Origin of the sequence: Desulfitobacterium dichloroeliminans LMG P-21439 (assembly GCF_000243135.2) — a bacterium.
Lineage (GTDB): Bacteria > Bacillota > Desulfitobacteriia > Desulfitobacteriales > Desulfitobacteriaceae > Desulfitobacterium > Desulfitobacterium dichloroeliminans.
This window is the reverse complement of record NC_019903.1, coordinates 100,001-330,686: the sequence shown is the minus strand read 5'-3', so window position 1 is coordinate 330,686 and position 230,686 is coordinate 100,001. Positions and strand designations below refer to the sequence as shown.

At 44.9% G+C, this 230,686-nt stretch carries 188 protein-coding genes, 8 tRNA genes, 8 rRNA genes, 2 pseudogenes, 1 riboswitch and 3 other annotated features (2 of these 210 cut by a window edge); of the genes and pseudogenes, 31 read left to right on the top strand and 175 right to left on the bottom strand.

Annotated features, from left to right (window positions below; genetic code table 11):
- The 17 genes from DESDI_RS17200 to DESDI_RS01415 all read right to left on the bottom strand — a co-directional run.
- A protein-coding gene (locus DESDI_RS17200; RefSeq protein WP_015260865.1) for a restriction endonuclease subunit S crosses the window boundary here: on the bottom strand, window positions 1-327 show its 5' end (the start). Its footprint begins 975 nt before the window's first position; the window shows 327 of its 1,302 coding nt (coding positions 1-327); the start codon lies at window positions 325-327; the stop codon falls past the left edge of the window.
- Entirely contained in the window at window positions 324-1,349 is a 1,026-nt protein-coding gene (locus tag DESDI_RS01485) for a virulence RhuM family protein (protein WP_015260864.1), read from the bottom strand. Before DESDI_RS01485 ends, DESDI_RS17200 begins: the two co-directional genes overlap by 4 nt.
- The gene (locus DESDI_RS01480; protein WP_015260863.1) at window positions 1,339-2,895 is read right to left on the bottom strand and encodes a type I restriction-modification system subunit M; all 1,557 of its coding nucleotides are present in this window, start codon (window positions 2,893-2,895) and stop codon (window positions 1,339-1,341) included. The genes DESDI_RS01485 and DESDI_RS01480 overlap by 11 nt, the downstream gene beginning before the upstream one ends.
- A gap of 14 nt (window positions 2,896-2,909) precedes the next feature.
- Window positions 2,910-4,502 carry a restriction endonuclease subunit S gene (locus DESDI_RS01475; protein ID WP_242825425.1) on the bottom strand — a complete coding sequence of 531 codons (1,593 nt, stop codon included), beginning with the start codon at window positions 4,500-4,502 and terminating at the stop codon, window positions 2,910-2,912.
- Between the two features lie 114 nt (window positions 4,503-4,616).
- Window positions 4,617-5,045, bottom strand: coding sequence for a M15 family metallopeptidase (locus tag DESDI_RS01470; protein ID WP_202950016.1), 429 nt, complete (start codon window positions 5,043-5,045; stop codon window positions 4,617-4,619).
- A gap of 439 nt (window positions 5,046-5,484) precedes the next feature.
- Window positions 5,485-5,964, bottom strand: coding sequence for a VanZ family protein (locus tag DESDI_RS01465; RefSeq protein ID WP_015260859.1), 480 nt, complete (start codon window positions 5,962-5,964; stop codon window positions 5,485-5,487).
- Window positions 5,965-6,023: 59 nt separating this feature from the next.
- The gene (locus tag DESDI_RS01460; RefSeq protein ID WP_015260858.1) at window positions 6,024-7,757 is read right to left on the bottom strand and encodes a restriction endonuclease; all 1,734 of its coding nucleotides are present in this window, start codon (window positions 7,755-7,757) and stop codon (window positions 6,024-6,026) included.
- Window positions 7,758-7,792: 35 nt separating this feature from the next.
- On the bottom strand, window positions 7,793-8,083 hold the full coding sequence (locus DESDI_RS01455) for a hypothetical protein (RefSeq protein WP_015260857.1): 291 nt from the start codon (window positions 8,081-8,083) through the stop codon (window positions 7,793-7,795).
- 515 nt (window positions 8,084-8,598) lie between these two features.
- The gene (locus tag DESDI_RS01450) at window positions 8,599-8,805 is read right to left on the bottom strand and encodes a DUF6363 domain-containing protein (RefSeq protein ID WP_041219199.1); all 207 of its coding nucleotides are present in this window, start codon (window positions 8,803-8,805) and stop codon (window positions 8,599-8,601) included.
- 3 nt (window positions 8,806-8,808) lie between these two features.
- On the bottom strand, window positions 8,809-9,987 hold the full coding sequence (trpB, locus tag DESDI_RS01445) for a tryptophan synthase subunit beta (RefSeq protein ID WP_015260856.1): 1,179 nt from the start codon (window positions 9,985-9,987) through the stop codon (window positions 8,809-8,811).
- A gap of 67 nt (window positions 9,988-10,054) precedes the next feature.
- Window positions 10,055-10,373 (bottom strand) — a binding site (T-box leader).
- A gap of 134 nt (window positions 10,374-10,507) precedes the next feature.
- Window positions 10,508-11,716, bottom strand: a complete 1,209-nt coding sequence (locus tag DESDI_RS01440; RefSeq protein ID WP_015260855.1) for an MFS transporter — start codon at window positions 11,714-11,716, stop codon at window positions 10,508-10,510.
- 42 nt (window positions 11,717-11,758) lie between these two features.
- Window positions 11,759-11,890, bottom strand: a complete 132-nt coding sequence (locus tag DESDI_RS17475; protein WP_015260854.1) for a LysR family transcriptional regulator — start codon at window positions 11,888-11,890, stop codon at window positions 11,759-11,761.
- A gap of 178 nt (window positions 11,891-12,068) precedes the next feature.
- Window positions 12,069-13,586: a cell wall-binding repeat-containing protein gene (locus DESDI_RS01435; RefSeq protein ID WP_015260853.1), complete on the bottom strand. Its 1,518-nt coding sequence runs from the start codon at window positions 13,584-13,586 to the stop codon at window positions 12,069-12,071.
- Between the two features lie 234 nt (window positions 13,587-13,820).
- On the bottom strand, window positions 13,821-14,615 hold the full coding sequence (locus tag DESDI_RS01430; protein ID WP_015260852.1) for a hypothetical protein: 795 nt from the start codon (window positions 14,613-14,615) through the stop codon (window positions 13,821-13,823).
- A complete protein-coding gene (locus DESDI_RS01425; RefSeq protein WP_015260851.1) occupies window positions 14,612-15,487 on the bottom strand; it encodes an ATP-binding cassette domain-containing protein in 876 nt (291 codons plus the stop codon). The genes DESDI_RS01430 and DESDI_RS01425 overlap by 4 nt, the downstream gene beginning before the upstream one ends.
- Entirely contained in the window at window positions 15,487-15,861 is a 375-nt protein-coding gene (locus DESDI_RS01420) for a GntR family transcriptional regulator (protein ID WP_015260850.1), read from the bottom strand. Before DESDI_RS01420 ends, DESDI_RS01425 begins: the two co-directional genes overlap by 1 nt.
- Before the next feature lie 271 nt (window positions 15,862-16,132).
- The gene (locus tag DESDI_RS01415; protein WP_015260849.1) at window positions 16,133-18,865 is read right to left on the bottom strand and encodes an HD domain-containing phosphohydrolase; all 2,733 of its coding nucleotides are present in this window, start codon (window positions 18,863-18,865) and stop codon (window positions 16,133-16,135) included.
- A 397-nt stretch (window positions 18,866-19,262) separates the two neighbouring features.
- Between DESDI_RS01415 and DESDI_RS01410 the strand changes: the two genes are divergently transcribed.
- Window positions 19,263-19,751: a spore coat protein gene (locus DESDI_RS01410; RefSeq protein ID WP_015260848.1), complete on the top strand. Its 489-nt coding sequence runs from the start codon at window positions 19,263-19,265 to the stop codon at window positions 19,749-19,751.
- 187 nt (window positions 19,752-19,938) lie between these two features.
- Here DESDI_RS01410 and DESDI_RS01405 read toward each other — a convergent pair whose 3' ends face one another.
- Together DESDI_RS01405 and DESDI_RS01400 are read right to left on the bottom strand one after the other, a co-directional pair.
- A complete protein-coding gene (locus tag DESDI_RS01405; protein WP_015260847.1) occupies window positions 19,939-28,557 on the bottom strand; it encodes a glycoside hydrolase family 94 protein in 8,619 nt (2,872 codons plus the stop codon).
- A gap of 461 nt (window positions 28,558-29,018) precedes the next feature.
- Entirely contained in the window at window positions 29,019-30,485 is a 1,467-nt protein-coding gene (locus DESDI_RS01400; RefSeq protein ID WP_015260846.1) for an ISLre2 family transposase, read from the bottom strand.
- Between the two features lie 251 nt (window positions 30,486-30,736).
- Here DESDI_RS01400 and DESDI_RS01395 point away from each other — a divergent pair, with 251 nt between their 5' ends.
- Window positions 30,737-32,350, top strand: coding sequence for a cell wall-binding repeat-containing protein (locus DESDI_RS01395; protein ID WP_015260845.1), 1,614 nt, complete (start codon window positions 30,737-30,739; stop codon window positions 32,348-32,350).
- On the opposite strand, the gene DESDI_RS01390 is transcribed toward DESDI_RS01395, so the two are convergent.
- From DESDI_RS01390 to feoB, 5 genes are all read right to left on the bottom strand, one after another.
- Complete coding sequence (locus DESDI_RS01390; protein WP_015260844.1) at window positions 32,331-32,849, bottom strand: GNAT family N-acetyltransferase; 519 nt, start codon at window positions 32,847-32,849, stop codon at window positions 32,331-32,333. The two genes, DESDI_RS01395 and DESDI_RS01390, sit on opposite strands and share 20 nt — an antisense overlap.
- Window positions 32,850-32,946: 97 nt before the next feature.
- Window positions 32,947-33,465, bottom strand: coding sequence for a ribonuclease toxin HepT-like protein (locus tag DESDI_RS01385; RefSeq protein WP_015260843.1), 519 nt, complete (start codon window positions 33,463-33,465; stop codon window positions 32,947-32,949).
- Window positions 33,462-33,824, bottom strand: a complete 363-nt coding sequence (locus tag DESDI_RS01380; RefSeq protein ID WP_015260842.1) for a nucleotidyltransferase family protein — start codon at window positions 33,822-33,824, stop codon at window positions 33,462-33,464. The genes DESDI_RS01385 and DESDI_RS01380 overlap by 4 nt, the downstream gene beginning before the upstream one ends.
- Window positions 33,825-33,928: 104 nt before the next feature.
- A complete protein-coding gene (locus DESDI_RS01375) occupies window positions 33,929-34,120 on the bottom strand; it encodes a FeoB-associated Cys-rich membrane protein (protein WP_041219197.1) in 192 nt (63 codons plus the stop codon).
- A 3-nt stretch (window positions 34,121-34,123) separates the two neighbouring features.
- On the bottom strand, window positions 34,124-36,478 hold the full coding sequence (feoB, locus tag DESDI_RS01370; protein WP_015260841.1) for a ferrous iron transport protein B: 2,355 nt from the start codon (window positions 36,476-36,478) through the stop codon (window positions 34,124-34,126).
- Window positions 36,479-36,718: 240 nt separating this feature from the next.
- Between feoB and DESDI_RS17740 the strand changes: the two genes are divergently transcribed.
- Window positions 36,719-37,171, top strand: a complete 453-nt coding sequence (locus DESDI_RS17740) for a hypothetical protein (protein ID WP_015260840.1) — start codon at window positions 36,719-36,721, stop codon at window positions 37,169-37,171.
- Between the two features lie 74 nt (window positions 37,172-37,245).
- Here the strand turns inward: DESDI_RS17740 and DESDI_RS01360 are convergent, their stop codons facing one another.
- The 8 genes from DESDI_RS01360 to DESDI_RS01330 all read right to left on the bottom strand — a co-directional run bounded on the left by DESDI_RS01360 (window position 37,246) and on the right by DESDI_RS01330 (window position 42,295).
- A complete protein-coding gene (locus DESDI_RS01360; RefSeq protein ID WP_015260839.1) occupies window positions 37,246-37,698 on the bottom strand; it encodes a peptidoglycan recognition protein family protein in 453 nt (150 codons plus the stop codon).
- A complete protein-coding gene (locus tag DESDI_RS17465; protein ID WP_015260838.1) occupies window positions 37,698-37,859 on the bottom strand; it encodes a YvrJ family protein in 162 nt (53 codons plus the stop codon). Before DESDI_RS17465 ends, DESDI_RS01360 begins: the two co-directional genes overlap by 1 nt.
- A gap of 374 nt (window positions 37,860-38,233) precedes the next feature.
- Window positions 38,234-38,449 carry a helix-turn-helix domain-containing protein gene (locus tag DESDI_RS01355; protein ID WP_015260837.1) on the bottom strand — a complete coding sequence of 72 codons (216 nt, stop codon included), beginning with the start codon at window positions 38,447-38,449 and terminating at the stop codon, window positions 38,234-38,236.
- A gap of 10 nt (window positions 38,450-38,459) precedes the next feature.
- The gene (locus DESDI_RS01350) at window positions 38,460-38,933 is read right to left on the bottom strand and encodes a DUF2975 domain-containing protein (protein WP_015260836.1); all 474 of its coding nucleotides are present in this window, start codon (window positions 38,931-38,933) and stop codon (window positions 38,460-38,462) included.
- Window positions 38,934-39,234: 301 nt separating this feature from the next.
- The gene (locus tag DESDI_RS01345) at window positions 39,235-40,299 is read right to left on the bottom strand and encodes an acetylxylan esterase (protein ID WP_015260835.1); all 1,065 of its coding nucleotides are present in this window, start codon (window positions 40,297-40,299) and stop codon (window positions 39,235-39,237) included.
- A gap of 38 nt (window positions 40,300-40,337) precedes the next feature.
- Entirely contained in the window at window positions 40,338-41,255 is a 918-nt protein-coding gene (locus DESDI_RS01340) for an O-acetylserine/cysteine exporter (protein ID WP_015260834.1), read from the bottom strand.
- A gap of 6 nt (window positions 41,256-41,261) precedes the next feature.
- A complete protein-coding gene (locus DESDI_RS01335) occupies window positions 41,262-41,558 on the bottom strand; it encodes a hypothetical protein (RefSeq protein ID WP_015260833.1) in 297 nt (98 codons plus the stop codon).
- 23 nt (window positions 41,559-41,581) lie between these two features.
- Window positions 41,582-42,295: a hypothetical protein gene (locus tag DESDI_RS01330; RefSeq protein WP_015260832.1), complete on the bottom strand. Its 714-nt coding sequence runs from the start codon at window positions 42,293-42,295 to the stop codon at window positions 41,582-41,584.
- A 163-nt stretch (window positions 42,296-42,458) separates the two neighbouring features.
- Between DESDI_RS01330 and DESDI_RS01325 the strand changes: the two genes are divergently transcribed.
- The 4 genes from DESDI_RS01325 to DESDI_RS01310 all read left to right on the top strand — a co-directional run bounded on the left by DESDI_RS01325 (window position 42,459) and on the right by DESDI_RS01310 (window position 45,621).
- Complete coding sequence (locus DESDI_RS01325) at window positions 42,459-43,343, top strand: putative RNA methyltransferase (RefSeq protein WP_015260831.1); 885 nt, start codon at window positions 42,459-42,461, stop codon at window positions 43,341-43,343.
- A complete protein-coding gene (locus DESDI_RS01320) occupies window positions 43,340-43,558 on the top strand; it encodes a hypothetical protein (protein WP_015260830.1) in 219 nt (72 codons plus the stop codon). Before DESDI_RS01325 ends, DESDI_RS01320 begins: the two co-directional genes overlap by 4 nt.
- 93 nt (window positions 43,559-43,651) lie before the next feature.
- Window positions 43,652-44,560, top strand: a complete 909-nt coding sequence (locus DESDI_RS01315; protein WP_015260829.1) for a hypothetical protein — start codon at window positions 43,652-43,654, stop codon at window positions 44,558-44,560.
- A 167-nt stretch (window positions 44,561-44,727) separates the two neighbouring features.
- A complete protein-coding gene (locus DESDI_RS01310; RefSeq protein WP_015260828.1) occupies window positions 44,728-45,621 on the top strand; it encodes a DMT family transporter in 894 nt (297 codons plus the stop codon).
- A 104-nt stretch (window positions 45,622-45,725) separates the two neighbouring features.
- Here DESDI_RS01310 and xsc read toward each other — a convergent pair whose 3' ends face one another.
- The 14 genes from xsc to DESDI_RS01240 all read right to left on the bottom strand — a co-directional run bounded on the left by xsc (window position 45,726) and on the right by DESDI_RS01240 (window position 61,226).
- Window positions 45,726-47,474, bottom strand: a complete 1,749-nt coding sequence (gene xsc, locus DESDI_RS01305; protein WP_015260827.1) for a sulfoacetaldehyde acetyltransferase — start codon at window positions 47,472-47,474, stop codon at window positions 45,726-45,728.
- Between the two features lie 30 nt (window positions 47,475-47,504).
- Window positions 47,505-48,890: an aminotransferase gene (locus DESDI_RS01300; protein WP_015260826.1), complete on the bottom strand. Its 1,386-nt coding sequence runs from the start codon at window positions 48,888-48,890 to the stop codon at window positions 47,505-47,507.
- Between the two features lie 88 nt (window positions 48,891-48,978).
- Window positions 48,979-49,755: a GntR family transcriptional regulator gene (locus DESDI_RS01295; RefSeq protein WP_242825424.1), complete on the bottom strand. Its 777-nt coding sequence runs from the start codon at window positions 49,753-49,755 to the stop codon at window positions 48,979-48,981.
- A 16-nt stretch (window positions 49,756-49,771) separates the two neighbouring features.
- Window positions 49,772-51,736 (bottom strand): NAD(P)(+) transhydrogenase (Re/Si-specific) subunit beta, encoded by a 1,965-nt coding sequence (locus DESDI_RS01290; protein ID WP_015260824.1) that lies wholly within the window; start codon window positions 51,734-51,736, stop codon window positions 49,772-49,774.
- 2 nt (window positions 51,737-51,738) lie between these two features.
- Window positions 51,739-52,020 carry an NAD(P) transhydrogenase subunit alpha part 2 gene (locus tag DESDI_RS01285; protein ID WP_015260823.1) on the bottom strand — a complete coding sequence of 94 codons (282 nt, stop codon included), beginning with the start codon at window positions 52,018-52,020 and terminating at the stop codon, window positions 51,739-51,741.
- On the bottom strand, window positions 52,017-53,186 hold the full coding sequence (locus DESDI_RS01280) for an NAD(P) transhydrogenase subunit alpha (protein ID WP_015260822.1): 1,170 nt from the start codon (window positions 53,184-53,186) through the stop codon (window positions 52,017-52,019). The genes DESDI_RS01285 and DESDI_RS01280 overlap by 4 nt, the downstream gene beginning before the upstream one ends.
- A gap of 157 nt (window positions 53,187-53,343) precedes the next feature.
- Window positions 53,344-54,108 (bottom strand): ABC transporter ATP-binding protein, encoded by a 765-nt coding sequence (locus DESDI_RS01275; protein WP_015260821.1) that lies wholly within the window; start codon window positions 54,106-54,108, stop codon window positions 53,344-53,346.
- Entirely contained in the window at window positions 54,084-54,908 is an 825-nt protein-coding gene (locus tag DESDI_RS01270) for an ABC transporter permease (protein WP_015260820.1), read from the bottom strand. The genes DESDI_RS01275 and DESDI_RS01270 overlap by 25 nt, the downstream gene beginning before the upstream one ends.
- Window positions 54,909-54,911: 3 nt before the next feature.
- Entirely contained in the window at window positions 54,912-55,691 is a 780-nt protein-coding gene (locus DESDI_RS01265) for an ABC transporter permease (RefSeq protein WP_015260819.1), read from the bottom strand.
- A gap of 21 nt (window positions 55,692-55,712) precedes the next feature.
- The gene (locus tag DESDI_RS01260) at window positions 55,713-56,786 is read right to left on the bottom strand and encodes an ABC transporter substrate-binding protein (protein ID WP_242825423.1); all 1,074 of its coding nucleotides are present in this window, start codon (window positions 56,784-56,786) and stop codon (window positions 55,713-55,715) included.
- 50 nt (window positions 56,787-56,836) lie between these two features.
- A complete protein-coding gene (locus DESDI_RS01255) occupies window positions 56,837-57,583 on the bottom strand; it encodes an ABC transporter ATP-binding protein (RefSeq protein WP_041219195.1) in 747 nt (248 codons plus the stop codon).
- A 497-nt stretch (window positions 57,584-58,080) separates the two neighbouring features.
- Window positions 58,081-58,785 (bottom strand): ABC transporter ATP-binding protein, encoded by a 705-nt coding sequence (locus DESDI_RS01250; RefSeq protein WP_015260816.1) that lies wholly within the window; start codon window positions 58,783-58,785, stop codon window positions 58,081-58,083.
- Window positions 58,778-59,992: an ABC transporter permease gene (locus tag DESDI_RS01245; protein WP_015260815.1), complete on the bottom strand. Its 1,215-nt coding sequence runs from the start codon at window positions 59,990-59,992 to the stop codon at window positions 58,778-58,780. Before DESDI_RS01245 ends, DESDI_RS01250 begins: the two co-directional genes overlap by 8 nt.
- Before the next feature lie 19 nt (window positions 59,993-60,011).
- The gene (locus DESDI_RS01240; RefSeq protein ID WP_015260814.1) at window positions 60,012-61,226 is read right to left on the bottom strand and encodes an efflux RND transporter periplasmic adaptor subunit; all 1,215 of its coding nucleotides are present in this window, start codon (window positions 61,224-61,226) and stop codon (window positions 60,012-60,014) included.
- 265 nt (window positions 61,227-61,491) lie between these two features.
- Between DESDI_RS01240 and DESDI_RS01235 the strand changes: the two genes are divergently transcribed.
- A complete protein-coding gene (locus DESDI_RS01235) occupies window positions 61,492-61,851 on the top strand; it encodes a YopX family protein (protein WP_015260813.1) in 360 nt (119 codons plus the stop codon).
- 442 nt (window positions 61,852-62,293) lie between these two features.
- Here DESDI_RS01235 and DESDI_RS01230 read toward each other — a convergent pair whose 3' ends face one another.
- From DESDI_RS01230 to DESDI_RS01140, 19 genes are all read right to left on the bottom strand, one after another.
- Entirely contained in the window at window positions 62,294-64,690 is a 2,397-nt protein-coding gene (locus DESDI_RS01230) for a vitamin B12-dependent ribonucleotide reductase (RefSeq protein ID WP_041219607.1), read from the bottom strand.
- Between the two features lie 174 nt (window positions 64,691-64,864).
- Window positions 64,865-65,329, bottom strand: coding sequence for a transcriptional regulator NrdR (gene nrdR, locus DESDI_RS01225; RefSeq protein WP_015260811.1), 465 nt, complete (start codon window positions 65,327-65,329; stop codon window positions 64,865-64,867).
- Window positions 65,330-65,531: 202 nt separating this feature from the next.
- Window positions 65,532-66,407: a nitrilase-related carbon-nitrogen hydrolase gene (locus tag DESDI_RS01220; RefSeq protein WP_015260810.1), complete on the bottom strand. Its 876-nt coding sequence runs from the start codon at window positions 66,405-66,407 to the stop codon at window positions 65,532-65,534.
- 7 nt (window positions 66,408-66,414) lie between these two features.
- Window positions 66,415-67,389 carry a LysR family transcriptional regulator gene (locus DESDI_RS01215; RefSeq protein ID WP_015260809.1) on the bottom strand — a complete coding sequence of 325 codons (975 nt, stop codon included), beginning with the start codon at window positions 67,387-67,389 and terminating at the stop codon, window positions 66,415-66,417.
- Window positions 67,390-67,601: 212 nt separating this feature from the next.
- The gene (locus tag DESDI_RS01210) at window positions 67,602-69,104 is read right to left on the bottom strand and encodes a cobyrinic acid a,c-diamide synthase CobB (RefSeq protein WP_015260808.1); all 1,503 of its coding nucleotides are present in this window, start codon (window positions 69,102-69,104) and stop codon (window positions 67,602-67,604) included.
- A gap of 84 nt (window positions 69,105-69,188) precedes the next feature.
- Window positions 69,189-69,506 (bottom strand): TusE/DsrC/DsvC family sulfur relay protein, encoded by a 318-nt coding sequence (locus DESDI_RS01205; protein WP_015260807.1) that lies wholly within the window; start codon window positions 69,504-69,506, stop codon window positions 69,189-69,191.
- 43 nt (window positions 69,507-69,549) lie between these two features.
- Window positions 69,550-70,701, bottom strand: a complete 1,152-nt coding sequence (gene dsrP, locus DESDI_RS01200; protein WP_015260806.1) for a sulfate reduction electron transfer complex DsrMKJOP subunit DsrP — start codon at window positions 70,699-70,701, stop codon at window positions 69,550-69,552.
- Window positions 70,694-71,488, bottom strand: a complete 795-nt coding sequence (dsrO, locus tag DESDI_RS01195) for a sulfate reduction electron transfer complex DsrMKJOP subunit DsrO (protein WP_015260805.1) — start codon at window positions 71,486-71,488, stop codon at window positions 70,694-70,696. Before dsrO ends, dsrP begins: the two co-directional genes overlap by 8 nt.
- On the bottom strand, window positions 71,488-71,928 hold the full coding sequence (gene dsrJ, locus DESDI_RS01190) for a sulfate reduction electron transfer complex DsrMKJOP subunit DsrJ (protein WP_015260804.1): 441 nt from the start codon (window positions 71,926-71,928) through the stop codon (window positions 71,488-71,490). Before dsrJ ends, dsrO begins: the two co-directional genes overlap by 1 nt.
- Entirely contained in the window at window positions 71,921-73,543 is a 1,623-nt protein-coding gene (gene dsrK / locus DESDI_RS01185) for a sulfate reduction electron transfer complex DsrMKJOP subunit DsrK (protein ID WP_015260803.1), read from the bottom strand. Before dsrK ends, dsrJ begins: the two co-directional genes overlap by 8 nt.
- Window positions 73,544-73,553: 10 nt before the next feature.
- Complete coding sequence (dsrM, locus tag DESDI_RS01180; RefSeq protein ID WP_015260802.1) at window positions 73,554-74,555, bottom strand: sulfate reduction electron transfer complex DsrMKJOP subunit DsrM; 1,002 nt, start codon at window positions 74,553-74,555, stop codon at window positions 73,554-73,556.
- A complete protein-coding gene (locus DESDI_RS01175; protein WP_015260801.1) occupies window positions 74,552-75,154 on the bottom strand; it encodes an RsbRD N-terminal domain-containing protein in 603 nt (200 codons plus the stop codon). Before DESDI_RS01175 ends, dsrM begins: the two co-directional genes overlap by 4 nt.
- A gap of 100 nt (window positions 75,155-75,254) precedes the next feature.
- On the bottom strand, window positions 75,255-75,476 hold the full coding sequence (locus DESDI_RS01170) for a hypothetical protein (protein ID WP_015260800.1): 222 nt from the start codon (window positions 75,474-75,476) through the stop codon (window positions 75,255-75,257).
- A gap of 54 nt (window positions 75,477-75,530) precedes the next feature.
- A complete protein-coding gene (gene dsrB, locus DESDI_RS01165) occupies window positions 75,531-76,595 on the bottom strand; it encodes a dissimilatory-type sulfite reductase subunit beta (RefSeq protein WP_015260799.1) in 1,065 nt (354 codons plus the stop codon).
- 24 nt (window positions 76,596-76,619) lie between these two features.
- Window positions 76,620-77,810: a dissimilatory-type sulfite reductase subunit alpha gene (dsrA, locus tag DESDI_RS01160; RefSeq protein WP_015260798.1), complete on the bottom strand. Its 1,191-nt coding sequence runs from the start codon at window positions 77,808-77,810 to the stop codon at window positions 76,620-76,622.
- Window positions 77,811-77,843: 33 nt separating this feature from the next.
- The gene (locus DESDI_RS01155; RefSeq protein WP_015260797.1) at window positions 77,844-78,032 is read right to left on the bottom strand and encodes an ATP-binding protein; all 189 of its coding nucleotides are present in this window, start codon (window positions 78,030-78,032) and stop codon (window positions 77,844-77,846) included.
- 133 nt (window positions 78,033-78,165) lie between these two features.
- The gene (locus tag DESDI_RS01150; protein WP_041219193.1) at window positions 78,166-79,872 is read right to left on the bottom strand and encodes an FAD-dependent oxidoreductase; all 1,707 of its coding nucleotides are present in this window, start codon (window positions 79,870-79,872) and stop codon (window positions 78,166-78,168) included.
- Between the two features lie 65 nt (window positions 79,873-79,937).
- Window positions 79,938-81,557: a (Fe-S)-binding protein gene (locus tag DESDI_RS01145; protein ID WP_015260795.1), complete on the bottom strand. Its 1,620-nt coding sequence runs from the start codon at window positions 81,555-81,557 to the stop codon at window positions 79,938-79,940.
- A gap of 27 nt (window positions 81,558-81,584) precedes the next feature.
- Entirely contained in the window at window positions 81,585-82,493 is a 909-nt protein-coding gene (locus DESDI_RS01140; RefSeq protein WP_015260794.1) for a respiratory nitrate reductase subunit gamma, read from the bottom strand.
- Window positions 82,494-83,006: 513 nt separating this feature from the next.
- On the opposite strand from DESDI_RS01140, the gene DESDI_RS01135 reads away from it, so the two are divergent.
- Complete coding sequence (locus tag DESDI_RS01135; protein WP_015260793.1) at window positions 83,007-84,482, top strand: putative sulfate exporter family transporter; 1,476 nt, start codon at window positions 83,007-83,009, stop codon at window positions 84,480-84,482.
- Between the two features lie 24 nt (window positions 84,483-84,506).
- The gene (locus DESDI_RS17990) at window positions 84,507-84,665 is read left to right on the top strand and encodes a hypothetical protein (RefSeq protein ID WP_015260792.1); all 159 of its coding nucleotides are present in this window, start codon (window positions 84,507-84,509) and stop codon (window positions 84,663-84,665) included.
- A gap of 88 nt (window positions 84,666-84,753) precedes the next feature.
- Here the strand turns inward: DESDI_RS17990 and DESDI_RS01130 are convergent, their stop codons facing one another.
- Window positions 84,754-85,200 carry a hypothetical protein gene (locus tag DESDI_RS01130; protein ID WP_015260791.1) on the bottom strand — a complete coding sequence of 149 codons (447 nt, stop codon included), beginning with the start codon at window positions 85,198-85,200 and terminating at the stop codon, window positions 84,754-84,756.
- A gap of 267 nt (window positions 85,201-85,467) precedes the next feature.
- Between DESDI_RS01130 and DESDI_RS17985 the strand changes: the two genes are divergently transcribed.
- Window positions 85,468-85,611: a hypothetical protein gene (locus DESDI_RS17985; RefSeq protein WP_172635870.1), complete on the top strand. Its 144-nt coding sequence runs from the start codon at window positions 85,468-85,470 to the stop codon at window positions 85,609-85,611.
- A 170-nt stretch (window positions 85,612-85,781) separates the two neighbouring features.
- On the opposite strand, the gene DESDI_RS01125 is transcribed toward DESDI_RS17985, so the two are convergent.
- From DESDI_RS01125 to DESDI_RS01090, 8 genes are all read right to left on the bottom strand, one after another.
- Window positions 85,782-86,834: a 4Fe-4S binding protein gene (locus tag DESDI_RS01125; RefSeq protein ID WP_051015640.1), complete on the bottom strand. Its 1,053-nt coding sequence runs from the start codon at window positions 86,832-86,834 to the stop codon at window positions 85,782-85,784.
- Window positions 86,835-87,014: 180 nt separating this feature from the next.
- Window positions 87,015-88,667, bottom strand: a complete 1,653-nt coding sequence (locus DESDI_RS01120; RefSeq protein WP_015260788.1) for an FAD-dependent oxidoreductase — start codon at window positions 88,665-88,667, stop codon at window positions 87,015-87,017.
- Between the two features lie 20 nt (window positions 88,668-88,687).
- Window positions 88,688-89,335 (bottom strand): redox-sensing transcriptional repressor Rex, encoded by a 648-nt coding sequence (locus DESDI_RS01115; protein WP_156801088.1) that lies wholly within the window; start codon window positions 89,333-89,335, stop codon window positions 88,688-88,690.
- A 316-nt stretch (window positions 89,336-89,651) separates the two neighbouring features.
- Window positions 89,652-90,521 carry an Mrp/NBP35 family ATP-binding protein gene (locus DESDI_RS01110; protein ID WP_015260785.1) on the bottom strand — a complete coding sequence of 290 codons (870 nt, stop codon included), beginning with the start codon at window positions 90,519-90,521 and terminating at the stop codon, window positions 89,652-89,654.
- A gap of 74 nt (window positions 90,522-90,595) precedes the next feature.
- Window positions 90,596-91,012 carry a MerR family transcriptional regulator gene (locus DESDI_RS01105; protein ID WP_015260784.1) on the bottom strand — a complete coding sequence of 139 codons (417 nt, stop codon included), beginning with the start codon at window positions 91,010-91,012 and terminating at the stop codon, window positions 90,596-90,598.
- A 178-nt stretch (window positions 91,013-91,190) separates the two neighbouring features.
- Entirely contained in the window at window positions 91,191-91,706 is a 516-nt protein-coding gene (locus DESDI_RS01100) for a hypothetical protein (protein WP_041219192.1), read from the bottom strand.
- Window positions 91,707-91,962: 256 nt separating this feature from the next.
- On the bottom strand, window positions 91,963-92,214 hold the full coding sequence (locus DESDI_RS01095) for a hypothetical protein (protein ID WP_015260782.1): 252 nt from the start codon (window positions 92,212-92,214) through the stop codon (window positions 91,963-91,965).
- 57 nt (window positions 92,215-92,271) lie between these two features.
- Window positions 92,272-94,131 (bottom strand): DUF4153 domain-containing protein, encoded by a 1,860-nt coding sequence (locus DESDI_RS01090; protein WP_015260781.1) that lies wholly within the window; start codon window positions 94,129-94,131, stop codon window positions 92,272-92,274.
- 223 nt (window positions 94,132-94,354) lie between these two features.
- On the opposite strand from DESDI_RS01090, the gene DESDI_RS01085 reads away from it, so the two are divergent.
- A complete protein-coding gene (locus tag DESDI_RS01085) occupies window positions 94,355-95,410 on the top strand; it encodes a DMT family transporter (protein WP_015260780.1) in 1,056 nt (351 codons plus the stop codon).
- A gap of 39 nt (window positions 95,411-95,449) precedes the next feature.
- Here DESDI_RS01085 and DESDI_RS01080 read toward each other — a convergent pair whose 3' ends face one another.
- The 9 genes from DESDI_RS01080 to DESDI_RS01030 all read right to left on the bottom strand — a co-directional run bounded on the left by DESDI_RS01080 (window position 95,450) and on the right by DESDI_RS01030 (window position 108,308).
- On the bottom strand, window positions 95,450-95,968 hold the full coding sequence (locus tag DESDI_RS01080) for a DUF2179 domain-containing protein (RefSeq protein ID WP_015260779.1): 519 nt from the start codon (window positions 95,966-95,968) through the stop codon (window positions 95,450-95,452).
- 1,616 nt (window positions 95,969-97,584) lie between these two features.
- Window positions 97,585-97,701: ribosomal RNA gene (rrf, locus tag DESDI_RS01065) — 5S ribosomal RNA — on the bottom strand.
- Window positions 97,702-97,840: 139 nt separating this feature from the next.
- Window positions 97,841-100,756, bottom strand: a 23S ribosomal RNA gene (locus DESDI_RS01060).
- 130 nt (window positions 100,757-100,886) lie between these two features.
- A tRNA-Ala gene (locus DESDI_RS01055) sits at window positions 100,887-100,962 on the bottom strand.
- 278 nt (window positions 100,963-101,240) lie between these two features.
- Window positions 101,241-102,909 (bottom strand): 16S ribosomal RNA (locus DESDI_RS01050).
- Together the 16S, 23S and 5S rRNA genes with 1 tRNA gene alongside form the textbook arrangement of a ribosomal RNA operon.
- 393 nt (window positions 102,910-103,302) lie before the next feature.
- Window positions 103,303-104,067 carry a flagellar motor protein MotB gene (locus DESDI_RS01045; protein WP_015260778.1) on the bottom strand — a complete coding sequence of 255 codons (765 nt, stop codon included), beginning with the start codon at window positions 104,065-104,067 and terminating at the stop codon, window positions 103,303-103,305.
- Window positions 104,054-104,845: a flagellar motor stator protein MotA gene (gene motA / locus DESDI_RS01040; protein WP_015260777.1), complete on the bottom strand. Its 792-nt coding sequence runs from the start codon at window positions 104,843-104,845 to the stop codon at window positions 104,054-104,056. Before motA ends, DESDI_RS01045 begins: the two co-directional genes overlap by 14 nt.
- Before the next feature lie 337 nt (window positions 104,846-105,182).
- Complete coding sequence (locus tag DESDI_RS01035; RefSeq protein WP_015260776.1) at window positions 105,183-106,844, bottom strand: LuxR C-terminal-related transcriptional regulator; 1,662 nt, start codon at window positions 106,842-106,844, stop codon at window positions 105,183-105,185.
- A 45-nt stretch (window positions 106,845-106,889) separates the two neighbouring features.
- Window positions 106,890-108,308 (bottom strand): extracellular solute-binding protein, encoded by a 1,419-nt coding sequence (locus DESDI_RS01030; protein ID WP_015260775.1) that lies wholly within the window; start codon window positions 108,306-108,308, stop codon window positions 106,890-106,892.
- A gap of 269 nt (window positions 108,309-108,577) precedes the next feature.
- Here DESDI_RS01030 and DESDI_RS01025 point away from each other — a divergent pair, with 269 nt between their 5' ends.
- The 10 genes from DESDI_RS01025 to DESDI_RS00985 all read left to right on the top strand — a co-directional run bounded on the left by DESDI_RS01025 (window position 108,578) and on the right by DESDI_RS00985 (window position 120,578).
- Window positions 108,578-109,312 carry a hypothetical protein gene (locus DESDI_RS01025; protein ID WP_015260774.1) on the top strand — a complete coding sequence of 245 codons (735 nt, stop codon included), beginning with the start codon at window positions 108,578-108,580 and terminating at the stop codon, window positions 109,310-109,312.
- Window positions 109,313-109,331: 19 nt separating this feature from the next.
- Window positions 109,332-109,676, top strand: coding sequence for a DUF4870 domain-containing protein (locus DESDI_RS01020; protein WP_015260773.1), 345 nt, complete (start codon window positions 109,332-109,334; stop codon window positions 109,674-109,676).
- A gap of 27 nt (window positions 109,677-109,703) precedes the next feature.
- Window positions 109,704-110,195 carry a DUF6591 domain-containing protein gene (locus DESDI_RS01015; RefSeq protein ID WP_015260772.1) on the top strand — a complete coding sequence of 164 codons (492 nt, stop codon included), beginning with the start codon at window positions 109,704-109,706 and terminating at the stop codon, window positions 110,193-110,195.
- 15 nt (window positions 110,196-110,210) lie between these two features.
- On the top strand, window positions 110,211-111,011 hold the full coding sequence (locus DESDI_RS01010; protein WP_015260771.1) for a hypothetical protein: 801 nt from the start codon (window positions 110,211-110,213) through the stop codon (window positions 111,009-111,011).
- A gap of 18 nt (window positions 111,012-111,029) precedes the next feature.
- The gene (locus tag DESDI_RS01005) at window positions 111,030-117,533 is read left to right on the top strand and encodes a vWA domain-containing protein (RefSeq protein WP_172635869.1); all 6,504 of its coding nucleotides are present in this window, start codon (window positions 111,030-111,032) and stop codon (window positions 117,531-117,533) included.
- A 29-nt stretch (window positions 117,534-117,562) separates the two neighbouring features.
- On the top strand, window positions 117,563-118,015 hold the full coding sequence (locus tag DESDI_RS17190) for a zinc ribbon domain-containing protein (protein ID WP_015260769.1): 453 nt from the start codon (window positions 117,563-117,565) through the stop codon (window positions 118,013-118,015).
- 42 nt (window positions 118,016-118,057) lie between these two features.
- Entirely contained in the window at window positions 118,058-118,537 is a 480-nt protein-coding gene (locus tag DESDI_RS17185; RefSeq protein WP_015260768.1) for a zinc ribbon domain-containing protein, read from the top strand.
- Window positions 118,538-118,553: 16 nt separating this feature from the next.
- Window positions 118,554-118,901, top strand: coding sequence for a double zinc ribbon domain-containing protein (locus DESDI_RS17460; RefSeq protein WP_015260767.1), 348 nt, complete (start codon window positions 118,554-118,556; stop codon window positions 118,899-118,901).
- A gap of 4 nt (window positions 118,902-118,905) precedes the next feature.
- Entirely contained in the window at window positions 118,906-119,571 is a 666-nt protein-coding gene (locus tag DESDI_RS00990) for a zinc ribbon domain-containing protein (RefSeq protein WP_015260766.1), read from the top strand.
- 203 nt (window positions 119,572-119,774) lie between these two features.
- Window positions 119,775-120,578, top strand: coding sequence for an MBL fold metallo-hydrolase (locus tag DESDI_RS00985; RefSeq protein WP_015260765.1), 804 nt, complete (start codon window positions 119,775-119,777; stop codon window positions 120,576-120,578).
- 70 nt (window positions 120,579-120,648) lie between these two features.
- Here DESDI_RS00985 and DESDI_RS00980 read toward each other — a convergent pair whose 3' ends face one another.
- From DESDI_RS00980 to DESDI_RS00920, 13 genes are all read right to left on the bottom strand, one after another.
- A complete protein-coding gene (locus DESDI_RS00980; protein WP_015260764.1) occupies window positions 120,649-120,834 on the bottom strand; it encodes a ferredoxin in 186 nt (61 codons plus the stop codon).
- A gap of 184 nt (window positions 120,835-121,018) precedes the next feature.
- Window positions 121,019-122,461, bottom strand: a complete 1,443-nt coding sequence (locus tag DESDI_RS00975; RefSeq protein WP_015260763.1) for a Na+/H+ antiporter NhaC family protein — start codon at window positions 122,459-122,461, stop codon at window positions 121,019-121,021.
- A gap of 26 nt (window positions 122,462-122,487) precedes the next feature.
- Window positions 122,488-123,726 (bottom strand): dicarboxylate/amino acid:cation symporter, encoded by a 1,239-nt coding sequence (locus tag DESDI_RS00970; RefSeq protein ID WP_015260762.1) that lies wholly within the window; start codon window positions 123,724-123,726, stop codon window positions 122,488-122,490.
- 102 nt (window positions 123,727-123,828) lie between these two features.
- The gene (gene cuyB, locus DESDI_RS00965) at window positions 123,829-124,539 is read right to left on the bottom strand and encodes a cysteate racemase (protein WP_015260761.1); all 711 of its coding nucleotides are present in this window, start codon (window positions 124,537-124,539) and stop codon (window positions 123,829-123,831) included.
- A 55-nt stretch (window positions 124,540-124,594) separates the two neighbouring features.
- Window positions 124,595-125,596 carry a D-cysteate sulfo-lyase gene (cuyA, locus tag DESDI_RS00960; RefSeq protein ID WP_015260760.1) on the bottom strand — a complete coding sequence of 334 codons (1,002 nt, stop codon included), beginning with the start codon at window positions 125,594-125,596 and terminating at the stop codon, window positions 124,595-124,597.
- Between the two features lie 35 nt (window positions 125,597-125,631).
- Window positions 125,632-126,009, bottom strand: a complete 378-nt coding sequence (locus tag DESDI_RS00955) for a RidA family protein (protein WP_015260759.1) — start codon at window positions 126,007-126,009, stop codon at window positions 125,632-125,634.
- Between the two features lie 112 nt (window positions 126,010-126,121).
- A complete protein-coding gene (locus tag DESDI_RS00950) occupies window positions 126,122-126,775 on the bottom strand; it encodes a helix-turn-helix transcriptional regulator (RefSeq protein ID WP_015260758.1) in 654 nt (217 codons plus the stop codon).
- Window positions 126,776-127,075: 300 nt separating this feature from the next.
- Entirely contained in the window at window positions 127,076-127,810 is a 735-nt protein-coding gene (truA, locus tag DESDI_RS00945) for a tRNA pseudouridine(38-40) synthase TruA (RefSeq protein ID WP_015260757.1), read from the bottom strand.
- A 619-nt stretch (window positions 127,811-128,429) separates the two neighbouring features.
- Window positions 128,430-128,546 (bottom strand): 5S ribosomal RNA (gene rrf, locus DESDI_RS00940).
- A 138-nt stretch (window positions 128,547-128,684) separates the two neighbouring features.
- A 23S ribosomal RNA gene (locus DESDI_RS00935) occupies window positions 128,685-131,597 on the bottom strand.
- A gap of 387 nt (window positions 131,598-131,984) precedes the next feature.
- Window positions 131,985-133,648 (bottom strand): 16S ribosomal RNA (locus DESDI_RS00930).
- Window positions 133,649-134,449: 801 nt separating this feature from the next.
- On the bottom strand, window positions 134,450-135,712 hold the full coding sequence (gene tyrS / locus DESDI_RS00925; protein WP_015260756.1) for a tyrosine--tRNA ligase: 1,263 nt from the start codon (window positions 135,710-135,712) through the stop codon (window positions 134,450-134,452).
- 347 nt (window positions 135,713-136,059) lie between these two features.
- Window positions 136,060-136,431 (bottom strand): PGN_0703 family putative restriction endonuclease, encoded by a 372-nt coding sequence (locus DESDI_RS00920; protein WP_015260755.1) that lies wholly within the window; start codon window positions 136,429-136,431, stop codon window positions 136,060-136,062.
- A 313-nt stretch (window positions 136,432-136,744) separates the two neighbouring features.
- Here DESDI_RS00920 and DESDI_RS00915 point away from each other — a divergent pair, with 313 nt between their 5' ends.
- Window positions 136,745-139,378 carry a transglycosylase domain-containing protein gene (locus DESDI_RS00915; protein ID WP_015260754.1) on the top strand — a complete coding sequence of 878 codons (2,634 nt, stop codon included), beginning with the start codon at window positions 136,745-136,747 and terminating at the stop codon, window positions 139,376-139,378.
- A 123-nt stretch (window positions 139,379-139,501) separates the two neighbouring features.
- On the opposite strand, the gene ltrA is transcribed toward DESDI_RS00915, so the two are convergent.
- From ltrA to DESDI_RS00775, 29 genes are all read right to left on the bottom strand, one after another.
- Window positions 139,502-140,908, bottom strand: coding sequence for a group II intron reverse transcriptase/maturase (gene ltrA, locus DESDI_RS00910; protein WP_015260753.1), 1,407 nt, complete (start codon window positions 140,906-140,908; stop codon window positions 139,502-139,504).
- A gap of 446 nt (window positions 140,909-141,354) precedes the next feature.
- The gene (locus DESDI_RS00905) at window positions 141,355-141,723 is read right to left on the bottom strand and encodes a hypothetical protein (RefSeq protein ID WP_015260752.1); all 369 of its coding nucleotides are present in this window, start codon (window positions 141,721-141,723) and stop codon (window positions 141,355-141,357) included.
- 142 nt (window positions 141,724-141,865) lie between these two features.
- Complete coding sequence (locus DESDI_RS17450; protein WP_083879823.1) at window positions 141,866-141,994, bottom strand: helix-turn-helix domain-containing protein; 129 nt, start codon at window positions 141,992-141,994, stop codon at window positions 141,866-141,868.
- Window positions 141,995-142,278: 284 nt separating this feature from the next.
- On the bottom strand, window positions 142,279-142,512 hold the full coding sequence (locus DESDI_RS00900; protein ID WP_015260751.1) for a twin-arginine translocase TatA/TatE family subunit: 234 nt from the start codon (window positions 142,510-142,512) through the stop codon (window positions 142,279-142,281).
- A gap of 87 nt (window positions 142,513-142,599) precedes the next feature.
- Window positions 142,600-144,969, bottom strand: coding sequence for an endonuclease MutS2 (locus DESDI_RS00895; RefSeq protein WP_015260750.1), 2,370 nt, complete (start codon window positions 144,967-144,969; stop codon window positions 142,600-142,602).
- 38 nt (window positions 144,970-145,007) lie between these two features.
- Window positions 145,008-147,617, bottom strand: a complete 2,610-nt coding sequence (locus tag DESDI_RS00890; protein ID WP_041219591.1) for a U32 family peptidase — start codon at window positions 147,615-147,617, stop codon at window positions 145,008-145,010.
- Window positions 147,618-147,732: 115 nt separating this feature from the next.
- The gene (locus DESDI_RS00885) at window positions 147,733-148,635 is read right to left on the bottom strand and encodes a metalloenzyme (protein ID WP_015260748.1); all 903 of its coding nucleotides are present in this window, start codon (window positions 148,633-148,635) and stop codon (window positions 147,733-147,735) included.
- A 272-nt stretch (window positions 148,636-148,907) separates the two neighbouring features.
- A complete protein-coding gene (locus DESDI_RS00880) occupies window positions 148,908-149,165 on the bottom strand; it encodes a cell division protein ZapA (protein WP_015260747.1) in 258 nt (85 codons plus the stop codon).
- A gap of 24 nt (window positions 149,166-149,189) precedes the next feature.
- Entirely contained in the window at window positions 149,190-151,595 is a 2,406-nt protein-coding gene (gene pheT / locus DESDI_RS00875) for a phenylalanine--tRNA ligase subunit beta (RefSeq protein WP_015260746.1), read from the bottom strand.
- Between the two features lie 12 nt (window positions 151,596-151,607).
- Window positions 151,608-152,630, bottom strand: coding sequence for a phenylalanine--tRNA ligase subunit alpha (gene pheS / locus DESDI_RS00870; RefSeq protein ID WP_015260745.1), 1,023 nt, complete (start codon window positions 152,628-152,630; stop codon window positions 151,608-151,610).
- Window positions 152,631-153,178: 548 nt separating this feature from the next.
- Window positions 153,179-154,015 carry a TrmH family RNA methyltransferase gene (locus DESDI_RS00865; protein WP_015260743.1) on the bottom strand — a complete coding sequence of 279 codons (837 nt, stop codon included), beginning with the start codon at window positions 154,013-154,015 and terminating at the stop codon, window positions 153,179-153,181.
- Window positions 154,016-154,150: 135 nt separating this feature from the next.
- Window positions 154,151-154,513, bottom strand: coding sequence for a 50S ribosomal protein L20 (rplT, locus tag DESDI_RS00860; RefSeq protein ID WP_015260742.1), 363 nt, complete (start codon window positions 154,511-154,513; stop codon window positions 154,151-154,153).
- 35 nt (window positions 154,514-154,548) lie between these two features.
- Complete coding sequence (gene rpmI, locus DESDI_RS00855; RefSeq protein ID WP_015260741.1) at window positions 154,549-154,746, bottom strand: 50S ribosomal protein L35; 198 nt, start codon at window positions 154,744-154,746, stop codon at window positions 154,549-154,551.
- A 19-nt stretch (window positions 154,747-154,765) separates the two neighbouring features.
- Window positions 154,766-155,281 carry a translation initiation factor IF-3 gene (gene infC / locus DESDI_RS00850; protein WP_041219186.1) on the bottom strand — a complete coding sequence of 172 codons (516 nt, stop codon included), beginning with the start codon at window positions 155,279-155,281 and terminating at the stop codon, window positions 154,766-154,768.
- A 23-nt stretch (window positions 155,282-155,304) separates the two neighbouring features.
- Window positions 155,305-155,438: a sequence feature (ribosomal protein L20 leader region), on the bottom strand.
- Window positions 155,439-155,594: 156 nt separating this feature from the next.
- Complete coding sequence (locus DESDI_RS00845) at window positions 155,595-156,527, bottom strand: ABC transporter ATP-binding protein (protein WP_015260739.1); 933 nt, start codon at window positions 156,525-156,527, stop codon at window positions 155,595-155,597.
- Window positions 156,528-156,538: 11 nt separating this feature from the next.
- Entirely contained in the window at window positions 156,539-157,375 is an 837-nt protein-coding gene (locus DESDI_RS00840; protein ID WP_015260738.1) for an ABC transporter permease, read from the bottom strand.
- Window positions 157,376-157,915: a nitrous oxide reductase accessory protein NosL gene (locus DESDI_RS00835; RefSeq protein WP_015260737.1), complete on the bottom strand. Its 540-nt coding sequence runs from the start codon at window positions 157,913-157,915 to the stop codon at window positions 157,376-157,378.
- Window positions 157,912-159,417, bottom strand: coding sequence for a NosD domain-containing protein (locus DESDI_RS00830; protein WP_015260736.1), 1,506 nt, complete (start codon window positions 159,415-159,417; stop codon window positions 157,912-157,914). Before DESDI_RS00830 ends, DESDI_RS00835 begins: the two co-directional genes overlap by 4 nt.
- Window positions 159,398-159,997, bottom strand: coding sequence for a hypothetical protein (locus tag DESDI_RS00825; protein ID WP_015260735.1), 600 nt, complete (start codon window positions 159,995-159,997; stop codon window positions 159,398-159,400). Before DESDI_RS00825 ends, DESDI_RS00830 begins: the two co-directional genes overlap by 20 nt.
- A 101-nt stretch (window positions 159,998-160,098) precedes the next feature.
- Window positions 160,099-162,009 (bottom strand): Sec-dependent nitrous-oxide reductase, encoded by a 1,911-nt coding sequence (gene nosZ / locus DESDI_RS00820; protein ID WP_015260734.1) that lies wholly within the window; start codon window positions 162,007-162,009, stop codon window positions 160,099-160,101.
- A gap of 41 nt (window positions 162,010-162,050) precedes the next feature.
- Window positions 162,051-162,590, bottom strand: coding sequence for a cytochrome c (locus DESDI_RS00815; protein WP_015260733.1), 540 nt, complete (start codon window positions 162,588-162,590; stop codon window positions 162,051-162,053).
- Window positions 162,591-162,628: 38 nt separating this feature from the next.
- Window positions 162,629-163,024 (bottom strand): cytochrome b family protein, encoded by a 396-nt coding sequence (locus DESDI_RS00810; RefSeq protein ID WP_015260732.1) that lies wholly within the window; start codon window positions 163,022-163,024, stop codon window positions 162,629-162,631.
- A gap of 14 nt (window positions 163,025-163,038) precedes the next feature.
- Window positions 163,039-163,677, bottom strand: a complete 639-nt coding sequence (locus DESDI_RS00805) for a cytochrome b N-terminal domain-containing protein (RefSeq protein ID WP_015260731.1) — start codon at window positions 163,675-163,677, stop codon at window positions 163,039-163,041.
- A gap of 1 nt (window position 163,678) precedes the next feature.
- On the bottom strand, window positions 163,679-164,128 hold the full coding sequence (locus DESDI_RS00800) for a QcrA and Rieske domain-containing protein (protein ID WP_015260730.1): 450 nt from the start codon (window positions 164,126-164,128) through the stop codon (window positions 163,679-163,681).
- The gene (locus DESDI_RS00795) at window positions 164,118-164,345 is read right to left on the bottom strand and encodes a hypothetical protein (RefSeq protein WP_015260729.1); all 228 of its coding nucleotides are present in this window, start codon (window positions 164,343-164,345) and stop codon (window positions 164,118-164,120) included. The genes DESDI_RS00800 and DESDI_RS00795 overlap by 11 nt, the downstream gene beginning before the upstream one ends.
- A 34-nt stretch (window positions 164,346-164,379) precedes the next feature.
- Entirely contained in the window at window positions 164,380-164,739 is a 360-nt protein-coding gene (locus tag DESDI_RS00790; RefSeq protein ID WP_242825422.1) for a c-type cytochrome, read from the bottom strand.
- A 127-nt stretch (window positions 164,740-164,866) separates the two neighbouring features.
- Window positions 164,867-165,307, bottom strand: a complete 441-nt coding sequence (locus DESDI_RS00785; protein WP_015260727.1) for a DUF4418 family protein — start codon at window positions 165,305-165,307, stop codon at window positions 164,867-164,869.
- A 65-nt stretch (window positions 165,308-165,372) separates the two neighbouring features.
- On the bottom strand, window positions 165,373-166,080 hold the full coding sequence (locus DESDI_RS00780) for an ABC transporter ATP-binding protein (RefSeq protein WP_015260726.1): 708 nt from the start codon (window positions 166,078-166,080) through the stop codon (window positions 165,373-165,375).
- 13 nt (window positions 166,081-166,093) lie between these two features.
- Window positions 166,094-167,293, bottom strand: coding sequence for an ABC transporter permease (locus DESDI_RS00775; RefSeq protein WP_015260725.1), 1,200 nt, complete (start codon window positions 167,291-167,293; stop codon window positions 166,094-166,096).
- A 421-nt stretch (window positions 167,294-167,714) separates the two neighbouring features.
- Between DESDI_RS00775 and DESDI_RS00770 the strand changes: the two genes are divergently transcribed.
- Window positions 167,715-168,275 carry a hypothetical protein gene (locus DESDI_RS00770; RefSeq protein ID WP_015260724.1) on the top strand — a complete coding sequence of 187 codons (561 nt, stop codon included), beginning with the start codon at window positions 167,715-167,717 and terminating at the stop codon, window positions 168,273-168,275.
- Here DESDI_RS00770 and DESDI_RS00765 read toward each other — a convergent pair.
- The 4 genes from DESDI_RS00765 to DESDI_RS00750 are packed head-to-tail and all read right to left on the bottom strand — an operon-like array spanning window position 168,272 to window position 172,620.
- Entirely contained in the window at window positions 168,272-169,660 is a 1,389-nt protein-coding gene (locus tag DESDI_RS00765) for a sigma-54-dependent transcriptional regulator (protein WP_015260723.1), read from the bottom strand. The two genes, DESDI_RS00770 and DESDI_RS00765, sit on opposite strands and share 4 nt — an antisense overlap.
- Complete coding sequence (locus tag DESDI_RS00760; protein ID WP_015260722.1) at window positions 169,653-170,951, bottom strand: sensor histidine kinase; 1,299 nt, start codon at window positions 170,949-170,951, stop codon at window positions 169,653-169,655. The genes DESDI_RS00765 and DESDI_RS00760 overlap by 8 nt, the downstream gene beginning before the upstream one ends.
- Window positions 170,952-170,956: 5 nt before the next feature.
- Window positions 170,957-171,946 (bottom strand): uroporphyrinogen decarboxylase family protein, encoded by a 990-nt coding sequence (locus DESDI_RS00755; protein WP_242825421.1) that lies wholly within the window; start codon window positions 171,944-171,946, stop codon window positions 170,957-170,959.
- A 17-nt stretch (window positions 171,947-171,963) separates the two neighbouring features.
- Window positions 171,964-172,620, bottom strand: a complete 657-nt coding sequence (locus DESDI_RS00750) for a cobalamin B12-binding domain-containing protein (RefSeq protein ID WP_015260720.1) — start codon at window positions 172,618-172,620, stop codon at window positions 171,964-171,966.
- Window positions 172,621-172,839: 219 nt separating this feature from the next.
- On the opposite strand from DESDI_RS00750, the gene DESDI_RS00745 reads away from it, so the two are divergent.
- The gene (locus tag DESDI_RS00745) at window positions 172,840-173,829 is read left to right on the top strand and encodes a diaminopimelate dehydrogenase (protein WP_015260719.1); all 990 of its coding nucleotides are present in this window, start codon (window positions 172,840-172,842) and stop codon (window positions 173,827-173,829) included.
- 261 nt (window positions 173,830-174,090) lie between these two features.
- Here the strand turns inward: DESDI_RS00745 and DESDI_RS00740 are convergent, their stop codons facing one another.
- The 14 genes from DESDI_RS00740 to DESDI_RS00675 form a co-directional block, all read right to left on the bottom strand.
- A complete protein-coding gene (locus DESDI_RS00740; RefSeq protein WP_015260718.1) occupies window positions 174,091-176,103 on the bottom strand; it encodes a methyl-accepting chemotaxis protein in 2,013 nt (670 codons plus the stop codon).
- 220 nt (window positions 176,104-176,323) lie between these two features.
- Window positions 176,324-178,240, bottom strand: a complete 1,917-nt coding sequence (gene thrS, locus DESDI_RS00735; protein WP_015260717.1) for a threonine--tRNA ligase — start codon at window positions 178,238-178,240, stop codon at window positions 176,324-176,326.
- Window positions 178,241-178,352: 112 nt separating this feature from the next.
- Window positions 178,353-178,607 (bottom strand) — a binding site (T-box leader).
- A gap of 27 nt (window positions 178,608-178,634) precedes the next feature.
- Complete coding sequence (gene ytxC, locus DESDI_RS00730; RefSeq protein ID WP_015260716.1) at window positions 178,635-179,516, bottom strand: putative sporulation protein YtxC; 882 nt, start codon at window positions 179,514-179,516, stop codon at window positions 178,635-178,637.
- Window positions 179,517-179,761: 245 nt separating this feature from the next.
- Window positions 179,762-180,169: a bacteriohemerythrin gene (locus DESDI_RS00725; RefSeq protein ID WP_015260715.1), complete on the bottom strand. Its 408-nt coding sequence runs from the start codon at window positions 180,167-180,169 to the stop codon at window positions 179,762-179,764.
- 221 nt (window positions 180,170-180,390) lie between these two features.
- Window positions 180,391-181,245 (bottom strand): polyamine aminopropyltransferase, encoded by an 855-nt coding sequence (gene speE / locus DESDI_RS00720; protein WP_015260714.1) that lies wholly within the window; start codon window positions 181,243-181,245, stop codon window positions 180,391-180,393.
- A gap of 2 nt (window positions 181,246-181,247) precedes the next feature.
- Window positions 181,248-182,699 carry an aminotransferase class I/II-fold pyridoxal phosphate-dependent enzyme gene (locus DESDI_RS00715; protein WP_015260713.1) on the bottom strand — a complete coding sequence of 484 codons (1,452 nt, stop codon included), beginning with the start codon at window positions 182,697-182,699 and terminating at the stop codon, window positions 181,248-181,250.
- 153 nt (window positions 182,700-182,852) lie between these two features.
- Window positions 182,853-183,782: a ketopantoate reductase family protein gene (locus tag DESDI_RS00710; RefSeq protein ID WP_015260712.1), complete on the bottom strand. Its 930-nt coding sequence runs from the start codon at window positions 183,780-183,782 to the stop codon at window positions 182,853-182,855.
- A 116-nt stretch (window positions 183,783-183,898) separates the two neighbouring features.
- Window positions 183,899-184,282 (bottom strand): Na+/H+ antiporter subunit G, encoded by a 384-nt coding sequence (locus DESDI_RS00705; protein WP_427846162.1) that lies wholly within the window; start codon window positions 184,280-184,282, stop codon window positions 183,899-183,901.
- Window positions 184,269-184,553, bottom strand: coding sequence for a Na(+)/H(+) antiporter subunit F1 (locus tag DESDI_RS00700; protein ID WP_015260710.1), 285 nt, complete (start codon window positions 184,551-184,553; stop codon window positions 184,269-184,271). The genes DESDI_RS00705 and DESDI_RS00700 overlap by 14 nt, the downstream gene beginning before the upstream one ends.
- On the bottom strand, window positions 184,546-185,028 hold the full coding sequence (locus tag DESDI_RS00695) for a Na+/H+ antiporter subunit E (protein ID WP_015260709.1): 483 nt from the start codon (window positions 185,026-185,028) through the stop codon (window positions 184,546-184,548). Before DESDI_RS00695 ends, DESDI_RS00700 begins: the two co-directional genes overlap by 8 nt.
- A complete protein-coding gene (locus tag DESDI_RS00690; protein ID WP_015260708.1) occupies window positions 185,028-186,527 on the bottom strand; it encodes a Na+/H+ antiporter subunit D in 1,500 nt (499 codons plus the stop codon). Before DESDI_RS00690 ends, DESDI_RS00695 begins: the two co-directional genes overlap by 1 nt.
- The gene (locus DESDI_RS00685) at window positions 186,520-186,858 is read right to left on the bottom strand and encodes a Na(+)/H(+) antiporter subunit C (protein ID WP_015260707.1); all 339 of its coding nucleotides are present in this window, start codon (window positions 186,856-186,858) and stop codon (window positions 186,520-186,522) included. Before DESDI_RS00685 ends, DESDI_RS00690 begins: the two co-directional genes overlap by 8 nt.
- Window positions 186,846-187,283, bottom strand: a complete 438-nt coding sequence (locus DESDI_RS00680) for a Na(+)/H(+) antiporter subunit B (RefSeq protein ID WP_015260706.1) — start codon at window positions 187,281-187,283, stop codon at window positions 186,846-186,848. The genes DESDI_RS00685 and DESDI_RS00680 overlap by 13 nt, the downstream gene beginning before the upstream one ends.
- Window positions 187,280-189,682 carry a Na+/H+ antiporter subunit A gene (locus DESDI_RS00675; protein WP_015260705.1) on the bottom strand — a complete coding sequence of 801 codons (2,403 nt, stop codon included), beginning with the start codon at window positions 189,680-189,682 and terminating at the stop codon, window positions 187,280-187,282. Before DESDI_RS00675 ends, DESDI_RS00680 begins: the two co-directional genes overlap by 4 nt.
- A 155-nt stretch (window positions 189,683-189,837) precedes the next feature.
- Between DESDI_RS00675 and DESDI_RS00670 the strand changes: the two genes are divergently transcribed.
- The gene (locus tag DESDI_RS00670; protein WP_015260704.1) at window positions 189,838-190,536 is read left to right on the top strand and encodes an adenine nucleotide alpha hydrolase family protein; all 699 of its coding nucleotides are present in this window, start codon (window positions 189,838-189,840) and stop codon (window positions 190,534-190,536) included.
- Window positions 190,537-190,615: 79 nt separating this feature from the next.
- A riboswitch (cyclic di-AMP (ydaO/yuaA leader) is annotated at window positions 190,616-190,739 on the bottom strand.
- A gap of 259 nt (window positions 190,740-190,998) precedes the next feature.
- The gene (locus DESDI_RS00665; RefSeq protein WP_015260703.1) at window positions 190,999-192,507 is read left to right on the top strand and encodes a helicase HerA-like domain-containing protein; all 1,509 of its coding nucleotides are present in this window, start codon (window positions 190,999-191,001) and stop codon (window positions 192,505-192,507) included.
- Window positions 192,508-192,597: 90 nt separating this feature from the next.
- On the opposite strand, the gene DESDI_RS00660 is transcribed toward DESDI_RS00665, so the two are convergent.
- The 5 genes from DESDI_RS00660 to DESDI_RS00640 all read right to left on the bottom strand — a co-directional run bounded on the left by DESDI_RS00660 (window position 192,598) and on the right by DESDI_RS00640 (window position 197,299).
- Window positions 192,598-193,875, bottom strand: a complete 1,278-nt coding sequence (locus DESDI_RS00660) for an alkaline phosphatase family protein (protein ID WP_015260702.1) — start codon at window positions 193,873-193,875, stop codon at window positions 192,598-192,600.
- Window positions 193,875-195,113: an MFS transporter gene (locus tag DESDI_RS00655; protein ID WP_015260701.1), complete on the bottom strand. Its 1,239-nt coding sequence runs from the start codon at window positions 195,111-195,113 to the stop codon at window positions 193,875-193,877. Before DESDI_RS00655 ends, DESDI_RS00660 begins: the two co-directional genes overlap by 1 nt.
- A 331-nt stretch (window positions 195,114-195,444) precedes the next feature.
- Window positions 195,445-196,329, bottom strand: coding sequence for a tyrosine-type recombinase/integrase (locus DESDI_RS00650; RefSeq protein ID WP_242825420.1), 885 nt, complete (start codon window positions 196,327-196,329; stop codon window positions 195,445-195,447).
- 194 nt (window positions 196,330-196,523) lie between these two features.
- A complete protein-coding gene (locus DESDI_RS00645) occupies window positions 196,524-196,760 on the bottom strand; it encodes a helix-turn-helix domain-containing protein (protein WP_015260699.1) in 237 nt (78 codons plus the stop codon).
- A 119-nt stretch (window positions 196,761-196,879) separates the two neighbouring features.
- On the bottom strand, window positions 196,880-197,299 hold the full coding sequence (locus DESDI_RS00640) for a hypothetical protein (RefSeq protein WP_015260698.1): 420 nt from the start codon (window positions 197,297-197,299) through the stop codon (window positions 196,880-196,882).
- Window positions 197,300-197,898: 599 nt separating this feature from the next.
- On the opposite strand from DESDI_RS00640, the gene DESDI_RS00635 reads away from it, so the two are divergent.
- Together DESDI_RS00635 and DESDI_RS00630 are read left to right on the top strand one after the other, a co-directional pair.
- A complete protein-coding gene (locus DESDI_RS00635) occupies window positions 197,899-198,408 on the top strand; it encodes a hypothetical protein (RefSeq protein WP_015260697.1) in 510 nt (169 codons plus the stop codon).
- A 179-nt stretch (window positions 198,409-198,587) separates the two neighbouring features.
- The gene (locus tag DESDI_RS00630; protein WP_015260696.1) at window positions 198,588-199,019 is read left to right on the top strand and encodes a P-loop NTPase family protein; all 432 of its coding nucleotides are present in this window, start codon (window positions 198,588-198,590) and stop codon (window positions 199,017-199,019) included.
- A 232-nt stretch (window positions 199,020-199,251) separates the two neighbouring features.
- Here DESDI_RS00630 and DESDI_RS00625 read toward each other — a convergent pair whose 3' ends face one another.
- Window positions 199,252-200,172: a tyrosine-type recombinase/integrase gene (locus tag DESDI_RS00625; RefSeq protein WP_015260695.1), complete on the bottom strand. Its 921-nt coding sequence runs from the start codon at window positions 200,170-200,172 to the stop codon at window positions 199,252-199,254.
- A 480-nt stretch (window positions 200,173-200,652) separates the two neighbouring features.
- Between DESDI_RS00625 and DESDI_RS00620 the strand changes: the two genes are divergently transcribed.
- Window positions 200,653-200,952 carry a stage V sporulation protein S gene (locus DESDI_RS00620; RefSeq protein WP_015260694.1) on the top strand — a complete coding sequence of 100 codons (300 nt, stop codon included), beginning with the start codon at window positions 200,653-200,655 and terminating at the stop codon, window positions 200,950-200,952.
- 322 nt (window positions 200,953-201,274) lie between these two features.
- On the opposite strand, the gene DESDI_RS00615 is transcribed toward DESDI_RS00620, so the two are convergent.
- From DESDI_RS00615 to DESDI_RS00500, 24 genes and pseudogenes are all read right to left on the bottom strand, one after another.
- Complete coding sequence (locus DESDI_RS00615) at window positions 201,275-203,080, bottom strand: ATP-dependent helicase (protein ID WP_015260693.1); 1,806 nt, start codon at window positions 203,078-203,080, stop codon at window positions 201,275-201,277.
- Complete coding sequence (locus tag DESDI_RS00610) at window positions 203,077-205,113, bottom strand: ATP-dependent nuclease (RefSeq protein ID WP_015260692.1); 2,037 nt, start codon at window positions 205,111-205,113, stop codon at window positions 203,077-203,079. Before DESDI_RS00610 ends, DESDI_RS00615 begins: the two co-directional genes overlap by 4 nt.
- Before the next feature lie 84 nt (window positions 205,114-205,197).
- On the bottom strand, window positions 205,198-205,584 hold the full coding sequence (locus DESDI_RS00605; RefSeq protein WP_015260691.1) for a DUF2513 domain-containing protein: 387 nt from the start codon (window positions 205,582-205,584) through the stop codon (window positions 205,198-205,200).
- Window positions 205,585-205,635: 51 nt separating this feature from the next.
- Window positions 205,636-208,389: a phospholipase D-like domain-containing anti-phage protein gene (locus tag DESDI_RS00600; protein WP_015260690.1), complete on the bottom strand. Its 2,754-nt coding sequence runs from the start codon at window positions 208,387-208,389 to the stop codon at window positions 205,636-205,638.
- A 14-nt stretch (window positions 208,390-208,403) separates the two neighbouring features.
- A complete protein-coding gene (locus tag DESDI_RS00595; RefSeq protein ID WP_015260689.1) occupies window positions 208,404-211,283 on the bottom strand; it encodes an anti-phage-associated DUF1156 domain-containing protein in 2,880 nt (959 codons plus the stop codon).
- A gap of 2 nt (window positions 211,284-211,285) precedes the next feature.
- Window positions 211,286-211,828, bottom strand: coding sequence for a DUF3780 domain-containing protein (locus tag DESDI_RS00590; RefSeq protein WP_015260688.1), 543 nt, complete (start codon window positions 211,826-211,828; stop codon window positions 211,286-211,288).
- Window positions 211,825-214,941 (bottom strand): DUF499 family protein, encoded by a 3,117-nt coding sequence (locus tag DESDI_RS00585; protein WP_015260687.1) that lies wholly within the window; start codon window positions 214,939-214,941, stop codon window positions 211,825-211,827. Before DESDI_RS00585 ends, DESDI_RS00590 begins: the two co-directional genes overlap by 4 nt.
- A 111-nt stretch (window positions 214,942-215,052) precedes the next feature.
- Entirely contained in the window at window positions 215,053-215,304 is a 252-nt protein-coding gene (locus DESDI_RS00580; protein WP_015260686.1) for a helix-turn-helix domain-containing protein, read from the bottom strand.
- Window positions 215,305-215,668: 364 nt separating this feature from the next.
- Window positions 215,669-216,237 (bottom strand): annotated as a pseudogene (locus DESDI_RS18510) (hypothetical protein); the annotation flags it as partial.
- A gap of 245 nt (window positions 216,238-216,482) precedes the next feature.
- Window positions 216,483-216,559: transfer RNA gene (locus DESDI_RS00570), tRNA-Val, on the bottom strand.
- A 9-nt stretch (window positions 216,560-216,568) separates the two neighbouring features.
- Window positions 216,569-216,657, bottom strand: a tRNA-Leu gene (locus DESDI_RS00565).
- A gap of 15 nt (window positions 216,658-216,672) precedes the next feature.
- Window positions 216,673-216,746, bottom strand: a tRNA-Cys gene (locus DESDI_RS00560).
- 8 nt (window positions 216,747-216,754) lie between these two features.
- Window positions 216,755-216,829, bottom strand: a tRNA-Gly gene (locus DESDI_RS00555).
- A gap of 5 nt (window positions 216,830-216,834) precedes the next feature.
- A tRNA-Phe gene (locus DESDI_RS00550) sits at window positions 216,835-216,910 on the bottom strand.
- A 5-nt stretch (window positions 216,911-216,915) separates the two neighbouring features.
- Window positions 216,916-216,991 (bottom strand) — tRNA-Asp (locus DESDI_RS00545).
- A gap of 15 nt (window positions 216,992-217,006) precedes the next feature.
- Window positions 217,007-217,082, bottom strand: a tRNA-Val gene (locus DESDI_RS00540).
- Between the two features lie 75 nt (window positions 217,083-217,157).
- Complete coding sequence (gene speB / locus DESDI_RS00535) at window positions 217,158-218,027, bottom strand: agmatinase (RefSeq protein ID WP_427846158.1); 870 nt, start codon at window positions 218,025-218,027, stop codon at window positions 217,158-217,160.
- Between the two features lie 129 nt (window positions 218,028-218,156).
- The gene (locus tag DESDI_RS00530; RefSeq protein WP_015260684.1) at window positions 218,157-219,431 is read right to left on the bottom strand and encodes a glycosyltransferase family 2 protein; all 1,275 of its coding nucleotides are present in this window, start codon (window positions 219,429-219,431) and stop codon (window positions 218,157-218,159) included.
- Window positions 219,432-219,635: 204 nt separating this feature from the next.
- The gene (locus DESDI_RS00525) at window positions 219,636-219,953 is read right to left on the bottom strand and encodes a hypothetical protein (protein ID WP_041219178.1); all 318 of its coding nucleotides are present in this window, start codon (window positions 219,951-219,953) and stop codon (window positions 219,636-219,638) included.
- 341 nt (window positions 219,954-220,294) lie between these two features.
- A complete protein-coding gene (locus DESDI_RS00520; protein ID WP_041219584.1) occupies window positions 220,295-221,974 on the bottom strand; it encodes a Na/Pi cotransporter family protein in 1,680 nt (559 codons plus the stop codon).
- Between the two features lie 141 nt (window positions 221,975-222,115).
- Entirely contained in the window at window positions 222,116-223,660 is a 1,545-nt protein-coding gene (locus DESDI_RS00515; RefSeq protein WP_015260681.1) for an FAD-dependent oxidoreductase, read from the bottom strand.
- A 216-nt stretch (window positions 223,661-223,876) separates the two neighbouring features.
- Entirely contained in the window at window positions 223,877-224,812 is a 936-nt protein-coding gene (locus DESDI_RS00510; RefSeq protein ID WP_015260680.1) for a LysR family transcriptional regulator, read from the bottom strand.
- A 102-nt stretch (window positions 224,813-224,914) separates the two neighbouring features.
- The gene (gltS, locus tag DESDI_RS00505) at window positions 224,915-226,153 is read right to left on the bottom strand and encodes a sodium/glutamate symporter (RefSeq protein ID WP_242825419.1); all 1,239 of its coding nucleotides are present in this window, start codon (window positions 226,151-226,153) and stop codon (window positions 224,915-224,917) included.
- 96 nt (window positions 226,154-226,249) lie between these two features.
- Window positions 226,250-227,166: pseudogene (locus DESDI_RS00500) on the bottom strand (ketopantoate reductase family protein).
- Between the two features lie 144 nt (window positions 227,167-227,310).
- Here DESDI_RS00500 and DESDI_RS00495 point away from each other — a divergent pair.
- Window positions 227,311-227,847, top strand: coding sequence for a LysM peptidoglycan-binding domain-containing protein (locus DESDI_RS00495; RefSeq protein WP_015260677.1), 537 nt, complete (start codon window positions 227,311-227,313; stop codon window positions 227,845-227,847).
- A 625-nt stretch (window positions 227,848-228,472) separates the two neighbouring features.
- Here DESDI_RS00495 and rrf (DESDI_RS00490) read toward each other — a convergent pair.
- Together rrf (DESDI_RS00490) and DESDI_RS00485 are read right to left on the bottom strand one after the other, a co-directional pair.
- Window positions 228,473-228,589 (bottom strand): 5S ribosomal RNA (gene rrf / locus DESDI_RS00490).
- 139 nt (window positions 228,590-228,728) lie between these two features.
- Window positions 228,729-230,686: ribosomal RNA gene (locus DESDI_RS00485) — 23S ribosomal RNA — on the bottom strand; it runs 1,113 nt beyond the window's last position.

Sequence of the window (230,686 nt, the reverse complement as noted above, 5' to 3'; positions counted from 1 at the left end):
GTTAGGCCTGATAATAGCAACCGAACTTGAAATTCCAAATCTATCATTAATTCTATAAACATAAGCATTCCCAATTGTTCCTATTATTCCAATGAGTACATCTCCATCTTGCAAATTTCTCACTGAACTTCTACTTAAACTAAATAATTTCGTATAATCATCCTCGGATATATAAGAAACATCATCAAGGTTCAATTTTCCATTCTGAATATTTTTCGAGGATAAATATAAAATTCCTCTATCTAATCTCTTTACTTTTGTATGGGCACCATCACCTAACGTGCATACTTCTCCAAGTTTTACTTCTTTCCACTCACTAATACTCATTCCCGCTCACCCCCTGTCTTACCTTTCAGCTTTTTCTGGGTCTGTTTAATGCTCTCCAGATAATCCCGTTCGACAGGGGTGGGTAAATCTGATATCCGTTTGCGGTATTTTTTATATTCCTCAGTTGCTTTCTCAATAGCACTCTGACGACTGATTGTTCCCGCATTTTGCAATATCCCTTTTCCGTAGCGTTCAGCAAAATCATCTACCTGGGGCAGCCAGTCCCGCATATAGATCGGGTCATGATTCATAGCGTGTAGCTCTGCCAAATCAAAAAAGGCCGAAACCATACGATTCAACACGGCTAACTCTTTTTCATCCAAGTAATTCTTGGCAATCAATGCCTCCTCTTTGTTGGGTTGTTCACCGGCGAATGTCTTCATCCCCATAAAAGGCAATTCCGCATTGGCTCGGCTGTAGATAATTTCAGCAGAGGTCTGCTTATTTACTGCATAGTGCAATTTATTCTGGACAATCTGAAAGAACTGTTTGCATTCCTCTGATTTCGAGTCGTAATCAATACTTGTGGCAAAAAGATCTAATAGCTGTCGGTAAAACACTTTTTCGCTGGAACGGATATCTCGGATGCGTTCCAAAAGCTCCTTCCAATAGTTGCCACCCCCTGCTTTCTTTAAGAGGTCGTCGTTCATAGTAAAACCTTTGATAAGATACTCTCGCAGCCGTTCGGTAGCCCAAATACGAAATTGTGTGCCTCGTAAAGATTTTACCCGGTAGCCGACAGAGATAATAACATCGAGATTATAGTATGTTACCCTCCTCTCAACGCTTCTATCTCCTTCATTTTGAACTGTTGCATAATTTGCAACAGTTGCTGTTTCCTCTAACTCACCTTCGGTAAAAATGTTCTTGATGTGCCTGGATATGACTGATTTATCTCGTTGAAAAAGTTCTGCCATCTGATTCAAACTAAGCCATACTGTTTCATCCTCCATGCGCACATCAATTTTAATAGTGCCATCTTGGGACCGATACAAAACTATCTCCGTGTCTTTAGAAATCATACCCAATCGCCCCCAATCTGCGCTTGATCTCTTCCTCAAGGGTATGAGATTTCGCAAACATCTCAGCTAGCTCCCCTGTAAGCTTTGCCATCTTTTCGTCGAATGGCTCTCCGTCATCTTCCACTTCTTCGATACCCACATATCTGCCCGGGGTCAAGATATACTCATGACTTCTGACCTCTTCAATACTTGCCGATTTGCAGAATCCTTGGATATCTTGATACTCTCCCATTTCTTCATCTTTATAATTGTCTATCTTATAAAGTTTTGCCTTTTCAGCCACCATCAATTTTTCACTTGTGGCGCCTGTATCCCTCCAATTATGGTAGGTATCATATATCTGCTTTATCTCCTCATCAGTCATCTCCCTGTGTTTACGGGTTTCCATATAGCCCATCTTGCGGGCATCGATAAAGAGGATTTTGTCCTTCCTGTTTTCTCTCTTTTTGGAGATGAACCAAAGGCAGACTGGGATTGTCACGTTATAAAACAAATTCGGTGGCATGGTAATAATGCAGTCCACAAGCCCTGCTTCGATAATATTCTTTCTAATTTCTGCTTCTGCCTTAGTAGATGTGCTCATCGAGCCGTTAGCCAGTACAAACCCGGCTACTCCGTTAGGTGAAAGCTTGCTGATGATGTGCTCTATCCAAGCATAGTTGGCATTATTGGCAGGCGGAATACCATACTTCCAACGGGCATCATCCTGAATTAGAGTGTAGTCGCTTACATTAAAAGGGGGATTTGCCAGTACAAAGTCTGCTCGCAAATTTTTATGTAGGTCATTGCCAAAGGTATCAGCATCTCTCTCACCCAAATTGCCGTCAATTCCCCGAATGGCAAGATTCATTTTGCAAAGTCTCCAGGTAGTAGCAGTAAACTCCTGACCGAAAATATGGATATCGTCTTTTCTACCGCGATGCTCTTCAACGAATTTCTGAGACTGGACAAACATACCCCCCGATCCGCAGCATGGGTCATAAACTCTGCCTTTATATGGTTCAATCATGCCTACCAGTAGTTTGACAATGCTTGGTGGCGTATAAAATTCACCTTCGCTAGAACCGAATTTGCCTAAGAAGTATTCATAGACCCTGCCCAGGATATCTTGGGCCTTGGCCGCTTTGTTTCCTAAATTAAAGGAGAAAAGGTCAATCAACTCGCCAAGCTTAGTTTTATCGAGCTCCGGTCGGGCATAGTTTTTCGGTAATACGCCTTTGAGGTTTTTATTCTCCCTTTCAATGGCGATCATAGCTTCGTCAATAATCTGGCCAATTGTGCTTTGCTTGGCACTTTTCTTGATGAATTCCCATCTGGCACTTGGTGGTACGAAGAAAATGTTGTCTTCTAGGTAAGCGTCCCTATCTTCTTCAAAACCATCCCCTTCTGCAAGCAATTCATTGTACTTATCTTCAAAGCTGTCCGAAATGTATTTCAAGAAAATAAGTCCCAGTATTACCGACTTATAATCAGAGGGTTGAATATTCCCTCTCAGTTTATCTGCCATTTCCCAAAGTTTATTTTCAAATTCTAAGCTCACTGACATCTTCTTAAACCCTCCTACAATAATTCGTTATAGATATTGTCTTTGCTATTCGACCAGCGCACTTCAGCCTTTTGGATGGCTTCTTTATAAGCTTTTAGTTCTTCGTTATACTGATCAATTATTTCCTGTTGCCTGTTCATCGGGAGCAAGGGAATCTCCATTTCCATGATGTCGGCATAGTTGATGTTCATAATCGTGGTGCCGCGTTGGAAGCTTTTGATAATGGCCAAGCCCACTGGACTTTCAAAAAAGATCTTGATAAACTCTCCTTTGGCTTTCTCCTTGGGCCTGATCACGATCAAGTTTGCCGAGGCAATAATAATTTTATCCTGAGCTTCAAATACAGCCGACTTGATAGCCGTTCCTCGGCAAGATAACACCACATCACCTGTAGTCAGTTCGTAGCGTTTTACTTTCCGATCTTCTTCATCGATGGTATCCATGTCCCGATAATCAATCTCACCATTTTCAATATTGGAGATGTTAAGCACCGAAATATTCCCTAGGGAAGTGTCTTTCTTCAGGATGGATTTACCCCTGAATACTTCGGCGATATCTTTCAACTTCACCTTTGGAAGATTGGAGATTTTGAACTTCTGAATATTCTCATCGTCTTCTGCAAGCAAAAGTTCAATGCGCCAGTCCTCATGCGCCAAAAACTCTTTAGTTGATATAGACTTCTTGTCTTCTATCTTAATTCCCTTTTTATCGAGCTCGAATGTTCCGATCTCGATTTTTTCTTGAGGTTCAGTAGCTATAGAAAACAAGTAAGTTTTAACAGCGGTTGCCGGTCGAAAGGTTCCTTCCGGTAAAATGTATATATTCTCCACATGATAGTTTTCAGTAATATGTGAACGTAGCTTTTCATATCCCATTCCGGAAAAAGTTATCTTTGCTGGCACAATAATATCCAACGTCCCCTTATCACTTATGTGATCTAGCATATTCTCGATGGCGATGCCGTCGCTGTCCCTTGTGAGAAACTCTTTACTCAATTCATCAGGTTTATGCCCAAAAGCAGGAAGTGAATAAATATAATCAAATTTTTCATTAATTAGGCACTCTGTGTAGATGGATTCAAAGCGGATGCGTATGTTTTTATCCTCAGCAAAGGCCAATTGCAGCAAAATATACATGGGTTTGTACTGTGTTGTAAAAGTGATATCCACCTTAGGTATCAGGCTGACCATTTCCCTAAGCCCCGATAAATGTTTTTCTGCTTCAGTGATAAGAACTTTCTCCGGCTTGAGCTTTTTAATTCTGCCACTTATGTATTCACTTAGGTAGACCGGCGAAATAACAGTACCCATACGGTCATTCTTGTAAATTTCCAAGGTAAAATCTATAAGATCAATATCTTTTAAAGAGTCAAAGATAGCTAAAAAGTCTGCTCTATCCGCAGGAAAGAAGCCCAGCTCGTCTTCCGTAGTTTTCTTCATAAGCTGAAAAATCTTCTGTTTGTCGTTCAATATAGTAGAGTCTTCCTCTATCTTCTTCAACGTCATTTTAACGCGCAGCATTTCTTTCAGCAGCTGTTTGCGGGAAGAAATCTGCCTTTGATACAAGACGTTTAGGGCAGAGTCAATATTTGTATTCACTTTAAGCATCCTCTCCCATAGTAGTGCGATGATAAAAGTATACCGCTTAGTTATTTAGTATGTCAATACTAAATAACTAAGCGGTATTTAGGTTATTCATATATACTCTACTTCTTAATAAGGCTAATTCGCCATAATTAATGAGAAATTATCTTCCCAATACTGCTCAAGAGTGATTCTCTTATCCATAATGACTGCTGCGTGCTCTTTGCCGACATAGCGGTAATGCCACGGCTCATACGGGTAGCCTGTTTTACCCTCCATCCCCTGGGGATAGCGGAGAATAAACCCATACTCTGCGCAATGCTGAGAAAGCCACTCAAACTGCGGAGTCAGTTCGAACTGCTTGTTGTCCATCGCGTCCACGTCGAAGGCAAGTCCAGTTTCATGCTCGCTTTCGCCGGGTCTCGCTGCAGTTCCATCTTTGGTAGTAGAAAAAATCTCTGCTTGCTCTTTACGCGAACGGTATCCGCTGGTGATGACGAAGCCTCTCACCCCGTCCTTCTGCGCAGCCGCAAACATGGAGTCCATTGCCTCAAAACGGTTTTGCAAATTTTTATATCAGCATTTGCTAACTGAAAATGCCTGTTATTTTGCTTATATAGGTTTACAAGATTTTCGGAGCGATAATTCTCCGGCAGAGGATTTTCGGGGTTTACGAGCAGAACGCCTGCTATTGGTCCGCTTGTAGACGGAGCGTTTGTTGATGAATTGCGTGTAGGGACAAAGGAAACTATCGCTACTACCGATACGCATAATACCAAAAGAATCCCTACAAAATAAATAAGCCGTTTCAACGGCGATGTACGCTTTGCTCTTTTTCTGCTCATGCAAGTTCCTCCCGTAATATACGCATTTGTCTTCATCACGGGTATTATTATGGCGAGCCAATCTGTATCCACTCTGTAGCCAACCTGTAGTTAGCGGCGCATAACAAAAAACCGGCAGGGGTAACCCTGTCGGCCGAAGTGGAAACGTATGCTTGCTAACATCAGAGGGGCGGACGTCCCATGACAAAATGGCTGAGGTAAAACAGATAGGTGAAAGGCAATAACGCACAAACCGTTACCGCCAAGGCAAGTAGATTCACAGCTGTAACCGTCCTGTTATTGAGAATCCTCCATAAAAGCGCATAAATGCCAATGCCGATTATCCCTCCGAGGGTGTTACCGAGTAGGTCGGTAATATCGCTTCTTCCCATTGCAAAAATGAACTGCACTGCTTCAAACCCTAAGGTTACACCGATAATCGGCAGAACTTTTTTCTTAAAAGACCATGCGCCTTTTAGCATACAGATGTAGATGCCCAAGGGGATAAAAAAGATAATGTTGTAAACGATTTCTCTCAGAACAAGAACACCATTCTCGTCAAAAGACCCCCCAAGCGGAATTAGATTGATTACTCGCACTTCGTCCGCAGTCCTACCATAAAAGGGGAGCTTGAAAATAACTATGCTTATCAACAGCAGCATATAAGCACTTCCTGAGATTGCCCCTTGATACGCTCTTCATTATCTATCTAACATTAAACTTAATTACTATTTATTAGATTTAGCGCCTTTGCTTCTTTCAAATCAATCTTAGCCTTATGCCCATGTTTCTCCAACAAATGCAATAGGTTCCCACCATTTAGGAGAGTAATTGGTTTGTTATTTGCAAACTCATAAGCGTCAGGGCCATAGTCCGCAGTTGTAACAAGAATCCCTTTTGTCGCACCTTCATTCATAACGGTTCCATATAAGTCACGTACCGCAGACACTCCAACTGTATTTGTATATCGCTTAGCCTGAATTACTATTTTTCCACCTCGGATAGGATCTGGATCAAAAGCAACGGCATCTACACCACCATCTCGACTTGCTTGGGTAACTTTTACTTCACCACCATTTGAAGAGAATTCGGTCTCGAATACTTCTCTGATAAGATGTTCGAAATCTTCCCATGAGATTGCAGCCAAGTTAGTGGAGTCATCGAAGGTATGAGTGACATTATGAGACTCAACAAATCGCTTATCTTGTTTATTCATAGTTAAAATAGGTTGAACAGGAGTAATGCCAGCTAACTTTGAGCTGCTAACTCCTTTAAGGTTTTTGAAGCAAGCTTTTGGATCTACATTTTTTAAGTCGATGGCATTAAATGCTTCTTTCTTTACTTGAATACTTGCAATACAGGCATTTTCACGATTTCCGGTTGCTTTGTTCAAATAATTTACCCAACCATTGAAGGAAATAGCATCTATAGCATCTATTATATCTGCCTCAAATTCTTCATGGAGTACCCTTAAAATTAATTTATAAACAGTTAAGTCGAAGAGTCTATCCATGAAAGCATCGTTTTGGTAAGTTACCTTTAATTCATTTTTAGAAACCAAATATTTTACTTCCTTAACATTTGGAAAAGCTTCGATATTGGGAAGCATATAATCGATTATTAGTATTTTATTTTCCGGGTTATAATCAAGCTCAAAATCCTTATGAATAAATTCAGGTAAAGAGGAATTATTCAGTACAATTTCACAATATTCAAGAATACCCAAAACATCAGAAGATGTATACTTTGATTTTAGTTCATCAATTTTTGCATTGAATTCATTTTGCTTTTTAAGATACTCTTCCTTCTCAGTTTCCCACTTAATAACATTCTGATTGAAGTCACCGATACTCTTTTCATAGGTTACTGTCAGTTGATTATTATTCCTAACTGTCTCATCATAAACCCTTTGCCACTTTTCATGAGCTGTTTTATAAACAAGCTCAGATTCGGCAATAGCTTTGTCCTTGAAAGAATTAATGATTTTTGAGAAGAAATTCAATTTCGGCTGAAATTCTGGAGCATTCTTATCTGGGGCACTAGGAAGGCGCTCTAACTTTGGATCAGTTGGTTTTACTGGATAAGGCGACTTAAATTCATCCTTATTCTTCAGTGTTTCCCAATCAACTGAATCGTCAACATCTAATGTGCTAAATAAAATGTTTTCTACTTCTGCCAATTTCTCTTCAGCTTCTTTAGTTCTATAAGCAGCCTCATCTGCACTAGCCTTTTTATTATCTTCTATACGCTTTTTCTCACAGACTGCTTCCCATTTCTCGACCCATTTTTCAACCTGTACTCTAACTTTATTTTCGAGAATTTCTTCGTCTGTAGCCGTAATAACTTTATGTTCTTTTAAGCCATCGTGCCAAATTTCCTGTTGATATTTTAGTATCTTTGTTCCGTTAACATTCCAAATATCTTCTACGAAACCATATCCAATTAATTTTTTCAAATCCTTCTCATCGCCCTTTCCTTAATACTTAATCATTATTCACGCGTTCGTTTTACCCAACTACCCGATTTGAGGCTTCGACTACACCCTTCACTACTTGTCTCAATCAGTTTTTCACCACAAAGGCGTTCAATGCTATCAAGCTGTTCAAGTTGCACTTTCGGTTTATTTACCTTACTATGCTCAATGTCAGCAAGCGCATACGAGACAATCAAGAAATACTTGGCACGCGTCTGAATTGTTGATGTTCCAAGAAAAACACATTTGCGAATCCATCTCTGATAGGCGCGATTCGCAACGCGTCTAAGCAAATTGATAACATCCAATACTTTTCCACGTTCTTCTCTCGAAAAATCTATCCGAACTTAATACAAGATTCACACCTCATTTTGCTTTTTCCTGAAAATAGAAGTGAATTTTCTTATACAAAAACTTATATTATGCTAAATTCTGCATTATTTCCCTAAACCCTGCCAATCCCTTTCATTTTCCTATACACGAAAAGGCTCAGGTATCACCGGTTCATAAATCTCATATCTTTTAAACGTATAGAGAGATTGCAAAAAAAGCTTAGAGGCGTCTTTAGAACGCTTCTAAGCTGAGGATAGTGGACTTCATGCAGATTTTAGATCATGTTAGCTTTTTAATCTCTTCCTCGGGAATACCGGTAATCACAGAAACTAATTGAATATCCCCGACGATCTTATCCTTCTTCTGAGAAATCCGGACGTCTCGACCATCGTTGACAAAGGGGCATTAAGACAACGATGTCACCTTATATTATTTGGGATGAGATGTGACCTCGTTTTCTTATTGACTAATTTCCTTCAATACAGGATATTCAGCCACACAAAAACGCTTTCCATTGCGATACATCCCTTTGGCCCTGCGCGTACCCCAAGCGATAACTTTCAGATAGCTTGCTAAAATTGATCTCACGGCTCGATACCGGCATCTCCTCAGGATAGACAAGAAAGGCTTTACCTTCTCTTTCTAACTGCTCCAGTTCCTCAAGGGTTTGATTGTAGATGATATGACGCTTAAGCATATTTTAGCGAGTCATATCAAAGATTTGCTGAACGTCCTTATCACCACGCCCTGATACATTGATGATTAAAATCTTTTCGGGACTCAGTGTTGGAGCGATTTTTGCTGCGTAGGCAACAGCATGGGCGCTTTCTAAGGCTGGAATAATTCCTTCCGTTCGAGAAAGAAGATAAAAGGCGTCCAAGGCCTCTTGGTCGGTAACCGCAACATACTCCCCTCGTCCCGAGTCTTTGAGGTAGCTATGCTCAGGACCAACGCCGGCATAATCTAATCCAGCGGAGATGGAATGAGTGGGCAGGGGGTTTCCAGCTTCATCCTGCATCATATAGCAACGAAAACCGTGAATAACCCCAGGTTCGCCTGCAGCAAGGGGGGCAGCATGTCTACCCGTTTCCAAGCCTAAGCCTGCAGGTTCTACGCCGATAAGACGAACGGAGGAATCTTCCATAAAATTCGCGAAAGCACCAATGGCGTTGCTCCCGCCGCCAACACAGGCGAGTACCGCATCAGGGAGACGGCCTTCTGCTTCTAAAATCTGCTCTCGGGCTTCTTTACTGATAATGGATTGAAAGTGCTTGACAATGGTAGGGTAGGGATGTGGACCCACTGCCGACCCCAGAAGATAAAAGGTATCTTCATAGTTTTGGGCTAAATCTTCCAGCGCTTCGTCAATGGCCTCTTTCATACTTCCCTCACCATGGTTCACGGCGACAACCTTGGCACCGAGAATTTCCATACGAAAAACATTCAGCGCTTGCCGACGGGTATCATGCTCACCCATATAAATAACACAATCAAGACCGAACAAAGCACAGGCCGTGGCTGTTGCTACCCCGTGCTGTCCAGCACCTGTTTCAGCAATAATCCGTGTTTTGCCCATGAATTTGGCAATTAAGGCCTGACCGATGGCATTGTTGATTTTGTGAGCACCGGTATGATTGAGCTCTTCACGCTTAAGATAGATTTTTGCTCCACCCAGTTTACGCGTAAGTTTCTCGGCAAAATAGAGCGGATTAGGGCGGCCAACATATTGGCGCAGATAGTAGTCCAGTTCCTGGTTGAATTTAGGATCATTTTTACACGTTTCGAAGGCCTTTTCGATTTGATCCATAACCCCTTGTAATTCTGGGGGAACATAACTCCCGCCATAGTCTCCGAAATAACCTTTTTTTGAGTTTTGCATAAGTTATCCCTCCAATTTTTTAACTTTAAATAACAAAAAAACCTCTATCCTTGCAAGCATTTAGCTTACAAAGGACAGAAGTTTGCTTCCGTGGTGCCACCTTTTTTATATTGAATCTATACCCCAAAAGGCAATAGCAACAATATCTCATTAACCAGATACGGAGTAAGTGCATTTCTTTTCTGCGCATTCATGATGTGCTCAATAAACGCCTTCTCGATATCCTGTTTCTATAACGGGAAACCCCCGGCATCACCTACTAACTCACGTGTTCAGATCGCAACTCGAAGAGCCATTCATCCTAAAGACTCTGTATCAGGCTTCCACCCATCCCGATTCGCTAAACCAGTTCATAAAGGATTACTATTTCTTCTCATCGTTTGTTTCAGTATTTAACAGTTATTGTATAATATAGATTTTGAGAAGTCAAGGGTAGAAGGGCTTCATTCCCTTTGGTTTTTTCGGACCATTAAAAATACCAAAACTCCTCTGGTTAAAATCAGAGCAAACGGGCAGGTTCTCAGTCCTGTATCCTTATCGCCTTTCGTGATGTCATTGCCCATTTTGAGGACAGCAACAGAAGAATTAAGGCGGCGCCCCAATAAAATATCTCAATCTCTATTAATGAAGCTGTTAGATAAACACTTAGGGCTCCTACAGCCGAGCCTAAATCTGTGACTATTGAATAAGTTGTCATTATGGAAGTTTTTCCGATTGTCTGAGAAGCCACATCACCCGCAACTGCATCCACAACCGTAGTCAAAACAGTTGCGGTTAATTGGACTCCAAAAATTACAGCAATCCATATCCAGAATGGAACTCCAGTATTAATCAAAGCAAATAGCACCGATGCTCCAAGCAAGGCGATAGTTAGGACCGGCTGACGTCCCCAACGATCGGATTTACGACCGAACCAAGGGGCAAGCCAAGGCTCCCAGCCCCAACGGATTGCTTGGATAATTCCCGCCAACGAGGCGGATGCCAGGATTGCATTCGTAGCCATTTGCTGGGTTTGCCGTAGATCAATTAGATGACTAAGAGTTGAGGTAAATGCTCCCTGATATAGCATTGTCACAAAAAAACCAGTGATTAACATCCAGATTACTTTGGAGTCTTTCCACTCGTTGCTGATTTTTAATGGATGTGTTGTTGCAAGCGGGGCTATTTGGCCCGTAGATGGATAAATTGAATAGTACACCAGAAAAAGCGCTGAAAGAGTAATCCCAGCAAAAACAAGTGAGACTACTTTTATGCCAAAAATATCTGCAATGATACCTCCAGCAAGCATACCGACTAAACTCCCTAGACGGAAGATTCCGTTATAAACGCCCATATAATGGCCACGATTTCCTTCAGCTGAAATATTGAGGATAAAAAAATAAGCTCCCAATCTGAGAAAAGTCCAGGCAATTCCCCAAATCGCCCGCATCAATAATAAAAACCAAAAGCCACTTATACTATAAGAGGCTGTAGCCATAGCCGAGAGAAGAATTGCTAAAATAATGCCTTTGCGATGACTTAATTTTTTATAAAGCCTGCTCACAATCGGATTCAGAGGTACCCGGATAAAGCGGTTTATTGAAAGCAATGCCCCAACTTCCCATAGAGAGGTCAGCCCAGCCTCATTCCAGTGAGTGGGCAGCACAACATAGAGCATCGAATCTCCTAAGATGCATAAACCAGTAATTATGGCGATCATAACAACTTGAGCTTTATTGTCTTTGGCCATTTGGTCCAACCCCTTATCGAGTTTGACATGACAAAAAGTTGACTATCCTGTTGCCCTCAGACGCTTTCCCTGCAAGTATAAAGATGGCTGAGAAGTATAGAGCTTTTCGGCTGCTTTTGAAAAACTACCCTCATCAAGCATTTTGAGAATATAGTTCAATTCTTCTTGTGACACTTCAACAACCTCCCCTTATACGAAAAATACTATAATTGCAATATCTTTTCAAGTATTTGCGTTAAGTCTTAATGAAACTTTATGCACTAACATGTACCCCCTTTATCCAAAGTTCGCCAAAAATCGAAACTCCTCATCGCTGACGCTGATCAGTGATGAGGAGTGCTGTTTCATCTTTCTATTTACCCATATAAGAAAAATGCATGTAATCCTTCGAGGATTTCCAAGCATTGCCACCCCAGGCAAAGCCGTACTTCTTAAACGCTGTGACCACATCGCCGTTTTCCTTTATGGAATAGGGGCTTTTATTGGGATCCCAAAAAGAGCCTGATACGACATTGCCGCTACTGTTAATCATATAGTTCTCATTGGGATTAATATCGATGGCCAGACCATAATTATGTTCGGAAGTACCTCCGCGCCATGAATAGCCCTGAACGGCGTAGATCGGATATTTCTCTTCTCCTGCAAATATTTCCTGAAATACCGACTTCACCCTCTCGGCTATGGCCTTGTTCACGGTCACTGTTGCCTTTGCGGCATATTTCTCTCCCTTGGGGTTGAGCTTCCATACATCGATAGAGACATCGGCCATGTTTGCTTTTGCTTCTGTGGCACTTTTGTAGACGGGACTAGCTGATGTGCCGAAGACCATTGCAAACTTTGTTTCATTGGACCCCAGATCTGAAAGAGGATCCAGTGACCTTGTCTCTCCGCGGGACCCTCTACTGCTAGCTGTCTCATTCAGTATCGTTCCTCTAACTACCCCTTCTCCCCCCAAGATCGTCAATTCTTTTTCCGATAGCTTTCCTATCAGATAATCTCGTGTGGGTCTCGGTAAATTATCATTGACCAAGACGATGGGGGCATTGAGTTTCGCTGCATAAGCTGAGCCAGCTATGGCATCAGCATAATTATTACCTGTCGCTATAAACACCTGATCTCCCTGAAGTTCAGCCTGGAAGCGGTTGATGATATTTATATTGCGATCATATTTGGTTACTCCCGTAATCCGCTCAGTGTTCGGAAATTGCAGTGCCACAGCGTCACTGATAATCTCCGATCCTCCCACAACATAGGTTCTCGTTATGTCATTTGCCACAAGAAAATTTTGGATAGCACTGGGAATGCGTTTACTTGGTACCAAGATGATCGGCATATTCTTGTAGGCAGCGATAGCTGAAATCGACAGTGCATCGGCAAAATCTTCGCCCGTAGCAATAACTACATCGGAAGCATTACCCAATTCCTTAGCTACAGCAATAGCGGTCTCATAACGATCCTGACCTGCCAAGCGGCTTGATTCTATCCCCATAGTCTGTAGGTCCGCTTGAAGCTGTTCTGCCAACACACCTGTACCACCGACGAGGATGACCCTCTTGACTCCCAAATGGCCTAAGGCCAGTCTTGTATCTTCTGGTAAATTGTTTATCCTTGATAGAAGGATCGGTGCGTCATGGTGCTTGGCCAAGGAGGCGGCAACTAAAGCATCCGGGTAATTTTCTCCACTGACCAAGATTGCAACATCCGATTCTGTCCAGCCTTTCTGAGCGATAGTCGCTGCAGTCTCATAGCGGTCCTGACCTGCTAAACGATGTTCATTCCCGATGGTATAGCCAAAACTAGGGGTAGCCATGGACATAATGAACGTTGCTGTTAGTAAGAAGCCCACCAAATTTTTTTTCAACTTTTGCACCGAATATTCCCCTTCCCTGTGATGACGTCTAGTACACTATTTAGATACGTTTATTAACCAAAGATTCAGGGGGGCGTCCTATCATAGGGGCATATATTAATATTCGACAAAGCTCCTTCAAACCCTTGCGAAATTCAGGGTAATAGAAAAGAAAGCAGAGGTTATTGCTTGGCTAAGCATTAACTTCTGCCCTCATTTTTTCCTATTAATCGCTATTTATTGAATTCTAGAGTCTTACAATTTTATGGGTGTCTTCTTCGAGATTTGCCGTGCCACCCACAGCATAAACCCGATAATAAGCAGGGAACCCAGCAGAGAAACGATAATGGGGAGACTTAAAGTGATAAGCCCGGAGCCAAAGAAGAAACTACTCATTGGAAATCCCCACAAACCCCCATGGGCCAGCACTAAAAAAGCACTGAAATAAATAACGCCAATACCTATTATAAAATTAAGACGGCTGAAGGTCGTACCGATGAGGAAACCGGCACAATAGAGCACATACTTGCTAAGGGAGGTAATAAGCAAGCCTATTCCCCAGGGACCGACTGTTTCTGTAGTTGAAGGCATGAGAATGGACATGAAAAGATTAGCAAAAATATTGTTTTGAATATCTTTCAAATCATCTATATCCAAGAGAGGGGTATGCACAAGAGTTATCGGCAGATTCAACCCACTGATTAAGAGGCTTTCCAATGCACCGATCAGAACGGTAGCCAAAGTGAGTGCGGCAGCTAAGCCTAAGCTCCCCAAGGCGATGCCTCGGAAAGCATCCTTACGGGTTACTCCGTTTTCTACATAAAATCGCGGGAAGTAGATCGCCGCAATAATCCCAATGACTAGCATATAAATACGGGTGGATATCTGAGAAGAAAGGAAAAATCCAGGGTTTGACCCACCCCAGTATGGGGTAAAGACATGTTGGACGACTTGGATGGCAACTATAATGCCGAGAAAATAGAGTGTCCAGATACCTTGGGCAAAAAACATATCGCGGGCTACTTTGAAATACTTAGCTCTGCGGTTCATGCTTCATCCTCCTTTGTCAAATAGATAAAGAGATCTTGCAGAGAGACATTCCCGATTTGTAATCCCCTCTGTCGTGCATCTTCCAATTGTCTTTCACCTAAGGAGCCATAAATCGTGACTGACTTGGTATTGCCTAAACGCTGCTCGTTAAGTTTTTCCAAACCCTGGACGAGGCTATCGACTTGCTCAGCCGAACCGGTCACCGTGACTCCTCGCGAAACAAAGGATTCGTAGTCTTCTTGGAGGAGTAGCTTACCCTTATGCAGGATCAAGATTTCATCAAACAAATAATCCATTTCCGATACGAGGTGGGTAGAGATTATAAAAGTGCGGGGATGCCTTTCTTGGTCAGCCAAAAGCTCCTGGTAAAAGATCTCCCGAGTGGGAGCATCCATACCAAGATAGACTTCATCCAAAATAGTAACGGGGCAGCGGCTAGCTAACCCTATGGACACATTAAGGGCAGATTGCATGCCTTTAGATAGACTTTTTATGGCCTTTTTCATGGGCAGCTTGAAGCGCTTAACCAAGTACTGAGCATAATCTTTATCATAATAAGGACGATAGCGTTCTGCAACTTCCAGATACTCTTTGACTTTAGCCGTCTCCTCTTTGTAATCTTTTTCGTACATAAAACAGATCTGCTCCATTACGGTCGCATTTTCAAAGGGCTCTTCTTCTCCCACTAAGATTTTTCCTGAGGTGGGTTCCCGAAAGGAAGCGAGCAAAGAGAGCAAAGAGGTTTTTCCGGCACCGTTGCGACCGAGAAGACCATAGATCTTTCCCCTTTCTAAGGAGAAGGAAATATCGTCGAGGGCAAGGAACTTCTTATATTTGAGGAATAGATTTTGAGAGACTATCAAAGCATCCATTAACCAACCCGTCCTTTCATCTTTCTTATGAGTTCAATAATTTCTTCTGTGGTGATCCCCAATTTCTCGGCCTCTTGGAGTAGTCCAACTAGATATTCATTCATAAAGGCATCTTTGCGCTTTTCTAGGAGCCGCTCACGGGCTCCCTCCGCTACAAACATTCCTAGGCCCCTTTTCTTAAACAATATGCCCTCGTCAATCAATTGATTTACCCCCTTGGCTACTGTTACATGATTGATTTTGTAGAAGTTGACCAGTTGGTTTGTAGAAGGGGCTTGTTCTCCCTCCTTAAGTTGGTCCTTTACAATCTGATCTTCAATCAACTCCCGAATTTGAATATAAATAGGCTTGCCGTTATCAAAAAGTTGACTCAAAGAGCCCTACCTCCCTTCTGTAAGTTGTTCTGTTGAGAATGATTAGCTGTATATATTCTTTGGATTTTTATAATTTTGGTTATATGGTTATATACCTATGTATATAACCATAACTGTTTGTCGACCCTTTGTCAAGAGCTCCTAGTACACCATAGAAACAATTAGCCTTATTTACAATGAGAAAAAGGTGATTGTCGCGGATGGACAATCACCTTTCTTACTCCCTACACTTATGATTAAAATCAAACTTCGGTTTCACTTTTTTAACTTGTCATTGCTCTTTCTTATCCATCATCTGAACAAACAATTCAGCAATTCGTGGGTCAAATTGCATGCCCGCATCTTTCTCAACTATGGCAATCGCCGCCTTTTTTCGTTCTGCCAACGGAAGGTCTCCTCTGTTCAGCACGCGATCATAGGTCTCGGCAATCGCGATAATTCTTGATATGAGGGGGATCTGTTCTCCTTTAAGCCCCCTTGGGTAGCCGGTCCCATCCCATCGTTCATGATGTCCGTAGACGTATTCCGCTAAATCCAGGGTATCATCAATAAGATTTAAAATGCGGTAGCCAACCACGGAATGTTGGCGCATTTTTTCCAATTCTTCCTCGGTCAAAGTACAATCTTTTGCCAAGATATCTTCATTAAGGATGATTTTACCGATGTCATGCAAGTAGCCTGCCCGCATTAGCTTGTTGATTTCCGGTTCGGAAAGCTGTAAAGCAGTGCCGACTGCACCACATAGCTCCCTCACCGCAAGGGAATGCTGCTTCTCTTGCGGGCTTCTGGTATGCAGGGTCTCCACCATGGTATCCAGAATATCCTTATTCACTGATTTCTGGTTCATGATCTTATCTTTGTACATAGCGTTTTCCGCGTTAGCCATGACCTCCTCAAGGGGCTGATCCTGGCTAGTTTTAGTATCAAGACCGAGGGAAATACTGCATTTTATAGCTGCCACCCGTGCATCTAGGAAGCCAAGGTCAATTCGAGCAAGGATCTTTTCCGCATCTGCGTGATCTGTCTGTGGTAAAAGAATAATAAATTCATCCCCACCAACACGTGCCACAACATCACTATAGCGGCAAGACTGCAGGATTATTTCGGCAGTTTTCTTGATCAGCTGGTCTCCTGTAGCATGACCAAAGACATCATTGGTCATCTTCAACCCATTTATATCGGCAAAAATGACAGACAAAGGCAAATTATCGAGAATATCAATTTTATCGCGATTACCCTCGAAGCACATTCTGTTATTCAGACCCGTCAGGGTATCATGACAGCTCAAATATTGGATTTCTTCTGCTTTCTGCTTGCGATCAGTAATATCCATAAAGGTTATCACGGCACCGATAATTTCACCGTTTTTAATCTGAGGATAGAAATGGTACTCTACGGCAAAGGAGGTGCCATCCGCTCTACAGAACACTTCATCATCGGCAGTAATTCCTTTTTCCTCAATGATTGACCGGAAAATCCTGCATTCTTCTTCGGGGACAGGCGTTCCATCAACTCGACTGTGGCGAAGCAGACTATGCATATTCTTGCCAAGCAATTCCTCCTGATTAGAATATCCCAATAGTTTAAGACAGCTTAGGTTGCAGAATGTGCAGTTGCCATTCACATCGATACCGTAGATAGCTTCGGCTGCAGAGTCTAAAATAAGCCGTAACTGATCCTTATTTTCTTCTAGGGTCATATTTACCTGGTGCAATTCCTCTGTTCTCTGCTTAACATTAGCTTCAAGATTGTTGATGAGATACTGCATTTTATCGGCAACCTTGTTTAGGCTTGAGGAGATGTTGCCTATTTCATCATTTCTAACCACTTTAACGCGCTTGGAAAAGTCTCCGGAGGACAAGGCCTCAGCCACCTGCAACAAGCTGTTAATCGGCCTCATTAGCATTCCGGTGGCGATATTATAGATGATCAGTGATACTATTAGAGCGAGTAGGACAAGACGGATCGTCAGTTGCATATTATTCTCTACATTCGTCATAAGCACCCCTTCAGGAATTGCCGTTATGACGAGCCAATCAACACCATTCATATGAAAATCCCGAGTGCTGACAAAAAGTTCCCCTTGCTTCCCTTGGTATACAAAGAATGGATTCTGCTCTGCAATATACTGTTCATATGCTTTCTTCATATCTGCATTTTGAAGATGAAGAATGTTGGCACTTTCTAAGGAACCATCTGGGCGAAGGGTAAAGTTATCGGCTCCCATGGAATTGGCCACTAAATCGCCGGTACTTTTCTCCACAATCACCGCATAACCATTGTAGTCCTTTACAACATCCTCAAGATACGTTCCAATACCGGAAAGAAGCATGTGGGTTCCCATGACGCCCAGTAGCTTCCCGCCCTCATCATAGACTGGCATGGCCGCAGAAATAGTTAGGTCATCCATGACAAAATGTTTATAGACCGGTGACATGGTAGGTCTTCCTGCTGCTTCGGCAGCTTTATACCACAGGCGAGTACGGGGATCAAATTTACCAGCTTGATAGATAAGTTCACCGACAGATAAGTCATCCTTTACCGCATAGTACCAGGAATTCCCACCCGTGCTGGAATTGTTTTTCATAATCTCTATTTTGCCGTCTTCATTTCTACGGGCTCCGTAATATTCACCCTCAGCTGTCCCATAGCTAAAGCTGTAGATTTTTTCATCATAGGAGCTTAGCACACTGACAAAAAACTTGTCCCGCAGGGTCTCATCAGACAAATCAATAAGGCCATTTTTGGTGATTTCATGGCTGGTTCGATTGATTTGTTCAGGCACCTGCACGAACGCAGAAATTTGATTATAAATATTCTTGTTGATATTTCTCGCCATGCTTTCCATTGTTTGCTCTGCTGAAGAAGACCAACTAGTGAAGACCAAATAACCAATGCCGCTGGTGGTAAGAAGCATGGCGGAAATGAAGACACTAATGATTTTTTTCTTAATCGAGATACTTCTTTTGCCTGAAATACTTCTATCTCTTATGTCTTCTTTCACAATCCTCACCTCACTCTTAGCATTAGTGTCCTTTACATAGTGGTCATACTTTATGCTTTAGTACAGAAACCATATAATTACAGAAGCCATATACAAAAACCGCCGATTGGTAAAAAATCGGCGGGAGCGAAAACAAATCAATTCAGGAAAATCACTAAGCGGCCTTTAATTCATCAAATGTTCGCTAATTTAAAGGAATTATCACTCAGAATTTATTTAAAGTTAATCTAAGTTTAAGACATGATAATTCCAAAGTCAACAATATTAGACTAAAAACGCCAAATATCCTTGCGGATTTATAGTGAAATTTGGTTTAAACTTGCCCACTTGATCTCTAAATACATAATGAGGGGGTGATTGGCAGACAATAAAGGCATCACTGTAAGGAGGTACCCCAATGCAAGTTCAATTAACCCAAAAGGAAACCCTGTTATTAAATGACATGGAAAACTACGAAAAGCTTTGCGTTCAAAAATCAGGGCGATATGCACAAGAAGCTCAAGACCCTACCCTCAGACAAATTCTTCAGGATCTCAATCAACGGGAACAACAGCACTTACAAACCATTCAGCAATTGATTAGCGGCCAGGTTCCCAATATGAATCAAGGGGGACAGGGTCAAAGTAACCTAATAAACCAACTCCAGCAAACCATCCAAGCAAATCAAGGCCAACAAAGTCAACAAGGCAACCCCAGCGATTCCTTCATGTGCAATGATTTTCTCTCCTATGAGAAACATGCCTCCCACGTTTACGACACGGCCATCTTCGAATTCCAAGACACGAATCTCCGCGAAGCCTTGAACCACATTCAAAAAGAAGAACAAGAGCATGGCGACATCCTATTTAAATACATGCAAGCGAATGGAATGTATAAGGTCCAATAATTAAAATAACGCAGTCGTTTGAAAATTCCAGACGACTGCGTTTTCCTTTTGCTACTTACCTGTTTGAGCAATTAAGATACCGCCTAAGGTGGAGCCATCATGAGCTTTTCGCGAACCTGCAATCTGAGTCGCATGAAATCTGATGGTCATAAAGAAACGATGCCTTGAAATGAGGCATCGTTTCTTGCTACATAATAGCCAGTACCTTGTGCGTAGCCCCGTCATCGACTAAAGGAAGGGTATCACCCTCACAAGGCTTCTCATCCAGATACAGCTCGCTAATTCCGGACATCCTCCCTTGGGGATTCTGCACAGTTATTTCATAATGGGTTTGCCCATAGCGGTAGTCCATGCTGTAGCCCTTCCATTCTGACGATATACAGGGTTGAAGAGTTAGCTGATCGCCGTGGATATGTAATCCAAGGATGCTTTCTACCGCCGCCTGATACATCCATCCGGCGGCACCAGTATACCAGGACCAGCCGCCGCGCCCGGTATGCTGGCTATTGGCATAAACATCCGCCGCCACCACATAGGGTTCTGCTTTATAACGGGCGGTCTCTTGTTCCGTGCGGGCATGATTAATCGGATTCAGCATTTGATAGAGCTCCAACGCTTTATTGCCCTGCCCTCGGGCCACAAAGGCCATGACTGTCCACACGGCACCATGGGTATATTGACCGCCGTTTTCACGCACACCGGGAATATAGCCCCGGATATAGCCGGGGTCCTTCTCCGATTTATCGAAGGGTGGGGTCAGTAAGAGCAGCATCCCATCATCTTTGCGCCATAGGTAGTTCTCCAAAGCAAGCATAGCATCATTAAGACGGGACTCTTTGGGGGCGCCGGCCAGTACTGCCCAGGATTGAGCCAGAGCATCGATTTGACATTCGCTATTTTCCGCAGAGCCGATAGGGGTTCCGTCATCAAAGTAAGCTCGACGGTACCAGCCCCCATCCCAGCCATGCTGCTCAAGATTCATCCGCAGGGTTTGGCAGGTTTCTCGGTAGTGCTCGGCCCGTGCCGTATCCCCTCTGCTTACACAGATTTCCGCAAAACGATCCAGAATGATCAGGATAAACCAACCCAGCCAAACGCTTTCCCCCTTGCCAAGCCTGCCCACATGATTTAACCCATCGTTCCAGTCCCCGGTTCCAATCAAGGGTAATCCGTGACTGCCAAATTGCAAGGAACGATCAATGGCCCGGATACAGTGCTCATAGAGAGTACCGGTTTCAGCGGAGACTTGCGGAATAGTATAACGCTCATCCTCTAGCTCGGCAAGCAGCTCGTCCTCGAGAAACGGGGTTACCTCCTCTAAAATCGAATCATCCTGAGTATGCTCAAGATAATCCAAGGTGACGTAGGGCAGCCACAAGAGATCATCGGAAAACTTCGTGCGTATCCCTTTGCCCTCTTCCGGATGCCACCAATGCTGAACATCCCCTTCTTTGAACTGACGTCGGCTGTGGAGGAGAATTTGCTCTCGCATCCATTGAGGTTTGATGATACTCAAAGACATCACGTCCTGAAGCTGATCACGAAATCCATAGGCACCGCCGGATTGATAGAAGGCGGAGCGAGCCCAAAGTCGGCAGACAATCACCTGGTACAGTAGCCAGCGGTTGACCAATAAATCAAGGGATTGATCCGGGGTCTTAACCTGCAGGGTATTAAATAGTTCCTCCCAGAAGTCCTTCACCTTAGCCAAGGCCTTTTTCACTGCTACCGGATCGCTGTACTTTGCTAACAAGCCTGCGACTTCTTCTTGGGTGGCTTCCTCCCCGAAAATGAAATAGATATCCTTCGTTTCGTTGGGTTCGATGGCAAGGGAACTCTGGAGGACCAAACAGGGGTCCAAGCCCGCCCCAGTGTTTTGGCTCAGTTGATCATGAGCGAGTCCTTCTGGATCCTTCAGGTTGCCATATCTGCCGATGAATTCGGTGCGATCACCCGTATAGGACTTCATCGATCCCCCGTATCCTTTGAGGAAGACCGTCCGTCCGCTAAAATCCTCATCATAGACGTTGTGCGCCTGCAGGGATTCTGTCTGCTCATCATAAGCAGTGACGATATAGGGATTCGTGACCTCCCGGCTGACTCCCATGACCAATTCAGCATAATAGGTTGCACTTAGGTCCATTCTTTTTTCGGAGTGATTGGTTAATTGCACATGAGAAATCTTAATTTTTGCGTCCACGGGAACGAACAAGGTCATTTTCTGGGAGAGCTCCTGGTGCCTGTAGTCAAACTTTGTGTACCCATGACCATGCTTAATCAGATATTTCTCCTGGGACCGGATCGGGTCCGGTGTTATGGTCCAGACTTCTCTGCTGTTTTCATCCCGCAGATAAATAACCTCGGAAAGCGGATTCAAGACTGGATCATTGGACCAGGTGGTCAGCTTATGCTCCCGGCTGTTGCCGGCCCAGGTATAACCGCTGCCGGTGGTCGAGACCTGAAAACCAAATTGCTGGTTGGCACAAATGTTCAGCCAAGGTAAAGGGGTATGATTACCCCCCCGTAATTCCACGATGTATTCCTTTCCATCTTGGCTGAAGCCACCTAATCCATTATAAAACCATAGCTTCTCTTGATCCGCGGTCGCCTTCTGGTTATTATGCGGGGTGTGAGCAGGGATAACTCCTTCGGCGGGGGCTGTGGCTGGAATCAGCTTTAGAACCTTATCCCCGACATCGGCACGCCGATGGGTAATCTCTAACGGCTTCCGGCAACTTTCGCGGGTCAGGTTGCGAAGCTGGGCAGCCAACGAACCGGCATCGCCGGAGAGGGTCAGCTTGGCCACGGACTGCAAGAGGATTTCATCTTCGACTGCCAGATGTTTCTTTTGAATGATGTGAACTTTACCCTGCCAGTGATGATGGCTTTGGGAATGGCCGACAGCAACGAGATCCCGTAAGTGATCATAAAAGGTCTGCATATAGCCACTTTCATCTTCATTCAAAATGACTAGATCGGAGTTCAAGCCCTTTTGCAGCCAGTAATCATGAACCTTCAACAATTGGCGGATAAGCTCTAGGTGTTCGATCTGAGAAACCCGGACCAGCAGAATAGGTAAATCTCCGGAAATGGCGTGCGGCCATAGGCTCGATTGACTCCTGGTATTTTGGGGTATCATCTGCCGTTGGTCCTTACCGATCAGATTGGTGTACACCAGATGACTTCCCAACCCTAAGGACTGGTTGGCCAGCTGAGGTGAAATACCAAAATGGCGAAGCTCCATCTGACTGTGGGTCCAGGCCATTTCCATGGCTCTTTGCACAGACCGAGTGTCCTGATATTTTTCGGCCAGACGTACCACCTCATGGCGGTTGGCCGCGACACCTGTGCTAAAGGACAGATGCAGGGATTTCCCCGGCGGCAGGACGATTCTCTTTCGCAAGCTCATGATAGGATCCAGCACATTCCCCACGGTGTTGGATAAGGGCTGGTTTAATTCCAGAGCAAGAGGGTTGGCAAGATCCCTCCCTTGTCCGATAAAGCGCGCGCGGTCTGTCTCATACTGCAGGTTACTGTCCCCGGAATCTTCAGAACAGACGGTGTGCATAAGCCAGAGGGGTTTCTGCTCTGCATGCCGCAGCCTTCTTGAGGCAAGCAAAGCGTTATGAGTAAACTCTGTTTGAATGAAGAGATTATTAAACACTGGATGAGCCATGTCGTCTCGGAGAGGGGCTAGCACAACCTCGAAAAAACTGGTGATTTCGAGAATGCGTTCATGTTGACTTATATTCGTTAAGGTCAAGCGGCGTATTTCCACCTGATCCTCGGGCGAAACAAAAATCTGGGTGCGGGTCTTGATATTGCCGTCCTGCCGTTGAAATTCGACCTTGTCCGGGGCATAGGTGACCTGATAATCCTTGCCGACATTATGCAAGGGCTGATAGGTCGCTGACCAGAAATTGCCCGAGTTCAGGTTCTGAATGTAAAAATACATTCCCCAGCTTTCCTGGGTATAATCCGAGCGCCAGCGGGATATGGCCATCTGCTGATAACTGCTGAAACTAGATCCGGAATTGGTGACCATCACTGAATAGCTGCCGTTGCCAATGAAATGAGTGACTGGAATAGCCGTAAGGGCTGGCTTGATGTGAATAAATCTTGAATTTTCTTCATCGGAGCCCTCTTTATCCTCGTGGAATAGGCTCAGCTCCTCCGGAGGAGGGGTCATAGTGATCTTGGCAGGTAGTCTTTCCTGTAAAACGAGCTCCGTCGCTTGCACTAAGGGATGCCTATGAAATCTGTCCTGTAAGCGGTTATGAAGGAGGGTATTAACAAGGGAAAGCAAGCTCATCCCCTGGTGATGGGCCATATAGCTTTGGACTACCCGGTATTGTTGCTCAGTTGGCAAGCGGTTAGGCGTAAAATCTGCTGCTTCATATAGACCATAGACTCCGGTTAGCTTGGGGTGATTCTTCATAGCACGGATATTTTGCAAGGCCTGCACGGGACTGACCTGTAAGGCCAGAAAACTGGCATAGGGTGCAATCACCAAATCATCGAGGAGCCCTCGTTTGAGCCCCAGGCCGGGAATGCCAAAGGCCTTGTACTGATAATTCAATTGGTTGTCAAAGGCATAAAACCCTGATTCGGAAATTCCCCAAGGAATTCCCTTGCTTTTTCCGTACTGGCTTTGGAGCTCAACTACGGAGCGGTAGGTTTCATCCAGAATCGTGTCCGGATAATTGCGCATGACCACTAAAGGCATCAAATACTCAAACATGGTGCCGCTCCAGGATACTAAACAGCGTCTGCCTTTGGCTTTGATTAAACCACGCCCCAATCGGAACCAGTGGGATTGGGGAACATCTCCTTTAGCAATGGCAAAAAATCCGGATTGACGGGCCTCCGACGCTAGCAAATCGTAATAGGATCTGTCCATAGCCCCATCCTGTACTCGATAACCGATGGAAAACAATTGCCGATTTTGATTATACAAAGGCCGGAAATCCATAGCCAGAGCAAAATCCTCGAGGCGTTTTTGCAGCTGCCGAATCCTTGTTAAAGGCGGATTAGGGCTGCCCAATTCACCCTTAAAGGAATCGATCATGCGGTTCAGATGCGCCAACCAAAAGGAGGCTTCCCCAGTGATTGATGGCAAGGCTGTCGGAGTGTCTGAGGGCATGACTGCCTGTGTAGCCAAGGGTATGGCTGCCTGCATATCAGTCGGCCAAGCAGCTAAGAGGTTTTGCCACTCCTGAATTGCTACGGCTACGGCAGCCTGATGGTCTACCTGTTTCTGATCTGGGTCACGAAGGTCTTCCAGCAGATCCCCAAACTCTTTAAAGTCGTCGAGAACCGTAGCTTCGCTAGCTTTCGGTGCCTTCGCAGCTTCCACAACTTTCGTATCTCTTGTTTCTTTTGTTTCTTTCGTATCTTTTGTAGCTCTCGTATCTCTAGTATCTCGCGTAGATCTTGTCTCTTCGATAGCTGTCTTGAACAGCTTAAAGGTATCGTAAAGTCCCTCCACTTGCGCCCGGCGGATGATGGGAGCCTGCAGGATATCATTTAAGCCTTCGCGCAGGGTCAATAAATATACCGCCAGATTACCGCTGTCTACGGTGGAGACATACATGGGATGCAGCGGTTCGAGGGTTAAGGTATCGTACCAATTGTACAGGTGCCCCTGCCAGCGTTCCATGCTTTCCATGGTTCTTAAGGTATGATCCATTCTTTCTACTGCTTGAGTTACTGATAGATAGCCCAAATCATACCCCGCCAGATTAGCCAATAAGGCTAAGCCAATGTTGGTTGGTGAGGTGCGATGGGCGATGCCCCGGGGTGGGTCAAACTGCACATTATCCGGTGGCAGCCAATTTTCTGCTTCCGTAACATGATCTTCAAAAAACGACCAAATGCGTCGGGCCTCAAGCCTCAGCTCGCGTAAATCACGGGAAGCCAGCAACTCACGAGTATTGGCCAGCGGTTGGCTGATTTTGCAGGCTATCCAGGGCGATAGGGTCCAGAGGGTTAAGAAGGGAATAAAGCCCAGAGCGTTCTGGAGGTTGGTAAAACCAAGCATAAAAAATATCAACCAACAGAAAAACACTGAAGGCCACATCAATCGCCAAGAGGAAGCATAGGTATTGGCCATTCTTCGCTCGGTATCATCAGCGGTTTCCCATTCCAGAAGGCTTTTGCGGGAGATATATTGGCGCGTCAGGCTGCGAACCACGGCATCAACCATGACCTGGGCCTGGTAGGGTAAAAAGGTTAGACCTAAAACAAACTGAATTAAACTATCCCCTAAGTCTGAGGGGAAATCATCATGAAAAATCATCCTGTCCAGGGCATGCAGCAAGGCCGGGAGTAGGAGATTAATGATGACGAGCATCGCCCAAAAAACACCGCTCCCCGGCAAGAGGCTGAACCCGGCGATAATCAACAAAAACTGCATGGGATCTAGTAAGCTGCGACGAAGGTTATCGGCAATTTTCCAGCGGGACAAAAAGGGGAGCTTTTGCGATAGATAAGGAAGCAGCTGCCAGTCTCCCCTGACCCATCGGTGTAGACGACGCATGTGGGCATGGTATTTGGCAGGAAAACCGTCAATCAACTGAATATCCGTGACCAATCCGGCCCGGACAAATATTCCTTCAAGAAGATCATGGCTGAGGATCTTGTTTTCCGGAAAAGCATTTTGGGTCACTTGATGAAAGACCTTTAAATCATAGATTCCCTTCCCGGTGAAGATGCCCTCCTCAAATAAATCCTGATAAACGTCGGATACGGCAGCCGAATAGGGATCAATCCCTGTCTTTCCCGTAAAAATACGGGCAAAGAAGGAGCTCTTGCCATTGAGGATATCGATCCCTATTCTGGGCTGCAAAATACCATAGCCGGAGATAACCCGAGTCCCCTCTTCATTTAATACTGCAGCCTGCAAAGGGTGAGCGAGGGCGCCGATTAAGCCCTTGGCACTGTCCCTGACCAGCTGTGTATCACAATCAAGGGTAATGATATATTTTATGTCCCGAATAGCTTCCGGTTGACCGGCGAAGTAAGAATAACTTCCTTTCTCTCCCTCCACGAGCAAGCGGTTAAACTCCAATAGCTTGCCTCTTTTGCGTTCCCACCCCATCCAGCAGTTTTCCGCAGCATTCCACAGTCTTTTCCGGTGCATAAAGAAAAAATGGTGATCACCATATTTATTCTGCAGGCGCAGGCATTCCTGCTTCCCCTGCTCGATTATTTTTAAATCACCCGGCATTTCTTCCTGGGGTGCGTCACTATAATCCCCTAAGACAGCAAAGTAGAGGTTGGGGTCCTGGTTGGCCAGATAATATATTTCGAGCCTTGCGAATAATTCCTTAACTTTTTCCTCATTAGGTAATAAGGTTGGAATGACCACCATGGTCCGGGCTGATACCGGAATCCCGTCCCGCATTTCAAGCTTAGGGAAAAAGGCCGGCCTAACCCAATGGGATACAAACCAGTTCACCAGGATGATGGTGATACTGCTGATGGGAAAAATAGCGAGAATGATGGCAAGCAGGAATATAAAAAATCTAGGTTGAGGAACAGCGCCAGTGTTCAAAGCAAGAAAACCTATGACCACAGCCAGCATAGCTGTAATCAGCAAGAAAATCGAGCCGAAGTAAAGGTACGTGGAGTTGCTCCCTTGATTGGGGTGACTCCTTCGACCTTTCTCCGCTCTGATGGCTTGTTCCAGTTCAGATTCTCCATTGCCTAAGATATAATAGCCGATATGGTTTTGCGGGGAGTCCTGGGCACGAGAGCTTAATTCAACGACCTTACGAGCTAACAATAGCTCAGGAACATCCCATTGCCGAGATCTCTCTTCGATACGATGACGATAATAATCCCTTGATTTAAAATCCAGCTTCGCAAAGATATCAGCCGGGTCAGATTCCAAGACCCGCTGGACCATGCTGATCTCTTCAAAAAACTGCGGCCAATCCTGATCCATTAAAAACCGCACACTGGAGATGGCGTTGCCCATAGAGATTTGAAAGCCCGTTTGACGCTGGTGTTCCAGTCTGCTCATCGCTTCGATGGACATTTCCTGCTTATTTAAAGCGCGTTCTAGCCAGCGCTGCAGGGGAGCGCCATCCAAACCAAAGTCCTTAATTTTGTTGCCTAAGACTTCGGTAAATGTCGGTGCAAAGGAGAGGGGGCGTGGGACAGTTTCCAAGAGCTCTTCCCATTGTTCCGGATAATCGCTGTGATCTTCAAATGGCGAAACCCATTGTCTGGCGGCTTGCCTCTCCTCTTGGGTGAGCAGGATTTTCTCCACCAATCGGCGGACATTCTCCAGCAGGGTGATCTTCAGCATGATCGGGATCGCCCAAATCTCACCGCTGGCCAAGGGAATGAGCTCCTGATAGGTATTAATAAACTCCCGGAGGATATTTTCTTGGATTCTGCTGTCCGTATGTTCCACCAACTCATACATCAGCTCAAAAACACGTGGATAGCCTTGGTTATCACCCATATTTAGACGGGGTAGCTGGTTTTCGTATTTTCGGGGTAAATCGCGCTGGATTTCTGTTTGAAAATCCTTCAGCAAATAATAATTATCTAAAAACCACTCGGCCGCTGGGACGACATCCTGCTCCTTATGCACATAGTTAATAATCTCATGGTGTGCCGCACTTAAGAACCGGGCATTTTCCATGACGCGGGGGGTCAGCAGTTGCCGTTTCCCTCTTTGGGGATTCTGCAGATGCAGGTGAGCTAATTCAGTGGCGTGCTTCATTAATTCTTCACGGTTCAATAAGACATCTTTGATGGGACTCAACATAGAAATATTTCCAGTCATCTTCATAAAAAGCATATCTCCATTTTCTCGGAACTTACCTAATCCTTATCAATTATGTTCCGTAATGCGCTTATTCATGCATTTCGGACCTAGGAAATGAAGAAGGCAAGGGGATTGATCCTCTTGCCTTGCCTTTTATTTGCATTGTTTTTGCCCTTTATTTATAGATCATATCATGATACTCTGGGTTCTTTTCCATCTGTGCTTTGGCATGTTGGTGTCAAGTAGACGTGGGCAAAAATTCTATTCCTCGTAGTTGTGTAGATACGTAATAAAATCCCTTTTGCTTCCAGATGCAGTTCAACTCTGGGGTAGACTTGACATGGGACCCAACGGCGGATGCTTCCATGGGTCAAGGCATGGGGCTCACAAGATGTATTCCTTTGGGGTAGGCCCCATCCCCCTGATTTAGGGTAGCATCAGCCGCCCCCATGTCAAGTCTTGATCTGGGGTCTTTTGGTTAAACCTTACCGGTAGATCATCTCGCTAAATGTTTTGAGATTGAACATATTGCGAATGACTTTCCTGCCGTTTGTTACTGAGCAGTTTGTGTAGGGCAACTCTCCTCTATGTACCGGGTATATTGATTTCTTTACGGCCTTCTTTAGTCCGCTTTTGCTGTTCGTTATGGTTTCTACGAATCTCTCAGTCAACCGGTCCGGGAGCTTTCCTGAAACTAGGGCTGCTATCTTTTCCTTGAAGCCTTTTCCCATTTTTAAAGCGATTATTTTGGAGAGATGGGTTGCTCCTTTTTCGCTCCAGCTTCTTGCCCCTTTCATGCGGGAAGCGAATACCCTCACTTGCCTTTCCATCGTGCCTAAATTCCTGTATTCTAAGCCCTCAGGGGCTTTGGGTAACGTCATATCTTCTCTGTCCTTATAGGGTACTATCCCGTCAATATTGCTTCTTATGTAGCTTTCTAGTCTACCAAGTTTTTCTATCTCTTTGGCCACTCCGCCGCTTTCATGCTTGAGCTGCTCAATCTTTTCGAATACCTTTCCAAATTCCCCAGCCTTAAGCCATTTTAGGATGGGTCTTCTAGCCTTTTTGTCTGATACATTTCTAGTGACTGCTTGAGCAAGATGAAAGGGATCGAGCTGAAATTTATCTGTTTCTTGATCATGATCTCGTCTTATCCATGATGCTCCATCACCATTTAGGACTCGATAGATAATTTCATCTACATTGTAATTCTGAGATATTGATGCGTCTCTTAGTTCTTTCATCTCTTCCGATTTCATGTAACCTGCAAAAGCCATTTTGCCCACGGTTTCGTACTCTTTAGATGACGGATATCTTGGCTTCCAACCCTCATAAGTAACACTAATCTTAAGCTCTTTTCTGCCTTTGGAGCTCCCTTTTTCTCTGCTCTTTCCCTGCATAGATAACCACAGGCCATCCGCTTCCTCAAAGAGAATGGGAACGTCTTTACTCCCGCTTAATTCATTTTTCTTAAAGGAGTCCACTAGTGCCTTTTCTGCTTCAATTTGTTTCTCTCCCACAGCTTGCACGATGTTCCATACTCCTTGGTGGCTGATGGTTTGATTCGTTAAGGTTGAAACCGCTTGTGCTACTTCTCGGTAGGACATTGCACAACTGTATTCTAAAATCTTCTCTACGAGATTAGGAGACATAAAGCCCATTGTTTCCAATCTCAGAGCCTCATCCAAAAGATAAACATACTCTTGACTACCATCGTCTTTGGCTTTCCTATATATTGCTCGATCGACTGATACTTCTCCCATCAGGGTCTTCATTGAGGTTGACTTTTTGCCTCTATGTCTTAGAACTGCTTTATCCCTGCTCTCTGCAAGCTCTGTATCCATTTCTTCCAGAAACTTTTGGAGGAGCAGTTTCGCAACTTCACAACCTATTTTGTAAAAATCTCTCTCAATATCCTTGAATGTTATCTTTTCTTTGGTTAAACTATTCATGTCACGCACCCCTGTATTTTGTGGCTTTAGCAACTACCAAACTACAGGAAATTCGTGATTTTGGGAAGAGTTTTTTAGCTCTTCCTAAATTTTTTGCTCTTTTGCCCACGATAATTTTACTCTAACCTTTGGCATAGGGACAGAGTGACTTCTTAACCCAACTGGAAGAATTTAAGGGTGCACATCCGGCAAAGTCTCTGTTAAACTATGTTTATTGTGTAAAAACGGGCAAAAAAGCAAAGGAGATTGAGATGATTCGCATTAAATCTATTCGTTTAGCTCTACCAACATTATGCCTAGCCATCTTGATCGCGGTCACAGCACGTCCGGTTCAAGCGAGTATAGCTATCCATCCTCGCCTTGATGGCCCGGATCGCTATCAAACCTCAGCAACCATCGCCAAGCAATTCTCAGATGAGGTCGTCGATCATGTGGTCTTGGCTTCGGGACAGGATTTTCCTGATGCTTTGTCCGCTAGTGTCTTGGCGCATCAATTGAATGCTCCTATTCTCTTGGTTAACAAGCATCCCCATAATTCTCCGGATGCCTTGGCCTATATCGAGACCCATCTGTCTAGGGATGGTAAAATCTTCATCATTGGTGGGGATGGTGTCATCGGAGCGGAATTTGACAGCTTTTTTATTGACAATGGTTATGCAGTGGAGCGACTTGGCGGTGAAGACCGGTATGCCACCGATCGCTTAACAGCTGATGCCCTGAACAGTGAGCCTGGTGGAACGGTGTATATCGCCAGCGGTGAGAATTTCCCCGATGTGCTGAGCGTCTCAAGCTTTGCCAGTCAGGCCCAGGCGCCGATTCTTCTTGTTAAACACGGTAGCATCCCTCTGGCCATCCAAGATTATCTGCAAATCCAACAACCTAAGCAGGTTTATATCTCGGGGGGCGCCGGTGTGGTCTCCCTTGAAGTGGAGAGTCAAATCCAAGCCCTTTTACCCGAAGCTACCCTGACACGATTTTCGGGCAACGATCGTTATGAAACAGCTGCCCAGGCCTATGAGCAAATAGCCCCTTACCCTGAAACAATCTATATCGCTTCCGGGTCTAATTATCCCGATGCTTTATCAGGCGCACCCCTCGCCGCTCAAAAGGGTGACCCTATTCTGTTGATTAATCCCTCCACCCCTATTGTACCCGATACCATTGCCGCCTATTTAACACAGCTCTATATCAACGGTGTAACCCCAAGCGTTACAGCCTTAGGTGGCCCCGGTGTTGTTCCCGATGAGGTGGTCCACAATGTTGTGAATCTATTAAATGGCCAGGCCCAATCGCCCCTGTTTATGATTCGCACTGTAGATTCTAGGCTAGTGATGGAAAAGTCAATTTTTCCTATTACCAAAGAAAGTTACTTTTTTAATATAGACACGTACAAGGACAGTTACTCTGGTAGTTTTCATTCCTCGATCCAAGACAAACTCTATAACTATATGCTCAATCAAGGCCATCAGGTATCGGTTCATAACCGGGCCGTAGCTCTCCACTCAGGGATACTGATTAATAACTGTGTCTATTTTCAAGCCGAGGCCTTAAGGAGAGTGGGCTTTAATATCCCTAATTCCATGGCCAATGTAGCCAAATTTAGCAATTATCTAACGAAGCTTGGTTTTAAGAAGGATACCAATATTAAGAGTTTAAAGCCGGGGGATATCGTCTTTACGGTGAAGAATACTCACACTTATACGTTTATGGGATGGGTCAATCCGGGAAGCTATGATTATGCTTATATCGTTGATAACCAAGCCCGCTCCTTCGGTGGACAAGTGTATCATGTGAGAAAAGTTAATGGGGTTGACCCTGATCTAAATACTGACCCCATGGCCTTCTTCATGTATTATCAGGACTAAGTAGCTTCTCGAAGGCTATCCTTTTGTTCCCATCCTTTAAATAGATAATCCCACAATACTGGAATTTGTTTTTCCTAAGCAGGTTTTGCATAGCTATGTTTTCGTCATGAGTATCTACTTTGATACTCACTACCCCTCGATTCCGGCAAAGCTGCTCCACACTTTTAATCACTAGGGATGACAAGCCTTGTCCTTTATAGCTTTTGGCAACTGCCAGTCGGTGAATGACCGCATAATCATGATGGCTAAGCCACTGCCCCTGGTAGATGGTGTCATAGGTAGCTTCGCCATCGAAGGAAACCGCCGCAGTAGCCACCACCTTCTCGTTATCTACCAACACATAGCTGTGGTTATTATGGATATCATCCTCTATTGTCTCAGGGTTTGGGTAGTTATTCTGCCACTGATTGATTCCTGCTTCCTTAAAATAAGCCTGTGACTGAGCGATGATCTGCATAATGCTGTTAAGGTCGGCATGAACTGCTTTTCTAAACTCCATAATCTTCTCCATCTTCTAAAGCTTTCAACACGAAGGGCCTATTGCTTAACGAACAAACTCCTCGTTAGCAATGGCCCCTTTTCATTTGGAAGATATTCTACTGGGATAAACCACTTATAAGGTCTTCAACAAAACTAACCGTCTTTTGATAGGTATCCTCAATTCCTTTAACTGTAGAAGATACTCCATTTGCTAATGGCTGCATCTTTCGCCACCGTAATTCCGAACCATAGGCATGTCGAAACATATGCCTAAATCTACGATATTCGTCAAGCTCTTCCGCCAAGTCAAGGCTAATGATAGCGGGTCTTGTTTTTTGAATCTCATGAGCCATAGACTTTAAAAGCTCTCGATGATAATCTCCTCCACCTGTTGATGCCCCACCATCAATGACCCGTGAAATTCTTTCAAACATGCATTCTATTCCGGTATAAAAATGATGAAGATAAGCTGCACAAGAAATTAAATCCCGACTAGGGATTTCCCCTCTCAGCTTTTCAACATCCTGTGCTATAAGGCTAATTTCCCGACCTAGCTTCGTAATGGAGTCCATATCTAGCTCTAGGTCGCCAAGTAGCTTGCGATACTGGATAATCTTCTTTTCCCCACTTGTCAAAGACTCACCCCATCTCGTTGAATCACCTTAATCAACGGTTCCGGTGCGTATTCTACTTGCACAAGATCGACCGAAATAGGTGCAGCAATTTCTTCAGCAATTTTAAGCGCTTTGAAATAATCTTCTTCCTTAAGCCCTTTAATGGCAAGGTCGATATCTGAAGTCAATTCATAGAAATCCGTTGTCAGCGAACCAAAAAGATAAACTTCAACACCTAGAAAAGCTCTATGTAATTCCTCAGCAATTTTTTTAGCCTTAGACATGGCCTCGGCATGAAACTTCTCCCGTTTTCGGTCCGCACTCTCTAACCTTTCTTTATGCCCCAATACATATGGCGAGATATCCACGGGCTTCACCATCCCATAATTTTCCTATTTAGAGAATACCATAATTTTACCGGATTAACAATACAAAAACCGCTGCCCAACGAACAATCCTTCTCATTGAACAGCGGCCCTAACTTCTACTCAGATTCTTCTTTGCCGAGCTCCTTCAGCCTTTTCTCCTGCTCGAGTGGGGTGCAGGAGTAGCTACAGGAACTACAGCCCCCGCTACAACTGCCACAGGGGTTATCCTTTTTCCTCCAGATAGAGCGGATAGCCACCAAAAATCCTATCAAAATGAGCACTAAAAGGAAAATACTTAATCCATCCATAACTTACACCCATCCCATCATCATTCCCAATAAATTCACTAACAAAGCCGCAAACCAGGCAATGGCACATTGCATGACGACCACCCCTACAGCCCATTTCCCCCCCAGTTCACGCTTGACGGAAGCAATCGCCGCCACGCAGGGAGTATATAGTAGGGTAAATACCAGAAAAACGATAGCCGAAAAGGGAGTAAACAGGCCAGCTAGAGTAGTAGTGGAGCCTTCCAATAAAACTGTAAGAGTAGAAACCACGCTTTCTTTGGCCATGAATCCCGTAATCAAAGCCGTGGAAATCCGCCAATCCGCTAAACCGAGAGGCTGAAGAAGTGGAGCAAACGCGCCAGCCAGCATGGCAAGCATACTGGATTGCGAGTCGGAAACTACGTTCAGTCGGGTATCGAAATATTGCAGGAACCAAATGATAATCGTTGCCACAAAGATTACGGTAAAGGCCCGGGTAAGGAAATCCTTGGCTTTGTCCCAAAGAAGTCGCAACACGTTTTGGAAACTAGGCATGCGGTAATTTGGCAATTCCATGACAAAGGGAACTGGCTCACCCTTGAACAGTGATCCTTTTAAGAGCAGGGCGAATAATATGCCGACGACAATCCCGCCAAAATACAACCCGATCATGACAAGTGCACCATATCTGGGGAAGAAGGCCGCCGTAAAGAGAGCGTAAATCGGCAACTTGGCCGAACAACTCATAAAGGGTGTCAATAGAATCGTCATCTTACGGTCCCGTTCAGATGGTAGTGTTCTGCTGGCCATAACTCCCGGAACGGTGCAACCAAAGCCAATAAGCATGGGAACAATGCTTCGACCGGAAAGACCGATCTTCCGCAAGAGTTTATCCATGACAAAAGCCACCCGAGCCATGTAACCGCTATCCTCTAGGAAAGATAAAAAGAAGAACAAGGTGACGATAATTGGCAAGAAGCTTAAGACACTACCCACCCCGGTAAATATCCCGTCAATGATCAGCGAATGAACAACAGGGTTAATTCCGTAGGCGGTCAAGCCCATATCCACTAGTGCCGTCAGCCAAGTAATTCCCATATCCAGCAAATCCGATAGCCATGTGCCAATCATCCCAAAGGTTAACCAGAAGACCAGCCCCATAATACCGACGAAGGCTGGAATCGCCGTGTATTTCCCCGTCAGCACTTTATCAACAGCCACGCTGCGAGCATGTTCCTTGCTTTCATTAGGCTTCACCACGGTGGCGGCGCTGATTTTCTTGATAAATTTAAACCGCATATCGGCGATGGCAGCGGCATGGTCTAAGCCGCTCTCATCCTCCATTTGCTGAATTATGTGGTCTAGGAGCTCCAGCTCGTTAGGGTTTAAGTCCAATGCTTGGATTATTGCCTTATCCCCTTCGGCAACCTTACTGGCCGCAAAGCGCACAGGAATCTGAGCACGCTTGGCGTGATCTTCAATAAGATGGATGATAGCGTGGAGACAGCGGTGGACCGCACCGTTATCGTGTTCCGGATCACAAAAATCCATTCTGCCGGGGCGCTCTTGATGCTTTGCCACATGGATGGCGTGATCGATAAGCTCTTGGATTCCTTCATTCTTATTGGCAGCGATGGGGACAACAGGAATGCCCAGCATATTCTCCATTTCATTGATATGAATGGAGCCCCCGTTATTGCGCACTTCGTCCATCATGTTCAAGGCCAATACCATAGGAATATCCAATTCCATCAGCTGCATGCTCAGATAAAGGTTTCTTTCAATATTGGTCGCATCGACGATATTAATGATTCCCTTTGGCTTGTCCTTTAGTAAAAACTGACGAGTCACCAGCTCTTCACTGCTGTAGGGGGACATGGAATAAATCCCCGGCAGATCCGTAACCAGGGTATTAGCATGGCCGCGGATTACCCCGTCCTTTCTGTCCACCGTTACACCAGGAAAATTACCGACCCGCTGATTGGAACCGGTCAGTTGGTTAAAGAGGGTCGTCTTGCCGCTGTTCTGATTACCGGCCAAGGCAAAGGTGAGCACCTCGCTGTCCGGTAGTGAATCCCCATCGGCTTTTGTATGAAAGATGCCGGTCTCCCCTAAACCTGGATGGCTAGCGGGTTTGGTCATCCTTGAATTATCCGTTAATTGTTCTAAATCATGAACGGTCTCGATCTCGATTTTTTCCGCGTCGGCCAGACGTAAGGTCAACTCATAACCGTGTATACGAAGTTCCATGGGGTCTCCCATAGGTGCTAATTTTACCAAAGTTACCACCGCACCGGGGAGCACACCCATATCAAGAAAATGCTGACGCAGGGCACCGCTTCCGCCTACGGATATAATCGAAGCACTTTGACCTATACTTAATTCATTCAGCTTCATATGTTTCTCCTTTTGAGCTTCATGTGTTTTTTCAAAGAAATACTTTTGCTTGTACCTGCCGTGACACAGGCTAATATTTTACTTCCTTAAAGTTAGTATAGTCTAACTTTAAGCATAATCAAATAGAAATTTTTAGTTATCTCTTTACCTATTGAATAATATCCTATTGTGAACCTGTCCCTTTTATTGGTATAATTAAACTAGTTATCCACTAGGTAGATAAGGGGTGGAGGATTGTCTATGGATAATGAGATGTTTCAAGGACAGGTATTAAATCGACTCGAGCAGATCTTCCATAAACTTGATCAGAATGATGATTTCCAAGAACAAACTCTGAATCGATTCGAGCAAATTTCTCAGAAGCTTAATCAGAATGATAAGTTCCAAGAGCAGGCTTTGAATCGATTCGAGCAGATTTCTCAGAAGCTTAATCAGAATGATAAGTTCCAAGAACAAGCTTTGATTAGATTCGAGCAAGTGTTTGAGCAATTGAAAGTTCTTTCAGATAGCTTGGATACACTTTCAGTCAACCAAGAAAAAATGCAGCTTGATATCACCAATATTAGACATAGTCAAGTCCGCATGGAACACGATATCAACAAAAAGATTACCTCCTTGTTCGACTTCCGTGATAGTCAACTCAAGGCTAACAAAGAATTTGCTGAACGACTTAGTCGTTTAGAAACAAAATAAAAAAGGTAAACAAATAAACGATGCCCCAACTTTTTTGAAGTTAGGCATCGTTTTTCTTCTCCTTCTTACACATCTCAACCCAATCGCTCCCTGAGCTCCCTTCCGAACAAGTCCTCAGGAAAAAACCTTCCCGGGCACTCTGTGGCCGCTCCGGGGATCTCCCGATGGAGCTCCACATCCTCGATGCCTAGGCCATAGATTTGCATCAAGGAGATGACCCGGGTCACTAATCCATTCAGCTGCGCCTCCGGAATCTCATCCGACAGGCTAAAATTCCCCACGAGACAGATGCCGATACCGATAAAGTTCCGATGCCCAGCCACACAATGGGCTCCTGGCTTGAACAGGGGTCTGCCCTCTTCACAGCGGCCATCGGGGAGTATCACAAAGTGATACCCGATGTCACTCCAGCCTTTGGCCAGATGCCACTGCCGAATCATAGCTGCGTCGACTGGCACATCCGTCGTTCCCCTCTTCACAGAGGTGGGACTTGCTGAATGGTGGATTACAATCTTCTGCCAATCCATTACTTCCCATCCCCCTTCACTTCTAGGATGGCTATGGCCCTGGCCAGCTCCGTAATGCTTGAGGTGAGGTCATTGAGTTTTCCCTCGATGCGTACTAAAAGGTAGATACTTACGGCGATCGGAAAGCCAAAATTCCCCACTATATTAAGGATATCTTCCATAGCTCTTAACCTCCCCTCTTTTCCCCTCTATAAACCTAATCTGCTCTATTCACGTCAACTCAAGTGACACCCAACATTATCAGCCCTCGAAAGGGGAGTAATTAGAGAGGCCATGGAGACGTCCCATTCGCCCCTCATTGTTATTTATTCCCGAAAAATGTGATCCGTGACAGTCTCGACGATTTTTATATCTTTCTTCGAGACCAAGGAACCTACTGATGTCCTCATCCCTCCCCTCTCGGGAATCGCCTTTTATTCACATTATCCTCGCCTCAGCCTATAGAACAAATCCTCTGTTTAAAGCAAAAAAATTAAAGCAAAAAAAGTTGGTAATAAATTATTACCAACTAAAACCGCCACTTACCCTAGACTCCTTATGTAATTTCCTCGCTTTTGTATTCTAGAATATCTCCCGGCTGACATTCTAAGGCCTTACAGATCTCATCTAAAGTGGACAAGCGAACCGCCTTTGCCTTGCCATTTTTTAATATCGAAAGATTGGCCATGGTAATTCCAACCCTCTCCGACAGTTCTGTGAGGCTCATCTTCCTTTTGGCCAACATCACATCAAGATTGATAATTATCGCCATGTTCAACACCTCAAATCGTTAATTCGTTTTCAGACTTTATAGCAATGGCTTTAGCAAGAAGTTTTTCAAGAACAGCGGCGAAGACCGCTATGACCATCGAAGCGAAAATCGGAACCATGCCGACAATCGCAAGACCGGGGGCATCGTCTAATTCCGCAACCCCGAGGACGAAAGGCCAACAGCCCACATATAAAACACTGATTATCATGGCGCAGAATTTTATCTTTTTTAGAGTCTTTACTGAACTATCGGAGAACGCTTCATTCTTATCAATATAGCTTAGAAGCTTGAAAGACTGATACAAGGCAACGAAGAACGGGACCGTGGATAAGTACATAATGGCTATAATCGGGTACAGTACACGAGCATACACTGGATTTGCTGGATTAGTCGCTAACCATGGTATGCCAAGTAGAGCCAAAGCAAGAACCGGAGCTGCTATCAGAAAGACAGCAATTTTCAAAAAGAGTGTTTCTCGATTCATAATAAGCACCTCACTTATTTATTGTAAGTTGATTATACTACGCGTTTTATCGTTTTGCAATAAATTTCGAACGATTATCGCTATCTTATTATTGAAATACGGTTATTTAATTCACCCTAGGACTTAACTGAAAGGCGAGACGCAACCTTTGTAACCCACATGCAGTTTCTTCACCCCAGCACTTCACCCTAGTTTGAATGCGAAAAAAGCATCCCCTTCTAAAAAGAAATGCTTTTCGTAGAAACTTTCTATCCTCTGGAATACATCGAATAGGTTAACATTATCACTACTCGGATTCGACTTAAACCCCCAGTACCCCAGCCAAAAACTCGATCTGTCGATCCACAAACTCATCTGGAGATTCATGGCCGTATTCCGGGTAGGCGAGAAGCTGCTTCTTCCCATGAATCGCCCTATACAAGGCATAAATAGTAATTGGAGGGCAAACCGTGTCCTTTAATCCCATGGACACGAGACTTGAGACTTCTTCTCCCAGCCAAGGAGCGAAGTGAACTGTGTCAAAATAATCCAGAGTCTTAAATATCTCCTTCTCACCCCGATGCTCCGGATCATGAAGTTTAAAATACCAGACCAGCTCATCGAGAGGACCATCACTCTGCAGCTGATAACCGCGGCGAAAATCACAGAGAAAAGGAATGGCGGCCGAAACTGCCTTCACTTGGCTTCGCAACCCCACTTCTTTTCCCAAAGTATTCGTAAGTGCCGCGGCGGCAACTGCAAGGCCACCGCCTTGACTTTTGCCTATACAGCCGATTCGCCTTTCATCTACCTCAGATTGATTGGCAAGAGCCGCCACCGCTCGGACCGCATCCAGATAGACTTGGCGAAAGTAATGGCGGCGCGGAGATTCCAGACCTAAGGTCATCCAGCCGGAAAAAGACCCAGAGGGATAGACGCGGTGATCAGGTGTCTCTCCACTTTGCCCCCGTACATCTAAGGCAAGGATGGCATAACCTTGCAAAGCCCATAAAAGCAACTCAGAGATCTGGCCCCGATTGCCGGAATAGCCATGAAAGCGCACTATTCCGGGGAGCAGCTGAGACTGCACCCTTTCGTCAAGACTTAGCTCTATCTTTTCTCTTTTCCCAAGGCCATCAGTGTTATTCGCTGTTAAGGCTGGCCTTAGATAATACCCCTTTAACTCGACCTCGTCTCCGGCTAGAACGGTCGCTGAAAATACCTCAACCTTAGCAATAGGGTAAGAGATTCTTTCTAACTCCAGGCGAGCCGTAACCCTATGATCAGTCCTTAAGCTCTCCAGCCAAAATTCGCTAAAATCTTTAGGGTATCTCCCCAAATAAGGGATGCTTTCTAATTCACGCAGTTTATCTTCGATAATCTCCATGTGTTTTCACCTCAAAAACTACAGAAATCGGTCAGAGCTTACCTCTTCTTTAAAAGCAAACGCAGGGGCGTCATGCCAAAATTCATAATCACTAAACCGAAAAGAATGACAAAGCATCCCAGCCATTGCCATAGGTCTAGATACTCAGCTAAGACGATTTGAGCGGTAATCAAGCCCGTGATGGGAACAAGGAGGGAGATAGGGGCAACTTGGGTGACCGGGTATTTAGCCATCAGTTCACTCCAAGTGGCATTGCCAAACAAAGTGGCGACATAAGCAATATAAAGCACGGCTAAAATTGCTGGGATATCCATGTTTTGCACAGCAGATATCAAAGTCTGGGGAGTATCTAAGGTTAAAGCAATCCCCAACATAGGGATGATCGGGACTAAACTGGACCAGACCACCAAGCTTAGCATATCCAGCCTCTGGCCCTTCGTGACACTGCTTTTAGAAGCTAATTTTATGACAATATTGGAAAATCCCGCAGAGACCGCGGCCACTACGGTTAAGAGTAAACCACCCAGAGGGATTTCGCTTATCCCTCTAGCACCGAAATTACCGCCGATAAAGTACAAACCGAGTATTCCTACCATGAGACCAAGAATTTGTCGGCTCCGAATCTTTTCCTTAAGAGTCAGGGCGGCGAATAAGAACGTAAAGAAGGCTTGGGATTGCAAGACCACGGATGCCACACCGGCGGGCATCCCGATTTCGATAGCGTAAAACAAGCAGGCAAACTGGCCCAAACCCACGGTCAACCCAAAGCCGATTGTGTAACGCCAGGCTACGGCGGGAGGCTTAATAAAAAGGAGTGCCGGAAAGGCGGTGGCTAAATATCTCAAGGCGGCTAGGAGCATGGATGGAATATCATGAAGACCTAGTTTTATGACAGTAAAATTCACACCCCAAGCTGTCACAATCATCAGGGCGATGGCAAAATCTCGTTTATTCATTTAGAACTACTTGCCTTCCTTTTTCTTTTTTCGGGACAGGGACAATCCCCCAAAGCCGCTAATCACAGCGATATAGAAGCCAAAATCATACCACCAACCCGTATTGAATATCTCATAAACCCGGATCCCGTCCATAAAAATCCCCGCAATCAGGGAGAACGGTGCAATCCAGCCATGCCAAACACCAGACAAAAACCCTGCAGGCTCGTTAAAAGTGTAGGAGCCATCACCGGGAACACAACCGGTGAGGGTGAAAAGCATAACCCCTAGAGCGGGTCCCCAGATTAACCATCTCTTATTCATAAGGTACCTTCCTTCCTTAACTATCAAATCGGTAAACAGGTAATAATATAACCTCCGGCAATCAAACTCATGAGATTGGCTATAATCACATAGCTAAACGTTCTCAGCCTTCCATGTTCTCGCAAAAAGGCCATTAAGACAATGAGTTCGACGAAAAAGACCTGGACTTCTCCGATGATGAGGTTAAGCACTAGATAACTGGCCAGAGGCGAAAATTCATTAAGCCAGATATTGAGAGCTCCTTGGGTAATGAGATTGATGGCAAAAAAGGGATACCAAGATCTTTTTTCTCGATAACCAAAAAGCCAAAAGACGCCCGCTTCAATCAGCAAGGTCAGGAGCACTCGCAAAGATACTAGAGAAAGTGAGCGCGTCAGGGATTTTCCTGGTTCTAAGGTTTGCTGCTGCATATCTAAGGTAAAGATATTGTTATAAGCCTTGACGGGTTTCTCCACATGAATCAGGAAAGAACCTTCTGGGGTGGTAACCTCAAAACTATAATCTCCGGTATCCTTTAAGTCTCGATAGTAAAAGGCGTAGTACCTTTCGAAGGCCTTGTCTGTTATCTTGGCTTTGCCGGAGGAATCCGTGATCAGGCTAATCGCAAGTTCCTCAGGCGCGTTGGGAACGAGGATAACGATAGATGGAGGCTCCGCTGCATTAGCGAAGCAGGGGGTAACGAGGAAAAGTGACATCAACAGGGTTAAGATGACTATAGCTATCCCTTTGATTTTCATATGTTCTGACCCCCCTTGATAGAGAAACCATGCTACTTTTCATGAATATTGTCGTGTCCTGACTTTTCAAGACAGGTAAATGTTGTTATTATTAGAAATGTAGCAATCCTCGTCTTAATTATACACTATACTATGTGACCCCTCACTTGAAAGGATGCTTAAAATGCCAAGAAGTATTATCCTCAGCGATGCCCTCACTGGCCATTTTGAGAATCTCTTGAGATGCCCCGTCTGCCAACATACCCTGAGGCTTGTGGATAAGAAGAGTCTGATCTGCGCGGAAAAACATTGCTTTGATCTCGCTAAGCAGGGGTATGTTAATTTATTATCTCATGGCATTAAGTCCAAATACAATAAGGCCTTGTTCGATGCAAGAAAAAATCTGGCCCAAAGTGGGTTTTTTGAGCCTCTCAACTCGAAGCTCTGTGAGTTGATTAGTGCCGAGGCAAAGAGCTTTGACCGCTCCTTAAATATCGTGGATGCAGGGTGTGGCGAAGGTTCTAACTTAGCCAATATCCAACAAAAACTCCACCACTGTTTAGGAACGGTTCCTTGCTGTGTGGGAATGGATTTATCCAAAGAGGGCATCCAAATGGCCGCCCGAGATTATAAAGATAGCTTTTGGTGTGTGGCTGATCTTGCACAATGTCCCTTTGTTGATCATGCTTTTGAAGTGATTCTGAACATCTTATCCCCTGCCAACTATGCTGAGTTTGAGCGAATTCTCCACCCCGACGGCTATGTCCTGAAGGTTATTCCGGAAAAGGACTATCTCAAGGAATTGCGCGCTGTTTTTTATGCAGAGACCGATCGTGAAGAGTATTCTAACGCCAAAACCATCGAGCTCTTCGAAAATCATCTGGCACTGACTGAAATCGTGCCTGTTCACTATACTCGGAACTTAGCAAAACCTCTTATTGAGAATTTAGTACATATGACCCCTTTGACCTGGGGAGCCCAGGGGGAGCGAATCGACAGGATCATGGACTTGAACTCCCTGGAAATCACCATTGACTTAGCAATTCTAGTGGGGAGAAAGAAAGGATGAATTTATTGGTAACACTTTTTGCGATTTATACATGCGATGAAGCGGGCGAGCATTTCCTCGGCCAAGCCTATCTAAGTGAAAAAGATCTTCAGGCGATTGATCAGAGCTTTGAAGAGCAACTACTAGAAGAGTATTTCATCACCATGAAGGACGGAGAGCAAGTCGCTGTCGGTCGGATTGATTCAATTGAGGAGCTGCCGACAGAAAAAGATTAGGTCAACCGACCCCCATGCTGGGGTCTTTTTTATAATAAAGGATTTCATTCTAATTCGTCGAACTATTTAGCGATGAACTGGAAGGTGATAAAGATGAGGAAAATGCTCGTAGCTACTTTGATTAGCATAGCCCTGCTTGTAACCGGTTGCGGGGGGAGCAAGGATGTAGATTCTCCCGTGGGCGGCACTTCACCCACTCATTCTGCTTCGGCGTTGAGCCAAGAAGAAGCTATGCGGGTCCTTTCGCAAGAGCTGCTGACAAAGACTGAGTATACTGTGGCTTTCTTGCGAGAAGCAAAAGTGGGGGAACATACCATTTACGCTTTTCAACATATGGTCAACGGAGGAGCTCCGGTGATTGATTTTGTCCATAGTAAAACTGGCAAGGTCTATTATGATGGGGTGGAGTTGCTAGTTGATCTCTTTAATAAAGCTGAGGTCAAAGATCCTTATAAAATCGAGAATTATATCAACAAAGATATTTACTATATTGAAATGAAGTCAGTCAACGATCCGGAACAAATGACCTGGGGCACTTACATCGTCAATGAGATCGCCTACCCAGACATTAACCTGGCTAAAAAAGGGGTAGTTAAAGCCTATGCGGAAAATCATCCGACCTTAAGTCTCTTGGGCAAGCCTCTGACCGAAGTCGAGAAGATTACGAAGCTGGAGTCCAAAAAAGTACCGGTCATCGATCCTGAAGTTCCCAAGGATACTTTTGCTACCGAGATTGCTTTCGAAAATATTATCATCCTGTTTAATAATGAGAATGTCGCCTCAGAAATATTCTTAGAGGGCCAACAGGAAATCTTAGGGGTGAAAATAACCGATACCTTCGATGAGATTAGCGCCAAACTGGGGATGCCCAATAGTTTTAGCCAAGACCCTGAATTCACAGATATCTATACGATGAGCTATCTATTTGAGGGCTTTCAAATCGAATTCTATGGTGAAAGCAAGGAGGCCAATACGGTCAGTGCTTTAATCAAGAAGCTTTAATATTGAATCTCAATTATAATTTCTCGTGTCATACTCCCTCGTATCTATGCAAAACCGAGGCCATGCCTCGGTTTTTTACTGTCACAAGGAAGATACATCAGACGTTTCTTCCTCCAGATGACACCTTATTTAGATGAAGTGAGAATTTAGTATGGATGGTATAAATAATGCAAACAGAAAGAGCAATTCATACAATTAATATCAATAAGGCTTATTTGAAATACATAGCCTCACTACTTTTATTTGGTTCAAACGGAATAATTGCCAGTTATATTGCCTTAAGCAGCTATGAAATCGTTTTTACCAGAACGCTGATCGGCAGCCTTTTCTTAGCACTTGTTTTTATCTTGTCCAAACAAAAGGCCCAGTTTTTCCTTAACAAGTCGCACCTTCTGTATCTTACTATCTCCGGGGTGGCTATGGGTGCAAGCTGGATGTTTCTTTACGAGGCCTACGCACGAATTGGGGTTAGCATTGCTACTCTTGCCTATTATTGCGGCCCGGTGATTATCATGATTCTTTCCCCTCTTCTTTTCAAGGAAAAGATGACGGGCACCAAGCTCCTTGGCTTTCTCGCCGTGCTCGTCGGTATGCTTTGTGTTACCGGGCAATTATCCCGAGAAAGCAATTCCTTTGGCTTGATCTACGGTATACTGGCAGCAGTCACGTACGCTATTATGGTAATCTCTAACAAAAAGGCGGCAAGTATAACTGGCATTGCCAATTCGATGTGGCAGCTGATGATAAGCTTTATCACGGTAGGGATATTTATTTTACTGAAGCAGGGCTTCACCTTCCATATGACATCGGAAAGCCTAATCCCCATTCTAATCCTAGGCATTGTTAACACCGGAATCGGATGTTATCTCTATTTCTCTTCTATCGGCACTCTCCCCGTACAGAGCGTAGCGATTTGTGGTTATTTGGAGCCCCTTTCGGCACTGACCTTTTCAGCAGTTCTACTAGGAGAGAAGCTAAGCTTTGTGCAGATCGTTGGAGCACTGTTGATCTTAGGCGGCGCTGCCTTCGGAGAATTATTTCGGCAAAAAAAATTAATTTAAATCATATAGCAGTAGGGGAGACCTTTGGTCTCCCCTACTGCTATATGATCGCTTTCATAATCCAGGAAATTATCAATTAAGAAAAACCGAGGCAACCAAAAAAATCAATCATCTAATCCCCAATTTCTTACATCCAAGTGCTGATACTTAGGTAACAAACGGGTAGGCATTTTTAAAGCGTCTTTTCTAAAAGGTGGTGCCAACTGGGTTCCGTCGCAAACGATTTCCAACACGGTGGGTTTCCGTGAAGCCAACGCTTTTTCCAAAGCCGGTCCTACTTCCTCTGGTTTGGTAACGCGAATACCTTCGGCACCCATGGCGATAGCTACCGGAACAAAGCTTTCCGGATTGAGAATATCTGCCCCGATAAAACGATTATTGTAGAAGTCAATTTGATTCTTTTTCTCCGCGCACCAAGCCATATTCCGGAATACGATGGCGACTACAGGCAGATTATGTTCTACAGCAGTACTCACTTCATGAAGGCTCATTCCCCAAGCTCCGTCCCCGACGATAGCTGCCACAGGGGCATCAGGGTTACCCATTTGGGCACCTAAAGCTGCAGGATAAGCAAATCCTGTATTTCCAAAGGTCAGAGCTGCAATGTGCATCCCCTCTCCTTTAAATCTCAGATAGCTATTGGCTGTTGAGGAGACATTTCCAATATCCGTAGATACGATAGCATTCTCTGGCAATACTTTTTGGATTTCCAAAAGTGCACGGCGGGGATTGATAGGATCACCATCCACCATCGCTAGGTCAACAATTTCTTTATCCCAGGCTTCTTGACGGTCCTTGATGACAGCTAGATATTCTTTCTTAACTTGGGGACTGGAGATTTTAGCCTCTAAACCCTTGAGAATTTCTTTAGCCGCTTCTTTAGCATCGGCAATCATTCCAACTTCAACCGGATGGGTTCTGGCGATATTGCGGGGGTTGATATCTACTTGAATAATCTTCGCACTATCCGGGAAGTAGTTGATATCATATTGAGGGGTGGTGCCAAAGACGGAAAGCCGGGTTCCTAAGGCAAGGATTACGTCTGCCTCAGCTACTGTATTCATAGCGGCTTTAGAACCCATATAGCCAATAGGCCCTAACCACAGATGGTGATCTGAGGGGAAGGCATCATTATGAAGATAAGTACAAGCTACGGGAGCGGTAAGGATCTCCGCGATCTTTGCGACAATATCCTTAGATTTGGTATCTACAACTCCGCGACCAGAGATAATGACTGGGCGTTTAGCAGAAGCTAAGAGCTCAACAGATTTGGCGATGGAGACCAAATCCCCACAACCCCGTTGGGAAACCCGGTATTGATGGGGTTCGAGAATCTGCTCATCGATCTCGCCATAGAAGTAATCACGGGGAATATCGTAGAGGACAGGACCACGTTCGGCATAAGCAATGCGGAAAGCTGTACGCAAGCAATCTGCGGCCCGAGAGGGATGAGGAACGCGAATGGTTTCTTTGGTAATCGCTTTGAAAATCTGAACGGTATCTGCTTCCTGGAAGCCATCCCAGCCCACAGTAGGGGTTCCGGCTGAAGGGCAGATTATTACCATAGGAGTATGAGCTGAATTGGCTGCTGCTACAGAGGTGACCATGTTGGTAATACCAGGGCCATTCTGTCCGATAAGTACCCCGGCACGGCCGGCAACACGAGTATAAGCATCTTCCATATGGCCGGCAGATTGTTCATGGCGAACAGGGACGAATTTAATCCCTGCAGTGGGGAAGAGATCCAAAAGGTCCATAAACGCAGATCCCACAATACCTGTTACATGGTCTACTCCTTCAGCCAATAGGGTTTCACAAATAGCTTCACTAGGTGTCATTCTGACTTTTTGCATTTTCTTTACCTCCTAATTCATTTAAATATACTATTTTGATAAACTTACTAATATATCTTTCAGGGTGCTCACCATACGATTGATTTCATCCTTGGTCACAACTAAAGCCGGTGCGATGGTCACAATATTGTTGTGTCCAGGTATGCTGCGATTGGTCCGGCCAAAGAGGACACCTTGCTTGCTCGCTTCTGCCGCCACTTTACCCATGAAGGTTTCGCTGACCGGGGTTTTGGTCTTCTTATCCTCTACTAATTCAACGCCTACGAACAATCCTTTTCCTCTTACTTCACCAACAATGGGCAAGCTTTCAAGTTCTTTCAGGCCATCTAAAAGAACTTCGCCCATAGCAGCACTGTTTTCGCATAGTTTCTGTTCTTCAATCAGACGGATGTTCTCTCTGCCTGCTGCGAAAGCGGCCAAACTGCCTCCGTAGGTGCTGATATCTCTGAAATAGCTCATTTTATCGCTGGGATCACTTAAGAACTGTTCGAAGATGTACTGTTTGGTAATGGTCGCGGACAGCGGAATATAGGAGCTGGCCATGCCCTTGGCCGCCGTGATCATATCTGGGTCGACATCCCAGTGCTGATGCCCAAACCATTTACCTGTTCGTCCAAATCCGTTAACCACTTCGTCAAAGATAAGCAAAACTTCATATTTGTGACAAATTTCTTCAATGATCCCATAATATTCTGATACCGGAAGGATAACTCCACCACCTGCAGTAATCGGTTCTAAGATGACGGCGGCCACTGTGTCTTCCCGCTCAGCCTTAATGATATCCTCAAGCGCATGGGCGCATTCAAGATTACAGCCGGGGTATGATTTGCCATAATGGCAACGGTAACAGTAAGCGGGAGGGAGATCACCGACGAAACCCGGTGCCATCGGTCCGTATCCCGTTTTTCTTTCCGATTGTCCGGTAGCACTCAAGGCTGCCAAGGTCGTGCCATGATAGTCGCGCTGCCGATAAAGAATTTTATATTTGTCCTTCTGCGGGTATTTTTGACGGAAATATTGGCGCGACATCTTAAACGCTTTTTCATTTGCTTCAGAGCCGCTATTGGAAAAGAAGACCTTCTGCAAGCCGGGTAAGAGGGAAGTGACTTTCTCAGCCAAGAGGATAGCCGGCACATTGCCTGCCGTCAAGGCATAGAAAGGAAGTTGTTTAAGTTGCTCATAGACAGCTTCTGCGATACTATCTTGCCCGTACCCTACGTTAACACACCAGACCCCCCCCGAAGCGGCATCCAGATATTCTTTGCCCCGAATATCCTTCACTGTACACCCTTTGCCCTCGACCATGATGACTGGTTCCTGCGTCTGGAAAACTTGGTGTTGCATGAGATGGTGCCACACATTCTCCCGATCTTTCTGGACTAGTTGTTCCGGTGTTAGATTCTCAAACTGTGTCATTTTGCTCTTTCCTCCTTTTATTCCTCAACTGTATATCTCGTCCGATTATAATGACGTCCGTACCACAAGAACCAAAAAAACATCCTTCCTAGCGCCGTTTTCGCACCAAATTGATGGCGAAGGAATACATATCCGACCGATAGACACTCTTTTCATACTCCATAGGAGTCCCTTCGCTATCAAAGAGAATTCTTTCAGTCTGCAGGACATTGATTGGCTCAGCGCTTCCTAACAACTGGGCCTCTTCAAGGGTAGACGTTCTGCCGGTGATAATTTCTTCCGCTTCTAGGAGGTTAACTCCCATATGGCCCTCGAGCAAGTCGTAGATGGAAACGTTGTTCAAATCAAATTTAGCGATTTGCTGGCCGATGTGAAGCGGGTAATACTGTTTTTCAACAGCGACAGGCTTGTTATCTGCTAAGCGCAACCGTTCTACCACATAGACCTCCGGCACCTCAAGGTAAGTAGCATTCCCAACCGCCGGTTCTTCTCCTTGATAAAGAAGCTTTATACTGGGTTTCAGGCCCATTTCCTTTACAACATCGTTAAAACTGCGCAAACTCCCCAGCCATTCTTCTACCGGCAGCAGCGAAATAAATGTGCCCTTCCCATGTACTTTTTCCAAGACCCCATCACGAACCAATGCAGTAATAGCCTTTCTTACCGTAGAACGGCTTACCGAATACAGGTCCATAATCTCTCTCTCGCTGGGAATCCTCTCCTTGTAGGTTCCTTCTGCAATTTTCTCCTGGAGGAGGTCCCTTAATTGTGCATACAGGGGTACTGGGCTATCGTAGTCAATAGGTATATTCTTTTTTACTAGTAATTTCTTCTCATTCATAACATCAAGTATACTAACCTCCATAATGCCTGTCAACAGCTCATCCTGTGCTCAGCAGTCCACCCTTCAGCTCCTTGTTGACCTCGTCCACCAAAGCCGCCACCGTCTTTTTGGCGTCTCCCAACATCAGGGTGACACCTTTCCTTCCATCATAAAGAGGGTTGTCGACGCCGGCATAACCCGGTTTCTCGTCGAAGTTGCAGATGATGACATGCTTGGCCGCCTCCACATCTAAAATCGGCATGCCATAGATCGGAGTTCCAACTGCGTTGCGGGCTGCCGGATTGATAACATCGTTGGAACCAATCACCACGACCACATCAGTGTTCGGAAAACGGGGATTAACCTCATCCATTTCCAACAGCCTGTCATAATCCACACCAGCTTCGGCCAAGAGCACATTCATATGCCCCGGCATTCGACCAGCCACCGGATGAACCGCGAAACAAACTTCTTTACCTTGCGCCTCTAGGGTATCGGCTAAGGTTTTGACCTCATGTTGTGCTTGAGCTAAGGCCATCCCATAACCGGGTACTATGATTACCGTGGACGCCTTTGTCAGAACACTTTGCAGATCGGTCGCCGACGGACCCTCGGCCATCCCAGCCGTCATTTCCCTGTTGACCTCATCCACCAAAGCTGCCACCGTCTTTTTGGCGTCTCCCAACATCAGGGTGACACCTTTCCTCCCATCATAAAGAGGGTTGTCGACGCCAGCATAACCCGGTTTCTCGTCGAAGTTGCAGATGATGACATGCTTGGCCGCCTCCACATCCAAAATCGGCATGCCATAAATCGGAGTTCCAACGGCGTTGCGGGCTGCCGGATTGATAACATCGTTGGAACCAATCACCACGACCACATCAGTGTTCGGAAAACGGGGATTAACCTCATCCATTTCCAACAGCTTGTCATAATCCACTCCGGCTTCGGCCAAGAGCACATTCATGTGCCCCGGCATTCGACCAGCCACCGGATGAACCGCGAAACAAACTTCTTTACCTTGCGCCTCTAGGGTATCGGCTAAGGTTTTGACCTCATGTTGTGCTTGAGCTAAGGCCATCCCATAACCGGGCACTATGATTACCGTGGACGCCTTTATCAGAACACTTTGCAGATCGGTCGCCGGTGCCTCACTGGTGCTGGGCGGTGCCGATGTCGCTTTCTTAGCTACCGGAGCGGAAGAGGACATTGTCGTTTTACCGGTCAGTATAGCCCAGAGGTGGCGGTTCATCGCCCGACACATGATCTGGGTCAAGATCAATCCCGAGGCGCCAACAATCCCCCCGACGGCTACCAACAATGGTTCATAAATTGCCAAGCCAGCCGCGCCTCCCGCCACGCCGGTCAGAGCGTTTAAAAGAGAGATCATGATCGGCATGTCTGCGCCCCCGATGCGAACGGCGAACAAAAAGCCAAAGAAGATTGCTAATCCCAGTGCCAGCAGGACAAAGGTCATCGTAAGCGGCACGAATGGAGATAGTGCCCAAAGCAGGATCAGGATGGAAACCGTGGCAAAGAAAATCGCTGAGTGTCCTTTTAAGACTACCGGTTTGGGGCTTAATACTCCAGACAATTTGCCTACCGCAATCAAACTTCCACTCATGGCCATACTACCGATGATGAGCGCCAGGACGCTTGTCACTTGAACAAAGAACGTCGTCGCATCACCGTTAAGGATTGTCGCCAAAGCGATTAAGGCTGAAGCGGTAGCGCCTACCCCGTTGAGAAAAGCAACTGATTGAGGCATGTGAATCATTTTAACCTTAACGGCAATCACCAAGCCAATTAGACCTCCTACAAAAAAAGCGACTAAGACGGAAGTTAAATCACTAATTTCATAGTAGAGCAGAGCCAAAATAATCGCTAGCATCATGGTAATTGCACCAATCGCGTTACCGGTAACTGCAGTGCGGGGGGAATTCATTTTTTTGATTCCGCTTAAAAAACCAACGACCAAGAGGAAACTCATTCCAAAGTAGACGGGAGCGCTTATTCCCAGCATCCTTATTTCTCTCCTGTCTTAAACATTCTTAGCATTTTATGGGTAACACCAAAACCTCCCACAATATTGATACTAGCCAAAGCGACAGCAATCAGGCCTAACCACTTAGTCTCTGTCATAACCGCGACCCCCACTGCTACCATAGCCCCTAAAATCGGGATACCATGAATCGCATTTAAACCTGACATAAGAGGGGTATGCAAAAGACTTGGAACTTCTTTAATGATTTTATAGCCGAGAACCATCGAGACTATAAACAAACCAATTAGCAGGAGCTCCTTCATAGATTCATTGCCTCGCGGGCTCCAGCGTGTACGATTTCTTTCTTATATGTTGTCAAACTAGAAGCGATAATCTCATCCTCGCGATTCAGTTCAATCTTACCGTCCTTCACCACATAAGCGATGAAATTGTAAATATTTTGGGCAAACATCCAAGTCGAGCTGGTTGGCACCATTCCCGGTATATTTTTAGTACCATCAATAGTAACCCCATGCACGTTCTCAACTTTGCCGGGAACCGTACAAGCGCAATTGCCTCCCTGGTCAATGGCAACATCGACAATGGAGGAACCGTTAGCCATCGATTTCACCATATCCTCAGTCACTAACAGCGGTGCCTGTTTCCCCGGAATCAGGGCGCAGAGGATCAAGATATCAGCTTTCTTGACGGCTTCTTTCAGATTTTCTCTTTCCTTGTTTAACCATTCATCAGGCAAGCGTTGGGCGTATCCGCCTTGACCAATCGCTACTTCGGCCGGAACACCAACATCCCAAACATTAGAGCCTAGGCTTTTCGCCTGTTCGCATGCGTCGGGACGGATATCAACTGCGGTGACCACAGCACCCAATCGTTTAGCTGTAGCGATAGCTTGTAAGCCGCAAACTCCGGCCCCTACCACTACAACCTGAGCTGGTTTAATCACACCCACCGCAGATCCGATCATCGGCACAAATTTGCTAAGGCGGTTGGCAGCCATCAGTACACTTTTATAGCCAGCCACAGTACTCATTGAGGTCAGTGCATCCATGTTCTGAGCTCGGGAAATACGGGGAATTCCATCCAAAGTAAAGCTGGTAACGTCCATCATGGCAAGATTTTTAATCATTTCATGATTGACAGGCGAAGCGGGATGGAGAAATGTAATGAGATACTGTCCGGGATGAAATAAGTTCACTTCATGCTTGTTCAGCCCTTCGTGGAAGAGAGGCTCTTTTACTTTCAAGATAATATGGGCTTGTTCATATAAGGACTCAACATTTGTTTCAATGCTGGCCCCAGCAGCCTTAAAGTCATCGTCACTGAAAAATGACCCCACCCCAGCCATTGTTTCTACGAGGACGCGCGCTCCGCCCGCTACCATTTTCTTTACAGTATCCGGTGATGCGGCAACTCTATTTTCCCCTTTCATGATTTCCTTTGGAATCCCGATGATCACATCATGAAACACAATAAAACACCTCCATATTATGACGTCCGTACCAATTTTATTCGTATGCTCCAGCATCCAGGCCAATAAATACCCCTTTTCGCATAGAGAAAGCTTTAATATGAAAAGGCTGCGTGAAGACTGTTCCGCCGATGCAGCCTTTTCAGACGCTTGTCGATTACAGGGTCAGCTGAGTATCATCGGTAATCTTTTGCCGTAGCTTTAAAAACTCGATGTCCGTAAATTCCCGCGGACGCGGCAGATTGACTTCATAGGCGAGACCAAGTCTTCCTGGCAACTTACCCTCCAAAGTAATAATGCGATCGCCAAGAAAGATAGCCTCTTCGATGTTGTTGGTCACGAAACAAATGGTTCTCTTTTCTGCTTCCCAAATCCTTACCATTTCTTGCTCCATTAAAATTCTCGTCTGAGCATCCAATTGACCAAAAGGTTCATCCATCAACATTATTTTAGGATTGTTGGCGTAAGCACGGGCTATTCCGACACGCTGTTTCATACCGCCACTTAGCTGATGGGGGTAGCTTTTTTCAAAACCACCGAGTCCGACCAGGTCGATATAATGCTGGGCTATTTCGCGACGCTTTTGGAGGGGCATATTTTTTAGTTTAAGGCTCATTTCCACATTTCCCATCACTGTTTTCCAGGGAAATAGTGTATACCGTTGAAAAACAAAGCCAACCGTCGGTTCTGGACCAGAGACCTCCTTGTCTTCGATTTTAACCGTACCTGTGCTAGGTGTCTCTAGTCCAGCAATAATCCTGAAAAGAGTAGATTTCCCCGATTGACCTGGACCGAGAATAACCACAAACTCATTTTCTTTAACGAAGAGATCTATCTTTTCCAGGACTTTGGTGTCCCCAAAATTCTTACTAATTCCGGTACAACTAATTTTATAGTTTAATGGTTCAGATCGATTTTCCAAGGACAAATCTTCCTTTCTAAGTAACCTACCAAGGCTGATAGTACCCAAGCTGTTAAAGCAATGACAAGCATACCGCCGATAATCATTGCCGGCCGACCAAGGTTCATTCCAGTCATGATAATAAAGCCCATGCCCTCCCGAGCTCCCACCAATTCAGCCGCTAACACGGTGGTCCATGCCATGCTGAGGGAAATCTGAATCCCAGCGAAAATCGCCGGAAAAGCGGCGGGGAAGGTAACCTCAATAATCTCTTGATACTTGTTAGCACCTAATATGCGAATTGCGTCGTATAGGGATTCGTCAACCAAGCGGATGCCGTTATACGAGTTAATGATGCAAGGGACAATCGCACCGATGACGATAATAAAAATCTTTGACGTCTCGTTGATGCCAAACCACAAGATGGCTAAAGATATCCAGGCAATAGGCGGCATAGGTTTGAACAGATCGAAGATCGGTTTCACAATGGCATTTATATATTTATTGATACTCATGCCGACCCCAATCGGGACACCGATCATGACGGCAATGCCAAAGCCGATGAGCACCCGTCGCAAACTAAACCAGAGGTGCTCCAAAAGCGTTTTCCCAGCCAACGGATTGACCAACATATCTTGGAGCCGAATAAAGACCTCAATAGGTCGGGGCAGGAATTTCCCGGTGATATGAGTCACCGCCGCAAGGTCCCAGATCAATAGAAAGCCGACGATGGAAATAATATAGAGAACCCATTTGTTTTTTAAAGGATTACCTAAGCGGTTCTGCCAAGAGGTTGCCGTGGTTGTTTTTGTGCCATCCATGCTTTACCTCCTCACTCCCGCGACAAGTTTTTTCTCTATTTTATCGACGATAATTCCGATGACCACACCCGTAAGCCCAACCATGAACATTCCGAGAACCACCATATCAGGCATTAAAAGGCGGCGACCCATGGTAATGAGGAATCCTAGACCCGTATTAGCGGCGATGAGTTCAGCGGCGACCAGTGCGGTCCAGGAGGCGGCCAACGCTACTTGTAAACCGCCAAAAACCATGGGGAGGGCAGACGGGACACAAATGTTCTTGAAAATTTCCCAATTCGAGGCCCCGTAAGTGCGCGCCATGCGAATGAGAGTAGGATTGGTCATACGAACGCCGACAAAAGAGTTAATGACGCAGGGAACAACCCCAGAAGCCCAAATAATGAAGACCTTGCCCGTTAATCCAATGCCAAACCAAAAGATAGCCAAGGGAATCCATGCTACCGGCGGGATGGGGCGGATAATTTCAAAGATGGGGCGCGCTAGGCCTTCGACGACAACAAACCATCCCATCGCCAGCCCCAGAGGAATACCGATGGCTAGAGCTAACAGATAACCGATCAGGGCCTCTTGTAGGCTGGTCCAAACATGGACTGCTAAAATCGCGCCATCTGGATTGGCTTGGGTCAGCTTAACAACAAACAGTTTAATGACCTGAGTAGGCGATGCCAACATCGTACTAGGTATGATACCCAATCTCACAATCAGTTCCCATACGACAAACAGCGTTATCAGGCTAAGATAGGGGAGGTATTTGAGGATCTTTTTCTGTTCATGATCCATCTGCTTGTTGATCCTTTCTTGTTACTTAATTAGGCCTTTCTCTTTAGCCAATGCTTTCAAAAAAGTATCGTTAATAAAGGGGCTCTTCATGACTTTCTCACTTTCTTCAGGAGTAAAGCGTCCCTGTTCTGTGAAGAAGCTAGCGATGCTATCCATCCATTTGTATATTTCACTGTCACCCTTGGAACTGTCGAACATAGCCAGCTGCTCTTCCAGTGTATAGACGGGGTGTTTCTCGATATCCATAGCAGCTGTATCTAAGTCGATTTCCATTGCGGCCCAGTCTTTCAAGAAGGTTTGGTATTCAGGAGCTAAATTTGCACCTTCTTTTTTAATCTCGTCAATCTTTTGGAAATAAATGTCCAGGTATTTAACGACTAGATCTGGATGTTCATCGGCAAATTTTTTGTTGGCAACCAAAACTAGAGGTATTTTTGCGCCTACGTCATCTCCAGAAGCGACTACTTCCCAACCTTTTTGCAATCCTGTATACATAAAGGGGGCCCAAAGTGCAACAGCATCGCCGACGCCAGAATCAAAGGCGGCAACGCCTTGTGCCTGTTCTAAATTCTGGATTTTTACATCCTTATCGGTGATGCCAAAAGTATTTAGATATTGGGATAAGGCGTAGTGGCCGCTGGAAACTGTTGTAACCAGAATGTCTTTCCCCTCGGGAGATTCACCTTTCAGAAGCGGGCTATCCGGTCGAGCCATGACAACATTGGCGAAAGATTCATCATCAGCGATCCCTATGATATAGGTGTCATAGCGGAGGGCTGCCATTATAGCGGGAACACCACCAGTTGCGCCAACATCCCATTCATTGGCGGGAATAGCTTCAACTTGTGGCATTCCTGAATCAAAGTACTTTATTTCAAACTCAAGTCCATTCTTTTTGTCCAATCCCTCTTGTTGGGCACGGTAAGACAAGAACGTTTCAAATTCGGGTTGATGACTAACTCTGATTTTCGTGAGAGCTCCGTCCTTTGTGACCGGCTGAGAGCTCGAGCCACACCCGCTAACAACCACCATAATAAGTAATAGTGATACAACAACCAGACCTAATGTACGCATCTGCATTTTTTTGTTCATCATCGAATTCCTCCTTAATATCATTTTGATATTTCCCTTTGTAACAGAGCCATTTACCACCAGCGGATTAACTCGGTCACTTGTTCTCTAATTTGCAGAAATTTAGGGTCGAGGAAATTTCTAGGCCTCGGTAAATCGATGTTTACTTCTGCCTTGATAGTGGTAGGTTTATTGCTTAAAATCAATATTCTTTCTGCTAGGTAAACGGCCTCTTCGATATTGTGAGTAACAAAAATAACTGTCGTCTTGAACTCCTGCCAAATCTTAATCAATTCATCTTCTAAGTAATAACGCAATTTAACATCCAATTGCCCGTAAGGTTCATCCATCAGAAGCAGATCCGGCGTAGCGGCGAAGGCTCTAGCGACTGCGACTCGTTGTTCCATGCTAGAAGATATTTGATTAGGATAGAGATCAGCGCAATTTGCCAAACCGATCAACTCTAGGGTTTTATCCACTTGTCGCTTGATCTCGGCAGGAGGGAACTTTTTTACTTCCATACCGTAGGCAATGTTTTGCCGAACGGTCCGCCAAGGCATGCAGGAAGGTTCCTGAAATACGAAAGAAATATTATGTCGCTTGGGATCAGCCGACACATTATCAATACAGATATCCCCTCGGGTTGATGGCATAAGTTTGGATAAAAGATTTAAGAAGGTTGTTTTACCGCAACCAGTTGGACCAACAATGCAAAGAAACTCTCCTTCCCCAACCTGAAAATTAATGTTATCTAGGACAAGTAGATCTTTAAACTGTTTAGTTAGATTGTTCACTGTAACCTTAGGTTTCTTTATAGTCATAGCCGTGGACAGTGTTATCACCTCTTTTGTCCAATTTTCTTCCTTAACCTTAGCCTACATGATTGCACAACAGAAATAAGTTAATCTTTCAACCCCCTTATCGGTTTATTTGCGCGATTGATACGGTTCCGTTAGAATTAGTCTGCTGACCTTTTTATATATAGATTTACTTAGAATATTTGTAAATCTATGATATATATAGTACATGCTAGCTAAAACATTTTGTCATTTATAGTAATAGATTTAAGAAAGAACTCGCATTCACAATCTTCTTGACTAGTACTGTTAGATATTGTCGGATCTACACTAAGGAGTCCCTATGGCATAATAGTGTGCTGTTAAAAAAGTCACATATAAAGATCTACGTTTTCGCCATCGTGCAAACCTTTTTGTACTTCTATGTCACGATGTCCGTACCAGATTGATTACTTTAAATACTACCATTTTTTCCTATGAGCGTCAACATTTTTAAAAAGTCAAATTCGCTTTAGTTTTAACTATCCAAGGTTAGTCCCCATCCTCTTATCTCTTAAAATCCTGCCGTCTTTCATCTCTACAAGACGATTGGACTGAGTTGCTAGGTTTCTGTCATGGGTAACCATGATAAAGGTGGTTTTCGATTCCTGGTTGATATCTTTCAGCAGTTGAAATACTTTTTCAGTATTAGTGGAGTCTAGATTGCCCGTAGGCTCATCCGCTAAAATCATCCTCGGTTTATTGATTAGCGCCCGGGCTATAGCCCCTCTCTGCTGCTCTCCGCCGGAGATAGCATTAGCTCGACTATTGATGCGATGACTTAGTCCGACCCTGTCAAGAAGGTCTAGCGCCCTGTTACGAATCTCCGTGGTCACGCGACCCGTATAAATCTGGTACGGAATCAAGACATTCTCAAGAATGCTGAACTGAGGCAAAAGGAAATGAGACTGAAAGATGAATCCCATGGTTTTATTACGAAAATAAGCTAATTCATCATCATTAAGTTTGCGTAGATCCGTTCCCTCGATGATCACTTCCCCTTGGGTAGGCCGATCTAAAGCCCCCAGGATATTTAACAGAGTGCTCTTGCCTGATCCCGAAGCCCCAATAAGGGTGATGAAATCACCCTGCTCAACTTCTAGATCGATACCGTGCAGGACGCGGGCCTCACCGTTAGTACCAAAGTCACGAACCAAGTTAATGGTTTTTAATAAAACCTTAGCCATTGCGAATCACCTCGATGGGATTAAGTTGAGAAACCTGCCGTGCCGGTAGGTACGCGGAAAGAGTCGCTGATATCATCGTCGCACTCAGAATAATGAACATAGTCAGAGGTTTTAAGAGGAGGGTAAAGGCAGTTCCGGCAAAGGTAATAAATATAATGCTCATTCCCAAACCTAGCCCAAAGCCCAGGGTTACACCCAATACACCAAGCAAGGCACCCTGAATCAAAAATACTCTTGCTATGCTACTCGTCCGAATTCCGATGGCTTTCAAGATGCCAATTTCTTTGGATTTTTGGACGGCACTGATAGCTAGTACCGAAGAAACCCCAAGAATTACTGCCAGTAAAACAAAAAATTGAATAGTATAGCTAGAACTGCTTTGGCTTTGGAGCGCTACCAATAGAGAAGCGTTGGTCTCCTGCCAACTAACCCACTTTGTATTAGGAAACTGTTTGCTCATGGTCCGAGCCATTTCTTCCGCAGTAAAAACGTCTTTAACCTGAACTTCCATCGAGGTAATCTGGTCGCCCAGTCCTAATAGGGCCCCTGCCTTTTGCTGACCGACAATCACCCATCGTTCATCGACGGCAGCCGTTCCCAAGCTAAATATACTGTCGATAGTGAGGGCCAAAGGTTCTTTGCCAGGGAGTTCCAGAAAAATTGGATCGCCAGGGTTGACCCCTAAGTTATCTGCCAGATCTTTTCCGATCAACACAGCCCCTTCATTAGGGGTTTTGCTTCCTGCGACTATTCTGGAAGTAATGTCATAGATCTGATCCGCCTTGGTTAGGTCGAAGCCCCGAAGGACGATGCCCCTGCTAGTTTGCCCCCTTCTTACCAGGCCAGAACCTTCCACTACGGGCAGTACGCTCTCTGTTCTATTGTCCTGGGCAAGAATTATCTCCAAGGCCTGCCATTCGACCATCGGTTTCTGCATACTTTGGGTAGAATCAATGATCAAAGTCCGCGGACCCTGGCCTTCAAAGGCACCTATTCTGGCACTTTCTGTATTGGTCACGGTAATATGAGGGGAGTTGCCGACGGTATTATCTATCAAGTCCGCCTGGAGACCATCGATCAAAGCGCTTAAAAAAACCATAACAGCCACTCCAATGGCGATTCCAGTCGTAATCAAGGCGGTCTGCCCTTTGCTTTCCTTTAAGAAACGGTCAGCTAAACTCCATTCAAACTTAAGTCTATTTAACATATGGCCCATCCTTTGCTGTTCATTGAACCGAGATGTTTTGCCCTTCCTTTAAATCAGCAGGCTCTAGGACGATGTCCCCTTCCTCAACACCAGCAATAAGGATTGCTCCTTCTAAGGTTTGCAGTCCCACTTGCACAGGAACAAAGTGAGCTTGCGAATCCTTGGCCAGCCAGACTCCCGAGACACCATCTAATTCGATCAATAAAGCACTCGGTACAATAAGCGCGTCCTTTTGGGAGGCACCAAAAAGTTGTACCGAAACTAAACGACCAGGATAAAGTTCAGGTACAGCCTCCATCAACTGAATTTCAGCTGTAAAAGATCCTTGACTGGCATCACCGACTGGTTTGGTAAAGACTACTTTGCCCTCCCACTTCGTGTTCGCATCGGAAGATAGCCAAACGTTTGCCTCTTGGTTAAAGGCAGCCAGGTTAGTGTAGCGTTGATCTGGCTTCACGCGAATTCTGCTTTTTTCACTGGTGGCCAGACTACCTACCTTGCTGGCCGCAGGTAGTAATTCACCCACCTGAACGCTGAGTTCCTGAAGCTGCCCCTTAAAGGGGGCTTTGATCTGATACTCCTCTAGCTGTCGTTTTCTATCCTTAAGTTCTAGTTCCCTTTGCTCTCGTTGGCGTTCGAGTATGGCTCGATTGACGCCGTTCGCTTCCAGAGCTTCATAGGCCAATTTGGCAGCCACGACTTTTTCGTCAGTGTTCTTTACGTTGCGTTCTGCCTTCTCCACCTCAACTTGGCTGATAGCTCCCGCCTCAGCTAGAGCTTTGTTCCGTTCCAGCTCCTTATGAGACTCCTCCGATGCCAACTGCGCTTGGACATAGGCCTGCTTGACATTGGCTAGATTAACCGTGGTTGCCTGTTGCAGATTAAGATTAGCCAGGTCTAGGTTCAATTGGGCATTCTGATATGCGTTCTGCGCCTGGCGGTCATCCAGTTGGATCAAGAGCTGTCCTTTCTCTACCTGCGCACCTTCTTTGACAAGGATTTCCTGAACGACGCCAGTTGTCAAGGTGGATATCTCGGCGCTGATTTCAGGTATCACTTCACCACTAAGCAACAAAGAAGGGACATACTCCTGCTTACTAATTTTGTATCCTTGAACGGAAGCCGGCCTAAGCTGCAGGTTAACCATAACCAAGCCTAGCACCAAAACCGCTAGAGCTGCGAATGTTAGCTTTTTGTGACTCTTTACCCAATCCGAGGCTCTTTTCCAATCCATTATTTCTCCTCAGCTTTCTCTCTAATGTTTATTCCAATTACTAATTACTACTTATTTCTACATTATACCTCATTATATCTTGGCACGAGGACATATTAAAGTAATAATTTGAAACCGCTGATATACGGATAAAACCTGAGACTTCTCTATCTAATACTCTTTAAACCTAGAAATGAAATAATTACCAGACCCTGAAACTCCAAAATCTCCCCCCTTTGTTCGTATTAAGAGATGATGACATGTATAGGACAAGGGGGCAGTTCATTTGAGACTATTAAAATTCCGTGTATGGAATAAGGTTTCCAAGAAAATGCATAATCCTCAAGCGATTAGCTTTGACATTCAAAGCTGTGATCCCTTTGCGGTGAGCATTCCAGGAAAGTCTTGGGATCCCGTAGGGAAATATGAATTATTACAATGGACAGGTTTAACCGATGCCGATGGCTTGGATGTGTATGAAGCTGATCTTGTACTCATCTCCTCTGAGGTTTATAAAGTCCATTGGAATGAGGCCCAAGCAACCTTTGAGTTAAACGCCTTAGGGAGTTCCTCACAAAAAGACGTCAGGGTCATCCCTTCCCTAGGCAAAGTGATTGGGAATATGTATCAAAACGAAAACATCTAGGTCTTTATCATTTTCAGAAAGTCCATATTCGAACGGCATACCTCTAGATGAGGTATGCCGTTTTGCTAGACTTAGCCACATATTTCACGGCATATCATTATATGTAGAAGAACAGTTGATTAGTAGTGTGCTATATCTTTGTATAACTGAACAAATATCTGATTGAATCTTCGGAATCTTATACAAATAACACTGTGCTATAGTCTAAAAGACACAAGTTTTTTTTCCTTACTCCCGCCTTTATCCTTAGGAGAACCGTCTACTACTTTTAAAAGTAGTAAGCGGCTCTCCCCTTTTTTATTTTTCAATAAACATACCATCTTTATCTATCAACGCACCCTATCTTTTATTATCAATAACCATACCTATCTTTATCCATCAAAAAGGCATACCTCCTAATATATTGAGGTATGCCTTAATGTCTAAACTATTAGTCTGATTCTCAACCGCATTTTGAATAGCCGCAATGGGTGCAAACGACGCAACCGCTTTCATGATTAATTCCCATGCCGCACTCTGGGCAGGAATTGGCTTCGGCTACTGTGGAGCGGACCTTTTGACCACCGGTAAAGGAAGCACTCTTGCTTTGGACAGGTTTCTCTTCTACTTCCGGTTCAGTTTTAAAGGTGACTGAGTTCATTTTTCCTTTGCCAAGCTCGACATATTCCTTGATGACCCGGGCGATTGCATCGGGGCAGGAGGTGACTTTGACCCCTTCACGACGGATACAAGCAGGACAACGTATGCCCTTGACTTGCTCGATGATGGCATCGACGGAGATCCCGGAACGAAGAGCGATGGAGATTAAGCGAGCTGTCGCTTCAGACTGAGAGGAACAGCCACCTGCTCGGCCAGTGTTGGTAAAGATCTCGCAAATTCCCTTCTCATCAGCCATGACGCTCACATAGAGATTACCGCAACCGATACGAATCTTCTCGGTGACCCCTGTAGTGGTGGTCGGACGGGGGCGAGGTAAAACGGTGTTCACTTCCGGGATGAAAGGCATCTTGGGAATGACGAATTCATCAGAATCACTCTCTGTATTAGAGGCTTGTCCCTTGGGCTCTGTTGCCTTCTCGTCTGCCTTCTTGGCAATTCCAGTCGAGAGAACTTGCTCCTCGCGGCTGCCATCACGATAGACAGTTAAGCCTTTGCAATTAAGCTCATAAGCCAGTTCATACGCCTTTGCTATATCTTCATGAGTAGCCTCATTGGCAAAGTTGATTGTCTTGGACACAGCATTATCTGTGTACTTTTGAAAGGCCGCTTGGATACGGATATGCCATTCAGGGTCGATCTCCTGAGCAGTGACGAAGACCTCCTGAACCCAATTCGGAACTTCAGAAAACCCTAGGACTGTTCCCTTTTCGGCAATCTTGCGCATAAGCTCCGGAGAATTAAAGCCATATTCTTCGGCGAAGCTTTGGAAGATGGGATTCACTTCGATCAAAGCAGTCCCGTCCATGACGGTCTTAGTATAAGCTACGGCAAACAGTGGCTCAACCCCACTGGACGCTCCACAGATCATAGAGATGGTCCCCGTAGGTGCGATAGTGGTCAGCGTTGCATTGCGCAAAGGACGGACACCGTCATAGATGGAGCCTTTATAGTTAGGGAAGTTTCCTCTCTCTTCAGCCAACCTTTGGGATTCTAATCTCGCTTCAGTCTGAATGAAGTTCATAATCTTCTCAGCATATTCTACCCCATCCTCAGAAGCATAGGAGGCCTGGAGAAGAATCAACATATCGGCAAAGCCCATAACGCCTAAGCCAATCTTACGGTTGCCCTTCACCATCGCTTCAATAGCCGGTAGAGGATAAGTGTTGGCCTCGATAACATTATCTAAAAAGCGGGTCGCCGTGCGTGTGATTGTGCCTAAGCGCTCCCAATCCACCACGACTTTACCGTCTTTTTCAGTCACCATCAGTTTAAGGTTAATAGAGCCTAAATTGCAGGCCTCATTGGGGAGCAGCGGCTGCTCACCACAGGGATTGGTGGCTTCAATCTCACCCAGCTGAGGGGTAGGATTATCTCGATTGAGGCGATCAATAAAGATGACTCCCGGCTCGCCATTTCTCCAGGCACGATCCACGATCATCGTAAACACGTCAGGTGCGTAGAGCTGACCAACAGCTTCCTTGGAATGGGGGTCAATTAGGTTATACTGAGCCTTTTCTTGGACGGCCTTCATAAAGGCTTCTGTGATTCCTACGGAAATATTGAAGTTGGTGATTTCTTTATTATCTTCTTTACAGGTGATGAATTCCAGAATATCCGGATGGTCTACCCGCAGGATTCCCATATTGGCCCCGCGCCGGGTTCCCCCCTGCTTTACCGCTTCGGTAGCAGCATTAAAGACCTTCATAAAGGATACCGGACCTGAAGCTACCCCACCGGTGGAACGGACGGTGCTATTTTTAGGGCGTAAACGGGAAAAGCTAAAGCCTGTCCCTCCACCCGATTTATGAATAATAGCTGCGTTTTTAATGGCATCGAAAATCTCTTCCATACTGTCGTCAATCGGTAATACAAAACAAGCGCTGAGCTGACCCAGATCACGTCCTGCATTCATCAAGGTTGGGGAGTTGGGCATAAATTCGAGCTTGGCCATCATCTCATAGAAAGATTTCGTTAACTCTTTGACTTCTTTTTTCCCTTTGCCAAATTTCTCTTCGATCTGGGCGATGACAGAAGCCACCCGGTAAAGCATTTCTTCCGGGCTCTCGGCTACTTTCCCATTCTCTTGCTTGAGGTAACGTTTTTCTAAAATAACCCGGGCATTCGGTGTCAGGTTGGCTCTGAGCCAAGTTTTTGGTAATGATTCTACGAAACTCAACATTAATCCCCAACTTTCTCTCAAAAACTCTTCTCTTCTATTTTGGCTGAAATCCCTTACTTTTAGGATAGGTCGCATGGCCTAACTTCCTCAGTCTTAGGGACTAAAAATGGGCACATTTCCCAATTGCCCTGCATTACGAATAGACTTAAATCTTCCTAAAGATTAAGCTCGGAATTAGTTATTCCCCTTTTTTTCTACTAGCTCGTGGAGCTCCTGCAAAAAACGTTGGACATCCTTAAATTCGCGGTAAACTGAAGCAAAGCGTATGTAGGCTACTTCATCTAGATGGACCAGATTATTCATGACCGCTTCGCCTATGCTCTTACTGGGGACTTCGCGATCGTGGCCGTTGCGGAGATTCTTTTCAATCTCATAAGCCATAGTCTCAATTTGTTCGACTGAGACCGGCCGTTTTTCACAGGCTCTTAAAATCCCTGCCTTCAGCTTTCCCCGAGAGAATTCTTCGCGTCTTCCGTCCTTCTTAACCACAACCAAAGGCATATCTTCGTACTTTTCAAAGGTTGTAAACCGCCGTGAACAGTGATCGCATTCCCGGCGCCGACGGACAGCCGTTCCTTCTTCCACTTGACGGGATTCTAGGACCTTCGTCTCATCGTTCCCACAAAATGGGCAATGCAAGTCATCACCCCCTACATCTAGTGTCTAATTCATATTACCAACGCTAGATATGGATGTCAAAACGAATTTTCCCCCTTTTTCCCCATTACTCTCTTTTTATGTCCCTCGTTCCTCTTCGCACGCTTTCGTATGGCCTTGTCCATAAATCGTTCGACAAAATTTGAGCATGGAATTAAAAAAGAAAGGCAAATTGCCTTTCTCTTTATTCCTTAGGTGCTTTTGGTATTTCCAACTCTAAGAGTTCTCCGTAGAGCTCTTTGCGGCGGTCCGCCAAGAAGAACGTTTGCTTCATGGAGACCCGCTCGGCGCTACGTAGAGCGTTGATCTTCGGCGCTGAAAGATCTGCAATGAGGATTTCCTCAGAATAGTCATCCTCTGGAGTATGAAAACTTTCGGCTAAAATCTCTCCCTTGGGGCCAAAGGCCAAGGCTCCACCACTGAAGACCTTGCCGCGGTTATTCGGACCAATAAGATTGCAAGCTCCCAGATAAGTGGAGTTATCATAGGCTCGCGTACCCAGATAGCGCTTCCAAATTTCTTTTCGATCACCGGCTACGACAGGTGATGCGTGAGGTGCAAAAAGTAGCTCGGCACCCTTTAAGGAATAAATGGTCGCCATCTCAGGAAAATGCCAATCCCAGCAAATCCCTACTGCAAAACATACTCCCTTTCCCTTAAATACAGGGAACTGGGAACCGGGAGTAAAATAATTCTGTTCACTGCGGCCGAGATGCACCTTGCGATACACGGCCTTTTCCTGATCAGGAAAAAGGACGAGATGAGACAAGTATGGGTTTTGACCCTTACCTATCTGCTCGACCATGCCTACCAGCAAAATGAGATTGTAGTCTCTTGCACATTCTTTAAGCTCTTTAAGCCTTGGACTATCCAGTGAATCACCAATTTCACTTGAATCAGCGGGTGAGTATCCATGAAGGGCACTTTCAGGAAAACACAAGAGTTCAATTCCTTGCTGAGACGCTTTCTCCGCACATCTGATAATCGTATTAAGGTTTGAGCGGGTTTCCCCTACTCGGGCTTCCATCTGTACTAAGCCGATTCGCTTATCTTCCAGCATCATTACCTCACTTATCACAAGCCGCCCTAGTGGTATCTAGATAGCGCATTCCTTTAGAACAGTAGTTTTGCGTCAAAATCTCCTTAAGGAGCTTATGGTTGTGTAAGAAATTGATAAAAGTCCGCTCATATTTCGTCTGGGAAGATTTCGCCAAGGTTAGAATATTCAACGGGCGATAGACGGGATCATCCTGGATGCGAAGAGCCTTAAGGATTCCCTGGTCGCATTCTCTACGCACGGTCAGGGCCGAGATAATCGTAATCCCCAGTCCGGCACATACCACCTGCTTAATAGCTTGGGTGCTGCCCAACTCCATAGCGATATTCAGTTTTGTTAGATCGAGACCGCGTTCCGCTAAGACAGTCTCCATGGTTTTTCTGGTGCCGGAGCCAACTTCCCGCGTCACAAAGCGCTCATAGGGCAATTCGGACAATTGAATGCTATCATAGCTTGCCCAAGGATGAAAATAGGGTACGACGACCACCAGCTCATCTTCCCAGAATTTATCCACTATAACCCCTCTGTCCTTCGGCTCGGGGCCTTCAATTAGACCGATATGGATTTTTCCCTCAATGACATCTTGGTCGATGACTTCCGTATTAGCGATCTTGACTTTAAAATCGACATCAGGCAATTTTGCCGATAAATAAGCGAGAATATTGGGAAGTACATACTCGCCGATGGTTAAGGTCGCACCTAGGTGTATTTCTCCGCGCCGATCCTCGTCCAGCTCACAAACTTGATGTTGTGCCCTGTCAAGTATGTCCAGTATCTCACAAACATGGCTATAGAAAACCTCTCCTGCCTTCGTGAGACTGACTCCCTTATTCGTCCGGTTAAAAAAACGTGTGTTGTATTGACTCTCAAGATTTTGAATCTGTAAACTGATACTCGGCTGACTCATATGAAGTCTCTTTGCTGCAAGGGTAATGTTCTTTGTGTCAGCTACTTCTTTGAAAACTATAAACTGCTGCTCGAACATAAAGATTTTCTCCTTTTACCTAAAGAACTTCCTCGAACGAGTAGTATCAATAAGTATATTTTATTTCAAGCTCATCCAAGCTCTAATCCATTATAACAAAATTTTATGTCAAATGGTAATATAAATAATTACTATATAAAGGTAAAAGCAGCAGTGGTTTTATAACCCAGCTAGAATAACTTAAAAATCAATGTATAAGTGCTGACAAATCGTTATGCCAATTGATACTTACTCATTCGGGTGAGCCTAGGTTTAGGCAAGCTATTCACTTTCTCTGGTTTATGATAGTCGTCAGCCATAATTAACATTTGCTCAGCCCACTGAGGACAACCTATAGCATGAATATGATTATAGGCCGCAAAAACATTCTTATAGCAAATGCCTTCATTTTCTCCATCAATACCATGTCCGCGCTCAACTTTAAATCCAAAGTTTATCTTGCTTTTGTCCAGATTGATGATCTTCGAATTATGGAACTCATGACCACGAACTATACTTTGCTTAAACCAAAGGTTGTCCTCGGATCCCCTAAGCACGGTGTAGCCATGCCCTTGGGGTTTCTTTTGCATCTGCGTATCTAGGGGAAGTAGTCCCACCATGTCATATTGGCTTTCACCTGTATAAATGCTGCGACCGAGATACATCAAGCCTCCGCATTCGGCGTAGATGGGCATACCATCTTCTCCGGCTCTCCGTATATCTGCACGTAAAGTCACATTTTGAGCTAATTGCTCGGCAAAAACTTCCGGGAACCCTCCACCAATGTAGAGTGCATCAAGATTCTGTGGCAAAGCCTCTTGGTTCAGGGCGCTAAAATAAACCAACTCTGCTCCCATAGACTCCAGCATCTCTAAATTCTCCGGGTAGTAAAAGCTAAAGGCTGCGTCACGAATTACACCAATGCGCGGACTAGAGAGACTTTTCGCTTTCAGGCTATATCCTGATAAGCTGAAACATTCAGCCTGCGGAAAGACTTCAAAAGATGGCGCGGATTGGGCAATACTTAGTATCCTCGTTAAGTCTACATTTTCACTAATAACGTCACCAATATGATCGAGTAGTCGTTCCGTCTCCACCATTTCCCCATTCATAACAAGACCCAAGTGCCGATCCGGTATGGAAATCAATGAATCCTTAGGAATCGCTCCGAGGACGGGAATCTGGCAATACGTTTCGATGGCTTCCCGGGCAACCTTCTCATGACGTGAGCGAGCAACTTTATTGAGTATGACGCCGGCAATATTGATTTCTGGGTCAAAATGTTGACACCCCATCACAATGGCAGCAGCGCTACGAGTAATTCTCGTCGCATCCAAAACCAAGAGAAGGGGGGATTGGGTTATTTTAGCTATCTCTGCTGTCGAGGTGCTCCCTTGGATATCTGAGCCATCATAAAGACCCATAGAACCCTCAATGATACTGATCTGACAATCTGAAGAATGTAGGGCTACTGAGTGGCAAATATCTTCCTTACTCATAACAAAAGGGTCTAGATTCCGCGCTACCCTCTCAGCTGCTGCAGAATGCCAGCTAGGATCGATAAAATCCAGCCCTTTTTTGTAGGGCTGGACCTTATGGCCATTTCGCTTTAGGGCTCTTAAGAGCCCCAAGGTAAAGGTTGTCTTGCCACTGCGCCCCTGAGGGGCCCCAATAACGATACGCGGGACATGAAGCTTGTTTGCTTGTTGTATATCCTGATCCTGGATGTTTAACATAATCCCACCATACCTTTCTCTACTGGGACCCCTATTGACGACTATGGTTCAACGTTAAGTTAGCGCATCGCCAACCCTGTCGGATCAAACGCAACCGGTTGGTTTTGGAAGTCCGGCAACTTTACAAGCACCCTTTCCAGGGCCTGTAGGGAACAGTTCATAAATGGTCTTTTGAGTATATCCAGTGTCTTTGAGTAGTTTACGAACCATGGGGGCTACACCATATTGCGCATAGTAGTCACGCAGATAGTTGATCATCTTCCAATGTTCTTCAGTGAGCTCTTCCACATCCTCGTGAGGAGCTAAAGCTTTTGCTACATCCTCGTTCCATACGGAAGCATCTTCTAGGAAGCCATCCTCATCTAATTCGTAGGACACTCCATTAACAACTAATTCAGCCATTTAAAATTCCTCCTTGTTCTTTATTATAGTTTTGCGATAACATTTATATCTCTTCTCTGACACCGATGACGACTTTATAGAAGATTGTAATGAGTAGGGCACCGATGGCGTATACCATAAAGGTAACCCCAAGCTCCGTGGCCGTCGGGGTATATTCCACTACATGTTCTAATGGAGTGGGAACAAAACCGCCTAAGACCAGCCCTAACCCTTTATCAATCCAAGCCGCTATGAAGACAGAGACAAGAGCAAAAGGTAGTATTTTTTCATTCCGCCTAAATTTCGGGACAAGCAATAGGAAAATTCCTACAAAGGCTAAAATGGTGGCAACCCACATGAAGGGTACCAATTGATCGTAACCATGCAAACCTACAAAGAGGTACTGCAAGGGGTGCATGTGACCGGGAATATTGCTATAGAAGGCAGTGAAAAACTCTAGAATGTAGAAGAATACATTGGCAATCATTGCATAGGTCACGATTTTAGCTAAAGACTGAATGGCTTCTTTACCAGGATCAAAGGTACTGACCTTCCGGACAATCAGGCAAAGCAAAACGAGTAAGGCCGGTCCAGCAGCAAAAGCGGAAGCTAGGAAGCGGGCTGCCATAATCGCGGTGAGCCAGAGATGTCTTCCTGGCATGCCTGAATAGAGAAATGCTGTTACGGTGTGAATACTAACGGCCCAGGGAATCGAGAGATAAATCAAGGGCTTCACCCAAGCCGGTGGCGGAAATCCTTTACGTTCTGAACCTAATGCAGTCCAGCCAATGATGAAGTTCAGAAGCAAATATCCCACGAGTACACACATATCCCAGAACATAACGGAATGGGGGGTGGGATGTAACAATACATTGAGAATTCTGTCTGGGCGTCCGACGTCCACGAAGATGAACAGGATGCACATAATGACAGAAGGAACAGCTAAGAATTCACCGAGAATAACGATTTTGCCAAACTTTTTATAATTGTGGAGGTAATAGGGAATGGCCACCATAACTGCAGAGGCCGCGACACCTACTAAGAAGGTAAACTGGGAAATATAAAGACCCCAGGATACGTCTCTGCTCATGCCGGTGACTCCTAAGCCCTCCTCGTATTGTCTTAGGTAGGCCATGAAGCCAACAAAGATGACTACCAGTAAGAATCCGACCCACAGCCAATACTTCTTACTGCCGGATAAGGCTTTCTCAAGCACGCTCCTCACCCCCGATCAAGTAATAGACGCTGGGTTGCGTACCTAATTCAGGCTTACGGCGCATGGAATAATTAGTGCTCAATAATTCTCTTACTGCAGAGTTAGGATCTTCCAAGTTCCCAAAGACGATCGCTCCGTTGGATTTCTCCGCACAGACAGGTTCTTTTCCTTGGTCGATGCGATCCATACAAAGGTTGCATTTCTCGACGACTCCTTTGGATCTACGCGGATAGTCTGGATTGATCTCCTTGATATGGGGGGTTGGATCCCAGTAATTAAAGCTCCGTGCTCCGTAGGGGCAAGCAGCCATACAAAAGCGGCAACCGATGCAACGGTGCATATCCATGCCGACGACGCCATCTTCTCGTCTGAAGGTGGCTTGGGTCGGACATACCCGCACACATGGCGGATGATCGCAGTGATTGCAGAGGGTTAAAAAGGGTATCTTCTTGGTCGTTTCATCCAAGTAATGGTTTTCTTCACCAGGGAAAACATGTTCGAACGAATCGGTCCAGATCCACTTGATTTCGTCCTTAGCATTGCCCATATCAGGAACGTTGTGAAGATCATGGCAAGCAGCGATAACTTCGTCGATAGTGGCCTGATCTATCTTACTCATGTCGATAACCAGTGCCCAGCGTTTATCGGCTAAACCCTCCGGACTAGTAAAATCCGCTGCTTTGAGGGGTTCTAAGATCTCAAAGGCGTCTAGAGTAATTGCTCCACCCAATCCTAGGGCGGTAATCACTCCTGCCTTTTTCAGAAAATCCCGTCGATTGATGCTCATTATTTTGCCTCCCTTGGCCCAGCATGGCAACTCCAACAGTCAGGTTCCACTGATGCGAAATCATGGCAGGAGTAGCAAAATTGGTTATCTCCTAGTTTGGCTGTTTCAGCGGTGAAGTAGACCGTTTCGGGCGTGTCGTTATGACAGTTTAAGCAAGTGCTCTGGAGACTCATTTCAAACTCTTTTCCTTGGTTGTTTACGTAGGTTGTTTTTCCATCACGAACCACGGCATCGCGCCATTCCACTAAGAGTTGCATATGATTTTCTCTCATGTATTCTGTGGATTCGATACATTCGGTTGCCCCTAATTCTTGAATAACCGGGGTATCCGTATCAATCACAGGCTGGGCGTCTGCCTTTCCCATATTATATAGGAAGGGCAGGATAGCGATAACCAAAAAGATCAGCAGGCCACCGATTGTTTTGCCACCTTTAATCATCGGCCGTTACCCCCTTTTCGGGTAAATCTTCGCCGCGCAGATCCGTTGTTCTTTCCTTTTCACCCGTCATGACCAGGGCATTAGCTAGCAGTTCATGGACTCCAGTAACTCCCACTCCGGGTGTCCAGTAATCCATTAGAGCCGGGAAAGCAGCTCTGTCCACTGCACAGATATTGGCTAACATGTTAACGCCATGTTTGTCCTGAACATGTTTTACAGCATTAGCACGTGCGAAGCCGCCTGTCATGCGCTCTGCCATGTTTTCCGAAGCGTTCAGCCCTGAACCGCCCCCGCAGCAGAAGGTTTTCTCACGGATGGTATTCTCCGGCATCTCGTAGAAGTTGTTGCAGACATTGTTAATGATATAACGAGGCTCTTCTAGCAATCCCATGCCGCGGGAGGTATTGCAGGAGTCGTGGTATGTCACTTTGAGATGATCATTGCGGGAAGGGTCTAATTTTAATTTGCCATGCTTAATCAAATCTGCAGTGAATTCAGCGATATGGATCATCTTCGTGGAGGCTGCATTGTCGAAGCGAGTTCCGGTAATCGGTGACACAGGAACCTCGAGGAAATCAGCAGGGTCCTGCCAAGTACCCATATACTGATTGATGACCCGCCACATATGGCCGCATTCGCCCCCGATAATGTACTTAACGCCCAAGCGTTTGGCTTCCGCATAAATTTTGGAATTCAAGCGTTTGGCCATCTCATTGGAGGTAAAGAAGCCGAAGTTTCCGCCTTCAGAAGCATAGGTGCTCCATGTATAATCCAGACCCAATTCATGAAACAGCATGAGATAACCCATACAGGTATAGATACCTGGATCGCCCATCAAGTCCCCGGAGGGAGTGACGAAGAGGATTTCCGCACCTTTACGATTAAAACTCGGTTCAATACGGATCCCCGTAATATCTTCAATGTCATCACACATCATTTCGATATTGCCGGTGATGGCGTGGGGTTCTAAACCTAAGTGATTGCCCTTCATGTAACAGTTGGACACAGGGTTGGAAATCCAATGGATATTCAGCCCTAAGAGATTGAGTAATTCACGCCCAATGATGGTAATCTCCGCTTGGTCAATTCCATAAGGACAAAAGACGGAGCAGCGACGACATTCTGTACATTGATAGAAGTAATACCACCATTCCTTGATGACTTCAGGTGTCAGATCTCTGGCACCCGCCAAGCGGCCTAGGAACTTACCTGATTTGGTAAAGTACCGGCGGTAGACGGACCGTATTAATTCTGCCCTGAGTACGGGCATGTTTTTAGGATCTCCTGTACCAATGAAGAAATGGCATTTATCCGCACAGGCTCCACAACGAACGCAGATATCCATCATAATCTTGAAGGAACGATATTTATTCAGTCTCTCGCCGATTCCCTCGATGATCGTCGACTGCCAATCCTCCGGGAGTTGCCAATCTTCATCGACCGGAGACCAATCGCGTGCGTTGGGAAAGCCTACGATTTCTAAGTCCTTTCCTTTTGCACCCCAGCAGAAGGTACCCGGTTCAAAGGTAGTAGGGGTATCTAACCATTCTGTGGAGCTTGGTGTATAATCAATTTTTGCTAGTTCTTCGGCACTTGGTAATTTATATTTTGCCATTTTTCTCACCTCACTCCTTTTCTACCGGTATACCCGCCTTTATCATCTTTTCTCTAAAATCTTCTTCATACTCTTCGTAGGTATGGACTTTGACAGGATAGTTCCAAGGATTGATATGTCTAACCATACGATTGTTGGCCTTCATATTTCGAGTCGGACTCATGAATACACCGCCCATATGCATCAGCTTACTCAAGGGGAAGTAGGCGAACAAGCAACTGACTAAGAATAAATGCACATAAAAGATAGTGCCGATTCCCTCCGGGATATGAGGGGTGAATGTGAGCAATCCGACAGCAAACTCCTTAATTGTGGCAATATCTACTCTAAAAATATAGCGCATAAGCATTCCCGTACCGGCAACTCCCATCAACAAAAGGAGGGGGAAGTAGTCGGCGGGTAAACTAATATACTTAATTTGTGGTACTATAAATCTGCGTAAGAAGAGATAGATTAAGGCCACGGCAATTAAAATATTTGTGATATAAAGGGCAGGCAAACCAATCTGGAAGAAACTATCCAGACTATCGAGGGCACTGATAAAGCTCGGTACCGGCTCCAAAAATAATCTCAAGTGACGGAGCAAGGTGATGAGCAGGGACCAATGGAACAGTAGGCCAAAGAGCCAGAGCCATTTGCTTGACCCATAGGCGACTTTCGGGCCATTCCCGTCATTTCTGAGCTCAGTTGTAGAATTTCTGAACAGGGAGCGGAAGAACAGCACTTCTAAGGCCATCCTGACGATGACTCCCCAGTTAGAGGTTGGATTCTCTATCTTATTCTGTTTAATCCAATCGAAGGATTTTTCTTGGCCAATCGTGGTTGGAATCCTAAAAGGTACCGGAGTACGGGCCCAACCGATAATCCGATAAATAAATCCCACTAAGAAAGCGGCTAGGGCTAGATAAGGTAGGATAATACCGAACAGGACTTCTAAATTGGCTAATTCTATTCCTGCGAGTGGGATCAGTATAAGGATAGAGAAAGCGATTAAAGGAAATACGGCTTTCACTTTACACCCTCTTTTCTCTTGGTTTTTACCACAAACGGCTCGTACGCGCTGCCTTCAGGTGCTTCCGGAGCGGAGGTGTCCACATCAGGTCGTTCTGTCACCAAATTGGCTTGCTGCAATAGCCGATAGGTCATATTTCTTAATTCCATAGTCTTTAAGTCTGCTAGCTTATCGCGACATTCTGAATATATATCAAAAGAAGCCAGTGCCAACTGGTCAATTTGGGCGTCTAACTCTAGAAGCGCTCTAGAGACCTGTACATCTTCAACCACCTTGCCCAGTTCTTCTCGAATTATCTTTTTTAAAAGGAATACGAAATTCACAGCCTGTGAAGGGGTAAAGGTCTGCACAGCACGTACCTTAATGATATCCCTCAAAAATGAATGCACCTCAATGGATTCATCGTCTTGAAGCAGCGCTGTAAACGTTTGTTCGATACCTTGAGTCATGGTATTTCCTACAGGGTTAGCAAATACATCATTTTGTTCTTGGAGGAATCTGGTCGTGTCTTTGGGGTAGCTATTTAAAACCTCACGCCGCCACTTTTGGATAATACCTGACTTTTTTTCCGTGAGAAGATTTCTTAAGGCTTTGTCCATTTAAGCCAACTCCTTGATATTTATTAGGTGAAGGAGTTTCACCGATGCAGGAGGAGTGCTCCTGCATCGGGATCCGCTGAATTCTTAAGAGTTGCGGTGCTTAGCTTGGTTCCTTAACTTTACCTTTGAGGGCGATGAAGGTGGTGGTGATATAGAGATATTCGACCAAGTCCTCCATAGCAAGATATTTTACCGCATTATCGACATCAGATTTCTTTTCGCCGATTGCTGCAGCAATCTCTTTGCTTTTTGCCTTCTCGACGGTATCCAGATAAGCTAAGACTTTTTCTTTGATAACGGGGTCGGCAGCTCCTTTTTGCATATCCTAGTCCCCCTTTTCTTTATAGACTATACCCGATAATATTACCGAGAATATTTACTTTGTGTACTTAAACGCAGCTCCAGTACGGAAGGTTTCTCTGGAGAAGATAAAGTCATCGATGAGTTTATCGGAGAACTCAATACCAGTTGCCTCGAAGAATTTCTCCCAACCGATTCTTTCAATCCATTCGCCCATCTTTTCACCTTTGCGTGCGTTAGCTGCCCAAGTCTCGACGATATTACGAACAGCTTCGGTAACTTCTGGCCAACGAGGTGGGTTATTAGCTATGAAAGGAATGACCATCCGGGAGAACATTGGAGCAGTACGGGCATTGGCTACTTTACCACCGACGAGAATGGCGATACCGTCATTTTGAGAATCGATGATTTCCATTCCTGGATTCATGGTGTAGCAGTTTCCGCAATACATGCATTTTGCTTCGTTAACAGTGACGCTCTTTTCTTTGGGATTAGGACGAATAGCGCCAGTGGGGCAACAAGCTACGAGACTAGGAATCTCCGTACCTTTACGAATCTTATCATGGTCGATACGGGGAGGTGTTCTATGAACACCAACGATGGCCAAGTCACTGCAGTGAGCAGCGCCGCACATGTTAAGGCAGCAAGCGAGGCTCATTTTCAATTGGGCTGGCAATTTCATATCGACAAAGTATTCATAGAGATCATCCATGACGGCTTTCACGACGCCGGAAGCATCAGTAGCTGGGGTATGACAGTGAACCCAACCTTGAGTATGAACGATGTTGCTAATGGAAGCGCCAGTACCACCGACAGGTAGACCAATAGCACCGAGAGCGGCGATGAGAGGCTCAACCTTAGCTGCATCGGATACTAAGAACTCGACATTGTGACGAGTTGTGAAACGAAGGTAGCCATCGCAGTATTCATCAGCCAGTTTGCAGATATCACGAACGAAATCTAAGCTGACAAGGCGAGGAGAACCGGCACGAATACTATAAAGTTCTGCACCAGTTTTGGAAACGTGCTTTAATACACCCGCTCTTGGAATCTCATGGTAACGCCATTTTCCATAATTATCGACGATAATCGGTGGAATGTTCTCTTTATAATTGAGAGGTCCTTGATCTAATATAGCCATTATTATTCACCTCTATCTCATTTTTTATTTTTTGATTTCATCTTCAGGCCAGAAGACATAAGGGTTAGCACGTGGACGATAGACCATTTGAGGTACTGCAGGCAAGCCAACTTCGGTGAGGAATTTGCTCATGCCAAGACGATAAATGGTTTCCCCAATTCTCTCACGTGTCTTACCATTTTCATCCCACCACTCCCAGATGCGGGTGATGATATCTTTGAATTCTTCGTAATCGCTTTCTGCTTCCATTTTCATGAAAGGAACGATGACCCAACCCATGAAGGCTGATTGAACGATGGTGGATTTACCACCGATCAGAATGGTAGCTCCTCTGTCGTTACCAGGAGTAATGGCTTTTGGCATTCTGTTGATGCAATGCATACAACGGGAACACTCATCAGCGATGACACTCAACTCCTGGGTTTCGGCATTGTATTTCAATGCTTCGGTAGGACAACCTTCACAAACATGTTGGATATTCATACCGCTGGCTGCATAATTTTTGACCTCTTCTGGATCAATGATGAGGGAATCTCTCCAGGTTCCGATGACTGCACAGTCTGAACGTGCGATGGAAGCGGTACAATCATTAGCGCAACCAGAAAATTTAATCTTAGATTTATAAGGCCACATAGGGCGATGCAGCTCATCTTGGAAGGTATTGGTGATGTTGTAGCAAGCTTCTAAAGTATCGTAGCATGCATGCTCGCAACGTGCAGGTCCCACACAGCAGCTAGGGGATCTTAAGTCTGAACCTGAACCACCAAGGTCAAATCCTTCTTCACTTAACTCATCAAAGATGGGTTGAAGCTGATCTGTCGTTGTTCCTAATAAAATAGCGTCTCCGGTAGCACCGTGAAGGTTCATGAGTCCGCTACCACGTCTTTCCCAGATATCGCAGATTTTACGCAAAGAGTCTGTGCTGTAGAACCAACCACTGGGTGCGTTAATACGTACGGTATGGAATGCTTGCAAATGAGGATATTCTTCGGGTAGGTCGCTGTAACGACCAATAACACCGCCACCATATCCTTTTACACCAACGATACCACCATGTTTCCAGTGTCCGCGCTTTTCCTCATAGGATCTTTCCAAGAGGTGAAGAAGTTCCTTCGAGGCTTCATTCTTGACGGCGGCTTTCTTAATTTCCGTTACAAAGCTGGGCCATTTTCCATTTTGTAACTCGTCCAATTGAGGGGTTTTCTTATCAGCCATGATCTTACCTCCAATTCAATGATTTTTCGATAATTACATTTCTGTTATCGTAACAGCACCTGATGGGCATATGGTAATGCAACTTTCACAACCCATACATTCGGTCTCATCACCAACAACCTCGGTCTTCCCATCAACAAATTTGAGAAGGTGTGCCGGACAACTGTCTGCGCACGCATCGCAACCTGAACATGTATCTGGATCAACAGCAACAATATACATTTTCCCTCACCACCTTTAATTGATTACTCTTGTGTGAACTAACACTATCTGATTCTATTTAACTACAATTAGCGGGTAGTGTACAATACATAATTGCAATCGCACAATTCAAAATCATAATCATAATCATACATCATTCGACAATGTACTCAAGCAATTGATAGCGTAGAGCTTCCCAGGTAGACATCCCCCCCTCCAGAAAGCGTACATCCTTATAGTCTTTTTCCTTAAGGAAGCATGCAGCCTCGTAACTTCTGATGCCTAGCTGACATACAGAAATTACTACGCCTGCCTTAGGGATTTCTTGATAGCGATTTCTAAGTTCCCCTAAGGGAATCTCCTGGACCTTAGGTCCTGTGAAAGGAGTAGCCTTTACTTCTTCATTTTCGCGAACATCAACCAGGTGAAAATGTTTCCCTTGTCTAACTTGTTCTAACAATTCAGAGGGCGTGATTGTTTTGACCAACCCTAGCTGCTTGTTTTCAAAGGTATTTGCCGCATGAATGAGCACATCAATCGCTGTAGCAAAGGGAGGAGCATAGCCCAAATCCAAACTGCTAATATCACTCACCTTGCCCCTGAAATGAAGGATCGTGGCCAAGATATCCAGGCGCTTGATACATTCCCCCTGACCACAGACTTGAGCTCCCAGCAAGTGCCCCGTAGATGCCTCAGCAACCAGCTTGATAGTGACGGAATCATGAACCGGATAATAGTGTGTAGCATCCAATCCGGTGCTTAAGCTCGTCATCACGTCGTAGCCCAGTTGCTTTGCTTCCAATTCCCCGAGTCCAGTCCGACCAATATTTAAATCAAAAGCCTGCAAGACGGAGGTCCCACAAATTGGCGGAAACTCTGTCTTTCGTCCCGCGATATTGTCAGCAATGACTCGGCCTTGCTTGTTCGCTGTGGAAGCCAATGGTACATAGGCCTTACCACCCGTCACATGTTGAATCTGCTCGGCACAGTCTCCACCGGCAAAGATATACGGATCGTCAGTTTGCAGATGCTGATTGACCTGTATCGCTCCGGTCACACCGATGGTGAGGCCCGCCTGTCTGGCTAGGCTAACCTCCGGTCTCACTCCTACGGCAATGACGACCAGCTCTGTTTCTACTTCCCCATTCTCCAAGACGACTCGATTGACGTTATCATCATCATCTTTTTCGAGGGCCTTCACTGGGGAACCTAAGTGTAGATCCACCCCTCGGGCGCGCATTCTACTCTCAAGGAGGATAGCAATATCCGGATCAAGTAGTTTTGGAAGTACACTGGCTTGGCTCTCACATAAGGCAACCTTGGTTTGGCGACTAAGGATGGCGTCTGCTGTCTCAATACCAATTAAGCCGGCCCCAATTACTGTGGCGTGCTTGACCTTCTTTTCCCTGATGAGTGATCTTATCTTAACTGCATCCTCAGGGTGGTGCAGGGTGTACACATTCTTTGCCTCGATACCGGGCAGGGAGGGTACAACCTCTGTTGCACCCGTCGCCAGAACTAAATAATCATAGTCCAGTTCCCTTTCTTCCCCGGTAGTAAGATCACGAAGCCTTACATTTTTATGCCGGCGATCGATAGCTATGGCCTCAGTCTCAGTAAGAATATTAACTCCCTTTTGGTCCTTAAAAAACTGAGGATCACGGATCAATCCGGCTGTGGTCTTCAAGAGATCTTCAATTTCCGGTACTGAGTTACCCACATAAAAGGGTAACCCACAGGATCCATAAGAAACTAGCTTACCTTTTTCAATAATAGTTATCTCGGCTTCTATGGAAAGTCGTCGCAGGCGTGCAGCTACCTTCGGTCCAGCTGCAACCCCACCGATGATGACCACTTTCACGTTACCACCTCTTTACCATCCTCACAATGTATAACAAGATGCCAGGAGGACATGCGCTACGCGTCTTATTCCTCTTGTAAAAATTCAAAAAATGGTTTCTTGAGATCTACCATGGCGTTAACGACCAACTCAATCAGACCAGCATATTGGACATTATATTTTTCTGTGGCTTCGTAATACTCCAAAATATCGCGTATGGTTCCTTTACAGTTCGAGCAAGGGGCACAGACATATTTGACAATGCTGGGATCTTCCATGGTGTCTGGAAAGGCATTAAGAATTTGGGCAAACTTTTTGCGTGCGCTAATTTTATTGCGGAAATCACCAAAGTTAAAGCTATGCATGATCGCAAAACCGCTACCGCCACCGCAACAGTAATTATCTACGCCATGAGGGGTCATTTCGCGGAATTGGGGAGCAAGCTTCTGCAGCACTTCCCGTTGCGGCATCACAATTCCCATTTGCCTTACCACATTACAGGGATCATGAAGGGTCACTGGGAAGTTATTGCGACTCGGGTCAAACTTAATCGCCCCTGACATGACAATATCTCGCAACATAGGGAAAAAACTCTCGACGGGAACCTTATTCGAGCCAGGGGTCATACGGTCTGCAACAAGCGCTCCCGCCTTATGGGCGTGTCCACATTCACCTTGAACGATGCGGCGGACTCCAAGATCGTTTGCTGCTTTGATTTGGCCTAAGGCAATCTTTTTCGCCTGAGCATCATCATACCATATGCCATAGTTGACGCTATCATAACCCATCATTTCACTACTTAGGGTCCAGTTGACTCCTGCTGCTTCGAAGAGCATAGCAAATGCCATGGGGTTTTCCGGCCAAGCATTATACTCACCGGCGTTGTGAATAAGGAGGACATCAGCGCCCTTTTTATCGATGGGGAATTTGATTTTCATGCCATAGTTTTCTTCGATTTCTTCTTCTAGGAATTGAATATTGTCTAGGAACACCGGTTTAGTCATCCCTGTAGATGAACCCGTTTTTAGTTGGTTTTCTGAGCCCTTTTTATGAATTGGAGTTGGAGCTATCCCCATCTCCATGCTAAATATTTTACGTATCTCCTTGGCCATGATGCCATTATCTAAACCTAGGGGACAGGTTTGGGCGCAGCGACGGCAGAGGTTACAGCGGTAGGCTGATTCGCCAAGACGAGCAATGCTCTCCCAAGTGGCTTCAAGGTCTGCACCTACGAAACCGCCCAGTAGCTTGCCGCTGGTTGTAAAGTACTTTTTATAGAGTTTCCGGAGAGCTTCGATACGGAAAATCGGCCGATAAAGCTCATTGTTTCCTGAACCCTCATAGATGTGGCAGGCAGCGGAGCAAGTATCACACTTCGCACAGTACTCCATAGTCAGGTTTAAGGGTTGGAGCATACCGCTGTTGGCATCGGAAAATAGCTTTTCTAAGCCGCTCAAAAATTTACGAACAAACTCTTCTTCTTCCTCTTTGGATTGGGGGCGAGTCAGAGTATCAATACCCACAAATCCATCTAAAGAAGTACAGTATTTTTCACGCCAGGCATCTTTAACCGGAACGAAGTCCGGTTCCATGCCAGGTTTATCATAAGGAGCCGGCAATGGCATTAGTTCTTCAGTGGTAATCACAACCAATTGCTCATCCGCTCTCGCCAAATCACTGGGTTTTAAATCTTTCGAATTAATCATGATGACATACTCCTTTCTTTAATTTCATTATCCTTGTGCAGAGGTTTTCTCTGCAGGTGCCGCTACCTGACCGGATATATGGGGCGCAGCCCATTTAGTTTTGGGAGAGTTCTGAGCATTGGCCTTAATCTTTTCCTCAATTTTGCTACCCGGAAGATTGGGATCATTTTCCCAATTAACCATATGAAAACTGAAAAACTTACCCACATAATGGCTCATTTTGCTCAGGGGTATATAGACAAGCATAAACCCGGCTAGAACGATATGCACAACCATTAAGGAACTGGCGTTCAACGGTTGTAGGGTTAGCACATTGGCCATTGCTTCGCGTGCGCTGCTCATGCTCAAATCGCCACCCCAGACGAGAATACCCGTAGCGGTTACCGCAAATAAGAGCAATAAATTAAAGTATTCTTGAGGAGTTGTGTATTTTTTAAGAGTGGAATCCATCTGACGACGGAAAACCAAAGTTAGGGCACCGAAGGTTGCCAAGGCGAATCCTGCCCATCCAACCAAAGGAGTTAAGTAATAAATCAGCATTCCCCAAGCCGATCCACTGGTCGCAACTGTTCCACCGGCCAATTCTGTTACAGCACCGACCACCAGGAGCACTGTCCAAGCAATGATGAGATAAATACCAAGGTGTAGAGAGTAAGATAACCACCAAAGGGACCTTTGGTTTTCAAAGAGTTTTTTAATGAAGAGAATTTCTTTGAGCATGTCAATTATTTCTGAGGCTAGTGAAGTTTCACGGGGCCTCTTCCACCATTCTTGTTGCTCATAATAGGACCCCCCATGTGCATGCCCCTTTTCTTTTGGAACGGGATATAAATCCAACCTTCCATGCATAGGCATTTTAGTATACACATAGGCTTTATAAACTGAGATACCTAAAAATAAAACCATGGCTAGTATTGCGTAAAAAACCAGAAACATGTTTTCGCCCCCTTATTATATTGCGATTGTTCTTATTATCACTTATAAGTTTAGGCTATTTTTCTCTTATTGTAAAATTCTCTTTTGTAATTGTGATAATTAGCAATGTAGATATCAAATTTCTGCCATAGGTTTTTTAAATGGCCTTCATATTAAAACTATATTTCACATATTTTTCAGAAAGCTCTATAATGGGGTTAGTTAGTGAATGTGCATTTTTTCTCTATTATTGTCGAAAAAGTGTAGGAAAGGGGGTGAGGCATAATAGTCTTTCCGCTTCTATTCACATTCACAAACCCAACTCTGAGGGGAGGTGTGCCTGCTCATTAAATGTTAATGCTGTTTAGATAGCAGTGTTTAGAAAACCACCTTATTTTACCCTACGAACGTGAGTAACGTACAAGAGTTGTTTTAGACCTTATTTAGACCTTTTTAAGACCTTATTTAGACCTAATAAACAAATCTATCGTTGAATCTCCAGATAAATTATCAAAATCTTAGGGAGGTGCACAAATGTCCACAGTAAACACATATGCAAAGAAGAAAGCTCTTCAAAATGAAGACTGGTGGGCAGCCTGGTTAGGGCTATTGATATTCACTTTAGGTTTAGGACCATTTTTCGGTATGGATGTACTTGGTTGGGTTACAAAGGCTAGTGTCTGGATTGAACCTGCCAAAGCATTTGCTCCTGTGACCAAAGGCGTCGGTATCAGTGGTTTTGCTTCATTGATCCTTACTTACCTCTTCATCTTGGTTCTTATCGGTGTCGCGTCAAAATTCATCGGCGCCAATATGAAAAAGTTCTTTATTGGCTTTACCTTCATATTCTGGGCGACCGTATTCTGTATCATGCTCGGCAATATTGCCTACATCGGTGCTACACCAGATAAGACAGCTAATTATGGCATCGCTTGGTCACTAGGCTTAGGCGAGATGGGTTACATCATCGCCATGGTCATCGGCCTTATTATCGGTAACTTTTTCTTGAAATTCGCCGATTATCTAAAAGAAGCAGCGAAACCAGAATTATTTATTAAGATTGGTATCGTTGTGCTTGGTGGATCTATTGCGCTTAAATCCTTAGATGCTTTCGGTCTTGCGACCACAGTTATTATCCGGGGCATCTGCGCGGTTGTTGAAGCCTACTTAATTTACTGGCCAGTCGTTTATTTGATTTCTCGTAAATTCTTTAAATTTACACCTGAATGGGCAGCTCCCCTAGCTTCCGGTATTTCGATTTGCGGTGTTTCTGCTGCCATCGCCACCGGTAGTGCCATTCGTGCCCGTCCCGTTATCCCGATTATCCTTTCAGCGGTTATTATCGTCTTCGTTGCCGTTGAACTCTTATTATTACCTTGGTTAGCACAAGCCCTCCTTTTCAAAGATCCTATGGTGGCTGGTGCTTGGATGGGTCTGGCAGTTAAGAGTGATGGCGGCGCCATCGCAGCTGGTGCCATTACCGATTCACTAATCCGCGGTCGTGCTTTGAGTGAGCTCGGCGTGAACTGGGAAGAAGGCTGGATCTTGATGGTTGCTACCACAACCAAAGTCTTCATCGACATCTTTATTGGTGTGTGGGCCTTCATTCTCGCAGTAATTTGGTCGGTATTCCCGATTGACAAAAATTCTGCTGTCGCCCAAACTGGCGAAAAAGGCAAAGTTAATCCTGCTGAAATTTGGAACCGCTTCCCGAAATTCATCATTGGCTTCGTTTTGACCTTCGTTATTCTCTTCCTCGTTGGTGTATTCAGTCCTGACGACGTTTCTAAGCTAAAGCCCGGTGTTAGTGAGGCTAATGCATTACGAACATTCTTCTTTGGAATGTGCTTCTTCTCCATCGGCTTAGTCACCAATGTGCGTAAGCTCTGGGATGAAGGTATGGGACGTATCGTCGCTGTCTATGGTATTGCACTCTTTGGTTTCATCCTTTGGGTCGGCCTGTTTATCTCCTGGCTGTTCTACCATGGAATCACACCTCCGACAGTATAAATAATTGATTAAGGGGGAATACAAATGTCAATCAAAACCGAACAACCTGCTGTTCAGCACAAGAAGAAGGCTTATGAAGATGAGTGGTATGACTTACTCCCTATTGAAAAGAAGTTAATTGGCTATTCCTTAGGACTGGGAATTTCACTATTGATCGTATTCGTGATCATCTTCAAGTTCTAATGACGCCATAGTGTCCTTGTATAGAGAAGTGCCGCCGAACACCCTTGATAAAGATGTTCGGCGGCACTTCCTTTTTGTGCTTATTCAGCTAGGCAATGGCATTTTTAAGTTCTCGCAGAGTATAGCTGGTCCCATCAGCTAAGTCAAACCTTTCATCATCAAAGCATAGAATTAATTGGTCAAGAAGCTCTTCTTTCCTGCTCAATAAGTTATCCATGTACTGATCGTCGTCGATGTGTCTTATGGCGAGAATAGCTAAACCTATTCTTTTTATATCGCGCTCAACTGTTTTCTCTAAATCGTGTTTATCAACTTTGCCAAACATCAGAACATCGTTATCTATTGACGACTTTCTTACCATAATAACGTATTTATCGGAATCACCTAAGACGTGGAAGCTCTCGTCTTCAATCTTTACAGATAGAGACCTAAGGGTATATAAGGTATCCACATCACCCATAAACTCCCAAGCAACCTTCTGAACCGCCTTTCTGTGGTGGAGAATGATCTGTTTGATTGCATGATTAATATCCATAGTTAACTCCCTTCAATACTTATGATTTCTTGAAAAGTAGAAATTCTATAAGAAACTTCAAAAGATTGTTTTCGTAATTACTTTCACAGGGCCAAGTAACTACTAGCTCCTTATAGCTACCCCTATTATTTGTCTACCTCTATTATTACCTTTAGTTTAAAGAAGTTCAAGTGACTTGTAATTAGCTTTTTAAATCGATGCAATTTAATAAACTCATGATTATTCTAGCAACGGGTAAAATAAGGACAAGAAAGGATGGTAGAGTATATGGTAGAAAAGAAATTCCCTAACCGACCGGCAAACCCTGATACAAAGCCTTCGCAAAATCATAAACCCGATAAAGCCCCCAGTATGGATTCTCGTGACGGACATGGTTTGACTAAGGACGAAGCACTCAAAGGCAAGGCATAAAATTATGAGAAGCTCCCATGTTTAATGATCTGAAAAACCCGCCCCCTAAAGTAAAGGAGAGGATTTGCGGACTTTGTTCGCTTAAATCTTCTCCTTTTTCCTAATAATTGAGCATCACGCATTAACAGATTTGAAAGCGTTCACCGGGACTACAACTATCTTATTCGCGTTTAATGATTAAACTGACCCGCTTGTGGAATCAGAATCTTGTACATTTCCGGAGGGATGCTGGTTTCCCAATGTCCCGTGAACTTTGCCAAGGCCACGACCATAAACCATATGACCACGATTGCAATAGCCACTCCTTTGGAATCGAGGATAAGTCCTCTCCCCCTAGAAGCTGGCGAGCTAAACTCCAAAGTCCCTTTGACTGGGCAGCTCTTGACACAGTTCAGGCATCCTGAACATTCCGGTGACCAGACACTCTTTGCTTCAGCTACTTTGAGTTGATTAGGGCAGACAGCGGTACATTTTTGACAAGAGATGCAGGTGTCCGCATTTCTACGGATCTTCCAAGGGCTAAGGATGCTGAGCAGGCTCATCAGTGCTCCGTAGGGGCAAAGGTACCTGCACCAGAAGTTCTGGAAGAGCAGCGAAAGCAGCGCAAGCACTGCAATAACAGTGATCCCTACCCCTGTCAGATTCTTAAAGAAGTCCAGCATTTTCACGTCAGCAATCATATTATATGGAGTTTGCAGAAAACCGTAGGCGCTCGCTCCATCCATAAAGATGAGAATAAAGACGATGAAAAAGCTAAGCAAAATATACTTAATAGAACGCAAAGGGTAGTCTAGCCACCGTGGCACAACAAAGTTCTTACCGAAGAGCTTTCTACCGACGACAGCTAATCCCTCGGATAAAGTACCAATGGGACAGATCCAAGAGCAAAAACTCCGCTTAAATACCAACGAAAGAGCCATAGCTAATAATAAGATAACGAGCCCCGCTGGGTGGACTGTATCAAATATCCCGGTGACCAACCAAGATTTTAGAGCAACCAAGGCACTGATGGGTAGGAAGGCCTCTACTCCCGATGGTCGGGGTACCATTACTGTAGCATTAGGATCGGCATAGGAGTTAACAAAGCCCATGAATTGAATGCCAATATACAAAATCATCAATACAAAAAGTATCTGCACCACTCTTCGCTCTATAGGCGCTCTGTCCTTCTTAAGCAGCTTAAATCCAATTGCTTTTTGCTCTTTTATCTTCACACTATCCATCCTTATCTGCTAGAAACGCTACACCCTATGTTTTTGGCACATTATTATGTTTACAGTACCATCTCTATGCTGTAGCGTATCTCTGTTTATAAAGCACATCTTATTGTACTTCAAAACCTGCTGCCAGAGTGTGATTGTAATCACTTTATCGACACATCCATACGGTTAACCTGCCCAAACCTAACCAAACACTGCTGGATAATAAGTGACCCAGCCTCCGTTTAAATTCTTAACTCGTGTAAATCCGTGTTGAGATAAAATCCGATAAGCTAAATATCCACGCAACCCGATCTCGCAGTATAGAACGATATCCTTATCCTTAGGAAGTTCAGATAAATGGTTGCGAAGATCATCGATCGGTATATGTAAGGAACCGACAATGAATTTTCCTCTTCGTTCCACTTCGGTCCGCACATCAATTATACATACATCTTTTGGGTTCATCTTCTGCACTTCATACCATTGAATTGTACGAACATCTCCAATAATAATATTTTCAGCCACATAGCCAGCCATGTTAACTGGGTCTTTAGCCGATGAAAACGGTGGGGCATAAGCCAACTCAAGTTCTTGCAAATCATATATGGTACCTTCGCGACGGATTACCCCAGCAATGTCATCGATTCGTTTATCGACACCCTGTGACCCGACAATTTGCGCACCTAATACTCGCCCTTCATTTCTTTCAAATATAAGCTTTATGGATAACCTTTTTCCTCCGGGATAATACCCGGCGTTGGAAGCGGAGTGTGTAAATGATATTTCATAAGATATTCCTAACTTTTTAAGAATCTTTTCGTTCGCACCAGTCGAAGCCGCAACTAAATCGAAAATCTTAGCAATAGAAGTACCCTGGGTACCCTTATACCGGCTTTCTCTGCCAGAAATAACGTCAGCAACAATGCGACCTTGCTTATTGGCTGGTCCAGCAAGAGGTAAGAGCGCTGCTTCGCCGGTTATTAAATGCTTTACCTCAATAGCATCGCCGATGGCGTAAATATGGGGATCAGAACTCTGTAGTTTTTCATTAACTTTTATTCCACCTAAATCCCCAATAGTCAGTCCGGCTTCCTTTGCTAATTTTATTTCTGGTCTGACCCCGATAGCTATGATCGTTAAATCCGTTTGAATTTGCTCACCACTTTGAAGGGTGATGATGGTTTTGTTCTCTTCTTTATCAAAAGCCTTTACTCCATCTTCTAAAATGAGGTTAACTCCTTTGCTAAAAATATGATCATGCAGAATTGCGGCCATTTCAAAATCCAGAGGAGCCATGACCTGATTGCTCATTTCTATAATTGTTGTTTGTACTCCTCTTTCAGAGAGATTCTCAGCCATTTCCAAGCCAATAAATCCACCACCAACCACTACTGCGGTTTGCTGTTGCTGCTCATCGATATATCCCTTAATCTGATCAATATCTGAAACATTACGCACTACGAAAGCTTCAATAGTATCAATACCGGGAATAGGCGGACGAACCGGAGCTGCCCCAGGAGAAAGTATCAATTCATCATAAGATTCTCGGTAGATATGACCGTTCTTTTCTTGTACTTCTACTACTCTTTCCTCAGGGAATATGCGAGTAACTTCACTATGAGTTCGCACATCGATTTGAAAGCGATCTTTCATGCCCCCTGGTGTTTGAACAAGAAGAGCATCCCGCTCTGCAATGACTCCACTAATATAATACGGTAAGCCACAGTTGGCATAAGAAATATGTTCTCCCCGCTCAAATATAATGATCTCCATTGCTTCATTCAAACGTCGTAATCGTGCAGCAGCACTAGCTCCCCCGGCGACGCCGCCAACAATTAGTACCTTTACGCTCATCACTTATTCTCCTTTTGTTGTTAGATTTTTGTTAGGTGTTTTGATTTTAAGCTGACGTTAAAAGTCAGAACTTCCAAATTGACTGCTAAATCGACGTTGCGTAGTTTAATACCCGGCTGAACGTTTAAGGCTACTGGAGCAAAATTGAGAATTGCCTGTACCCCTCCTTCGACTAAAAGATCGGCTATTTCCTGAGCGTAGCCCGCCGGGACAGAAATGATGCCAATTTGGGTGTGGTTTTTCTTTACCACTTCAACAAGCCTAGTCACAGGCAGGATTTCCACACCATTAATAAAAGTACCAATTTTATTTTGATCATTGTCAAAAAAACTGGTTATTTTAAAACCACGTTCAAGGAAACCTCGAAAACTGCTTAACGCTAAACCTAAGTTACCAATGCCTACCATAGCCATGTTCCAATCAACATCCAAGCTCAGTATTCTTAGAATATGCCGATGTAGATCCTTAACATTATAACCTACTCCCCTCGTGCCAAATTCCCCAAAACACGCAAAGTCTTTACGCACTTGAGGGGGGGTGACTCCCACTCCTTTAGCTATATCATTCGATGCTATAGTTATAATGCCCTTATCCTCTAATTCAGCAATATAACGTGAATAAACTGACAGTCGCATAATAGTTACTTCTGGTATTTTTAATCTATTCAACAAAAATCCCTCCCTCCCTTTTACATAATTTATTTTATGAATTTACTCATTGGTTTTTTGCTCAAATACATAAAAAGGACCCTTGCCACTGAAATCCTTCTGAATTATCACTATGTCAACTGGTATTTGTTTAACCATTCTGCAACCAGAATACCTTTTCCCTGTCCTGCAGTTGTGAAAGGATTTTTAATCATTAATTACCAGCAATATTCACCCCACTGTTTCTTAATCTCAGTAACAGTACCTCTAAAAACACACACCACAACCTTCATATTCATAGGGATTAACCGTTCCATTGTGAATAGCTCCAAACCTCCTATTTCGCACTATTAACTTCGCCGTTTATAGGCATTTTTACAATAAAGTCAACCGCGTTCGCAATATAATCACTAGTCGTCTTTTCAATTTCTCCTTTGTCACAAAGCTCAGCAATAACAGGATCAATCGGCATTTTGCCTAACACTTTGATTCCAAGTTCCGCAGCTATCGTATCTATGTGACTGTCACCATACATTTTGATCTGTTTACCACAATCAGGGCACGCTATATAGCTCATATTCTCAACGATCCCTAAGATAGGGATGTTCATCGTCTTTGCCATATTATAGGCCTTGCGAACAATCATATGAACCAAATCCTGCGGGGAAGTTACAATGACAATCCCATCTAGGGGTATGGATTGGAATACAGTCAAGGGGACATCACCCGTTCCCGGCGGCATATCAAGGAACAAATAATCGAGATCACCCCAAATCACGTCGGTCCAAAACTGCTTAACCGTCCCTGCTATGATTGGACCTCGCAAAATGACAGCATCATCATCCTTCGGCAATAAAAGATTTACAGACATAATATTAATATCGCTAGAGGACTTCACAGGAAGGATGCCCGAACTACTCCCTTTAGCTTTCTGTTTAATGCCAAACATCTTAGGTATAGATGGGCCAGTAATATCCGCATCCAAAATACCAACATTATAGCCTTGCCTATGCGTCAATACAGCAAGCATAGACGTTACCAGAGACTTACCTACACCACCTTTTCCACTGACAACACCAATAACCCGTTTAATTGAATTCAGTTCATGGGTCTTTTCCTTTAAATCAATGGGTTTGTTCGTACAGCTTGTTGAAGGGCAGGAATCCCCACACTGCGCACCTTCAAATTCACAGTCCTTGTTATTCAAAAAAACACCCCTCTAAATAATTTTATTTATGTAATATCAATTATTTTATTGATTTCAATGTTATAGTTAAAATTCTATTTATTACATCCGGTACATCCTGTGCAACCTTTTAGCATTTCACACGAATTACATAGTTCACTTTTATCACTCGCAACGAGGCAAAAGGTTCCTTCCGCCTTCCAACAGGGTTTAGTTTCATTTACACCGACTGAGCTATTCTTCAATGCCCCCCCCTTACAATTACGCTTGTACCAACATGAGTACATGGACGTCAGGTGCTTTACTCCAGCTATATTCAAACCCTTGTCATGCATTAAGTATTTGATGAACTTTAATCTAATTAAGTCATTATTGGAATATTTCCTTTGATAACCCTCCCGATTGGGTCGGATCAATTCATTTCTTTCCCACACCCTTAGTGTTTCAGGATGTTCTGCTATTAACTCGGCGACGGTACCGATAGTATATAGGCCCTTTTCTTCATCAATCACAAAATCACCACACGCTCTACCTTTTTAGCATCTACACTAATAAGTATAACCCGATTATATATTTAATTGCAAATTTATTCAATATTTTCCTTGAGGTTTACCCTCCCAACCATCAGGGAGAGTGTGTCTCTTTCAGACAGAAGTGGTTATAGGCCTTTTCTCTGCCCAATCTTCGGGTCTAGCTATTCCGAAAGAACCTCCACTTCTCATAAACATCCAACAAGTAAACAAAGGTTCCGTCCAACCATCTTATGTAATTTTCCTTTTCCTCAGGTTCTGCTTGGAACACATTGATACCCTTACTCGCAGCATTCCTAGTCATTTCCACACAATCGATAATAAATATTAGCTCCAATAGACTTATTCTAAAGATATATTCGTCTTCAGTGTGAAGCTTAAGAGCTTCATACTGAATCCTATCCAGTAGATGGTTTACCTTTTCAAGATCATTTTGGGGCTGATTATCCTCATCAGCAATCCCCACATCTTCAATCTTGAAGTACTCACGTCCTAAACGCAGACAATATATAACCATTTCAGCATCCTTCTGGGATAACTGTAACTTCGCCCGAAACTCACTTTCATCACTGTTCTCTTCTTCATAGGAAATAGCTTCTTCAATTCCACGAATCTCGCGTTTCTCTTTATATTGCTGGAAATCAACGACCTTTCCTTTATCCACTGGCAAATTCATCTCTCCCTATATACAACGCTTTTAAAGCGCATTTTACGAAATTAATAATAGTTTTATTGTATCATTTCCTAAATAAAAAATCCCTTTATCTCTGCAGGAAATACGAAAATAGGGTACCGATGGTTAAGGGAAAATAAAGAAGCGTTACAGGCCTGTTCTACGTAAACTGCCCTGTAACGCTTCTTATTAATCTCCCGTACTGATCCAAACAAGACTTATGGGGCGTCTAAAGAACTTGACCCATTCATCTACACTTTTATTCAGAAAGAACTCTCAGCGCATCATCTAACGCATGTTGATATTCTGAAGGGAAGTCCTTAATAGTTTCACGGATCTGTTTAAAAGCCCTTCTATGGGCTTCCAAAGCCTGGGCATCCTCTGGGTAACAGGAGTCTACTAAACTGGCCAGAACCTCGGCCTCTTCGAGTTTACCATGCAGACTCAGATAATCATGGAGTGGTAAGGCAAATTTGAAAACATCATTTTTGGATTTAATCGTAAAGGACATATATGTCCCCTCCTAAAATAATTTATAAATAAGGTTCAATTCATAGATCTTATTGCATCATTTTTCCTTCATATAAAGAGAGCTTAAGTCAAATCCATAGAAAATCCGATCTGCTTGGGGATCTAGATTCATCTCGATACGATTGAACACGAGCAGCACAGTCACTTCCGGAGTATCAAACTGTAAGCTCATATCTTGGAGTCCGACCTGAGCAGGGCGTCCATCATTGGGTGGGTATGATGCAGAAATCCGCTTTATATAATCATCCATGGTTTGCTCGAGAATCACCCGATCATTGAGCTCGATTCGCAAGGTGGGCATATTTGTTTTCGGGTCCCTCGTCCAATTGATATGATAGGTACCTTGAGCACCGTTTAAGGTAGCTGAAGATTGTTCTTTCTGGTATTCATAGTCCTGCAGGTTTAGAGCCCAACGATAGTCACCGATGTCGATTCCCTGGGGGGTTAATTGGAGGATGGTTACCAAAGAATGCGTATTCCCATTAGGGCCCTCGAATTCAGGCCAGGTTTGTTCGAAACCTAGTTTAGTCTTGAAGGTGCTACTTTCAGCCAGGCGCTTATCAAACCAAGCCGGAAGCTTCGCATTCTCTGCGTAAGCAAGATAAGTCACTGCATCGGTAATTGACTCCCGTACCGCCAGCTCCGGTGGAGTTACTGCTGGGATTAACTGATTATTGTCCAGTACTCCCTGGTCAATTAGTAAATTCTCAAGCCGGTTAACTTGCGCAGAGACCGGCAAAGCTTGGTAACCTACCAGAGGGAAGACCGCTAAAACAGCCATAACACAAGTGAGAAGAGCGATCGTTGGATGAGCATCATGCTTTCGTATGAGGAGAAGAATTGCCGATATCAAGGCAATAATCCAAATAACAATGAAGAAATATTCGGTGGTTTTGAGACCTGACTTCTCCAGCTGAATCACGAAGGCCCAGGCCTCGAAGGCAAGGATCACCAAAGCGGCCAGCGGGTAAACCCGTCGATAAAATCTCGCTAGCCCTGATTCAGAGTGGGTAATTATAATATGAAGCAAAATTCCACCGATGGTATAAGCCGTCGCAATCCCATAAAGTCTCAGGAATGAAGCTTCCATACCACTTAGGATCGTCCTACCCGCCCAAAGTAGCAGAACAATAGTCAACGCCAGCACGATGGGAACGAGAATGTATTCAAAAAGAACTTGGATAAAGCGCGGCTGTTTCTGAGCCACCTCGCGGTGGGAATCCATATACCCCCGACGGAAATCCGGAAAATAACCGACGAAAATTGTAAAGGCCACAAATCCAGATAAGGTTCCGAGGTACATATAGACCTTTTCACTCATCCCCTCATATAAAAGGGCTTCGATGGCTCCGGCAACACCTGCTGTTCCAGCCATGATAACTAGGCCATAGATCAGGGCAATGAAATAAGCCTTTAGTGTCATGAAAAAGGAGCGAGCAAAATCTGACTGCTCTTTTGGGTATCCGGCTAAATAGATAAAAGCAATAAGGCTGAGCAGGATAGCTACACTGACACGGGCTTCAGCCAGGCTTGAGATGGTCGCAAAGCTCGATTTCTCCAAAGACGGATATGTCCCGCCAAAAAAGTAGAGCACTAAAAATGTTACAACTACCGCTGCCGCTCCTAGCAGATTGGCGGTAAGGAAGGACTTTTTGTGATTATAGCGAGTATACGCTCCGGTAATCACGGCCAGACTGAACACCGCACCCAGTGCAAAGGACCAATGCAAGCAGTTAAACAAGAAATTGTAGGGTTCTTGCTCGGGCCAATCCAGTTGAATTCTTATCATGGTTACGATGGCAAATCCGAGAGCACTAGCTATTGAAGCCGGGAACCTTTGGAAGGCCTTAATTGCACCTTTGAAACCTTGCAATGTTGACTGAATGAAGACACTCATCACTCGCACCTCCTTAACTCATGTTTGAACAAGTTATGACTATTATTCCTTATTATAATGCCTAAGGCAATAAAAAGAAAATCTTATGTAAGGGGCGACTAGTATTTCAGAAGTGATGAGGTAGTTAATAGCATATAGATTTGAATTCTGGGCTTCGTCATGGTATATTCCAATTATTCCTCTCCCAGATTACCCTCAAATTATTCTAAGGAGATGCACACAGTTGATAAACAAGAAACACTCCGCAATTATGGCGGCAATTTTTGCCGCAATGCTCTTTGGTTTCAGCGCACCTGTTTCCAAACTACTGCTAGTAAAGATTCCGCCAACCTTGTTGGCCGCCCTACTTTATCTAGGAGCAGGTCTAGGAATGGCCATAATCAGTTTAAGCAAACGTCTTACCGGTCACAAATACCGCGAAGCCAAGCTGGACAGGAATGATCTGCCCTTTGTCTTAGCCATGATTGGTCTGGATATTGCTGCTCCCGTGTTTTTAATGATTGGCTTAACCATGAGTTCATCTGCTAATGTTGCACTCTTGGGCAATTTTGAAATCGTTGCGACTTCCTTAATCGCATTACTGCTTTTCAAAGAATCTATCGGTCGGCGCTTATGGGGTGCAATCGTCCTGATTACCCTCGCCAGCATTATTCTATCCGTAGAGGATTTAGGTAGTTTTACCTTCTCCTTGGGCTCAATATTCGTGCTACTCTCCTGCCTTTGCTGGGGCTTCGAAAATAATTGCACTCGCATGCTCTCCATTAAGGACCCCTTAGATGTTGTCATCGTCAAAGGACTAGGGTCAGGCTTTGGAGCTTTATTGCTGACTTTCATTCTGAAAGAGCCGCTAAGCAATCTGAGTGTCTATATTATGTTTGCCCTTTTACTGGGCTTCTTCGCCTATGGACTCAGCATTTTCTTCTATGTTTCAGCCCAGCGAGAACTTGGTGCAGCCAGAACCAGTACTTATTATGCTATCGCTCCCTTTATTGGAGTAGGTCTATCTTTCGCGATTTTCAGGGTACCCCCGACCGTTTCTTTCCTGATCGCTCTACTGATTATGATTGCAGGCGCTTATTTTGCCGCCAATGAAAAACACAAGCATACGCATACACACCCTGCCCTAGTCCACGAGCACCGACATTATCATACTGACGCTCACCATAATCACACCCATAACGAATCTATCAATCAAGAGCACAGCCATGTGCACACCCACGACCTTCTTAGTCACGCTCATAGCCACACTCCTGATATTCATCATAGTCATGTGCACTGAACCAAAGGCACATACCGAAGGCATCATCTCACTGATAGACTACCTTCTCCCCTCCCAAAAACCCCCTCTGAAGCCTTTAGCTTCCTGGAATAATATAAAAGAATTTAGAGTCGACTCGTCAATAATGTCTAATAGCTCCTTCTGACGGTTTCTCTTGGTCAATACAAGCATCACCAAGCGTTTTTCATCTCGGCCGTCCCCCACCCAGGTTGTCACACCGAAACCTTTTTTACGTAACGTTATTGGTAGGGTATCATCAAGTGAATCGATAATAACTTGGGCAGTAATATACCCAAGTGCCAGTCTTTCTTCAATCCTGCTCCCGAGATACACGCCGATTCCGAAGCCGATGCAATACGCTGCGATATTCCAGTAATTGTTCAAATTGTTGAGAATAATCGTCAGTCCGGATATATACACAAACACTTCAATCATAGACAATATGGAAGCGTACTCTTTTAATCCCTTAATCATAAGAATAAACCGAACCGTTGTCAGCGATACATAAACGATATTAATTGTCATGATTAGAAGAATTAACAAAACGCCTTGATTCATTCATATCACCATTCTTCCTTATTTAATTTTAACCGACTGCTTATGGTTCACAAGGATTACAACTAACATAAATCCCAAAAGAACTACGCATACTGCATAGTTCTTTGCTTGCTCGGTGAGACGAATGGAGACGATGAAGTCCTGTAGACTTCTTCCCCGATGCAGACGACACCAAAACAAGTAACCCCTAAAGATTATTTTATCACACTGCGTTCAAAGACGAATACTCCTGCAGAGTAATTATTTATTTCCCATATACTCCATAGTACCATGCATTTCGTCAACTTCGTTTTCACGTAGTGAAAAGCTAAAAGACCATCTATAAAAGACGGTCTTTTTCGCGTTTATCTGGCAACGACTTACTTTCCCAGGTAGGCGGCGCGTTCAGCATTCTTTTCCCACAGCGCGCTCGCCGCGTAACAGTCCACCGGACTGTTACGTCTGCGGTCCAAGTATCATCAGCCCTGGAGGTCTTAACTTCCGTGTTCGAGATACGAAATGATGTAGTACATCATTTCGGCCAAGCCACACGGCCACATAAACCCGCTGCGTGGCGCCGGCAAACGGGTGGAACCGACCCCAGAGCATCATGCACTTCGTATCTTGTTTTCACTTTAGTGAAAAGCAAAGAGACCATCATAATGACGGTCTCTTTGCTTACTTACCTGGCAACGACTTACTTTCCCAGGTAGGCGGCGCGTTCAGCATTCTTTTCCCACAGCGCGCTCGCCGCGTAACAGTCCACCGGACTGTTACGTCTGCGGTCCAAGTATCATCAGCCCTGGAGGTCTTAACTTCCGTGTTCGGGATACGAAATGATGTAGTACATCATTTCGGCCAAGCCACACGGCCACATAAACCCGCTGCGTGGCGCCGGCAAACGGGTGGAACCGACCCCAGAGCATCATGCACTTCGTATCTTGTTTTCACTTTAGTGAAAAGCAAAGAGACCATCATAATGACGGTCTCTTTGCTTACTTACCTGGCAACGACTTACTTTCCCAGGTAGGCGGCGCGTTCAGCATTCTTTTCCCACAGCCCGCACGCCGCGTAACAGTCCACCGGACCGTTACGTCTGCGGTCCAAGTATCATCAGCCCTGGAGGTCTTAACTTCCGTGTTCAAGATACAAAACAGTCCAGTGGACTGTTTTGGCCAAGCCACACGGCCACATAAACCCGCTGCGTGGCGCCGGCCGAACGGGTGGAACCGACCCCAAAGCATCATGCACTTCGTCATCCTCGTTTTCACGTAGTGAAAAGCAAAAAGACCATCATAAAGACGGTCTTTTTGCTTACTTACCTGGCAACGACTTACTTTCCCAGGTAGGCGGCGCGTTCAGCATTCTTTTCCCACAGCGCGCTCGCCGCGTAACAGTCCACCGGACTGTTACGTCTGCGGTCCAAGTATCATCAGCCCTAGAGGTCTTAACTTCCGTGTTCGAGATACGAAATGATGTAGTACATCATTTCGGCCAAGCCACACGGCCACATAAACCCGCTGCGTGGCGCCGGCAAACGGGTGGAACCGACCCCAGAGCATCATGCACTTCGTATCTTGTTTTCACTTTAGTGAAAAGCAAAGAGACCATCATAATGACGGTCTCTTTGCTTACTTACCTGGCAACGACTTACTTTCCCAGGACCCTGCGGTCCAAGTATCATCAGCCCTGGAGGTCTTAACTTCCGTGTTCGGGATGGAAACGGGTGGAACCCCTCCGGAATAATCACCAGATCGTTTGAAGTTATAGCGTCCCTCTCGGGACCCTGTTCCCTCAAAACTGCACAGATCTTATATAACTGTAAACTTTAGATTCCATCTTCCTCACTGCAGAATTGAGCCCTTCAGTGAGTCACCTTCCATGGCGTCTTGTTAGGTCAAGCCCTCGACCTATTAGTACCCGTCAGCTCCATACCTCGCGGCACTTCCACTTCGGGCCTATCTACCTGATCATCTTTCAGGGGTCTTACCAGCTTATGCTGTGGGAAATCTCATCTTGAGGCCGGTTTCGCGCTTAGATGCTTTCAGCGCTTATCCGATCCGGATATAGCTACCCAGCTGTGCCTCTGGCGAGACAACTGGTACACCAGTGATCCGTCCAACCCGGTCCTCTCGTACTAGGGTCAGTTCCTCTCAAATTTCCTGCGCCTGCGACGGATAGGGACCGAACTGTCTCACGACGTTCTGAACCCAGCTCACGTACCGCTTTAATGGGCGAACAGCCCAACCCTTGGGACCTACTACAGCCCCAGGATGCGATGAGCCGACATCGAGGTGCCAAACCTCCCCGTCGATATGGACTCTTGGGGGAGATAAGCCTGTTATCCCCAGGGTAGCTTTTATCCGTTGAGCGATGGCCCTTCCACTCGGTACCACCGGATCACTAAGCCCGACTTTCGTCCCTGCTCGACTTGTTGGTCTCGCAGTCAAGCTCCCTTCTGCCTTTACACTCTTCGCGCGATTTCCATCCGCGCTGAGGGAACCTTTGGGCGCCTCCGTTACTCTTTAGGAGGCGACCGCCCCAGTCAAACTGCCCACCTGACACGGTCCTCAACCCCGATTCAGGGGTCTAAGTTAGAACTTCAGTACAAAAAGAGTGGTATCCCACCATTGACTCCACCAAGGCTGGCGCCCTAGCTTCTCTGTCTCCCACCTATCCTGTACATTTCATACCAAAGTCCAATGTCAAGCTACAGTAAAGCTCCATGGGGTCTTTCTGTCCTGTCGCAGGTAACCCGCATCTTCACGGGTATTACAATTTCGCCGAGTCCCTCGTTGAGACAGTGTCCAGATCGTTACGCCTTTCGTGCGGGTCAGAACTTACCTGACAAGGAATTTCGCTACCTTAGGACCGTTATAGTTACGGCCGCCGTTTACTGGGGCTTCAATTCAAAGCTTCGCCTTACGGCTAACCTCTCCTCTTAACCTTCCAGCACCGGGCAGGCGTCAGCTCCTATACTTCTCTTTTCAGATTGGCAGGAACCTGTGTTTTTGATAAACAGTCGCCTGGACCTCTTCTCTGCGGCTCTATTGCTAGAGCACCCCTTCTCCCGAAGTTACGGGGTCATTTTGCCGAGTTCCTTAACGAGGGTTTTCTCGCGCGCCTTAGGATTCTCTCCTTACCTACCTGTGTCGGTTTACGGTACGGGCACTCTCTTGCTCACTAGAGGCTTTTCTTGACAGCTTGGAGTCGGTTACTTCGCTACTTGTTTTCGCTCCCCATCACCTTTTAGGCTTCTCGCGAGGCGGATTTTCCTGCCTCACACCCTACGGGCTTGGGCGTGCTCAACCAACGGCACGCTTAACCTATCCTTCTGTGTCACCCCATTGCTCAAACGCTTAAGAGTGGTACTGGAATCTCAACCAGTTGTCCATCGCCTACGCCTTTCGGCCTCAGCTTAGGTCCCGACTTACCCTGGGCGGACGAGCCTTCCCCAGGAATCCTTAGGTTTTCGGCGGGTGAGATTCTCACTCACCTTTTCGCATACTCATACCGGCATTCTCACTTCCATCCACTCCACACAACCTTACAGTTGAGCTTCTCTGCTGATGGAACGCTCCCCTACCCCTGTACTAACTAAATAGTACAAGCCATAGCTTCGGTGATACGCTTGAGCCCCGTTACATTTTCGGCGCAGAACCACTCGACCAGTGAGCTATTACGCACTCTTTAAATGGTGGCTGCTTCTGAGCCAACATCCTGGTTGTCTATGCAATTCCACATCCTTTTCCACTTAGCGTATACTTTGGGACCTTAGCTGATGGTCTGGGCTGTTTCCCTTTTGACTATGAAGCTTATCCCCCACAGTCTGACTCCCAATCTAAATTCTTGGCATTCTGAGTTTGATAAGGTTCGGTAACCCGGTAAGGCCCCTAGCCTATTCAGTGCTTTACCGCCAAGAATCATCAATTGAGGCTAGCCCTAAAGCTATTTCGGGGAGAACCAGCTATCTCCGTGTTCGATTGGAATTTCTCCGCTACCCACAGCTCATCCCCTGCCTTTTCAACGACAGTGAGTTCGGGCCTCCAGTGAGTTTTACCTCACCTTCACCCTGTCCATGGGTAGATCACACGGTTTCGGGTCTACAGCATGTAACTAATCGCCCTATTCAGACTCGCTTTCGCTTCGGCTCCGACTTCTCGTCTTAACCTCGCTACATACCGTAACTCGCCGGTTCATTCTACAAAAGGCACGCCATCACACCTCAAGGGTGCTTTGACTGCTTGTAAGCGTACGGTTTCAGGTTCTCTTTCACTCCCCTCCCGGGGTGCTTTTCACCTTTCCCTCACGGTACTGGTTCGCTATCGGTCGCTAAGGAGTATTTAGCCTTGGGAGGTGGTCCTCCCAGTTTCCCACGGGGTTTCACGTGTCCCGCGGTACTCAGGATACCCTCACAGAATGTCTTTCTTTCGCTTACAGGAGTGTTACCTTCTTTGCTCGACCTTTCCAGATCGCTTCAGCTAGAAATTCATCCCTAAAAGAGGGTCCTACAACCCCGATCCCCGAAGGGCTCGGTTTGGGCTCTTCCCGTTTCGCTCGCCGCTACTCAGGGAATCGATTATTCTTTCTCTTCCTCCGGGTACTTAGATGTTTCAGTTCCCCGGGTTGTCTTCTTAAACCTATGTATTCAGCTTAAGATATCCAGATATGACTCTGGATGGGTTGCCCCATTCGGATATCCACGGATCAATGCATGCTTACTGCTCCCCGTGGCGTTTCGCCGCTCGCCGCGTCCTTCTTCGACTCTTAGCGCCTAGGCATCCACCGTACGCCCTTAGTAGCTTGACCAAACATTTTTACGCCGCCACTTCTAGGTTTTTAGATGTAATCCTAATTTACAGTTATTTCTTCTCTGTGCAGTTTTCAAAGAACATTAAGAGATCATTCTTACCTCAAAGCTCGAACATCGAACTTCTATTGGTGGAGGTAAGCGGGATCGAACCGCTGGCCTCTTGAATGCCATTCAAGCGCTCTCCCAGCTGAGCTATACCCCCATATAAGTTATATGGTCTCTCAAAACTAAACAACAAGTAGCTTTCGCTTAAAACAGTTCATTTCTCGTTTTGCAGGTTGCCCTGCTTTTTGCCTCTTCGGCATTTTTTCCACTCCGTGGATAAGTCAACTATGGCTTCTGCTCATTCTTCACACAAGCCAAGTTTCCTATAAGAAGTCTCTAGGACTTCTACCACTCTGATCTCGTTTCACTTGCGTGACGTCGTCCAGAGCTCGACCTTAGGATATGACTACTCATAGAGTAATCATGTCTCCTTAGAAAGGAGGTGATCCAGCCGCACCTTCCGATACGGCTACCTTGTTACGACTTCACCCCAATCATCGGCCCCACCTTCGACGGCTAGCCCCCTTACGGGTTACCTCACCGGCTTCGGGTGTTGCAGACTTTCGTGGTGTGACGGGCGGTGTGTACAAGGCCCGGGAACGTATTCACCGCAGTATGCTGACCTGCGATTACTAGCGATTCCGACTTCATGTTCTCGAGTTGCAGAGAACAATCCGAACTGAGACCGGCTTTCTCGGATTCGCTTCACCTCACGGCTTCGCTTCCGTCTGTACCGGCCATTGTATTACGTGTGTAGCCCAAGACATAAGGGGCATGATGATTTGACGTCATCCCCACCTTCCTCCGGTTTGTCACCGGCAGTCTGTCTAGAGTGCTCGACCTTACTCGTTAGCAACTAAACATAGGGGTTGCGCTCGTTGCGGGACTTAACCCAACATCTCACGACACGAGCTGACGACAACCATGCACCACCTGTCTCTACGCTCCCCGAAGGGCACTCCTAAGTTTCCTCAGGATTCGTAGGATGTCAAGCCTTGGTAAGGTTCTTCGCGTTGCGTCGAATTAAACCACATAATCCACCGCTTGTGCGGGCCCCCGTCAATTCCTTTGAGTTTCAACCTTGCGGCCGTACTCCCCAGGCGGAGTGCTTATTGTGTTAACTGCGGCACAGAAGGGGTCGATACCCTCTACACCTAGCACTCATCGTTTACGGCGTGGACTACCAGGGTATCTAATCCTGTTTGCTCCCCACGCTTTCGCGCCTCAGCGTCAGTTACAGTCCAGAAAGTCGCCTTCGCCACTGGTGTTCCTCCACATATCTACGCATTTCACCGCTACACGTGGAATTCCACTTTCCTCTCCTGTCCTCAAGATAACCAGTTTCCGATGCAGTCCCAGGGTTGAGCCCTAGGTTTTCACACCAGACTTAATTATCCGCCTACGCGCCCTTTACGCCCAATGATTCCGGACAACGCTTGCCCCCTACGTATTACCGCGGCTGCTGGCACGTAGTTAGCCGGGGCTTCCTCCTCAGGTACCGTCATGTATCTACATTATTTACATAAATACCGTTCGTCCCTGAAGACAGTACTTTACAACCCGAAGGCCTTCGTCGTACACGCGGCGTTGCTCCGTCAGACTTTCGTCCATTGCGGAAGATTCCCCACTGCTGCCTCCCGTAGGAGTCTGGGCCGTGTCTCAGTCCCAGTGTGGCCGTTCACCCTCTCAGGCCGGCTACTGATCGTCGCCTTGGTAGGCCTTTACCCCACCAACTAGCTAATCAGACGCGGATCCATCCATTAACGATAGCATACTCAGAGGCCATCTTTCCTTATCTCGCGATGCCGCGAAATATTCTTATCCGGTATTAGCCCTCGTTTCCAAGGGTTGTCCCGGTCTAATGGGTAGGTTATCCACGCGTTACTCACCCGTCCGCCACTATCCAGTAATCTAACACCCAGCATTCGAGGGAGTTGTGTTGGTACTTATTTAATGCGTGGAGCTCTCTCTTCGTTCGAGCTCTCGCATGGCACCAACTTATTAGCTCCTTAAACGCTCGGTGTTAGATACTGGACCGTTCGACTTGCATGTGTTAGGCACGCCGCCAGCGTTCGTCCTGAGCCAGGATCAAACTCTCCATAAAATTTATGAAGAAAATTTGATTGCTCAAATTGTCTTTACTCATTTAACGATTCATTGGCTGTTCCTTGTTGTTTAGTTTTCAAAGACCATTTGATTTTGTTGCAATCACTTAAAGGTGATGGACTTTTATCTTAGCAGATTGACACTTTACTGTCAACTACTATTTTCAAGCTCTCGTTTGGGAGATCTTAGGCCATCAGCGGACTGTCACCACCCCCGTGATGCTTAATGATATTATCATTTGCTTTTGCCAGTGTCAACATTAATTTCGACAAAATTTTTTGTCTTACGAAGTCAATACTACGCAATTTTTTCACAAGGTATAGCACCTATAAACAGACGATAAAAGAAAACAGTACACTTGCAATTACAGTGTACTGTCTAAGGTAATGGTTTACCTGCCAAAATTTCGTATGATGTTGACTTCCACACGACGATTCGCCGCCCGTCCAGCTTCTGTGTCATTTGAAGCTATAGGATTATACTCCGCATAGCCAATGGAACGGAACCTTGATTGATCCAAATCACCGGATTGGAGTAGATTCTTCATAAAATTCAATGATCTTTGGACACTAAGGTCCCAATTCGTCGGGAACGCCGGAGTATTGATGGGGAGGTTATCCGTATGCCCTGCGACCTCAATATTATAATTAGTGTATTCCCTTAAGACGTCAGAAATGATGAAGGCCAGTTTTTGGGCTTCAGTCTTGACCAAGGCGGAACCCGAGTCAAACAACGCATAATCCCGGATGCTGATGATTAACTTTTCCCCTGTTATGCTAGTTTCGAGTTGGGCAGTTAAATTGTTCTCTCCTATGTATTGATCTATCCTTGTCTTTATAGCCATCATATCTTGTTCTTCTCTAAGTCTGCCCAGAGCAAGTCTATCGGTTTCAGTGGTAATTTGCTCATTATTTTTCCCTGCATTGTCGTCCGTGATATTAATATTCATCTCGCTTGTCGATTCGAAAACACTTGGGCCTCCTGTAAAGGCACTATTGAATCCGGACATGATACTCTCATATTTCTTCTGATCTATTTGACTCGCAGCAAATAAAATAATGAAAAGAGCCAGCAACAAGGTTAAGATATCTGAATACGGTACGAGCCAAGTTTCGTCCATATGCTCTTCATGATGCTCTTTCTTATGTCTTTTCATTGTCAATCTCCTCGGTTAGTTGTTTACGCTCAGTTGAGGAAAGATAGACGAAAAGTTTGTTATGGATGGCATTCACGTTATCACCTGCTTGGATGGACAAAATCCCCTCTAGCATCATTCGTTTTAGTTCTGCTTCTCGTCTTGATAGAAGCTTTAACTTATTGGCCATCGGATGCCAAAGCACATAACCCGTAAAGATCCCCAATAAGGTCGCTACAAAGGCTGCAGAGATTAGGTGTCCTAAGGCTTCAACCTCGTTTAAATTACTTAAAGCAGCAATGAGACCGACTACCGCTCCTAATACACCAAGAGTTGGGGCGTACGTTCCCATTTGTGAAAATATAAGCGCGCCATCCCGATGCCTTTCTTCCATAGCAGAGATGTCCTCAAAAAGCACATCCCGAATAAACTCGGAATCATTGCCGTCGATAGCCATACCCATACCTTTTCTTAAGTATTCGTCATCAATCTCTTCGACACGATTTTCTAACGACAATATCCCTTCACGACGACTCACCGTCGTCCACTCAGCGAATTGCTTCACAAGTTCTTTCTTCGAAATGGTTTTTGGCTTAGTAAACATTATCTTAAAAAGCTTAGGTATCCTTTTGAGGTCTTCCATGGTAAATCCAATGAAAATCGTGGCAATCGTCCCCACGATAATGATCAATATCGCCGCTGGATTGAGAAGGGCGGTGAGGCTTGATCCCTTAAGAACCATACCAACACCCACAGCGGTAAATCCCAGTACCAAACCAATTAGTGTAGATATCTCCATATATTTCTCCTCTTTATCTTATTTCAGCCAATCACTATTTCGCGGTGAAATTGAGAATTTCCTGCCGAAATTTTACATAAAACCAACTTTAATAGGATATTTTACACAATCGATTAATTCCCTTGGGAGATTCTTCAGTGGGTGTGAAGTTTATTTGCCTGGCTCTTTGGATATTAGGATTGTTTATTAAGTTGGAATTGTTTATTGAGTTGGAGTTAATCGAATGAGAAAAAGACATTAGATCAATTGTACCGACCCCCAAAAGTTAGACCAAATATCTAACGATTGGAGGTCGGTACACATGTCCTAATGCCTTTTTGTATGGATTTTTAATCTATTATCCTTTTAACTCCCATCCCATCGCTTTTAATCTATTGACGTAATTCAGCAAATCTTCTCGGGAGGCCACATTAAGCTTCATGTAGATACGTTTATTATGTGTTTTGATGGTGTTTATACTCAAGCAAAGGATTTGCGTGATTTCTTTCGCCGTATGCCCTTGGAGATAAAGATCAAAAACAGCCCGTTCCGCTGGTGAAAGGGTCTTGGTTTTTTTAACGAATTCTTCAAATACAACTTCAGATAAACCTGTCTCAGGCTTTGGCAAGGGTTCCTCATTGTGTACGGAGAGAAACTGTATCAAGTCATCGATCTCAGGTATTTTTGTAACCGGAGCACTGCTAAAGTCCTTGGATTTAATAATATCCAAACCTTCCGTAATGGGTTTGAGATAACGGCGACTAATGAAGGAGGATAAGACAACTCCCACAATAAATAGAATCAGGCACAGAAAAGTTAACTGTAGCTTCGCATAGGTAAAGGTCGATACCATATCTTTCTGTGGCAACATAACGGCTACAGCCCACTTTTGATTTTCAAAGGCTGAGCCCTTGGGATAAAGCTGAACCTCCTCATGTATTCCGATAAATGCAACTTTTTCTTCCCATTGATAGGTATCTAAGTATTTCGATCCTTTTGAAATCCGGAGGGACTGGCCAGGTAATCCGCTGTCCAGAGCAAGATACCCCCCTGCAAACAGGGCTTCCGAGGTATTGAGTACAGTATCGTTTATGGGAGAAAGCATACAGAAAATGCGACTGTAGTTGCTATTATCGGGCATGTTTGCAAGCTTGAACAACATGGCGCTGACCTCAAAGCCACACACCCCAAACACATTGCCATTCGAATCCAGCAACGGAATAGAACAGAGGATAACCTTTTCACTGGTCCCAGGCAACGTAAGGGAAGGGCTCCAATAATAAAGACGGGAAAGAGGTAGCCGATATCTTTTTGCCTGCTCGAGTGGCCCTTTGTAGTACTCAGCCTCCCTCGTATCCATTTCCATGGTCCATTGAGAATGGAGAGGGAGCAAATTTTTACGAGCGATTTGCGGAAAACCGTACAGAACATGAATCGTTGGGGTTGATGAACTGATAATATTGGGTTCCATATTTTTTATATACAACCCCGCTCGAGAATTAGCAGCATTCTCGAGATTGGGGTTCACCGTCGCATCTAAAACGATAAAGACCCCACTACTCTTGGCCTTTTGCAGCGAAAATAAAAGGCGTTCGTATTCGTTTTCTATTATATCTTCAAGGATCTCTGGATGACTTTGTAAATCTGTGACCTGAAGTCCCCGTTTCTGTAGATTCTTTTCTATACTTTCTGATAGGCCTCTGGATAGATCCACTGCATAAACAGAAAGATTTCCCAATTGCTTAGAAATATCACTACTCAAATGGGACAGTTCCCTATGCATTGATTTTGAATCTTCATTGCGCCCAACATTAAAGGATCCCGTCACCAAAAGGATGGCAACGACTCCCAAAAGCATAGTTAAAACAAGCACGATCAGAAACATGAAGAGTCTAATGCGCATGGGAATACCTGAGGTGCTGACATGCTTCACCTCAAGCTTTAACTTCCCCAATTTACTTTTAATAAATAAAAATGCTTTAGAGAACATAGCATCACCTTGCTGACTGCCCTTATGCACCGTGTGAGTTATACCTTCTTCCCTGAGAAAAGCTCCAAGATGGCTTTATCTACTCATGGAGAGATCGTTTATAAATCCTTCAGAAACCCCTGTAGACACCCCTTCGAAGACACGATCCGAGTCTTGATCGGCTATTCGTTTCTTATACTCTTCCTTGGAAAGGGTGGCCACCCCTTTTAAACGCTCCTCAAAGACTTTCTGCATTTCATCGAGGCCATCTACTAAAGGCGCCCTATAGAAATCATAATCCTGATGCATCTGAATCGCCGTGGTAAGGAGAGCCGCGATTCGATCATCTGTGAGGGTTTCAATCTCTTTATCCATCACTTGGCCAAAGGCTTGTTGGGTTACCGGGAGATATCCCGTGGAAGAGACAAAGCGGAGATTTTGTTCCACTGCAGTAAACCATTTCAGAAAGATACCAGCAGCATATTCCTTCTCGGGCGTCGATTTCATAACACACAACCCGCTCCCCCGCTGCATAGCTATCTTTTTCCCACCCTCAAACACGGGATAAGGTAAGATAGCATATTCCACTGGCTCCGTTGTGTTGTCTTCGTAAGTAATAATGGGTGAGAAAAACAAGACTCCCGCCGTGGAACCTGTACTACAGACCACGTCCCCGGTTTTAGCAAGGTCCGATCCATAGCCATTAAAAATCGCAACCTGGCCACGCACAGCAGGCGGATAGTAACTATCCCAGATTCGTGAAAAAACTGGCGAAGAAAGATTCAACGTCCCATCCTTAATAAAATCCTCACCTAATTGTTTATAGCCCACTTGAGCAAGATTAAAGAGGGAGTCCGGAACATAAAAAATTTTCCCGTCATTCTTAATATGAGCTGTTTGATCATCCGTCCATCTATAATATTTCTCCGCTGTTTCAAGTATTCCTTCAAAAGTTTCCAAGTCCGCCAAGGACGCCCCTATCTCTTTGGCAAATCGATCAAATAGGGTCTTGTTGACAAAAAGAACCTCTGTGGACTTGGCGAAGGGAAATACCAAAAGCTTCCCATCGGCTCGACCCTCTTCCACAAATTGCGGAACATAGGCCGAAAGCTCTTCCTTGGTTAATAAGGTTCCTATATCCACGAGCAAATCCTTTTTAGCGAGAATAAGCGCTGTTTTAGGGTAAGCAGTCGATAGGTTAGGAAGCTCAGGTGCCCCAGGCTCGTCATTGGCCGCCATGGTCAGTTTATTATGGAGATCGGCCGAACTGGAAATCGAGGTTACGTTGAGCACTATACCTTCTTCTGCGCCGACGGTTGCGTTGAATTCATCCACCATGACATCCATGGTGGCTTTCATTTGGGCACCAAAATTGTGCCATATAGTCAAAGTGACTGGATTCTGAGGATCCAGCTTTTTTGTGTTTTGACAACCTGTTACAAGCAACATCAAGCTTAATGCGCAAACCAATCCAGTTTGAAAGTACCTTCTCCTTTTCCCTTGCATTTGCATCATTCATCGCCCCCATTTCTTCTCAATGTACTCCTACCTCATTTGTATCAGATATGGGACTGGATTAAAACACTTATTTTAGAAAAATCACCCCTAAAATCACCCCTAACAATCACCCCTTCTTACCACTATTCACTGCGGGGGGTGATTACAGCCAAAAATATTTCCCTCACAATAGGTTCAGGGTTAACTTTTCTCCTGTCATATGCCCAAGGGGCATCAGGAGGTAAGATGCAAAAAGTCTATCCAATTCATCTGAAAGGGGTAAACACATGAAAAGGAAAACATTCTCTTGGTTGCTCACCCTATCCCTCGTCCTTTGCCTGATCCTCAGTGGCTGCGGTGGCAGTCAAGACGCGACAAAGCCCGCAGACCAAGGAAGCGCGGTCCAACAGGATTCATCACCACCAGCAACTCCGCCCGTGACGGAGGGAAACGACACACCCGAACCCAGTGACCCAAAGGAAACCGTCGATGAACCTAGCTCTCTATCCGATGAAATTGGGGATCGATTGGCTAAGACCTATACCGATATGATGGCAAGTGACAAGTATTTTATGAAATACCGTATGACGACCGACGGGGAAAGCATCGAAACGGAGATGGCCTACATGGGTGATGACCTTGCTACAAGAACCCTTGTTAACGGAGTGGAAAGCCGTATGATCATCAAGGACAATAAGGTTTATATGATCGACCCCGTTGAGAAGATCATCATGATTATAAACTCTGACGATTACGAACAAGAAGAAGAGATCGACTACGCCGGTTTAGCCTATGTGGGCGAGGGTAAAGGAGATTTTCTGGGTGAAACCTTCCATTATGAAGAATACTCCGCAGATGGCGGAACTACTAAATACTTCTTCGACGGCAAAAAGCTCGTCGGAATCGAGTCGAGTTATGAAGACATGAATATCGCCATGGAAGTTCTGGAGCTGAGTAAAAAGATTCCTGCCGACCTTTTTGAGATACCTCAAGATTACGAACAACAAAATCTAGGCGAATAAATGTAAGGAGCGATGGATCATGAGTGAAAACAAAAATTTAAACCTAACCCTAGAAGAATTTGATCCCGCAGACATTGAAAAAGGGAAAACCATGGCTGGACTGGCTTATATCCTCTTCTTCCTTCCTCTTATTGTTTGCCCTGATTCCTCCTTCGGGAAATTTCACGCCAATCAGGGGCTTTTACTTTTGATTACGAGCGTTGCCGGGACAGTTATTCTTAGCGTTATCCCTGTGATCGGGTGGATACTGCTTCCCATCTTTACTCTAGCCATTCTCGCCTTGGCTATTCTAGGTCTTGTCAATGGTTTGCAAGGTAAAGTAAAACGCTTGCCCCTCATTGGGAAATTCAACCTTATTAAATAGCTATCTTAGTACAAGGAGGTTTTCTTTATGAAAAAAACTCTAATCTTTTGCTTTGCTCTCTTTTTGGTTTTCACTTTAACAGGGTGCAAAAGCCCATCTGAAGCCGCGGCAGAGAAGGTCAGCGAGAAAATATTGGAAGGAGCTACAGGCGGTAAAGTCGATCTCGATGGGGAAAAGGCCACCATAAAAACAGAAGATGGCTCCGTCGTCTCCTTTGGAGGGAATGAATGGCCCAGCGATAAGCTAGGTGAGGATATTCCCAAGCTTAATGGAAAGGTAACCTATGTAGCCAACTCTGATGCCATGTGCATGATTATCATCGAAGGCGTCAAGGCTGGGGAATTCGAAAAGTATGTGGAGAAAGTTAAGGACGCCGGCTTCAATCAAAATGAGATGAACTACTCAGACAATTCAACTAAAACTTATATGGCCTCCAATGCCAAAGATATTGCCTTTCAACTCACCTATATGGTAGACACGGAAGAGGTAAGCATAACCGCAGGGAAAAACGAAAAGTAATGAAAGGAGATAACCATGAAGAAAACCATGAAGAAAACCAGGAAGAACTATCTTATTCCGCTCTGTACAATTCTCTTAATTTTCGCTTTCATACCCGGTTGTGGTGAGAAAGAACAAACCACCCCAAAGGACTCCAGCAGCACTACCGGCCAAGCCCAGGAAACTTCCCCTCAAGATGAATTGGAAAAAGCTGGCGAAGATCTCGAGGATGTCCTGTCAGCTTTAGCAACACCAGGCTGGCCCACGGGCAAAATCTCAGATAAAGTCCCCGAGTATCCCTATGGGGAGGTCAAGAACTCAGGAGACTATGGGGATGGAGAATATGTCATCCTCATTTCCCCTACGAATAAGGACGAATTAAAGGAATACTTTAACTTGCTCGAAGGAAACGGTTATACCCTTTCCGATGGAGACCGGGCCCGACTCGGTACCCTCGCCCTCCGCTTCCAGTTTAATTCCACAGATACCCTGCAAATGATTGTCTCAGATGCAGGGACCTCGAAGTGGCCCTCCCTCCCTGGGGATCTTCTTGCCCCCGATAAAGGAACCCTCGATGGTGATGTCGATGCGGTCGAGCTATCCGATGCTGAGAAGGCGAGCGGCAATTACTATTCCGCTGGCTTCACCCTTGTGGATCTCACCGAAGAAGATTGCTTAGCCTATGTGCAAAAACAAGTGGACAATGGCTGGGAAGGTGGCGGTGATATGGCCACCAAGGAGATCAATATTGAGGGTGTAACCTGTGATTTGATGCTTCAGTTCGTCCAGTTTTATGACGGGCAAGCCGACTTCCGCTTAGAAGCATGGGCAAAATAACGATTCACCCAACAGGATTTGAAAGTTGGTGATTTGATGTCTTTTCGAAAAGTAATAGCTGTGCTTTTAAGCCTATTATTAGTGTTAGGAAGCTCGATGGGGTGCAGTAGCGAAGCAGCTGTCAAGACCCTCAGCGAAGAGGACAAATATAAAGACCTTCAACCACCCGAGACGGGTCCGGTCGGGGAATGGGATATTCCCCTTCCCGAAATCAATCCTCTGGGTTCCCAAGCACTCTATACCTCAACGGATTATGCACCGGGTTCTTATGAGGTGTCCTATATCGATAACTTCGCTGAAAATAAACTCACTCTAAAGGGGGAAGTCTGGACCTTACTAGTGAACGATCCCTCGGGGGCCCCCCTCTACTTCCTGAAAAAATATGCAGAAGAAAACCAAATGAAAATCTTTACCCAATATTACGGTAATCGCTTAACCTTCCAACTCGTTAAAGACGAAGATAGTCTTTGGTGGGGCGATGCCCAGGCCGATAGTCAGGGCTATATATTAAGGGTTGTTAAGGAACTCCGCGTCCCTGTAAGCAAGGAAAAGAAATTTACCCTAGCCGACTTAGGGCCAGAAGCTGAGGAATTCTCTTTTACAACCTCCAGCTCAGGCAAGAGATTCCAATCCGCAACCTTGAAACTCCCTGAAGGGAATCTTGATCTTTTGATTTACGGGACTCAATCCTCTGGTAGTGTGACTCGATCCATTTATGAAGACTATAATTTTTCTTCCCAAAGGTCCAAGGAATATATTATTGATGACCTGCCTCAAGGGGAAGGAGATATGACCTGGATCTTTTCTTGGGGAGCTGATGCCAGACCCACCGAGTTCTCCTTTTTGCTAACAGAATTGCAGGATCTTCCTCCTGTCAAGCTGGGGGATGAGCTAGGGGCCCTTAAGGTATCCGGCGTTCCCTTCGGTGATGTGGTTGTCGAACCCCAAAAGGGTTCGGAAATCCTCCATATTGACGACTATTCCTTGAGAGGAGATATCACCCCTGAAGGAGACACCCTCTTCTGGTTGCCATCCGGACTCTGGAATCTGGCCCTCACAGCTGAATCTGCAGGCCTTGAAAACAGCAAGACGCGACTCATTCCCGTCAATGCTGGCGAGACCACGACCTTAACCTTGCCAACCTCCTTGAAGAGCGCCTATACCAATCTCAACACGATTTTTGCAGCGCCTGAGGATATTACCGGCGGTATAGAAATCCTTGAGACTAAAGATTCCGGGAACCAAGCTACCATCTCCATGCTGGTCAATGATCCGCAAAAACGAGACATCTTCCCCTCTAAAGAGAATACTCTTATAACCGAAGGGGGCAAGCAGGTAGAGATTACGGATATTACGCGCCAAATTACACCCCCAAGTATTGTGCTGGTCTTAGATTCCTCCGGTTCCATGCAGAAAGAAATGACGGCTACTGTACAAGCTGCCAAGAAGTTCATCAGCGGTTTGCCTGACAAAACCTATATTAAAGTGGTTGACTTTGATACGAATGTCAAAGTCCTCCCCGGGGAGACCAAAGAAGCCGTAGTCAATAGTCTTTCTTCCGTAGTTGCGGAAGGATCGACGGTGCTCTTTGATGCCACGTTGGAAGGCTTGCACCTCCTAGAAAACAAAGCTCGACCCACCTTGGTGGTCTTTGCTGATGGTGCCGATTCCAGCTTGGACGGCCAGGGAGTGGGCAGTAATGCCGACAAAGAACAAGTCCTGGAGAAAATCAAAGAAGCCAAGATTCCCATCTTCACCATTGGCTTTGGACAGAAACCCGATGCCACAGCCATGAAGGAATTCTCAGCCGCCTCCAGCGGACGGTATTTCAGTGCTAAAGATGAAAAGGCTCTCACAGAAGTTTTTTCAGCCATTAGCGGAACCTTTGGTAACTCCTTCGTGATGACCTATAACCGTCCCAAGGAAGCCAGCTTCAGCGATACCCCTGTGGTCTCTCTTGTGTTGGATGCCTCTGGCTCTATGGACACAGACCCTGCCGAAGAAGAAGGCTGTGACTTCCGTATGGATAAAACCAAAATCCTTTTCCATGATTTTATCCAGAAGCTCCCTAGTCATTATCTCACCCAGTTGACTAGCTTTCAGACCACGGCTCTCGGTGGACCTATTATCCGGCAGGGACAGATCACGACTCAAAATAAGAGCCAGCTACTGCAAAGCTTAGGTGAGCTTGACGCTGGCGGTGGGACACCGATTTTGATGGCCATAACTATTGCCTATGAAAATATTCGGTCAGTACCTTCCAACAAAAAGGCCATCGTATTTCTGACCGATGCCGCTCTCGAAGTGGATGAAGAAGAAAGGGCCGAATTCGAGCAAATCCTTGCTCAAATTAAGAAAGAAAATATAGCGGTACTTTGGGCCGGCATAGGGGTTGAGGAGCATAAGGAGGTCTTTGCCAAGGCTGCCCAGCTTTCCGGGGGAAGCTATATCGTCACAGAAGAAGCAAACGGATTGCAATCTTCTCTGGCCGATCTCCTGGCCTCCATCGAAACGATGGAGGCCGCGCAGGAACTTCCTCTATCCATCCAGATCAACGACAAATCACCTACAGGTACTCTGATGAGCTATGCCGCCAATACTAATGTCAACTTTAAGGCACCTCCGAAGTCCAGTGAAATTATCGCTCCCGATGGGGTGCAGCTCTCCACCGGAACTCCCCTGAAGCGCTATGATAGTCAGGCTTCTACCATGGTCACCGGAAGGGGCATTCCTGGCATGGATACCATTCTAACCAAAAGGATCCCTTTCACTAACCTGGCTAGCAATAAGGCCATGGAGCTATCCGTCAAGGAAGCCTATTACTTCAGCAAGTTTAAGGGTCTAGAGCCTCCTGCTCATAAGCAATTTTTAGCCCTTGAGCTTCAGTTGAAAAATGTCACTCCCGATAAAATTCCCTACTCGATACCCAGTATCACCTCCCATTTCTATGTAAACATCAATAATGAGGGTAGCTATCCCGCCTCACAGACTACCTGGCTCACCGAGACTCCCCTTTCCTTACCCGGAGAACCGGGAATAACCCTCCCCCCGAAAAAGGAATTAGCGGGAACCTTGGTCTTTCTTGTACCCGATGATCCAGTGACCCAGACCTCCTTGCATTTCTACGATTTAGTCAATGAGCATATTCATCTTCCCTTGATTGGCAAAATGGATGTGGCCTTACAGCAGTTGGATCAATTGCCCGTAGAAGAACCCGCTAAGATTACTGATGCCTTTTCCATAGCTGTCACGGCTTCTCGGGTGGTCGACAAGGTGGATATTTACCCCACAGAAGAACAAAAAGATCGGGTTTACCAAGTCGTTGAGGCTGATTTCTCTACGAAGGTACAGGCACTACTGGACATCAACCCCCGTGAACGACTATGGTTAAGAAACCACACTGCCAACGGTCCTCTCCTGACCCCCATGAGTGAGGTAACTACCGTGATGCCCCTTGGCTTTGCCTCCCCGGTGATGCTAGCTCCGTCTTCCACCAATAAGGTTCGTTTGGCTTATCCCATGGCCAAAGCCTTAAGCGGTATGAAGGCCGACCTTTGGGGAGATGTGAAGAGTGGCAGCCTCCAAATTCCGGTAGTCAAAGGTAACCCCTATGGCAAGGCTATAAGCAAAGCTACCCTGTCCGGCGACGGTCTACAAATAAAGGTCAACCAGGCCACCACGTTAAAAAATATCGAAGGCTATGGCGAGAATTGGGTTATAGCCGATGTGACCTTTAGCGATACCAAGGACGGATTCGGCACCCAGATTAACGAAGATTTCTTCCAGCTTATCCATAAGGATTATTTGGAGGCCACAAGCCAGGAGAGTTCAACTACCCAGGAAAATACAGGTGAAATGGGCCTGGGTAACTTCGGTTCTGGAGAAGATTCGGAAGGAATAATCAACCCCTCTGGGGCTGAGGACCTCCTTTATGGTATCCAAGGTGACTGGGCTGTTTATGATGGTGAAGAACGCCGCGGATTCGTTTTGTTCCTCATGCCAGATTCCGATGGGGTGACCGATTGGACTTTAACCTCCCCCTATATGGAAAAGTTAAACCAACTCATTGGTCAAGAAGCGTTTGCGGATGCTGGGTTGCTGGTTGAGAAGGAGCAAGACAACGTCCTCGATAATGAGTTTGAGACTCTTTTGGCTGAGGCCGTCAACAAAGTCGTCTTAAATCATCAATCCCTAAAAGCTGGTCAAGGAACCCCTACCAACCTCCAAAGAGTAACCTTTAGCCAAGAAGAGGGCAAAAAGAGTATCCCTAAACCCTCTATTACCACCCACGGCGCCCAAAAACTAAATTCAGTCACGACGATTAAAGACTTTACAGAGACCATGAAGTCCTTACGTTGGCTGCCCAGTAAAGACACGAGCGGATTTTATCGCTATTCTCCTGAAGCCGTCTTAACCCAAGGCTGGGGGACGGATTGGGATCTGACCAACTTAGCCATGGGCATGCTTGCGCGAAGTGGAAGCACACCCCAATACAGAACCATAGCCCTTACCGAGGAGGGAAAAACGGCCCTCCAGAACCTGCCCAAGGCCCAAGCCGAAGAACAGGCTAAGGCCATAACGGAAACAAGTAAAAAAGGTATCCTTGGCTTCTTCTCAAACCTATTCGCGAAGATCCTCTCGATAATCAAACCAGAAAAAGAGGTGGCCCCCATCCCTCAGGGACTCGAAGAAATTCCTTCCTCACAAGCTGAAGAAGAGATAACGGATCATGAAGAAGAGCCGATTGAAGAGTCGGTCAATGATGAGGGAATTGCCGAAGAACCCATAGAGGAGGAAGGTCTCCAAGAAGAGGAACCAGCGACTGAGGAAGGCGATGAGATCGCCTCAGACAACGAAAAAGTAAACACAGAAGTTCCGGAAGGAGAGCAGGAATCGCTTCCAGACACCATCACCGGAATCTCTTACCAAACTCCGGAAGGGGAAAGCAAGCTGTTTGTCATTCCCTTTATGAAGGACATCAGTGAATTGGAGGGCTTGGTTTATATCCCTCATCAGCAGGAAACGATGGAATTCATGCCTGTTCAAGCAAGAATTCGTGTCTCCGCTATGGCGGAAACCTCGGGCCTTTTATTCCAGGATGCCGCAGGAGACATTGCCGATGCCCTGGGCGGAGACAGTGGAGAGGATGAGAAAGCAAAACCCTATGAATACATCACCCTCCTAGATAAGGAAGTCTCCCTACCCTCCCTTAGCCTTGATGCCATTGAAATCGGTTATCTCGAGGCAGGGACAGGTAAAGGAAAGCGTTATGCCGCTGCTCTCTTTACCACCGAAGGGGTTGAAGCAGGTCAGGGCATCATCGACACAGGCGAGCATCCTCTCTTAGGGGTTTCCATTGAAATCAGCCTGCCCGGTAATACTCTAACCCACGAAAGTCCTTTGAAGAAAGGGGAAGCTCTTAATACCCTCTATCACACCCTCGCCATCAATCTCCCCGACCTGCCGGATCAGTCCGTAAAGGTCTTGGAAGAGGCCTCGGAAAAGGCCTATAAATCCGGTAAAGACCCAGATTCCCTCTCCATTCTCAAATGGTATAGCCGTAACATTCTCGAACGATTTATCGCTAATCAAACCACCTTTGATGAAGAACAACAGGCGGAAAAAGGTTTACTTCTAGGACGTACCGATAAAGAACGTTGTATCGTTCTGACCTCCCGGATGGGGAAAGACAATACCTTATATTCCACAATCGACCTCCTCCAGGTCATCAATCAGGTTCATAATGGAAATCAAACCCTCCAGGCTGGCTACAATATTTTCGCCGGATTGTATGCCTCCTCCTTGGAAAGCGCTGTATTGACAGGAGAGAACAAAGCGGGCTATCAAGAGCTCTGGTCCTCCACACCCGAAGGTACCTCCATGATTCTAATCCCGGATGGGGAAAACCGAGAATTGGCTCTCGATGAAATGAGGAAGGCAGAAAAATACCCCGACCGTCTCCTCGACCGAATCGAGAACACCACTAAAGTTATCCTCGTACCCGACCAACCCGGAGTATACCAAGAACAAAAGCGTTGGGCTTGGCTGGAGATTGACCCAGCTACCTATGAAACGATCTCCGTCATCGATACGGGAGAACATGCCGGAATGGCCAGCTACGCCATGTCCTTGCTACCCAGCCAAGACGATTATGGACAATTTATCGTTGGCGCCCTAATTGGGGTGGATATAGCCGTTTGGGCTGTCTGTTCCTCATCACTCAAACTCAGTGATTACAAAGAAATCCTGGCTGATGCCCAAGCCTTAGCCCTCTCAGTGGGCGTACAACTAGACAATGTAATGAAAGGCTACTCAGCGGGACGGGATCAAAAACTATCCGTGGATGGCAGCGCAGGTGGCTTCCCTCTCAAAATTTTCGGTGAAATTAGTAAAGATGGTTTTAAAACAGGCATAGGTCAAAACATTGTAGGCTTCTCTGATGGCTTTAAGGCCGGTGTTAGCTTGTATTTTGCCTCGGCTAAACCAAAGTCCGACGAACCAGGCAAACCCCCGAAAAAGTAATTTCAAGACAATAAGAAGGAGTGATTTCTATGGCTTTCTTTGATAAGATTGGCAAAAAAATTGGTGATGTAGCTGGTACAGCAGCAGATAAGGCGAAGGATCTTGCGGAAACCACGAAACTGAATGCCGCCATCTCCACTGAGGAAAAACAGATTCATCAATATTACCTGGAAATCGGGAAGACCATGTTCGAGCTTGAAAAAAATAACCCCGACAGCCCCGTGGCAGAGTTCGTCCAGAAAATACTGGCTTCTCAGCAAACTATTGCTGAACTCAAAGATAAAATTATTGAGATCAAAGAGGATAAGGACTCACCGAAAGAATCAGAAGAACCCCTTCAGCAGAATAAACAGGCTGTCTCAACCCCTACCTCAGGAAATGATGTGGGCGTTCAAAATATCTGCCCTAATTGTCAAACCGATAATCCTGAAAACAGCAAGTTCTGCCGTAACTGTGGCACCCCTCTTCCAAGCAAGGAATAACCGAATAGACGACCCAAAATTCGCTCTCAAGGAGGATGAACCATGTCCAACGATTTACTCGGTGGTTTGGGCGGTCTTATAAAAAACTTCGCCGCCTTCATGCCCCCGGATGACCCGAATACTAAGATCTACCAAGCGGAGGCAGGCATTAATGATCTTGAGGCCCGGGAAAAAGATATCTACGTACAAATGGCTAAAAAAGCATATCCCAGCCTCTCTCAACTGCCCGAATACAGAGAGCATGTTGAAAATCTAATCATGACCCAAAAGCAATTGACCCTTGCTCGGGCTGAGCTTCAAAAGGCCCAGGATGAAAAAGCAGCCAAGGACCACATGGAACAGGAGGACCTACGCAAGCGTACCTGCGCCAACTGCGACATGATTAATCCAGAAGGGGTAAAGTTTTGCCAAGAATGTGGTGCTAAGCTAGGAGCTACAAACACCCTACGCTGTTCCCCCTGTGGCATAGACTATCCCCCAGGAACAAGATTTTGCGGTGAGTGCGGAAATCCATTGTCGTAAAGCAAGGAGGTTAACTATGGCATCATACAAGCAACACTGTATCCACTGTAGTTCCCTAATCGAATCCGATTCTCGCTTTTGCCCAAGGTGCGGGAGCCATAGTCCTTTCGTGCTACGATGCCCCTCTTGCCTGAGAGAGATTTCCAAAGGAGATATGCTTTGCGACCAATGTGGATGTTCTCTGAAAGTACAATGCCCCCAATGTGGCAAGGAAACCTTCGTTGACGACCGCTGTGAAGTATGCCAAGCCAGCTTAAGGGTTCGTTGTTCTAACAAACGATGCGGTGAAACAGTCTTTTTTCAAAACACCCACTGCCTAGCCTGCGGCACAAAGGCAGCAAAGGCTCCTAAGGAGATGAGATGATACGATGATGAAAGCATTTACAAGAAACTATGAGGACAATTCTACAGAAGCTGGCTTCCAGTTCACCTTCTACTGCGACCTATGTAACGATGGTTATAAGTCTTCCTTTGTGGAATCCGAAACCTATAAAAAGGGCTCCCTGCTTCGTGGAGTTGCCGGTGGTGTACGCGCCTTAGGTGGCATCTTCGGGGGCAAGCTAAACGATCTTGCTTGGAGTGCCAGTCATGGCAGTGATATCCTATCCGAACGGTTTGATGGAATGAGTCCCGAGTGGCAAAAGGAGCATGAAAAGACCTTTGAAAGAGCACAGAACGAAGCTCAACGCCATTTTCATCGCTGCCATAAATGCCGCCAATGGATTTGCAATGCGGATTTTAATGAGGATGAAGGCTTATGCGTCGAATGTTCACCCCGGATGAATGTTGAAATCTCCGCGGCCAGAGCAAAGAAGATGGTTCAAGATATCGAAGAGGCGGCCCAAAACACTCAGGTGTTTACAGGAAAAGTAGAATCGAAAACTATTATCTGCTCAGCTTGTGGCAAGCCGGGGGGAACGGGTAAGTTCTGCAATAACTGTGGATCGAGTCTATCCTTAAAAAAATGTCCCTCCTGCGGAACGTCCCAAGCCCAAGGAGTAAAATTCTGTAGTGAGTGTGGCACGAAACTCTAAACCGATTTGATTCAAGGGAAAAAATCCCCTGAAGTGTAGTGATCTTACTACACCTCAGGGGACTTCTACTTTCTTTTATTTCTCTGGACCTCAACCCAAAAATCTTCTTTACCTATTTAAAAGGAATAGAGCACCCTTTAGAGAATATTTTATCATTATATAGAAGCAAAGTATTTTAAATCTATTGGATGAGGTATTGATTAATGAAAAAACTTATTGTGCTAGGAACAGGGCACGCAGCAGTTACCCGTTGTTACAATACCTGCTTCGCCTTAACTGATGAGAAAGAGTATGTACTCGTCGATGCCGGTGGAGGAAACGGAATATTAACTCAACTCGAAAAAGCCGACGTTCCTATCCATAAAATCAATCACGCCTTTGTAAGCCATCGCCATACTGATCACCTATTAGGGATGGTCTGGATTATCCGAATCATCGGCAGCTTGATCTTAGCTGGCCGTTACGAAGGAAACCTTAAGATTTATTGTCACGATGAATTGGTAGAAAACATCAAGTCCTTAACAGCGATTACTTTGGACAAGAAGCTTAATGACTTAATCGGCGAGAGAATCCTTTTGGTAACAGTGTCTGATGGACAACAAGAAGATCTCATGGGTTATTCCTTCACTTTTTTCGATCTTAATTCTCAGAAGGCTAAGCAATTTGGGTTCACCGTGAACTTGGACGAAGGCAAAAAACTTACCTTCTTAGGTGATGAACCCTATCATCCCTTGAGTGAGAAATATGCAAAAAATAGCGACTGGCTGCTCAGTGAAGCTTTTTGTCTTTATGAGGAACGAGCCATCTTCAAACCTTATGAAAAACACCATAGTACAGTAAAGGATTCCTGTGAGCTGGCCACCCAATTAAACGTCAAAAACCTGATCCTATGGCATTCAGAAGACAAGACCTTACCCAAACGCAAAGAATTATACAGTAACGAAGGCAAGCAGTATTATAAGGGAACGCTTTTGGTTCCCAACGATCTTGAAGTGATTACACTGTAACTTCATGAAATAAATTAAAGAGGCTCGACCGGTCCCTAAAGGACTAATCGAACCTCTTTGATTTCATTTGTTAATCTAAAACAATAGCATTAACCGGGCAAATATCGGCTGCTTCTTTAGCACTTTCTTCTTTTTCTGCTGGAACAGGATTTGTATATGCTTCAGCTAGACCTTCATCATTCATCCTAAAGACTTCTGGGCAAACCGCTTCACATGAGCCACAACCAATGCATGAGCTCTCCACAACTGCGTACATAGTATTCCCCCCCTTATGTTCTTGTCACCATTGTAACAAGATTTTCAGAAAGTTGGTAGTATTTTTTAGTGAACTAACCCTCTACACTTGATAAATATACCGCAACGATTGCAGGAAGCCCAAATAGCGTACATTTCTCGGAGTGCGAGAAATGTACGCTATTTTTCTGCTTGTTATTAGGAAATCATGCTTTTACATTATTCTGTACAACACCTGGGTTTTCATATTTGCGATTCCAGCCTGTAAATACAGAGAATAAGAGAACCGCTAATAGAGTCCAGTTATAGGGATTCATTAAAGCTGTCCAGATGGATGGAAGGGGAAGATTGAAGGCTTGAGCCGCCGAAGCCATCGCTCCATACCAAACGATAACACAAATATGCCAGGGCAGGGTGAAGAATATTGTACATACCGCACAATCCATTAAGTTAGCCCTTCTCGCAGGCGCTAGGTTAAACTTTTTCCCGAGGGGTTTTACAAAACTTGGCCCGACCAGTAATTCTGCTGGTGCATTAGCAGCAATCGGAATCGACGCTAAAATGGTTACAAAAATGATAGAGAGTTCCGCCTGCCTAACCGTCTTAGCAATGGTTTTCTCAGCCCATTTTAGGATGCTGTTCATCACTCCGCTTTCCACTAAAACTTGAGTTACAGCCAAGACAAGCAGGGCAAAAATGATGGCTCCTGTGACACCCGCGATACCACTTTCAATTAATCCAGTCGATTCTCCGCGTTTATCAGGAATGTGGAAAAGTGTGAAAAACTGAATCTTACCCGTCAGCATTCCTATGATAGCTGCACTGATATTTCCCCAAATCAATGCCTCGACAATATGTCTTCCTTTTAAGGCAAGAACCACCACAAATGCAAAGCTCATTAACATTAATAGGCCTTTGGGATCTACTTTAGCTGCTAGTTCAGGCAGGCTTGACATTGTACCGCCGCCACCAAAGACAAGTATGGGAATTACGGCAATTCCAGCAGCTACTAACGAAAGAGGAGCACGACTCCGTACAACATCCTTCATCGAAGCTTCTTGAGTATAAGCGGATACTATCGTCGTATCCGATACAGGTGCTAGGTTATCACCGAAAGCCGCTCCGGCTAAAATCGTCGCACCTAACATCGCGGGATTAGCGCCAAGAAATACTCCAGCAGGAAACAGCACCGGCATGAGGGAAAGGACTGTTCCTGTACTTGTGCCTGTTCCGAGCGAAAATAGCATAGCTGCTAGAAAAGAGACTAGGACAAAAATTGCACCTGTAGCACCAGTTGTCATTCCAAACCATAACAAGCCGTCTACCAAGCCGCCTGCCACCATCAACTTTCCAAAAACTCCCGCAAACAACCAGGCCGTTACAATGACGATCCCGTTTTTATCCCCTAAACCTCGGATCACGGCTTCACAATATTGAAATTTGTTTTTAGCAAATAGCAGACCGGCTACAATAGCTAACCAACCGCCTGCCCAAAAGGCTTGCGTTCCTCCGCGTTCAGCAACAGAAAGCCAAACCAAAATGGAGATCAAGACGATTAAGGGGATGAGTCCACCGAGTAATCCACCATACATATCTAATTTCTTGCTTGAATCGAATTCATGGCTGTTTTCACTATTTTCATTAGCCATAGTTTTACCTCCTTAAAACCAAAATCTCAATCAGTTTTAAGATCAAAGTTCGTCGCCCCTAATTCTCCCTCGAACTTAGAAACAACCAATGCAGTCGTCGAATCGCCCATGACATTTATTGTTGTACGAGCCATATCTAGAATTCGGTCTATACCAGCTACAAGGGCGACTCCCTCGATGGGAAGTCCAACTGATGTAAAGACCATGGTCATGACGACTAATGCACTGGAAGGAACTCCAACAGAACCGATCGAGGCCAGTATAGACATGAGAAGAATGGAAAGCTGTTCGCCCATAGTTAGATCTATACCAAAGACTTGAGCAACGAACAAGGCGGCAATTCCGAGATATAGGGCTGCACCATCCATGTTTATGGTATTGCCTAAGGGAATTGTAAAGCTAGCTACATTTTTCGAGGCACCCAAACGTAATGATGCTTTTAAATTCACAGCTAAAGCTGCAGCACTTGAGCAGGTCGTGAAAGCGACTAAAATCGGTTCTGTTATTCCCTTTAGGTACTCCTTAAAGCTCTTCTTAGCAATAAATTTTACAGCTACAAAATATACGAGAAGGATTTGGAGCACACAAGCAAAATATACAAGAGCGATAAGTTTCACTAAAGGTAGAAGGGCATTTAGCCCATTTTGGGAAACTGTAACAGTAATCAAAGCAAAGACTCCAATAGGTGCATATGCCATGACTATCCCTGTAAGCTTAATCATCGTCTCAGAAAGCATCTCAAAAATATGAAGGAGGGGTCTACCCTTTTCACCAATAGCACTCAAAGCAAATCCAAAAAACATAGCAAAGAAAATAATCTGAAGTAAGTTCCCTGTAGAAAATGCTTCCATCGGATTCATGGGGACAATATTTAACAAAGTATCAACAACATTGGGTGGAACTACCTCCTTGGCCTTTAAGCCTTCAGTACTCAGGCTTAGTCCCAAACCCGGTTTGAAAAAATTCGCTAAAATAAGTCCAACCCCTGTTGCAAAAGCCGAAGTTCCAAACATCCAAACTATCGCTTTAGTCGCTACACTTCCTAGTTTCTTGGCATCTCCCATACTCGCAGCGCCTGTGACTAAGGATGCAAATACAAGAGGAACAACCACCATACGAATTAAACGAATAAACAAATCACCAAATGGCTTAATATATGCACTAACATTCAAATTTGCACTTTGTATAATAATCCCAGCGATCACACCAGCAATCATGCCGATGGCCATCTTAGTCGGTAGCCCTAATTTCTTTTTATTTGACATAACTGTCCCTCCAATCCTAATTTTGCTAGTAAATTCTCAATTAGTAAAAATTGATGCTAATACAAAGTAGATTGAGGATAAAAAATTCATTATGTCATTCATTTAAGAAAGGGATTCGCGTACTTTTCTACCGGTGTATCGAATCGCTGTGCGAGCGAGTACAGTTGTCGGATCGATATAGTTTTCCTTGATATTAAACTTGGCAAAGGCAATAGGGAGTTCCGTGCAACCTAATACTGTGATCTCGGCATTCTTATCCTTTAATTGATCTAATACACGATAAATGTTTGTTAAATCAAAGGTGGGTTGACCATGTTTGACCGCTAGAATCAAATCGGCTAATGCTTGCTGACCTTCAAAATTGGGTTTAACGACTTCTATGCCATAGGGGGCAAATATTTTATCATAGACACCGGCATTGTAGGTACCTTTCGTTGCCAGTAAGCCAATCCGCTTGCAGGTAGGAAGAGCCTTTACAACTTCTTTGGCTGTTTCATCAACCATATTGATGAAGTCAATATCTACATACTTTTTAACGTCATCATAAAAGTAGTGTGCAGTATGGCAGGGCATGATTAATACAGCTGCGCCCATACACTGGAGTCTAATGGCGGATTGGACTAATGCCTTTTCTGGGCTCTCCCCGTCACGGAGGAGAAAATTAAGCCGATCAGGTATTCCTGGGTTATTATCCACGATGATATGAATATGTTCTTGTTCGATAGTCGCCTCTGTCATTGAGACAATTTTATGAAAGATGTCAACTGTGGCCAGAGGGCCCATTCCACCGATAATTCCAATGGCTTTATCCATGAATTACACTCTCTTTCAAAATTGTAGCTTTCTGCTCATCCGTCATTTTTCGGATCTATTTACTCAAGATCGTAGGCATATAAGCATATAAGGCAGGCGACCCACCAGTATGGATAAACAGTACGTTTTCGCCCTTTTTAAATTGACCTTTGCGGATTAAGCCAATGAGTCCTGCCATCGCTTTTCCCGTATAAACGGGGTCGAGCAAAATTCCTTCGGTTCTCGCAAGAAGTTGTACCGCTTCAACCATCGTCTCTGTGGGGAGAGAGTAACCGGGTCCAACATATTCATCAAAAACTTTGACGGCCTCCCGTGGAACACCGCCCTTAAAGCCCACTCTTTCCGCAGTTTGATTAGCTAAATTAAAGACCAATTGTTCTTGAGCCTCCGCTTTACGATTAACACTAATTCCCGTAAGAGGGATGTTCATGTTGTTTCCTAAGAGGCCAACAAGAAGCCCGCTATGTGTTCCTGCACTTCCGCTTGCAGAGACAATATGATCAATACTGAGTCCTAAATCAAAGGTTTGTTCCATAATTTCTTGAGCACAGGCGACATAGCCGGTTGTGCCAATCGGGTTTGACCCGCCGCCGGGCACGATATAGGCTTTTCTCCCTTCGGTGGCGACATCCTCTGCAACCCGCTGCATGGCTTCCATCATATTGGAACTACCAGCAACAACACTTATCTTTTCTACCCCGAGGAGTTGGAAAAGGAAGTTATTACCGCTTGCCTCTGCATGATAACTGTCTTTTACTCTTTCTTCGAGAACAAGTCTGCACTTTAATCCTTCCTTGACTGCTGCGGCCAAAGTCAGACGGCAGTGGTTGGATTGAACGGCACCACAGGTGATAATCGTATCTGCTCCTTGGTCCAAAGCATCAGCCATTAGAAATTCAAGTTTTCTGGTCTTATTACCACCGGATGTAAGCCCTAATAAATCGTCTCGTTTAATGTAAGTGTTTGGTCCGCCTAAGGCTTCTGTGAAGTTGGGCAGAAATTGTAAGGGTGTTTTCCCTTCTGTGTACCTTCTCCGTGGAAATTGGGCTAGATTCATAACAATTCTCTCCTCTCAGTTTTGTACCACGTTATTTATTCTTGAATAGCAATAACTTCGATTTCGATATTCGCTCCTTTTGGCAAAGCGACAACTTGAACTGCTGAGCGCGCAGGTGGGTTCTCCTTAAAAAACGTAGCATATACGCTATTGACAATGGCAAAGTCATTTATATCCGTAAGGAATACGTTGGTTTTGATTACGTTCTTCAAGTCAGCCCCTGCCGCTTGAAGAACGGCCTGAACATTCTCAAGGGATTGAGCAGTCTGAGCCTCAATTCCTTCAGGCATAACCCCCGTAGCGGGATTCAGAGGCAATTGCCCCGAAACAAACACATAATGATCTGCCTCTATCCCTTGGGAATAAGGTCCAATGGCTGCCGGTGCAGCGTTTGTTTGAAGAACTTTCTTCATGACTTCTCACTCCTTTCTCCTATGCTCCCCTTTTCACAAATATAAAGTAGTTGATCATTCTTCTTTTTGGATTCTTTTAATCATGATGAATATTATCAATAATAGAAGGTCCTTAAAGCAATCCTTGAAGGGAGCGGTATTTGTTCAGGTAGTTATACACGGTGAATTTGGATACCCCAAGAACATTTGCAATATAATCGACAGATCCCTTGATCATAAAGGCGCCTCTTTCTTCGAGGATACCTACAAACTGGACTTTGTCATCCATGGACATGGTCGCAGCTTGTTTCCCCAGCTTGATAATCGCCTGGTAAACCAAAGATTCAATCGTCTCCTGCACTGTCGTGGCAAACGTTTCTTGCTTGTCTTCGTTTTGAACTTGATCCGGTCTAATGAAATCCTGTAAGAGTATATCGAAGTTAAGGAAATCTGTAACATCATAGTTCACACAAAGAGTAGCAAATATTTTCCCTTGATCATCGCGGATAAAGGCTGTGGAGGATTTAAGAATCCGCCCATCTTTAGCAACCGTCTTATAATTGATAAGATCTTTCGCTGCATCGCCCTCTTTTTGCAGGATTTTAACCACAAGATCTGTAATAGGTGCGCCAATAGATCTACCGGTCACATCCCCAACGATATAAACTAAAGACTGTTCGAGATCCCTTAGATCATGGACTACAACTTCACAGCGACTACCAAAACCGCCCTTAATCATCCCCGCGATGCCTTTTAAGTTTTCCAGAATGGCTTCCTGTGAATTCATAATAATCCCCTTGTCTAATTCATTTAGTAAATTTGGTAATAAAATGTGATGCAGGATTGGGTAGAATACCACCTCCATCTCTTTAGCGCTTTGTCAATATCGTATGAAATTCTTGATATATACTTACTACAATTGTTTAGGAAGTAGTACAAAAAAGTTTTAAGAGAGATTAAATTATTTTTGTACCTAGCGAAGAGCAAAAAAAGACCGTCTAGAATAGACGGCCTTCTTGTTTGCATACCTGGCAACACGAAATGTGGATTCGAAGTACTAGGCATAATCACGATTGTTCACCTTCGCCTAATATTGCACCTCTCTAAGAAATAAACCCTTTGCTTGAGCTATAGGGCCAGCTTCCCAACGTTTCTTTTCCTGCAATACTTTTTCGATCTCTGAGGGATTAAGCTTTCCTCTACCTGCTTCGATCAGGCTTCCCACAATAATCCTGACCATGTTCCATAGCAGGCCATCACCATTTACTTCTATCTCAAGATGATCGCCATTTTCGGCAATATTGATTGAATGAATTGTTCGGACCGTTGACTTCTTACCTGGTTTCATATTAAAGCTTTGGAAGTCATGCGTCCCAACTAAAACCTGTGCTGCCTTTCGCATTTCGATCAAATCAAGTGGCTCTGGGATATGATATGAATATTTTCGTTCAAACACATTTCTGAATCGATTCGTATTAATCTTATAGACATAAGTCTTCGATTTGACGTTATATCTTGCATGAAATCTTTCATCTACGAGCTCGATCGATTTTACGACGATATCTTCAGGCAAAAATTCATATAAATAATAGAGTATCGCCTCATTCTTCCAGGTGCTCTTTGTATGGAAGTTTGCGATATAATTTTCAGCATGGACTCCTGAGTCCGTCCTACCACAGCCAACGACTAGAATTTCTTCACCCGTCATTTTAGATAAGACTGCCTCAAGTTTTCCCTGAATCGTTAAATCTGTTTCCTTTTGTTTCTGCCACCCTTTGTACCTAGAACCATCATAAGATATTGTCATTTTAAAATTTCTCATTCTGCTCCACCTTTATTCTTAAAATCCCCGAATTTACAACTATATTTATTATCTTTCCCCTATGCGTTAATTTTAGAATTTATCTTTTTAGTATAAGCTAAAAGACATCTATAAACGATGGTCTCCTGCATTACCTGACAACACGAAATGTGGATACGAAATAGTCCGGTGGACTATTTTGCCGAAGCGGAAACTACAAAGATAAACTAATCCGCTGAGGATTCATTTCGCCACACTGCGTCCCGTGACGCATACTCCTGCAGTGTGGATATTACTTTCCCAGGTAGGCGGCGGGTTCAGTATCATTTTCCCACAGCCCGCACGCCGCAAAACCATTCACTGGATGATTTCGTATCAGCCCTGGAACGAAAGGCGGATGAGCCTTTCGCCACACTGCGTCCCATGACGCACGCTCTTGCAGTGTGGATACTTAACTTCCGTGTTCGAGATACAAAACAGTCCAGTGGACTGTTTTGGCCAAGCCACACGGCCACATAAACCGGCTACGTGGCGCAGGCCGAACGGGTGGAACCGACCCCAAAGCATCATGCACACGTCATCTTCGTTTTCACGTAGTGAAAAGCAAAAAGACCATCATAAAGACGGTCTTTTTCGCGTTATCTGGCAACGACTTACTTTCCCAGGACCCTGCGGTCCAAGTATCATCAGCCCTGGAGGTCTTAACTTCCGTGTTCGAGATGGAAACGGGTGGAACCCCTCCGGAATAATCACCAGATCGTTGAAGTTATAGCGTCCCTCTCGGGACCCTGTTCCCTCAAAACTACACAGATCTTATATAACTGTAAACTTTAGATTCCATCGTCCTCACTGCAGATTTGAGCCCTTCAGTGAGTCACCTTTCATGGCGTCTTGTTAGGTCAAGCCCTCGACCTATTAGTACCCGTCAGCTCCATACCTCGCGGCACTTCCACTTCGGGCCTATCTACCTGATCATCTTTCAGGGGTCTTACCAGCTTATGCTGTGGGAAATCTCATCTTGAGGCCGGTTTCGCGCTTAGATGCTTTCAGCGCTTATCCGATCCGGATATAGCTACCCAGCTGTGCCTCTGGCGAGACAACTGGTACACCAGTGATCCGTCCAACCCGGTCCTCTCGTACTAGGGTCAGTTCCTCTCAAATTTCCTGCGCCTGCGACGGATAGGGACCGAACTGTCTCACGACGTTCTGAACCCAGCTCACGTACCGCTTTAATGGGCGAACAGCCCAACCCTTGGGACCTACTACAGCCCCAGGATGCGATGAGCCGACATCGAGGTGCCAAACCTCCCCGTCGATATGGACTCTTGGGGGAGATAAGCCTGTTATCCCCAGGGTAGCTTTTATCCGTTGAGCGATGGCCCTTCCACTCGGTACCACCGGATCACTAAGCCCGACTTTCGTCCCTGCTCGACTTGTTGGTCTCGCAGTCAAGCTCCCTTCTGCCTTTACACTCTTCGCGCGATTTCCATCCGCGCTGAGGGAACCTTTGGGCGCCTCCGTTACTCTTTAGGAGGCGACCGCCCCAGTCAAACTGCCCACCTGACACGGTCCTCAACCCCGATTCAGGGGTCTAAGTTAGAACTTCAGTACAAAAAGAGTGGTATCCCACCATTGACTCCACCAAGGCTGGCGCCCTAGCTTCTTAGTCTCCCACCTATCCTGTACATTTCATACCAAAGTCCAATGTCAAGCTACAGTAAAGCTCCATGGGGTCTTTCTGTCCTGTCGCAGGTAACCCGCATCTTCACGGGTATTACAATTTCGCCGAGTCCCTCGTTGAGACAGTGTCCAGATCGTTACGCCTTTCGTGCGGGTCAGAACTTACCTGACAAGGAATTTCGCTACCTTAGGACCGTTATAGTTACGGCCGCCGTTTACTGGGGCTTCAATTCAAAGCTTCGCCTTGCGGCTAACCTCTCCTCTTAACCTTCCAGCACCGGGCAGGCGTCAGCTCCTATACTTCTCTTTTCAGATTGGCAGGAACCTGTGTTTTTGATAAACAGTCGCCTGGACCTCTTCTCTGCGGCTCTATTGCTAGAGCACCCCTTCTCCCGAAGTTACGGGGTCATTTTGCCGAGTTCCTTAACGAGGGTTTTCTCGCGCGCCTTAGGATTCTCTCCTTACCTACCTGTGTCGGTTTACGGTACGGGCACTCTCTTGCTCACTAGAGGCTTTTCTTGACAGCTTGGAGTCGGTTACTTCGCTACTTGTTTTCGCTCCCCATCACCTTTTAGGCTTCTCGCGAGGCGGATTTACCTGCCTCACACCCTACGGGCTTGGGCGTGCTCAACCAACGGCACGCTTAACCTATCCTTCTGTGTCACCCCATTGCTCAAACGCTTAAGAGTGGTACTGGAATCTCAACCAGTTGTCCATCGCCTACGCCTTTCGGCCTCAGCTTAGGTCCCGACTTACCCTGGGCGGACGAGCCTTCCCCAGGAATCCTTAGGTTTTCGGCGGGTGAGATTCTCACTCACCTTTTCGCATACTCATACCGGCATTCTCACTTCCATCCACTCCACACAACCTTACAGTTGAGCTTCTCTGCTGATGGAACGCTCCCCTACCCCTGCCATCATAGATGGCAAGCCATAGCTTCGGTGATACGCTTGAGCCCCGTTACATTTTCGGCGCAGAACCACTCGACCAGTGAGCTATTACGCACTCTTTAAATGGTGGCTGCTTCTGAGCCAACATCCTGGTTGTCTATGCAATTCCACATCCTTTTCCACTTAGCGTATACTTTGGGACCTTAGCTGATGGTCTGGGCTGTTTCCCTTTTGACTATGAAGCTTATCCCCCACAGTCTGACTCCCAATCTAAATTCTTGGCATTCTGAGTTTGATAAGGTTCGGTAACCCGGTAAGGCCCCTAGCCTATTCAGTGCTTTACCGCCAAGAATCATCAATTGAGGCTAGCCCTAAAGCTATTTCGGGGAGAACCAGCTATCTCCGTGTTCGATTGGAATTTCTCCGCTACCCACAGCTCATCCCCTGCCTTTTCAACGACAGTGAGTTCGGGCCTCCAGTGAGTTTTACCTCACCTTCACCCTGTCCATGGGTAGATCACACGGTTTCGGGTCTACAGCATGTAACTAATCGCCCTATTCAGACTCGCTTTCGCTTCGGCTCCGACTTCTCGTCTTAACCTCGCTACATACCGTAACTCGCCGGTTCATTCTACAAAAGGCACGCCATCACACCTCAAGGGTGCTTTGACTGCTTGTAAGCGTACGGTTTCAGGTTCTCTTTCACTCCCCTCCCGGGGTGCTTTTCACCTTTCCCTCACGGTACTGGTTCGCTATCGGTCGCTAAGGAGTATTTAGCCTTGGGAGGTGGTCCTCCCAGTTTCCCACGGGGTTTCACGTGTCCCGCGGTACTCAGGATACCCTCACAGAATGTCTTTCTTTCGCTTACAGGAGTGTTACCTTCTTTGCTCGACCTTTCCAGATCACTTCAGCTAGAAATTCATCCCTAAAAGAGGGTCCTACAACCCCGACCCCCGAAGGGTTCGGTTTGGGCTCTTCCCGTTTCGCTCGCCGCTACTCAGGGAATCGATTATTCTTTCTCTTCCTCCGGGTACTTAGATGTTTCAGTTCCCCGGGTTGTCTTCTTAAACCTATGTATTCAGCTTAAGATATCCAGATATGACTCTGGATGGGTTGCCCCATTCGGATATCCACGGATCAATGCATGCTTACTGCTCCCCGTGGCGTTTCGCCGCTCGCCGCGTCCTTCTTCGACTCTTAGCGCCTAGGCATCCACCGTACGCCCTTAGTAGCTTGACCAAACATTTTTACGCCGCCACTTCTAGGTTTTTCAGATGTAATCCTAATTTACAGTTATTTCTTCTCTGTGCAGTTTTCAAAGAACAACAATCTTTTGTCCATCACTTTAGTTACAAAAATTCACTTCTTACAAAGCAAACCCTTATAACTTAGATTTGGTCAAAAAATAGTGAGTTTCCATTGCTGGTCCCTCAAAACTAAACAACAAGTAGCTTTCGCTTAAAACAGTTTCATTTCTCGTTTTGCAGGTTGCCCTGCTTTTCGCCTCTTCGGCATTTTTGAAAGTCTCTAAGACTTCCACCACTCTGATCTCGTTTCACTTGCGTGACGTCGTCCAGAGCTCGACCTTAGGATATGCTCAACTAAAAGTCAAGCATGTCTCCTTAGAAAGGAGGTGATCCAGCCGCACCTTCCGATACGGCTACCTTGTTACGACTTCACCCCAATCATCGGCCCCACCTTCGACGGCTAGCTCCCTTTCGGGTTACCTCACCGGCTTCGGGTGTTGCAGACTTTCGTGGTGTGACGGGCGGTGTGTACAAGGCCCGGGAACGTATTCACCGCAGTATGCTGACCTGCGATTACTAGCGATTCCGACTTCATGTTCTCGAGTTGCAGAGAACAATCCGAACTGAGACCGGCTTTCTCGGATTCGCTTCACCTCACGGCTTCGCTTCCGTCTGTACCGGCCATTGTATTACGTGTGTAGCCCAAGACATAAGGGGCATGATGATTTGACGTCATCCCCACCTTCCTCCGGTTTGTCACCGGCAGTCTGTCTAGAGTGCTCGACCTTACTCGTTAGCAACTAAACATAGGGGTTGCGCTCGTTGCGGGACTTAACCCAACATCTCACGACACGAGCTGACGACAACCATGCACCACCTGTCTCTACGCTCCCCGAAGGGCACTCCTAAGTTTCCTCAGGATTCGTAGGATGTCAAGCCTTGGTAAGGTTCTTCGCGTTGCGTCGAATTAAACCACATAATCCACCGCTTGTGCGGGCCCCCGTCAATTCCTTTGAGTTTCAACCTTGCGGCCGTACTCCCCAGGCGGAGTGCTTATTGTGTTAACTGCGGCACAGAAGGGGTCGATACCCTCTACACCTAGCACTCATCGTTTACGGCGTGGACTACCAGGGTATCTAATCCTGTTTGCTCCCCACGCTTTCGCGCCTCAGCGTCAGTTACAGTCCAGAAAGTCGCCTTCGCCACTGGTGTTCCTCCACATATCTACGCATTTCACCGCTACACGTGGAATTCCACTTTCCTCTCCTGTCCTCAAGATAACCAGTTTCCGATGCAGTCCCAGGGTTGAGCCCTAGGTTTTCACACCAGACTTAATTATCCGCCTACGCGCCCTTTACGCCCAATGATTCCGGACAACGCTTGCCCCCTACGTATTACCGCGGCTGCTGGCACGTAGTTAGCCGGGGCTTCCTCCTCAGGTACCGTCATGTATCTACATTATTTACATAAATACCGTTCGTCCCTGAAGACAGTACTTTACAACCCGAAGGCCTTCGTCGTACACGCGGCGTTGCTCCGTCAGACTTTCGTCCATTGCGGAAGATTCCCCACTGCTGCCTCCCGTAGGAGTCTGGGCCGTGTCTCAGTCCCAGTGTGGCCGTTCACCCTCTCAGGCCGGCTACTGATCGTCGCCTTGGTAGGCCTTTACCCCACCAACTAGCTAATCAGACGCGGATCCATCCATTAACGATAGCATATTCAGAGGCCATCTTTCCTTATTTCGCGATGCCGCGAAATATTCTTATCCGGTATTAGCCCTCGTTTCCAAGGGTTGTCCCGGTCTAATGGGTAGGTTATCCACGCGTTACTCACCCGTCCGCCACTAACTAACGTCTAGCACTCAGTGTTCTTTTCTAATCCACTGTGTTGGTACTCTATATTGCGTGGAGCTCTCTCTTCGTTCGAGCTCTCGCTTTATCCAACATCACTGAACACTCAGTGCTAAACGCTAGTCCGTTCGACTTGCATGTGTTAGGCACGCCGCCAGCGTTCGTCCTGAGCCAGGATCAAACTCTCCATAAAATTTATGAAGAAAATTTGATTGCTCAAATTGTCTTTACTCATTGACGAGTCATTGGCTGTTCCTTGTTGTTTAGTTTTCAAAGACCATCTTGGCTCCTATTTTCGCCACTCTTGGTGACTCATTTCGGCGCCGTCGCACTTAGTGGCGACATTTATAAATTCTATCAGAGTTTGACTTGGAAGTCAATATCTTTTTTAGAATCTTTTCTTTTGTTGTTTCTCCTTTGGGATTTCCCCAGAGGCAACTTTGTTATAATACCACCAGACAGCGACCCTTGTCAACACTCTTTTTCTAATTTTTACAAATCACCTTCTAGGCACAATTACTATTGCTAGTTTCACTTTACCCCATACCGCTCCATTCTATTCAAAAGGACAGCAAAGTATTCTTTTCAATCAGAAATATAACAATCTTCGTAGCTAATTTCACAGTATTAGGGATTCCCCAGCGCACTGGAGCAGTTCTAACTCAACTAGTACCATTCGAAGGGCCAATCTTGCTCCCCCAAATTTGGCACCAGTGCCAAATTTGACCTCTTAAATTTCTGGCCTCGACGAGTTGCACTAGCTTCTTCACCCTGTTGATGACTTAGGCAAGATTATCTGCCGTGGAGTCGGGACGTACAAGCTCTCTGCAAAAAGGGTAAAAACTTAGTTTATACTGGTTTTTACCCTTTTTCTATACACCAACTTGTTTGACGCTTACCATCTAACGAAAAACCTGTACTTTATGATAAATACAAAAAACGGCAGCTCAGATTGCTGCCGCTATAGCCATATTGAACTGCTATTTCTAAACCCTTAACCTATTTTGATTAGGTAATAGTTCTTTTTGCCACGCCGAATGACAATGAACCGATTCTCGATCTTATCTAACTGCGCTACTGTGAGTGCTGTATCACTCTGGCGATCTCCATTAACGTACACTGCACCGCTCTCGATAGATTCACGAGCTTGTCGCTTGGACGTTACTGCTCCAACTTTGACAAGTGCATCCACAAGCAGCATCTCTTGGTCTTCAACATCTGCTGAAGGAACATCACTGAAGCCTTCTTCTACCTCAGCAGCTGTAAGGTTCGCAATGCCGCCTGTAAAGAGAGCTTGAGAAATCTTCTCTGCTCGCTCTCTTGCTTCTGGTCCATGGACCAACTCTGTAACTTCCTTAGCTAACACGCGATGAGCATTGCGTTTCTCCGGCTGAGTCTCCACTTCATGAGCCAGTTCATTGATTTCTTCTATAGAAAGGAAAGTAAAAAATTTAAGATACTTTACCACATCTCGATCGTCGGTGTTGATCCAGAACTGGTAGAACTTATAGGGTGAAGTCTTAGCCGGATCCAGCCAAACGGCTCCTCCCTCTGTCTTACCAAATTTGGTACCATCACTCTTCGTGACCAAAGGTACGGTTAATCCATGGACTTGGCGGTCTTCGCCTACCGACATCCGTCGAATCAGATCCGTCCCGGAAGTAATATTCCCCCACTGGTCGCTGCCGCCAATTTGCATTTCGCAGCCATAGACCTCATTTAACTTGAAAAAATCATAGGACTGCAGAATCTGATAGCTAAACTCCGTGAAAGAAATTCCACGGCTCATTCTTGACTCCACAGAATCTTTTGCCAGCATCGTTCCTAAGGAAAAGTTCTTCCCTATATCTCTTAAGAACTCAATGACATTGAGCGAGCCTAACCAGTCGTAATTGTTCGCCATAATAGCCGGATTATCGACCCCTTCAAAATCAAGAAACTGACTTAATTGATCCTTGATCCGATCGGACCACTCTTGCACTACTTCCGTAGAATTCAGAGTCCGCTCACTGGTTTTTCCGCTGGGATCTCCGATCAAACCCGTTCCGCCGCCAACGAGAGCAATGGGTCGATGTCCCGCCAGTTGGAAACGTCTGAGCATCAGAGTCGGCAGAAGATGTCCAATATGTAAACTGTCCGCAGTCGGATCAAATCCACAATAAAGTGTCATCGGTGATTCGAGGCGTTTGTACAAAGCCTCCTCATCCGTGGTTTGATAGACTAAACCTCTAGCTTTTAAATCATCGAGAATATGCATATCTTGCTCCCTCCTAATTCATATTATTATACATTTTTCCAATCTTGATATCAACTCGAAGCAACGGGTTATGATCTTTAATATTCATTAAAGATCATAACCCTTGTCTTGCCACCTAATGCATAAAGGCAACTAATTCTTTAGTCGTGGCCACAAGTGGTCCTTAATAAGAAAGACCTATAGCATAGCACGCGTTATTCCCCAAAAAGAAAAAGGATTGGAATAGATCCAATCCCATCATTACTAAGTTTGTATTTGAAGCGGATGAAGAGTTGGCCGAGCCTTCACCCTGAAATTTTAATCTATCGAATGTTACTTTCATGATAATCTCTTTTTTCTGACCTTATCTATCTCTCTACTTCCTTTTCCTCATCAAAGAAGTACTTACCACTAAAATCCTGCTTATAATAATTGACTAAACCCTGATCGTTTAATCTGTGCTGTAATTCACTCAACAAATCCTCCCAGGCAAATAAAATAAATCTATTCTCCCATCCCTTTTCCAAAATGTTACTTCTAGCGTCTAATGCACTATTTCTAATCCGATGGTTTTCTTCTGGATATATGAAGACTACAAAACTATTTTGATCAATATGAACGAGGTTTCGCATTATTTGATAATGATCAAGAAATTTATCTGCCGACTTATATTCCTCACATATAGCAGAGCGCCACCTGGGTAAAAAGCGATCGATATATGGATCACCCTCCTCTCCCATGAAAAGCTACATCATTTATGTCCAGCCCACATCCAGCCAGGTAAAGCCTTCAGACGGCGGAGATTCCGCATAAGCTCATATGAATGCCAAAGCGGTTGGCTTGAATTGCCCATAAAGAAGCATATGAGCTTATCTATTATTACGCCACTAAAATAGCCCCCATAATCTAGGCATTTTTTAAACCTTAAAAATATGATATAATTCTGCTGTGATAAAGTACACTTCACCAGTGTGCTTTTGTTGCGTTGATCCATTTCGCAAGCCTGCAGATTCGATTAACTCAATTATAGCAAAAATCTAGGAGGATTAAGACATGGCAACTCCCCCAAAAAAGACGCCACCCAAAGCTCCACGCCGTAAAAAGCGCGTTTCAAAGTGGCGAGTCTTTTTAGTAACTTTTGGCTCCGTATTCACATTGGCTTCTATAGCTTTAATTATTTATGTCCTTACCGCAGTCGCTGGAACCCCGGATTGGCATCCCGATACTTTGACCAACCAAAAGCAAACCTCGTTCATCTATGATATGGGCGGAACACAGATTGGCGAACTCCACGCTACAGAAGATCGTCAGATGGTAACCTCTTCTGAAATACCCGATCTTGTTAAGAAAACCTTTGTGGCCGTTGAGGACAAGCGTTTTTATGATCATTTCGGTGTCGATCCGATTCGGATTGTCGGCTCGCTGATCGCTGACCTCAAAACCCAATCTTGGCGAGAAGGCGCCAGTACCATTACTATGCAGCTTGCTAATAACGCCTTCATCGAAAACCCCCGGGAGAAGACTCTGGATCGAAAGCTCCAACAGGCTGCCTTAGCTATTCAACTGGAACGCGAGTATACCAAGGATGAAATCCTCACTTTCTACCTGAATCGTATCTTCTTCGGTGAATCATCTTTTGGAATTCAGGCGGCGGCCAAAACCTATTTTGGTCATGAACTCAGCGAACTGACTCCCGACGAAATCGCGTTACTTGCCAGGTTACCTCAGGCTCCCAGTGCTTATAACCCCTATTATCATCCTGAGACGGCCAAAGAACGTCGCAACATCGTCCTTGGTGTCATGAAAGCTGCGGCGCTTATTACACCTGAGGAATATACGCAATATCTAGAAGCTCCCTTCACTCATGTAGATAACGTCAAGGCGAACCGAGCTAAATCAGAAAAACCCACTATTACCGGCGCCGATTATGCTTATCCATACTTTGTTGACCATGTAATCGAAGAATTGATTAATGAGCATGGACTTAATGAGGATCAAATCTATAACGGTGGCTTAAGGATCTATACCACCGTAGATACAAAAATACAAGCCGCTGCCGAAAAAGAATTTGCCAACGCCAAGAACTTCCCGCAAAGCGTTGACGAGATTCCTGTTCAAGGGGCAATGACTGTTCTTGATCCTTCCACGGGCGCTATCCGTGCCTTAGTGGGTGGACGGGACCACAGCACAGCTCGAGGGCTGAATCGGGCCACGCAAGCCTACCGTCAACCGGGTTCAACTGTTAAGCCTTTGGTAGTTTATGCACCCGCTATGGAAAAAGGAGGCTTCTTCCCCGGAACGGTACTCGACGATATGCCAGTGAAATACAATGCCGGAAACGGTAAAGTATGGGCCCCCACAAATTACGACACTGAATACGCCGGTTGGCGAGGACTTATCACCATGCGTTTCGCCGTTCAAAACTCCGTTAACGTCTACGCTGTCAAGCTGATGAATATGGTAGGGGTCGAATACAGCTGGAATTTTGGCAAAGACAATCTTGGGCTGCCTTTAGAAGAGAAGGATAAAGTATTAAGCTTATCCTTAGGAACAAATCATGTCAGTACTCTGGATATGGCTTCTGCCTACGGGGTATTTGCCAATAATGGGGTTCGTGTAACTCCCCATGCCGTAGCCAAGGTCCTTGATGCAAGTGGCAAAGAAATTATTACACCAGCAGTTAAAGTAGAACGGACGATGAAAGAGACTTCGGCCTACCTTATGAATAGCATGTTGCGAAGTGTGGTCACCAACGGAACGGGGACGAGAGCTCAAATCGGAAACTGGGCAGTGGCTGGTAAGACGGGAACCACTTCACTAGATCCGGATATTTACGGTTATCGCACCGGAAACCCCGATGCTTGGTTCGCCGGCTATACCCCCAACTATGTAGGTATCGTCTGGATGGGCTATGATAAAGATGATGAAACTTTAACCCACTATCTCCGTCAAGTTTACGGCGGGGGTTTTCCGGCACAAATCTGGAAAAATGTTATGACAGCGGCCCATGACGGACTCACAGTACAGACAGAATTCAAGCGTCCGGCCGGTATTGTTAGCGGTGCTTTCGACATCAAGTCCGGATTATTGCCCAGCAGTTTGACTCCTAAGGATTTTGTCCGTACAGAGATTGCAGCACAAGGGAATTTCCCCACTCAGGTCAGCGACATCTGGGTAGAAAAAGAAATAGATAAAGATCACCCAACCTACCTCGCAGGGACAGGCACTGTTAATACCGAGAAAAAAGTCTTCCTAAATATTACGGGACGTGATCCAGAGATACCCTGGCCCAGTGACGAAAAGCCTTTTGAAATGCCAAAAGAGGAATATAACGCGACACCTCCCCCTACTGAAACAACAACTCCTCCCCCCGGGGATGCCGGCATCCCTGTGCCGGTCCTTGGAATCGTGGTTTATGACGCATCACTACAAACCGCAACACTACCTCTAACCTATCCGGAAGGGAGCGAAGGGCACACTCTCACGGTTTATGTGAAATTCCCAGATCAGGACTTTATCCAGACCTATTCAGCACAACAGATGATCTCCGATGTGATACAAATTCCATTGAGTTTGGATGGAGAATCTCCTTCTCCGGGAGACTATCGCTTCTGGGTGAGCCTAGTGAACCCCGAAGGGGTCGCAGGTAATCCTTCCGAGGGTGCAAGCTTGTCCATCACGGACTAAAAATCTAGTTAAAAGTAGCACAATGCATAATCGGGTAGGAGGCCACCCATTATTTGAGTGGCCGACCTCCCACAGCACCGTACGTACCGTTCGGTATACGGCGCTTCCAAAGTTTACGCGTTACTACGCAGAATAACATTCACTAAAACTGAGATATCCAATCCGTTTGAAACGTTCGTTGGATAGGGCTTTTGTCAAGATAGGGCTATGGGCTGTTCGCCAATAGCCTTTTCTTGTGTTTGCCCACATCCATGCTTGTTCCCTAGCAATTCCTGTTTTCTTTAGGTTTTCAAAACGTGTCCGGACTTTCTTCCATCGTTTCCAAGTAACCATCCTTATTCGACTTCTTAGCCACTCATCTACGTTCTTGAGCAGGGTCTTTGCATCCGCTAGTTTGAAGTAATTCGTCCATCCTCGAACCACTTGGTTGAGTTTTATTCGGCGTTCTTCGATTCCCATTCCGTTGCTACGCCCAGTCACTTCCCGGACTTTGTCCTTGAGTTTCTGAATGCTCTTGGGATGGATTCTTAAACGTCCCTCTCCTCGATAGATGTAAAAGCTATATCCCAAATACTTTACATACCTTACATGTGCAACCTTCGTTTTCTCCCGATTCACCTTTAGCAATAATTTTCCTTCGATGAACGGAAGTATGTGGTCGAGCGTTCGCTGCGCCGCTTTCTTGCTTTTGCAGAAAATCATCATATCGTCTGCATAGCGTACAAATCGATGCCCACGCTTTTCCAGTTCGTGGTCGCACTCATTAAGCATTATGTTTCCAAGTAAGGGACTCAGGGGGCCGCCTTGTGGCACGCCTTCTGGACTTTCCTCAAACAGCCCGTCAGCCATAACTCCTGCTCTTAGGAATTTATGGATCAGTGAGATGACTCGTCCATCTCTTATTGTCTCAGATAGCATTTGAATCAATTTACTTTGGTTAACCGTGTCAAAATATTTCTCTAAATCCATGTCTACTACATACTTGTACCCTTCTGTAATATGGATCTGGCATTTCTGTAGCGCATCATGGGCACTTCGGTGCGGTCGGAACCCAAAGCTGTTATCTGAGAATTGTTTTTCAAAGATTGGACTTAGGACTTGAGTTATCGCTTGTTGGATTAACCTGTCTACGACTGTTGGTATTCCCAGTTTTCTAGTCTTCCCGTTCTCTTTAGGTATCTCTACCCTCCGCACGGGTTTTGGATGGTATTTGCCATCCCAGAGGGATTGCAAGAGTTCGTTCTTGTGGTCTTTCAGGAAGGGTAGAAGTTCATCCACCTGCATACCATCGATTCCACCTGCACCTTTATTCCTCTTTACCTGTTTATAAGCTTGGTTAAGGTTTTCGGCACTAAGAATCTGCTCAAGCAAACCTTCCATCTGCTCGTTCGTGTTGGTGCTGTCGGTTTCAGTCATCTTAGGTGGCGCGCACACTTCCGCATACTCTCTCTGTTCCGCAGATACCCTTTGCAGATAGTCTTCCAATCGAAGTTGTCTGTGTTTTGAATTACCACTTTCAGTAACTTTCATTGACCCGCACCTCCTTTGGTTCAGCCCTTTCGTCGGTGTCTAGACCACCTCTGTACTATGGCTTCTGCTGACTCCTCACGACTAATCTTGTTTCAACCGGGTTTCTTACTCTGTTTCCACCCGTCCGTGAGGCCTCCCACGGTAAGACGATTCACTTTCATTCCATGTACCCGCATCATTTACGCTGACGTGTCTGTGTAGCTTTCGGGCTTCAACTTGTTAAGCAGTCTTACCTCGCGATGGACACCCTTGCCTTAGGCTAATGGTTGGTCGCTACATACCCCCATAACGGACTTTCACCGTCTAGTTAATCATCATGCATGGCGCACTTAAAAGAACCGCTTGAAATCTCACGATTACAAGCGGTTCTTTGTGCAGTGTTTCCACACTGCTTTTCGTTTGGGTTATGTACTATACAATAATACCACACTCGCCTCAGCGCTAAACTACTTCTTCTTAATGGCAAAGGCGTAAATTACCCCTAGAATAGCGATAACTCCTCCGACAACAATCCATGGGCTCATAGGCTCTTTGGCCTCTGGCACTTCAGCTGCAGGTTCTTCTACTGCTGGAGTTTCTACTGCCGGAGTTTCTGTTGCTGGTGTCTCAGTTGCCGGTGTCTCAGTTGCTGGTGTCTCTCCAGCAGGAGCTTCCCCGCCGCCGCCAAATCCTTCTTCGTGACAGGGTGTACAAGTTACACCGTCTGGACTCATCTCAGGAACCGCCTGCGTAGTTGCTGCTGAACTAAAGAACACCCCGATGGAAAGACCAATAAACAATGTACACAATAATAAAAATCGACTTTTGTTCCTCATTCTAACTCACCCCCTATAGTATAGTATAATATCATTGTTGACTTGCACGTACAAGTACTTTTATATGAAGCATAACGAAACTTCTCTGTCTTGTCAAACATCCATTTCCCTTGATTTTCTCCGAATAAATTCTTCATTAATTCTATCTCACAACTCGAAAATCAGGGTGTTCTTGCATTTTATTATAGATGGTTCTCAGCGTCACTCCTAATTTCTCTGCTGCTGCACTGACGTTACCACCGACAGATTTTAGAACATGGTCGATAATCATAGTTTCCGCAGTATTCAACAGCCCTTGTTCTTGTTTTCCTGAACTTCGCTATAATATTGCAATATCCATGCCATCAATAATCTGCTTAACAACTTGTTAAATATGGCACTTTCACTGGGCTTTTAACCTCTACCACCCAACATACTCCATGTGGCCAGTTGTATAAATTCTTCACAAGCCATGTATTGATCAATTTTGTTACACTTCGTTGTTGCATCAAGAATATAAACAAGGCGCAGGTCTTCATGACCCGCGCCTCGTTAACACGATTTGTATCTAGCAACTTATTCGCTATCGCTCTCTTTTGCTTCTTCTTTGTTTTCAGCAACTTGCTTTGGAGTTTCCTTCTTACTCTTCTTATCATCATCATCAGAGAAATCCGTTGCACTTTTAAACTCTTTTAGCCCTTTGCCTAAGCCCTTGCCAAGTTCAGGGAGTTTTCCCGGTCCAAAAAGAATCAGTGCTATCACTAAACCGATGACTGCAACAGTAGGAGTAATTATCGCAAATGTAGCCATATTTCTCACCTCATGTCATTATTTATATACAAGCATTATACACATATACCTATAGAAAAATCCACAAAAATCGTGACATTTTTTCGCTTACCTTAATTCCACTACAGTTACGCCGAGATCCCCCTCGCCATGCTGACCGATGCGGAAGGATTTAACATGATGGTGTCCACGCAAGAATTCCTGAATACCATTTCTTAAAGCTCCCGTGCCTTTCCCATGGATGACATAAACCTGGCCTACCCCTGTGAGTACTGCATCATCCAAATATTTATCTAACTCAAAGCTCGCTTCCTCCACCATCATCCCCCGTAAATCGATTTCGGTACGGAGGGTTTCGGCTTTTTTCATGTCTCCCTTGCGTTGACTAATTACCGAGCGGGTCGATCTTGTCGGTTTTTCTTCTTTTTCCAGTCGTATTTCACTGAGGGGAACATTGAGCTTGATGACTCCCGCTTGCACGAGGATTTCGCCAGAACTGTTCGGTAGCTTCAAGACCTGCCCCTTCTGACGCAGCTTGGTCATATAGACCATTTGCCCTAGCTTGAGGTCCTCAGGATTGACACCCTCCGATGCCCTTGGTTGGCTATCTGAAGTCCCTACTCTACTGGATAACTTACGGATCCCTTGGCGAGCCCGATCAACCGCTTGTTGATCCTTGCGATCCTCTTTAAGAGCAAGCTTAAGTTCATCTATCAATCGCTCCGCTTCACGTCTTGCTTCGCGGACAATCTCGGTAGCTTGATCCTTTGCTTTTGCCATGAGTCCTTGGTACTCATCCTCAAGTTTTTGGGACTTTTCTTTCAGCCCCAGGCTTTCGATCTCAATAATCTGGCGTTCCTCCCGGGCACGTCGCTTTTCAAAATCAATCTCTCGTTGGGTATCCTCAAGATTTTCAATTAAATCTGCGACCTGCATTTCCCGTTCAGTGACATAGGTACGAGCTCGCACTAAGACCTCTTCCGGCAATCCTAAACGACCTGCGATGTAAAAGGCATTGCTCTTACCTGGAATACCAATCAGCAAGCGATAGGTAGGTCTTAGGGTCTCTGAGTCAAATTCCACCGAGGCATTCTCTACCCGTGGTGTGTTATAGGCAAAATTCTTTAAGGCCCCATAGTGAGTGGTGGCGACAATCCTCGAGCCTCGCTCATGGAGTTGAGCGATGATCGCCATGGCTAGGGCCGACCCTTCTGTGGGGTCAGTTCCGGCTCCCACTTCATCGAGGAGAATCAAGGAGCGCTCATCGGCCTTCTCTACGATCTCGACGATATTTCTCATATGACCACTGAAGGTACTTAGGGATTGTTCTACGCTCTGCTCATCCCCGATATCCGCGAAGATCTGAGTAAACACTCCCACGCGAGAATCGGATTCAGCAGGGATATGCAATCCGCACTGCGCCATAGCTGCCAGGAGACCAAGGGTCTTGAGGGCAACGGTTTTCCCTCCCGTATTGGGACCGGTGACCACGACTGTATCAAAACGCGTCCCCAATTCAATGGTTAAGGGAACGACCTTACCTGTCAACAACGGATGTCTTGCTTGAACCAGGCTAATCTCTTGCTTATCTGTAAGAATCGGTGCTCCGGCATTCATCCCTTCACTTAAATGTGCTTTAGCTAGGATAAAATCTACCCGTGCTAGGGCCTCATGGGTCTCGGCGATGGCCTCAACCTCTCCTTCGACCCGCGCCGACAAAAGCAAGAGAATTCTTTGTACTTCCCGCTGTTCCTTGAGGATAACTTCCCTTAATTCATTACCCAAATTTACCACTGTCATGGGCTCGATAAAAAGCGTTGCCCCACTGGCTGATTGATCATGTACGATCCCTTGAAATGCTTGACGATATTCCTGTTTGACTGGGACAACATAACGTTCTGAGCGCTGCGTTATGATGGGGTCCTGAAGGATTTTTTGGTAGGAGGGATTGCGAATAATCCCCTCTAAGGTTTCCCTAATCCGGCTCTGCAGACGCCCAATTCCTCGCCGCAACTCCGTGAGCAGAGGAGATGCTTGATCTGCTACCTGCCCGTCTTCCGTGATGCAGCGGCTGATTTCCTCTTCAATTCCCTTCGGCAAAAGGACGCTTTCCATAATTCCTTTGAGGTGAGGCGTTTCCACTTTCCCTTCCAAAAGGCTTTGTTTTACATAGCGCGCTGCCTTTAAGGTGTCGCGGATCTGCAACAACTCATCAGGGGTTAAGGTGCCTCCCCTGAGACAGCGCTCCAATAAAGGGCGTATTTCCTTTGCTCCGCGTACTGAAAACAGCGGATTGACCCGCAGAATACTCTTAGCCTCCCCTGTCTCTTCCAAAGCCTCGCGGACGAGATCAAGATGTGCAAAGGGCTTCATATCTTTAGCTAATTCCTGCGCCCGAGGCAACAAGCACAGCTGTGCCAGACCCTCGAGAATCTTATCAAAATCGAGTTTTCTAATCACTCGTTCTTCGATTACCATCTTCGGCTATTTCCCTCCTAAGTATCTTTCCCGAATCCCTAAAGGACTCCCCGGAAGTAATGCCCTTTCGTAAACCCTTCTGGGAAACGGTCCTCTAGGTAAGCACTGACCTTTTCAGCCTGCTCTTCCGAGATTCTCTCTCCATCAAGGGCCCGCTCCCAGCCTTCGAGAAAGACCCTTATGGTATCCCGAATCTGGACAGGGGTCGCTCGGTCTAATTGCAAACGAATTCGCTGAACCCCCATTTTGGCGATCGCACCTAACTCCTTATAAAGGTTCAAGCGCTTCACATTATATAGATGCATCCGACAGTCCAAATCTGTCTCGATGGGAAAGTCGTATTTCAAACGATCCCTAAGGCAGTGAGGTTCCTTCACACAGGGTACGCTGCATTTTGAGCCCTTTTTGCCGCCGAGTGTCGCACCCACCGGGCAATACTCGCTGACCATCATCTCCAAATCCCCGAAGACAAAGAGCTCAGTGTTTGGCCAGCGGGCTAGCCTCTCAATCTGACTGTGCTCTAGCTCTGTTGATAGAGTAACACCTTGGGCCCCTAAGCGGAGAAAATGCGCAATGGCAGCTTCATTAAATAGATTGACTGTATAATCCACTTCAAAAGGCCAGTCTGAATCAAGGGACTTAAGCATTTCCAACTCACCCAAGTTCGAGACCATGATACTCGGGCGGTCCTTCCACTCCTTGATTTTCTTTAGATTATCTTGCCACCATGTACTTTGTTCCTCGTTTAGGATACGGGGCAAGCGCAAAAGACAGTCCGCTCCTTGTTCCCTGCATAGCCTAACGCTCGTGCGGAGATCTTCCAGGCTCATACCCTTCCGGGAACGCCAACGCTCCCCTCCCATGGCAATCCGCCTCGCCCCTGCGATGAGCGCCGCCTTCACTCCTTCTAGATCGCTGACCGCCACGGTCAAGTTTTTAGCCGCAGCTAAACCTAGATCTCGATAAGCATACTCTTTATGCTGCGAAATCCTTTGTTGCTTATTTGATCGCCCCTGTTCCGCTTGAAGCATTTCGTGCTCAGACTGAAGTCGATCTTTCCAATCCTTCAGACGCTGACGATAGACCCCGCGGGTGACGCGCTCATGGGTATGAGCACTTTGGAGCAACCCTTCTACAGCTAATCTTCTCATCTCATTAAGCTCACTGACCGGAAGCATCACTCCGTCTTCTACCTCAAACTCTAATTCCTCAAGCCAGAAGGGCGTCGTCCCCAAACGACCCAGTTGTTGAAAAGCATACTCCTGAGTTAAAGGGCGCTTCATAGCCTGCTGAGCAGGGATGGAGGAATTCACTTTAATCCGTTTATGACGATCCTCCACTTCTAAAGTCAAAACCTCGCCTATGGTCCCTGCCAAGCGCATCTTTAAGGGACGCTTCCGCTGTTCCTTACCCTCTTGAAAGCTCTGACGGGCCTTATCCATTAAGAGCTCATCGTGAGTCTTAAACACCCGATCCCCAGGATGTGATTTACCCACAAAGTCAATCTGGACGATCTCTCCAGGATTCCCTACCTCGATTTCGTTCTTACCTTGCCAAACCTTGCCGACCGTGATTCCTTCGCGGCCCCGGCTTGTCCAAATTTCTATCCCATCTCCAGCTCTTAGAAAAGCCTCGAGCTTTATCTCCAGTTGATTACCGGTATTCTTAGTGATTCGGCCTAAGCGGATACCGCGATTATTAGGACGGGCATAGCTCATTAGCTCTGCGCCGGGATGACCATGGAAGTATCCCTGGGAAAAATCCCGATTAAAAATCTGTAGAAGTTCAGTCTTTTCTTCCTCCGTCACCCCTGATCCAACACTCTTGTTGTCCTCTTCAGAAAGCACCTGATCTAGGGCACGACGATAGACGCGAATGACCGTGGCCACATATTCCGGCCGCTTCATTCGTCCTTCGACTTTCAGGGAATAGACCCCACACTCTTGCAAGTTGCGGATTTCTTCCACAAAGTTCAAATCCCGCGGACTCAGCAGATGATTACCCAGGTTGGCCTCTGCCAATAAGTCCGTCTTGTCCTCATTCATGAGCTGATAGGTTAACCGACAGGGCTGAGCACAGCGTCCCCGGTTCCCGCTCCGGCCACCGATATAACTAGACATCAGGCATTGACCAGAATAACAAATACAAAGTGCCCCGTGCACAAAAACCTCAATATCTAAAGGAGTTGTGGCGGAAATCTTCTTCATCTCTTCAGCTGTCACTTCCCGAGCAAAAACCACCCTCTGAAAACCCAGTTTCTCCGCATGACGAACGCCCCAAGTCGTATTAATGGTCATTTGGGTACTGGCGTGGCGCTCCATCTCCGGCAAGACACTCTGAATCAGCTCAGCTACCCCGATATCCTGAAGAATTAGGGCATCCACCCCAATATCATATAAATCATAAAGATAATCATAAAGCTCCGGGAACTCGCGATCCGCAATCAGAATATTCACCGTCACATAGACCATCGCTTCCCGCTCGTGGGCATACTGAACCACCTTGCGCAGTTCATCTATACTAAAATTTGCGGCATTGGCCCGCGCATTAAAGCTCTGACCACCCAAATAAACCGCATCGGCCCCATTTTCCACCGCCGCCTTAAACGCCTCAAAGCTCCCCGCCGGAGCCAAAAGCTCCATCTCCATAGGAGCTTGGCCATGGCGAGCAGATTTAGTTTCTTCCTCGGAAGAAAGCTCTCTATCTATTTCCTTTGACATACAGTTCCCTCGTTCCTATTTGAGACAATAAGTTATTTCACTTCTATGCCAAAATCATCCCTATAATCCCCGGCGTCACATCCTCCAACCGCTCCCACTGTGGCCACTCCACTTGGCGATTGGTCCACCCTAAGGCAGGTACTGGATTTTGGGTATGACCTTTGACACTAAAATCTTCAAAATTACCATGATCGCTAGTCAACAGCCAAGTCACATCCTCATGGCGAACGACGCTCATCAAGCCGCCGATGAATTCATCAATCTGCTCCATAAGCGAGATCGACTTTTCCCAGTCCTGCTTATGCCCTCGCACATCCGTCTGGAAGAATTCATAGAGGGTGAAATCATGTTCTAGGGTGATGTGGCCGAGATTCTGACCCGCTTGATAAGGTGAGAACAACGGGATATCTAATTCGGGTTCCATCTCCCTGAGGATCACATTAGTCAAGTCATGGTAGATTCCCATTCCCGCAAGCAGCTCAGGGGCTTTACGTAAACGCACCCCACCGGCTAAGGCGGATAAGGTGGAGGCAGTATGCCGCCTCTTTCCCGAAGAGATCATCTGGTCATATTGGTCAGTAAAGGCATTAGCAAAAGTTACCCGCTTGCCACGATCAACTAGTTGCTTAAATATCGATTTTTCGTTAATAATCGACGCCAGTTTTTCATTAGGGTAAGCATTAAGATGGAATCCCAAAGCCTTGGCTCCATTGACCCCCGTCCATAAAGTGGTCTGCCCCGTCGCACTTTGCGGAATTCCGGGGACATCTAAAGAGGCATCTAATGGCCTAAAAAACACATGCTCTGTTTTAATCTGACGGTCTTGCCCCCAAAAATTATGTCCCTCCAGTAGCTCATCTAGGTTCGGAGTGTGGGCAGCAATTATGGGGTTATTCTGCTCTCTCCCCAAGCCAAATCCATCTAAAAATATCATAACAAAATGCATTCTTGAACTCCAATCTTTCGGGACTCTCTCTATCAACCCATGCGTTTTATATACTCCTTCTAGTGTATCCAAAAAACCTCGAAAAAGCCAGTTTTTACTCCCCCGGAACTGAACCTTATCAGATGGACATCGCTACACAAAAGCTGTCACACACAGACCCACCAGATGGTCGCCATCGCTGGCTAGATAATTAACCCAAGTGTGATGCGTAAAAAAGCAATCCTGTTTTATAAAACAGGATTGCTTACATGTCAATGACTTTCCATTTTAGTCTATTCTTCCGGGCTCTCGATAAGCTGCAGGAGTGTCTCCTGTTCTTCCCGAAGTTTTTCTAACTCGTCGGCCAGATTCAAGGCGGCCAGAATCGCAATTTGATGAACAGCCAAACGTGGCAGCCGCTGGGCTATAAGACGCATTTTTTTGTCTACCTCATGAGCAACCTTAAGAATGTGATCCGGACTTTCCTTGCCGCGAACCACATGCTTTTCACCGTAAATCTCCACAATGACCTTTTCTTGTTCACCAGCCATATGAGACACCCCCCAGATACTATATTACTTTCTCCAGGCAGCTCCAAATTCCTTTTCTATTCCGTCAAGAACTTGCTGATTTAGAGCATTTACTTCTTCATCCTTCAAAGTTCGATCCAACGATTGATACTTTAAGGTAAAGGCCAAGCTTTTACGATCTTCGGGAATGGGTTTGCCTGTGTAGACATCGAAGATATCTACCTGCTCGAGAAGCTCTCCCCCCAGCGCTTTGATCCGTTTCATGACATCTTGGGCGGAGACTTCCAGAGGAACTACTACCGCCAAATCCCGATGCATCGCTGGGAACTTAGGAATCGAGTAAGCGCGAATGTTCCTATTGCTGGCATCCATCATAGGTACAACAGCCAGTTCAAAGATCAAGGCTCTTTCCAGCTCCCACTCTTTCCCTAGAGCAGGATGAATCTCGCCCATAAAACCAATCTTCTCACCCTTTAGGAAAATCTCCGCCGAACGCCCCGGATGGGTAAGCTCAGCTTGTTGGGGCACACGAAATTCCAGCTCCAGACCAAACTCCCTGGCGATTTCCTCAATAATTCCTTTGATCGTATAGAAGTCATACTCTGTGACGGGAGTGGTCCAATGGCGAGGGGATTTACCCCAGATGACACCGGCGCAATGGAGTTCCTCTTGAGGGAGCTGGACTAAGGGACGTTCCTTGCTCTTATAGATACTTCCCAGTTCGAAGAGACGGATATCCAGGTTACGGCGCGCTATATTACGAGCGGCAATCTCCATAATGCTGGGCAGCAAGGCCGTCCGCATAACGCTTAGCTCTTCCCGTAACGGATTCAACAAGGGAATGGCTTGCTCCATATCTCCAAACTTCCGATCGGCATCCGGTCGGGTGAAGGAGTAAGTCATAACCTCATTTAACCCTAAGCGAATCAGCAGGTGACGGAGCTTGCGCCGGAACTCTTGCTCAGGAGTTCTGCGTCCTTGGGTTTGATCTCCTTGCGGAAATGTGGTAGGAATCCGATCGTACCCAGTCAAACGAGCCACTTCTTCGATTAAATCTTCTTCTATGGCAATATCGGCACGATAGGTGGGAATTTCCACCTGATAAGCTCCGGCTTCTTCATGATAGGAGAAACGAAGACGCTTTAGTACCTCAGTGATTTCCTCTGCCGTCAATTGGGTACCTAAGAGGGTATTGGTTTTCTCCACCGTCAAGGTCACCACTGCCGGTTCGGAGAGCTGGCTGATTTTCTCCACGAAGCCTACCGGTTTACCCGCTCCCAGCTCAATCACTAGCTCGGCAACACGACCTAAGCTTGCCGCCACACCATGAGGATTGACTCCTTTTTCGAAGCGGTTGGAAGCCTCCGAACGCAGTCCTAAACGACGACTGGTCCGGCGAATACTTACTCCGGAAAAATGCGCAGATTCCACAAACAAACGCTTAGTGGAGTCGGTGATTTCACTATTCAGGCCACCCATGACCCCGGCCAAGCCGAGGGCTTTCTCATCATCGGCGATCAAGAGCATCTCTGAATCCAGTTCACGTTCGGCATCATCTAAGGTCATCAGCTTCTCACCGGATTGAGCACGGCGCACATGGACAGCACCAGCGATGGCATCTCGGTCAAAAGCATGCAAGGGCTGTCCCATTTCCAGCATGATGTAGTTGGTGATATCCACGATATTGCTGATCGGGCGTACCCCCGCTGCTTTCAGACGTTTTTGCAGCCACGCCGGGGAAGGCTCGATTTTAACGTCTTCGACGACCAGCCCCGCATAACGATGGCAAAGCTCCGGATCATCGATGATTATCTTTGCTTGGGGATCGGCAGGATAGTCAGGGCCCTTTTCGGTCTCTGCCCAAGCTGGCAAATGAAGTTCGCCCCCGGTCAGGGAAGACACTTCCCGAGCCACGTTAATCATACCTAAGCAATCCGGCCGATTGGGATAGAGCTCCAAGTCCAAAACACAATCTCCTTGGCCAAAGAGAGTATCCATGGTTGTACCCAAGGGGGTATCGGTCGGCAAAATCATAATGCCGTCTTCGCTACGCGGGTCTCCTGCGTCGGCATCCAAGCAAAGCTCTTCTGTGGAGCAGAGCATTCCCGAAGATTCTACTCCCCGCAGCTTGGAGACTTCGATATGCACCCCATTTGGCAAGGTCGTTCCCGGCAAAGCGACCGGGATGCGGTCTTTGAGGAGCAGATTTTGAGCGCCCGTTACGATGGTCGTCTTCTGATCTCCCAAATTTACTTCACAGATCCACAATTTATCGGCGTCAGGATGATGCTCCATGCTCGTAATCTCGCCGACCACCACTTTTTCTATCCCTTGATTCAAGTAATCTATGCCACCGACCTCAATCCCACCTCGGGTCAAGATCTCTGCTAAATCTTCTGCAGGTTGATGCACATCAACCAATTCACGTAACCATTCCAGACTGACTTTCATTCCCCTGCCTCCTTAAAACTGTTGCAAAAAGCGCAAGTCGTTATCAAACATGAGCCGCATATCTTCAATACCGTATTTCAGCATAGCAATCCGTTCCACACCCATCCCAAAGGCAAAGCCAGTCAGCTCCTTAGAATCATAGCCTCCCATTTCCAATACCTTAGGATGAACCATACCCGAACCTAAGATCTCAATCCAGCCTGTGCCTTTGCAAATTCGGCAGCCGGAACCACCACAGAGCATGCAAGATACATCTACTTCCGCACTAGGCTCTGTAAAGGGAAAGAAACTAGGGCGCAAACGAATTTCCCGTGACTCCCCAAACATCATCCGTGAGAAGTTGAGCAGGATTCCCTTGAGATCGGACATTCGAATGCCCCGATCCACCAGCAAGCCCTCCACTTGATGGAACATGGGTGAGTGGGTGGCATCATCGTCCTTCCGATAGACTTTTCCCGGGCAAATGATTTTTACGGGAAGCTGAGGGCGCTGCTTTTCCATGGTGCGAATTTGCACCGGTGAAGTCTGAGTCCGAAGAAGAATCTCTTCAGTAATGTAGAAGGAATCCTGCATTTCGCGAGCCGGATGCTCCTTGGGTAGATTCAGAGCTTCGAAATTATAGTAATCGCTCTCAATCTCCGGACCCTCAGCAATCTGAAAGCCCATACCCAAGAAGATTTCTTCAATCTCTTCGATAACCTTGGTCAGGGGATGCTGATGACCTCGGGGTAGGCTGACACCCGGTAAACTAATATCCAGCTTTTCCTCTTCCAGTTGTTTTTGAAGAGTCGCTTGCTCTAGCTCTTCGGAACGGCGAGACCAGGCTTCTTCGAGAATATCCCGGGTCTCATTGACCACCTGGCCAAAGATCGGGCGTTCCTCGGCGCTTAAGCCTCCCATCTTTCGCAATTGCGCGGTCAGAGAGCCCTTTTTGCCGAGAACCTTTACTTTTAGCTCCTGAAGCTCCTCCAAAGTGGCGACCTTCTGAAGCTCGGCCAGTGTTTCTTCTTGAATACGTTGAACTTCCTGTTTCACGATAACCCTCCTAAAGATTTGATTAAATCCTCAAATACGAAATAAAGAATCAAATAAGAATACAAAAAAATCCTCATCCCTAAAAAAGGGACGAGAATTATACTCCCGCGGTACCACCCTGGTTTGGCTCAAAGAGCCACAGCTTCATTCTCCAGTAACGGCGGAGACCGGGCTTGCCTATAATGATGCCTTCAGCAAACCACTCTCAGGGGAAATTTAACACCTCAGCCCCAAACTACGGGCCCAAGATGAGGCACTCTCTTAGCTAAGCTTCCAGTCTTTGGCTTAACCTCCCTGAAAAGAAAATAACCTTTTGACCTGATCATTGCATTTTCTTAATGGATTGAATGTTAAAGATTGCATACTGCTTATAGAGCAAGTAAGCGTTAGGGGAACCGGTTGCCTCAAAAATCTTCCAAAACCACTCTGCGGGAAACATGGCTAGCCCACCTTTCGGCTTGGATTCCTTAAAACCTGTTCACTGAAAATTATAGCATTACCCCGCGGGGTTTACAAGAAAACCTGGTCCAAAAGCGGGTTTTTTCCAGTTATTGAGGTCTTTTTCCTCCCTTACGCCGTACCTCGTAGAGAATAATCCCCGTGGCCATCGCCACATTAAGTGATTCGACGCCATGACTCATGGGAATTGTAATGCGGTTTACTCCAGATCCCCGAAAAGCTTCCGAAGGTCCATTACCCTCATTACCCACTACCAAGGCTAGGGGCATGGACAATTCTGTCTCATAAATATCCTTTCCTTGGATATCTCCTGTATACACCGTGATTTTATGTTCTTGGCAAAAGCTCAGAATCGCTTCCGGTTGACAGTGGGTAAGTATTTTCATGGAAAAAATCGTTCCCATAGTACTTCTCAAGGCTTTCAGATTATATAAATCGACTGTTCCTTCTGTCAAGCACACCTGAGTGACACCGGCGGCTAAAGCTGTCCTGAGTATCGTCCCACAGTTACCGGGATCTTGAACCCCATCGAGAATCAAGAGGATAGGCAAGCCTTGTGGATCTTGGCTGTCCTGCAAATTTTGCGATGCTTGAGCTCTTTCGAAATCATTCCAACTCCACATCGTTTGCTTAACGATAGCGAGAATACCCTGGGGATTCTCTGTATCGCTCATCTTACGAAGTACTCGTTCCTCCACTTCGATTACCGGTACCTCGTTTTCCTTCAGCACTTGCTCCAAGTGGGGCCATACTTCATTGCACCGCTCCGGACAGACAAAGACTTTGGTAATGTCTGCACCTCGACGGACTCCCTCTTCGACAAAGCGCCAACCTTCGATAAGAAACTCACCCGTTTCCTCGCGAAACTTCCGTTTATGGAGATTCACAACATACTTCACTTGTTCGTTTTGTAAGGAGGTTAACATCCTATCACCCCGCGAAAACTCGAATCTTATCTCATGCCCTAAAGGGTATTCTTACCCTTCGTTGCCTCTTCAATCCTTAATACCTGTATCGCGCCTATGTAAAAAGGGTGCCTAAGCACCCTTTTATGTCACAACTTATTTCGCGCTTACTTGAGTTTTAGCCACATTGACTAATTCAGTGAAAGCAGCGGCATCATGGATAGCTAGATCAGCTAACATTTTGCGGTTGATGGATACGCCGGCTTTTTTCAGGCCGTTCATCATGCGACTATAGCTTAAACCGTTCATACGGGAAGCAGCATTGATACGAGCAATCCATAATTTACGGAAATCACCTTTTTTATCTTTACGGTGAGCATAAGCATACGCCAAGGACTTCATCACTTGCTCATTAGCTGGGCGGTAGAGTTTACTCTTTGCTCCACGGAACCCTTTTGCAAGCTTTAATACTTTTTTATGACGTTGATGCTTCGTTACCCCTCTTTTTACACGGGCCATAGCGAAGACCTCCTTACATGTTATTAATGTTGAACTTATAGATAAGCGATCATACGGGCAATGCGTTTAGCATCGGTTTTGTGCATAATAGTCCCTTTACGAAGAGCACGTTTACGCTTAGGAGATTTCTTCTCCAGAATATGGCTTGTAAAAGCATGATGGCGAACAATTTTACCGGTACCTGTTTTCTTAAAACGTTTCGCGGCACCGCGATGTGTTTTCATTTTTGGCATTGGGATATCCCCCTCTCGTTTAGTCGTGTTTCAGAGGCGTTAAAATCATAATCATATTGCGTCCTTCAAGCTTGGGATCACGCTCTATATTAGCCTCGGCTTTACAAAACTCAGCTAGACGCAGGCATAAGACCCGTCCTAATTCCGGATGGGTAATCTCCCGACCGCGGAACATAATCGTGACCTTTACCTTATCTCCATCAATTAAAAAGCGTTGGGCGTTGCGTGCTTTTGTTTCGAAGTCATGGTCCTCAATGTTAGGGCGAAGCTTAACTTCTTTGATTTCCATGGTCTTCTGTTTTTTACGGGCTTCCTTATCCCGTTTGGCCTGCTCATATTTGAACTTGCCATAATCCATGATCTTACAAACAGGAGGTTTAGCAGTTGGGGCAATTTCCACTAAGTCTAGAGATTTTTCCACAGCCATCTGTTGAGCATCTCTAAGCTGAAGAATACCCAATTGCTCTCCCTCTTCCCCGACAAGACGAACCTCCCGGGCCCGGATTTCATCGTTAATCCGTAAATCCTTGCTAATAACGAACCACCTCCAAATAAAATCAAAAACAAAAAAGACGGGCAGAGATCCACCCGTCTTCTAACAAATCGTGAGCAAGCAAATTAAGCTCAGGACCCGAAGATACCTCATCGACTCTAGCCATGAGGTGAGAAGCGGATGGCTTCTACTTGAACATTATCATTATAATGATTCTCAATCTTTTTGTCAAATATTATATTTTAATTTTCCTTTTAGTGATATTGTTTGTTAACCTTTTAAATTTCTCAATTGAAAAACTTATTTCTACCTCTATCACTTTGAGGTATAAAAGTTAGTTTTAATTTGTTTCTACTCAGTAATTTACTAAGCTAGCTGCTTCTTTCATTATATTCTGGTAAATACTATCGAGTCCCGGTTCTTCCAAGCGCAGATCTTTTACTTTCAATACTCCATCCATTACAGCTGCTATGATTTGCGTTTTTTTATCTTTTGGGCAATCAATATATATGGTTTTGCCTTCAAAATGAAAGGTTTCGACTCCCTTTTCTATGAGTATCCGCTCTAAATCAACTGGAATTATAGAAAGGTCAATTTCAATTTTCGTCGGCAACCCTAATCTGTCCTGCAATCCTGCCAAAGTACCTTGAGCAATAATTTCTCCGCGATTCATGATGCCAATCTGCTGCGCCAGTTCTTCGGCATCATTCAGGTTATGGGAGGAAAATAAAATGGTTGTGCCTTCCTTGTTCCAATTCCTAATCATTTCTTTTAATTCCGATATGCCAATAGGATCTAGCCCTGTCGTCGGTTCATCCAGCACAAGCAGATTAGGCTTATGGATAATCGCCTGGGCCAAACCCAATCTCTGCTGCATTCCTTTGGAAAAAGCCCCCACTCTGCGGTGTCTTGCTTCACTTAAGCCGACTTGCTCCAGCACCTCGTCACAGCGTTCTTTTGATATACCTTTTAATTTAGCATAAAATGTTAGGGTTTCCCAAGCCGATAAATTGTCATAGAAATTCATTCTTTCCGGCAAATAACCTACCCTTTTCTTTATCTCCTTATTCTTGGCGTCATAATTAAACCCTTCAATTTCAATTATTCCTACCGAAGGCTTCACTAACCCTAAAATCATTTTTATTAATGTTGATTTTCCAGCCCCATTGTGCCCTAACAAAGCATAGATTTCCCCTTTTTCGATAGCTAAATCAATATCTTTGACCGCTTGAAATTGACCATAAAACTTTTCGGCATGTTTCACTTCTAAGGTATGAAAAACTTCCATAGGCTCCCCTCCTAATAATCCTGTCTACGGCTAAAAAGTATTGCCGCAAGCAGAAGAGGTATGATCATCCAAAAAAGGAGGGCCCCATATAATATTAGTACCCCAGAGCCCTGGGTGAACATCCTCGTTAAAGCTACCAAGGTGGGACCAAAGGTTTCCTCACCGCCAAGCTGCAAGATGACCAGTACGCGCACCATATCGGCCGGATTGGCCAGCAGGAGCACCAGTAACAATGGTATAATAACGGATACATTGGACAATCCCGCAACCCCAATGGCTAAAAAATCGTAAACTAAAATCATTAAAAACCAAACAAAAATCCCTAGGCCCATTCCTTGAGCTCTTCTTGACACAATGACAGATATAAGTATTGCTATACTGAGAAATATGAGGGCCAGAATCATCGACAAGACCACAAACATAAGATAATCCTTGATGTTAATAGCCCCTGTTTTCCAGGCTATCACTACCCCTGCCCCTCCAAAGCCAATTAAAATGGAAGCAATTAAGGCCAAAGCTAAGCCGCCAAACTTACCAATAACCACTTCAGCTTTATTGATTGGCTGGGTAAGCAGAACGTGGAGGGAACCGGCCTCTTTTTCACCGGCAACTGTCGCTGAACCCATCACTAAGGCAATCAAGGGCAGCAAATATAGCACAAGATTCAAAAGGCTTGCCGTAACCCGATTAAATCCCTGTTGCCCCCCCATTCCCAAGCTAGACAAACCAAAAAAGGAAACCAGGAGGGCAATTAAAGCAAAGACAACCGTAAATGTTCCCAGCCATTTGCTGCGTATCGCTTCCAATAATTCTTTTTCTGCTATGGTTACTACATTGACCAGCCGCATCTAATTCCCCCTTTTTTCCTGCTTCTCCCCTGTCTCCAAGTTTTGGGCACCGAATTCTTCCTGATTAAATTCAATATCCAGGCCGATGGTTAAGGGCTCACTCAGTAATTGCTCCCAGGTCAGCTGTTTCCCCCCCACTTCTTCGGTAAATTTCCGGGCCGACTCTTCCGTGGCAAAGGCTACGATCCCGAAGCTCATCGGGGTATCGATCTGGCCCTGTACATAAAAGGCCTCTTGGGCACCGATCCATTCCAGACTTTCAAAATCCTTCACATAAGACGCCAAGATACTATCTTTTGCTGCTGTTTCCATCTTGCGCATAAGAATAGACAGGCATCCAATATCATCACAAATCTCAACTTGTCCTTGGGTATCAATAATCTGGGCTGCGAAGTGTTCATCGATCACACTCATTCTACAGACAGGACAAATATCGATGGTCGGATCTATCTCCTGAGGAGTCCCCAGAGCTTCTGCCGACAAACATCCTGTAAGAGCTAAACACCATAAAGTGAGCAGAACCATTATCTTGCGCTTCATTTTCGGCCTCCTCTCAGAAAATCATCCACTAGTTTAATACCTTGAGAACTTGTTCGAAACGCTCGGGCAACGATTAGTCCGGCAATGAAGAGCATAAGTAAGGAATACGCACCAAAGACTTTATTGGAAACTTGATTCTTTTCGATTTGAAAATAGGTCATCGCCTCTATCTCTACAGGTTTAATCAAGGGATATAAATCTTTAGCCTTCGGAATTTCGATAACCGGAAACATGTTTTCGGCAAACTCCAAAGCAGTGGCAGCCGGGCTGTTTAAGAAGAGACGTACGGCGGGTGTTTTATTCATTAAATAGGTGAAAATATCGCCCGTAAGGTACGGATTATCACCTATGCCGTTTTGATCCAGATCAAAACCACGATAGTCATTCCAGTAGTTTCCCACCTCATCAGCATAGAACACATTCCCTTCCCCGACTTTTCCTGCGCGAAAGGCGATTTGCTCCATATTGTCCACAAAGTTGTTTTTGGCAAAGGTATTGAATCCCGAACTGGAAATTAGATCAATGCCAATATCATTAGAGGCCACTAAATTATTGCGAAATGTATTATGATAGGATACATCAAAGAGGGCCCCTCTGGTATTACCAAAGATAATGTTCCCTTCAGCCAGACCATCGTTGCAGTTGGAAAACAGTATTCCAAAAGAGCGATGACCGCGGTTATAAGCAAAGACATTCTTGCGAAAGGTTATTCTTTTCGAATACATGGGAGCCGCCCCTGCTACATTATGGGTAGCCACATTCCCTTCAAAGTAATTATCATCGGAATACATATAGTGAATGGCATAGCGCACACCGTCAATGGCATTATGCAAAAGACGATTGTTATGGGCATAGTTGAAATATATTCCATCCCTGGTATCGGTAATATCGTTATTCTCGATCAAGTTATTCGATGCGGCAAAAAGATGGATCCCATCCCCGCCTTCCCCTTCAAAGCTCGGCAGAATATCATAGGTACCCGCCTCGCCGGTTTCTTTTTCCTGTGAAGCATCCAGCTTGTTTTTGGCAGGTCTGCCGATAATTGTATTATTGCGAAGGGTATTGTTTTCTGCCTTCAAAAGATAAATTCCAAATAAGTTATTGTTAATCATATTATCTTCAATCACATTGTCAGCGGAATGAATTTTTATCCCCGCATCGGAATCCTGCAATCTTTTGCCGCTACCCGTGACTTGAAACCCTTTAAAGGTCACCCCATCAGCTCTAAGGCTGACTACATCCCCTTCCCCACCCCCATTAAGGATTGGTGTGCCGACCCCGATCAAGGCTACGGCCTTATCAATATCAATTTTTCCTACATAGGTCCCGCTATAGACATTGACGGTATCCCCGGGAGTAGCCCTTTCCAAAGCAGCTTGAATACTCTCTGCCGAGCCGCCACCCTTAACCTCCAGGGTAGCGGCTTGAACTGCCGCCGGGATAACCCAGAGGAAGAAAACCACACTCAGCCAAAAGCATCTTCTATTCCTTTTGTTTTTCATGTTCCTTAAACCTCCAAGCTGCCAACAGCATCAAGATAATGCTCAGTCCGAGTAAGTAGCCGCCTGAATTGAAGCCGGTATAGGTGATAAAATTAGCAAGCTGATTCTGACCGATAATCGGAGGGGTAAAGGGATCAATTTTAATCGCCGCCATGGGATCCAATTGCGTTCCGTAATTACGCAACCAACGCCACAGATCGTACACCCCAAGGGCCCCTCCGATGGAGGCCAACCCGGCGGCAAGCCAGGCAAACCACCCTTTTTTCAACAAAGCCGTAAGCAGAGCCAAGCCGATAATGACATAGGCTACTATAGGAATGACTTGAAATTCCGGAAAGTCATCTTCGGTAATCCACTTCATGCCGATATAGTGATTGATATTGTTGATAATATCGATGCGCCCATCAAGCTTATCAGGATAGACAATCACGGATAAGCCTTCCGGATACTGGGGGGCGACCAGATCTAAATGCCACCAAGGCAGAAAAAGAGAAGCAAAAAGCAGCACGCCTGCCAGACAAAACATAATCCTGCCGGTGGTGCTTAGATTCCCTTGTAATATTTTTTTGAAAAAACTCATCCCGACCACCACTTTCATTCAATTAGCGAGAGGGGTCCGGCCCTTTAGCCGGGCCCTCTCTACCCATTTATTTACATTTTGGAGCCACCTTTGTCGAACGATTAAGTCTTTTGTTGACCCTTTGGTTTGACGATAAACCAACCCTGCATTTCCTGATGGAGCGCCGAGCAGAAGTTGGTACAATAGAAGGGATAGACTCCCGCCCTATCGGCAACAAATTCAAATTTCTGCGTTTCTCCAGGTTGGACCTCCATATTGAGGTCATACCTGGTAATACCAAATCCATGGGTAATATCTTCGTCAAAATCTGTATTTGTCACATACCAGGTCACATGATCCCCTTCATTGACCTCCACATGATCAGGGTAATAACGGCTGCGGAAGGACATTTGATAAATTGTGACATTGTTACCGTCCCGTTCTATCCGGGCATTTTCCTTTTCATAAACAGCGCCCAGTCGGTTGGGATCCTTCTCGAATACCTCAAAGGTTTTAATCTTATCGGCTTTGATCATCTGAGCAAAGTGAGGTTCAGGGTCTGTAGGAACATCCATCAAAATTTTCATCTTATCTGTGGTTAAATCGATCAGCTGGGCACTCTCCGGATGGGAAGGGCCAACAGATAGGAATTTGTCCTTGGCAAGCTTATTCAGAGATACCAAATACTTGCCGTCAGGATCAACAGTATCTCCCTCAGCAGCACACAGATGCCCAGGACAGTAGTGAACTGGAGTTACATCGACAATTTCAAAGGTGTCAAGACTCCATTTAGCAATGGTACTGTCAATAAATAAAGTAGTATAGGCATAACCGTTACCATCAAATTGAGTATGCAAAGGTTCTAAGCCCACAGGCACTTCCGCCACACGAACTTTCTCATAATTTATAATCGGAAAGCCTCGTTCTTCGCCTTGAAAATCCTTGTTGTTGACGCATTCCATAAATTTCTCAAAACTAAACACGGTGGCTACCGGCGCAACCTTGCCGTTGGCTACAATATATTTGCCATCCGGTGTTACATCGACGCCGTGAGGGCTCTTCATAGCCGGAATCAGGTAGATAGAACCGGGGACATCCAGAGGATCAATCATTTTGACCCCTTCTACCATTTCGAACTTTCCTTCATTAGCTGCTTGTTCCAACAGCTTCCAGTTTAAAGCGACGACATAGTCCATCTCCCGCTGTGAGGCATTAACCTCTAGCAATTCGTAAGCTTCTTCAGTATTATAGGTTGTTAAAAATGCCCAACCCTCGCTGTCCAGCTTACCTGCATCGGATAAATCGTAAGACCAGGGAGGTAATAATACTTCCCAGCCAATGTTCATCTCGCCGCTTTCCTGATTGATGGCTATGGCCGCCAGAACTCCCTTATAATCCTTGGAATAGTTTTCAATGGGTGAATAGGTACCATAAGGTATCGGTCCGGCAAAGCGGGAGCCCATCATAAAGTATTCTGAATTCGGGGTCATAAACACCGCACTGTGAGGTCCATAAATATTGGGAACCTCTAAGATCTGACTGGTTCGGAAAGAATCCAGATTAATTCGGGCTGCCCGGCTGTTGGCATTATCATTGACAAAGAGCCAGCGCCCGTCATAATCCCCACCTGTTTCACTCAAAGCAGGGTGGTGGACATCTCCCCAACTCCATTCCCCAAGCATTTCCTTAGATTCTGCTGTCCAGCCATAGCCCACGGAAGACTCCGGTGTGAATACCGGAATCGTACGGATCCGCCGCATGGAGGGGACACCATAGACAAAAACATTGCCGGAATGGCCCCCTGAAGCGAACATATAATACTCATCCAACTGACCGGGCGGTACATAAGTCTTCAGAGCCGCTTGCACGATATCATCAGACACCCCATCTACCGATATATTCGCCGCTCCGCCTAAGGTAGCTTCTGAACCACCGGCTGGGTTAAGCTGTGTCGATAAATAGACCGCAATTACCAAACCAACCAGCAACCCGGCTAAAGATAATACAACCTTTTTGAAAAGATCCTTATCCATTAATTAATACCTCCTTGAAATTCGGTTCTAAATATTAGGGTTTATTCACCACCGGTTTGCTCTTTACTCTCCGCTTCAGGTGCATCTGCGGCAGCCCCACCGCCGGCCTCAGTAAGAAGCTTAAGAATTTCAGCTTTTTCTTCCTCGGTAATTTCCATTCTGACGAACATCTCCGCCATAGTACCTTCCGGCTCCTTAAGGAATTCGGCAAGAGTCTTACCGAAACGTGCCGGTGCATCAGCGTACGCCTTGGTCAAATCCGGTCCTGTCACACCGCCGGTTATTCCGTAATAGCTTACTTCATGACATTGGGTGCAGCCCTTTTTTAAAAAAAGTTCCCCTTTATTCGCTGCCGTCGCCACCGCTGCGGGGTCCGTTCCGGCATTTTGGTTTCCGCCCGTAGTTTGCGGTTGCAAACCGGAGGCATAGATCATCTCGGATTCGCGATCAACAGGCATGGCATAACTGGGAGCGGCAATTACACTGCCTGTAATCCCCAGCAAAAAACCGATCCCCAGCCAGATACCAAAAAGTGAAAGCAACAAATGAGCTGAAAAGAAATCCTGACCTTTTCCCGTCATTGGTTCACCCCCTACATGTTTTCAATAGCAACTAACGGTTAAAAGTGTAAGGCGACGTAGGATAGAATCACCATCAAAATCAGGGTTATTTCCGTGCCGATAATAATCCAGGCCCTTGCTTCCGGCCGACGTGAACTGCTTCGATCCAACCAAGGCAGTAAAAATACCCCCATAACTAAAATCGCCGGAAGCAATAACCCCATCATTTGGGGTACAAGCTGGAGCAGACCGAACATCCAGAGGAAATACCAATCCGGGAGAATATGGGAGGGGGTCATCACCGGATTCGCCGGCGGCCCTAATTCCTTCGGCATTACACCAGCCATAAAAAGAACAAGCCCCAAAACCGCCAAGGCTACAGCTACTTCAGTGGTGAGATGATTCGGGAAAAAGGGTACATTTTTATCAATGGTTTTTCGTTTATCAACTTCCATTTCATCACCTCCTCTTATAACGGGCCGGAAATACCCTGTTTACGAATCATCAAAAAGTGGGCGATCAATAAACCTATGGTCAACACCGGCAGCACAACGATATGGATGATGAAAAATCTAATCAAGGTATAATCCGTAATCTTCGTCCCAGCCTGGCTCAACAGCAAAAGCTGATCACCTACGAGGGGAATCGAGCCTAGGATCTTTGTCCCGATAATTGCTGCCCAATAGCCTACCTGATCCATTGTCAATAGATAGCCAGTAAAGCAGAACAGGATGACAAAAATAAGGAGAAAAACGCCGACTACCCAGTTAAACTGACGGGGTGGTTTGTAGGATCCTGTAAAAATAACCCTCAGGAAATGACATACCACCATAATCAGCATCAGGTTGGCTGAAACATTGTGAATCGAGCGCAAAGCCTTACCCATAAAGACCTCATTATTGATAAACAATACACTCGAATATGCAGCCTCTATCGTCGGCTTGTAGTAAACTGCCAAGACAATCCCCGTGACTACCTGGATTAAGAACAACAAAAAGGTAATCCCCCCAAAGCAGAAGATGAAATTTCGGGCATGCTTAGGAACCGGATGCTCAGCAATGTCCCTGAGCATGTCTTTGACTTCAACCTCTTTATGCTCAAATGCCACCCTAAACAACCTCCTCCTGTATCATAACGTAACCATTTTCCACCCAAGCCTTGAGACGTGTTAAGGGCTTAGGCGGAGGACCTTCAATAACATTGCCCTCCTCATCAAAAATTCCGCCATGGCAAGGGCATTCAAATCGTTTCTCCGCCTCATTCCACATAACCGTACAGCCCAGATGGGTACATACCCTGGAAAATGCTTTATACTCATTGCCATTTCTAAAAATCATAGCGGGGAAGCCGTCATAGACGATTTCCTTCGGCTTTTCCAGTAAATCCTCTTCCTTTAGAATGGCCATTTTGGGAGGGATGGGCCTTAAGGCATTGGCGGGGCTGAGCATTTTACCGGCCGCAACCACCGGTGTCCCTATACTCAAGGCCAAAGGCACACCTGTCATAATACCCAGAAATCTGCGTCTGGTTAGCTTTATCTTTTCTTTGTTAGTCTCCATCTTCAGCGCCCCCTTTACGGTCAAGTACCAGAACTCGCCATGTATAGACGGAAAAAGCGGCTGCAAAACAAATCAATCCCACTAATATCGAAACCCAATAAGCATTTCCTGCCGTCCAGCTTCTGGCAATCATGACGAGAAGCGTTATTGAAGCCCACACTCCCAGTGCCAAAATCAGAAAACCTTCCTTATCGCCTTCTCCGCTAAATAAACTCATAACTGTTTCCCCCATTTCTCTTAAACCCTTTCCATTACTTGGGGTAAGCCTCTTCTAGATACTGAACGATCTCACCCTCCTCTTCCTCTTGAATAAAGGCACCATAGCCCTTCATCAATTCAATGATTTCCGGCCAGGCTAATGAACCTTGATAATTCTGAACCGTATCCATGGCATGGCAAGCTGTACAGGTCGATTGGAAGGTAAGATATCCTTCTTGCGCAGTATCTGCTTCTACCGGTGTTGGTACAGCATAGGTGCTAAAAAGGACAAAGCCAATTACTAATCCGACGACAACCATATTCAGCCCCAACACCTTGCTTAATTTATTGGCAACCAATCCCCGCAAATTATTCACCCCCTTGTTTATCAAGGCTACTGAAAAATATGACAAGCAACGACTTCGCCTTCAGTGCTGCGTGTGGCTTAAGGCAGGCAATTGCCCGTGCAGTATCTTAAATTATTGAGCAAAACTTTTTGCTATGCCCTAGAACAGCCCATCTTTTCGGGGGCCTTGTTCGTCAGGCATTAATATCTTTGGAACTCGAAACTGGGACTTTATCTTGAAAAATTGCGACCAGCCCATCAACTACCGATAATCCTCCCAAAACATAGAGAAGCTTAGCTGTAGTATGGCATTCCATGGGATTCATGCAAACACCTATCCCTAGATTTGTCGGCAGAATAATAACAGCAATTCCCAAAAGCACCAAGACCCCGCCTAAGCTTTTTTGAGCAGGTAACGATTTGTTGAAAAAATAGATGAGCGAAACCAGAGTAATCAAGATGCCCAAAAAGATTTCCGCCTGACCGGTGTAGTGGCAACGCATATGAACCATCTTCCCGGAAGTTAACTCCAATAATCTTTGGCAAACCGGGACCAGCTGAAAGGGAGTCAAAGCGATTAATATTCCCAAGACTACACCCGAGCCGCCGATAACCTTTTGAAGCTTTCCATTCATAACTTCAACCTCCAAATTTTTTGATTACCCAGACCATAACCTCCGAAGATTTATAGTACCTAACTTTAAACAGATGCTATTTCTTTATCTAAGGCCTTTTCATGCAATTGCCCCTCGCTTAAGTTATAAACCTTTCCGGCATAAGTCGCTAAACCCGGATCATGAGTAGCAATGACGACTATTTTGTTCTTGGCTGCTTGCTGTCCCAGCCATTTCCCCACAAAGATCTTATTCCCTTCGTCAAGCTCTGCCGTCGGTTCATCAGCAAGAATCAGCTCCGGATCACTTACCATTGCTCTAGCCATAGCTACGCGACGCCTTTGGCCGCCGCTTAGCTGATAAGGTAAAAAATCAGCCCTATCCCCTAAACCCAGTTGTTCGAGCAAGGACTTAACGACCTTTTGCCCTGCCCCATTGTCTCTCTCCCTTCCTTTTTGGATCCAGAGAGGCAGTAATATATTCTCTTTGACCGTCAAAGTCGGAAGTAAGTAACACATCTGGAACATAAAACCTATTTTGCGATTCCTCAATTCCCCTAATTCCTTCTCTCCATAGTGGAGCAGTGAGTGCCCATCTAAATGCATCTCACCTTGAGAAGGCCTTAATAGGCAGCCTAGAATAAACAGCAGGGTACTTTTGCCACTACCTGAGGGTCCATAGATAGCCAGTGAATCGCCACTGTTAATGGTTAAGTGAATGTTGCACACGGGGGTAACGACCTCTCCGGCCCTGTCCTGATAGTGGTGGGTTACGTTTTTTAATACTATCTGCATTTTTACCTCCCTATTACAGCTCACCTTCAGTTAATGCAATTACCGGATCCAAGCGTGATGAACTCCTCGCCGGCCAAAAAGCGGCCAGGCAACTGATGAAAAGGATAAAAGCGACTACCCCCGCAAAGGCTATACCGAGCTGGGACGCCATGGGCAGCATAAAGGGAAAAGAACTGTGACTACTCAGAGATTTCGCCAGATAAAGCACCAAGCCATATCCGGCTAAACATCCGATGAAAGCAGCTGCCACACTACTGCAAAGGGTCTCAAGCATAACCAGCTTAAAGATGTTTTTTTTCTCGGTTCCCAGTGCCCGCAACAGAGCTAACTCCTGCTGCCTTTCCAAGACCAGTGATGAGTACCTTGATGACAGAGAAGCTATGGTGATGCCGCAATTAATCACAACCATCAAACGCAGTATCTCTTTAATCACCAGCAATTCTTCCTTCATCTCCGCAAATAAATTGCTCGCTGTCACTCCTTTGATGCCCAGGATCCTGTCAATATCCCTGGCCACCTGTCCCGAATCGATTCCGCTAGCAGTTTTAATCAGCACTGACGATATCAGCCCTTCCGGATCTCCAGCCTCTTGCCAATACTCCTGTAAGTACGGACTTGCCCCGGCCAGTCTCCGGGCTGTCGTGATGGGCACAAAGATCGTATCGTCAATGCTTCCTCCCAGCGGTTTCAGATAACCGGCTACATCAAAAGCCTCCGCTAGAATCACAACCCTGTCACCCAGAAAAGCAGGCACATTACCCCCGACGATAACCTCCGTTTCTTTTAAATCTCGACCCACCCCTTTCGCTAATAAATTCCGGACTAGAAAATCCGTTTGAGGGTCATAGCCTACTAACCGGTATTCTTCGGGAAGGCTGCAACAGCTTTGATTCAGTGTCTGACTGAAAAACTGCGCGGTAATTCCTTCAATACCGGGAATCTTCTCAATCTCCTCCAGCACCTTGGCATCCATGTAAATATTGGCGGGGGCTCCTGTAAAGAGGATCTGACCGGGTTCAAAGTGAGCATCCGCCGGTATTGCCATAACATCCGCACCCAGATTATCGACGGCACCTTGACCCGCCCTTTCAATGCCCCAGACCAAAAGTATTCCGGTTACCAGGGCAGCTGTACAAGCGGCGACCACAAATAGCGTCAGTCCTTGCTGCCAGGGTCGTCTTCTGATATTGCGCAAAATTAGCTTCCCAAACATTTAATCACCTCCAACTGTTCCATATTTGCAAATCATGGCCGCCCTCTTACCTGAGATATTGAGAAGGTTATTACTAGTTCAATTTGCAAATACCATGCCATGGAAAACTGTAGGCTGCCAACCTGTGGTTAAAATGTGATAAAAGTATGATTAAACTGTGATTGAGAGGATATTGCGAATATACTCTTGCCTCCGGGCGCTTAGAAATCGGGGCATAAATGTCCCACTCGCGTCCCTCAAATGTCCCTATTCTCACAATAGCAAACCCGAGGAAACCAGTGTTTCCCTAGAATCTGGTTGGTATGCTTTTTGCATTTACAATAGGTAGAAATAGGTCTTGGGACATTAAAAAAGCCCTTGCCTAGGAGCAAGAGCATTTTTGAGACCTGGTATGATTGTAATATGAAGGGAGTAGTTAATCATGAAAGGATTTCCCACTAAGGTAATACTCAGCATTGTAGCAAGCATTGCTTTACTAGCCGGTGGCTGCACCGGGAGCACGAAAACGGGCCAAGACTCTGCTTTATCTCCCAATCCATCTTTAGAGGGAAGGGAAGTTGAGGTTTATAGCCAAACCCTTGATCTAAACGAAATAGTTGATATGGAAACCATGAAGCTTAGGATCATCAATGTTAGCCTGGTCAGGAATACCGATCCTTCGGAAGATGCGCCACTTGGCAAAATTGCCCTCGGTATTGAAATTGGCAATACCTCTGAAATAGACCAAATACTTTACCCTGAGGATTGGGAAATGACCATCGACAGTGGGGAGATTACCAAACCTGATCTCACACTTACCTCAAGTCTCGGTGGTACTTATCCGCCTGCACGGGTTCAACAGGGTTTTATCACATTCCCCGTTAACGAAAAGGAGATCACCACTGTTAAAGAATTGAGCTTAAAGATCCCTTATAAGATTAATGAGGAGGGGGCACCCGGTACAAAAGAATTCACGATTTCTTTAGACGAGTTAAAATCTTAACTCATCGGCAAATCATACTTATTGATCAGCCGATGGATTGTTTTCCGGTCGATACCGGCTGATTTTGCCGCCTGCGTAATATTACCATTATGCTTATTTAAGAGCTCCTCAAGGTACTTTATTTCAAACCTCCTCAACCAAATATCTTTGGCCGCGTGAAAAGAAAGCGAACCCAAATCCTCCTGTTCAGTGAGGATTTCTTCTTGTCCATCGATGATCTTCTGGGGTAGATCACGGACCTCGACCAGCTCCGAGTCTGCTAAGGAAATAGCCCTTTCCACGACATTTCGCAGCTCGCGGATATTGCCCGGCCAGGGATATTCCCTCATTATCTTTAGGGCCTCAGGTGTGAATCCGGCCACTTTCTTGTTCATATCCTGGGCAAATTTCCTACAAAAATGATTAACAAGTAAGGGGATATCCTGCTGGCGCTCACGCAGGAGCGGTAGCTTCAAAGTAATGACATTGATTCGATAATAGAGATCTTCTCTAAACTCCTTGCGAAGAACTGCTTCCTCTAAATCACGGTTAGTAGCCGCGACAATTCGAATATCCACATTAATCAGACGATTACCGCCGACTCGTCTGATCGCTCGCTCTTCTAAGGTTCTTAACAACTTCGCCTGCATGGCGAGAGTCAGCTCCCCCAATTCATCTAGGAAAAGTGTTCCCCCATGAGCCATTTCCAATAATCCCTGCTTGGTAGTATTAGCTCCGGTAAAGGATCCCCTTTCATGGCCAAAGAGCTCACTTTCCAAAAGATTTTCCGGCAAGGAAGCACAATCCACCGGAATGAAAGGACCGGTGGAACGCCTGCTGTTTTTGTGAATAGCTCGGGCGATTACTTCTTTGCCGGTACCGCTTTCACCCAAAATAAGAATGGAAGCATCGCTGTTGGAAATCTTGCCGATTGTTGCAAAGATTCCTTGCAGCCCGCCCCGGGCACCGATAATATTATCGGTGTTAAGGCCCTCCTGTAGCTGGGCGCGGAGCAATTGGTTTTCCTCCGTTAAGGCGATGTGTTGAAGGGCTTTATTGATTGTCATCTGTAACTGTTCGATAGGGAATGGCTTGGAAAGGTAATCATAAGCCCCTTCCTTCATGGCTTGTACGGCGGAATCCACCGTAGCATATCCCGTGATGACAACTACTCTCGCCTGGGGGACACAGGCCTTAGCCTTCTCTAACACTTCAAAACCATCACATCCGGGCATTTTGATATCGGTTATAATCAAGTCCGGCTGAATTTTACAGATTTCCTCTATAGCTTCACAACCATCGTCAAAGGTTGTACAGTCGTAGCCCATGCGGTGGATAACCCTAGCACATGTTTCTAGCATATCTGACTCATCATCAATGACGACAATATGGCGCACCTTACCCATTCCGCTCACCTTCCTCATGCATAGGGGCACAGGGTAATATCATGCTAAAACAGCTGCCTTCACCGGGAGTGCTCGCCATCCTCAAAAAACCCTCATGCTCTTTCATAATCGTTAAGCTGATGGGCAGTCCCAGCCCCGTGCCCAATTCTTTGTCCTTTGTACTAAAAAAAGGATCGAAGATTGTATTCATTATTTCCTCCGGTATTCCCGTACCAGTATCGGCAACATCGATCTGAATAAGCTTCTGCTCGGAATCATGCTTAGCTGCAATCGTAATTTGTCCTCCTTTTGGTAGTGCATCCTTAGCATTGGTTAAGATATTGACCAGAACCTGTTCCAGTTGATCCCTATTACCCATGACTTGCGGCAGCGGATTCAGGTTTAAAGCAAGCATAATATCCTTCCTAGAAAATTGCCTTTCCAGCCAAGCCACTGTTTCCTTGATCAGTTTCTCTAAATTTACTAAACTCGTTTCATTTTTCGTTCTCCTGGAAAAGGATAGCAACCCCCGGGTAATATGGGCAATCCGGTCCGTATGCTTTTTGATAACCTGCAAATCTCTCACGACCTCCTCCGGTAATTCACTTTCCGGAGCCTCTAGGAGCAACCATTCTAATCTTGACAGGATTATCCCGATCGGATTGTTGATCTCATGAGTAAGATTAGCCGCTAATCTGCCGGCGGCAGCCAGGCGTTCCGAGTAGATCAGCTGCATCTGTGTCCTTTTCAATTCTTTAATAGTGCTCATCAATTCTGTATTCAGCTGGGTAATTTCATTGTTAGCATTTTCGAGATTTCTCTTTTCTTGAGCAAGATGATTAAGTAATTGGGATCTCTGGATGGTCGCCGCTACCTGATTGGCAATGGCCAGGAGCAATTCAAGCAAATCTCGGCTTAGTCCTTGCCTCCTCATGCTTTTAAGGGTAATCACTCCCAATACTTCCGTACCGGCAGTTAGCGGCACACAAATATGGGCCAGGTAAGTTTTCTGGCAGACCTTCCCTGTATAGCAAGGGCAGCTTTGATCTTGCTCTGCAAGCATGGGTAATTGATCCCTTAAAGCTTTGCAGCTACCTTCCTCTAAGGTACAGCAATTGGATTTTCCGGCAAACACATTGATATTACATTCAAAATCCGCAAAAATGTCTTCCATCTCTTTTTTAATCACCGGCAGCATTTCAGCAATATTTAATGGTAGAAAACCGGTTATATTGTTGATCTTATGGAGAGCAACAATCTGTTTCTTCAGTTGTTCTTCAGTAGATAAAGCCGTGTTATGATGCTGACCCATATTAATCACCTACCTTTAGCCCCTCGGACGAAGGCAGCAAGATTCTCCGGTTTTGAATCCAGCGGTATTTCACATCCGGAGCTTAAAATAAACCGCTTTCTGCCCATTGCCTGATGAATCAATTCTTGGCTCCGGCAAAATATATCCTTGGAGGATTTATTAATAAAGCTATATGGTTTAATATTACCGGCAATTGTCAGATTTTCTCCCCATTTCAATGCTTCCGTGAGGGGAACTTCATAATCTATACTTGCAATTTCTATTCCACATTGTCCATAATACGGTAAAAAACCTTGAGTATTTCCAGTAATCATCAACCAACAGGCCAATGCACCGGCCTCCCTGAAGTGAGCGAAAGTCTCGCGCAGGTGAGGCAAGAGATAGCGAACAAAAACCTCGCCGGGAATAATGCTTTCTGAAGCACTGGGATCGATAACTGCTGTCATATGAACACCATGGGCAAGTAAAGACATGCCAAATTTCTGGGAGATCTCGGAAGTGTATTTTATCACGTTTTCAAATTCACAAGGCGAATCAAGCAATAGATAAAGGAGCCTTTCCAATCCCATCAATTGGCTCGCGATGCTCATAGGCCCTAAGACAACTCCAACAATAGGCAGATGGTCTCCGAGCTCAGTCCTTAAGTATTCAGCTGCCCGCAATAATTCCGGCATCCTGCCGTCTTGGCGCGGATCAATAACCGGCAATTCCCTTAGCTGGCCGGGGTCCTCCAGTATATACTCTTTTAGATAAGGATAAGCATTTTCCGGAAAATACACCTTTGCCCCTAAGGCTTCCGCTTCGACACAATTATCTCCGTATACGAAAACGGCGTCATAATCGAATCGCTGTTGTGAGTTTAGCTGACATTGCCCTAGGACCTCTCCGTTTTGCAGGTATTGCCTTAACTTAACATCTGTTAAAAATGCTGCACCACCAAATACCAATGGCATGCAGAGAGTATCCTGAAAAGAATTACCTTTCAAAACAGCCATAAATCTTTGCAATCGATTCACTCTGCCACATTCCCTTCTAAAACCTGGAGGAATCTAATCAGTTCAAAAGCATCTTCCGCAATCATATCGACATTTAAATCTTCCTTTTCTACTTGCTTAACAGCAGCACCTCCGGCTATCACCATAGTATTCGTCATATTTTCTTCCAGCAGCAGCCTTTTAATCTCGCGAATGCTCGCCGCTGAAGAAAAAATCAAACTGCTCACCCCGATAAAATTCGCCTTCTCTTCTTTAGCTGTCACGACAAATTGGGCAGGCGGAATATCTTTACCCAAATCGATGACCTTATAACCTACCGTTCTTAAGAGGGTCACGACGATGTTTTTTCCCAGATCATGAATATCTCCTTGAATAGTGCCGATCACAAATACGCCCTTTTTCCCCATTGAACCAAACTCTGTTGGGGATTTCTCGATCTCCTGACAGACCACCTCATCCACGACTTCTTTCATAGCTCTTGCCGCTAACAATATTTCCAATAGATTAAATTGATTCAGATGGCATTTGGCATCTAAGGAATCTAAGGCCCTGGTTAATCCTTCGACTATTCGAGGTATGCTATGCCCACCGGCTAATAAACCTCTTGCGATAATAACGGATTCCTTAGCATTCCCTTGTATGACGTTTTCGACTAAATCAGCTACATTGTGCAAACCCTCACCTCCTTGTAAAATGCACAGCTTCCGATCAAAATTTGGCCCGCTCTGGGGTATTCTTATTCTCTCTATTCTCTCAAAAACGACTATACACCTCTATTTTAGTAAATACCAAGCAGTATAGAAAAAAATACTGTTGACCCACTTTATCAACAGTATTTTTACTTTTACGTATGCAATAACACGAGTTAGAATAGATACAAGGGGGAATCGTCAATGAATAAGATTAGAATTGGTATTGTCGGTTATGGAAACCTTGGAAAAAGCGTGGAGTTAGGAATTCGTCAAAATGAAGACATGGAGCTGGTGGGTATTTTTACACGGCGGAATCCTTCAACAATCGAAACCGTCACCAGGGCAGTCGCCGTCTACACAATGGACGAGGCTAAAAAAATGACGGAACAGATTGATGTTATGGTGCTTTGTGGCGGAAGCATGTCGGATCTGCCGTTTCAGGGGCCTGAATTTGCAAGTCTTTTCAATACCGTTGATGGCTATGATAATCACGCTCAGATTCCAGACTATTTTTCTGCCATGAATGAAAATGCTTTAGAAGCTCAAAAGATCTGCATCATCGCCGGCGGCTGGGATCCCGGAATGTTCTCGATTAATCGCTTATATGCCGAGGCTATCCTGCCGGAGGGCAATACTTATACCTTCTGGGGAAAAGGAGTCAGTCAGGGACATTCCGATGCCATCAGAAGAATTAAGGGAGTCATGAAAGGAAAACAGTACACCATTCCGATAGAAAATGCCATCGAAGCGGTTAGAAGAGGGGATAGGCCGGAGCTTTCGACGCGGGAAAAACATCACCGGGTGTGCTTTGTGGTTGCTGAGGAAGGAACCGATAAGGAGCAGATTGAACACGAGATAAAAACAATGCCCAATTATTTCGCGGACTATGACACAGAGATACATTTTATTACAGAAGAAGAACTGGAAAAAAATCACCCGGGTCTTCCTCATGGCGGCTTAATTATTCGTCATGGACGAACAGGTCTTCATGAAGAGCACAATCATGTCATCGAATATCAATTAGCTTTGGATTCCAACCCCGACTTCACAGCAAATGTCCTCGTTGCCTTTGCAAGGGCAGCACACCGGTTAAATCAAGAAGGAGTAGCCGGTGCCAAAACAGTAGTGGATATTGCCCCAGCTTATCTTTCAAGCAAATCGGCTGAAGAGCTTAGAAAATCAATTATTTGATGATTCACCAGAGCTCTAGCTCAGGCCTCACGAAGCGTAACCTTATTACACCAATTGTCTCTTGCCTGTGATCTCTTCTTGAATCATAGCAATAAACTCGGCCACAGAAAAACAAAGGCATCTAAGGTGGATTATAACCTAAAATAAGCGCCAATCCACTACAACTAAATGATAAAAAGCAAAACCCGCTAGCCCTTGACAACACAGAACTAGCGGGATTTTTTTAATTACTTCTAGTGTAAAACTAAGGCTTAACTAAAATTAAACTTTAAATTTATTGACTAGGCTTCCCAGCTTTTCTGCCCGCTCCTTTAAATTATCGCTTGCGCGAGCTATTTCGGACATGGAGGCTGTCTGTTCTTCTACTGAAGCCGATACTTCCTGAGTTGAAGCTGAATTATTTTCGGCGATAGTAGACAGGGTCTGCAAGGCCAGGAGAATAGCTCCCTTCATCTTGTCCATTTCATTCATTGATAGATTCAGGTTTTGAGTATTTCTTTGATTGTCCTCGGTCTCTTCCTGAATCTCCTGATAGGCCATCCGAATCTTCTCCACAGCCTTCTGGAGATCTTGGAGCTTGCCGATACTATTTTCGATGGTCTCCACCGTCTTATCTGAGCTCTCACTTAGCTCCTCAATCAAGTCGTCGATGGTTTTCGTTGAAGAATTTGATTCCTCGGCCAATTTGCGTATTTCATCGGCAACCACAGCAAATCCTCTTCCTGCTTCACCTGCGCGAGCAGCCTCAATCGCTGCATTGAGTGCCAATAGGTTAGTTTGCCCTGAGATGGAAGCAATTATTTTGCTCGATTCTCCAATCTTCGCAGTGCTTTGAGCGGTATGCAGAATTCCCTTTTCAACCTCTTTCATAGCTAGGTCAGTTTCATGATAGATTGCATCCAAGGCTCTGACTACATCCATTCCACTTTGAATGTTACCTACCACTTCAACCGCCGAATGACTTAGCTGCTCCATCAATTGGATATTTTCGTCGATTTTTCCTCCCAAGATTGTAGCATTATGAGAGCCACTCTCTATTTTTTCGGTTTGTTCCATTGCTCCAACAGCAATCTCTTCAATTGCCTTCGCCACTTCCTCAGAGGCTTGAGTATTTTGACGAGAAGTTTCTGCTAGTTCTTGGGACGATAAGAATAAATCATTGGCGGTATCTTTTAAATCCGTTAAGATCGTCCGGAAAGCCGCCACCATTTTATTTAAGGAGTCAGAAAGTTGTCCAAGCTCATCTTCACTGGCATTCTTGCAGATTACCGTGAAATCACCGCCCTCAACCTTTTTAATCGTAGCATTCAGACTCTGAATGGGTTTAAGAACCGTTCGGCGCAGGAATATAAAAATAAAGAGTGACAAAATGATCGCGATTATAACTGAAAGTACAACGATAACCCTATGGAACTGATCACTATAGCCTAAGATAACACTCCGATCAACTACTGCTTTTATGTAACCTTTAACTTGCCCCGAATAATCCTTAACAGGCATCAATAAGACACCCTTAGTCTTATCCTCGGAAATCAAGTTGATCATTTCTCCTGAGCTTATTTGTTCAATATAGGGCGCTTCCATCTTCCACTCATCCGTCTCCAGAGTAGCTGCAAGGTAGCCTTGCTCCGCTTCTCCTTTTTCGTTCTGAGCAAGGGCTGCTTCTGATAGGGTATAGATAAAATATTCACCAGCAAATCGATCCTTAAGGCTAGTCAGAAAAGCATCTCCAAAAGCACTTCCATATTCAACAGACCCGGTATGTACCCCATTGAAGTACATCGGGGCAACCACACGAAAACCGTAACCGCCAACCCCTTCTTCTAACCCCTCTACAACCTGGAGTTTTGCATTGGCTTCATTGACGGTAAAGCGAAATTCTTTTAAACTATCTCCGAATTTCTCAGGCATATGCAATCTCAAAAAGGCCGTAGAGTCTGGGAGATGAAACTGAATTTGCGATACTTCTCCTTTTAATGCCTCAAAGACCCCTTGCAGTTCCACCGTCAGCTGCTCACGGTCACGCTGGGCAAACAGCTCCTGTATCCTGCTGTTGTTAGCTATGGTTTGGACGGACATCCTCGAGCTGTCCAGTTGGGCCTCCATCTGGGAATCGACAGCCGCTCTAAGCAGTTGATTGTAATTTTGCTCGGATGAGTCAATGATTTTGGTCACATAGAAATTAACGATTAGGGAAAAAACAAGCAGTGCTCCAATTGTACAAATTCCAACCCCTAACATAGATTTAGATGCAATTTTCATCTTTTTGAACATCTCTTCAATCCCCCTCAGCAAATTATTAGCAGCATTCCCTCCAAGGATTCCCTGTGAATTAATTAACTAGTACAAGTATACCTCCACCTTTCCTTTTCGTAAATGAAATAAATGAAGTATTTGTCGAAATATTCATTTCCTTAGATTAATTTAAAAGAAATTAATCTAAAGGACTCAGCCATTGCAACCCTGGCTGAGTCCTCACTTATCGAAAAATTATTTACCCCAATTTAGTCTTATTCTTTATTTCCTCTTGAACCATAGCTATAAATTCTGCCATAGAGAGCTTTTCTCCAGCGTTCGATTGACCATAACGGCGGACGGCCACAGTGTCCGTTTCGGCTTCCTGGTCACCGACGACAAGAGCAAAGGGGACTTTATGGGTTTGGGCTTCGCGAATCTTGTAACTGATTTTCTCACGACGATCATCCACTTCAGCACGAATGTCGAGATCATTTAAGCGACGGAGCATGTCTTGGGCGTATTCCTCATGACGATCGCTAATGGGCAGGATACGGACTTGGACTGGAGCCAGCCAGGTGGGGAAGGCCCCTGCATGGTGCTCGGTGAGTAGAGCAATAAAGCGTTCAATACTTCCATAAACTACCCGGTGAATCATGACCGGACGATGCTTTTGTCCGTCTTCGCCGACGTAGGTGAGATCAAATTTCTCCGGCATTTGGAAGTCCAACTGAATCGTTCCACACTGCCAGGTCCGGCCTAAGCTATCCCGGAGATGGAAGTCGATTTTTGGTCCGTAGAAAGCTCCGTCTCCTGGGTTTATTTTATAATTAATCTTCTTAGCATCCAGCGCTTCCTGCAGCGCGTTGGTGGCCATTTCCCAAGTCTCATCCGCTCCCATGGAGTCTTCAGGGCGAGTGGAGAGCTCCACATGGTACTCGAAACCAAAAACCTTATAGAAATGATCCACGAGATCAATGACGCCAATAATCTCTTCCTTAATCTGGGAAGAAAGCATAAAGATATGGGCATCATCTTGGGTGAAGTTGCGCACCCGCAAGAGTCCATTTAAAGCACCTGATAGCTCATGACGATGAACTAAACCCAGCTCGCCCATTCTTATGGGGAGATCCCGATAGCTTCGGAGTCTTTGCTTATACATGATCATCCCACCGGGGCAGTTCATGGGCTTGACAGCATAGTCTTCCTCATCGATTTTAGTGGTATACATATTGTCTTTATAGTGATCCCAGTGTCCCGAATTTTCCCATAGATTGCGGCTGAGGATAATGGGAGTCTTAATCTCCTGATAGCCCCGACGCCGATGCTCTTGACGCCAGAAATCTTCCAATTGATTGCGCAGAACCATCCCCTTAGGATGGAAGAAGGGGAAACCCGGTCCTTCGTCGTGCAGACTGAATAGATCCAACTCCACACCCAGCTTGCGGTGATCACGGCGTTTTGCTTCTTCAAGCTTGTAGAGGTAATCATCTAGATCCTCTTTTTTAGCCCAGACCGTTCCATAAATCCGTTGCAGCATTTTGTTTTTCTCACTGCCCCGCCAATAAGCACCCGCTAAATTCATGAGTTTGAAAGCCTTCACCGCCCCTGTGCCTGGGATATGAGGACCGGCACAGAGATCTGTAAAGCTACCTTGAGTATACAGAGAAATAACTGCATCCTCCGGAAGACCTTCGATTAGTTCGACTTTATATTTTTCTCCTTTGGCACCGAAGTAATCAAGAGCCTCGCTACGCGAAACTTCCTTGCGCGCGTAGGCATTGTTTTCCTTGATTAAACGACGCATTTCGGCTTCGATCTTCTCCAAGTCATCCGGGGTAAATACATGCTCAGAATCTAAATCATAGTAAAACCCGTTCGCAATAGCTGGCCCAATACCAAATATCGTATCGGGGAAAAGGTTCTGCACGGCTTGAGCCATGATATGAGAGGTCGAGTGGCGCAGAACCTCGAGGCCTTCTTCACTATCAGCAGTAATAATCTCCACCCCAGCATCCTGGTGCAAGGGGAAGGATAAATCCTTTAGCACACCGTCCACTTTACCTGCTACAGCAGCCTTCGCTAATCCTCTGGAGATAGAGGCCGCTAATTCCATGAGACTCTTTCCGGCTTCGATCTCGCGAATCAAGCCATCTTTTAAAGTAATCTTTACCATCTTCATTAACTCCTTTTTTCAACTTTCTAACCTATCCATTTTAAGATTCTTCAGTAAAGTATCTATCCCACCGTCCTACCCTCTTGGAATTAATACAAAAAACCCTCATCCCATATGGGACGAGAGCATTATTCCCGTGGTTCCACCCAAGTTAAAGCCTCAAAACCAGCGAATCCCCAAAGTGACATTCACGGCCTGATACTTTCTCTTTGCTCCCTTAACGCGGGCAGACGTCCGAGCCTACTCAGATTCAACTCAGCACTCTGGGGTGGTTTTCCTCTGCTTCTTCATGAGAGATGCTTTCAGCCACGGCATCCCCTCTCTTGCATCAAGTAAAGCAAGATACTTTCCCCATCATCATTTTTAATAATTATATCTGCCCGTAAAAGCTTTGTCAAATCTTCTCACAGATAGGACAGCCACCGGGACAATAGCTGACACGCCCTTCAAAGACTTTGCAGATGGTTTGCAAAGTATCCTGATACCCTTCATAACGAATATGCAGTACAATCTCCCGCGGAGCCACAGCGATTAAGGCACTGACGAGCATATCTTCATAGGTCAATTCTTGCGAAGAATCCATGAAAAACAGATCATCCATGGTTTTCTTGGTCATCTTTTTGCCATCTTCATTATAAAGGTTGAATTTCCCTTGCTTCGTAATTCCTACATGCAGGGTATGAACACGAGACTCCTGCGAATCGACAAAGTGTTTGAGCAATTGGATAAACTCCACATACTCGGTGGCGATGACATGCTCATTAACCACATAACTGACCGCTTTATTGATTTCTTCTTTATAACCTTTAGCCCGGAACCGCAAAAAACCTTCCATATCGAAGAGTGGCTGTGATTCCAAACATTTGACGATTTGATTTACCAAGGACGCTTTACGATGGATCCGATAGCCTTTCCACTCCCGGGATTCTTCATTAAGGTAATGGAGAGCCTTTTCAAAAACCTGAACAACCTCTTCCCGTTTCATTTTAAACTTTCTTCTCAACAACCAGCGTATATGATCCTTTTCCCAGTGGAGTAGGATTGTTTCAGCGATGGCATTCGCTAGATAATAGCTATGAATTTTCTTGGTGGTTTCTCGATCCTCTATATCCTCTATAGCTTCTATTTGGAACTCGCAATCAATTAACCAGCGCTTCCCTTGCTGATACTCGTGAAGCACAACCGGCAAGTTCTCTTCCTCTTGGAGCTGACGAAGGCGCTCGTAGATGCTTTCTCGATAATATTGAGTCCCAACCTGAACGGAGTGTTGTTCCAACCTAGCATCCCCTCCATAGTAGAGTATATGAGCAAGGTCTGCTCATATTTCGGCTTCAAACGAAATACTCTAGCTATTTCGTAAAACCATATATTCCCTACTATTGCCAGGTTGTGACCTCATTATTCCCTCATCGGATTATGCTGGAGGAAAGTATCCATCGAAGTTATACTCTCTGCCAGTATAAAAAGGGCCTGTCTGCAATCGGTAAGCTCGTACCGATTTGCAGACAGGCCTTAACGTTCTTATCTTGTAATGCGAATAAATTCTTTAATTCCAAAATCACTCTTCAGAATATGATCGAGTACCCAGTCGAAGATAAAATTCAAAAGCTTGCGGGTATGTCCATCTTGGTCTTGGTCAATGGCGTCCAAATCAATGGATTCGATTTCTTTTATAAAGTCGTCATGAGCAACTTTTTGTTTGAAGTACCCAGGGTACTTAATTTTTAACATATAGTCTTCTTCAGTTTTAAAATGGTAAATGGTATAGTCCTTAAGCTCTAGGATAATTGTCACGATCTTGTCATACTTATCCGGTAGCAGGTAGTTTTCTAATAAGTCATAGATTTGATTCCCGATTTCAAACAAACGCATATGTTGTTCATCAATCACCGCTACCCCAATCGAATACTCCTCTTTCCACTTTAACATAGCATCACCTCTTCATAGTATTTAATGAACGAATTATGTATGGAAAATGTGTTAGCCCTTGTGGAATTATGCATTAAGTATCAACTTGTCTATAACCACTATTCTACATCACTCTATGCTCAGTAAGCAAATACCCTCGACTCTAGCACCTCAATATTAGGTCCACGAGCAGAGGGTAAACAAAATTCGCTTCACCCTAGTGACCACAAGGACCTTGAGCCTTAGTCCGTTGCACTCGCCAAGAGTTCTTTGACATAAGTGGGTAGAGCAAAACAGCCCTTATGAATCTCCGTATTATAGTATTGGGTCTTAAGGCCTAAGTCGTTCCAGGCTTGTTCATTGAGATCCACTAAAGGATCGTACTTTTTCGAAGCAAAGCCAAAAAGCCAGTGCCCTGAGGGGTAGGTGGGAATATGAGCCTGATACACACGGCACACCGGGAAGAATTCCTTAATCCGCTTATGGGCCCGACCCATGTTCTGAGCATAATCTTCATAGTAAGGACTTTCATGCTGGTTGACGAGAATACCATCGTCCTTAAGGGCCTTATAGCAGTTACCATAGAATTCCTTAGTGAAAAGTCCCTCCCCCGGTCCAAAGGGGTCCGTGGAATCGACAATCACGAGATCATAGGCATTCTCCTTAGTCCGTACAAACTTCAACCCATCCTCAAAGAACAGATTGACTCGCGGATCCTCCAGCTTGCAGGCGGTCTGGGGAAGATACTCCTTGCAGACTTCCACTACAAGTTTATCTATCTCCACCATGTCGATATTCTCGATGGAATCATACCGGGTCAACTCTCGGACTGTTCCTCCATCCCCGGCACCTATGACCAGGACATTTTTAATCTTAGGGTTCGTAGCCATAGCCACATGGACAATCATATCATGATAGATAAACTCGTCCTTTTCTGTCACCATCATCAACCCATCCAGAGTAAAAAACGTACCAAACTCTCTGGATTCAAACACATCAATCCGTTGAAATTCGCTCTGGTTCGAATAGAGTTGCCGGTCTACTTTAATCGAAAAGCGGACATTTTCCGTATGCTCTTCTGTATACCATAATTCCATTGCTATTCCTCCACGACTTTGATATTTTCAACGGCCATATCCTCTGTGCCTGTTAGGAAACAGCCTTTGATCTTAGAGTAATCGATATACTCGATAATATCCTTAGTAATTCTTTCGCCCGGTGCCAGAATCGGAATCCCCGGCGGATAAGCCATCACAAATTCCCCACTTATCTTGCCCTCGCTCTCCTTGATAGGAACGGAATAGTTCTCCGCATAAAAAGCGCGTTGCGGACCCATGACCACGACAGGATTAATATATTCGTGCTCAAACATCCCCGCTTTATCCCGCTGATAGCGCCGCTTGATCTCCGACAAAGCTGAAACTAGGCGTTCCAAAGCTAAGGCCCGATCCCCCACCGAGATAATCGCGAGAATATTGCCGATATCCCCAAACTCAATCTGGATATCATAATCATCCCGGAGAATATCATAAACTTCGATGCCCGCTAGCCCAATTTGCCGAGTGTGGATCGAAAGCTTAGTACAATCAAAATCATAGACCGAGTCTCCATTGTTTAATTCTTTACCGAAAGCATAATAGCCGCCAAGTTTATTCACTTCATCCCGACCATAATTGGCTAGATATAAAGCTTTATCAAAAATCCGCTTGCCATGTAAGGCTAGGTTGCGCCGGGAAATATCTAAGGAAGATAAGAGGAGATAGGAAGCGCTCGTAGTTTGCGTTAGATTAATCATATGTCGAACTCGTCCAACATTCAAGCGCTCACCGATTAATAACATAGAACTTTGGGTGAGGCTTCCTCCCGTTTTATGCATACTGACAGCAGCCATATCTGCTCCTGCTGCCATGGCACTGATGGGCATATCCTCTCCAAAATAAAAATGGGTACCGTGTGCCTCATCCACCAAGGCCAACATACCATGTTCATGGGCAAGCTCAGTGATCCTCTTCAGATCAGAACAAATACCATAATAGGTTGGATTATTGATTAGGATGGCCTTCGCCTCCGGGTTTTCAGCAATAGCCGCTTCAACATCTGCTACAGACATTCCCAATGGAATCCCGAGCTCTCGATTGACCCCCGGATTCACGTACACCGGAATCGCTCCACTGATAATTAAGGCATTAATCGCACTGCGGTGAACATTCCGCGGCATAATAATCTTCTCGCCCTGCTTGCAGGCACTCATAACCATCGCCTGGACAGCCGAAGTGGTTCCATTCACCATAAAAAAAGCATGATGGGCCCCAAAGGCCTCTGCCGCCAACTCTTCTGCTTCTTTGATCACAGATACAGGATGTCCTAGGTTGTCTAGTGGTTTCATGGAGTTAACATCCACGGAAAGGCATCTCTCTCCCAAAAACTCCGTTAATTCAGGGTTCCCCTTCCCCTGCTTGTGCCCGGGAACATCAAAAGGCACCACCCGCATGGACTTGTACTTTAGCAACGCCTCATATATGGGAGCCTTGCTTTGCCGTGGTGAATGCATGACACCACCCCCTTTATTTATAAAATATAATAATACAAAATTTAGAGAAAAAAGTCGACCTAAACTCGTTGCAAAATAAAACTGGATGATTCCCTGCTAAGAACTCATCCAGTTAAAGCATAAGGTGAACCTCACAAATTTAACGATTTGACTCTATTTCTGTAAAGCATTTCCCTGTTCATAGGGTTTTATGAGACCATAAAGGGTCTCAATCGTTGGGACTTGGAGATTATGGCGATGAGCCAGACGAATCGCACCGCCTTGGAGGCTCTCGACTTCCAAAAACAATCCTTTACGCTTATCCTGATGCATAGAAGAGGTCGACCCCTTTTGATATTTACTTAAACCCACCACATTTTGATCGACAAACTCTTCTATTAAGACAGCACCGGTCGCTGTAGCTAAACTTTTCATTTCCTCTAAAGCGCGACGATAGACGTTTCGTGATGCGTCATGAGCATCAATCAGATCTGTAGTAAGATCGCCGGCCGTCGTTACCCCTGAAAATACGCTAATAAAGGCATATTTTGCCCAAATCTCATTCCAAACTTTATCGTTATAAATTGTTTTGAAATTCGCCTTGGCTAGGACTTGTTCTAATTGCTGGCAAAACTCTTTACTCGAGGGTTCTAATTCACCGAAGATAACCTGAGCAAGTTTACCCGTATGAATCACCGTTCCTTCGGAATCGAGAGTGGCGATAATCTTGCAGACACCACCTATAACGTTCTCGCGACCGAACTCCTTCTGCAGGATCTCATAATGCTCCACCCCGTTGAGGAAGGGCAATAGTTTAGCGCCGCGCTCCACTAACACCTTGAGCTGTGGGAGACTGGCAGCTAAGTGGTAATTTTTAAGTCCCACGATCACCAGATCACATGCCGGTATATCCTCACTATTTACCGCAGTCTGCGGTTCGGCAATGCTAATATCCCCTATGACACTCTTAACGACTAAACCCTTTGCTTTGAGTTGCGCCGCTCTGTTTTGTCGAACTAAGAAGGTAACATTGGCTCCGCTTTCCGCTAATCTCGCCCCGAAGTATCCTCCGGTAGCCCCTGCTCCTAGTACAGTTATGTTCATATTTCACTGTCCTTTCATCATCATGCTTCTTTCATAGTATGTTTCCTCTATCTATTCCCTATTTTACAACAAAAATGTCTGAAGGGAAGACTGAATGTTAATATGATCTACCCTCGTTAGCTCTCTGTGGAGAGCGGGGGTTCCTTGGCATCATGGCGGTTCGCCGTCAAGACCTCCTTGAGTTCATCATGAGGATTGTCTCCAGCCATTTTCACCCCTGAGCGGTAAGCCGCCCGGCAGATAACATGGGCCCCCACCGGAGCCGTTAAGAACACGAAGAAAATCCCTAACAGCAATCGAATACTAATATATCCATCTACAAAAGCGAAATAAAGAAACACCCCGATCAGTACCAGAAGGACTCCCAGCGCCGAGCTTTTCGAGGCCGCATGGGATCTGGTGTAGACATCGGGGAAGCGGAGCGCACCAATCGCACTGATTAAGGCCACCAGACCGCCCAAGATAATCATGACTGATACTAAAACTTCACCCATTCTCATCATAATCAAATACAATGCCCCTCTCGATGAATTTCGAAAAAGCAACCGTCCCAATAAAAGAGAGCATTCCGAGCAACAAAATCCCTTCGAAAAAGGCATGGGTCCTCAATAATACGGATAAAATCGCCATAATGGAAATTAGGTTGATCCCGATCGTATCCATAGCAATAATGCGATCCGGCACGGTTGGTCCCTTGATTGCTCGGTACAATAACAACAAGGTAGCAAAGGAAAATAAAAATAAAGCCAACTGTAACACCATCTCAAACATCCCGTGTCACCTCCATGATCGCCTTTTCTAAGGCATGAATCGATTTTAAGACCGTATCTTTTACATTTGCCAAATCCATGGCATGGATATAAAGTATTTTTCCATCAGGTGAAACTTCCAGCACCACTGAGCCCGGGGTCAGGGTAATCAGCAGGGACAACAGCGTGACCTCCCCGGCTCCCTCCAGCTGCGTATGCAGTGCAAAGATTCCCGGCCTGAAATTCATACGGGGCTTGAGCACCAGCTTCAGCACAAAGATACTTGACGAAAAAATCTCCCAAATCGCCACATACAAAAATTTAGCCATCGCCCAGAGCTTAATAAGATAAAAGGGCGTCCGGAAAAAGCGTTTCATGATAAAGATCAAAGACAACCCTACCAAGTAGCCCAGAAAAAAATCAGCACCGCTCCATGCATCTCGGAAGAACATCCATAGAAACGCCGTAAAGATATTTAACAAAAGCTGGATTGCCATTAGATCACCTCGCTCAGCACGGCTTTAATATAGACCTCTGGATTCATGAGTCCATACCCAGCTTGCTCTATATAAGGATAAAGCATTTCCGCCCCCACCCCTAAGCCGATGCTCACAACCAGCAAGCCAGCACAGGGTATCAGCAAGCCCCTGATCTCTTTCTTTTCCCCACCACGGTTCACCCGTGCCTCCCCCCAAAAGGTCAGGATGAAAATCTTAATCAGGGAGAAAAGCACCAATAGGCTGGATAGCAAAGCAAGAGCGGTCAACCCATAGAACCCCATCTCACCCACCCCTCGAGCCAAGCCCTCCTGCACAATCAGTACCTTACCCAAAAAGCCACTTAGGGGCGGAATTCCACCCAAAGCCAAGGTCGTCAGCAAGAACAGCCACCCTAAAAAGGGATAGCCACGAATCATGCCACCCATTTTCTTTAATTGATCAGAACCCGCCACCAGAATGATGATACCCCCCAGCAAAAACAAAAGCGCCTTCGTTACAATATCATGGAGCAGATAGTAGAGGGCACCCATCAACGCCTCCTGGGTGAAGATAGCCAACCCGGCGACAATGAATCCGACCCCGATAATTACGTTATAGCCCAGGATGCGGTGGATATCCCGATACGCGACAGCTCCCAAACTACCCAGAAGCAGGGTTAGTCCGGCCATTATTGCCAACAGGGTATGGGTGACCTCCGGCTGATGATAAAACACCAGAGTAAACATTCTAAACAAAGCATAGATCCCCACCTTAGTCAACAGAGCCGCAAAGACCGCTCCCACCACCGTGGGGGGTGCGCTGTATGCCTCAGGCAACCAAAAGAAGAGAAAAAGTGCTGCCTTTAAGCTAAACACAACCATAAAAACCAAAGCTACCGCCGTCAAGTAGCCGCCCTGACCTATCTCCGCAATCCGTACTGAGAGGTGTGCCATATTCAAAGTCCCCACCACTGCGTAGAGATAGGCAATCCCCAAGAGAAAAATCGTCGAAGACAGACTATTGATCACCACATACTTGATGGTCCCCTTCAGCTGCCGCTTCGTTCCCCCCAAGGAAAGCAACACATAGGAAGAAAAGAGCATCACCTCAAAGAAAACAAAAAGATTGAATAAATCCCCGGTGAGGAACGAACCATTGACCCCCACCAACAAAAACTGGAAGAGGGAATAAAAATAATACTGTTCCCGCTCCTTCCCAATCGATTGGAACGCAAACAAGATACAAGCCATGGCCACCAGGGACGCAGTCAGCACTAACAGCACCGAAAACATATCCGCCACCAACACAATCCCATAGGGAGCTTGCCAACCACCGACGGCCAAGGTCTGAATGCCTTCATACCTCACTTGTTGCACCAGCTTGAGGGCAACCCCGAAGACCAAAGCTATGGAAATAACGCTCAGCACCCTCTGTACTCCTATATTCCTGCGCATCATCGCCATCAACAAGCCCGCCAACATAGGGATCACTAGGGGTAAAACCACCACATTATTCATCCTCTAAACCCCTCATCTGCTCCATATCATCCGTCCCGACACTGACGTAGGTACGATAGGCCAAAACCAGCAAAAAAGCCGTAAGTGCAAAATTAATAACAATAGCCGTCAAAATCAAAGCTTGGGGAATCGGGTCAGTATAGGAAGGCGCCTCTCTCTCCAATAAGGGTACCCCCCCTTTTTTCAAGCCCCCCATAGTCAAAATCAGCAGATTCGCACCATGAGCGATCAGGGATGAGCCCAGAATAATCCTCAGCAATTTTCGAGAAAGCAAGAGATACACTCCGATAGCAAACAAGATTCCTATGACCACTGACATCAATGTTTCCATATGCTGATATCCTCTCTAATGTCATAAATAATGGTCAAGGCGGTTCCTAAAACAGCCATACCCACACCCACATCAAACAACACCGCCGTCGCCAGCTCTGTCTTCCCGAAGATGGGCAGCACAAAATAACCAAAGGTGTGGCTCAAAAAGGGCTGATCAAATAGAAAGGAGCCCATAGCTGTCAACAGGGCAATCAGAACCCCGCTGAAGGCCAACATCTGAAAATCCAAAGGAAAGCCTGCCCGTACCGTCTTGAGATCAAAGGCTATGAACAACAGCGAGATTCCCGCTGCAAAGACCAAGCCCCCAATAAAGCCACCACCCGGATTGTGATGACCAGCCATGAACAGAAAGACCGCAAAGGTCAAGATAATAAAGGTCATCACTCGGGTCACAGTCTGCAGGATCACATCATTGTTTCTCATTTTGGATTCTTCCCCTCTCCCCGCAATTTAATCAGGGTATGAACCCCTATGCCCGCCATACAGAACACCAAGATTTCAAACAGAGTATCAAAACCCCGGAAATCGACCAAAATGGCATTGACGATATTCTTAGCGCCGGCTAACTCATAAGCACTCTCGTAAAACCGGGAAATCGGCTCGAATACGCGATTTCCTTGCGCGGATAAAGCCATAATCGTCACCACGAGACCCACTCCGACAGCGATCACCAACTCCGGCACCCGCCAGCCCACCTTCTCATTCTTTCCCTGCCAACTCGACAGAAAATAAAAGCACAGCAAAAACAGCACCGTGGTCACGGTTTCTACAACTAATTGGGTCAGCGCCAAGTCCGGCGCTCGAAAGATGACAAAGAACGCAGCCACCAAATAGCCTGCGATACCCAAGCCGATAATCGCGGTCAACCTGGTACGGCTCCACAGAACCATCAAGGCCGCGCCCACAAGCACGAGAACCAAAACCAACTCAAAGAGCGCGATAGGACTAGCGCCCGTCGGGTCAAAGGCAAAACCTCCATTGATCAGCATACTTCCACCACTTACGGTGATAAAAATAGCAAAAATATAGAGTAGATAATCACGAAGACGACCCGTCATATAAAAATCGGTGAACCGTGCTGCAAAACCCTCGGTCTTGGCTAAGAAGTTATCATAGAGGGCACTCCAAGTAAAACGGGCAGGTACACGTACAATAATCCCCCGCCATTTGCGGAAGGCCAGGAAGACTATCGTTCCTATCCCTACGACTCCCAACGTCATCAGCAACTCCGGCGTCCAACCATGCCAAGCCGCGATAGTTCCTAAGCCAGAGTCGGCCGCCACAAATCCCGGTAAGATTGCAGCCATCGCCGGATAGAGCAGATACTTGGCCAATACATTGGGGAAGAAAAAGAACAAGATAACCAGCCCCGCCAAAATCATCGGCGGGAACAACATACCCCAAGGCGCCTCATGAGTCTTTTTCTCCAACTTTTGCGGCTGATATTTCCCCATAAAGGGACGCAGAACGAAAATCATGCAATAGACAAAAGTAAAAACACTGCCCACCCAGGCCACGAAGGGAAGGAGTCTCCCCCAGGTCTCCAGATGAAAAATACCGAATTGCGACGCGTTGAGCATCCCGGTGAAAAAGAGTTCCTTACTTAAGAAGCCGTTAAAAGGTGGCAGTCCAGCCATCGAGAAACTACCAATGACCGCTAAACTAAAGGTGACCGGCATCAGATTCATCAATCCGCCCAACCTGCGGATATCACGAGTCCCCGCCTCATGGTCGATGATCCCCACCACCATGAACAAGCATCCCTTAAAGGTTGAATGATTCACCAGGTGAAACACTGCTCCCAAAATTGCTGTCGTATACAGCGCCCCCGCTTCAGCCACCCCAGAGTAAAGGGCCGCCGAACCGATCCCCAGTAAGCTCACGATAATCCCCAATTGCCCAATCGTCGAATAGGCCAACATCGCCTTTAAATCTGTCTGCTTGACCGCCACAAAAGAGCCCCAAAATAAAGTGATCAGCCCCACTCCAGCAACCAGCCAGAACCAGACCATATTCCCGCCAAAAATCGGTGTTAAACGAGCAATCAGATAGATCCCGGCCTTGACCATCGTCGCTGAATGGAGATAAGCACTAATCGGTGTCGGAGCCTCCATGGCATCGGGGAGCCAGATATGGAACGGAAACTGAGCAGACTTCGTGAAAGCCCCTAACAAAATTAAGACCATCGCTGGGATAAAGGTTGAATGGCCCTGTATCACCGCGAACTGGGCAATCATCTCCCGAATACTGAAGGTCCCCGTAATATTCCCCAGCAAAAGTACCCCTGTTAGCATCGCCAAGCCGCCCGCAATAGTAATCATAAAAGCCTTCTGTGCACCATAGGTAGAACTTTTTCTTTGATACCAATAAGCAATCAATAAGAAAGAGGAAATACTTGTCATCTCCCAGAATAAATAGAGCACAAGCACATTCTCAGCAAAGACTACCCCTAACATCGCACCCATGAAGAGCAGCAAGTAGACATAAAAATTATGCAGAGCTTCCCGCTCCTTCGATAGATAATAAATCGAATAGAGAATAACCAAAGCTCCTACCCCCGTGATGATCAAACCGAACATCAAGGAAAGCCCATCCAAGTACGCCGTAAAGTTTATACCCAGGGAAGGAATCCAAGGAAGCTCATAACTTAAGGTTCCCCCCTCGGCTACCTGAGGAATCTGCCTGGCCAAGCTGACAAACAAAAGCGCCGGTACAGGCAGCACAAACCAACCCGTATGAATACGCCGGAGGCCTTTATAAAGGAAAGGAACGAGTATCGTGTATAAAAATGGTGTAAGAATAAGTAGATGTAACCAGGACACAAATCAGCCCCCTTCCTTGATTATTTGGGGATTTAGCCTTAGAATTACGGGACAAACAAAATTCTCCACTTGAAATAATAAAATAATAATATATATTAGATACTATATAATTAGAACAAAAAATCACGGTATGAAAATCGGAGGAACAGTTTGAAATGAAAACCACAAGAACACGTATGGATGAAGGTATCCTCGTCTGCGTGTATTATGGCCCCAATGGTGAACGTTTAATTCGCCGCGGATGTAAAATCGCAAGTATGCTGGATTGCCCTCTCTACATCCTCACAGTGGACCCTTTACCCTTTGAGGAATTCGATGCAGAAAGATCCGACTATATTAATCGTTGGAAGCAACTAGCAAAAGAGTATAATGCTGAAGAATACATTATTAGAGATAATGAAAAGCGACCCGTCACTAAGGTCATCGCTGAGGTAGCTAGGGAAAGCAACATCACCCAAATCATCCTTGGTCAGACAGCTCAGAACCGTTGGCAAGAGATTACCAAAGGCTCCATTATCAACGTTCTCCTCCGTGAAATTCCCTTTATCGACCTGCACATCATCTCTGAAGCGCGGGCCATCGTAGATCAAGAAGGTTATTTCCAAAAGGGTGTCCGAGCCTATCTCATTCAGGAAGGCGAAAAATATCGCCTCAGCTTCGACTACTCTAAGGACATTACCTACGAAGGAATCTTCTTCAAAGAAACAGGCACCGACTTCAACAACGGCGTTTTCCGCTTTATTAATGAACAAGGAACCATCCAGGTTCATGTCACCGACGATTATGCCCACTCGATGCAAAATGTTACCATCACCGGACCCGGCTCCGAGTCAGAGATCTGGGATAAGGAATAAAACGAATAAGCTAAGGATTGAACGAATAAAAGATATAGATGAATTGAAAGCCACAAAACTGCCGTGCTACCAACACGACGTTTTGTGGCTTTATGCTTACGAGGTTAGCTGTCGGGTTAGGAGTAGCTGCCCCTACTATATCGATTAGATTCACCCCAAAAAGTGGTTCCCCCGCTTCTTAAAGAACTCAGCACCTTATAAAAATCCCTATAAAGAATATATATTTACTATACCTTAAATTATCCGTAAAGTCTAATCTCAAAACTCTAAACCCTCCAAAGCAGTTCCTAAGAAATCCTCAAGCGGGAAACGATAATCTATCCTAACGTGTAGGACTTTATCCTTAACTGTCGAAGTTAATTAATCAAGCTAAGGATAAAAGCCGACTTAAAAGAGACCTTAAAAGTGAATAGAAAGATCTGATAAGATCTTAAATGGACTTATGAGTAAAGGAGTGTCAACATGTCAGATAATGGATTGCTCATTGCTAAAGGATCTAGCGAACAATATCTCCTACCCGCTATGGCTAACCGCCATGGTTTGATTACCGGCGCCACCGGTACAGGGAAAACAGTCACCCTCCAGGTTATCGCCGAATCCTTCAGCTCCATCGGTGTACCGGTATTCCTTTCCGATATCAAAGGGGATCTGTCAGGAATCTGTGAAGCAGGCGAGGATAAGCCCAAAATGCAGGAAAGAATCCAGATGCTTGGTTTAGAGAACTTTTCCTTTCAAGGCTACCCCGTCCAGTTCTGGGATGTCTTTGGGGAACAAGGCCTCCCAGTTCGGACGACGATTTCCGAGATGGGACCTCTTCTCCTCGCCAGATTACTTCATCTAAATGAAGTCCAAAGCGGTGTCTTGAATTTGGTGTTCCGCATCGCCGATGATATGGGTTTACTGCTTCTGGATATCAAAGATCTAAAATCCATGCTCGCTTATGTAGCAGAGAACGCCAAAGAGTATACGGTGGAATATGGTACAGTCTCTAGGCAATCGATCGGTGCCATCCAACGTTCTTTGCTGGTCATTGAAGAACAGGGCGGAGATATCTTTTTTGGTGAACCCGCCATGGGCATCAAGGATTTAATCAAAACCGACCCCCATGGTTTGGGAACGATCAATATCCTTGCCAGTGATAAACTATTTTCGGCCCCGGCCCTCTATTCTACCTTTTTGCTCTGGCTTCTTTCCGAGCTTTTTGAAGAGCTTCCCGAGGTCGGTGATATGGAGAAGCCCAAGATGGTCTTTTTCTTTGATGAAGCCCATCTCTTATTTGACGATGCACCAAAAATACTTCTGGATAAGATCGAGCAGGTCGTCCGTCTCATCCGTTCCAAAGGGGTTGGTGTTTATTTCATCTCACAAAATCCTATCGATATTCCCGATAGCGTCCTCGGACAATTAGGGAACCGAGTCCAGCACGCTCTGCGTGGTTACACCCCCAAAGACCAAAAAGCCATCCGAGCCGCCGCCGAAACCTTCCGGCAAAACCCTAACTACTCCGTAGAACAGGTCATTACCGAGCTAGGAGTCGGAGAAGCTTTGGTCTCTTTCTTAGATGGAAAGGGCCGCCCTTCTGTTGTCGAGAGAGCCTTTATCTTGCCACCTCATAGTCTGATTGGCCCGGTTTCCCAACAGAGACGTCAGAAAGAGTATGCCAAGTCCCCCCTTAAGGATCAATATGAAGAAACCATCGATCGGGATTCCGCTTACGAGCATTTGCAAAAAAGAGCAGAACAGGAGGCTAAACGAGCAGAGGCTCTAGAGCAAGAAGAGGTCAGACAAGAGGCAAAAAGAGCCCGAAGTACCTCGTCCCGAACTAACTCCGGGAGACGTTCTACCTCCGGACGCAAGCCCGCTTCCATGATTGAAAAAATGGCCAAATCTGCTGCAGATACTCTAGGGCGCCAAGTCGGCAGAGAATTGGTTCGGGGCATTCTCGGTTCTATTCTGCGCGGGGGAAAATAAGGTCTAAGGGGTAGGTCTAAGGGGTATGTTTAAAAGGTATGTTTGTGCGAAGGGTTATCTAGCCGGGGATCTATCTAAACGGAGATCTATCTAAACGAAGATTTCCTCTAAAACTCTCCCGTCACAGTTTTTCATCTCCACCCCTAAGACTCTTCCGATGGTAGGGGCTATGTCGACCATTTCCATATCCCCCAAGGGGTAATCGTTTTTAATGCAAGGACCGGAGGCAATAAAGACACATCGGTAGTTTTCCTTATCGGGTGAATAGCCATGGGTTGCGTATTTAATGTTATCTGCTCGTAAATCAAGGAGGATACGCTCTTCCAGGGTGTCCTCAAAGCTATATCCCACCTTAGCTTCAATCATCGTGTTGATGGAACGCTCGACGTGGAGGCTATCCAACTCCTGTCTGGAAAATATGCGTTCGATCCCGTATTGCTCCTTCTCCATGGCTGCTTGCAAAGTGTTTATGGCGATTTTTTCCGCTTCCTTATCGCCTTCCTTCACATGGAGATAAGCCGCTCCCCCTGTACTTTGGAGATAGGCTCGCCACTTCATTTCGCCCTTTTCTGTAGTAATTAGTCCCTGCTCTTGCAGCATATTATTTAAATGAACTTTATAGTTCACATTGAATTGACCATGATCCCCAACAATCAGGACCACCGTATCCTCTTGCATCCCCGCTTCTTCAATGGCTCTCCTGATTTTGCCCAACCTTTGGTCCATTCGTATGAGGGTCGTCTCGATTTCCCTACTGTCCGTACCCAATCTGTGCTTGGTATCGTCTAGTTCAATTAGATGGAGCAGGAGGAGATTGGGTTTCTTTCTTTTAATGGTATCCACCGCACATAAGGTGGTAAAGTCATCTAAGAAGGGTTGCCGAATACCCTTTCGATAACGTCCATATTTTAGCTCGAGGCCAATACCGAAAATAGGGTTACCGCTTTTCAAGACCTTCAAGCCTAGGTTTTCCTTCGGGAGGGCATGCACTTCCGGCAGGTTGTATTTGATAGCCGATTTACCCGAAACAGGCCACAGGAGTCCTGCGGTACTCATCTTCTTTTGCTGAACCGCATCATAAATGGTCGGAACTTTGATAGCCTCGCGATACCAGAACCATTCCTGCTCCTTTTCCCTAATAAAGGGCTGGAGAGGATTATTATGAAAAATGCCATGCTTATCCGGATAAACACCGGTCACTATGGTGGTATGAACTGTATAGGTAAGGGTTGGGTAAACACTCCTTAGTTTCGTGCTGTAGGCCCCAGCTTTAATCAGCTTGGCCATATTAGGCAAGGTTTTAGCCCTTTCCCAATTCTCTTCGGAAAAGGCATCATAAGATATGACGATCACATGTTTGGCATCCATTACGGCACCTCCACTAGGTCTTTAGGCAGAGTCAGAAACACCAAAAGTCCGGCGACAAAGAGGGGAACCACTGCAAAAATGCTGTAGCGGGGATTTCCCGTCAGGGTTGTGGTCAAGGCCATCATAAACGGTCCAATGATAGCGGCAAACTTACCGAAGATATTATAGAAGCCAAAAAACTCATTGGAATTCTGTTTAGGAATAATCTTGGCGTAATAGGAGCGACTCAGGGCTTGGATACCGCCTTGGGCAGAACCAATCAGGGCGCCGAGGATGAAGATATGCCCTACCGAGGAAATGAAGAATGCAGCAAAACATGCGATAATATAGGTTGTGATACCGACGATAATCATAGTCCGTGCGGAAAATCTTTGCGCCAGATTCCCATAAAGTATGGCACAGGGAAAGGCGATAATCTGGATGACCAATAATATGCCGAGCAAGGTAAAGGTATCGAGGGCATTGTTACCTAATACTCCTAGGGCATAAGGTACAACCATTTTTATAATCGTATCCACACCATCGATGTAGAGAAAATACGCCAGCAAGAAAACAAAAACAATCTTATGCTGCCTAATATTTCTGAATGTCTCCCCTAGCCTTTTAAAGCTGTTGATGACCGGCTGAGGTTCAGGCTCAATAAAATGGATTTGCCTTACATTGCGAATTAACGGGAGTGTTAACAACCCCCACCAAATGGCTGTAATGATAAATCCCACCTGATAGCCTAGAGCTTTGTCCATTCCCATGAAGAAAATTAAAGCTAGACTGATGCCGAAAGGAATAACACTGGAAATATAACCGAACGCGAATCCACGCGTCGAAACCTTATCCATGCGCTCATCGGTGGTGACATCTACTAAAAATGAGTCATAAAAAATATTCGCTCCGGCAAACCCGATGGCGGAAAGGATATAGAAAACCGCAAGCAACTGCCACAGCCCGCTTGCCGGGGGCACAAAGGCTAAAGTGGCGGTAAAAAGCATACCCAGAAGGGCAAAAAAGATGAAAAAACGCTTCTTCTTGTCCTTATAATCAGCAATAGTCCCTAAAATAGGGCTAAGTACCGCCACCAGTATACTGGCTATGGAATTAAAATAACCGAGATTCATGCTACTATTCACGTTATTAAACATGCCGAAGACCACAGGTAACAGAGCGGTGGTCACTGCCATACTATAGGCCGAATTGCCACAGTCATATAAAATCCAAGATTTTTCCTCTTTGGTGAGTTTCATAAAACCTCCGCAAATTTTAGTTCTATTCACATATTCTTTTATCGCACTGGAAGAACATACCTCTATTATATCTTAACCATATTAAACTAGCATTATGGAATGAAGGCCTTTTGAAATTGATCCGGATTCCCTGCACTGCACTATCTCTGTGTAAACTTCACCCGATAAAAAAGAACCATGTAATCCGTCAAGGGATTACATGGTTCTTATGTTCTACATATGGTGGGTTTGAGAGGACTCGAACCTATTTTCTCTACCTTCTAAACCCTTGGTATATCTGGATTTGCAGGCTTCTGACGGAATCCTGACGGAATTTTTTCCGCTACAAAAATCACAAGACATCCAAAATACTCTGGCCCTTTTTGAGGGAGTGGCTATAGTTACCAGCCGTTGTAGCGGGGACCTGTCCTAATTGTTCGGCCACTGTTGTAATTGAAGCACCTTTATCCAGTAAGATCGAACCAACTCCGTGTCTTAAATCGTGGATACGAATATTCCTGAGGCCAGCCCTCTTCAGGATTCTGTTTTTTGTTCGGAAAATATTTTGGTAGCCAAGGAAATCATTTGAGGTTTCTCTTTGGAAAACAAAATCATCATCTTTTGCTCTGTTACACTTTGCCATTGCCAATTTATGCTCTTTTAACTCGGCCATAGTTTCAGTGTCCAAGCGAAGTTCCCTTTTACTTCCTTGAGTCTTGGTATCCTTAAGATATCCTGAATTTGAACTGACTGCCTCCACAATTTTTATCTGACTGTCTTCGAAGGATACAGACTTCCACTTTAGTCCCATCACTTCACCCACACGCATTCCAGTGATCGCAAGTATTTTAAGAGGAAGATAAAGCTTATAATTTTTTGCTGTTTCGATAAAAAGTTTCAACTCTTCTGGGTTTAGTATGTCCCTTTTTTTGTGCCTAACCATTGGTGGTTCAAGTCCATCCATGACATCCTCTGCTAGATACTTTTTCTTAAGGCCCCATTTTGTAATGGTGCGCAGAGTAGTGTAATAGTTTTTGATAGTTCGTGCAGATAGGTTGCCTTGATCCAAAAGAAGAAGCTTTTCTTCAATTTGCAATGAATCCAATGATGCTATAAAAAGGTGACCCAAAAGCTCGGTAAGTTTTCTTATATGGCTTTCATATTTCTCGTAGGTGCTCCGCTCAATTCTTGTTTTTTTGTATTGCAGAAACCTCTGAAAAAGTTCTCCCATAGTCATGCCACAAGAGTTAGGCAGGTTTTTGCTTTTAAGTTCTGCCTGTCGTTTATAGGAATACTCTCTTGCTTTGGCTTCCGTACCGTGAAAAGTCTCATAATGGCGAACCTTTTTATTTCCACCATCCTTTCGAACTGTCAAGAAAAATTCAATTTGGTACTTGTTCTTACCACGTTGTCGAATCGTTGGCATTTATTTTACCCCCTCACAGGGGCATGGATAACATTGTCAGTATTCTCCATCCACTCTGATTTTCCCTTTAAAAATTCCATTAATGCCTGCTCGGAAATTCTATATCTTCTTTCGGACAATCTTATTGCAGGCAGTTGATTAGAGTTAATTAGATCATAGACGTAGGTCTTTTTGACCTTTAGTAATATAGCCACCTGAGGCACTGTATAGCAATGAACCATTTTATAGTTTATGTTATTCATAGAATCACTCCTTATCATTAAAAAAAGCAGGTGCACTCTGCTATGTATTAGATAAGGACTTGGTAGGTTGGCGGCTTATATTCCAAACCGCCAACCACAAAAATATGAACTGGAACCGTTTAGACGTCTTCTTTATCTACTGTTAAGTCATAAATATGTTGAAGCATCTTTTTCTTAAGGTCACGATAGATTATTCTGATTTCCATATCTTCTAGCATCTGCCGTGGGAAATAGAGATAAATGGTATTTTGGAAATCACCAGTTTTGGGATTAGTTTTAAGCTCTGTCCGGACATTGAATTGTTTATAAATCGTGGGGAACAGCTTTTCGAAATCCTTTTCATCAATAGTGATCCCGTTAATCACCAATCGAAAAACCCAATAGTTCGATATTTCGATTCCCACTCCCGCGTCTCCCCATTTTCGGTAGTGAATTTTCTTTTGGAGTTGTGGTGGTTTTTTGGGTTTAGGTTTTTTTATTTCTTCCTTTTCTTTCGGCCCAAAAGTATTTAAGCCATCAATGGGAATTTTTCTTTTCATTGTGTCATCATCTCCTTATTCGTAGTCTGGTTTATAGGTATACTAGAAGATGATTTTCATGAAAATCAAGTATTAATTTTAATAAATCCTTTATTAAGTTTAAGATTACTGAAAAATTCTGCGGAAATCAAATTTTAGAATATTTCTAAATTATGATCTTAGAGGCGAGCAATATAGCGGAAAGTGGTATAGGTACTTTAGCATTAACCCGCATGCCCTAATCTAGCTTTTTAATTAAATCGAAAAAATCAAAATGAGAAAATATAGAAATTCGTTGGACTAAATAAATAATATCTGATAATATATGGATTAACTGATAAATTAAACTGAAATTTAATAGATATATTAGACAGAAAAGTCAATTTAGCCAAAGAATAATCTATTGATTGGGGTTGATTAAAATGCCCTTAGTAAATAAATTGAATAAACAAATAAAACCTTTGAAGCAACTTTTGGAACTTTAGTTCTGGGAGTTGCTTTAATCATTAATAAGGTGGAAAATCCGTCTCTTATAGTTAGTTTATTTATACATTATCTTCGAATGTCTCTTATAGAAGATTAAGACATAACAAAAACTTAAAATAGACAGGAGGGATAACATGAAAGTGGGTACAAAATTGATTGTTTATTGCGACGGGGCTTTCAAAGAAAAGAAATTTGGTTGGTGTTTTAAGCGGTTTCTAAATTGCGATAACTCTCTTCCCGAATATGGATATGGAAGTGGAGTAACCGAGAGTAGTATTAAAGCTGAGGTGATAGCTTGTAGTAATGCATTATTATACTTACCGGATTCCGGTAATCAATTGTGGCAAGAAATCATAGCCATTGAGATAAGGTCAGATTTATTAACCCTAGTACAATCAATTAATGCTCTAACACGCGATTTGCAAGAGGAAAATGCTTTTACCCAATCTGCTGAGTTTATTGAGTTGCAAAATCATATTAAAACACTACCTTGTAAGGTAAGTGCTAGAAAAGTTAGCAAAGGGGACAATCATCTTCGTAAGGTAGACAAAGGTGCAAAATTTGCCCAAAAAAAGCTGCCTGTGGGTGATCAATATTTTTGTTCTTTGCAGAAAAGGAAAGGAGGTGGTGGAAGTAGTTGTTGAAACTACAAAAATCTAATCTTTCGCGGTTGAAACTTCAATCGGGCTAGTAGCAATAGTCGATATTTTTAGCCGCACAACTTTTTAATAAATGGGGGGTGTCTTAAAATAAATGAAATAATTCTTGAGAGAATCTCAAGCGCTTACGCTGATAAAAATAAATATAAAGGAGTAGTAATACTATGTTAAATTACGACAATGATATTGAAAAAAGAGTTACTGTTATATTAGGTCCTGAGGGAATAGGGAAAACGCGCGAGCTTTTAGCCGAGCAAAAGAGGCAAGAGTCCCTTGGTAATTGCGCAGTTTTTATTAAGGAAAGTAGAGTATCTAATTCCTATAAAGAACTCGAAAATATACTCTGGACAAATACTCTTCTAGAGAGAGCCCAAGGAATGGGTAGGAACCCAGCACCTAATGATCTAAATGCCAAAGATTGGCAACTTGTGTTTCTAGTTGATGACTGTCAAGCGTACGATGAAGAGTTATTAAAATTTATGTATGACTTTGTAAAAAATAAACCAGACATATTACTCATTCTGGCTGGACGTAATGAAGTAGAGAGCAAGATTAAAAACATTTTTATTAAAGCGAACTATAAAGTAATCGTTTAAAGAAATGTTTAAGGAACTGCTTGGCGGCTGTTCTTTTGCTTATATGTATGGGTCAGGTAAGTCGGTGTATAGAAGAACAACGACACTGGCGGTACTTCTAAAAATGGAATGACGAAAAGGGCAGAAGGTATCCAAAATTATTTGGATACCTTCTGCCCTTTAGCCCGGGAATGACTATCACTTAAATAATCACTTGTTTATGACATACCATAAGCCCAAATGCTTACAGCCCCTAATTCTGTGTTTGCACATACGTGTTTAGCACATCATATCGGCCCCTGCCGTGTCCCAAGTAGTTGCTTACATAATCCATGGCTTCTTTCTTGGAAGAGCCTTGAGCTCTTTTCATATCCCATAGCTCCTGTGCTTTAAGTTTACGGATGGCATGTATCCCAGTTACGGGATATTTCTTCTTCAGGTTCAGTTTTTCCATGATTCGATTCAGCTGTTTATTAATTGAATCCTTACGGATTCCGATTAATCTTTCATCGGATTTTTTATTTCGACATAGTGTTTTCATAAATTCCATGTCTTCGGGTTTTATTGTTAACTCTCTTCGCCTTCCACCTTTTCCTATAACTTCGAGAGTGTTCTTTTCCCAATTCACGTTTTTCACTTTAAGATCTGCGATTTCGGCGTCTCTCAGCCCATATCTATAGGCAAGATCAATGGCTACGATTGCCTTAGATTTGCTATATCGATATCCATAATCTAATATCTTGTCCAAATCTTTCTTCTCCATCGTTTGAATTCTCAATTTCTCGTTCCTCACGGTTTTTTGACTTTGAGGAGTGAGAATGTTCTTTTCCCAATTTGTTGATATTTTAAATTTACTCTGACATAGTTTTTCGAGTTTATTAATGCGTGAAACAAAGTTTCCCAGAGTTGCTGTGCTGCATGTTGTACTTTTTTGATTTAAATAGCTCTGAACATGATCTGGGTTGATATCCTTTATCATTTTGATATCTGGGTAATGATCTTTCATATACCTCGCAATTTGATAAGATACTTCTTGCAGGTTCTTTTTTTCACTAAAACTGCAAACTTTATCTATAGAATCACCAGTATGCTTTGCTGCATGTTTATCTAGACCCGGCCTAAATGCCGAATCGATGGCCGTTTGAAACTGGTATCCCAAATTGTGTCTGGCCATATTATCACCTCCTTTTTTGGCATAATGGGGTGTCCGTATTAACGGGGCTGTCGCCCCGTTAATACGGACACCAGACAAAACAATGTAAAAAGAATATAAAAATATAGGGCTAAATTTGTTCAGATAGAATACTACGATGACATCGCAGTACAAAAATACACGCACGCTTCTTCGCCCTAGATATAGAAACGATATTGTGTTCTAGGCTAATAGCTTAGCCCAAAAAGAATACTGTAATTTATACAGTACAAGTAGAATAAATCTCCTTCGTTATCTTTAAATTTCCATACCTCCTTCATCATCTTTAAAAAGTGTTAACCACATTTTTACTGTATAAAATGATTTCACAGAAAATCAAGTCAAGATTAATTTTTATTTTTTAAGAAGTTTTTTTAAAAAATAACTTGATTTTCTAAAAAATCTTTTAATAGACTTTAACCATACCCAAATTATTAAAAGATGATGAAGGAGGCCAATACGATGGAGAATAATTCTATCGGAAGAAAAGTAACATTAAAGGTCGGAGGCAATACAAATCCTATTGCTCTAAAAGCCGCGATTGCCGGACATCTCTCCTATGGTGGCAATACGGTCTTACTGGATTGCATTGGAGTTGCACCAAACTATATTGCGACAAAGGCAATAATACTGTTAAGAGGACACCTATCGACAGTAGGCAAAAATTTAGAAGCATATCCAATTTTTCACGAGGTCATGGTGGATAACCCCACTGACTCTCCGGTTAAAACGGGTATAAGATGGATATTAGATTTGAGGTAAAGTTGAGAAGCAAAAAATGAGGGGAAACCCTCATTTACATAAATAGTCTACGGAAAGAATCAAAACTCTGATAAAACTCATAATCTATGGTGCTTTGATAAGCAATTATCTGGTTTTCCAGATGGCCATCGGATGTAATGAAAGGCGCTCAACTATGTCTACGTCCTCAAATAACAAATTTGGTTATAGTCCTTGAGGATTTAAGAAACTTTGTGCAAAATGGTTAGAATCACCATAAAGGAGTTGACCATTTATGCAAAGTTCCCTACATTCTCCAAGTGTATAAACACTTGCATTGCTTGCCAATTACGTTTCACTCGATTCAATCGGCATCATACGTACTCAATCCGTTAGCATCATGAAATTCTTTAAGTGTTATCCAAAACGGTGATGGATCTTTTGAATACCATTTGCCATATTTGTTTGGCAATTGTTTTGACCTGAGCAAGATACACGCTTTTCTAGCCCTGCTTACAGCCACAAAACAAAGTCTTCGAGCTTCATCAATCCGCCGTTGAGTTGTATCGTAGTAATTTGGAAAACTGTCCTTCTCCATGCCAAGCATCATTACCACATCAAATTCTAGTCCCTTTGCACTATGTCTCGTCGATAAAACCACTTGATTGTCGGGTACTCCAAGTCGTGCTATGAACCCAATTGTCAATACTGGTTCAGTCTGTTTTGCAACTCGAATCAAACTCTTGAGATTTTTGATTTCATCAGGGTAACGTTCTGAACCATCAAATACATTTTGAAAATCGAGTTCATTCAATAAATACATGAGCCATTCAAAGAGATTGTCTTTATACTGCTTACTTGTTTCCAATACTTTCAAAAGTGTCCGACGCAAAAGTAAATCATAATCATCAGAATTTGCGACTGCCTGTTTGTGCGATAAAAAACCTATCCACTTCTGACTAATTTCGTCAAATGAAGCCGTAGCTTTGTCCTCTAACCACGATGCACAGCTTTGAAGCCAAAATATAGATTCGGTATTCCTGAAGTCCTGCCGTGCTAAATATACAGGGATTCCTTGTTTTTCAAACTGGTCTTTCAATGCTTTCACTTCATCGTTCTTACCAACAAGTATTGCGATTTCGTGGTAAGGAATTTCTTCTGAATGAAATCGTCGAACCAGTTCAACTGTTTGTTGATACTGTTCATCCATACCGGCATCACACTCAATAAAATCCATTGTGGCAGGATACTCTCTCAATGCGCCTGATGCCACATACCCACGTCGGCTGTTCAATACATATTCCGACGCATTTACGATAGTCTGTGCGCTTCGATAGTTGTTTAACAAGCGAATACATTTGATACCATCTCTTTGTGAGAGCTCATCAAGGTAATCTGGAGCTGCGCCTTGAAAATCATATATCGATTGGTCGGCATCACCTACAGCAAATATCTTAATATTCGACTTATCTAGCAAAGACAAAACTATTTCGTGCAATGGTCTGCCTAAATCCTGATATTCATCAATGACAAACCACGGGAATTTTGCCTCAATAGCTTTTCGCACGAAAGATTCGTTTTGTATAAGTTCGACAGAAAATTTAACCATGCTGATAAAATCAATGAATCCGCTTTTTTGTAATGCTTCTTCGAACGAAATAGCTGTTTGAAGGGCAACTTCATAACTTTCAAGAGCAACTCGGCTTATACCTCGTATATTGCGAGTTCGCTCCTTATCCATCTCCGTTATTGAAGTACCACCAGGTGGGTTAACAGAGTCAAATAACTTCTTTTTTTCTGCTTCCGAAATAATCCTTATTGGATTTGGGATTTCGTACTTTGGATAAAGTTTAGCAAAAGGCGTTAGAATTTCCGCCAAGCAAAAACTGTGGACTGTACCCAAAAAAACATTCTTGCGTCCCCTTAGTCCCAATTTTGAAAGCCTTGTTTTGAATTCTCGGGCTGACTCAGTGCTGTATGTCAAACAAGCCAAACCTCTTGGTTCAGCAATTATATCATCTAAGAGACGTATGACTTTTAACGTCAACACTGTTGTCTTTCCACTCCCAGGGCCAGCGATTACAACCGTGCTGTCAGTCGAAGTGTATGCACGAAGCTGTTCTGAGTCGTTGGTGACCTCCGTCAATTTTTGCTTGAAATAATCGTTCAATTTGTCCTGCTCCTCACAAGTTCGATTATCTTATTGATAGCTGCCTCTATGTAGTCAGGTACCATAGAGCGCGTCGCATACGAAGAAAGACGCTGCGAAAATCGTCCTTTACCGATTTGACTATGAGAAGATTCAATTTGTGCCAAGCATTTATTATATTCGCCATTGGACATCCTATCCTTGAAATTCTGCTTCTGCTGCAGTCCTCCTGCTGTTAATTCATCAAAAACACGACATATAATCTGTCCCTCTGTTGTGGTTGCAGATCCGCATTGGCAGAAAATATCAACTTCAAAAGTATGCATTCCGATGAAGATTCCTCTGATTTGAAAGAACTCAATCTGATCTTCAATTTCCAAATCATCAAAGGTTATTCCTTCTTCGTATTCCGAAGCCACATAAGCCTCTATTATGTCGGCAATGCCCGAGAATTTTGTTGAGCGATCAATACCGGCATACCCGTATCCGACATCATCTTCCGAGGCCAAATCCCCGTACTTAATTTTCCCTTCAACCCGGTGGTAATAATCTCCATCCGTCACGATAATATATGGCACGCCTAATGATTCAGCAAATTGACGATATGGTTCAAAATTTGTTGAATTGACATTACAAACCACAATGCCCAAACGGTCTATCTCATAACCCATAGCCTTTGCAAAACTGGGAATCAGATATTCCTCTGAAACACCTTCGACAAAAATGACGCCTTTGGCCAAATATATTTCTCCACGCTTAACGTCTATATATCTTTCTAAATCAGAAAAATCAGAATCATCAAGCTCGAGCCGAGCTGTTGTCTTTACGCTAGTACTATTTCTTTTAGAGATCAAATGAACTATTGAGGTGATCGGCGCGACGGATGAAATATGTGTTGAATGCGTTGTAATAATGACGGAGGCGCTTGACCTATTCATCACATGACGATAAAGCAATCGTTGATATATTGGGTGTAGATGCGCCTCTGGTTCTTCAACCGCAAGAATGGTTACGCCATTTGCTGTCGGAATAGTTTCAGACATGAAATCGTAGAGCTCGTCCCTTTTCTCACAATTAGTCAATACGTTATCATTCAAAGCGTACCCATTGATTTCTTCCACCTCAGAATAACAACTCTCGATAAGATCGCTTTCGTCCTTTTCAATTAATTCTTCATAAAGCTCTTTTGGTAGATATGTCTTTATCGTTTCATCCTCAATCAACAGAAGAATAAGAGCTATATAGAGTAGATTGTTTATTCCAAGACTGGTGTTTCCTGATTCCCGGTTATCAATCAATGGGCGCAAAGCATAAAGAAGCTTAGTCGCGTCAATATTTATCGTTTTTAAAGAAACACCAAATTGATCTTGGCTAAACGACACCATTTGATTGAGCAACTTCTGAATTCGCGATTCAAGATCTTCAACTTGACCTATTTTAAGAGTATCTGCACCTTTTTCTTCAAGTGCGTGAGAAATTTCGGCAAGCACGTCCTTGCTTATTGTATATTTCTGCTTGATGATCTGCGTCAACGGTGATGTTTTCGAATTACGCATCTCGGATTCAACATCACGAATTGCCTTGATAACACGAATGTTCAGGAATTTCCTATCGTCATAGGAGAATCGGCGGTTTTCGTCATCACCTTTAAAAATAATAAAGCTATACTCGTTTGTTTCGCCAACTTTTCGATAGGGATAGAATTTGTATGTAAGCTTTAGTGCTTCTTTCTCATCAAGCATTACGGTTGCATCGGTCAATTGTGCAAGCACATTCTTGTTTCCTTCAAAGTTTGCGAACCAAAGCTCAATAAGAATCTGCTCCCCATTTGTCATTGGGTCATCCAAACCTTCCCAAAAATCGGATTCCTCAAGCATACGGTCTTTGTCAGAGAGCGTCGGGTCAAGTATTAACTGCAACGCATATAACAGGTTGCTTTTTCCAACCGCATTTTCACCAATGACAACTTGTTTTTCGTTGAGCCAGAATTCAGCACGGCGAAAATTTCTGAAATTTTCGATATGGACCTTGCAGATGTATGGTTGATTATTCATTAATTCACCTCTTGAAAAGTTCTCCCTGACTATCCTCTGGCTGCAATTCATATATGAGAATGATTTGCATGTTAGACAATCGGATTACCCCTTTAGTATAGAATTTGTTATCCCTTCAACAGCTGCAGAAATAAAGGCATTTGCAACCGATTTAATCGTTTCTATGACCATTGGCAACCCTTTTTGGGTAATTGTATCCTTGACTTTCTTCCACTGAGAATCGTCCCGAATTTTTTCTAGGAAGTCATTTCCATCCCAAGTTAGGGAACCGACACCAAATCCATAGATTTCGTTGTCAGCATATTGGGCTTTATAATTTGAAATCAATCCTGCTTCGTATAATATTTTGCAGTGATAAGCAACCGTCTCAGTATCATATCCCTCAATAACCAAATCGTAGATGGCTGTTGATCGATATTTATTTTCAATCTCCAGCAATATCAGGCGAACAAGGTCCATATCTCGCTTCATTTCAGCCTCCCACTTTCTCAATTGTAATCGCGATGGAAATTCTTATATTTCCTACCATCCAATCAACAACTGCTTCAACTTTTCATCGTGATCCAGGACAAATGTACTTGCTTCCCAATCTTCCGTTGCAGGTATTTTGGTCTCGTACTTAATAGTAAATGGATTTTGGTCCGGAACTCTATCGATGCGCTCTTTTGCCTCTTCGATGTTATTCAAAGCAACGTCGATCCACACATCTTCTAAGGTGTCTGGGATTTGCCCGAACATATCCTTGATGCTTTTTAGTCTGGCCGATAATACAGTGTGGACCTTATCCTCAACAGAATCTTTATATCTCATGTTGAAAATTTTTACTTTGGGAGCAACTTGGCCAATACGTTGGATTCGGCCTTTTCTTTGCTCTAGCCTTGTCGGATTCCAAGGTAAGTCAAGGTTAATCAGTGTACTGAGTGTCTGAAGGTTAAGTCCTTCGCTCGCTGCATCAGTCCCGACGAGGATCTTTATTTCATGGTTTTTTACCTTGGCCTTGATGCTATCCTTTGAGTCTTTGTGAAAAGTACCGTTTAAAAAATAGCCAGATTTATCTCCGCCGGCATAAAGACCTATCACGTCATCGGATAAATCTTTTGATAGCTTTTCAGCTACAAAGTAAGCGCTATCATAGTATTGCGAGAATATGATGCAGCCGCTATCCTTCCAAGGCTTATCAGTTTCATCAATGCCATTGCTTAAAATATCGAGGACTTTGATATACTTAGGATCATTATCATGGTTAAGAGACAGCATTTTTACGAGTTCGCGAAGACATTCGGTTTCCGCATCCGTAAGATTCTTTACCTCGCTAACACTTTCTTCAAAATCATCGTCTTCCTCAAAAATTACATCAAATTCATCTTGCAATATTTCTTTCCCAGCTTCTGTCCATGCGAGCATTTTCTTCGCTGTATTATCACCGGCGATAATCGTGCTTCCAATACGTTTCAATATCAGTGTCGACATAAAACCACCCGCCTTAACGCGGGATGAAAGTAAGGAGCAAAATTCCTGTGCCTTTGAGTAGGCTTGCCTCAAATATCCTTCTAGGGGGATTGCACCATCGTCGCCCTCGCCATATAGTTCGACCAATATTTTTTTAAGATAAGTCTCTCCGCTGGCAGGATTGATTGTGTTCTCAAGAAAATCCCTTGTTCGTCTCACGATATGGCGAATATATGGATTGTAATTTGCTATAAATTCGTCTGTGGTATATAAAGTCCGGATGCTATCTTTTTTTGAGCCCGAAAGTGAAGCGAAATAATCAGCAGGCAAGACATAGGTTTTATCGGAAATATCAAGCCTGTCTCGAATGCGATTTACTCTATCTTGAGCTGATGAAGTTTTTGTGGGTAGGGGATTTCGAATGATATCCCACATTGTAATTTCGCTCTCCGGATAAGGCTCTTTCCCGCAAACCATATCAAGCATCAACTGAGGTTTCTTGTGCCATTCGCTATACATATCACCCATAACCTTGAATGTCGGGAGACTTAAAGCATTTATAAGATCAAAGGCTTCAATTGGATTGATTTGCACTGGAGTAGCAGTCGCTAAGAGCAAACTCTTGGTTTTAAAAGTAATCGTATTAAGAAATTGCAATAAGTAGTTTGGATCTGACTTATGCTTGTTAGGATCTTTGGTTGGATTTCGACGGCGAGCTCTGTGTGCCTCGTCAAGAATGACACATTCAAAATCTTTCTGAGCAAGCAAATCTGCGGCCTCTGTTCTTCTTGACACAAGTCCTTGCGAGATAATACCTACTCGTCTCGGGCATTTTAGAATGGATCTCACACTGTCAGCTTGATAGAAATAGCCGTTTTCATCTTGCCAGCCTGAACCGGTCCAAACAGCACTGGGCATATCCAAGAGCGTCTTCATTTCGTCTTGCCACTGCCATACAAGTGTTTTAGGAACAATTATCAAAACTGGCTTATCACCATAGAGAGCCATTAATTTTGCTGACATGGCAAGCTGCAGAGTCTTTCCCAGCCCGACTTGGTCTGCTAGAAGGTAACGAGCGCCGCCATCCTTTTTGTGTTCTCTGAAAGCAAGCTCGACAAAATACTTTTGGTGTTCCCAAAGACCGAATTCTTTTCGATATACCGGTTCTTCAACTGCAGCTGAGGGGACCACTTCATCGGAATTATCTCTCCAGTCTTTAAGACCGATGACGATACGCTTTGAAATTCTGTTGAGATCATTAACGATAAAATCCGCTAGGTTCACAGCGTATTGACTATTCCAGAAAAAATCAAATTCATCTTGAACCCATCGGACGGATTCCTCTGAATCATCTTCCCACAGCATCTCATAATTTAATGTGTAGGCACTTTTTGTTTCATTGATGCTCCCGAGAAAGGAGGTTTTAGAGCCATCTTTATACGTGATCACCCCGGCCTTTCCGTGCATGAGGCCAAATACTTGATCAGGAATCACTCGAATTTCAAGCTTCCCGTTGCTTAGTAGGTGGTAAAGAGTAGAAAGACGACTGCTGCTTTCAGGAGATGTGTATTTCTCTTCTGGAGAAAATTCACACCATTCCTGTTTCATTTTTTGAGCATAATTAGCAACTGCAATATCTTCGGGCAGAAGTCCGGAATTACAAATAACCCGGACTTTGCCTTCTACGTTTTCAATGCTTTCTCCAGCAACTTCAAGAATGGAGGAGCAAAAATATCCGGCAATTCTGTCGTAAGATACTGCATTTTTCAGTTTTTCTTTCAAAAATTGCTGATCTAATTTATGTCTCCTTGAAGAATAGCGATTCATAGACTATTCCCCCTTTAAATGCTGTCGTTGGTAACAAGTGAATGCAACAAATCAGCCATTGTTGCGCTTTGTTCCCAGTGCGGAGACATATTATCAATGTCCTTGCCATCTTTGATGAAGCTAAGCAGCTGTTTGATCATGTCGCGTTTATCCCAATAATCCGGTAATTCATTTTTTATATAGCCGAGTGCTCTTGACGGATTTTCGTCTTCTTTGATCCCTGTGTAGATCCCCATAAATACTGTGCGGAGTAGAGAGTTTTCAAAATCTGGTACATCACTAATTGTCCTACCAGCCATTTCAACGGGAGTCTTAAGACGCGCCATATTAGCCTTTTGGCTAGCCATCATTTGGCTATAACCAACAGTATTGAAGCCTCGTGCAAATTCCTCATAAGTGCTGTTTTGGTAATTTCCGTGTTTTTCACTTTCAAGTCCTTTAATATAAAATTTCTCAGCATTTGATAGGTCTTTCCACAGATAACTTTCGAAATCCAAAGGAATGACACAGTCATAGGCAATTTTTTTAGCGGCTTCAATTATTTTTACAATGCTACTCTGGGTGGGATTATTAATCGCCATATTCAATTCGTAATCCAAATCAAGATCTTCAATTGTTTTATATGATGTCAACACCTTTAAAGAGGCCGCGTAAGCTGCAAGTACAAAGTCAGGGTCTGAGAAATTAGGTTCTTCTTTGTTTTCAAGTTCCAACATGCTTGAGATTTGGTTTCTCACTTCAGCTCGGATGTCAGAGTTGATTTCATCTAAGAAGGCCATGTCATCTCCGGTTTGCTTACGCAATACAAGCAGCACAGTTCCTTTAACATAATTGCCGTCTTTGAGACCTGAGGCATCAGTTTCAGTTGCAATATTCCAAGCCGCAGTAACCCTGAGCCCTGACTTCCACATTATCAAAGCAAGTTGAGCCCACACAGCAGGATCACTATGTGTGAACATGACCACCTGCATGCCATCGTCGGGCATGTGGTCAGCCAAATTTGAATATATTTCTATCATTGTATGGGAGAAATGATCATCACCTCGTACAGCAAGAATTCGCTTAGAATCCGTATACCACTCAGGGAAGGCCTCTATTAATAATTTTTTATCCCAAGCAAGAAAAAATTCCGATAATTCATGGTAATTTACTGCATCAGCATATGGCGGATCTGTTATCCAAAGATGACATGTTGAAGTGACAGATCGAGCATCATTTAGGGTTACTGTTCCCTGTTTATTAATAGGGTACTGTTCAGAAATCCTAAACCATAATGTGCTCAACATACTTAAGCTGCGAACACCATAATTCATCATTGTATTAAATGCCTGATTATAAAAGGTTTGTTCAGTTTTATCGCAATTAGGATTCCACCGACATAATTTTGAGCCAAAATCAGCAATTTTATTTATACCTAGTATTCCGACGGCTTTAAGTAAAACAGATGTCTCATTCATCACTTGTCTTTCAAATAAGCTGAGTAACAGAAGTTGTCTTGCACTAAACAAATGATTCCAATGAGTCCAGCCCCGTTCCTTAAATAGTCGTTCCGTTTCCATACCACTTTCGATAGCCATACTCGGCACCAAGCCCTTTTCCTGCCAGAAAATCATATTACCTGCAACAATTTTTCTTACCTTTTCCTCATTGTCTAAATCTCGCTCATTTGGTGCACGATAATATCTATTTCCGTCTGTAGTTTCATAACGGATTGCATACAGTCGTTCACGGTAAACATCTGTATTTCGTGGCTCGAATTCATTTTTTCCCCACTGTCGTAGTCCATAAATTGAATTCCCATTCTCGTCATTTCGGTCTTTACGAAGAACAGAAATTGGTGTCATCTTCTCACAGTTTGGACATACTAATCCCTTTGGAGTGACTGTACCATTTGATGCTTCTTTCATTTCCATTGCATTTGCATCCGGGTGTATTGTGATGTTGTACCGGTTTCCATCAGGAACAAGCTTAGCAACAACTTTTCCAGCGCGGATTCCAACTACTAATGAAGGCAATAAAGGGACTACTATTCCGCACTCTGGACAAGTTGTTTCTACGCAATAAAGATATGAAAGCGCTCTATCTCCTCTCTCATTATGCTCAATGCCAAGTTCACAAATCTCTTCATTGACGATCTTATAAACTCTATTCTGGAAGTCCTCAATTTCCTTCAATTCTTTTTTATCTGCACCGGAGATATTAATGCTTGCCCAGGTAAGAAGTCCGGCAATTGGATTTAAGTCGGATGCATAAGTATCAAAGCCCATACGTGCAGCCTCAAATGGAATTGAGCCTCCTCCACAAAAGCAATCACCTACAGCAATCCTTCTTCCATACCGCTTTATTGAGAGCTGCTCAATAAGTTCATTCAATGATTTTGCGTTAGTCCCAAGATAATGGTTTATTGCATTCCAACTATCTTTTCGTAGAGCAACATGTTGTTCTGGTCTTATACAATGTTTTATCTTTTCATCATAGCCTAGTGTTTTAAATAAACGAGTCTCAATGTCGTTCTTATCTTGTCCATCTCGGATTTTCACACGAGCCCCATCCAATTCAAACCAGTCGTTCAAATACTGTCTGAAATGCTTATTATTCTGAGCTATTTCAAAGAGAGCTTTAGCAGATAACGTTTTTTGTTTTCTATCAAGAAGTCCTTCATTATCCATAGACAATATTTTCAAGAAAATATCCATATCTGCCTTTGGATTATCACTGGAAGGCATAAGACATCCCAAAATAGCGGCACGAACTAGAATTAGTGGTTTCCGACCCCACCATTTACCAAGCCCTGTGATTGTTTGACCTTGAGATGACTTTCTTTCTTTATAGCTCTCTTTACTAATTTTGCTTACAGGAAACTGCTTTTCTATAAAAGACATCTGATTGTCCAATGTTATTCTCCTCCCATCAAATCAGTAAATAATGAGATCTGATTTGATTCATCTACTGGATTTTCGCATAGCGCATATCTCAACGCCATGCGCCACCCGCGTTTATCATTAATCTTTCCAGTACTTGCATTTGTCATGGTGTATAGCCACCAGCGTTCTTCCGGCTGAAGTCCCTTCCAATTGCGAATGGCAGTTGGGATTCCAGCTGGATCGTTGTTTTCAACACCCCAAAGCAAGACCATTAATTCTTTCCCAAACAACTTTTCGACAGGTGTTTCTCCAACAATAAATCTGCTAGTTGGCTTTTTGTCCGATTTCAACCTTGCGTTGAACTCAGCTGCAACGTCATTTGAAAGCTTTGACCATTTGTATCGTGACATCCTGAGTTTCAGGATGTCCTTACTTGTAATTTTTTGTTCGTCTACGTCCCAATGAAAACGCTCGTAAATCTCAACTTCTGCAGTTGCCTCTTTGGGAACAACCACATAGAAGTGATTTTCGCTTTCCTTTGGATCATAGCCAAATCCATAATAAGTGTTGCTCATTGTATGATTTCCCCACTCTTTATAAGATTGTTCAAATCAAATTTGTTCATATCAAGCCATTGCGTGAATAACTCGCCAGTCAAGAACATCAACTCTTTATAACCAAAGTCAACAATAACCTCGGTTTCCTTAAAGCTGGTATCTCGAACAAGATCTATCAGCGATTGAAGATCTCCTGCCCAATATGGAACACTTGCATTGAACTCGATATAGTTATCTGTATTTGTTTTATTATAAATCTCTGCTGTAGCCCCTTTGATAAGGACTCCATCAAGTTTCGAGAGAAGAGCCAGTTCCTTATAACTCGCTTCGGTATCTCCCATTTGTTTTTTATTGTGATAGCGGTAGGCAAGAGCCTTGCTCTTATCAATCGTTTTAGCTGGTTTAGCACCGCCGCCTTTTGTGACGTAGATACTCTTTTCCTCAAGCAATCTATCCTTGTAATAAACCGCTACTCTCACGTATTTGCTGTCTTGTGGAAGCACAAATTCCTCATTATAGATGCCGCCATTCTCTTTAGGTTCGCTACCGTCAGTTGTATATTTGACTACATACTTTGGATTGGTGACCAGCGTCATTACATCACCATTCGGTGTATTTCTTTGCCCGTATTTGATTGGAACACTACCAGTGAACTCAACGACATCACCGGTTTTTCTTTCTCCTGTTGGATCAATACAGACGAAACGAATAGCTGGTTCTGCGGTCACCAAAACCTGGTCCATTACTTCTTTGGATGCGGAAGTAGGATCACTGCCGATGTCGTAATAGACCCTACCGCCGATGCCCCGGATTTTCAAGGTGAATTCTTGGGTCGTCTCATCATATGATGTCTGCTCTACAACAACAGAAGTCGGGTCCTTCTCAAACGGCCCCTTTACCAGATAACCATTAATTTCTCTCCACTTATCTTTTTTGATACAATCCAGTCTCAGGCTTTCAAGCTGATCCGGATGATACCATTGCCATGCTACTGTCGTTGCAGCTCTCTCTTTTATTTGAGAGAAGGGCAGTTCTTTTATGGTAAACAGACGCGCTTCGCATTTCTTGCGGAGGTTCTCCAAGAACTGGTCATCTTTTGAGAATGCCTCGTATTTAGAACTATCTGTCAAGCAGCTTATAATCTGTTCTTCACCGTTAAACTTATTTTCTTTGAATTCAAGTTTGAATTCTGCAAGCTCTATTCCGTTTTTGGTTGGATAATACAGCGCAACAAACGTCTCCCTGATAGTTGAGAATAAAGCTTGAATAGCCTTATCAAGCTGAGCTTCAGCTTCTTTGTATTGTTGATCCGATGCGGGAACGCCTTCGTTTGCCATGTTGTCAACGATTTGCTGAATCGCCTTAAGCTTTTTTGAATTCCCATAGAGTTTTTCCATCATATTTCGCTGTCCGGAAAGGAACATAACTCTGTTCTTGAGCGAAATGTTGTCATGGAACTTCTTCAGCTCAGGATGCAGCTCACTACCGGGATATGGCTCATATATGACCAGAGAAATCTTATTCTGATCAAGATCAATTTCATCGATTGCAGGGAGCACATACAGCATTTCATAGCAGACTTTCAGCTTGGGACTGAAGTTCTGTTCCAGTATTCGCTTAAGTTCCTTTTTAGCGTTCTCATTTGTGTAACTGTCAACAAGGGTATTCATCTCGGCAACCATATTCTTTGTATTTTGGAAATACAGCCTGCCACGATTGTCTTGTTTCATATACCAGCAAAGAGTCTTCAATTCTTCCAGACTGGACTTGATCTCGTTAATATCTGTATTGGGCGCACTCAAATAACCGAATATTTCCGATTCGGTGAGTCCAAGTAGTCCATGATTCGCAGTGGATAAGGAAGACACGAGGAGGAGCTTTGCAATATCCTGTGTAACACCTTTGTTCTCAGCCTTTTCTATATCGATCACTTCTGCAATGGACTTGCCATCCTGTGCAATATCATGGTTGATTGCTTCTTCTAGAGAGGGCTTGATCTGGCGAATATGACTCAGCATTTTTTGCTCGTTAAGATCGAAGTCAAAAACGTTAATCAAATAGTTTTCTTTTGCCATGTCACTTTCATAGAATTGGCGGACAATCTGACGCATCAATTTAATCAGGCCGCGTGTTTGTTGGAAATTTTGGTTTTCCTTGAAACGGGCATATAGATCTTTAATGGATGGATGGAATGGGTAGGAGTCCTTGATGCCTTTAAAAACAGCTTCTGGAGTGTAGTTTGTGAAGCCGAGTTTCTTGCTTTTTTCGACGCTTGTTTTATACGCAATGGCAACATCATTGATATTCAATGAGTATTCAAAACCACTGACATCTTCAAATAGACGTTTTTGTAAAATGTGGTAGATCTCATCGCTGTTGAGTGCAACAGGCGTTACTTCGATTGCTATTCGGTTCGCTTCAGCTTCAAGTTCACGGAAACTCGACTGCAATAATTCGCTGCCTGACTCATAGGCCGCCTTTAGATCAGAGAAGACCAGACATACATTCGCGAGTTGTTCTTTACCTAGTGCAGTGAAAAGATTTGATAATGCAGTCATTGTGACCTTGCTAAGGTCCGAATTTCCTACCATAATCGACTTTGCATTTTCCAAATACGGGGGAAGCTCATCCAGCAAGATGAGAGTTTTTTGACCCTTGAGCAGCTCAACCCATGATTTTTCACCCGGTGCCTTAAGAGGGGAATAATAGTCCTTGAAGAACTCTTTCTTGCCGAGTTGTTCAGCTATGCTACCCCAAATACCAAAGTCAGCATTCTCTCTGCCGGAGAATGAAACTACTCTGATTTCACCAATTCCCGCATATGTAGGACCGAGAAGCTTCTCTCTCAACTCAGCATTCTGAGCTAGCAAAGCCAAAGCTAACATACTATGTGTTTTACCGCCACCCATAGCCTGTGTAAGCTTAATGACGCCGGTGTCAGATTCGCCTTTAAAGCGAGCAAATGCAGTATCAAATAATACTGTCATTCCTTGCGTTTGGAAGTTTTCTCCGAAGAATTTATTTGCATCTATTCTGTTTTCTGCAAGATCGGTGAGGTTCAGCACATCCTCTCTAGCAGTATCAGAGAATACATTTTCTCTTGGTTTAAGCATTTCATTGATTGTACGCATAATTTTCATCCTCTCAAAATTAATCGATATTAGTTGAAGCACTTTTGCCAAATAGATTCATGAGTACTTATCAAGACATCTTGGCTCTTTCGTAATAACCAATTTATTTGTTTAAGATGAAGACTTATATTCATCTCCGTTGGAATCTTCATCTGATGATTTACTATCAATAATCTCCATCATGTCGCAAATATCGCATTTTAAAGCTTTACAGATTTTAATGATGACCTCAGTGTTGATATTCTCATTTCGCCCAAGTTTCGCAATTGTTGAAGGGCTAATGCCTGCCATCTCTCTAAGGTCTTTTTTCTTCAAGTCTCGGTCGATTAGGAGCTTCCATAGTTTTTTATAGCTAATAATCATTGGCCCTTCACCTCTATTAGGATTGATATCATAAATTCATACATATGTTAATTATAACCAAACCACTTTGACATTGCAATGATAAGTTTGCGAAATCGTAATATTAATATAGTAAGAAGTATTTTTATAATAAAAAACACTTAATAGAAACGTGAGATGCAAGTTTGTAAGTCTAAATACAGTTTTTGTATTTGAAGTCATGCTCTGAAAACGAACCGCAGCTTTTGTAACCCAAATGCAATTTGATTTATTCGTATTGTTTGACGTATTATGATGAAAAAGGCACGCCAAACGGAGATCGACTCCCTCTCGTTTTTTATAATCGGAGAATCTGCCCCTTATTTTTGTGGCAATGTTTTGTAGTTTATCTTTTGAGAATAGCGGGTTTTAACAGTATTTCACTGTCGGCTACCGGTGAAAGCTTAAGTTTCTGTAAAACATCTTCTCCATGGAAAAGCTGAACGTTTCGTAGGGACTACGGTTGTTCAGCCTTTTCTTTTGTAGGAATTGGTGTGGTTCATCATCAGGGTAATCTCTTCCTGAGTCAAGTGATTGAGGCTTGTTCCTTTAGGAATCACACTGCGTATCAGAGCGTGATTAACTTCAATTGCACCTTTCTGATGAGGGCAGCCAGCATCGCGATAATAAATCCGTGTGCACGGCTATTGTTGTTCACCCAATGGTCATACTCGATGGACTTGGAATTTGAAACCTCACTTCCGTTATCCGTCAGGATGACAGGAACCAGCTTTTGGTCAAAATAATTAAAGTCATCAATGGCAGAGTCCTCTCTTCTTCGCAAACACACAGGGCACTTCTGGATTCCGATATGGTTTTATGAGCTCTGACATGAGCATGCTTCGCATCATAGATTCTTTTCAGCAACGAACATTTGCCCATCTGTTCGCAGCCATTGCAGATATAAGGCACTTGGATTATCAGCTAACTCCTGAACGAAATACTTTTTAGTAATAAACCAAAACGACCGTTATAGAACGAATAATTCGTTCTATAACGGTCGTTGTTTTTTATCTCTGACGGAATTCTGACGGAATCCTTAGGGATACTTCAGGTGATTTACGGGTACTTATTTAGTAAATTATCCATGCCCCTGATATTTTAATATTAGTGAAACTCGCTTATATCAACCCTTTGCGACTTTTGGAATTTTTTACTTATGGTGGGTTTGAGAGGACTCGAACCTCCGACCCCCGCGATGTCAACGCGGTACTCTAACCAGCTGAGCTACAAACCCACAAATAAATGGTGCCGATGACCGGAATCGAACCGGTACGGTCTTTAAGGACCGCGGGATTTTAAGTCCCGTGCGTCTGCCAGTTCCGCCACATCGGCAAAAATAACGTTTTTTGGAGGCGGCACCCAGATTTGAACTGGGGATAAAGGTTTTGCAGACCTCTGCCTTACCACTTGGCTATGCCGCCAAAAATTATGGAGCGGGTGACGAGATTCGAACTCGCGACTTTCACCTTGGCAAGGTGACACTCTACCACTGAGTTACACCCGCATGAATGGTGCCTTAGGACGGAATCGAACCGCCGACACGAGGATTTTCAGTCCTCTGCTCTACCGACTGAGCTACCAAGGCAAGAATGGCGACCCCGATCGGACTTGAACCGACGATCTCCTGCGTGACAGGCAGGCATGTTAACCACTACACCACGGGGCCGAACTGTGTTAAATTTGGTGGGCGATGACGGGATCGAACCGCCGACATCCTGCTTGTAAGGCAGGCGCTCTCCCAGCTGAGCTAATCGCCCGCGTTAACTGACGAATTTTAGTATACACAATAAACGCCTTGATGTCAAAGGTTTTTCGATTATTCCTAGCTCAACTTATTTAACAAAGCTTAAAATTACTTCTCGCACAATCTTGGCTCCTAATAATGCGGTACGCTCACTCGAATCCGTTAGTGGTGAGATTTCCACTAGATCAAAGCCGACCACATTCAGTTCCCCTAGGGCATGAATCGCTTTAATGATTTCTCGAGAAGTACAACCTCCAGGTTCTTGTGTTCCTGTCCCCGGTGCGAAGGCAGGATCCACTACATCGATATCTAAGGTCACATAGACAGGCTTACCCTGGAGCTCTGGGAGCACTTCTCTTAGAGGCTCTAGAACCTCTTCTACCACTAGATGGTTATGCTGCTTGGCGAAGAGGAATTCATCCCTTGTGCCGGAACGAATACCAAACTGGTACACGCGTTTGGGTCCCAAGGCTTCCGATACCTTACGCATGACTGTGGCGTGAGAATTAGGTTCACCGTAGTAATCCGTCCTTAAATCGGCATGAGCATCAAAATGAACCACTCGCAACTCAGGATACCTCTCCATGAAAGGCTTAATTAAAGGATAAGTTACAAGATGTTCGCCACCCAAGAAGATCGGAAATTTCCCATCTTCTATGACTTGGCGAGAGGCTTCTTCAATCAGCTGCAGAGATTTCTCTACATTTCCAAAGGGTAAGCTTAGATCACCACAGTCGCAGTAAGCATAATCTGTGAGATCCCGATCTAAATAGACACTATATTCTTCGATACCCATGGAGACATTGCGTATCGTCAAAGGACCTAATCGAGTTCCCGGGCGAAAGCTCACTGTGTAATCCATGGGAATGCCTAGAATCACCGCATCTGCTTCTTCATAAGGAGTATCTCCCCCCATAAAGATGCCCGGTTTTTCCGTCATCATCGCGATTTTTTCCATCACCATGTGTTTCACCACTTTCTTCGTGAGTTCAATACGTGTATCAAGACGTGCTTTATTTCGTGTTAAGAAAAGCTTTTCCCTATGAGAAAGAGATCTCTCAACAGGGAGATCTCCAGCTTAAAATGCCTAGTTAGAGGAAACCTTCTTCTCCCTAACCACATCATCATACTTAATTGAGCGAGTATGCTTGGTATGGGACCAAGATTTATCCTTACGATTGATAAATCCTAAGAAAACGATAGGAATCCAGCTATAGATAAAAATCGGATAAAGAATTAGGCCCGCATAAGCTCGCCAAGGCAGACGTTCGAGGGCTAAAGCCGTTATAGGGTAAACCAGCTGAATCGCCGAAAGAATCTGCCACCCGGACCACGGCATCACAGTAGCAAAGACTTGGGTGTAAGGCTGCATTCCGGAAATTAAGTTAGCAAACATAAAGAAGGTCGCAATCATAACCAAGGCAGGTTGGAACAGATGAACCGCTGCGTCAAAATACATAAGCTTGCGTTCTTTGAAAGCTTTGTATATGAGTGGGAAAAAGTACCGTCCAGCTACATCCACTTGCCCTTGTGCCCAACGCTTCCGCTGGTTCCAGGCTTGCATAAAGGTCAACGGCTTCTCATCATAGACGATGGCATCATGAGCCCAGGTTGTCTTGATTCCGCAAATCAGGGCCTTCATAGTAAACTCTAAGTCTTCGGTCAGGGAGGTTGCACCCCAACCTAAGTCTTTTAATACTTTGGTGGAGATACACATACCCGTTCCACCCAACACATTATTAAGGATACCCGTATTATAACGGGCGAGCTGGAGAAGACGGTTAGATAGCCAGAAGGTAATAGAGAATGTATTGGTTACCCAAGTATCATAAGGATTCTTCGAATCTAAGTAGCACTGAACAATTTGATGCCCTTGGCAGAGCTTACTGTTCATTTCAACAAGGAAGGTCCCATTGACCAGATTATCTGCGTCGAAAATAATGACAGCATCGTATTGGCGATCGAGCTTAAACAAGCGATAGAACATCCACTCCAAGGCATAGCCTTTCCCCCGCTTTTCATTATTGAAACGCTGATGGACAAGGGCCCCGGCATTTTTAGAGATTAAGGCTGTTTTATCTGTGCAATTATCGGCTACGACGAAGACGTCATAAAGCTCTTTTGGATATTCAAGATTCAAAAGATTATCTATCAAAGGACCGATGACCGCCTCCTCATTATGGGCGGCCACTACCAAGGCAAAGCTTTTCTCAGGGGTGAGGATCTTCTGCTCAGTTCTCCGAAATAAACCGAACATAGAGAGTATAAAGTAATAAAATGTCATGAAAACGATAATAACCTGTACAGGAATCATAATCGTATTGAATAAGTGAGAACCGGTAACACCAGACATGAAATCCACGTTCCCAACCTCCTTTTAACCTAACAATGATATCATAGCATAATTTTTGGCGCAAGGAGAAAGCTGTCAAATTTTAAGGAATCCATTTAGCTTGTCCTAAACATATATATGTAAAGAGTTTCTACTTTATACTTGTCTTTAGTTTTCTTATACCTTATATTACCATACTCTTATTATTAAGAGTCGCTACGACCGAAACCTTCTCTAGCTTCGATAACGAGTCTTCAACCAGAGCAAGACCACTAGGGATGCAGAAAAAAGAAGAAACAAGCTGCTTGCTTTGAGAGCAAATCCAATCGAGGACCAATAAATCGTCCCCACTGAAGTTCCTGCAACCCAAGGGATGGCTGCTCTGAATACCTTAGCAATTCCTTGTCCAATGAGAAGAAAGAGCCCCAAGCCCGAGAGCAGGGCGATGATGCCAACTACCCCTATAGGAGTATCCAACCGCCAACGTCGGATCATTACTTTCTTTATCCAGTAAAGTTCGATTCTTAATTCACGAAGCAATCGATTCAGCATTATCATTCACCCCTTGCTAACAGAATATGTCATGGTAGCACATTAGAGAATTTGACCTATTCCGTATGATAATGCCATTTTTTGGATAGTATATTTCTAAGGAGGTGGATTCCTTTGCCCAGATTTTCAGAGGACGGTAAATTCGTCTATTGCACTTTCTGTAACCAAAAGTTCCGCTTTGAGTTTGATGCTACTTCCCATGAAAAAGAAAAGCACCCTGTTAACAAAATCTAACCGACATAAATGCAAGCTAAATTTACAAACAAAAGAAGTCGCCCATAGTGCAACAAGTAATGGGTGACTTCTTTTGTTTGATGCGTTTTCACCCTAGAAAAGGCACCCTATTTATGCTTAGGCTCTGACATAGCATATTTAGCAATATTGACCGAGTGGTCTCCTATCCGCTCTAAGTTACTGATGACGTTCAAAAATACTGCCCCATAATTTCCGTCGCATGTCCCCTCATTTAGACGATTGATATGTCCATCCCGAAGCTTGGCTTCCAAATCATCGATGAGGTCATCATACTCTAGTACTTCTTTAGCCAGTGCTACATCATCATTTTTGAGAGCATCTAAGGAAGACTGATAAATATGTTGGACCATCTCAAACATTTCCAGAAGATCCTTTTGGGCATCTTCCGAGAACTTCACTTTGCTCTCTAAGGCGTAATCAGTGAGTTCGGTAAGGTTAATAGAATGGTCCCCCACCCGTTCCATGTCGCCGATGACTTGCAACACGCGATACCGCTGATCGGATTGTTGATTGGTTAGATTTTTTCCGGATGTGGCCTTTAAAACATAGTCAGTAATCTGGTTCTCTAAATGGTCAGTGGCACTTTCCATTTGAACAACCAATTGTTTATTATGGCTCTGACGATTAAAATAATAGTCTTTGGCGTTGTCTACAGCTTGTCCAGCCACTTTACCCATGTGCATCACTTCTCGACTGGCATTGGCCAGGGCGATAGAAGGATTGCTAAAAAAGCGCCGATCTAGGTACTTAGGGGCGCTATCGACAACAATTTCTTCGTCACCAGGAATAAACTTGGTCACAATAGCTGCGAGTGCTCCTACAAAAGGAAGCTGAATTAAGGTATTCGTCAAGTTAAATATGCCATGAGTTTGGGCAATTTGCATCTTTATCCCTAATGTTTCCCATACGCCCCCCCCAGCACCAGGAATCAGGAAAGCAATGAAGTTCGTAACATTCTCAACCATTAATGGGAAGATACCGAACATAGTGAGGGGTAAAAAAATGCACGTTCCAATTATATTGAATAAAAAGTGTGTGCCAGCCGCTCGACGAGCAGCTACAGATGCTCCGATTCCCGCTAAGATCGCAGTGATGGTGGTTCCGATATTATCACCAAAGAGGATGGGCACCGCTTGTTGGTAAGTCACAACACCTTGATTAGCTAACTCCTGAAGCACCCCTATCGTAGCAGAGCTGCTTTGGACGACAATTGTAAATACTGTACCGATGAGCACACCGAGGAGAGGATTGTCATCTACACTACTCATCAAACTAATAAAGTACTCCGAATCCTTCAACGGTGCTAGTCCATCTCCCATGATACTCATACCATAAAAAAGCAAACCAAAACCTAACAGGACTTGTCCAACATAAGATAACTTCTTATTTTTAATAAAGAAAAGAATGAATACACCCAAAGCAATAATAGGGAGAGCGTAATCTTCTAATTTAAAACCAATGAGGTAAGCTGTAACAGTAGTACCAATATTGGCACCCATGATAATCCCGATTGCTTGACGCAAGGTTAATAGACCAGCATTGACCAGACCAACGGTAAGAACCGTGGTTCCACTGCTGCTTTGGATAAGTCCTGTTACAATTAACCCAGTAAGAACACCCCGAAGCGGGGTTTTTGTTCCTTTTTCCAATATGACTCTAAGCCTGTCCCCTGCGACTGCTTGCAGCCCCTCGGACATGGACTTAATTCCGAATAAGAAAAGACCTAAGCCACCGAGGAAATGAAATAAGATACTTTGTATATCCATTAAAAATAACCCGACCTTTCTCATGTTAACCCTACCACGCGTATTATACATGAGTATATTGGGTAAATCCATTAAGGGAATGTTAAATTAAATCCACAAGTGGCATTCCGGTGAGTAAAAATGGTATCTAAAGGGACTTACTTAGTCTATTCTCTTTAAAGGCTCCAACGTCGGTCCTTCAAGTGGAATACCATCCACGTCATAGCGCGATCCATGACAAGGACAATCCCAAGACAACTCCGCATCATTCCACTGTACTTCGCAGCCCAGATGTGGGCATGTAGTGTCTACCTTATGGATATTACTTTCCGCGTCCATATAGATCCCTACCCGTCGCCCCTCACTATTGGCAATGACCGCTTCCCCAGGACTCAACGCATAAGCTTCCTCCCCACGCATGAGCTTGCCCGAAATGAAGTTGAAGACCAACACCGAACTATTGGCAACAAAACCTGTAACGGAATTCAAGGTTATTTTACGGGAGGGTGCATAGACAGCTCCCCATGGCGAATCCCCTTTGACAATTATATCACGAATGACGTGAGCTGCAACCGTACTATGGGTCATCCCCCACTTTCGAAAACCCGTCGCCATAAAGATGTTGTGCTTATCTTTACTTATCTGCCCTATGTAAGGAATATCATCTAAAGTGCTACAATCCTGGGTGGACCAATAGTAGGGAAATTCTTCTACAGTAAATAGCCCCTGGGCAAACTCCATGAGGTTTTTATAGTGATCCACTAGATTTTCCCCATGTCCCGTCCGATGCTTCTCTCCGACAATAAGGATTCTCTCCCCTTCAGTTGTCGGCAAGCCCCGCAAGGAACGGGCTGGATCTTCCGCATTAATGTACATACCACCGGGAAAAGCCTCCGACGCTTTGATGACCACGGCATATTCTCTTTCTTGATAGATTCTAGCCACATAGAACCCGGGCAGGATATGGAAGGGGTAGTGAGAGGCCATAATGACATATTTCGCTGTTACCTTACACCCTTGATGGGTCATAAGGGTAGCCGGATAATCTCCTCGAACATCTATCACCTTCGAGTTTTCAAATATTAGTCCACCCTTTTCGGTAATTCTTTGGGCGAGGGCAAGCAGATATTTGCGGGGATGGAATTGAGCTTGCTGGTCAAATCGCAGCGCTCCCTTAATAGCCAGAGGAAGAGCTAGCTTTGTTTCATAATGAGCATCAATCCCACACTGTTGGGCGGCTTTCAATTCCTTCTCAAGCTTTTCGATGTTCATCTCCTGTTGGGTGTAGATATAAGCAGATTGCCGAGTAAAATCACAATCGATTCCTTCCTGTTCTACTAGGTTAGCTACGAAACTGATAGCGAATTCATTCGCTTCAGCGTAGAGTCTAGCTATCTCATCTCCTCTCTGCCGGATGATTTGATCATAAATCAATCCATGTTGGGACGAGAGCTTTGCTGTGGTATGCCCTGTAGTCCCTTGGAGGATCTGATTTGCTTCGAGTACTGCTACTTTAAGCCCTTCCTGCGCGAGAAGATATGCTGAGCTGATTCCTGCCATTCCTCCGCCGATGACTGCCACATCCACAGCTATATCCTCCCTCAAAGAGGGATAGTTTGTTTTTGGTGTTGAATCAATCCAATAGGATAGGGGCGTTTCGTGCTTCTTATTCAAATAATACTTACCTTGGGCATAGTCGACCTTCATGGACTCACTCTCCTTATAGTCTTCCTAAAGCTCTATAATTACTGTTCTCTGTGCTCAGTCGTGTGACTCACTTTTCACTCATTTAGGTTACCCATTTTATGTGTTATCACTCGTGATTCTTAGGAAAACCATCTCTGCCCGTAGGATACCCTCCAAGACCTCTTCTAGCAAATAATAAAATCCTCCCACTCTTTTGGCGGGAGGATTTTATTTTATTTACTCAATTATCATCTTTGTCGTGTTTTCCAGACATCGTAAAAACTTCTGCGCCTGATAGGGCATAGGCATCTTTCCAGAACTTGCCCAAGTATAAATCAGCGTGATTCTCAGGGAGGTTTGTTGCGTACGTTCTCTAAGAAGTCGGTTATCATTGAGCTCATGAGTGGAGAAAACACCCATCGCTAATCCGTCAAGTATTGTTTGACGGAATAATTCATTATTGAGTGTTTTCAAAAAAATATTTGGTTTCTTATCTACTTGGCGAAACATTTGGGTAATAATTTCGCCGTATTGGCTCGTTTCATAGTAAACCATCGGCAGTTCAATTATCTCATCGACAGAAGTCATTTGCTGCTTACTTAAGGCCCAAGATTTCGGTACGCACAATATCAATTCGTTACGCAAAAATTCTTTATACTCCAGATCAGGGCAGAAAAGCCACTCTCTCTTTTCATCATCCTGATAATACGTCTCTGGAAAATTGATAATCCCCACTACTCTAGGATCCTTCTTAATTAATGCAATCGTTTCATACGGAGAATTCTCATAAATCGTTAAGTTTACCTCCGGATAGCGCGATTTATATAACTTCAATGCCTTGGGCAATACTGTTGTTCCTGACACATGGGAATGAGATAGAATTAAATCACCTTCTACTGGGAAGGTTTGCTGTTGATTAAGAATCTCTAACTCACTGGTTAACTCTTCATATTTTTCAAGAATCTCTTTGGCTTTTTGGACTGTCTTCTGACCAGCCTCCGTTAGTTTAATTCCATGTCGGCTTCGGTCAAATAGCTTTACATTGAGTTCTTGCTCCACACGCGCAATCAATTGACTAAGGCCTTGTTGGGTAATATGCATTCTCTCCGAAGTCAAACTAATGGAGTTCGAATGAGATAGTTCGATCAATAACTTTAAGTCATAAATACGCATATAAGAACCTCCTTAGCCTAGTTACTATATTGTAACTGTAAGTCGGCTAAGGTTCAATGAAAATATGGGGTACTCCTCCAACCGGCTATCTCTATTTGCCATCTATAAGATCCCCGCTATAAGCAAGTTCATATGCCCCAGCACAATAATGCTCATCGTCAGATCAATTGCGAATCCTCCCACAATAGGAATGGTAAAATACGCTTTCGGAGAAGGCCGACGATACTTCGCAACAACAGCCGACATACTGGCCATTGCATTTGGGGTCGCTCCCATAGCATATCCATAGAACCCAGCACTCATGACCGCACTATCATAATCACGGCCTGTTACGTTATAGACGACAACGATTGTATAGAGGGTAAGTAGAATAACCTGACCTAGCAAGATTACCAACAAGGGTATGGCCATCCCGCCTATCTTCCAGATTTCGAGGGACATAATAGTCATGACAAGAAATATACTTAAAAAGACATTCCCAATAGCACTAATCTCCCTTTGTGGTAAAGTCAAGCGATAACTATCAGCAAAATTCCGAATGAAGGCTGCCGCTAAAATAGCTCCGACATAAGCCGGAAAAACAATTCCGGTCTTACTAATTAATAGTGAAATAATTGAACCCACACCCATAGCAATCATGATAAGAAAGAACCCTTTGCTTAAATCCTTAGTCTGAATCGTTTCCGGATCATCATCCTCTATTACCAAGTTTGCATAGCATTTTTGGTAGTTTCTCCTCCTTGAATCTCCTGCTATCGCCTTCCTATGGAGGTCATTTTTGTCGATGAGATAGCGGGCAATGGGACCAGAAACTAAGCCACCCATAACAAGTCCAAAAGTAGCCGAGGCCACAGCGATAGTCAATGCTCCCTCGGCGCCATTTGCTTCCATAATCGGAGCTAAAGCCGCTGCTGTTCCAATCCCGCCCATCAGGGATATTGACCCCGCCGACAACCCAATCAAAGGACTCAAATCAAAAGACCTTGCCATACTCACTCCCCAGATATTTTGTATGATGAGCATGACAATGGAAACAAATAGCATAATGATTATGGCAATTCCGCCTTGCTTGACAATCCTCAAGCTGGCCATAAATCCAATAGTTGAGAAAAAACCAATCATAAAAAAGTCCTTAAGGGTCTGGTTAAAATCAAAAGCAAATACTCCGCTTTGTACCCCCAAGGCATGAACTATTGCAAAAATTAACCCACCAACTACAGGAGCCGGTATGCAGTATTTCTGTAACCACTGTATTCTGCACACAATCATTTCCCCTATGAGGAACATAATTACGCCCAAAGCAACGGTCTGTATCATATTCACTTCTATAACCACGAGCATACTCCTTATTACTATAATTGTCGCGTGACCTTTCCATCCTCTTTCTTATAGCTTATGAAAGTTTAATTATAAAAACCCTAAGTATTCAGCGAACATTTAAAAGTTGGCTTCCATAGCTTTTATTTGGGCATAAAGTTCTTGATTAACTGGCGTAGCAATACCATGCCTTTTCCCCAGCTCCAAGACTGTCCCTGCAAAAAGATCAACTTCGCTATAGCGCCGAGCTTCTATATCCTGACGCATTGAAGGTTTTCCTTCCGGACTTAATTGGCCCAAGACCTCTAACCAATAATTCAAATCATCTTCAGATAAGTTAATTCCCTCTTCCTCAGATAGGAGCATAACCTCTCTCATCGCCGCAATCATGGTGTCTCTGGCCTGTCCTTCTCTTTGAATCACACCATAGTTAATTCCATAACAGCTACGGCTTGATTGACTCCCACGTTAAGCATCAATTTTCCCCACTGACGTTTAAGCATGTCGGCATCAACTATATACGGAAGGTTCATTTTATCAAAAAAATCCGCCACCCTTTTAACCTTAGGCGAAATGACTCCAGTTTCACGTCCTCCAAAACAAAGCAACCCCCTATTCGCATATGTTAATCTATTGCCCTCTTTGACTGCGTCCATTCCCTGGGCAACACAGTATAATACTTTATCTTGGCCATAAGCCTGTCCAATCATTGCCTCGCTTGTAATCCCATTCAAAGCAGACAGTATAATCGTGTTTTCCCCGACCTGGTTCTTTACTGCTTTTATTGCATCTTCGAGTCCACTGTATTTAACCGCGAATATTAGGAGGTCTGCAGTTGGGCTTTTTTCTTCAGGTGCCATGTAATGAAACTCACACAGTTCCCCATTACTGTACAGGCCATTCTTTTTATAGTTATCGATTCTAACTTGATCGGCCAAAATTCTTAAATCACTCTGCGGCAAACTTTTCGCTAACTGACTCGCAAAAAGAATCCCTAAGGCGCCTAATCCTATAATAGATACTGTCCTAATTACCATAATAAATGTGTTCCCCCACTCTTATTTAATAGAGTATAACATGAGAAACCCTGCCACAGATCATTTTTCTAGTTTGCGCGCGATGTATCTCCAATGAATACTTATGAATATAATGACCAAAATAGCTTTTCAGGAGGGCTGTTCATGACATATATTGTTCAACCCGGTGATACTCTGTATCTTATTGCTCAACAATTTAATACCACTGTGGATGCCATTGTCGCTCTAAATTCACAAATCACTAATCCCAATTTGATTTTTCCAGGGCAACTTATTAACATTCCAGGCCCAGCATCTTTTTGCCCCTTGTTACACCAAGGAGATCGCGGCCCAGGTGTAACAAGACTGCAGCAGCTTTTAAGCTTTGCCGGCTTTAATCCCGGTCCCATCGACGGGATTTTTGGGCCTAGAACTCAAAGTGCTCTTAATGCCTTCCAGTTTAGCCAAAAGGAACTAGAGCGCACCGGTGTAGCTGATCCGGAAACTTGGTCCGCTTTAGGTGCTGCGTGTCAACCACGCTCCGAAGTCGTCACATATGTCATCCGGCCCAGCGATACGTTATTCATCATCGCCATTCGATACAATGTTACAGTCGAAAGCCTATTAAGGATAAATCCTCTCATCACCGACCCAAATTTTCTACGGGTAGGTCAGGCTATCAATATTCCTCCAAATGCATAAGCTCGCACAGAAATAAGAGGCCATAAATGAACCGCCCCCTGTTCTTTAGATACTAAAAAACAAGGGGCGGTGGGAATGGCATGATAAACTGGACACCGAGATAAGAGAAAAAGGTGCCAGTTTATGAGTAGGAGAAGTTATGATCGTCGCCATACTGCGTCCCGTGACGCATACTCCTGCAGTGTGGATATTACTTTCCCAGGTAGGCGGCGCGTTCAGTATCATTTTCCCACAGCGCGAATCCTCAGCCGGTTAGCAATTCTTAATAGAATGCGGCTTCGGCGATACTCTCCACTGGAGACTATCGTGCCGCGTAACAGTCTACCGGACTGTTACGTCTGCGGTCCAAGTAAGGCGGCGGGTTCAGTATTTTCTTCCCACAGCCCGCACGCCGCGAAACCATTCACTGGATGGTTTCGTATCAGCCCTGGAGGTCTTAACTTCCGTGTTCGGGATACGAAATGATCCAGTGGATCATTTCGGCCAAGCCACACGGCCACATAATCCAGCTACGTGGCGCCGGCCAAACGGGTGGAACTGACCCCAAAACATCATGCACTTCGTCATCTTCGTTTTCACTTTAGTGAAAAGCAAAGAGACCATCTAAACGATGGTCTCCTGCATTATCTGGCAACGACTTACTTTCCCAGGACCCTGCGGTCCAAGTATCATCAGCCCTGGAGGTCTTAACTTCCGTGTTCGAGATGGAAACGGGTGGAACCCCTCCGGAATAATCACCAGATCGTTGAAGTTATAGCGTCCCTCTCGGGACCCTGTTCCCTCAAAACTACACAGATCTTATATAACTGTAAACTTTAGATTCCATCTTCCTCACTGCAGATATTGAGCCCTTCAGTGAGTCACCTTCCATGGCGTCTTGTTAGGTCAAGCCCTCGACCTATTAGTACCCGTCAGCTCCATACCTCGCGGCACTTCCACTTCGGGCCTATCTACCTGATCATCTTTCAGGGGTCTTACCAGCTTATGCTGTGGGAAATCTCATCTTGAGGCCGGTTTCGCGCTTAGATGCTTTCAGCGCTTATCCGATCCGGATATAGCTACCCAGCTGTGCCTCTGGCGAGACAACTGGTACACCAGTGATCCGTCCAACCCGGTCCTCTCGTACTAGGGTCAGTTCCTCTCAAATTTCCTGCGCCTGCGACGGATAGGGACCGAACTGTCTCACGACGTTCTGAACCCAGCTCACGTACCGCTTTAATGGGCGAACAGCCCAACCCTTGGGACCTACTACAGCCCCAGGATGCGATGAGCCGACATCGAGGTGCCAAACCTCCCCGTCGATATGGACTCTTGGGGGAGATAAGCCTGTTATCCCCAGGGTAGCTTTTATCCGTTGAGCGATGGCCCTTCCACTCGGTACCACCGGATCACTAAGCCCGACTTTCGTCCCTGCTCGACTTGTTGGTCTCGCAGTCAAGCTCCCTTCTGCCTTTACACTCTTCGCGCGATTTCCATCCGCGCTGAGGGAACCTTTGGGCGCCTCCGTTACTCTTTAGGAGGCGACCGCCCCAGTCAAACTGCCCACCTGACACGGTCCTCAACCCCGATTCAGGGGTCTAAGTTAGAACTTCAGTACAAAAAGAGTGGTATCCCACCATTGACTCCACCAAGGCTGGCGCCCTAGCTTCTTAGTCTCCCACCTATCCTGTACATTTCATACCAAAGTCCAATGTCAAGCTACAGTAAAGCTCCATGGGGTCTTTCTGTCCTGTCGCAGGTAACCCGCATCTTCACGGGTATTACAATTTCGCCGAGTCCCTCGTTGAGACAGTGTCCAGATCGTTACGCCTTTCGTGCGGGTCAGAACTTACCTGACAAGGAATTTCGCTACCTTAGGACCGTTATAGTTACGGCCGCCGTTTACTGGGGCTTCAATTCAAAGCTTCGCCTTACGGCTAACCTCTCCTCTTAACCTTCCAGCACCGGGCAGGCGTCAGCTCCTATACTTCTCTTTTCAGATTGGCAGGAACCTGTGTTTTTGATAAACAGTCGCCTGGACCTCTTCTCTGCGGCTCTATTGCTAGAGCACCCCTTCTCCCGAAGTTACGGGGTCATTTTGCCGAGTTCCTTAACGAGGGTTTTCTCGCGCGCCTTAGGATTCTCTCCTTACCTACCTGTGTCGGTTTACGGTACGGGCACTCTCTTGCTCACTAGAGGCTTTTCTTGACAGCTTGGAGTCGGTTACTTCGCTACTTGTTTTCGCTCCCCATCACCTTTCAGGCTATTGTGAGACGGATTTGCCTATCTCACACCCTAAGGGCTTGGGCGTGCTCAACCAACGGCACGCTTAACCTATCCTTCTGTGTCACCCCATTGCTCAAACGCTTAAGAGTGGTACTGGAATCTCAACCAGTTGTCCATCGCCTACGCCTTTCGGCCTCAGCTTAGGTCCCGACTTACCCTGGGCGGACGAGCCTTCCCCAGGAATCCTTAGGTTTTCGGCGGGTGAGATTCTCACTCACCTTTTCGCATACTCATACCGGCATTCTCACTTCCATCCACTCCACACAACCTTACAGTTGAGCTTCTCTGCTGATGGAACGCTCCCCTACCCCTGGAACGGAATTATTAAACCCTTAGCCTTTCTTTGGAGTGTTTACTCTCCTTGAGCCCCCGAGGACATTTGGAAATTTTGCTCTTATTTAAGCTTTTGTCTTCCTCATCGGAAGCAAAATTCCTGATGCAACTCTCTTCTTGTGCTCTAATCTAAAGACTTAATAATTCCGTTCCAAGCCATAGCTTCGGTGATACGCTTGAGCCCCGTTACATTTTCGGCGCAGAACCACTCGACCAGTGAGCTATTACGCACTCTTTAAAT

Coding starts and splice junctions, on each gene's coding strand:
- trpB (WP_015260856.1), bottom strand. CDS start 9,987: ATGCAAAACTCAAAAAAAGGTTATTTCGGAGACTATGGCGGGAGTTAT.
- dsrB (WP_015260799.1), bottom strand. CDS start 76,595: ATGGCTATATTAGATCAAGGACCTCTCAATTATAAAGAGAACATTCCA.
- DESDI_RS00975 (WP_015260763.1), bottom strand. CDS start 122,461: ATGGCTAATGAAAATAGTGAAAACAGCCATGAATTCGATTCAAGCAAG.
- DESDI_RS17450 (WP_083879823.1), bottom strand. CDS start 141,994: ATGATTATCGACCATGTTCTAAAATCTGTCGGTGGTAACGTCAGTGCA.
- DESDI_RS00985 (WP_015260765.1), top strand. CDS start 119,775: ATGAAAAAACTTATTGTGCTAGGAACAGGGCACGCAGCAGTTACCCGT.
- DESDI_RS01465 (WP_015260859.1), bottom strand. CDS start 5,964: ATGCTGCTGTTGATAAGCATAGTTATTTTCAAGCTCCCCTTTTATGGT.
- ltrA (WP_015260753.1), bottom strand. CDS start 140,908: ATGAAAGTTACTGAAAGTGGTAATTCAAAACACAGACAACTTCGATTG.
- DESDI_RS00785 (WP_015260727.1), bottom strand. CDS start 165,307: ATGAATGGAAAGCTTCAAAAGGTTATCGGCGGCTCGGGTGTAGTCTTG.
- DESDI_RS00810 (WP_015260732.1), bottom strand. CDS start 163,024: ATGGAAGTTGATAAACGAAAAACCATTGATAAAAATGTACCCTTTTTC.
- DESDI_RS00515 (WP_015260681.1), bottom strand. CDS start 223,660: ATGAAGGTCGACTATGCCCAAGGTAAGTATTATTTGAATAAGAAGCAC.
- DESDI_RS00685 (WP_015260707.1), bottom strand. CDS start 186,858: ATGGAAACATTGATGTCAGTGGTCATAGGAATCTTGTTTGCTATCGGA.
- DESDI_RS01395 (WP_015260845.1), top strand. CDS start 30,737: ATGATTCGCATTAAATCTATTCGTTTAGCTCTACCAACATTATGCCTA.
- DESDI_RS01440 (WP_015260855.1), bottom strand. CDS start 11,716: ATGGCCAAAGACAATAAAGCTCAAGTTGTTATGATCGCCATAATTACT.
- DESDI_RS01255 (WP_041219195.1), bottom strand. CDS start 57,583: ATGACTATAAAGAAACCTAAGGTTACAGTGAACAATCTAACTAAACAG.
- DESDI_RS01130 (WP_015260791.1), bottom strand. CDS start 85,200: ATGGATATTAATCATGCAATCAAACAGATCATTCTCCACCACAGAAAG.
- DESDI_RS17460 (WP_015260767.1), top strand. CDS start 118,554: ATGGCATCATACAAGCAACACTGTATCCACTGTAGTTCCCTAATCGAA.
- DESDI_RS00990 (WP_015260766.1), top strand. CDS start 118,906: ATGATGAAAGCATTTACAAGAAACTATGAGGACAATTCTACAGAAGCT.
- DESDI_RS00600 (WP_015260690.1), bottom strand. CDS start 208,389: ATGAATCGCTATTCTTCAAGGAGACATAAATTAGATCAGCAATTTTTG.
- DESDI_RS01140 (WP_015260794.1), bottom strand. CDS start 82,493: ATGTTTCTGGTTTTTTACGCAATACTAGCCATGGTTTTATTTTTAGGT.
- rplT (WP_015260742.1), bottom strand. CDS start 154,513: ATGGCCCGTGTAAAAAGAGGGGTAACGAAGCATCAACGTCATAAAAAA.
- feoB (WP_015260841.1), bottom strand. CDS start 36,478: ATGAAGCTGAATGAATTAAGTATAGGTCAAAGTGCTTCGATTATATCC.
- DESDI_RS01380 (WP_015260842.1), bottom strand. CDS start 33,824: ATGGTGAAGCCCGTGGATATCTCGCCATATGTATTGGGGCATAAAGAA.
- DESDI_RS01215 (WP_015260809.1), bottom strand. CDS start 67,389: ATGTTCGAGCAGCAGTTTATAGTTTTCAAAGAAGTAGCTGACACAAAG.
- DESDI_RS00970 (WP_015260762.1), bottom strand. CDS start 123,726: ATGTCAAATAAAAAGAAATTAGGGCTACCGACTAAGATGGCCATCGGC.
- motA (WP_015260777.1), bottom strand. CDS start 104,845: ATGGAGATATCTACACTAATTGGTTTGGTACTGGGATTTACCGCTGTG.
- DESDI_RS01230 (WP_041219607.1), bottom strand. CDS start 64,690: ATGTTGAGTTTCGTAGAATCATTACCAAAAACTTGGCTCAGAGCCAAC.
- DESDI_RS00840 (WP_015260738.1), bottom strand. CDS start 157,375: ATGCGGCTGGTCAATGTAGTAACCATAGCAGAAAAAGAATTATTGGAA.
- DESDI_RS00635 (WP_015260697.1), top strand. CDS start 197,899: ATGAAAGTGGGTACAAAATTGATTGTTTATTGCGACGGGGCTTTCAAA.
- DESDI_RS01090 (WP_015260781.1), bottom strand. CDS start 94,131: ATGAGTGTCTTCATTCAGTCAACATTGCAAGGTTTCAAAGGTGCAATT.
- DESDI_RS01175 (WP_015260801.1), bottom strand. CDS start 75,154: ATGGACAAAGCCTTAAGAAATCTTCTCACGGAAAAAAAGTCAGGTATT.
- DESDI_RS01045 (WP_015260778.1), bottom strand. CDS start 104,067: ATGAAAAGACATAAGAAAGAGCATCATGAAGAGCATATGGACGAAACT.
- DESDI_RS00830 (WP_015260736.1), bottom strand. CDS start 159,417: ATGAAAAACAAAAGGAATAGAAGATGCTTTTGGCTGAGTGTGGTTTTC.
- DESDI_RS01245 (WP_015260815.1), bottom strand. CDS start 59,992: ATGTTAAATAGACTTAAGTTTGAATGGAGTTTAGCTGACCGTTTCTTA.
- DESDI_RS01325 (WP_015260831.1), top strand. CDS start 42,459: ATGCCAAGAAGTATTATCCTCAGCGATGCCCTCACTGGCCATTTTGAG.
- DESDI_RS01135 (WP_015260793.1), top strand. CDS start 83,007: ATGTCCACAGTAAACACATATGCAAAGAAGAAAGCTCTTCAAAATGAA.
- DESDI_RS00695 (WP_015260709.1), bottom strand. CDS start 185,028: ATGGCAATCCAGCTTTTGTTAAATATCTTTACGGCGTTTCTATGGATG.
- DESDI_RS00865 (WP_015260743.1), bottom strand. CDS start 154,015: ATGTTAACCTCCTTACAAAACGAACAAGTGAAGTATGTTGTGAATCTC.
- DESDI_RS00755 (WP_242825421.1), bottom strand. CDS start 171,946: ATGGCTGTTTTGAAAGGTAATTCTTTTCAGGATACTCTCTGCATGCCA.
- DESDI_RS00770 (WP_015260724.1), top strand. CDS start 167,715: ATGAAAGGATTTCCCACTAAGGTAATACTCAGCATTGTAGCAAGCATT.
- DESDI_RS01240 (WP_015260814.1), bottom strand. CDS start 61,226: ATGGATTGGAAAAGAGCCTCGGATTGGGTAAAGAGTCACAAAAAGCTA.
- DESDI_RS00815 (WP_015260733.1), bottom strand. CDS start 162,590: ATGACGGGAAAAGGTCAGGATTTCTTTTCAGCTCATTTGTTGCTTTCA.
- DESDI_RS01030 (WP_015260775.1), bottom strand. CDS start 108,308: ATGATGCAAATGCAAGGGAAAAGGAGAAGGTACTTTCAAACTGGATTG.
- DESDI_RS00740 (WP_015260718.1), bottom strand. CDS start 176,103: ATGTTCAAAAAGATGAAAATTGCATCTAAATCTATGTTAGGGGTTGGA.
- DESDI_RS00690 (WP_015260708.1), bottom strand. CDS start 186,527: ATGAATAATGTGGTGGTTTTACCCCTAGTGATCCCTATGTTGGCGGGC.
- DESDI_RS01120 (WP_015260788.1), bottom strand. CDS start 88,667: ATGAGCGTAAAGGTACTAATTGTTGGCGGCGTCGCCGGGGGAGCTAGT.
- DESDI_RS01285 (WP_015260823.1), bottom strand. CDS start 52,020: ATGAAGGAGCTCCTGCTAATTGGTTTGTTTATAGTCTCGATGGTTCTC.
- DESDI_RS01250 (WP_015260816.1), bottom strand. CDS start 58,785: ATGGCTAAGGTTTTATTAAAAACCATTAACTTGGTTCGTGACTTTGGT.
- DESDI_RS01260 (WP_242825423.1), bottom strand. CDS start 56,786: ATGATGAACAAAAAAATGCAGATGCGTACATTAGGTCTGGTTGTTGTA.
- DESDI_RS01220 (WP_015260810.1), bottom strand. CDS start 66,407: ATGCTGGAAGATAAGCGAATCGGCTTAGTACAGATGGAAGCCCGAGTA.
- thrS (WP_015260717.1), bottom strand. CDS start 178,240: ATGGTAAAGATTACTTTAAAAGATGGCTTGATTCGCGAGATCGAAGCC.
- DESDI_RS00610 (WP_015260692.1), bottom strand. CDS start 205,113: ATGAATAATCAACCATACATCTGCAAGGTCCATATCGAAAATTTCAGA.
- DESDI_RS00585 (WP_015260687.1), bottom strand. CDS start 214,941: ATGCGTACAATCAATGAAATGCTTAAACCAAGAGAAAATGTATTCTCT.
- DESDI_RS00700 (WP_015260710.1), bottom strand. CDS start 184,553: ATGTTTGAGATGGTGTTACAGTTGGCTTTATTTTTATTTTCCTTTGCT.
- DESDI_RS00630 (WP_015260696.1), top strand. CDS start 198,588: ATGTTAAATTACGACAATGATATTGAAAAAAGAGTTACTGTTATATTA.
- DESDI_RS00525 (WP_041219178.1), bottom strand. CDS start 219,953: ATGCTGAATCGATTGCTTCGTGAATTAAGAATCGAACTTTACTGGATA.
- cuyB (WP_015260761.1), bottom strand. CDS start 124,539: ATGGATAAAGCCATTGGAATTATCGGTGGAATGGGCCCTCTGGCCACA.
- DESDI_RS00890 (WP_041219591.1), bottom strand. CDS start 147,617: ATGGAGATGGAGCTTTTGGCTCCGGCGGGGAGCTTTGAGGCGTTTAAG.
- DESDI_RS01015 (WP_015260772.1), top strand. CDS start 109,704: ATGAAAAAAACTCTAATCTTTTGCTTTGCTCTCTTTTTGGTTTTCACT.
- DESDI_RS01100 (WP_041219192.1), bottom strand. CDS start 91,706: ATGAATTTGCCAGTGGATAAAGGAAAGGTCGTTGATTTCCAGCAATAT.
- dsrK (WP_015260803.1), bottom strand. CDS start 73,543: ATGGCAAAATATAAATTACCAAGTGCCGAAGAACTAGCAAAAATTGAT.
- DESDI_RS00670 (WP_015260704.1), top strand. CDS start 189,838: ATGAAAACCACAAGAACACGTATGGATGAAGGTATCCTCGTCTGCGTG.
- DESDI_RS00905 (WP_015260752.1), bottom strand. CDS start 141,723: ATGAGGAACAAAAGTCGATTTTTATTATTGTGTACATTGTTTATTGGT.
- DESDI_RS01340 (WP_015260834.1), bottom strand. CDS start 41,255: ATGAATAAACGAGATTTTGCCATCGCCCTGATGATTGTGACAGCTTGG.
- DESDI_RS01350 (WP_015260836.1), bottom strand. CDS start 38,933: ATGAATCGAGAAACACTCTTTTTGAAAATTGCTGTCTTTCTGATAGCA.
- DESDI_RS01300 (WP_015260826.1), bottom strand. CDS start 48,890: ATGACACAGTTTGAGAATCTAACACCGGAACAACTAGTCCAGAAAGAT.
- DESDI_RS00705 (WP_427846162.1), bottom strand. CDS start 184,282: ATGAGAATGGGTGAAGTTTTAGTATCAGTCATGATTATCTTGGGCGGT.
- DESDI_RS01410 (WP_015260848.1), top strand. CDS start 19,263: ATGCAAGTTCAATTAACCCAAAAGGAAACCCTGTTATTAAATGACATG.
- DESDI_RS01475 (WP_242825425.1), bottom strand. CDS start 4,502: ATGCTTAAAGTGAATACAAATATTGACTCTGCCCTAAACGTCTTGTAT.
- DESDI_RS00645 (WP_015260699.1), bottom strand. CDS start 196,760: ATGAATAACATAAACTATAAAATGGTTCATTGCTATACAGTGCCTCAG.
- DESDI_RS00900 (WP_015260751.1), bottom strand. CDS start 142,512: ATGGCTACATTTGCGATAATTACTCCTACTGTTGCAGTCATCGGTTTA.
- DESDI_RS00895 (WP_015260750.1), bottom strand. CDS start 144,969: ATGGTAATCGAAGAACGAGTGATTAGAAAACTCGATTTTGATAAGATT.
- DESDI_RS00510 (WP_015260680.1), bottom strand. CDS start 224,812: ATGCGTATTTATGACTTAAAGTTATTGATCGAACTATCTCATTCGAAC.
- DESDI_RS01270 (WP_015260820.1), bottom strand. CDS start 54,908: ATGGATGGCACAAAAACAACCACGGCAACCTCTTGGCAGAACCGCTTA.
- DESDI_RS01450 (WP_041219199.1), bottom strand. CDS start 8,805: ATGCTTAAGCGTCATATCATCTACAATCAAACCCTTGAGGAACTGGAG.
- DESDI_RS01025 (WP_015260774.1), top strand. CDS start 108,578: ATGAAAAGGAAAACATTCTCTTGGTTGCTCACCCTATCCCTCGTCCTT.
- DESDI_RS01375 (WP_041219197.1), bottom strand. CDS start 34,120: ATGGATGGATTAAGTATTTTCCTTTTAGTGCTCATTTTGATAGGATTT.
- DESDI_RS00915 (WP_015260754.1), top strand. CDS start 136,745: ATGGCAACTCCCCCAAAAAAGACGCCACCCAAAGCTCCACGCCGTAAA.
- DESDI_RS01295 (WP_242825424.1), bottom strand. CDS start 49,755: ATGGAGGTTAGTATACTTGATGTTATGAATGAGAAGAAATTACTAGTA.
- DESDI_RS01485 (WP_015260864.1), bottom strand. CDS start 1,349: ATGATTTCTAAAGACACGGAGATAGTTTTGTATCGGTCCCAAGATGGC.
- DESDI_RS00880 (WP_015260747.1), bottom strand. CDS start 149,165: ATGGCTGGTGAACAAGAAAAGGTCATTGTGGAGATTTACGGTGAAAAG.
- DESDI_RS01010 (WP_015260771.1), top strand. CDS start 110,211: ATGAAGAAAACCATGAAGAAAACCAGGAAGAACTATCTTATTCCGCTC.
- dsrJ (WP_015260804.1), bottom strand. CDS start 71,928: ATGATTAAAGGTGGCAAAACAATCGGTGGCCTGCTGATCTTTTTGGTT.
- DESDI_RS01355 (WP_015260837.1), bottom strand. CDS start 38,449: ATGGCGATAATTATCAATCTTGATGTGATGTTGGCCAAAAGGAAGATG.
- DESDI_RS01155 (WP_015260797.1), bottom strand. CDS start 78,032: ATGTATATTGTTGCTGTTGATCCAGATACATGTTCAGGTTGCGATGCG.
- DESDI_RS00710 (WP_015260712.1), bottom strand. CDS start 183,782: ATGAACATAACTGTACTAGGAGCAGGGGCTACCGGAGGATACTTCGGG.
- DESDI_RS17190 (WP_015260769.1), top strand. CDS start 117,563: ATGGCTTTCTTTGATAAGATTGGCAAAAAAATTGGTGATGTAGCTGGT.
- DESDI_RS00835 (WP_015260737.1), bottom strand. CDS start 157,915: ATGAAGCGCAAGATAATGGTTCTGCTCACTTTATGGTGTTTAGCTCTT.
- DESDI_RS01125 (WP_051015640.1), bottom strand. CDS start 86,834: ATGGATAGTGTGAAGATAAAAGAGCAAAAAGCAATTGGATTTAAGCTG.
- speB (WP_427846158.1), bottom strand. CDS start 218,027: ATGGAAAAAATCGCGATGATGACGGAAAAACCGGGCATCTTTATGGGG.
- DESDI_RS00775 (WP_015260725.1), bottom strand. CDS start 167,293: ATGTTTGGGAAGCTAATTTTGCGCAATATCAGAAGACGACCCTGGCAG.
- DESDI_RS00885 (WP_015260748.1), bottom strand. CDS start 148,635: ATGCATTTTGTTATGATATTTTTAGATGGATTTGGCTTGGGGAGAGAG.
- nosZ (WP_015260734.1), bottom strand. CDS start 162,009: ATGGATAAGGATCTTTTCAAAAAGGTTGTATTATCTTTAGCCGGGTTG.
- DESDI_RS00665 (WP_015260703.1), top strand. CDS start 190,999: ATGTCAGATAATGGATTGCTCATTGCTAAAGGATCTAGCGAACAATAT.
- DESDI_RS00950 (WP_015260758.1), bottom strand. CDS start 126,775: ATGAATTCACAGGAAGCCATTCTGGAAAACTTAAAAGGCATCGCGGGG.
- DESDI_RS01480 (WP_015260863.1), bottom strand. CDS start 2,895: ATGTCAGTGAGCTTAGAATTTGAAAATAAACTTTGGGAAATGGCAGAT.
- DESDI_RS01290 (WP_015260824.1), bottom strand. CDS start 51,736: ATGCTGGGAATAAGCGCTCCCGTCTACTTTGGAATGAGTTTCCTCTTG.
- DESDI_RS00920 (WP_015260755.1), bottom strand. CDS start 136,431: ATGGGAGAGGAGGGTGATCCATATATCGATCGCTTTTTACCCAGGTGG.
- DESDI_RS01205 (WP_015260807.1), bottom strand. CDS start 69,506: ATGGCTGAATTAGTTGTTAATGGAGTGTCCTACGAATTAGATGAGGAT.
- speE (WP_015260714.1), bottom strand. CDS start 181,245: ATGGAATTATGGTATACAGAAGAGCATACGGAAAATGTCCGCTTTTCG.
- truA (WP_015260757.1), bottom strand. CDS start 127,810: ATGAGAAATTTTAAAATGACAATATCTTATGATGGTTCTAGGTACAAA.
- dsrA (WP_015260798.1), bottom strand. CDS start 77,810: ATGGCTGATAAGAAAACCCCTCAATTGGACGAGTTACAAAATGGAAAA.
- DESDI_RS01425 (WP_015260851.1), bottom strand. CDS start 15,487: ATGGATGCTTTGATAGTCTCTCAAAATCTATTCCTCAAATATAAGAAG.
- DESDI_RS01170 (WP_015260800.1), bottom strand. CDS start 75,476: ATGCAAAAAGGAGCTGCCGACCCCGTTATCAAAGAAAAAGTCTTAGCT.
- DESDI_RS01265 (WP_015260819.1), bottom strand. CDS start 55,691: ATGGATCATGAACAGAAAAAGATCCTCAAATACCTCCCCTATCTTAGC.
- DESDI_RS01145 (WP_015260795.1), bottom strand. CDS start 81,557: ATGATTAATTCGAAAGATTTAAAACCCAGTGATTTGGCGAGAGCGGAT.
- xsc (WP_015260827.1), bottom strand. CDS start 47,474: ATGCAAAAAGTCAGAATGACACCTAGTGAAGCTATTTGTGAAACCCTA.
- rpmI (WP_015260741.1), bottom strand. CDS start 154,746: ATGCCAAAAATGAAAACACATCGCGGTGCCGCGAAACGTTTTAAGAAA.
- DESDI_RS00580 (WP_015260686.1), bottom strand. CDS start 215,304: ATGATTATTAGCTATAAAAAACTATGGAAGCTCCTAATCGACCGAGAC.
- DESDI_RS00745 (WP_015260719.1), top strand. CDS start 172,840: ATGAATAAGATTAGAATTGGTATTGTCGGTTATGGAAACCTTGGAAAA.
- DESDI_RS00845 (WP_015260739.1), bottom strand. CDS start 156,527: ATGGAAGTTTTTCATACCTTAGAAGTGAAACATGCCGAAAAGTTTTAT.
- DESDI_RS00760 (WP_015260722.1), bottom strand. CDS start 170,951: ATGGGTCAGCATCATAACACGGCTTTATCTACTGAAGAACAACTGAAG.
- DESDI_RS01315 (WP_015260829.1), top strand. CDS start 43,652: ATGAGGAAAATGCTCGTAGCTACTTTGATTAGCATAGCCCTGCTTGTA.
- DESDI_RS01405 (WP_015260847.1), bottom strand. CDS start 28,557: ATGAAGATGACTGGAAATATTTCTATGTTGAGTCCCATCAAAGATGTC.
- DESDI_RS17465 (WP_015260838.1), bottom strand. CDS start 37,859: ATGGAAGATATCCTTAATATAGTGGGGAATTTTGGCTTTCCGATCGCC.
- DESDI_RS01095 (WP_015260782.1), bottom strand. CDS start 92,214: ATGTCCTTTACGATTAAATCCAAAAATGATGTTTTCAAATTTGCCTTA.
- DESDI_RS00650 (WP_242825420.1), bottom strand. CDS start 196,329: ATGACTATGGGAGAACTTTTTCAGAGGTTTCTGCAATACAAAAAAACA.
- DESDI_RS00620 (WP_015260694.1), top strand. CDS start 200,653: ATGGAGAATAATTCTATCGGAAGAAAAGTAACATTAAAGGTCGGAGGC.
- DESDI_RS00980 (WP_015260764.1), bottom strand. CDS start 120,834: ATGTACGCAGTTGTGGAGAGCTCATGCATTGGTTGTGGCTCATGTGAA.
- DESDI_RS01330 (WP_015260832.1), bottom strand. CDS start 42,295: ATGAAAATCAAAGGGATAGCTATAGTCATCTTAACCCTGTTGATGTCA.
- DESDI_RS00495 (WP_015260677.1), top strand. CDS start 227,311: ATGACATATATTGTTCAACCCGGTGATACTCTGTATCTTATTGCTCAA.
- DESDI_RS00715 (WP_015260713.1), bottom strand. CDS start 182,699: ATGCATTCACCACGGCAAAGCAAGGCTCCCATATATGAGGCGTTGCTA.
- DESDI_RS01335 (WP_015260833.1), bottom strand. CDS start 41,558: ATGAATAAGAGATGGTTAATCTGGGGACCCGCTCTAGGGGTTATGCTT.
- DESDI_RS00780 (WP_015260726.1), bottom strand. CDS start 166,080: ATGCAGATAGTATTAAAAAACGTAACCCACCACTATCAGGACAGGGCC.
- DESDI_RS00825 (WP_015260735.1), bottom strand. CDS start 159,997: ATGAGTTTTTTCAAAAAAATATTACAAGGGAATCTAAGCACCACCGGC.
- dsrO (WP_015260805.1), bottom strand. CDS start 71,488: ATGAGCATCAATCGACGGGATTTTCTGAAAAAGGCAGGAGTGATTACC.
- DESDI_RS01360 (WP_015260839.1), bottom strand. CDS start 37,698: ATGGATTGGCAGAAGATTGTAATCCACCATTCAGCAAGTCCCACCTCT.
- DESDI_RS00660 (WP_015260702.1), bottom strand. CDS start 193,875: ATGGATGCCAAACATGTGATCGTCATATCTTATGATGCCTTTTCCGAA.
- DESDI_RS01320 (WP_015260830.1), top strand. CDS start 43,340: ATGAATTTATTGGTAACACTTTTTGCGATTTATACATGCGATGAAGCG.
- DESDI_RS00640 (WP_015260698.1), bottom strand. CDS start 197,299: ATGAAAAGAAAAATTCCCATTGATGGCTTAAATACTTTTGGGCCGAAA.
- DESDI_RS01430 (WP_015260852.1), bottom strand. CDS start 14,615: ATGAACCGCAGAGCTAAGTATTTCAAAGTAGCCCGCGATATGTTTTTT.
- DESDI_RS00655 (WP_015260701.1), bottom strand. CDS start 195,113: ATGAAACTCACCAAAGAGGAAAAATCTTGGATTTTATATGACTGTGGC.
- DESDI_RS01310 (WP_015260828.1), top strand. CDS start 44,728: ATGCAAACAGAAAGAGCAATTCATACAATTAATATCAATAAGGCTTAT.
- DESDI_RS01020 (WP_015260773.1), top strand. CDS start 109,332: ATGAGTGAAAACAAAAATTTAAACCTAACCCTAGAAGAATTTGATCCC.
- DESDI_RS00605 (WP_015260691.1), bottom strand. CDS start 205,584: ATGAAGCGAGATATGGACCTTGTTCGCCTGATATTGCTGGAGATTGAA.
- DESDI_RS17740 (WP_015260840.1), top strand. CDS start 36,719: ATGGATAATGAGATGTTTCAAGGACAGGTATTAAATCGACTCGAGCAG.
- gltS (WP_242825419.1), bottom strand. CDS start 226,153: ATGCTCGTGGTTATAGAAGTGAATATGATACAGACCGTTGCTTTGGGC.
- DESDI_RS01345 (WP_015260835.1), bottom strand. CDS start 40,299: ATGGAGATTATCGAAGATAAACTGCGTGAATTAGAAAGCATCCCTTAT.
- DESDI_RS01400 (WP_015260846.1), bottom strand. CDS start 30,485: ATGAATAGTTTAACCAAAGAAAAGATAACATTCAAGGATATTGAGAGA.
- cuyA (WP_015260760.1), bottom strand. CDS start 125,596: ATGAATCTAGCCCAATTTCCACGGAGAAGGTACACAGAAGGGAAAACA.
- DESDI_RS00680 (WP_015260706.1), bottom strand. CDS start 187,283: ATGAGAAACAATGATGTGATCCTGCAGACTGTGACCCGAGTGATGACC.
- DESDI_RS17990 (WP_015260792.1), top strand. CDS start 84,507: ATGTCAATCAAAACCGAACAACCTGCTGTTCAGCACAAGAAGAAGGCT.
- DESDI_RS00520 (WP_041219584.1), bottom strand. CDS start 221,974: ATGGATATACAAAGTATCTTATTTCATTTCCTCGGTGGCTTAGGTCTT.
- DESDI_RS17185 (WP_015260768.1), top strand. CDS start 118,058: ATGTCCAACGATTTACTCGGTGGTTTGGGCGGTCTTATAAAAAACTTC.
- DESDI_RS00625 (WP_015260695.1), bottom strand. CDS start 200,172: ATGGCCAGACACAATTTGGGATACCAGTTTCAAACGGCCATCGATTCG.
- DESDI_RS01080 (WP_015260779.1), bottom strand. CDS start 95,968: ATGAATCAAGGCGTTTTGTTAATTCTTCTAATCATGACAATTAATATC.
- pheT (WP_015260746.1), bottom strand. CDS start 151,595: ATGAAAGTCAGTCTGGAATGGTTACGTGAATTGGTTGATGTGCATCAA.
- DESDI_RS00590 (WP_015260688.1), bottom strand. CDS start 211,828: ATGAGCAACACTTATTATGGATTTGGCTATGATCCAAAGGAAAGCGAA.
- DESDI_RS17985 (WP_172635870.1), top strand. CDS start 85,468: ATGGTAGAAAAGAAATTCCCTAACCGACCGGCAAACCCTGATACAAAG.
- DESDI_RS01210 (WP_015260808.1), bottom strand. CDS start 69,104: ATGTTAAACATCCAGGATCAGGATATACAACAAGCAAACAAGCTTCAT.
- DESDI_RS00795 (WP_015260729.1), bottom strand. CDS start 164,345: ATGAGTTTATTTAGCGGAGAAGGCGATAAGGAAGGTTTTCTGATTTTG.
- DESDI_RS00725 (WP_015260715.1), bottom strand. CDS start 180,169: ATGTTAAAGTGGAAAGAGGAGTATTCGATTGGGGTAGCGGTGATTGAT.
- tyrS (WP_015260756.1), bottom strand. CDS start 135,712: ATGCATATTCTCGATGATTTAAAAGCTAGAGGTTTAGTCTATCAAACC.
- DESDI_RS00800 (WP_015260730.1), bottom strand. CDS start 164,128: ATGGAGACTAACAAAGAAAAGATAAAGCTAACCAGACGCAGATTTCTG.
- DESDI_RS01390 (WP_015260844.1), bottom strand. CDS start 32,849: ATGGAGTTTAGAAAAGCAGTTCATGCCGACCTTAACAGCATTATGCAG.
- DESDI_RS00765 (WP_015260723.1), bottom strand. CDS start 169,660: ATGGGTAAGGTGCGCCATATTGTCGTCATTGATGATGAGTCAGATATG.
- DESDI_RS00955 (WP_015260759.1), bottom strand. CDS start 126,009: ATGAAGAAAGTTCTTCAAACAAACGCTGCACCGGCAGCCATTGGACCT.